190 protein-coding genes, 1 tRNA gene and 3 pseudogenes are annotated in these 230,686 nt (G+C 67.9%); 94 read left to right on the forward strand and 100 right to left on the reverse strand.

From position 1 onward, the window contains the following. Positions 1 to 371 precede the first annotated feature (371 nt). The 6 genes from AB0I19_RS04120 (at position 372) to AB0I19_RS04145 (ending at position 4,867) form a co-directional block, all read left to right on the forward strand. Complete coding sequence (locus AB0I19_RS04120) at positions 372 to 1,475, forward strand: winged helix DNA-binding domain-containing protein (RefSeq protein WP_357144154.1); 1,104 nt, start codon at positions 372 to 374, stop codon at positions 1,473 to 1,475. An 86-nt stretch (positions 1,476 to 1,561) separates the two neighbouring features. Continuing rightward, positions 1,562 to 2,641 carry a dihydrodipicolinate reductase gene (locus AB0I19_RS04125; protein WP_357144157.1) on the forward strand — a complete coding sequence of 360 codons (1,080 nt, stop codon included), beginning with the start codon at positions 1,562 to 1,564 and terminating at the stop codon, positions 2,639 to 2,641. After that, positions 2,638 to 3,117: a carboxymuconolactone decarboxylase family protein gene (locus tag AB0I19_RS04130; protein ID WP_225279900.1), complete on the forward strand. Its 480-nt coding sequence runs from the start codon at positions 2,638 to 2,640 to the stop codon at positions 3,115 to 3,117. The genes AB0I19_RS04125 and AB0I19_RS04130 overlap by 4 nt, the downstream gene beginning before the upstream one ends. 48 nt (positions 3,118 to 3,165) lie before the next feature. Further along, entirely contained in the window at positions 3,166 to 3,576 is a 411-nt protein-coding gene (locus AB0I19_RS04135) for an NUDIX domain-containing protein (protein WP_218022660.1), read from the forward strand. After that, a complete protein-coding gene (locus AB0I19_RS04140) occupies positions 3,573 to 4,064 on the forward strand; it encodes a hypothetical protein (RefSeq protein WP_357144161.1) in 492 nt (163 codons plus the stop codon). Before AB0I19_RS04135 ends, AB0I19_RS04140 begins: the two co-directional genes overlap by 4 nt. Before the next feature lie 287 nt (positions 4,065 to 4,351). Continuing rightward, positions 4,352 to 4,867: a hypothetical protein gene (locus AB0I19_RS04145; protein WP_357144164.1), complete on the forward strand. Its 516-nt coding sequence runs from the start codon at positions 4,352 to 4,354 to the stop codon at positions 4,865 to 4,867. 70 nt (positions 4,868 to 4,937) lie between these two features. Here the strand turns inward: AB0I19_RS04145 and AB0I19_RS04150 are convergent, their stop codons facing one another. Next, complete coding sequence (locus tag AB0I19_RS04150; RefSeq protein WP_357144167.1) at positions 4,938 to 21,431, reverse strand: amino acid adenylation domain-containing protein; 16,494 nt, start codon at positions 21,429 to 21,431, stop codon at positions 4,938 to 4,940. Between the two features lie 236 nt (positions 21,432 to 21,667). On the opposite strand from AB0I19_RS04150, the gene AB0I19_RS04155 reads away from it, so the two are divergent. Next, positions 21,668 to 22,900 (forward strand): helix-turn-helix domain-containing protein, encoded by a 1,233-nt coding sequence (locus tag AB0I19_RS04155; protein WP_357144170.1) that lies wholly within the window; start codon positions 21,668 to 21,670, stop codon positions 22,898 to 22,900. Between the two features lie 844 nt (positions 22,901 to 23,744). Continuing rightward, positions 23,745 to 41,792 carry an amino acid adenylation domain-containing protein gene (locus AB0I19_RS04160; protein WP_357144173.1) on the forward strand — a complete coding sequence of 6,016 codons (18,048 nt, stop codon included), beginning with the start codon at positions 23,745 to 23,747 and terminating at the stop codon, positions 41,790 to 41,792. Between the two features lie 139 nt (positions 41,793 to 41,931). On the opposite strand, the gene AB0I19_RS04165 is transcribed toward AB0I19_RS04160, so the two are convergent. Beyond that, positions 41,932 to 42,546, reverse strand: coding sequence for a TetR/AcrR family transcriptional regulator (locus tag AB0I19_RS04165; RefSeq protein WP_357144176.1), 615 nt, complete (start codon positions 42,544 to 42,546; stop codon positions 41,932 to 41,934). Between the two features lie 75 nt (positions 42,547 to 42,621). Here AB0I19_RS04165 and AB0I19_RS04170 point away from each other — a divergent pair, with 75 nt between their 5' ends. The 3 genes from AB0I19_RS04170 to AB0I19_RS04180 are packed head-to-tail and all read left to right on the forward strand — an operon-like array spanning position 42,622 to position 44,921. After that, a complete protein-coding gene (locus tag AB0I19_RS04170) occupies positions 42,622 to 42,858 on the forward strand; it encodes a DUF1272 domain-containing protein (RefSeq protein ID WP_357144179.1) in 237 nt (78 codons plus the stop codon). Then, positions 42,855 to 43,673, forward strand: a complete 819-nt coding sequence (locus AB0I19_RS04175) for an alpha/beta fold hydrolase (protein ID WP_357144182.1) — start codon at positions 42,855 to 42,857, stop codon at positions 43,671 to 43,673. The genes AB0I19_RS04170 and AB0I19_RS04175 overlap by 4 nt, the downstream gene beginning before the upstream one ends. Before the next feature lie 54 nt (positions 43,674 to 43,727). After that, complete coding sequence (locus AB0I19_RS04180; protein WP_357144185.1) at positions 43,728 to 44,921, forward strand: epoxide hydrolase; 1,194 nt, start codon at positions 43,728 to 43,730, stop codon at positions 44,919 to 44,921. Between the two features lie 108 nt (positions 44,922 to 45,029). On the opposite strand, the gene AB0I19_RS04185 is transcribed toward AB0I19_RS04180, so the two are convergent. After that, positions 45,030 to 45,809 carry an NAD(P)H-dependent oxidoreductase gene (locus tag AB0I19_RS04185; RefSeq protein ID WP_357144188.1) on the reverse strand — a complete coding sequence of 260 codons (780 nt, stop codon included), beginning with the start codon at positions 45,807 to 45,809 and terminating at the stop codon, positions 45,030 to 45,032. A 141-nt stretch (positions 45,810 to 45,950) separates the two neighbouring features. On the opposite strand from AB0I19_RS04185, the gene AB0I19_RS04190 reads away from it, so the two are divergent. After that, complete coding sequence (locus tag AB0I19_RS04190; protein ID WP_357144191.1) at positions 45,951 to 46,787, forward strand: helix-turn-helix transcriptional regulator; 837 nt, start codon at positions 45,951 to 45,953, stop codon at positions 46,785 to 46,787. 95 nt (positions 46,788 to 46,882) lie between these two features. Then, on the forward strand, positions 46,883 to 47,239 hold the full coding sequence (locus AB0I19_RS04195; protein ID WP_357144194.1) for a hypothetical protein: 357 nt from the start codon (positions 46,883 to 46,885) through the stop codon (positions 47,237 to 47,239). A gap of 408 nt (positions 47,240 to 47,647) precedes the next feature. Here the strand turns inward: AB0I19_RS04195 and AB0I19_RS04200 are convergent, their stop codons facing one another. Then, entirely contained in the window at positions 47,648 to 49,426 is a 1,779-nt protein-coding gene (locus tag AB0I19_RS04200; protein ID WP_357144197.1) for a long-chain fatty acid--CoA ligase, read from the reverse strand. Continuing rightward, on the reverse strand, positions 49,426 to 50,739 hold the full coding sequence (locus tag AB0I19_RS04205; protein WP_357144200.1) for a DUF3533 domain-containing protein: 1,314 nt from the start codon (positions 50,737 to 50,739) through the stop codon (positions 49,426 to 49,428). Before AB0I19_RS04205 ends, AB0I19_RS04200 begins: the two co-directional genes overlap by 1 nt. A gap of 79 nt (positions 50,740 to 50,818) precedes the next feature. On the opposite strand from AB0I19_RS04205, the gene AB0I19_RS04210 reads away from it, so the two are divergent. Next, positions 50,819 to 51,433 carry a TetR/AcrR family transcriptional regulator gene (locus tag AB0I19_RS04210; RefSeq protein ID WP_357144203.1) on the forward strand — a complete coding sequence of 205 codons (615 nt, stop codon included), beginning with the start codon at positions 50,819 to 50,821 and terminating at the stop codon, positions 51,431 to 51,433. Positions 51,434 to 51,515: 82 nt separating this feature from the next. Continuing rightward, on the forward strand, positions 51,516 to 51,896 hold the full coding sequence (locus AB0I19_RS04215) for a DUF4234 domain-containing protein (RefSeq protein WP_357144206.1): 381 nt from the start codon (positions 51,516 to 51,518) through the stop codon (positions 51,894 to 51,896). A gap of 53 nt (positions 51,897 to 51,949) precedes the next feature. Here the strand turns inward: AB0I19_RS04215 and AB0I19_RS04220 are convergent, their stop codons facing one another. Genes AB0I19_RS04220 through AB0I19_RS04245 form a run of 6 tightly spaced genes read right to left on the reverse strand, consistent with a single transcriptional unit; the run spans position 51,950 to position 57,022 of the window. Continuing rightward, positions 51,950 to 54,319, reverse strand: a complete 2,370-nt coding sequence (locus tag AB0I19_RS04220; protein ID WP_357144208.1) for an excinuclease ABC subunit UvrA — start codon at positions 54,317 to 54,319, stop codon at positions 51,950 to 51,952. Positions 54,320 to 54,368: 49 nt separating this feature from the next. Continuing rightward, positions 54,369 to 54,779, reverse strand: a complete 411-nt coding sequence (locus AB0I19_RS04225) for a VOC family protein (RefSeq protein ID WP_357144211.1) — start codon at positions 54,777 to 54,779, stop codon at positions 54,369 to 54,371. A 10-nt stretch (positions 54,780 to 54,789) separates the two neighbouring features. Further along, positions 54,790 to 55,224 (reverse strand): AraC family transcriptional regulator, encoded by a 435-nt coding sequence (locus tag AB0I19_RS04230; RefSeq protein ID WP_357144214.1) that lies wholly within the window; start codon positions 55,222 to 55,224, stop codon positions 54,790 to 54,792. A 24-nt stretch (positions 55,225 to 55,248) separates the two neighbouring features. Next, positions 55,249 to 55,638, reverse strand: coding sequence for a MerR family transcriptional regulator (locus AB0I19_RS04235; RefSeq protein WP_357144217.1), 390 nt, complete (start codon positions 55,636 to 55,638; stop codon positions 55,249 to 55,251). Positions 55,639 to 55,647: 9 nt separating this feature from the next. Next, entirely contained in the window at positions 55,648 to 56,184 is a 537-nt protein-coding gene (locus AB0I19_RS04240; protein ID WP_357144219.1) for a class I SAM-dependent methyltransferase, read from the reverse strand. A gap of 43 nt (positions 56,185 to 56,227) precedes the next feature. Then, a complete protein-coding gene (locus AB0I19_RS04245) occupies positions 56,228 to 57,022 on the reverse strand; it encodes an N-acetylmuramoyl-L-alanine amidase-like domain-containing protein (RefSeq protein WP_357144222.1) in 795 nt (264 codons plus the stop codon). A 200-nt stretch (positions 57,023 to 57,222) separates the two neighbouring features. Between AB0I19_RS04245 and AB0I19_RS04250 the strand changes: the two genes are divergently transcribed. After that, entirely contained in the window at positions 57,223 to 58,281 is a 1,059-nt protein-coding gene (locus AB0I19_RS04250; RefSeq protein WP_357144225.1) for a glucose 1-dehydrogenase, read from the forward strand. On the opposite strand, the gene AB0I19_RS04255 is transcribed toward AB0I19_RS04250, so the two are convergent. Then, positions 58,278 to 58,985, reverse strand: a complete 708-nt coding sequence (locus AB0I19_RS04255) for a DsbA family oxidoreductase (protein WP_357144228.1) — start codon at positions 58,983 to 58,985, stop codon at positions 58,278 to 58,280. The two genes, AB0I19_RS04250 and AB0I19_RS04255, sit on opposite strands and share 4 nt — an antisense overlap. Before the next feature lie 128 nt (positions 58,986 to 59,113). Here AB0I19_RS04255 and AB0I19_RS04260 point away from each other — a divergent pair, with 128 nt between their 5' ends. From AB0I19_RS04260 to AB0I19_RS04270, 3 genes are read left to right on the forward strand one after another with little or no spacing between them, the layout of a single operon-like run. Then, positions 59,114 to 59,869: a histidine phosphatase family protein gene (locus tag AB0I19_RS04260; protein WP_357144231.1), complete on the forward strand. Its 756-nt coding sequence runs from the start codon at positions 59,114 to 59,116 to the stop codon at positions 59,867 to 59,869. Positions 59,870 to 59,920: 51 nt separating this feature from the next. Beyond that, positions 59,921 to 61,201 (forward strand): threonine/serine exporter family protein, encoded by a 1,281-nt coding sequence (locus AB0I19_RS04265; RefSeq protein ID WP_357144233.1) that lies wholly within the window; start codon positions 59,921 to 59,923, stop codon positions 61,199 to 61,201. 21 nt (positions 61,202 to 61,222) lie between these two features. Beyond that, the gene (locus AB0I19_RS04270) at positions 61,223 to 63,073 is read left to right on the forward strand and encodes a Na+/H+ antiporter (protein WP_357144236.1); all 1,851 of its coding nucleotides are present in this window, start codon (positions 61,223 to 61,225) and stop codon (positions 63,071 to 63,073) included. On the opposite strand, the gene AB0I19_RS04275 is transcribed toward AB0I19_RS04270, so the two are convergent. After that, a complete protein-coding gene (locus tag AB0I19_RS04275) occupies positions 63,070 to 63,615 on the reverse strand; it encodes a TetR/AcrR family transcriptional regulator (RefSeq protein WP_067490032.1) in 546 nt (181 codons plus the stop codon). The genes AB0I19_RS04270 and AB0I19_RS04275 overlap by 4 nt on opposite strands. 392 nt (positions 63,616 to 64,007) lie before the next feature. Between AB0I19_RS04275 and AB0I19_RS04280 the strand changes: the two genes are divergently transcribed. After that, the gene (locus tag AB0I19_RS04280; RefSeq protein ID WP_357144239.1) at positions 64,008 to 64,658 is read left to right on the forward strand and encodes an enoyl-CoA hydratase-related protein; all 651 of its coding nucleotides are present in this window, start codon (positions 64,008 to 64,010) and stop codon (positions 64,656 to 64,658) included. On the opposite strand, the gene AB0I19_RS04285 is transcribed toward AB0I19_RS04280, so the two are convergent. The 4 genes from AB0I19_RS04285 to mshC all read right to left on the reverse strand — a co-directional run bounded on the left by AB0I19_RS04285 (position 64,659) and on the right by mshC (position 69,218). After that, the gene (locus AB0I19_RS04285; RefSeq protein ID WP_357144242.1) at positions 64,659 to 65,480 is read right to left on the reverse strand and encodes an Abi-alpha family protein; all 822 of its coding nucleotides are present in this window, start codon (positions 65,478 to 65,480) and stop codon (positions 64,659 to 64,661) included. 2 nt (positions 65,481 to 65,482) lie between these two features. Continuing rightward, entirely contained in the window at positions 65,483 to 66,901 is a 1,419-nt protein-coding gene (locus AB0I19_RS04290) for a hypothetical protein (RefSeq protein ID WP_357144245.1), read from the reverse strand. Between the two features lie 166 nt (positions 66,902 to 67,067). Continuing rightward, positions 67,068 to 67,892, reverse strand: a complete 825-nt coding sequence (locus AB0I19_RS04295; protein WP_357144248.1) for a universal stress protein — start codon at positions 67,890 to 67,892, stop codon at positions 67,068 to 67,070. Positions 67,893 to 67,979: 87 nt separating this feature from the next. Further along, positions 67,980 to 69,218, reverse strand: a complete 1,239-nt coding sequence (mshC, locus tag AB0I19_RS04300) for a cysteine--1-D-myo-inosityl 2-amino-2-deoxy-alpha-D-glucopyranoside ligase (RefSeq protein ID WP_357144250.1) — start codon at positions 69,216 to 69,218, stop codon at positions 67,980 to 67,982. A 295-nt stretch (positions 69,219 to 69,513) separates the two neighbouring features. Between mshC and AB0I19_RS04305 the strand changes: the two genes are divergently transcribed. Beyond that, positions 69,514 to 69,936 carry a helix-turn-helix domain-containing protein gene (locus AB0I19_RS04305; protein ID WP_067490050.1) on the forward strand — a complete coding sequence of 141 codons (423 nt, stop codon included), beginning with the start codon at positions 69,514 to 69,516 and terminating at the stop codon, positions 69,934 to 69,936. After that, positions 69,933 to 70,772, forward strand: coding sequence for an alpha/beta fold hydrolase (locus AB0I19_RS04310; protein WP_357144252.1), 840 nt, complete (start codon positions 69,933 to 69,935; stop codon positions 70,770 to 70,772). The genes AB0I19_RS04305 and AB0I19_RS04310 overlap by 4 nt, the downstream gene beginning before the upstream one ends. Before the next feature lie 44 nt (positions 70,773 to 70,816). Here the strand turns inward: AB0I19_RS04310 and AB0I19_RS04315 are convergent, their stop codons facing one another. Together AB0I19_RS04315 and AB0I19_RS04320 are read right to left on the reverse strand one after the other, a co-directional pair. After that, entirely contained in the window at positions 70,817 to 71,074 is a 258-nt protein-coding gene (locus AB0I19_RS04315; RefSeq protein ID WP_067638374.1) for a hypothetical protein, read from the reverse strand. A gap of 88 nt (positions 71,075 to 71,162) precedes the next feature. Further along, positions 71,163 to 71,723, reverse strand: a complete 561-nt coding sequence (locus tag AB0I19_RS04320) for an XRE family transcriptional regulator (RefSeq protein ID WP_357144255.1) — start codon at positions 71,721 to 71,723, stop codon at positions 71,163 to 71,165. A gap of 67 nt (positions 71,724 to 71,790) precedes the next feature. Between AB0I19_RS04320 and AB0I19_RS04325 the strand changes: the two genes are divergently transcribed. Next, the gene (locus AB0I19_RS04325; RefSeq protein WP_357144258.1) at positions 71,791 to 73,203 is read left to right on the forward strand and encodes an MFS transporter; all 1,413 of its coding nucleotides are present in this window, start codon (positions 71,791 to 71,793) and stop codon (positions 73,201 to 73,203) included. On the opposite strand, the gene AB0I19_RS04330 is transcribed toward AB0I19_RS04325, so the two are convergent. The 4 genes from AB0I19_RS04330 to AB0I19_RS04345 are packed head-to-tail and all read right to left on the reverse strand — an operon-like array spanning position 73,162 to position 76,293. After that, entirely contained in the window at positions 73,162 to 73,959 is a 798-nt protein-coding gene (locus AB0I19_RS04330) for an SCO1664 family protein (protein WP_067490059.1), read from the reverse strand. The genes AB0I19_RS04325 and AB0I19_RS04330 overlap by 42 nt on opposite strands. A gap of 3 nt (positions 73,960 to 73,962) precedes the next feature. Next, complete coding sequence (locus AB0I19_RS04335) at positions 73,963 to 74,550, reverse strand: DUF3090 domain-containing protein (protein WP_181695970.1); 588 nt, start codon at positions 74,548 to 74,550, stop codon at positions 73,963 to 73,965. Between the two features lie 52 nt (positions 74,551 to 74,602). Further along, positions 74,603 to 75,319, reverse strand: a complete 717-nt coding sequence (locus tag AB0I19_RS04340) for a histidine phosphatase family protein (protein WP_067490061.1) — start codon at positions 75,317 to 75,319, stop codon at positions 74,603 to 74,605. 32 nt (positions 75,320 to 75,351) lie between these two features. Continuing rightward, the gene (locus tag AB0I19_RS04345; protein WP_357144261.1) at positions 75,352 to 76,293 is read right to left on the reverse strand and encodes an undecaprenyl-diphosphate phosphatase; all 942 of its coding nucleotides are present in this window, start codon (positions 76,291 to 76,293) and stop codon (positions 75,352 to 75,354) included. Positions 76,294 to 76,514: 221 nt separating this feature from the next. On the opposite strand from AB0I19_RS04345, the gene AB0I19_RS04350 reads away from it, so the two are divergent. The 4 genes from AB0I19_RS04350 (at position 76,515) to AB0I19_RS04365 (ending at position 80,773) form a co-directional block, all read left to right on the forward strand. Beyond that, on the forward strand, positions 76,515 to 77,492 hold the full coding sequence (locus AB0I19_RS04350; protein WP_357144263.1) for an aldo/keto reductase: 978 nt from the start codon (positions 76,515 to 76,517) through the stop codon (positions 77,490 to 77,492). Positions 77,493 to 77,509: 17 nt separating this feature from the next. Beyond that, positions 77,510 to 78,523 (forward strand): ABC transporter substrate-binding protein, encoded by a 1,014-nt coding sequence (locus tag AB0I19_RS04355; protein ID WP_357144266.1) that lies wholly within the window; start codon positions 77,510 to 77,512, stop codon positions 78,521 to 78,523. A gap of 214 nt (positions 78,524 to 78,737) precedes the next feature. Further along, on the forward strand, positions 78,738 to 79,859 hold the full coding sequence (locus tag AB0I19_RS04360) for an iron ABC transporter permease (protein ID WP_357144268.1): 1,122 nt from the start codon (positions 78,738 to 78,740) through the stop codon (positions 79,857 to 79,859). Then, positions 79,856 to 80,773, forward strand: coding sequence for a heme ABC transporter ATP-binding protein (locus AB0I19_RS04365; protein ID WP_357144271.1), 918 nt, complete (start codon positions 79,856 to 79,858; stop codon positions 80,771 to 80,773). Before AB0I19_RS04360 ends, AB0I19_RS04365 begins: the two co-directional genes overlap by 4 nt. 106 nt (positions 80,774 to 80,879) lie before the next feature. Here the strand turns inward: AB0I19_RS04365 and AB0I19_RS04370 are convergent, their stop codons facing one another. From AB0I19_RS04370 to AB0I19_RS04385, 4 genes are all read right to left on the reverse strand, one after another. Beyond that, the gene (locus AB0I19_RS04370; RefSeq protein WP_357144273.1) at positions 80,880 to 81,812 is read right to left on the reverse strand and encodes a hypothetical protein; all 933 of its coding nucleotides are present in this window, start codon (positions 81,810 to 81,812) and stop codon (positions 80,880 to 80,882) included. A 116-nt stretch (positions 81,813 to 81,928) separates the two neighbouring features. Further along, a complete protein-coding gene (locus AB0I19_RS04375; protein WP_357144276.1) occupies positions 81,929 to 83,968 on the reverse strand; it encodes an MMPL family transporter in 2,040 nt (679 codons plus the stop codon). Positions 83,969 to 84,026: 58 nt separating this feature from the next. Continuing rightward, positions 84,027 to 84,557 (reverse strand): hypothetical protein, encoded by a 531-nt coding sequence (locus AB0I19_RS04380; protein ID WP_357144279.1) that lies wholly within the window; start codon positions 84,555 to 84,557, stop codon positions 84,027 to 84,029. Positions 84,558 to 84,563: 6 nt separating this feature from the next. Continuing rightward, entirely contained in the window at positions 84,564 to 84,908 is a 345-nt protein-coding gene (locus AB0I19_RS04385) for a hypothetical protein (RefSeq protein WP_067638354.1), read from the reverse strand. Between the two features lie 166 nt (positions 84,909 to 85,074). On the opposite strand from AB0I19_RS04385, the gene AB0I19_RS04390 reads away from it, so the two are divergent. Genes AB0I19_RS04390 through AB0I19_RS04400 form a run of 3 tightly spaced genes read left to right on the forward strand, consistent with a single transcriptional unit; the run spans position 85,075 to position 87,385 of the window. Next, a complete protein-coding gene (locus AB0I19_RS04390) occupies positions 85,075 to 86,070 on the forward strand; it encodes a hypothetical protein (protein WP_357144282.1) in 996 nt (331 codons plus the stop codon). Next, complete coding sequence (locus AB0I19_RS04395) at positions 86,070 to 86,297, forward strand: DUF5703 family protein (RefSeq protein WP_067638350.1); 228 nt, start codon at positions 86,070 to 86,072, stop codon at positions 86,295 to 86,297. Before AB0I19_RS04390 ends, AB0I19_RS04395 begins: the two co-directional genes overlap by 1 nt. Before the next feature lie 8 nt (positions 86,298 to 86,305). Next, entirely contained in the window at positions 86,306 to 87,385 is a 1,080-nt protein-coding gene (locus AB0I19_RS04400; RefSeq protein WP_067638349.1) for a quinone-dependent dihydroorotate dehydrogenase, read from the forward strand. Between the two features lie 3 nt (positions 87,386 to 87,388). Here the strand turns inward: AB0I19_RS04400 and AB0I19_RS04405 are convergent, their stop codons facing one another. Beyond that, entirely contained in the window at positions 87,389 to 87,775 is a 387-nt protein-coding gene (locus AB0I19_RS04405; RefSeq protein WP_357144284.1) for a hypothetical protein, read from the reverse strand. A gap of 215 nt (positions 87,776 to 87,990) precedes the next feature. Here AB0I19_RS04405 and AB0I19_RS04410 point away from each other — a divergent pair, with 215 nt between their 5' ends. The 3 genes from AB0I19_RS04410 to AB0I19_RS04420 all read left to right on the forward strand — a co-directional run bounded on the left by AB0I19_RS04410 (position 87,991) and on the right by AB0I19_RS04420 (position 92,162). Continuing rightward, the gene (locus AB0I19_RS04410) at positions 87,991 to 89,472 is read left to right on the forward strand and encodes a PfkB family carbohydrate kinase (protein ID WP_357144287.1); all 1,482 of its coding nucleotides are present in this window, start codon (positions 87,991 to 87,993) and stop codon (positions 89,470 to 89,472) included. Positions 89,473 to 89,526: 54 nt separating this feature from the next. Beyond that, complete coding sequence (locus AB0I19_RS04415; protein WP_357144290.1) at positions 89,527 to 90,204, forward strand: GTP cyclohydrolase II; 678 nt, start codon at positions 89,527 to 89,529, stop codon at positions 90,202 to 90,204. 131 nt (positions 90,205 to 90,335) lie between these two features. Beyond that, entirely contained in the window at positions 90,336 to 92,162 is a 1,827-nt protein-coding gene (locus AB0I19_RS04420) for a long-chain fatty acid--CoA ligase (protein ID WP_357144293.1), read from the forward strand. A 48-nt stretch (positions 92,163 to 92,210) separates the two neighbouring features. On the opposite strand, the gene AB0I19_RS04425 is transcribed toward AB0I19_RS04420, so the two are convergent. Together AB0I19_RS04425 and AB0I19_RS04430 are read right to left on the reverse strand one after the other, a co-directional pair. Then, complete coding sequence (locus AB0I19_RS04425; RefSeq protein WP_357144296.1) at positions 92,211 to 92,738, reverse strand: YbhB/YbcL family Raf kinase inhibitor-like protein; 528 nt, start codon at positions 92,736 to 92,738, stop codon at positions 92,211 to 92,213. Between the two features lie 40 nt (positions 92,739 to 92,778). Beyond that, positions 92,779 to 94,140, reverse strand: a complete 1,362-nt coding sequence (locus AB0I19_RS04430) for a M20/M25/M40 family metallo-hydrolase (RefSeq protein ID WP_357144299.1) — start codon at positions 94,138 to 94,140, stop codon at positions 92,779 to 92,781. Between the two features lie 100 nt (positions 94,141 to 94,240). Between AB0I19_RS04430 and AB0I19_RS04435 the strand changes: the two genes are divergently transcribed. After that, positions 94,241 to 94,570: a metalloregulator ArsR/SmtB family transcription factor gene (locus AB0I19_RS04435; RefSeq protein WP_181695986.1), complete on the forward strand. Its 330-nt coding sequence runs from the start codon at positions 94,241 to 94,243 to the stop codon at positions 94,568 to 94,570. Positions 94,571 to 94,581: 11 nt separating this feature from the next. Next, positions 94,582 to 95,190: an SRPBCC family protein gene (locus AB0I19_RS04440; protein WP_357144302.1), complete on the forward strand. Its 609-nt coding sequence runs from the start codon at positions 94,582 to 94,584 to the stop codon at positions 95,188 to 95,190. A 21-nt stretch (positions 95,191 to 95,211) separates the two neighbouring features. On the opposite strand, the gene AB0I19_RS04445 is transcribed toward AB0I19_RS04440, so the two are convergent. After that, entirely contained in the window at positions 95,212 to 96,438 is a 1,227-nt protein-coding gene (locus AB0I19_RS04445) for an alpha/beta hydrolase (RefSeq protein ID WP_357144304.1), read from the reverse strand. A 76-nt stretch (positions 96,439 to 96,514) separates the two neighbouring features. Here AB0I19_RS04445 and AB0I19_RS04450 point away from each other — a divergent pair, with 76 nt between their 5' ends. Then, a complete protein-coding gene (locus tag AB0I19_RS04450) occupies positions 96,515 to 97,135 on the forward strand; it encodes a TetR family transcriptional regulator (protein WP_357144306.1) in 621 nt (206 codons plus the stop codon). On the opposite strand, the gene AB0I19_RS04455 is transcribed toward AB0I19_RS04450, so the two are convergent. Further along, the gene (locus AB0I19_RS04455) at positions 97,117 to 98,037 is read right to left on the reverse strand and encodes a zinc-binding dehydrogenase (protein ID WP_357144309.1); all 921 of its coding nucleotides are present in this window, start codon (positions 98,035 to 98,037) and stop codon (positions 97,117 to 97,119) included. The genes AB0I19_RS04450 and AB0I19_RS04455 overlap by 19 nt on opposite strands. A 96-nt stretch (positions 98,038 to 98,133) precedes the next feature. Continuing rightward, a complete protein-coding gene (locus AB0I19_RS04460) occupies positions 98,134 to 101,529 on the reverse strand; it encodes a BTAD domain-containing putative transcriptional regulator (RefSeq protein ID WP_357144312.1) in 3,396 nt (1,131 codons plus the stop codon). A gap of 115 nt (positions 101,530 to 101,644) precedes the next feature. Between AB0I19_RS04460 and AB0I19_RS04465 the strand changes: the two genes are divergently transcribed. Next, the gene (locus AB0I19_RS04465) at positions 101,645 to 102,088 is read left to right on the forward strand and encodes a DUF4267 domain-containing protein (RefSeq protein WP_357144315.1); all 444 of its coding nucleotides are present in this window, start codon (positions 101,645 to 101,647) and stop codon (positions 102,086 to 102,088) included. A 34-nt stretch (positions 102,089 to 102,122) separates the two neighbouring features. On the opposite strand, the gene AB0I19_RS04470 is transcribed toward AB0I19_RS04465, so the two are convergent. Then, entirely contained in the window at positions 102,123 to 102,644 is a 522-nt protein-coding gene (locus AB0I19_RS04470) for a nuclear transport factor 2 family protein (protein ID WP_357144318.1), read from the reverse strand. Positions 102,645 to 102,771: 127 nt separating this feature from the next. On the opposite strand from AB0I19_RS04470, the gene AB0I19_RS04475 reads away from it, so the two are divergent. Continuing rightward, positions 102,772 to 103,725 (forward strand): endonuclease/exonuclease/phosphatase family protein, encoded by a 954-nt coding sequence (locus AB0I19_RS04475; RefSeq protein ID WP_357144321.1) that lies wholly within the window; start codon positions 102,772 to 102,774, stop codon positions 103,723 to 103,725. 3 nt (positions 103,726 to 103,728) lie between these two features. On the opposite strand, the gene AB0I19_RS04480 is transcribed toward AB0I19_RS04475, so the two are convergent. Continuing rightward, on the reverse strand, positions 103,729 to 104,313 hold the full coding sequence (locus AB0I19_RS04480; RefSeq protein ID WP_357144323.1) for a TetR/AcrR family transcriptional regulator: 585 nt from the start codon (positions 104,311 to 104,313) through the stop codon (positions 103,729 to 103,731). A gap of 65 nt (positions 104,314 to 104,378) precedes the next feature. Here AB0I19_RS04480 and AB0I19_RS04485 point away from each other — a divergent pair, with 65 nt between their 5' ends. Then, positions 104,379 to 105,233, forward strand: coding sequence for an alpha/beta hydrolase (locus tag AB0I19_RS04485; protein WP_357144326.1), 855 nt, complete (start codon positions 104,379 to 104,381; stop codon positions 105,231 to 105,233). Position 105,234: 1 nt separating this feature from the next. On the opposite strand, the gene AB0I19_RS04490 is transcribed toward AB0I19_RS04485, so the two are convergent. The 4 genes from AB0I19_RS04490 to AB0I19_RS04505 all read right to left on the reverse strand — a co-directional run bounded on the left by AB0I19_RS04490 (position 105,235) and on the right by AB0I19_RS04505 (position 109,550). Beyond that, a complete protein-coding gene (locus tag AB0I19_RS04490; protein ID WP_357144328.1) occupies positions 105,235 to 105,747 on the reverse strand; it encodes an OsmC family protein in 513 nt (170 codons plus the stop codon). A 66-nt stretch (positions 105,748 to 105,813) separates the two neighbouring features. Further along, the gene (locus tag AB0I19_RS04495; protein WP_357144331.1) at positions 105,814 to 106,425 is read right to left on the reverse strand and encodes a class I SAM-dependent methyltransferase; all 612 of its coding nucleotides are present in this window, start codon (positions 106,423 to 106,425) and stop codon (positions 105,814 to 105,816) included. Between the two features lie 88 nt (positions 106,426 to 106,513). Then, entirely contained in the window at positions 106,514 to 107,599 is a 1,086-nt protein-coding gene (locus AB0I19_RS04500) for a metallophosphoesterase (protein ID WP_357144334.1), read from the reverse strand. A gap of 835 nt (positions 107,600 to 108,434) precedes the next feature. After that, complete coding sequence (locus tag AB0I19_RS04505; RefSeq protein ID WP_357144337.1) at positions 108,435 to 109,550, reverse strand: acyl-CoA dehydrogenase family protein; 1,116 nt, start codon at positions 109,548 to 109,550, stop codon at positions 108,435 to 108,437. 91 nt (positions 109,551 to 109,641) lie between these two features. Between AB0I19_RS04505 and AB0I19_RS04510 the strand changes: the two genes are divergently transcribed. The 3 genes from AB0I19_RS04510 to AB0I19_RS04520 all read left to right on the forward strand — a co-directional run bounded on the left by AB0I19_RS04510 (position 109,642) and on the right by AB0I19_RS04520 (position 111,919). Next, entirely contained in the window at positions 109,642 to 110,331 is a 690-nt protein-coding gene (locus AB0I19_RS04510; RefSeq protein ID WP_357144340.1) for a winged helix-turn-helix transcriptional regulator, read from the forward strand. Positions 110,332 to 110,431: 100 nt separating this feature from the next. Beyond that, positions 110,432 to 110,665: a hypothetical protein gene (locus AB0I19_RS04515; protein WP_067638311.1), complete on the forward strand. Its 234-nt coding sequence runs from the start codon at positions 110,432 to 110,434 to the stop codon at positions 110,663 to 110,665. A 60-nt stretch (positions 110,666 to 110,725) separates the two neighbouring features. Then, a complete protein-coding gene (locus AB0I19_RS04520; protein ID WP_357144343.1) occupies positions 110,726 to 111,919 on the forward strand; it encodes a site-specific integrase in 1,194 nt (397 codons plus the stop codon). Between the two features lie 62 nt (positions 111,920 to 111,981). On the opposite strand, the gene AB0I19_RS04525 is transcribed toward AB0I19_RS04520, so the two are convergent. The 4 genes from AB0I19_RS04525 to AB0I19_RS04540 all read right to left on the reverse strand — a co-directional run bounded on the left by AB0I19_RS04525 (position 111,982) and on the right by AB0I19_RS04540 (position 115,833). Then, the gene (locus tag AB0I19_RS04525) at positions 111,982 to 112,407 is read right to left on the reverse strand and encodes a DUF3703 domain-containing protein (protein WP_357144346.1); all 426 of its coding nucleotides are present in this window, start codon (positions 112,405 to 112,407) and stop codon (positions 111,982 to 111,984) included. A gap of 5 nt (positions 112,408 to 112,412) precedes the next feature. Next, positions 112,413 to 113,135, reverse strand: a complete 723-nt coding sequence (locus tag AB0I19_RS04530) for a helix-turn-helix transcriptional regulator (RefSeq protein WP_357144348.1) — start codon at positions 113,133 to 113,135, stop codon at positions 112,413 to 112,415. 288 nt (positions 113,136 to 113,423) lie between these two features. Next, positions 113,424 to 114,308, reverse strand: a complete 885-nt coding sequence (locus AB0I19_RS04535; protein WP_357144351.1) for a haloalkane dehalogenase — start codon at positions 114,306 to 114,308, stop codon at positions 113,424 to 113,426. 163 nt (positions 114,309 to 114,471) lie between these two features. Next, a complete protein-coding gene (locus tag AB0I19_RS04540; protein ID WP_157104859.1) occupies positions 114,472 to 115,833 on the reverse strand; it encodes an aminotransferase class I/II-fold pyridoxal phosphate-dependent enzyme in 1,362 nt (453 codons plus the stop codon). A gap of 121 nt (positions 115,834 to 115,954) precedes the next feature. Between AB0I19_RS04540 and AB0I19_RS04545 the strand changes: the two genes are divergently transcribed. Genes AB0I19_RS04545 through AB0I19_RS04570 form a run of 6 tightly spaced genes read left to right on the forward strand, consistent with a single transcriptional unit; the run spans position 115,955 to position 123,560 of the window. Continuing rightward, a complete protein-coding gene (locus tag AB0I19_RS04545) occupies positions 115,955 to 116,797 on the forward strand; it encodes a nitrilase-related carbon-nitrogen hydrolase (protein WP_174550327.1) in 843 nt (280 codons plus the stop codon). Positions 116,798 to 116,813: 16 nt separating this feature from the next. Beyond that, the gene (hydA, locus tag AB0I19_RS04550; protein ID WP_357144354.1) at positions 116,814 to 118,235 is read left to right on the forward strand and encodes a dihydropyrimidinase; all 1,422 of its coding nucleotides are present in this window, start codon (positions 116,814 to 116,816) and stop codon (positions 118,233 to 118,235) included. 9 nt (positions 118,236 to 118,244) lie between these two features. Next, positions 118,245 to 119,270: a TIGR03842 family LLM class F420-dependent oxidoreductase gene (locus tag AB0I19_RS04555; protein WP_357144357.1), complete on the forward strand. Its 1,026-nt coding sequence runs from the start codon at positions 118,245 to 118,247 to the stop codon at positions 119,268 to 119,270. Then, entirely contained in the window at positions 119,267 to 120,583 is a 1,317-nt protein-coding gene (locus AB0I19_RS04560; protein WP_357144360.1) for an aspartate aminotransferase family protein, read from the forward strand. Before AB0I19_RS04555 ends, AB0I19_RS04560 begins: the two co-directional genes overlap by 4 nt. Positions 120,584 to 120,599: 16 nt before the next feature. Then, positions 120,600 to 122,093 carry a CoA-acylating methylmalonate-semialdehyde dehydrogenase gene (locus AB0I19_RS04565; protein ID WP_357144363.1) on the forward strand — a complete coding sequence of 498 codons (1,494 nt, stop codon included), beginning with the start codon at positions 120,600 to 120,602 and terminating at the stop codon, positions 122,091 to 122,093. A gap of 24 nt (positions 122,094 to 122,117) precedes the next feature. Beyond that, a complete protein-coding gene (locus AB0I19_RS04570) occupies positions 122,118 to 123,560 on the forward strand; it encodes an NCS1 family nucleobase:cation symporter-1 (protein WP_357144366.1) in 1,443 nt (480 codons plus the stop codon). Positions 123,561 to 123,608: 48 nt separating this feature from the next. On the opposite strand, the gene AB0I19_RS04575 is transcribed toward AB0I19_RS04570, so the two are convergent. Beyond that, the gene (locus tag AB0I19_RS04575; RefSeq protein WP_357144369.1) at positions 123,609 to 124,091 is read right to left on the reverse strand and encodes a nitroreductase family deazaflavin-dependent oxidoreductase; all 483 of its coding nucleotides are present in this window, start codon (positions 124,089 to 124,091) and stop codon (positions 123,609 to 123,611) included. Between the two features lie 275 nt (positions 124,092 to 124,366). Between AB0I19_RS04575 and AB0I19_RS04580 the strand changes: the two genes are divergently transcribed. Next, on the forward strand, positions 124,367 to 125,686 hold the full coding sequence (locus AB0I19_RS04580) for a family 1 glycosylhydrolase (RefSeq protein ID WP_357144372.1): 1,320 nt from the start codon (positions 124,367 to 124,369) through the stop codon (positions 125,684 to 125,686). Between the two features lie 37 nt (positions 125,687 to 125,723). Beyond that, positions 125,724 to 126,449, forward strand: coding sequence for a TetR/AcrR family transcriptional regulator (locus tag AB0I19_RS04585; protein ID WP_357144375.1), 726 nt, complete (start codon positions 125,724 to 125,726; stop codon positions 126,447 to 126,449). A gap of 7 nt (positions 126,450 to 126,456) precedes the next feature. Here AB0I19_RS04585 and AB0I19_RS04590 read toward each other — a convergent pair whose 3' ends face one another. From AB0I19_RS04590 to AB0I19_RS04610, 5 genes are all read right to left on the reverse strand, one after another. After that, positions 126,457 to 127,455: a diiron oxygenase gene (locus AB0I19_RS04590; RefSeq protein ID WP_357144378.1), complete on the reverse strand. Its 999-nt coding sequence runs from the start codon at positions 127,453 to 127,455 to the stop codon at positions 126,457 to 126,459. Positions 127,456 to 127,627: 172 nt separating this feature from the next. Then, entirely contained in the window at positions 127,628 to 127,927 is a 300-nt protein-coding gene (locus tag AB0I19_RS04595) for a hypothetical protein (RefSeq protein WP_357144381.1), read from the reverse strand. Next, positions 127,918 to 129,012, reverse strand: coding sequence for an oxygenase MpaB family protein (locus AB0I19_RS04600; protein WP_357144384.1), 1,095 nt, complete (start codon positions 129,010 to 129,012; stop codon positions 127,918 to 127,920). The genes AB0I19_RS04595 and AB0I19_RS04600 overlap by 10 nt, the downstream gene beginning before the upstream one ends. A 213-nt stretch (positions 129,013 to 129,225) precedes the next feature. Next, complete coding sequence (locus AB0I19_RS04605) at positions 129,226 to 129,879, reverse strand: MBL fold metallo-hydrolase (RefSeq protein ID WP_357144387.1); 654 nt, start codon at positions 129,877 to 129,879, stop codon at positions 129,226 to 129,228. Between the two features lie 191 nt (positions 129,880 to 130,070). Then, positions 130,071 to 130,457 (reverse strand): NAD(P)H-binding protein, encoded by a 387-nt coding sequence (locus AB0I19_RS04610; RefSeq protein ID WP_357144390.1) that lies wholly within the window; start codon positions 130,455 to 130,457, stop codon positions 130,071 to 130,073. A 491-nt stretch (positions 130,458 to 130,948) separates the two neighbouring features. Here AB0I19_RS04610 and AB0I19_RS04615 point away from each other — a divergent pair, with 491 nt between their 5' ends. Then, complete coding sequence (locus AB0I19_RS04615) at positions 130,949 to 131,875, forward strand: hypothetical protein (protein WP_357144393.1); 927 nt, start codon at positions 130,949 to 130,951, stop codon at positions 131,873 to 131,875. Positions 131,876 to 132,083: 208 nt separating this feature from the next. On the opposite strand, the gene AB0I19_RS04620 is transcribed toward AB0I19_RS04615, so the two are convergent. Then, a complete protein-coding gene (locus AB0I19_RS04620) occupies positions 132,084 to 132,674 on the reverse strand; it encodes a hypothetical protein (RefSeq protein WP_357144396.1) in 591 nt (196 codons plus the stop codon). A gap of 148 nt (positions 132,675 to 132,822) precedes the next feature. Further along, positions 132,823 to 133,530, reverse strand: coding sequence for a MerR family transcriptional regulator (locus AB0I19_RS04625; RefSeq protein ID WP_357144399.1), 708 nt, complete (start codon positions 133,528 to 133,530; stop codon positions 132,823 to 132,825). 101 nt (positions 133,531 to 133,631) lie between these two features. On the opposite strand from AB0I19_RS04625, the gene AB0I19_RS04630 reads away from it, so the two are divergent. Further along, positions 133,632 to 135,356, forward strand: coding sequence for a GMC family oxidoreductase (locus AB0I19_RS04630; protein ID WP_357144402.1), 1,725 nt, complete (start codon positions 133,632 to 133,634; stop codon positions 135,354 to 135,356). Between the two features lie 58 nt (positions 135,357 to 135,414). On the opposite strand, the gene AB0I19_RS04635 is transcribed toward AB0I19_RS04630, so the two are convergent. From AB0I19_RS04635 to AB0I19_RS04645, 3 genes are all read right to left on the reverse strand, one after another. Further along, complete coding sequence (locus AB0I19_RS04635; RefSeq protein WP_357144405.1) at positions 135,415 to 136,302, reverse strand: DUF5995 family protein; 888 nt, start codon at positions 136,300 to 136,302, stop codon at positions 135,415 to 135,417. A gap of 148 nt (positions 136,303 to 136,450) precedes the next feature. Next, entirely contained in the window at positions 136,451 to 137,689 is a 1,239-nt protein-coding gene (locus AB0I19_RS04640) for a hypothetical protein (RefSeq protein ID WP_357144408.1), read from the reverse strand. Positions 137,690 to 137,934: 245 nt separating this feature from the next. After that, positions 137,935 to 138,858, reverse strand: a complete 924-nt coding sequence (locus AB0I19_RS04645; protein ID WP_357144411.1) for a helix-turn-helix domain-containing protein — start codon at positions 138,856 to 138,858, stop codon at positions 137,935 to 137,937. Between the two features lie 69 nt (positions 138,859 to 138,927). On the opposite strand from AB0I19_RS04645, the gene cysD reads away from it, so the two are divergent. From cysD to AB0I19_RS04670, 5 genes are read left to right on the forward strand one after another with little or no spacing between them, the layout of a single operon-like run. Continuing rightward, positions 138,928 to 139,833 carry a sulfate adenylyltransferase subunit CysD gene (gene cysD, locus AB0I19_RS04650; RefSeq protein WP_357144414.1) on the forward strand — a complete coding sequence of 302 codons (906 nt, stop codon included), beginning with the start codon at positions 138,928 to 138,930 and terminating at the stop codon, positions 139,831 to 139,833. After that, positions 139,833 to 141,692, forward strand: a complete 1,860-nt coding sequence (cysC, locus tag AB0I19_RS04655; RefSeq protein WP_357144417.1) for an adenylyl-sulfate kinase — start codon at positions 139,833 to 139,835, stop codon at positions 141,690 to 141,692. Before cysD ends, cysC begins: the two co-directional genes overlap by 1 nt. Then, positions 141,689 to 142,903, forward strand: a complete 1,215-nt coding sequence (locus tag AB0I19_RS04660) for a hypothetical protein (protein ID WP_067638267.1) — start codon at positions 141,689 to 141,691, stop codon at positions 142,901 to 142,903. The genes cysC and AB0I19_RS04660 overlap by 4 nt, the downstream gene beginning before the upstream one ends. Continuing rightward, a complete protein-coding gene (locus AB0I19_RS04665) occupies positions 142,900 to 143,676 on the forward strand; it encodes an SDR family oxidoreductase (protein ID WP_357144420.1) in 777 nt (258 codons plus the stop codon). Before AB0I19_RS04660 ends, AB0I19_RS04665 begins: the two co-directional genes overlap by 4 nt. Before the next feature lie 16 nt (positions 143,677 to 143,692). Next, positions 143,693 to 144,826: a sulfotransferase gene (locus AB0I19_RS04670; RefSeq protein ID WP_357144423.1), complete on the forward strand. Its 1,134-nt coding sequence runs from the start codon at positions 143,693 to 143,695 to the stop codon at positions 144,824 to 144,826. Between the two features lie 17 nt (positions 144,827 to 144,843). Here AB0I19_RS04670 and AB0I19_RS04675 read toward each other — a convergent pair whose 3' ends face one another. Both AB0I19_RS04675 and AB0I19_RS04680 read right to left on the reverse strand, forming a co-directional pair. Continuing rightward, positions 144,844 to 145,590, reverse strand: coding sequence for a 3-hydroxybutyrate dehydrogenase (locus AB0I19_RS04675; protein ID WP_357144426.1), 747 nt, complete (start codon positions 145,588 to 145,590; stop codon positions 144,844 to 144,846). Then, the gene (locus AB0I19_RS04680) at positions 145,587 to 146,960 is read right to left on the reverse strand and encodes an MFS transporter (RefSeq protein ID WP_357144429.1); all 1,374 of its coding nucleotides are present in this window, start codon (positions 146,958 to 146,960) and stop codon (positions 145,587 to 145,589) included. The genes AB0I19_RS04675 and AB0I19_RS04680 overlap by 4 nt, the downstream gene beginning before the upstream one ends. Before the next feature lie 116 nt (positions 146,961 to 147,076). Between AB0I19_RS04680 and AB0I19_RS04685 the strand changes: the two genes are divergently transcribed. Continuing rightward, positions 147,077 to 148,003 (forward strand): LysR family transcriptional regulator, encoded by a 927-nt coding sequence (locus AB0I19_RS04685; RefSeq protein WP_357144432.1) that lies wholly within the window; start codon positions 147,077 to 147,079, stop codon positions 148,001 to 148,003. 66 nt (positions 148,004 to 148,069) lie between these two features. Here the strand turns inward: AB0I19_RS04685 and AB0I19_RS04690 are convergent, their stop codons facing one another. Both AB0I19_RS04690 and AB0I19_RS04695 read right to left on the reverse strand, forming a co-directional pair. Continuing rightward, the gene (locus AB0I19_RS04690; protein ID WP_357144435.1) at positions 148,070 to 149,275 is read right to left on the reverse strand and encodes a hypothetical protein; all 1,206 of its coding nucleotides are present in this window, start codon (positions 149,273 to 149,275) and stop codon (positions 148,070 to 148,072) included. 124 nt (positions 149,276 to 149,399) lie between these two features. Next, positions 149,400 to 152,747 carry a WD40 repeat domain-containing protein gene (locus tag AB0I19_RS04695; RefSeq protein ID WP_357144438.1) on the reverse strand — a complete coding sequence of 1,116 codons (3,348 nt, stop codon included), beginning with the start codon at positions 152,745 to 152,747 and terminating at the stop codon, positions 149,400 to 149,402. A 62-nt stretch (positions 152,748 to 152,809) separates the two neighbouring features. Between AB0I19_RS04695 and AB0I19_RS04700 the strand changes: the two genes are divergently transcribed. The 4 genes from AB0I19_RS04700 to AB0I19_RS04715 all read left to right on the forward strand — a co-directional run bounded on the left by AB0I19_RS04700 (position 152,810) and on the right by AB0I19_RS04715 (position 156,402). Beyond that, complete coding sequence (locus AB0I19_RS04700; RefSeq protein WP_357144441.1) at positions 152,810 to 153,331, forward strand: hypothetical protein; 522 nt, start codon at positions 152,810 to 152,812, stop codon at positions 153,329 to 153,331. 277 nt (positions 153,332 to 153,608) lie between these two features. Next, entirely contained in the window at positions 153,609 to 154,265 is a 657-nt protein-coding gene (locus AB0I19_RS04705; protein WP_357144444.1) for a hypothetical protein, read from the forward strand. Then, a complete protein-coding gene (locus tag AB0I19_RS04710; protein ID WP_357144447.1) occupies positions 154,262 to 154,930 on the forward strand; it encodes a hypothetical protein in 669 nt (222 codons plus the stop codon). The genes AB0I19_RS04705 and AB0I19_RS04710 overlap by 4 nt, the downstream gene beginning before the upstream one ends. A 293-nt stretch (positions 154,931 to 155,223) precedes the next feature. Further along, on the forward strand, positions 155,224 to 156,402 hold the full coding sequence (locus AB0I19_RS04715) for a hypothetical protein (protein ID WP_357144450.1): 1,179 nt from the start codon (positions 155,224 to 155,226) through the stop codon (positions 156,400 to 156,402). 36 nt (positions 156,403 to 156,438) lie between these two features. On the opposite strand, the gene AB0I19_RS04720 is transcribed toward AB0I19_RS04715, so the two are convergent. Then, on the reverse strand, positions 156,439 to 156,732 hold the full coding sequence (locus AB0I19_RS04720) for a hypothetical protein (protein WP_357144453.1): 294 nt from the start codon (positions 156,730 to 156,732) through the stop codon (positions 156,439 to 156,441). A 199-nt stretch (positions 156,733 to 156,931) separates the two neighbouring features. Between AB0I19_RS04720 and AB0I19_RS04725 the strand changes: the two genes are divergently transcribed. The 4 genes and pseudogenes from AB0I19_RS04725 (at position 156,932) to AB0I19_RS04740 (ending at position 159,797) form a co-directional block, all read left to right on the forward strand. Next, positions 156,932 to 158,533 (forward strand): FAD-binding protein, encoded by a 1,602-nt coding sequence (locus tag AB0I19_RS04725; protein ID WP_357145122.1) that lies wholly within the window; start codon positions 156,932 to 156,934, stop codon positions 158,531 to 158,533. 195 nt (positions 158,534 to 158,728) lie between these two features. Continuing rightward, positions 158,729 to 158,816: transfer RNA gene (locus AB0I19_RS04730), tRNA-Leu, on the forward strand. A 276-nt stretch (positions 158,817 to 159,092) separates the two neighbouring features. Next, positions 159,093 to 159,176, forward strand: a pseudogene (locus AB0I19_RS04735) (hypothetical protein); the annotation flags it as partial. Between the two features lie 246 nt (positions 159,177 to 159,422). After that, on the forward strand, positions 159,423 to 159,797 hold the full coding sequence (locus AB0I19_RS04740; RefSeq protein ID WP_357145157.1) for a hypothetical protein: 375 nt from the start codon (positions 159,423 to 159,425) through the stop codon (positions 159,795 to 159,797). A 60-nt stretch (positions 159,798 to 159,857) separates the two neighbouring features. Here AB0I19_RS04740 and AB0I19_RS04745 read toward each other — a convergent pair whose 3' ends face one another. From AB0I19_RS04745 to AB0I19_RS04765, 5 genes are all read right to left on the reverse strand, one after another. Continuing rightward, positions 159,858 to 160,274, reverse strand: a complete 417-nt coding sequence (locus tag AB0I19_RS04745) for a hypothetical protein (protein ID WP_357144456.1) — start codon at positions 160,272 to 160,274, stop codon at positions 159,858 to 159,860. Positions 160,275 to 160,602: 328 nt separating this feature from the next. Next, entirely contained in the window at positions 160,603 to 161,598 is a 996-nt protein-coding gene (locus tag AB0I19_RS04750; RefSeq protein ID WP_357144459.1) for a hypothetical protein, read from the reverse strand. 321 nt (positions 161,599 to 161,919) lie between these two features. After that, a complete protein-coding gene (locus AB0I19_RS04755; protein WP_357144462.1) occupies positions 161,920 to 163,245 on the reverse strand; it encodes a hypothetical protein in 1,326 nt (441 codons plus the stop codon). Positions 163,246 to 163,304: 59 nt separating this feature from the next. After that, on the reverse strand, positions 163,305 to 164,690 hold the full coding sequence (locus AB0I19_RS04760) for a hypothetical protein (protein ID WP_357144464.1): 1,386 nt from the start codon (positions 164,688 to 164,690) through the stop codon (positions 163,305 to 163,307). Then, a complete protein-coding gene (locus AB0I19_RS04765) occupies positions 164,690 to 165,964 on the reverse strand; it encodes a nucleotide disphospho-sugar-binding domain-containing protein (RefSeq protein ID WP_357144467.1) in 1,275 nt (424 codons plus the stop codon). The genes AB0I19_RS04760 and AB0I19_RS04765 overlap by 1 nt, the downstream gene beginning before the upstream one ends. A gap of 173 nt (positions 165,965 to 166,137) precedes the next feature. Here AB0I19_RS04765 and AB0I19_RS04770 point away from each other — a divergent pair, with 173 nt between their 5' ends. Beyond that, positions 166,138 to 167,430 (forward strand): glycosyltransferase, encoded by a 1,293-nt coding sequence (locus tag AB0I19_RS04770; protein WP_357144470.1) that lies wholly within the window; start codon positions 166,138 to 166,140, stop codon positions 167,428 to 167,430. After that, on the forward strand, positions 167,427 to 168,287 hold the full coding sequence (locus AB0I19_RS04775; RefSeq protein WP_357144473.1) for a glycosyltransferase family 2 protein: 861 nt from the start codon (positions 167,427 to 167,429) through the stop codon (positions 168,285 to 168,287). Before AB0I19_RS04770 ends, AB0I19_RS04775 begins: the two co-directional genes overlap by 4 nt. Positions 168,288 to 168,328: 41 nt before the next feature. Here the strand turns inward: AB0I19_RS04775 and AB0I19_RS04780 are convergent, their stop codons facing one another. Together AB0I19_RS04780 and AB0I19_RS04785 are read right to left on the reverse strand one after the other, a co-directional pair. Beyond that, positions 168,329 to 169,081: an ABC transporter permease gene (locus AB0I19_RS04780; RefSeq protein WP_357145125.1), complete on the reverse strand. Its 753-nt coding sequence runs from the start codon at positions 169,079 to 169,081 to the stop codon at positions 168,329 to 168,331. A 50-nt stretch (positions 169,082 to 169,131) separates the two neighbouring features. Continuing rightward, complete coding sequence (locus AB0I19_RS04785) at positions 169,132 to 170,097, reverse strand: ATP-binding cassette domain-containing protein (protein WP_357144475.1); 966 nt, start codon at positions 170,095 to 170,097, stop codon at positions 169,132 to 169,134. A gap of 455 nt (positions 170,098 to 170,552) precedes the next feature. On the opposite strand from AB0I19_RS04785, the gene AB0I19_RS04790 reads away from it, so the two are divergent. The 3 genes from AB0I19_RS04790 to AB0I19_RS04800 are packed head-to-tail and all read left to right on the forward strand — an operon-like array spanning position 170,553 to position 174,852. Further along, positions 170,553 to 171,983, forward strand: coding sequence for a condensation domain-containing protein (locus tag AB0I19_RS04790; RefSeq protein ID WP_357144478.1), 1,431 nt, complete (start codon positions 170,553 to 170,555; stop codon positions 171,981 to 171,983). A gap of 6 nt (positions 171,984 to 171,989) precedes the next feature. Beyond that, complete coding sequence (locus AB0I19_RS04795; protein WP_357144481.1) at positions 171,990 to 173,447, forward strand: condensation domain-containing protein; 1,458 nt, start codon at positions 171,990 to 171,992, stop codon at positions 173,445 to 173,447. Continuing rightward, the gene (locus AB0I19_RS04800) at positions 173,428 to 174,852 is read left to right on the forward strand and encodes a condensation domain-containing protein (RefSeq protein WP_357144484.1); all 1,425 of its coding nucleotides are present in this window, start codon (positions 173,428 to 173,430) and stop codon (positions 174,850 to 174,852) included. Before AB0I19_RS04795 ends, AB0I19_RS04800 begins: the two co-directional genes overlap by 20 nt. 82 nt (positions 174,853 to 174,934) lie before the next feature. On the opposite strand, the gene AB0I19_RS04805 is transcribed toward AB0I19_RS04800, so the two are convergent. Beyond that, complete coding sequence (locus AB0I19_RS04805; protein WP_357144487.1) at positions 174,935 to 176,440, reverse strand: hypothetical protein; 1,506 nt, start codon at positions 176,438 to 176,440, stop codon at positions 174,935 to 174,937. Between the two features lie 374 nt (positions 176,441 to 176,814). On the opposite strand from AB0I19_RS04805, the gene AB0I19_RS04810 reads away from it, so the two are divergent. After that, the gene (locus AB0I19_RS04810; RefSeq protein ID WP_357144490.1) at positions 176,815 to 177,336 is read left to right on the forward strand and encodes a GNAT family N-acetyltransferase; all 522 of its coding nucleotides are present in this window, start codon (positions 176,815 to 176,817) and stop codon (positions 177,334 to 177,336) included. Between the two features lie 208 nt (positions 177,337 to 177,544). On the opposite strand, the gene AB0I19_RS04815 is transcribed toward AB0I19_RS04810, so the two are convergent. Both AB0I19_RS04815 and AB0I19_RS04820 read right to left on the reverse strand, forming a co-directional pair. Then, entirely contained in the window at positions 177,545 to 177,925 is a 381-nt protein-coding gene (locus AB0I19_RS04815; RefSeq protein WP_357144493.1) for an antibiotic biosynthesis monooxygenase, read from the reverse strand. Between the two features lie 48 nt (positions 177,926 to 177,973). Next, on the reverse strand, positions 177,974 to 178,495 hold the full coding sequence (locus tag AB0I19_RS04820; protein WP_357144496.1) for a hypothetical protein: 522 nt from the start codon (positions 178,493 to 178,495) through the stop codon (positions 177,974 to 177,976). Between the two features lie 206 nt (positions 178,496 to 178,701). On the opposite strand from AB0I19_RS04820, the gene AB0I19_RS04825 reads away from it, so the two are divergent. After that, on the forward strand, positions 178,702 to 178,992 hold the full coding sequence (locus AB0I19_RS04825; protein ID WP_357144498.1) for a hypothetical protein: 291 nt from the start codon (positions 178,702 to 178,704) through the stop codon (positions 178,990 to 178,992). Positions 178,993 to 179,049: 57 nt separating this feature from the next. Then, positions 179,050 to 180,531, forward strand: coding sequence for a phosphatase PAP2 family protein (locus AB0I19_RS04830; protein WP_357144501.1), 1,482 nt, complete (start codon positions 179,050 to 179,052; stop codon positions 180,529 to 180,531). A 653-nt stretch (positions 180,532 to 181,184) separates the two neighbouring features. Here AB0I19_RS04830 and AB0I19_RS04835 read toward each other — a convergent pair. The 6 genes and pseudogenes from AB0I19_RS04835 to AB0I19_RS04860 all read right to left on the reverse strand — a co-directional run bounded on the left by AB0I19_RS04835 (position 181,185) and on the right by AB0I19_RS04860 (position 187,149). Then, positions 181,185 to 182,060 carry a nitrilase-related carbon-nitrogen hydrolase gene (locus tag AB0I19_RS04835; RefSeq protein WP_357144503.1) on the reverse strand — a complete coding sequence of 292 codons (876 nt, stop codon included), beginning with the start codon at positions 182,058 to 182,060 and terminating at the stop codon, positions 181,185 to 181,187. 436 nt (positions 182,061 to 182,496) lie between these two features. Next, positions 182,497 to 184,086, reverse strand: coding sequence for an ATP-binding cassette domain-containing protein (locus tag AB0I19_RS04840; protein ID WP_357145127.1), 1,590 nt, complete (start codon positions 184,084 to 184,086; stop codon positions 182,497 to 182,499). Positions 184,087 to 184,902: 816 nt separating this feature from the next. Beyond that, entirely contained in the window at positions 184,903 to 185,589 is a 687-nt protein-coding gene (locus tag AB0I19_RS04845; RefSeq protein ID WP_357144506.1) for a PAS and ANTAR domain-containing protein, read from the reverse strand. A 142-nt stretch (positions 185,590 to 185,731) separates the two neighbouring features. Then, positions 185,732 to 185,962 (reverse strand): hypothetical protein, encoded by a 231-nt coding sequence (locus tag AB0I19_RS04850; RefSeq protein ID WP_357145160.1) that lies wholly within the window; start codon positions 185,960 to 185,962, stop codon positions 185,732 to 185,734. A 250-nt stretch (positions 185,963 to 186,212) separates the two neighbouring features. Further along, positions 186,213 to 186,362: pseudogene (locus tag AB0I19_RS04855) on the reverse strand (transcriptional regulator); the annotation flags it as partial. 217 nt (positions 186,363 to 186,579) lie between these two features. Continuing rightward, the gene (locus tag AB0I19_RS04860; RefSeq protein ID WP_357144508.1) at positions 186,580 to 187,149 is read right to left on the reverse strand and encodes a hypothetical protein; all 570 of its coding nucleotides are present in this window, start codon (positions 187,147 to 187,149) and stop codon (positions 186,580 to 186,582) included. A 325-nt stretch (positions 187,150 to 187,474) separates the two neighbouring features. Here AB0I19_RS04860 and AB0I19_RS04865 point away from each other — a divergent pair, with 325 nt between their 5' ends. The 3 genes from AB0I19_RS04865 to AB0I19_RS04875 all read left to right on the forward strand — a co-directional run bounded on the left by AB0I19_RS04865 (position 187,475) and on the right by AB0I19_RS04875 (position 191,180). Beyond that, positions 187,475 to 188,752 carry an FAD-dependent oxidoreductase gene (locus AB0I19_RS04865; protein ID WP_357144511.1) on the forward strand — a complete coding sequence of 426 codons (1,278 nt, stop codon included), beginning with the start codon at positions 187,475 to 187,477 and terminating at the stop codon, positions 188,750 to 188,752. 339 nt (positions 188,753 to 189,091) lie between these two features. Further along, positions 189,092 to 190,612 carry an MFS transporter gene (locus AB0I19_RS04870; protein ID WP_357144513.1) on the forward strand — a complete coding sequence of 507 codons (1,521 nt, stop codon included), beginning with the start codon at positions 189,092 to 189,094 and terminating at the stop codon, positions 190,610 to 190,612. Beyond that, positions 190,599 to 191,180 carry a TetR family transcriptional regulator gene (locus AB0I19_RS04875; RefSeq protein ID WP_357144516.1) on the forward strand — a complete coding sequence of 194 codons (582 nt, stop codon included), beginning with the start codon at positions 190,599 to 190,601 and terminating at the stop codon, positions 191,178 to 191,180. The genes AB0I19_RS04870 and AB0I19_RS04875 overlap by 14 nt, the downstream gene beginning before the upstream one ends. 51 nt (positions 191,181 to 191,231) lie before the next feature. On the opposite strand, the gene AB0I19_RS04880 is transcribed toward AB0I19_RS04875, so the two are convergent. Both AB0I19_RS04880 and AB0I19_RS04885 read right to left on the reverse strand, forming a co-directional pair. Continuing rightward, entirely contained in the window at positions 191,232 to 192,086 is an 855-nt protein-coding gene (locus AB0I19_RS04880; RefSeq protein WP_357144519.1) for an SgcJ/EcaC family oxidoreductase, read from the reverse strand. Positions 192,087 to 192,177: 91 nt separating this feature from the next. Further along, the gene (locus AB0I19_RS04885; protein ID WP_357144522.1) at positions 192,178 to 193,122 is read right to left on the reverse strand and encodes a sigma-70 family RNA polymerase sigma factor; all 945 of its coding nucleotides are present in this window, start codon (positions 193,120 to 193,122) and stop codon (positions 192,178 to 192,180) included. A 105-nt stretch (positions 193,123 to 193,227) separates the two neighbouring features. Here AB0I19_RS04885 and AB0I19_RS04890 point away from each other — a divergent pair, with 105 nt between their 5' ends. Beyond that, the gene (locus tag AB0I19_RS04890) at positions 193,228 to 193,614 is read left to right on the forward strand and encodes a nuclear transport factor 2 family protein (protein WP_357144525.1); all 387 of its coding nucleotides are present in this window, start codon (positions 193,228 to 193,230) and stop codon (positions 193,612 to 193,614) included. 335 nt (positions 193,615 to 193,949) lie between these two features. On the opposite strand, the gene AB0I19_RS04895 is transcribed toward AB0I19_RS04890, so the two are convergent. The 3 genes from AB0I19_RS04895 to AB0I19_RS04905 are packed head-to-tail and all read right to left on the reverse strand — an operon-like array spanning position 193,950 to position 196,911. Then, positions 193,950 to 194,687, reverse strand: a complete 738-nt coding sequence (locus tag AB0I19_RS04895) for an SDR family oxidoreductase (protein ID WP_357144528.1) — start codon at positions 194,685 to 194,687, stop codon at positions 193,950 to 193,952. Further along, positions 194,684 to 195,706 (reverse strand): phosphotransferase family protein, encoded by a 1,023-nt coding sequence (locus AB0I19_RS04900; protein ID WP_357144530.1) that lies wholly within the window; start codon positions 195,704 to 195,706, stop codon positions 194,684 to 194,686. The genes AB0I19_RS04895 and AB0I19_RS04900 overlap by 4 nt, the downstream gene beginning before the upstream one ends. Continuing rightward, complete coding sequence (locus tag AB0I19_RS04905) at positions 195,703 to 196,911, reverse strand: acyl-CoA dehydrogenase family protein (RefSeq protein WP_357144533.1); 1,209 nt, start codon at positions 196,909 to 196,911, stop codon at positions 195,703 to 195,705. The genes AB0I19_RS04900 and AB0I19_RS04905 overlap by 4 nt, the downstream gene beginning before the upstream one ends. A gap of 130 nt (positions 196,912 to 197,041) precedes the next feature. Between AB0I19_RS04905 and AB0I19_RS04910 the strand changes: the two genes are divergently transcribed. Continuing rightward, complete coding sequence (locus AB0I19_RS04910) at positions 197,042 to 197,914, forward strand: TetR family transcriptional regulator (RefSeq protein WP_357144536.1); 873 nt, start codon at positions 197,042 to 197,044, stop codon at positions 197,912 to 197,914. A gap of 73 nt (positions 197,915 to 197,987) precedes the next feature. On the opposite strand, the gene AB0I19_RS04915 is transcribed toward AB0I19_RS04910, so the two are convergent. After that, positions 197,988 to 198,920: a phosphotransferase gene (locus tag AB0I19_RS04915; RefSeq protein ID WP_357144538.1), complete on the reverse strand. Its 933-nt coding sequence runs from the start codon at positions 198,918 to 198,920 to the stop codon at positions 197,988 to 197,990. A gap of 88 nt (positions 198,921 to 199,008) precedes the next feature. Further along, positions 199,009 to 199,164 (reverse strand): annotated as a pseudogene (locus tag AB0I19_RS04920) (MarR family transcriptional regulator); the annotation flags it as partial. A 225-nt stretch (positions 199,165 to 199,389) separates the two neighbouring features. On the opposite strand from AB0I19_RS04920, the gene AB0I19_RS04925 reads away from it, so the two are divergent. The 3 genes from AB0I19_RS04925 to AB0I19_RS04935 all read left to right on the forward strand — a co-directional run bounded on the left by AB0I19_RS04925 (position 199,390) and on the right by AB0I19_RS04935 (position 202,029). After that, positions 199,390 to 200,208: a DMT family transporter gene (locus AB0I19_RS04925; protein ID WP_357144542.1), complete on the forward strand. Its 819-nt coding sequence runs from the start codon at positions 199,390 to 199,392 to the stop codon at positions 200,206 to 200,208. Between the two features lie 131 nt (positions 200,209 to 200,339). After that, on the forward strand, positions 200,340 to 201,563 hold the full coding sequence (locus AB0I19_RS04930) for an ABC transporter substrate-binding protein (protein WP_357144545.1): 1,224 nt from the start codon (positions 200,340 to 200,342) through the stop codon (positions 201,561 to 201,563). Positions 201,564 to 201,723: 160 nt separating this feature from the next. Next, positions 201,724 to 202,029 carry a hypothetical protein gene (locus tag AB0I19_RS04935; RefSeq protein ID WP_357144548.1) on the forward strand — a complete coding sequence of 102 codons (306 nt, stop codon included), beginning with the start codon at positions 201,724 to 201,726 and terminating at the stop codon, positions 202,027 to 202,029. A 162-nt stretch (positions 202,030 to 202,191) separates the two neighbouring features. Here AB0I19_RS04935 and AB0I19_RS04940 read toward each other — a convergent pair whose 3' ends face one another. Beyond that, positions 202,192 to 202,776: an XRE family transcriptional regulator gene (locus AB0I19_RS04940; RefSeq protein ID WP_357144551.1), complete on the reverse strand. Its 585-nt coding sequence runs from the start codon at positions 202,774 to 202,776 to the stop codon at positions 202,192 to 202,194. Between the two features lie 91 nt (positions 202,777 to 202,867). On the opposite strand from AB0I19_RS04940, the gene AB0I19_RS04945 reads away from it, so the two are divergent. After that, positions 202,868 to 203,050, forward strand: coding sequence for a hypothetical protein (locus AB0I19_RS04945; RefSeq protein ID WP_357144554.1), 183 nt, complete (start codon positions 202,868 to 202,870; stop codon positions 203,048 to 203,050). Beyond that, on the forward strand, positions 203,047 to 204,240 hold the full coding sequence (locus AB0I19_RS04950) for an MFS transporter (RefSeq protein ID WP_357144557.1): 1,194 nt from the start codon (positions 203,047 to 203,049) through the stop codon (positions 204,238 to 204,240). The genes AB0I19_RS04945 and AB0I19_RS04950 overlap by 4 nt, the downstream gene beginning before the upstream one ends. A 186-nt stretch (positions 204,241 to 204,426) precedes the next feature. Here AB0I19_RS04950 and AB0I19_RS04955 read toward each other — a convergent pair whose 3' ends face one another. From AB0I19_RS04955 to AB0I19_RS04980, 6 genes are all read right to left on the reverse strand, one after another. Beyond that, complete coding sequence (locus tag AB0I19_RS04955; protein ID WP_357144560.1) at positions 204,427 to 204,897, reverse strand: DUF1360 domain-containing protein; 471 nt, start codon at positions 204,895 to 204,897, stop codon at positions 204,427 to 204,429. After that, positions 204,894 to 206,063 (reverse strand): zinc-dependent alcohol dehydrogenase, encoded by a 1,170-nt coding sequence (locus AB0I19_RS04960; protein ID WP_067638078.1) that lies wholly within the window; start codon positions 206,061 to 206,063, stop codon positions 204,894 to 204,896. Before AB0I19_RS04960 ends, AB0I19_RS04955 begins: the two co-directional genes overlap by 4 nt. A 15-nt stretch (positions 206,064 to 206,078) precedes the next feature. Further along, positions 206,079 to 206,597: a hypothetical protein gene (locus tag AB0I19_RS04965; RefSeq protein WP_357144563.1), complete on the reverse strand. Its 519-nt coding sequence runs from the start codon at positions 206,595 to 206,597 to the stop codon at positions 206,079 to 206,081. A gap of 30 nt (positions 206,598 to 206,627) precedes the next feature. Beyond that, positions 206,628 to 207,335 carry a hemerythrin domain-containing protein gene (locus AB0I19_RS04970; RefSeq protein ID WP_357144564.1) on the reverse strand — a complete coding sequence of 236 codons (708 nt, stop codon included), beginning with the start codon at positions 207,333 to 207,335 and terminating at the stop codon, positions 206,628 to 206,630. Between the two features lie 303 nt (positions 207,336 to 207,638). Beyond that, the gene (locus AB0I19_RS04975) at positions 207,639 to 208,712 is read right to left on the reverse strand and encodes an NAD-dependent epimerase/dehydratase family protein (RefSeq protein WP_357144566.1); all 1,074 of its coding nucleotides are present in this window, start codon (positions 208,710 to 208,712) and stop codon (positions 207,639 to 207,641) included. Next, positions 208,709 to 209,332: a hypothetical protein gene (locus AB0I19_RS04980; RefSeq protein WP_357144569.1), complete on the reverse strand. Its 624-nt coding sequence runs from the start codon at positions 209,330 to 209,332 to the stop codon at positions 208,709 to 208,711. The genes AB0I19_RS04975 and AB0I19_RS04980 overlap by 4 nt, the downstream gene beginning before the upstream one ends. A gap of 373 nt (positions 209,333 to 209,705) precedes the next feature. On the opposite strand from AB0I19_RS04980, the gene AB0I19_RS04985 reads away from it, so the two are divergent. Beyond that, positions 209,706 to 210,368, forward strand: coding sequence for a cyclase family protein (locus AB0I19_RS04985; protein WP_357144572.1), 663 nt, complete (start codon positions 209,706 to 209,708; stop codon positions 210,366 to 210,368). On the opposite strand, the gene AB0I19_RS04990 is transcribed toward AB0I19_RS04985, so the two are convergent. Both AB0I19_RS04990 and AB0I19_RS04995 read right to left on the reverse strand, forming a co-directional pair. After that, entirely contained in the window at positions 210,355 to 211,152 is a 798-nt protein-coding gene (locus AB0I19_RS04990; protein WP_357144575.1) for an SDR family oxidoreductase, read from the reverse strand. The genes AB0I19_RS04985 and AB0I19_RS04990 overlap by 14 nt on opposite strands. A 38-nt stretch (positions 211,153 to 211,190) precedes the next feature. Beyond that, a complete protein-coding gene (locus tag AB0I19_RS04995) occupies positions 211,191 to 211,760 on the reverse strand; it encodes a hypothetical protein (protein ID WP_357144578.1) in 570 nt (189 codons plus the stop codon). Positions 211,761 to 211,838: 78 nt separating this feature from the next. On the opposite strand from AB0I19_RS04995, the gene AB0I19_RS05000 reads away from it, so the two are divergent. Further along, positions 211,839 to 212,486: a helix-turn-helix domain-containing protein gene (locus AB0I19_RS05000; protein WP_357144580.1), complete on the forward strand. Its 648-nt coding sequence runs from the start codon at positions 211,839 to 211,841 to the stop codon at positions 212,484 to 212,486. A 173-nt stretch (positions 212,487 to 212,659) separates the two neighbouring features. Beyond that, positions 212,660 to 213,013, forward strand: coding sequence for an Lsr2 family protein (locus AB0I19_RS05005; protein ID WP_357144583.1), 354 nt, complete (start codon positions 212,660 to 212,662; stop codon positions 213,011 to 213,013). 162 nt (positions 213,014 to 213,175) lie between these two features. Here AB0I19_RS05005 and AB0I19_RS05010 read toward each other — a convergent pair whose 3' ends face one another. Continuing rightward, entirely contained in the window at positions 213,176 to 213,562 is a 387-nt protein-coding gene (locus tag AB0I19_RS05010) for a VOC family protein (protein WP_357144586.1), read from the reverse strand. 288 nt (positions 213,563 to 213,850) lie between these two features. Between AB0I19_RS05010 and AB0I19_RS05015 the strand changes: the two genes are divergently transcribed. The 4 genes from AB0I19_RS05015 (at position 213,851) to AB0I19_RS05030 (ending at position 217,517) form a co-directional block, all read left to right on the forward strand. Continuing rightward, positions 213,851 to 214,990, forward strand: coding sequence for a cytochrome P450 (locus AB0I19_RS05015; RefSeq protein ID WP_357144590.1), 1,140 nt, complete (start codon positions 213,851 to 213,853; stop codon positions 214,988 to 214,990). Positions 214,991 to 215,101: 111 nt separating this feature from the next. Continuing rightward, the gene (locus tag AB0I19_RS05020) at positions 215,102 to 215,563 is read left to right on the forward strand and encodes an SRPBCC family protein (RefSeq protein WP_357144593.1); all 462 of its coding nucleotides are present in this window, start codon (positions 215,102 to 215,104) and stop codon (positions 215,561 to 215,563) included. Positions 215,564 to 215,567: 4 nt separating this feature from the next. Further along, positions 215,568 to 216,035 (forward strand): hypothetical protein, encoded by a 468-nt coding sequence (locus AB0I19_RS05025; RefSeq protein WP_357145130.1) that lies wholly within the window; start codon positions 215,568 to 215,570, stop codon positions 216,033 to 216,035. Positions 216,036 to 216,041: 6 nt separating this feature from the next. Next, positions 216,042 to 217,517 (forward strand): SDR family oxidoreductase, encoded by a 1,476-nt coding sequence (locus AB0I19_RS05030; protein WP_357144596.1) that lies wholly within the window; start codon positions 216,042 to 216,044, stop codon positions 217,515 to 217,517. A gap of 36 nt (positions 217,518 to 217,553) precedes the next feature. Here the strand turns inward: AB0I19_RS05030 and AB0I19_RS05035 are convergent, their stop codons facing one another. Genes AB0I19_RS05035 through AB0I19_RS05045 form a run of 3 tightly spaced genes read right to left on the reverse strand, consistent with a single transcriptional unit; the run spans position 217,554 to position 221,019 of the window. Continuing rightward, a complete protein-coding gene (locus AB0I19_RS05035; RefSeq protein WP_357144599.1) occupies positions 217,554 to 218,516 on the reverse strand; it encodes a phytoene/squalene synthase family protein in 963 nt (320 codons plus the stop codon). Then, a complete protein-coding gene (crtI, locus tag AB0I19_RS05040; RefSeq protein ID WP_357144602.1) occupies positions 218,513 to 220,039 on the reverse strand; it encodes a phytoene desaturase family protein in 1,527 nt (508 codons plus the stop codon). Before crtI ends, AB0I19_RS05035 begins: the two co-directional genes overlap by 4 nt. A gap of 41 nt (positions 220,040 to 220,080) precedes the next feature. After that, complete coding sequence (locus tag AB0I19_RS05045; RefSeq protein WP_357144604.1) at positions 220,081 to 221,019, reverse strand: polyprenyl synthetase family protein; 939 nt, start codon at positions 221,017 to 221,019, stop codon at positions 220,081 to 220,083. Positions 221,020 to 221,338: 319 nt separating this feature from the next. Between AB0I19_RS05045 and AB0I19_RS05050 the strand changes: the two genes are divergently transcribed. Next, the gene (locus AB0I19_RS05050; RefSeq protein ID WP_357144607.1) at positions 221,339 to 222,007 is read left to right on the forward strand and encodes a hypothetical protein; all 669 of its coding nucleotides are present in this window, start codon (positions 221,339 to 221,341) and stop codon (positions 222,005 to 222,007) included. Between the two features lie 23 nt (positions 222,008 to 222,030). Here the strand turns inward: AB0I19_RS05050 and AB0I19_RS05055 are convergent, their stop codons facing one another. Together AB0I19_RS05055 and AB0I19_RS05060 are read right to left on the reverse strand one after the other, a co-directional pair. Beyond that, positions 222,031 to 224,091 carry an AMP-binding protein gene (locus AB0I19_RS05055; protein ID WP_357144610.1) on the reverse strand — a complete coding sequence of 687 codons (2,061 nt, stop codon included), beginning with the start codon at positions 224,089 to 224,091 and terminating at the stop codon, positions 222,031 to 222,033. A 230-nt stretch (positions 224,092 to 224,321) separates the two neighbouring features. Continuing rightward, positions 224,322 to 224,984 (reverse strand): TetR/AcrR family transcriptional regulator, encoded by a 663-nt coding sequence (locus AB0I19_RS05060; RefSeq protein ID WP_357144613.1) that lies wholly within the window; start codon positions 224,982 to 224,984, stop codon positions 224,322 to 224,324. Between the two features lie 112 nt (positions 224,985 to 225,096). Between AB0I19_RS05060 and AB0I19_RS05065 the strand changes: the two genes are divergently transcribed. Then, positions 225,097 to 226,032, forward strand: a complete 936-nt coding sequence (locus tag AB0I19_RS05065; protein ID WP_357144615.1) for a hypothetical protein — start codon at positions 225,097 to 225,099, stop codon at positions 226,030 to 226,032. Positions 226,033 to 226,099: 67 nt separating this feature from the next. Here AB0I19_RS05065 and AB0I19_RS05070 read toward each other — a convergent pair whose 3' ends face one another. From AB0I19_RS05070 to AB0I19_RS05080, 3 genes are all read right to left on the reverse strand, one after another. Continuing rightward, the gene (locus AB0I19_RS05070; RefSeq protein ID WP_357144618.1) at positions 226,100 to 227,353 is read right to left on the reverse strand and encodes a helix-turn-helix domain-containing protein; all 1,254 of its coding nucleotides are present in this window, start codon (positions 227,351 to 227,353) and stop codon (positions 226,100 to 226,102) included. 93 nt (positions 227,354 to 227,446) lie between these two features. Continuing rightward, positions 227,447 to 227,614 carry a hypothetical protein gene (locus AB0I19_RS05075; RefSeq protein ID WP_166655812.1) on the reverse strand — a complete coding sequence of 56 codons (168 nt, stop codon included), beginning with the start codon at positions 227,612 to 227,614 and terminating at the stop codon, positions 227,447 to 227,449. Positions 227,615 to 227,821: 207 nt separating this feature from the next. Continuing rightward, a complete protein-coding gene (locus tag AB0I19_RS05080) occupies positions 227,822 to 229,042 on the reverse strand; it encodes a helix-turn-helix domain-containing protein (RefSeq protein ID WP_357144621.1) in 1,221 nt (406 codons plus the stop codon). Positions 229,043 to 229,202: 160 nt separating this feature from the next. Here AB0I19_RS05080 and AB0I19_RS05085 point away from each other — a divergent pair, with 160 nt between their 5' ends. Beyond that, a complete protein-coding gene (locus AB0I19_RS05085; RefSeq protein ID WP_357144624.1) occupies positions 229,203 to 230,639 on the forward strand; it encodes an AMP-binding protein in 1,437 nt (478 codons plus the stop codon). Positions 230,640 to 230,686: the final 47 nt, after the last annotated feature.

Here is a 230,686-nt window from a genome sequence, read left to right on the forward strand (position 1 = left end):
CGAAGATTCGTGCCACAGCACTCGGCCGTGGACGGACTCGCCTCGCAGAGGTAGCTGTGCGTCCAGCGGCACGCTCGTCACTCGCAGGAGACCGACCGCGTCCTGCCCCTGATCGAGCTCGATGAAGACGCCGAAAGGCTGTCGCCCAATTACTCTTCCGGTCACGAGGCTGCCGACAGGCAGCGATTCCACTGTGTCCGGCCACGCGGTGCGTGCCCGGCGAGCCCATTCTTTGTCAACGGGCCAGAAGTACTCGTCTGTTGCCATCGGCGTCGAGTCTATGCGCCACAGCGCGACGGAACCGCCGGGGTTTGTCGGACCTGTCTGCTGGGATGGGGGTCCGGAGTCGGCGGTGAAAGAGGTTGGTGCGCATGGTGAGTGCCAGGTGGGATCAGGTGTTCGCGTGGCGGCTGGGGCGGCAGTTCGTCGCGCCTCGGAGTGGCGAGGCGGTCGAGGAGATCGCGGGGCGGTTGGTCGGGGTGCAGGCGCAAGTGGCGTCGGCGGCGGAGACGGCTGTCGCGGTGCGCGGTGGTTCGGTGGGATCCGTGGCTGCGGCGCTGTCGGTGGGTGGGTTGGTGAAGACGTGGGCGATGCGCGGGACGTTGCATGCGATGGTGCCGGGGCAGGCCGCGGCGGCGTTGGCGTTGATGGGGTCGGCTCGGACGTGGGAGAAGGCCTCGTGGGTCAAGACGTTCGGGGCCACTCCGGAGCAGGTGGCGGCGTTGGTGCAGGTGGTGTCGGGGGTGCTGGCGGAGCAGGTGCTCACCCGCGAGGAGTTGGTGGAGGCGGTGCTTGCCGAGCCGGGGTTCGGGCATCTGGGGGAGCAGTTGCGGTCGGGGTGGGGTGCGGTGCTCAAACCGTTGGCGTGGCAGGGGGCGTTGTGCCACGGACCGATGCGTGGCACGAAGATCACCTTCACTTCGCCGGGGAACCTGGTGGCGGACTGGTCCGGCCTGCCCGAGCCCGACGTTGCGGCGCCCGCGCTGATCCGGGCGTACCTGGGCGCCTACGGTCCGGCGACGCCGGAGTCCTTCGATGCTTGGCTCAGTCGCAACAGCTTGCGTAAGACGGTGGTGCGTGGATGGTTCGCGGCCCTGGGAGATGAACTGACCGAGATCGAGGTGGAAGGCCGAAAGGGATGGCTGCCCACCGAATTCGTCGACGAACTCACGGCCGCGACCCCGGATGCTGCGATCCACCTGCTCGGGCCGTTCGACCAGTACGTCCTCGGCCCCGGCACCGGCGACACCGCACTCCTGGCGGCCGACCATCGGGCGAAGGTCAGCAGGACGGCCGGATGGATCTCACCGCTGGTGCTGGTGGGCGGCCGGATCGCGGGCACCTGGGAGCAGCAGGGTGAACAGGTGGTGGTGACGCCGTTCGACGGCGCGCGGTTGCCGAAGCGGGCGTTGGATGCGGCGGTGGAGCGGCTCGCCACCGCAATCGGCGGCGACCTCACCGTGCGCGTCGAGTAATCGGCACGCCGTCACGTCGGGGCGGTCGCTCGAATCCGGTTTCCCGATCCGCCACGGGCGAACCAAGCGCTTGCTACGGTGAGGCGATGATCCCCACGATCGTCTGGGGCACCGGCAATGTCGGTCGCGCGGCCATCCGCTGCGTCACCGCTCATCCGGCGCTGGAACTGTCCGCGGTGCTCGTCCACGACCCCGCGAAGGTCGGCCGCGATGCCGGTGAACTCGCAGGCCTCGACACCGAACTGGGCGTGCGCGCGACCGATGACATCGAGGCCGTGCTCGCGGCCCGGCCCCGTGCGGTGGTGTACGCGGCGTCCGGCGATATCCGGCCCGACGACGCGCTCGCCGACATCGTGCGCGCGATCCGGGCCGGTGCCGTGGTCGTGACGCCCGCGCTCTACGCCCTCTACGACCCCCGTAACGCGCCGGCCGAGATCCGTGACCCGGTGCTGGCGGCGATCGAGGACGGCGGTGGTTCGCTGTTCGTGTCCGGCGTCGACCCCGGTTGGGGCAACGACGTGCTGCCGGTGCTGATCAGCGGGCTCGCGGGCACCGTGGATGTGGTGCGCTGCCAGGAGATCTTCGACTACTCCACCTACGACCAACCCGACTCGGTGCGTTACCTGGTGGGGATGGGGCAGCCGATGGACTATCAGCCACCGATGCTGTTGCCCTCGGTGCCGACGATGGTGTGGGGCGGGCAGATCCGGTTGCTGGCCAGGGCACTGGATGTGGAACTGGACGATGTCCGCGAGACCGTCGAGCGGCGTGCACTCGATGCCACTGTGCAGACGGTGCGGATGGGTGAGTTCGCGGCGGGCACGCAGGGGGCGGTGCGTTTCGAGGTGCAGGGCATCGTCGAGGGCGAGGCACGCATCGTCATCGAACATGTCACCCGTATCCACCCGGACTGCGCCCCGGATTGGCCCTCGCCACCCGACGGGGAGGGTGCGCACCGGGTGATCATCGAGGGCAGCCCGCGCATCGAGGTGAATGTGACCGCCACCGACGAGGGCGGTAACCGGGCGGCGGGCGGAAATGCCACGGCGGTGGGCAGATTGGTCAACGCGATCGACTGGCTGGTTGCCGCCGAACCAGGTCTCTACGACGCGCTCGAGGTTCCGTTGCGCGCCGCGGTCGGCAAACTCGGAAGGAAGATCCCATGATCATCGACGTGCCGCAGGGCAAGGATCCGATCGGGTATGTGTGGGGCGAGATGGTGCCCGGTATCGGTGTCGCGGCCGCGGCGTTCTCGCTGTCGGTGTACGAGCACTCCACGCTCGGGCTGCGGGAGTTCGAGGCGGCCCGGTTGCGCATCGCCCAGATCAACGGGTGCCTGTTCTGTCAGGACTGGCGCACCGAACGCGACGGGGTGAAGGTCGAACCGGAGTTCGCCGACGCGGTCACCGACTGGCGCGACACCGACCGGTTCGACGAGCGGACCCGTTTGGCGGCCGAATACGCCGAGCGCTACGCCACCGATCATCACGGTCTCGACGACGACTTCTGGGCCCGCATGTTCGCCCACTACACCCAGCCCGAGGTGGTCGAGTTGAGCATGAGTATCGGTTCGTGGCTGGCTTTCGGCCGCCTCAACCGGGTCCTCGGCTTGGACACGGCCTGCGTGCTGCCTGGGCATTGAGCCGCGCGGCCGCGCCCGGCGGGCCCGGGTGGGGTTAGGCTGCGGGCCGTGGAGTCTCCGATTCGGCAGCTGATCGACACTGTGGCCTGGGTCCTGATCGACAACGGGCGCATCCTGTGTGCCCGACCGCGCGGCAAGGATGTCTTCTACATTCCCGGCGGCAAACGCGAGGGCGCGGAAACGGATCTCGAGACGCTGGTGCGTGAGGTGGCCGAGGAACTGACCGTGGAGTTGTCGGCCGAGACCGCCGTCCATGTGGGCACCTATGAGGCACCTGTTTCCCACGACGAGAACACCGTGGTGCGGATGGCGTGTTACACCGCCGAGTACCGGGGTGTGTTGACGGCGAGCAGCGAGATCGAGGCATTGGCGTGGTTCGGTTTCGGCGACCGGGATCTGGTTCCGCCGGTCGACCAGTTGCTCTTCGACGACCTCGCCGCCTCGGGGGCTCTGCGGTGATCGCCGCGGCGGCCCGCTCGGCGAGCTTCGAGTCGGTCGCGGTGCCGCTGGCTTTCACCCGGGTCCGCACCCGGGTGCGGGTGGCGCGGCGGATGCTGCGGGAACCAGTGGGTGCTCATGGTGTGTCGCTGCCCCGGTGCCTGGTGCATTCGGTGCTGTCGGCGGGGGTGGGTGTCGTCGGCTGGTTCCTGGTGCTGCTGAGTGTGCTGGTGCTCGTTCGCGGTCTGGCCTACCCGCTGCTGGTGGGTGACGGGTACCGGAATGCGTGGGGCGGGCCGACTCTGGCCGGTGCGTGGGCGGTGCACGCACTGCTCGCGGTGCTCCTCGCACCACTGTTCCTGGCCGTGGTCGCGGCGCTGGGAAGGTTGCAGGTCCGGTTGATCCACACCGTGCTGGGCGGTCACCGGTCGTGGTGGCCGGTCCCGCTCGCCGTGCTGCTCACGGCGGCGGGCACGCTGTTCTTCATTGCCTGGTCACACCAGATCTGACGACTCAACCCAAGGACTGACCCGGAGGAATAACGAAAAATATTTGTCAAGGAAGGCTGGTTACGCTCGCTGTAGGGCCGAACACGGTGCCACGACCCCGGAGTCGTGAGCACCGTCATCCGGTTGGCGAGCGGCAGTCGCGTCAGAACCGCGCGTGCAGTCTGACGCGCTTCGCGCTGCCAGCCTTCGATCGGTTATCGGTTAGGGCCAGTAAGACCGGGTCGATGACTGGGCCGCTCCCGTATTCGAGTACAGCTCTTACCGTGAGGTCATGCATCCTGGTCGGCATGAACGACTGGCTTGCACCCGACTCCGGCGAAGTACCGACCCCCGAGTTGGTCGCCGCATGGGTGGCGCTCGACACTGTCCCGGCCGAACGGATCCCAGGGTGGGCAGCGCACTGGATGGTTCAGGGCCATGACGGTGAAGCGCTCAGGACCTTGGCTGGGCTGACCGGCACCGACATCCGTGAGGTTAACGACACGCTTCCAGCGGCGTTGGCCGACTGCGCTGTAGCTATCCCGGATTCGGCTGCGGCGGCGGCCCGGGTGGCGTTCAGCAAACTCGCGCGAATGCATGCTGATAACCGAGCCACCGAAGGATGGGTACTCGTCAAAGTGTGCGAGATTGTCGACCGGTCCGGTTATGCCGACAGCGTCATCGCACTTCCGCTGGGCCAGATCTTTCATCTCGAGGACGAGTGGGGATCGAGCTCGGGCCGGACGGAACAGCAACTCACGTATGAGATCCAGCAGGCTTGCAGAGCTCAACTTGCCCCTGGTGGCCAGACCAGCGATCACTGATCGGACCGCTGCGTCGGCCGACGACCATGGCATCCTCGACGCGATTTTCGCCGGCCCAGGTCAAGCAACATCAGCCGCCGAGACCGCGCAGGATCCGGGCGATCTCGGCGAGGGCGGCGGGTTCGGTCATCCGCCAGTGGGTGGCTGCGATCGGGTGGTTGTGCACTGTTGCGGTGACCGCGTCCGCCCACGATGTCGCACCGGTGGAACCGGTCGGGTCGTCGGTGGCGGTGAAGTAGGTGAGGGGACCGTGGAAGGGTCGGGGCCGGTAGGCGGCGTCGAGTGCGAGGGAGGTGGTCGCACCGTCGATGATCCTGTCGATGCGTGCTTCGTCGATGGGCACGTCGGGTGCCGACAACGCGCACAGTCGGCGAGCCAGGGTCTGTGCGTCGGTTTCGTCGCCTTCGCCGGCGAACCCGCCGAGGAGGTCGGCGGCGGTGGCTTCGGTGGCCGTCGCGGGTGAGGAGCTGGTGAGGCGGCTGTCGAGCATGCCGAGCAGCGCGACCTGTTCCCCGTCTTCCTGCAGTTGCACCGCCATGGCGTGGGCGATCACGCCACCCAGCGACCAGCCGAGCAGGTGGTAGGGCCCCTCGGGTTGCACGGCGCGCAGGTGCTTGAGGTAGAGCAGTGCCCATTGTTCGATCGAATCCGGCAGCGGCTCGGTGGAGCTCAGCGCCGGTGATTGCAGACCGTAGACGGGGCGGTCCAGGTGTGCGGTGAGACCACTGAACGACCAGGCCAGGCCGCTGACGGGGTGCACACAGAACAGGGGTTCGCCGGTGCCGGTGGTGCGCAACGGGAGCAGGATGTCGAAGGCGGTGTCGGGGCCGGTGGAGTCCGTACCGGCGGCCCGTAGCGCGGTGAGGATCCCGGCGGGGGTGGGGGCGGTGAAGATCCAGGTGACGGGGACGGTCGCGGCGAGCGCGTCGCCGAGCTGGGCGGCCAAGCGGGTGGCGAGCAGTGAGGTGCCGCCGAGTTCGAAGAAGTGGTCGTCCATGCCGACCCGGTCCAGGCGGAGTACATCGGCGAAGACCGCGCACACCGCCTGCTCCACCGCACCGGACGGAGCACGGTAGGTGCGGGTGGTGAGCGTCGGTGCGGGCAGGGCGTCGCGGTCGAGTTTGCCGTGTGCGGTGAGCGGAATCCGGTCCAGGACCACGATCGACGCGGGCATCATGTGGGCGGGCAGCTGGTGGGCGGCCCACTCGGTGAGCCGTTCGACGGTGACCGTCCTGCCTTGTGTGGCAACGACATAGGACACCAGCACGGTTTCGCCGGTCTGATTGGCGCGGCCGAGGGTGGCGGCGGATGCCACGTCGGGATGTTCGGTGAGGACCGAGTCGATCTCGGTGAGCTCGATGCGGAAGCCACGGATCTTGGTCTGGAAGTCGGTGCGGCCTCGGTAGTCGAGTTCGCCGTCGGCGGTCCAGGCCGCGAGGTCGCCGGTGCGGTACATGCGTTCGCCGGGGGTGAAGGGGTCGGCGACGAACCGTTCGGCGGTGAGATCGGGGCGGGCCAGGTACCCGGTGGCCAATTGTGTTCCGCCCAGGTACAACTCGCCGGTGACTCCGGCGGGAACGGGATTCAGGTGTGCGTCGAGAACATAGACCCGGCTGTTGTGGACGGGCCGGCCGATCGGCACGATGACGGTGTCGCGCGGTGTCACCCGGTGACTGGTGATCGACACGGCGGCCTCGGTGGGTCCGTACACGTTGAACAGCGCTGCCTGTGGCGCCGCGGTCTGGATGCGGCGCGCCAGCGACACCGGCAGTGCCTCACCGATGGCGAGGACGCGGCGCAGCGAGGTGGGCAGTTCCTCGGTGAGCAGGGCATCGAGCATCGAGGGCACGGCGTGCAGGGTGGTGACGTTCTCGGTGCGCATCAGCTCCGCCAGGTAGGCGGGGTCGCGGTGTCCACCCGCGGACGCGAGCACGATGCGCCCACCACTTACCGCGGTGGACCAGAACTCCCACACCGACAGATCGAAGGTGGCGGCGGTCTTCAGCAACACGGCATCGTCGGCGCCGAGACCGAATTCGGTGGTCTTCCAGCGCAACTGGTTGACGATCGCGGCGTGCGGCACCGCAACCCCCTTGGGTCGGCCGGTTGATCCCGACGTGAAGATCACGTAGGCGGTGTCGCCCGCCCGGACGGGGGCTACCCGTTCGGCGTCGACGAGTGGTTGCGGCGAGTAGCCGCCCAGATCCAGCTGCTCGACCGGCACGGCAGCGTGCGAACCGGTCGCGGCGAGCCAGGTGTCGGCGTGGGTGAGGGTCAGCAGCGGGGCCGCGGTGTCGAGGATGTAGCGGGTGCGTGCCTGCGGTTGGTCGGGGTCGACGGGCACGTACGCACCACCGGCGGCCGTGACCGCGTACATCGCGACGACCAGGTCCACCGAGCGTCGTATCGCGAGCGCGACCCGTGTTTCCGGCCCGACGCCGGCAGCGACCAGGTGGCGGGCCAACCGGTTGACCCGGGCGTCGAGTTCGGCGAAGGTCCAGCGCGCACCGTCGGCGATCAGGGCGACCGCGTCCGGGGTGGATCGGACGGTGGCCGCACGCAGCGAGGCCAGGGTGGCGGTCGGATCACTGTGCCGCACAGTGCGATTCCAGGCATGCAGGACACGGGTGCGTTCGGCGGGGTCGAGCAGGTCGACGGTGTGCAGGGGCCGGTTCGGGTCGGTCAGTACCGCCGAGAGCAGCCGGGTCAGCCGGTCGAGGAATCCCGCGACGGTGGCCGCGTCGAACAGGTCGGTGGCATAGGTGCAGTACCCGCCGATACCGGCCGGGGCACCGCCACCGCTGTAGCGGTCGGCGACGATCAGATGCAGATCGAACTGGGACAGTTCACGATCCAGCTCCACCGAGCTGACGCCGACACCGGGCAGATCCATCCGGACCTGTCCGAGGTTCTGGAACGACAACCCGACCTGGAACAGCGGATGCCGCGCGGTGGATCGGGCGGGGTTGAGGACCTCGACGAGCCGTTCGAAGGGGATGTCGGCGTGGGCGAAGGCCTGCAGGTCGGTGTCGCGCTGCCGAGTGAGCAGGTCGGTGAAGCTCGCGCGGTGGTCGACGCGGGTGCGGAAGACGAGGGTGTTGACGAACATGCCGATGAGGTCGTCGAGCACGGCGTCGCCACGACCGGCGACGGGTGTGCCGATGGCGATGTCGGTGCTGCCCGACAGGCGCGACAGCACCACGGCGAAGGCGGTGTGCACGGCCATGAACAGGGTCGCGCCGTGGGTGCGTGACAGTTCGGTCAGGGCGGTGTGGGTGGCGGCGTCGAGGGTGAACGGCACCCGGCCACCGGCATACGTCTGGACCGCGGGGCGTGGGCGGTCGCGGGGCAGCTCGAGCTGGTCGGGCAGATCCGCCAGCTCGCGCTGCCAGTAGGCGAGTTGGGTGGCGGCGGTGGAGGTGGGGTCGGTTTCGTCGCCGAGCAGGTTCTGCTGCCAGATGGCGTAGTCGGCGTACTGCACGGGCAGTGGCGTCCAGGTGGGGGCGTGACCGTCGACGCGGGCACCGTAGGCCAGGACCAGGTCGCGGGTGAGCGGGCCACCGGAGAAGCCGTCACCGGCGATGTGGTGCACGGCGACGGCCAGGATGTGTTCGTCGCCGGTTTCGAACAGGGCGGCGCGCAACGGGACCTCGGTGGTCACGTCGAACGGCGCCGAAACCAGTTCCGCGACAGTGGTATTCGGGTCCGCCGGGGCGGGTGCGAGCACCAGCCGTGGCACGTCGGGATGGTCGGCGGGCAGCACGACCTGCGCCGGTGCCTGATCGAGCATCGGGTACACCGTGCGCAGGATCTCGTGGCGGGCGACGACATCGGTGAACGCGGCAACCAGCGCGGCGGTGTCGAGCGCACCGGTCAGGCGCAAGACGACGGGAATGGTGTACGCGGCGGTCCCGGTGTCGAACCGGTTCAAGAACCACATGCGCTGCTGGGCGGGTGAGAGCGGAATGCGCTCCGGCCGTGGCTGGGCGCACAGCGCGGGCCGGGTCTGTGCCCGCGCTGAGACGCTGATCGCGGCGGCGCATCCGGCGACAGTCGGTGCGGCGAACAGTGACCGCACCGGCACCCGGGTACCGATCGCGGCGCTCAGGCGTGCCGCCAGCCGGGTGGCGAGCAGGGAGTTGCCACCGAGGTCGAAGAAGTTGTCGTCGGCACCGACCCGTTCGACGCCGAGGACCTCGGCGAAGATCGCGGCGACCGTGCGCTCGGGCCCGGTGGACGGCTCACGGTAGCGGCGGCTGACGAATTCGGGTGCGGGCAGCGCTGTCCGGTCGATCTTGCCGGTGGCCGACACCGGGACACGATCGAGCACGACGACCGCCGCGGGCACCATGTGCGCGGGCAACAGCGTCGCCGCCCATCGGGTCAGGGCACCGGCATCGGGGGCGCGACCGGTCACGTACGACACCAGCACCGTCTCGCCGGCCGGGTTCTCGGTGCCGAGAGTGAGCGCGAAACTCACCTGGGGGTGGCGCACCAGCACGGCATCGACCTCGCCGGGTTCGATGCGGAAACCGCGGATCTTGATCTGGAAGTCGCCGCGGCCCAGGTATTCCAGCTCGTAGCGGTCCTTGTGCACCCAGCGCACCAGGTCACCGGTGCGGTACATGCGCGCACCGGTCTCGCTCCACGGGCAGGCCACGAAACGTTCGGCGGTGGTCGCGCCGCGACCGCCGTAACCACGCGCCAGGCCGGGCCCGGTCAGGTACAGCTCACCGGTGACGCCGACGGGCACCGGCCGCAACCGGGCGTCGAGGACGAGTGCCCGCATGCCGGGTACGGGGGTGCCGATGGTGATGCGCTCACCGGCGCGCAGGACGGTGTAGGTGGCACCGATGGTGGCCTCGGTCGGGCCGTATCCGTTGAGGAAGGTGCGACCGGATGCCCACGCGGACAACAGTTCTGGTGCTACGGCTTCACCACCGGCCGAAACACAACGCAGGTCGGGCAGCCCGGCGGGGGCGAGGGTGCTCAGCAGTGCCGGGGTGATGATCGTGTGGGTGACGCGTTCGGTGCGTAGCAGCTCGTCGAGTTCAGTGCCGCCGAAGGTGTCCGGTGGTGCGATGACGAGGGTGGCGCCCCGGTGGAAGGCGGTGGTGATCTCCTCGATCGACTGGTCGAAGCTGGGTGAGCACACGTGCAGCATGCGGTCGTCGTGGCGTAAACGCATCGAGTTCGCCGAGTGTGCGACCAGGGCGGACAGCCCGGTGTGGGTGACGCACACACCCTTCGGGGTGCCGGTGGAGCCGGAGGTGTAGATCAGGTAGGCGGTGTTGTCGCGGCGCAGGGGCCTGCGGCGGTGCCGGTCACGCACGGGGGTCGACGCGCACGCCGCCATCCGGGCGCGCACGGCCGGGTCGTCGATGACCAAGGCCCGCACCGATTCCGCAAGTACACGGGCGTGGGCGGTGACGGTGATCCCCACCTCGGCGCCGGAGTCGGCGAGCATGTGCCGGATGCGGTCGGCGGGGTAGTTCGGGTCGACGGGTAGATACACCCCACCCGCCTTCGCGACCGCCCACAGCGCGAGGATCGCCTCGTAGGAGCGGGGCATCGCGCAGGCGACGACGGTTTCGGGGCCGACGCCCTCGCTGATCAGGACCCGCGCCAACCGGGAGGAATCGGCGTCGATGGTGCCGTAGGTGTAGTCGGTTCCGTTGTCGCGCACGGCGATTCGGTGTTGCCCGAAACCGGTGCCGCGCACGAGGAGCTGGGCGAGGGTGCGCGCGGAGCGGTGGCGTGCTCCGGTGCCGATGCGTGCGAGGAGCTGATCCTCGCCCCGCACCTGTGCCGACAAGTCACCCACCGGGTGGTCCGGACGGCGGGCGATGTCGGTGAGCAGTTCGATCAGGCGGCGCGCGAACACCGCTGCCGTCGACGCGTCGAGTCCCGCGACGCCGACCGACATCGCGGTGGACGACTCGGTCACCACCACCGTGAGGTCAGCTGCCGTGTCGGACGAGCGGGCCGGATCATCTTCCGGGTGCGCGGCGTCGCGCAGTTGGAGGCTGATCTGCCCCAGCGAGCCGTGTTCGGCGCCGAGTAGGTGGGCGAGGTCGTCGATCGGGATTCCGGCGTGGGCGAGCGCTCGGTCCGCTGCCCGGTGCACGCGATCGAGCAGTGTGCGGAACGGTTCGGTGGGGTCGATGTGGGTGCGCAGCAGGTGATCCGCGGCGCGGAGCACGATGTCGTCGGAGCCGGTGAGTCGTGCGATCAGGATCGATACGGCCGCGCTGATCGCACTCGACCAACGGACGCCCGCACTGTCGGCGAGCCGGCGCAGCTCCCGGTGCGTTGTCGCCGGGACCGGGAAAGCCGATGGCAGATGATCTTCGTCGCGGGCACCGACCGCGTGGCCACCGGACGTATGACGGTGGGTCTCGCTCGGCCGCCCGGCACCGCTCGAGCGCCGGCCGGTCCCGCGGCGGTTGTCCATGGGCCGGATTGATGCGGCCACATCAGCGATGTCGGCCGGGTCGAGAGTGTCGACGTCGATCAGCGCTTCGGTGGGCAGCGTGAGGCGACCGGGTAGGTCGGCCAGGGTGGTTCGCCAGAAGCGGGAAACGGTGATGGGGTCGGACGGTTGCGCGCCGAGCTCGGTCACGATGTCGATGGCGCGCGCCGTGGCCGGCTGTCGATGTGGCGTGGATTCGTTCGTGGCGGTCAGTGCGGACAGTGCGGTGCGCAGCCGGTCGGTGACGGCGCGCGCCACCTCGTCCGACACGAGGTCACGCCGGTATTTGACCTGTACCTGGGTGCGGGCGCCGAGAAAGACCAGGACGGTGATCGGGTAGTGGGTGTGGTCGGCGCCTTGCAGGTCGTCGATGCGCAGACCGTCGAGCGCGCCACCGGCCTGCTGCAGACCCTCGACATCGACGGGGTAGGACTCGAACGCCAGCATGGTGTCGAACAATTCGCCACGACCGGCGACCCGCTGGATGGCACCCAGCCCGAGGTGATGGTGGTCGAGCAGGGCGGCCTGCTCGACCTGCACCGCGCGGATCACCTCGCCGACCTCACCGTCGATGCGCACGCGCACCGGGACGGCGTCTACGAACAGGCCGATCATGTCGCCGACACCGTCGAGCTGCGGTGGGCGCCCGGACACGGTGGCGCCGAACACGACGTCGTCGCGACCGGTACTCGCGGCGACGACCAACGCCCACGCGGTCTGGAACACCGTATTGGCGGTGACCTCGACCGATGCGGCGAAGGTGGTGAGTGCGGCGGTGGCGGTGGCGTCGAGGGCGAATTCGCACAGCCCGTAACCGGTTCCGGTGGGACGCGGCCAGGTCAGTTCGGGGGCGAGCATGGTCGGTTCGACCTCGTGAAGCAGCTCCGACCACGCCTGCTCGGCGACGGTCCTGTCCTGGCGGCTGAGCCAGTCGAGGTAGTCGCGGTAGGGACGCACCTCGGGCAGGACGCTCGAGTCTCCACCGGTGGTGTAGAGGACGAGCAGTTCTTTCATCAGCAACGGCATGGACCAGCCGTCGAGCAGGATGTGGTGCCCGGTCAGCACGAGGCGGTTGCGTCCGGAACCGGTGCGGTACACCGTGAATCGCAGCAGCGGCGCGACCGCGGGGTCGAATCCGGTCGCCTGGTCGGTGGCGAGCATACCGGCCAGCTCGGCCTCGGTCGTGTCGACCACCCGCACCGGTGCTTCGACGTTGTCGGCGATGACCTGCACGGGTGTGCCGTCGGGAGTGGTGACGAATGCCGAGCGCAGGTTCGCGTGCCGGGCGAGGACAGCGGCCGCGGCGCGACGCAACCGGTCGACGTCGAGCTCGCCGGTGAGATCGACCATGAGATGGATAACGTAGGCGTGCACCGATTCCTCGAGCATGTCGCCCAGCGCGAGCAGCGAATGCTGCAGCGGTGAGAGCGGCAGCACGTCCGACAGCCCGGGGTGGTCGCGCCGCCAGGTGTCGAGTTCTTTTTGCGACACCCGGACCAGCGGCACGTCGGACGGTGTCGGTCCACCCGCCTGCGGGTAGTGGGTGTGATCGGCGAGTGCGGTCAGCCAGTCCGACCAGATGTCGGCCAGCTCCCGAACCTCGGATTCGTCGAGAATGCCGGTGGCGTAGCGGAAGTCGGCTTGCAGTCGCAGCCCGGTTTCGGTGGCGACCGCGATGGTGTTGATGTCGAGGACAGCGTTCGCGGGCAGGGTGGGGTCGTGGTCGACGTCGATGTCACCGAGGTCGTCGGTGGGCAGCCAGTCGCCGTCGGCGGGGCCGGTGGTCACCGCGCGACCGAGGTAGTTGAACCCGATCTGGGCCACCGATTCGGCCGCGAGGTGCCCGGCGCTGCGCAGCAGCCCGAAACCGATGCCGTTGTCGGGCACGGCGAGCAGTTGTTCCTTGATCGTGCGCATCGTCGCGGCGAGCGCTTCGTCGTCGAAACTCGCCGGTCGCAGCTCCGTCAGGTCGAGCACGACCGGGTAGACGGTGGTGAACCAGCCGACCGTGCGGGTGAGGTCGGCGCCGGGGACGACGTCTTCCTGTCTGCCGTGGCCCTCGAGCCGCAGCCGCAACGCGGGCGCGTCGATCCCGCGACGGGCGCGCCACACCCGCACCGCGAGGGCGAGTGCGGTGAGCAGCCCGTGGTCGGCGCCGGCCCGGTACAGGGCGGGCAGTGTCGTGAGCAGGGGGTCGGTCACCTCGGGCGGGATCTGCACGGTGATCGAGCGCGTGGTCGCCTCGGTGTCGACCGTGCGATCGAGGGCACGGGCACCGAGCAGCGGGTCGGCGGTCGCGAGAGCTCGCTGCCAGTAGGGCAGTTCGGCGGTGCGGTCGACGGTGGTCAGTGCGTGTGCCCAGCGCCGGAACGAGGTGCCGACCGGCGGCAGCGCGATCGGCTGCCCGGCACTGTGTTGCGCCCAGGCCAGGATCAGGTCGGGCAGCAGGATGCGCCACGAGACGCCGTCGATGACGTAGTGGTGCGCGGCGACCGCGAGCACGTCACCGCCGCCGTTGCCCCGAACCCAGGTGAACGCGATCATGCGGGCCGCCGCCGGATCCAGCGTTGTCAGCGCGGCATTCATCGCCCGGGTACCGATGCCGGTGAGGTCGTCGCCCGCTTCGATCTCGCCGATCAGGTCGTCGACCGGCACCGCGTGTGGTTCCAGCACCTCGAGCTGCCAGCCGCCGTCGAGATCACGCAGCCTGGCACGCAACATGTCATGGCGCGCCACGACGGCGGCGATGGTGGCGACCAAACCGGCACGGTCGATGCCGTCGGGCAGGGCCAGCACCATCGTCTGGGCGAAGCGGTCACTGGATCCGGTGGCCAGGAATTCGGTGAGCACGGGTGTCAGCGGTATTTCGCCGACACCGCCGCCGGGGAGTTCGGCCAGGGTGATCGTGGCCGGGCCGTCGGTGGTCGCGACCCGGGCCAGGGCGGCGACGGTGCGGTGCTCGAAAACGTCTCGGGTGGAGAAGGTGATGCCCGCGGTGCGGGCCAGCGACACCAGCTGGATCGACAGGATGCTGTCGCCACCGATCGCGAAGAACGACTCGTCCGCCCCCACCGACGACACCCCCAGCACGCGGGCGAACAGGTCGGCAAGACGGGTTTGCATCGCACCCCTCGGCGCGGTGGTCGTCTCGGCGACGGTCATCGGGTCGGGCAGGGCTTTGCGGTCGAGTTTGCCGTTCGAAGTCAAGGGCCAGGCATCCAGGACCACGATCGCCGACGGCACCGCATGGGCGGGCAGACGGCCTGCCGCGTAGTCGATCAGGTTCGTCGGGTCGGGCGTGGCACCTTGTGCCGCAAGCACATACGACACCAAGGTGGTCGATCCGGCGGGCGTGCATCTGCCGACGGTGACGGCGCACTCGACGTCGGTGTGCCCGGTCAGCACGGCATCGATCTCGCCCGGTTCGATGCGGAAACCACGCACCTTCAGCTGGGTATCGGCGCGGCCCACGTACTCGAGATCGCCGGTCGTGCGCAGACGAACCAGGTCACCGGTCCGGTACATGCGGCTGCCGGGGGCACCCCACGGGTCGGCGACGAAACGGGCCGAGGTGGTGACGGGCTGGTTGCGGTATCCGCGAGCCAGGGCAGGCCCCGCCAGATACAGCTCACCCGTGACACCCGGTGCGACCGGGTTCAGCCGTGCGTCGAGGATCACGGCATGTGTGCCGCGCACCGGGGTGCCGATCGTGATCGGTTGTCCCGCAGTCATTTCGGCGTAGGTGGAGATGATGGTCGTCTCGGTGGGTCCGTACCCGTTGAGGTAACGGCGGTGCGGGCCCTGCCATTTCGACAGCAGTTCAGGTGTGGTCACGTCACCACCGACAGACAGGGACACGAGGGCGTCCAGACCGGCCGGGTCGAGGGTGCCGAGTACGGCCGGGGTGATGATCGCGTGCGTCACCGCCTCGGCCGCGAGCAGGTCGGCCAGTTCGACCCCACCCACGATGTCGGACCCCACGATCACCAACGTCGCGCCGGTCGAGAAGGCACACAGCCACTCGAGCACCGACGGGTCGAACCAGGGTGAACAGATATGCAGGAAGCGGTGATTCGGCTCGAGGCGGTAACGCTCGACCGCCTCGGCGACCAGCGGACCCAGGCCGGCATGCGTCACTGTGACGCCCTTGGGCAGGCCCGTGGAACCGGAGGTGTAGATGATGTAGGCCGGGTGGTCGGCGCGCAGCGGGGTGCGGCGGTCGCGGTCGGTGATCGGGGCACTCGACCGGACGGCGCAGGACTCGGCGAAAGCGGGGTCGTCGAGGACCAACCAGGTGATGTCGGTGGGCAGATGCTCGAGGTGGGCGCCGACGGTGATGCCGATCTTGGCGCCCGAATCGGTGACGAGGTGGTGCAGGCGCTGGGCGGGATTGGCCGGGTCCATCGGCACGAACACACCGCCTGCCGTGGTGATCGCGACGGCGGCGGCGACCATTTCGTAGGAGCGCGGAAGTGCCACGGCGACAGGGGTTTCCGGGCCGACGCCGTGGGCGATGAGTTCTCGGGCCAAGCGTGCGGTGTGTTCGGTCAGGTCGCCGTAGGTGATCGAGTGACCGTTGTGGCGGATCGCGACGCGGTCCGGTCCGAGAGCTACGCCAGCGGTCACCAGGTCGGGGAGAAGCGATGTCGGTGCCTCGAGGCTGGGGCGGGTGAGCAGTGCCGTGTGTTCGGCGGTGCTGAGAATCGGCAGGTCCCCGACGGGCGTTTTCGGGTTGTCAACGGCGACCGCGAGGAGGCGAACCAGGCGCTCGGCGAAGGAATCGATCGTCTGCTGATCGAACAGGGCTGTGTCGTAGGTGAATCCGGCGCAGATTTCGGCGGGTTCGGTGTGGTTTTCCATCACGTCGGTGTCGACCGATAACGTCAGATCGAAGGCCGTCTCGTCACTGTGACGTGTGGTGGCCGGACGGAGCATGACGCGAAGCAGAGGGTGTGGTGCCGCCGCGTGGTGGCTTTCCGTCGACTCGGATTCGCTGAGGTGCGTGGCGCAGTGGTCTGCGTGGGCGGAGTGCAGCGCCACCATCTCATCGGTAGTCATCCCTGGTCGCGCCATGGCTTCGTCGACGACCATTGACGCGTCGGTGAGCAGGCGCTCGAACTCGGCGGCGCCGAGGACGCGCAGTCGCAGTACGCGGTGTGCAGCAGAAGAATACGGGGCTGCGATGACGATGTCGTCGGTGCCCGACAGTCGTGCCAGTAGCGTCGCGAAGGCCGTATACACAACGCTGAACGCCGTGGTGTCGTAGGCGCGGGCGGTGTCGCGCACCCCTCGGCACACCTCGGCGGGAACAGCGAAGTCCACCCGTCCGGGTCGCTTCGTGAGGTGCCCGGCACTGCGGTCCGCCGATTCGACAAGGTAAGCCGGGTCGAATGGTTGCCCCACCGCGTGTGTGGCGGGTGACGACTCGCTACCGCCCGACGAAACCCGGCGGGGACGCTCTGTCGGCAGCGGCAACTCCGATGGCAGGTCGGTGAGCACCGCACGCCAGTACATCACGTCCGAGACCGGATCACGTCGGCGCGCAAGGGTTCCCAGCAGCTCGCCGGCGGTGCGTTCGGGGGAGTGCACGATGGCGTCGAGGACTGTGCGCAACCGGTTCGCCAGTGCCTCGGCGATATCCGCGCCGATCACCTCGAGCCGGTACTGCAACCCGACCCGGATCCCCGCACCGACCTCGACGCCGACCGCCACGGGGTAATGGGTGGCGTTGGCGGCCTGCACGTCGACGATCTCGAGACCGTCGATCGAGCCGTGTGCCTGCCGCATCCCTTCGGTATCCACCGGGTACGACTCGTATGCCATGAGTGTGTCGAACAGTTCCCCGGCGCCCGCGACCCGCTGGATATCGGTCAGCCCCAGATGGTGACCGCCCAGCAGCGCGATCTGTTCGGACTGCACCCGCGACAACAACTCCCGCAACGACGCGTTCTCGCCGATTCGCACCCGGACCGGAATGGTGTTGGCGAACAGGCCGACCATGCTGTCCACACCGTCGAGCTGTGGTGGGCGTCCCGACACCACCGCGCCGAACAGCACATCGTCACGACCCAGCGCCCCGGCCAGCACCAGTCCCCATGCGGTCTGGAACACGGTGTTGACGGTGACCTCGCTGGCGGCGGCGAAACCGGCGAGTTCCTGGGCGGCGTCGCGCGACAACTCCACGACCGACATCCCGTGCCCGGGTGCGGCGTCGGTGGGTGGGACGGTGGCGGTGAGCAGGCTCGGCTCGTGTCCGTCCAGGGCGGCGCGCCAGCTCTCGAGGGCGGCGGTGCGGTCCTGGTCGGCGAGCCAGGCGAGGTAGTCGCGGTAGGGGCGCACGTGCGGAAGCAGTGTGGGCGCACCGTCGGCGGCGTAGCAGACGAGCAGTTCGCGCATGAGCAACGGCATGGACCAGCCGTCGATCAGCAGGTGGTGCGCGGTCACCACCAGATGCAGGCTCGCCGGCCCGCGATACACGGTGAACCGGAGCAGGGGCGGGGCGGTCAGGTCGAACCCGATGCGGGATTCGGCGGCGAGCAGTGCGTGCGGGTCGGTGTGGTCGGTGTCGACGACGCGCCACGGCACCGTCACGTCCTCGACCACGAAACCGACCGGGGTACCGGCCGTTGTCGTCGTGAAGGCGGTGCGCAGGATGCCGTGCCGGTCCAGTACCGCCCCCGCCGCCCGGCGTAGTCGCTCGAGGTCGACCGCACCGGTCATCTCGACCGCCAATTGCACCAGGTACGGGTCGGTCGGTGACACCTGCGCCAGGAACAGCAACCCGAGCTGCAAGGGTGCCAACGGCACCACATCGCTGAGGCCGGGACGGGTGCGCTGCCAGTCGTCGAGCTCGGCCTGGGTGACGTCGACCAGCGGCACATCGGCCGGCGACAGGCCACCGGCGGCCGGATGGTCCAGATGTTCGGCGAGCACCGTCAACGCCGAGGTCCAGGAGTCGGCGAGCTCGCGCACGTCCGCCTCGTCCAGGATCAGCGACGCGTAGGAGAACGAAGCACGAAGCAGCACACCGTCTTCCGTGCCGATCGCTACCGCATTGATGTCGACAACGGCGGCGGCGGGCAGCTGTGGGTCCTGGTCGGCGGCCGGTTCGCCCCAGTCCGCGGTCGGCAACCAGCTGTGGTCGGTGGCGTCGCCGGTGGAGAGGCGGCCGAGGTAGTTGAACCCGACCTGGCCCAGCGAACCCGATAACTCCGTCGCCGGGTCGAGGTGGCGCAGGATGCCGAAACCGATGCCGCGGTGTGGCACCGCGCACAACTGCTCCTTGACGGCCTTGACCACCGACGCGGTCTGCGCGCCCGGTCGCCATGCGCCGTCGGCGTCGACCTCGCCCAGGTCGAGCGCCACCGGGTACATGCTGGTGAACCAGCCGACGGTCCGCGTCAGGTCGGCGCCGTCGACGGCGGATTCCTCACGCCCGTGGCCTTCCAGGCGCACCCGGGTGGTGGACGCGTTCACCCCTCGACGGGCCCGCCAGCTCCGCACCGCCATGGCCAGCGCGGCGAGCAGGCCGTCCTCGGCACCTGCCCGGTAGCGGGCGGGCAGGTCGGTGAGCACGGCACAGGTGATGTCGGCGGGGATCTCCACGCTGAACGTGCGCACGGTCGACGCGGTATCGATAACCGGGTCCAGCCCACGTTTCCCCAACAGCGGGTCGGGAACGCCCATGGTCCGCTGCCAATGGTCGAGTTCGTTGCGGCGCTGTGGTGCGGACTCGACCAATCCGTGCGCCCATCGACGGAACGACGTACCGACCGCGGGTAGCGCGATCGGTTGACCCGCCGCGTGCTGCGCCCACGCGGTCACCAGGTCCGACAGCAGGATTCGCCACGAGACGCCGTCGATCACGAGGTGGTTGGCGGCCACGATCAGCCCGTCGGGGCCGTTGTCGCGGGTCAGCCATGCGAAACCGATCATCCGGTGATCGCGCGGATCCAGTGACGCGAGGACGGAATCCATCGCCGCGTCGGCGATGTCCTCGGAGCCGTCGAAACGCTGCAGCAGGTCGTCCACCGGGACCCCGCCCGGCGGCAGCACATCGAGCGCCCACTGCTCGTCGCTCCCGCGCACCCCGGCGCGCAGGATGTCGTGATGATCGATGACAGCGGTCAGGATGCGGACCAGCGTCGGCCGATCGATGCCGTCGGGGAGGGCGAGCACCATTTGCTGGGTGAATCTGCCGAACACGCGGCCGTCGGCGAGGGTGGCGGCGAGCACCGGTGTCAGCGCGACCTCACCCACCCCGCCACCGGGCAATTCGGGAAGGGCCGGAGCGGCGTCGTCGCCGAGCGCGGCGACGCGGGCCAACCCGGCCACGGTGCGGTGCTCGAACACCTGCTGCGGGGTGAACGAGATGCCCGCGTGGCGTGCGCGGGTCACGAGCTGGATCGACAGGATGCTGTCGCCACCGGCGGCGAAGAACGAATCCTCGGCACCGACCCGCTCCACGCCGAGGATCTGGGCGAACAGTTCGGCGATCGCCGTTTCCACCGGCCCCTCGGGTGCGCGGGAAGTCGCGGCGGCGAAAACCGGTGCGGGTAGGGCGTTGCGGTCCAGTTTGCCGTTCGGGGTCAGCGGGATCTCGTCGAGCGCCACCACCAGCGTGGGCACCATATGACCCGGCAGGGAGGACCCGACGAAACGGATCAATTCCTCGGGGTCGATCGCGGCACCCTGCTCGGCGAGCACATACGAGACGAGCACGGTCGCCCCGGAATCGGCTTTCGCGCCGATGGTGACGGCGTAGTCGACATCCGGGTGCGCGGTGAGTGCCGCGTCGATCTCGCCCAGCTCCACCCGGAAACCACGGATCTTCACCTGGAAATCCGAGCGACCCAAGTACTCGAAGTCGCCGGTTTCTGTGCGGCGCACGAGGTCACCTGTGCGATACATCCGCGCACCCGGCGCCGCGAACGGTGCCGCGACGAACCGCTCGGCCGTGAGCCCCGGCCTGCCCCGGTAATTCTGCGCCAGCGCCGGACCCGACAGATACAGCTCACCGGCCACTCCGACCGGGACGGGGCGCAACCGCGCGTCCAGCACCACCGCACCGATCGCGGGGAAGGCGGACCCGATCGTCACCGGCTCGCCGGGCGTCAAGGCGGCGCTGCCGGTGGCCAGCACGGTCGCCTCGGTGGGGCCGTACCCGTTGAAGAACGCGCGGCCCGGCGCCCAGCGCTGGACCAGTGTCGGTCCGAAGGCATCACCGGCGACCACCACGACCCTCAACTCGTCGAGCCCGCGCGGGTCCACCGATTCAAGGGCCGCCGGGGTGATGAGCATGTGCGTCACCCGTTCCCGGGCGATCAGCTGGGCCAGCTCCGGGCCCGCGTAGACCTGTGGCGGTGCGACAACGAGTGTGGCACCGGAGTTGAACGCCACCAGCAGTTCCAGCACGGATACGTCGAAATTCGGGGAACACACGTGCAGCACACGTGCCGAGGCATCGACCGCATATCGTTCGCGAGCCGCCGCGACCAGCCCGGCCAGACCGGTATGCGTGACGACCACACCCTTGGGCCTGCCCGTGGAACCGGAGGTGTAGATGACGTAGGCGGGGTGCTGGTCGGTCAGCGGGCGCACCCGGTCCAGATACGAGATCGCATGCGCCGGATGGGCGGCGATCCGTTCGGCGTCGGAATCGAGCGCGAGCCAGGCGATCGCCTCACCGAGGGTCGGCCGGTGTGCCGCGCAGGTGAGGCCGAGGACTGCGCCGGAGTCGGTCAGCAGGTAGGCGATGCGCTCGGCGGGTAACGACGGATCGACGGGGACGTAGGCGGCACCGGTTTTGGCGACCGCCCACACCGCCGTCACCGATTCGATCGAGCGGGTGAAACCGAGCGCCACCACGTCGCCCGGGCCGATGCCACGGGCCAGCAGTTCCCGCGCCAGCCGGGCGGAGTACTCGTCGAGTTCGGTGTAGGTGAGCTCGCGGCGGGCACCGTCGGTGGGGGAGAAGGACAGGGCGATCGCGTCGGCGGCGGTGTCCACCGCGGCGGTCAGCAGCTGTGCGAAGAGGGGAGCGCCCGGCTTCCGATTGCCTCGACCACGCGGCGACCGACGAACTTCACCCATCCGAGTACAACATCCTCACCTGTCCGGCCCACCACTGCCTGAACGACCCACGAACCCTGCGCGGATTCTGGATCTACCGGGGGTGGACCAGGGTGTTCGGCGACCATGACACCACACGACACGCGGCTATGACACATCTCCGGTCTGTTTGCCAGCCCAAAAAGCTACTTGGAGCCCGAATTTGTGCGGATGGCACAATACGGTCGGCGGAATTTGGGCAGCGAACGGAGCGTGGCGTGGCGGTATACGGGACCCTCACCTGGGTCGGGCACGCACTGGCGCCGCTGACCGCGGGCATCACCGAGGACCTCATCCGCGTCACCGAGCAGATGATTCCCGTCGACGACATCGCCGCGGACCTGGGGGACATGCGTGCGGCGAGCATCGCCGAGAACATCACCGCCGTGCAGTACGTGCTCGCCAACAGCATCGACCCCGCGACCGTCGGCCCACCCCCGGGCGCGGCCGCCTACGCGCAACGGCTTGCCCGGCGCGGTGTGCCGCTGACCGTGCTGCTTCGTGCCTACGGCCTCGGCCAGTACCGGCTGCTCGACGCCGCCATCGGACTGATCCTGGCCACCCCGGGCATCGACCACAACGCCCGCATCGCCGAGCTCCTGCGTTTCGCCAGCGTCTACCTCGATCGCCTGAACTCGTCCATGGGCCGAATTTACGAGGCCGAACGCGACCGCTGGCTCAGCAGCAGGCAGGCCGCGCGCCAGCAGTGGATCGCCCGGCTCCTCGACAGCGATGACGTGGATGTGCCCGCGGCCGAGGAAGCACTCGAATACCGCCTCGACCGAAGTCATCTCGCCGTGGAGATCTGGACACCGCCCACCGTCACGGGTGCCGAGGCGACACGAGCGCTGGAACAGGCGCGTCAGGTGGTGTCGGCGGCGCTGCGGACCGTCGGGCGTGGCCTGGTGGCCTCGACGGGAGATCGCGCGCTGCGGATCTGGTTCCCGGTCGAGGGGGAACAGGCGATCGATGAGCTGACCGCCCAGGTCGTCGCATCCGGGCTGCCCGTGCGCGTCGCGCTCGGTTCGCTCGGCGAAGGTCTGCCGGGCTTCCGTCGTTCCACCCGCAACGCGGCCCGCGCGAAGGACCTCGCCGTCTCGGCGGGTCTCACCGCACCGTCGGTCGTGGCCTACGACGCCGTCGCTCCGTTCGCCCTGCTCACCGATGATCCCGACGAGCTCGCCGCCCTCGTTCGCCGCACCCTCGGCGCCCTGGCGGGTGCCGGCGCCAAGAAGGAACTCCTACGCCACACCCTCGATGTCTTCCTGACCGAGGGCGCCAGCTACTCGCGCACCGCCCGCGCCCTCGACGTGCATCGCAACACCATCCAATACCGCATCCAGCAGATCACCACCCGCTACGGAATCACCGTCGACACCAACAGTTTCGACCTCCGCTTCGCCCTCGGTATCCGCCGCTGGCACCCCCAGGTACTGACTCGGACATTCTGAGTCCAGCCGGTTTGTGCTGGCCGCACAGGCCGAGCGAGACCGAGGACACAAATCGGCGGTCGCCGCTCTGGGTGGTGGGGCGGCGCAGCGGGGAGGCAGGATCGGTAACGGCCGGATCCGACCGCTCGTTTATCGTCATCGGACGAGGCGAATATTCATGAGTCCTCGGCACTGCCTTGCGCTTTCAACTACCGCCACGGCGGCGCGCAACAGAGCAGGGGTCACTACCCATTGCGCCGCGTGTCTAAACTTGCTTACTATGGGCTTCTGAGCTGGTTGCCAGGATGCGAGAATATCCCGGCAACTGCCGGTCCGAAAATGCCGTAACCGGCATATCGGGCGAAACGGTTGAATCCTCCAATTGTCGGGGTTGTGGGGAATACATAGCGCGTATTCGGCGACAGTGTGGTCGTCGAATCATCCTGGAACACACTGGGACCTGGGCACACCATCTCCCAGAAGGCGATCCGGTGCTGCCGATGACTTCCACCCCCGTTCGCTTCCTGCTTGTCAAGGGTCGAGACACTGCTGTGACCTGCGCGCGTCTGCCGCGCCGGCGGGTCGGCCGCGCGTTTCACGCCCGTGACCCGGGACTTGAATATTTGCGACAGCCGCTTTGCGTGAACGGTTAACGATTATTCGAAGGTGATCTATTACAGGTACGCCAGACAATTCACCACTGCCGAAAGCCGAAGTAATTGCGCACCGCATTCCCTGCGGTCGGTGCGTCATGCCATTTTGCTGAATCAGCTTTCATCTCCGGTGGTGCCGCATGTTTTGCGGGGGCAGGGACGGTCCGATTTATCGGCCTGCTCCTGGAATGACGCAATACACGGAGGTCCACATGACCCAGTCGAAGCACCATTTGGACAGCAGCTGGGAGCAGTCCGTTTCGGCGCCGGGTAACGGCGCGCACCCACACAATGGCAATGGTTCCGGTCCGCGACCTCACGATGTCCTGCCGCTGTCGGCGGCGCAGCGTGGGATCTGGTTCGCGCAGCATCTGGCCCGCGAATCTCCGATTTCGGTGGCCCAGTACGTCGAGATCGACGGGCCGGTCGACATCGATGTGCTCGTCGCCGCCTGTAAAACCGCCGGGCGCGAGTTCGGGTGCGCGCACGTGCGGCTGGTCGAGGTCGACGGTGAGCCGTATCAGGTCGTCGACGAAGACCTGCCCTCACCGGTGTCGGTGCTCGATCTACGCGGGGACGACGACCCGGTGGCCACCGCCCACGACCTCATGGTTCGCGACTATTCCGCCCCACTGGATCTGCGCAACGACCGGCTGATGAAATGCGTTGTCTTCCAAACCGGTAACGACCACTACCTGTGGTATCAGCGCGCTCACCATATCGTGCTCGACGGTTTCGCTGCGGTCACGATGATGCAGCGGATCGTCGAGCTGTACAACGCGGGGGTGTCGGGGGAGGAGGCCCCGGCGTCCACCGCGAAGGACCTGCGCGAAATCGTCGACCAGGATCTGGCGTACCGGGGTTCGACACGGTTCGACAACGACCGCGACTACTGGACCGAACACCTCGACGGCGCCCCACCCGTCGTCGGCCTCGCCGGCCACGGCGGCACACCGACCATTCACCCGACCCTCGTCAGCGCGACCCTGCCCGACCACACCGCACGACAGCTCGACCGGGTCGTCGCCGACCGCGGAACCAGCGTCACACCGGTGATCGTCGCGGCGTTCGCCGCCTACCTGGCCCGGATGACCGGCAGCGACGAAGTGTTGCTGAGCCTGCCGGTCTCCGGTCGCCATTCCGCGGTGCTGCGACGGTCCGGTGGGATGGTCGCCAATGTGGTGCCGCTGCGGGTGCCCGTCGCCGGGAACGGGACGGGTGCGGTGATCACCGCGGTGCAGAGCGAGCTGACCAGCGCGCTACGGCGGCAGCGGTACCGGCAGGAGGACATCTTCCGCGATATGGGGATCGCCCGTGACGAAACCGCGTCGTTCGGGCCGGCGATCAACCTGATGATGGTGAGCAACGAGATCGTGCTCGGCGCCACGGTCGGCCGGCTGCATGTGCTGACCTCGGGGCCCACGTCGGACCTGTTCGTCAATATCTATCCCGGCGCGGGCCGCGACAGCACCCACATAGATTTCCAGGGCAACCCGAGCGTGTACAGCGGCGACGAACTCGCCACTCATCACGCCCGGTTCCTGCGGTTCCTCGACGAATTCCTCGCCGGCGGGCCGGAACGCCCCGTCAGCACTCTGCCGCTGCTGGAACCGGCGGAACGGGCCGCGCTGCTGCCCGTGCGGGGACCGGAAGCCGTCGGTGAGCGGCTGCTCCCCGACATCCTCACCGCCGGGGCACACCACGACCCGGCCGCTACCGCGGTCGCCGCGGCCACCACGACACTGACCTACCGCCAGCTGCACACCCGCTCCACACAGCTCGCCCGGTACCTGATCGGGCGCGGTTGCGGGCCGGGGACAGTGGTGGCGATCGCCATGCGCCGTTCGGCCGAGTCGGTCATCGCGGCGTGGGCCGTCGCGAAATCGGGGGCCGCGATCGTGCAGGTCGATCCGGACTATCCGGCGAAGCGCATCGAACACATCATCGCCGACAGCGGTGCCCGGATGGTCGTCACGCTCGACGCCGTACGGGACCGGCTTCCGCGCACCGCGCCCGCGCTGGTCCTCGACGATCCCGCGATCCGCGACGCCTGCGCCGACAGCGGTGACGAACCGGTCACCGATGCCGACCGCCTCCGCCCGTTGCACGTCGGCGACCTCGCCTACATCACCTACACCTCCGGTTCCACCGGTGTGCCCAAGGGTGTGCAGGTGACCCACCGTGGCCTGGCGAATCTGGTCGCCGACCGCAGCGACGCCTACGCCCTGAGCCCGCGATCACGGGTGTCCTATGCCCTCTCACCGGCCTTCGACGCCTCCTTCGAACAGTTCCTGACCTGTTTCGCCAACGCGGCCACGCTGGTGGTCGTCCCGCCGGAGGTGATCGGCGGTGACCGGCTCACCCGACTGCTGGCTGATGAGCACGTCACCCACCTGACGTTGACGCCGGCGATGCTGGCGACCGTCGACCCACATCCGCTGACCGAGCTGCGGGTGGTGGTGGTCGGGGGTGACGTATGCCCGCCGCATGTGATCGACCGCTGGTCGCGGCATTGCGCGATGTTCAACGAATACGGGCCCACCGAGGCCACGGTCACCGCTGCGGGCGCGCGGATCCGGCCCGGCCGCGACCTCACCGTCGGTGGCCCCGTCCGTGGTGTGGCGGCGATGGTGCTGGACCGTGGCCTGCAGCCGGTTCCGGTCGGCACAGCGGGCGAACTGTATCTGGCCGGTCCCGGCCTGGCCCGCGGTTACAACCGGCGCTTCGCCGACACCGCGGCCCGTTTCGTCGCCGACCCCTACGGCGATCCGGGGCAGCGCATGTATCGCACCGGCGATCTGGCCCGCTGGGTCGCGCAGGATTCGGGGGTTTCGCTGGAACTGCTGGGCCGCAGCGATTTCCAGGTGAAGATCCGGGGCTACCGGATCGAACCGGCCGAGATCGACGCCGCTCTCACCGCCCATCCGGATGTCGACCTGTCGGTCACCGTCCCCGTGCACAACAATGCCGGGACCACTGTCCTGGCCTCCTACGTCGTCCCCGTCGAGGATCACCGCGTGGATCCCGCGCAGCTGCAACTGTTCGCCCGCGAATCGTTGCCGCCGCACATGGTTCCGGCGGTGATCGTGCCGCTGGACCGGCTACCGGTGAACGCGTTCGGCAAACTCGATCGCACCGCGCTACCGGAACCCGAATTCGGGGCGGTTCCGGCCGGGCGCGACCCGGAGACCGACCGTGAGATCCTGATGGCCGGCCTGTTCAGCGAGATCCTCGGTGTGCCCCAGGTCGGCGCCGACGACAGCTTCTTCGCCCTCGGCGGTGACAGCATCCTCTCGATCCAGCTGGTGGCGCGTGCGAAAGCCGTCGGGCTGGGGTTCTCCACCCAGGACGTGTTCGAGCACAAGACCGTCGCGGGCCTGGCCGCCATGGCCGCCGAGGCCGGTGGCGCCCCGCAGCTGCGCGAACTCCCCGGCGGTGGCGTCGGACCGATCCCGCTGTCGCCGATCGTGCACGCCATGCTCGGTCGCGGGCATTTCGACCGGTTCGCGCAGGCCACCCTCGTCGAACTACCCGACCGGCTCGACCCGGCACATCTGGCACGCGCCCTACAGGCTTTGCTGGATCGTCACGACATGCTGCGCGCAGTCCTGCGCGTCGATGCCGCCGACGAGCACCGCCTCGAAGTACCTGCCCCCGGAACTATCGATGCCGACTCCGTCATCACCCATGTGACACTGCGTCACCGCGACGCCGCCGAGGTCGACCGGCACCTACAGGAGGCCGCCGACCGTCTCGACCCCGCCGCCGGTGTCCTTGTGCAGGCTGTGCGTGTCCAGGACGGCACCGGCGCGGGACCGGACCTGCTGTGGCTGGTGGTCCATCACCTCGCCGTCGACGCGGTGTCGTGGCGGATCCTGCTCACCGACCTGGCCCGTACCTGGCTGCAGGTGTCCACCGGCGAGGACCCGCAGCCCGGCACGGGGACCACCTCGGTGCGGAGCTGGGTCCACGGCCTGACCGAACAGGCCGCCGCCCGACGCCCGGCGGAACTGGAACGCTGGAAAACCGTTCTCGCCGAGGGAAACCGGTTGCTCGGCTCACGGCCGTTGGACCCCGAACGCGATGTCATGGCCACCGCCGACCGGATCCGGTTACGTCTTCCCGCGGATATCACCGACGCCGTCCTCACCGGCATCCCGGCCCGGTTCCACGGCAGCGCCAACGATCCGCTCTTGGCGGCGCTGGCCCTGGCCACGGCGCGGTGGCGGGCCCGCCGCGGTGACACCGCGGGGACGGAACTGATTTCGCTGGAAGGGCACGGCCGCGAGGAACAGGCGGTGCCGGGCGCGGATCTGAGCGCCACCGTCGGCTGGTTCACCACCCGATTCCCGGTCCGGCTCGACATGTCCGGGGTCGATCTCGACGATGCCTTCACCGGCGGCCCCGCAGCGGGGTCGGCGATCAAACAGGTGAAGGAACAATTACGCGCGGTCCCGAACAACGGGATCGGTTACGGCATGCTGCGTTACCTCGACCCCGTGGGTAGTGCCGAGCTCGGGACCGCGTCGGAGCCCCAGATCAGTTTCAACTATCTGGGGCGGGTGGGTGTCGGCGACCACTCGGGGGCGTGGACACCCACCACCGAATTCACCTCGCTCACCGCGACCACCGATCCTCGAATGTCGTTGCCCGCGATCGTGGATGTGAACGCGATCGCGGTGCCCGGTCCCGGCGGGCTCGAGCTCGAGGCCACCTGGGAGTACGCGACCGGCATCATGGGCGCCGACGAGGTGTCCGAACTGGCCGATCTGTGGGTGCGGGCGCTGCGCAGTTTGGCCGCGCATCTGCGCAGCGAAGGCGCAGGCGGTTTCACCCCGTCCGATTTCCCGCTGGTCACGGTGTCGCAGACCGATATCGATGGTTGGGCGCGGGAGTTCCCGGCGATGACCGATGTGTGGCCGCTGACCGCGCTGCAAACCGGGCTGCTGTTCCACACCCTCTACGACCGCGACGGCGATGACAGCTACATCGTGCAGGCATCACTGACCCTCGCCGGTGAGGTCGACGCCCAGCGCATGCGCCAGGCCGCCCAAACCCTGATCGACCGCCACGACAGCCTGCGCACCGCCTTCGTCGAAACCGCCGACGGTCCCCGCCAGATCGTGCTGCACAGTGTCCGCGCCGATTGGCGCGAAGCCGATCTCAGCGCCCACGACCCCGCCGGACGTGACCGCGAAATCCATCGCCTCACCACCGAAGCGACCGCACCGTTCGATCCCGCCTGCCCGCCGCTGCTGCGCTTCCAGCTGTTGCGCACCGGTGTCGGCGAGTATCGGCTGCTGATCACCGACCATCATCTCGTGTTGGACGGCTGGTCGATGCCGTTGCTGATCCACCAGCTCCTCGTGTTGTACACCGGCGGCGATGCCGGTGAGCTCCCGGCCCCGCGATCGTTCCGGGACTACCTGCAGTGGTTGCACTCCCAGGACGATGCCGCCGCCACGTCTGCCTGGCAGCGGATGTTGGACGGGGTGGACAACCCCACCCGGGTGTCGGGTCGCCCGGACCGTACGGGTGGTGCGGCCAGTGGTGAGGTCGGGCTCGACCTCGATGCCGCTACCGCCGCCGCGGTCCTCGATCTCGGTCGCTCCCACGGTGTCACCGCGGGCACCGCCGTCGAGGTGGCGTGGGCGCTGCTGCTCACGGCTCTGACCGGACGTTCCGATGTGGTGTTCGGCAATACGGTGTCGCACCGTCCGCCGCAGCTTCTCGGCGTGGAACACATGGTGGGCCTGTTCATCAACACCCTGCCGGTGCGGGTGCGCCTCGATCCCCACGAAAGCGTCGGCGATCTGCTGATCCGGGTGCAATCCGAGCAGGCCGCGATGCTGGAGCACCGCCATATCGGTTTGGCGGAACTGCAGCGCGCCACCGGGATCGCGGACATGTTCGACACCGTCACGGTGCTCGAGTCCTATCCGCTGGACCGGGAAGGGCTGGCCCGCGATCTCGATGCGGCCGGGCTGCGGCTGATCGATCTCGACGCCCAGGACGCCACCCCGTTCCCGCTGAGCCTGCAGGTCACCCCGCCGCGTCCCACCGGCGACGACGCGGGCACCTACACGCTCACCCTGCGCTACGCGACCGACCGGTTCGACACCGATCAGGCCGCCATCCTGCTCGCACGATTCGAACGGATCCTGACCCAGCTGGTCACCGAGCCCGCCACCCGCACAGCCGCTGTCACCCCGGGACCCGGCGAACCGGTGCCCGCCACGGGTGCTCCCGCCGTGCCCGAACGAACCCTGCACGAGATTCTCACCGCGACCGCGAACCGGTATCCCGATGCCGCTGCCGTCCGATCCGGCGACATCACCCTCACCTACCGTGAGCTGCGGCAGCGGTCGAGCGAACTCGCCGCCGTGCTCGTCGCTCGCGGTGCACGTCCTGAAACGTTCGTCGCCCTGGCGCTGCCTCGGTCGATCGACCTCGTCGTCGCGATCTGGGCGGTCGCGGAAACCGGTGCCGCGTTCATTCCGCTCGATCCGGCCAATCCCGGTGAACGCATCGCCGGGATGCTGGCCGATTCGGGCACGGGCCTGGGTATTACGACCGCTCCCGTCGCCGCGCATCTGCCCGGCACGGTGGACTGGCTGACCCTCGACGACGCCGACACGCCGCACGCTGCGCCGGTGCATTCCCGGCCGGTAGCACCCGACAGCACCGCCTACCTGATCTTCACTTCCGGTTCGACCGGCACCCCGAAAGCGGTGCAGGTGACCCACCGCGGTCTGGCCGATCTCGTCGCCGCCCACACCGAGGCCTTCGGCGCGGGCCCCACCTCCACGGTCTTGCAGGTCGCCTCACCGGGTTTCGATGCCAGCGTCTCGGAACTGCTGCTGGCCCATGGCAACGGCGCCTGCCTGCTGATCGCACCACCGGATGTGTACGGCGGCGCGGACCTCACCGAACTGCTGCGCACCGCACGGGTCACTCACGCCATCATCACCCCGTCGGTGCTGAACACCCTCGACCCGGCGCGGGTACCGGACCTCACCGCGATCGCGGTGGTCGGTGAAGCCACCGGCGCGGACACCGTGCAGCGGTGGGCGCCCGGGCGACGGTTGATGAACCATTACGGACCGACCGAAACCACGATCTGGGCAACCGGGTCCGCCGCCCTGCACCCGGGTGAACCGGTGACGATCGGTGGTCCCGTCCACGGCGTTTCCGTCGCGGTCCTCGACATGTGGTTGCGGCCGGTTCCGGTCGGGGTCGCGGGGGAGCTGTATGTCGGCGGGCCGGGTCTGGCGCGCGGCTATTTCGGCAGGCCCGCGACCACCGCCTCCCGTTTCATCGCCACCGGCAGTGGCGAACGCCTATATCGCACAGGTGATTCCGTGCGCTGGATTCGCGGACGCACCGGGCTGGAACTGGAATACCTGGGCCGCAACGATCAACAGGTCAAGATCCACGGCCTGCGCATCGAACCGGGGGAGATCGACACTCAGCTCGCCCGCCATCCCGCGGTGGCGAGCGCGGCCACCGTCACCCGCACCGGCCCGACCGGTGAACCGGTCCTGGTGTCCTTCGTCGTCGGCGCACCGGGCCGAAGCCTGGACACGACGCAACTGCACGATCACCTCGACCGCACCCTCGCCCACTACATGCACCCCACGGCGATCGTGGAACTCGACGAAATGCCGGTGACCCCCACGGGCAAGATCGACCGTAAAGCGCTGCGACATCACGAACTCACCGCACCCGACACCGCCGGACGCGCCCCTGCGACCCCAGCCGAACACACCATGGCGGAGCTGTTCGCGCAGGTCCTGAACCTGGACAGGGTGTCCGCCGACAGCAACTTCTTCACCCTCGGCGGCGACAGCATCGTCTCCATGCGTCTGGTCGCGCTCGCCCGGGCCGCCGGGCTCGTCCTCACCCCTCGCGAGGTGTTCGAAGGGAAGACGGTGGCCGCGCTCGCCGCCACCGCCCGCCGCGACGCCTCAGCACCGAGTACCGACGACGCCCCGGGATCACCGCTGGTCACCCTCGACGATGACGCCATCACTGCACTGCGGCAACAGTATCCGGGCCTGGTCGACGTCTGGCCGCTGTCGCCGATGCAGTCGGGTATCCACTTCCACTCCACCTTCACCACCGAAGCGGACAACTACACCGTGCAAACCACCATCGGCTTCACCGGTGAGATCGACGCCGACCGCCTGCGCCGCGCCACCCAGGCACTGATAGACCGCCACGACATCCTGCGCGCCGGCTTCGCCGAAACCCCCGCCGGACCACACCAGATCGTGCTCGGCCACGCCGACACCGACTTCCACGAAATCGACCTGACCGGCGGGCAGGACCCACGCACCGCCACCGACATCGCCGCCGACGACGCCGCAGCCGGTTTCGACCTGTCCGCACCGCCGCTGATCCGGTTCACCCTGATCCGCCTCGAACCCGGTGTGCACCGGCTGCTGGTCACCAATCACCACGTGATCCTCGACGGCTGGTCGATGCCGCTGCTCATGGGCGAACTGCTCGAAAACTACGGTGCCCCCGAGCGAATCGGCACCACCGGACCCGCGCCTTCCTACCGTGACTACCTGACCTGGCTACAGCACCAGGACCCCGTCGCGTCCAAAGCCGCTTGGGCGCGGGAATTCGCGGACGTGGATTCCCCGACCCGCGTCGCCCGCGGCGCAGGCACCTCGGGCAACGCCGCCGAGGTGATCACCGACCTACCCGCCGACCTGTACCGCGAGCTGCGTGATGTCGCCGCCGACGCGGCCGTCACCGTCAGCACCACGGTCGCCGCGGCCTGGGCACTGAACCTGCGTGTCCTCACCGGCGAAACCGATGTCGTGTTCGGTTCGGCGGTATCGGGCCGGCCACCGGAACTGCCACAGGTGGAGCGCACTTTGGGCATGTTCCTCAACACCATCCCGGTCCGGGTCCGGCTCGAGCCCGCGCAGACACTGCGCGACCTGGTCGTGCGGGTCCAGGAGCAGCATGCCCGCATGCTCGACCACCACTACATCGGGCTCCCCGAGATCCAGCGCAGCGTCGGCGTCACCGAGATGTTCGACACCGCGGTCACATTCCAGTCGTTCCCTGTCGACCGTCCCGCCCTGCAACGACTCGTCGATTCCGCGGGCCTGCGCGTGGGCGAGATCTCCGGCGTCGACGCCACCCCGTTCCCGTTGAGCCTGGTCGTCGCTCCCACTCCCGAAGGTTCATCGGGCCTGCGGATCACGCTCCGCTTCCTGACCGGCGAATTCGACAGCACCCGCGCCGATCACATCCTCACCGGGTTCGTGGATGTCCTCACCCGCATCGCCCGTGACCCGGCCACCCGGCTCGGTGCACTCGCACTTCCCGGCGTACCGGCTCCCGCCCACCCGGATACCGTCCACCACACGCCGAACACCCTCGCGGGCATCCTCACCGCCACCGCCGCCCGCACCCCTGGTGCCGTCGCCGCGCAGTGCGGTGCGGCCCCCCTCACCTACCGCGAACTCGACGAACAATCCAACCGCCTCGCCCGCGCCCTGCTGCGTCGCGGCGCCCGGCCCGGCCGGATCACCGCCCTCGCGCTCCCACGCTCACTCACCGGCGTCGTGGCCCTGTGGGCGGCCGCCAAAGCGGGGACGGCGTTCCTCCCGATCGACCCGAACCTGCCCGCCGGACGGATCGAATTCCTGCTGTCGGACTCCGGGGCACCGCTCGGCATCACCGATTCCGCCACCGCGCCGAAACTGCCCGACGGCACCGACTGGCTGATCGTCGACGACGAACACACCCGCCGCAGCGTCGCCGCCGAATCGCCGGAACCGCTCACCATCCCCGGTGTGCAACCCGATCTCAGTGCCTACGTCATCTACACCTCCGGTTCCACCGGCACCCCCAAAGGCGTCCTGGTCTGCCACCGTGCCCTCACCGACCTGGTCGCGGCACAACACCGGACACTGCATGTCGACGACCAGGCCACGGTCCTACAGGTAGCGTCCCCCAGTTTCGACGCCAACCTGTTCGAACTGCTCATGGCACACGGATCGGGTGCACGGCTCGTCATCGCACCACCGGATGTGTACGGCGGCCGTGAACTGGCCGATCTCGTTCGCCGCGAACACATTTCGCACGCGGTGATCACCCCGTCCGCGCTGGCCACCGTTCCGGCCGACGACCTCATCACGTTGCGGGTTCTGGCGACGGCCGGGGAACCGGTCGGACGGGAACTGGTCGAACGGTGGGCGCCGGGTCGCACCATGCTCAATCTCTACGGTCCCAGCGAAACCACTATCTGGGCAACCGCATCCGAACTGTCCGCCGACGCGCCCATCGGAATCGGCCGCCCCGTCGGTCCGGTCGCCGCCACCGTCCTCGACAGCTGGCTGCGACCCGTCCCGCAGGGTGTGGCGGGTGAGCTGTACCTGTTCGGTCCTGGCCTGGCCGAAGGCTATATCGACCGGCCGGGACTGACCGCCGCCCGGTTCATCGCCTGCCCGTTCGGCAACGGCGGCACCCGCATGTACCGCACCGGCGATCTCGTCCGCCGCAATGCCGACGGCGACCTGGAATTCGTGGGCCGCAACGACTTCCAGGTGAAAGTCCGCGGCTCACGTGTCGAACTCGGCGAAATCGACGCCGCGCTCACGGGCCGCCCCGACATCACCTTCGCGACCACCCTCGCCCACACCGACCACGGGGGACCGGCACGCCTGGTGTCGTATGTGGTGCCCGCACCGGGGGAGGACGTCTCGGTCGAGTCCCTCACCGCCGCCCTCGCCGACGCGCTGCCCACCTACATGGTGCCCGCCGCCATCATGATCCTGGACGACGTACCACTCACCGCCCACGGCAAACTCGACCGGGACCGCCTACCCGAACCCGTATTCGCCGCACGCGAATACCGGGCTCCCGCCTCCTGGCCGGAAGAACTCGTCGCCGCCGCGTACGCCCAAGTTCTCGGTGTGCACCGGGTCGGTGCCGACGACGACTTCTTCGCTCTCGGTGGCGATTCCCTCAGCGCATCGCTGGTGGTGGCCCGGGTCGGTGCCGCGCTCGGTGTGCGGGTACCGGTGCGTGCCCTGTTCGAGGCACCGACCGTCGCCGCCCTCGCCCGCCACACCACCACTCTGCGCACCGGCGAACGGATCCCGCTCACCGCCCGCCCGCACCCCGAACCCCTGCCGCTGTCACTGGCCCAGCAGCGCATGTGGTTCCTCAACCGGTTCGAACCGGAATCCGCCGCGTACAACATTCCCGTCATGCTGCGCCTCACCGGCGAACTCGACACCGACGCCCTGCGCCGAGCCCTCATCGACGTCATCGCCCGCCACGAAGTACTGCGCACCGTCTATCCCGAGACCGCGGGTGAACCTCGTCAGCTGGTGCTGGCCGAACCCGACCCTGCTCTGCACACCATTCCCGTCGACTCCACAACCCTCGCCGACACCGTGAACGCTTTCGTGCGCAACGGATTCGACGTCACCTCCGAGGTCCCGCTCCGCATCGGACTGTTCGATCTGGGCACCGGCGAATACCTGCTCGCCCTCGTTGTCCACCACATCGCGGGCGACGGCCAATCCATGGGCCCACTGGCCCGCGATGTCGTCACCGCCTATGCGGCCCAGGTCGGCGGGCACGCACCCCACTGGCAGCCCCTACCCGTCCAATACGCCGACTACGCACTGTGGCAGCGGGAAGTCCTCGGCGCCGCCGACGACCCCGAATCGCTGCTGTCCACCCAGCTGCGGTTCTGGCGGGAAACCCTCGCCGATGCCCCCGACCGGCTCGATCTCCCCACCGACCGCCCCCGCCCACCCGTCGCCTCACTGGCCGGTGGCCGCATCCCAGTCGACATCGGCGCCGACCTGCACACCCGGCTGCGCGAACTCGCCCACAGTCGCGGTTCCTCGCTGTTCATGGTGATGCACGCCGCCCTCGCCGCCGTGCTCGGTCGCCTCAGCGGCAGCGACGACGTCGTGATCGGCACGCCCGTCGCGGGCCGGGGCGAACCCGGCCTCGAGGACCTCGTCGGCATGTTCGTCAACACCCTCGCCCTGCGCACCGCTGTCGACACCGGCGAACCGTTCACCGAACTGCTCACCCGCACCCGCGACACCGATCTGGCCGCTTTCGAACACGGCGATGTGCCGTTCGAACGGGTTGTGGAGGAACTCAATCCGCAACGCGCCGCCGACCGGCACCCGCTGTTCCAGGTGATGCTCGCCTTCCAGAGCCTGTCCGGTACCGACGTCGAGCTGCCCGGCGTCACCGTCTCCCGCGCCGACATCGACACCGGCCTGTCCCAATTCGACCTGCAACTGATCCTCGCCGACTCCTACGACGACACGGGAGCAGCGCGCGGACTCTCCGGAACACTCACCTTCGCCCGCGACCTGTTCGACGAAACCACCGCCCACGCATTCCTCACACGACTGCTCCGGGTCCTGGAAGCCGTCACCACCGACCCCACCGAAGCCGTCGGCGATCTCGGCTGGCTCGACGACACCGAACACCACGACCTCTCGACCCGGGTCGGGCCGCGTCCGGTCGGCGCCCGGCCCCCGGCCCTGCTACCGGACGTTTTCGCCGCCGCCGTCCACGACAACCCCACCGGCATCGCCGTCGTTTCCGGCGACACCGAACTCACCTACCGCGAACTCGACACCCGTTCCAACCAGCTGGCACGGCGGTTGATCCGCCACGGCGCCGGGCCCGAACATCCCGTGCTCGTCGCCACCGGCCGCACCGCCGACGAAGTCGTCGCTTGGTGGGCGGTGGTCAAATCCGGCGCTCCCTACGTCCCGGTGGATCCCCGCTACCCAGCCGGCCGCATCGAACAGATGGTCACCGACTCGCGCGCCACCCTCGGCGTCACCCTGACCGGCGCACGACCCCAACTGCCCGGCACCGTCGACTGGATCCTGCTCGACTCCCCGGCCGAAACCCCGGAATCGGCCAGCGAATCCGCCGCACCCGTCACCGACACCGACCGGCTCCGGCCACTACACACCACCCACGTCGCCTACATCGTGTTCACCTCCGGATCCACCGGCCGCCCCAAGGGCGTCGCGATCACCCACACCGGAATCGCCGACTTCGTCGCCGGACAACGCCTCGGCACCCCGCCCCGCAACAGCGATCGCGTCCTGCACTTCGCCTCACCGTCCTTCGACGCCTCGGTCCTGGAAATCCTGCTCGCCACCGGCCGCGCCGCCACCCTCGTCATCGCCCCCACCGACATCTACGGCGGCGACGAACTGGCCGAATTCCTGCGCACCCACCGCATCACCCACGCCTTCATCACCCCCGCCGCCCTCGCCTCCGTCGACCCCACCGGACTCGACGACCTCCAGCACATCGTGTCCGGCGGCGACGAGGTCCCCGCCGACCTCATCAACCGGTGGGCGGGCAGCGACCGCGCGGGCACCCGCGAATTCCGGGTCCTCTACGGACCGACCGAAACCACCATGCTCGCCACCTCCACCGAACCCATCCGCCCCGGCGAACGACCCACCATCGGCACCCCGCTGCCCGGCATCCAGGCGTTGGTCCTCGACGACCGGCTCCGGCCCGCACCGGTCGGCGTCAGCGGCGAACTGTATCTGGCCGGACCAGCCCTGGCCCGCGGCTACCTCAACCGCGCCGCAACCAACGCCGACCGATTCACCGCCTGCCCCTACGCCGAACCCGGCAGCCGCATGTACCGCACCGGCGACCTCGTCCGCTGGAACACCCGTGGCAACCTGGAATTCCTGGGACGCAACGACTTCCAGGTGAAGGTACGCGGCTTCCGCGTCGAACTCGGCGAGATCGACACCGCCCTCGGCGCCCGCCCCGACATCGCCTACGCCGTCACCATCCCACGCCGCGAAGGCACCGGCCCCGTCACGCTGGTGTCCTATGTGGTCGCGGCACCCGGTGCCGAAATCTCCGTCGACACCCTCACCACCGCACTCACCGGCACCCTGCCCGCCTACATGGTTCCCGCCGCGATCATGGTCCTCGACCGGATCCCGCTCTCACCCAACGGCAAACTCGACCGCAAGGCCCTCCCCGAACCCGTCCAGCAGACCAAGCAGTTCCGTGCCCCCGCCTCACCGGTCGAGGAAATCGTGGCAGGAGTCTTCACCGACGTACTCGGCCTCGACCGTGCCGTCGGCGCCGACGACGACTTCTTCGAACTCGGCGGCAACAGTCTCGTCGCCACCCGCGTCGCCGCCCGCATCGGCGCCGCCCTCGACGCCACCGTGCCGGTCGCGATGATCTTCGACGCACCGACCGTCGCCAAACTCGCCTCCCGCGCCGAATCCCACGCCGACACCGGACGAGTGGCGCTCACCCCACAACCCCGGCCGCCGCACATCCCGCTGTCCTACGCACAGCAGCGCATGTGGTTCCTCAACCGGTTCGAACCCGATTCGGCCGCCTACAGCATCCCCATCGTCATCCGCCTCACCGGCCACCTCGACACCGACGCCCTGCACCGCGCCCTCACCGACGTCGTCGACCGGCACGAAGTCCTGCGCACCCGCTACCCACACATCGACGGCGAACCCGCCCAGGTCGTCCTACCGGCCCACCTCGCCACGCCACCCCTGCACCCCGTCCCGATCGACGACAGCGCTCTGCCCGCCGCGCTCGCCGCACTCCTGGGCACCGCATTCGACGTCACGACCGAAATCCCGCTGCGTGCCAGGCTCTACGACACCGGCCCCGACACCTGGGTGCTCGCCGTGGTCCTGCACCACATCTGCGGCGACGGATCCTCCCTCGCCCCACTGGCCCGCGACATGATGACCGCCTACCAGGCCCGAGTCGACGGCCACCTACCCACCTGGACACCGCTACCGGTCCAGTACGCCGACTACGCCATCTGGCAGCACACCGTCCTGGGCGCCGCACACGACCCCGACTCGCTGCTCCGCGCGCAAATCGACTACTGGACCACCCGACTCGCCGATCTACCGCCACTGCTCGAACTACCCACCGACCGCCCGCGGCCACCGATCCAGACCTACACCGGTGGCAACGTCGAACTCACCGTCGACGCCGACCTGCACACCGCCTTGGAAAAGGTCGCGCGCACCCACAACAGCACCCTGTTCATGGTGTTCCACGCCGCCCTCGCCGCCACCCTCGGCCGCATCGCCGCCACCGACGACATCGCCATCGGCACGCCCTACGCCGGTCGCGGCGAACCCGAACTCGACGACCTCGTCGGCATGTTCGTCAACACCCTCGTCCTGCGCACCCACCTCACCGACCACATGACCTTCACCGAGCTCCTCGAGCACGTGCGCGGCGACGACCTCGCCGCATTCGGGCACGCCGACGTCCCGTTCGAACGCCTCGTCGAAGAACTCAACCCCGTCCGCTCCCACGCCCACCACCCCCTGTTCCAGGTGATGCTCGCCTTCCAGAACCACACCACCACCGACTTCCAGCTCCCCGGCCTCACCGCCTCGGCCGTCGAAGCCGACACCGCGACCTCCCTGTTCGACCTCCAGGTCACCGTCTCCGACACCCACGACAGCACCGGCGCACCCACCGGAATGAACGGCACGATCACCTACGCCACCGACCTGTTCGACCCGGCCACCGCCACCACCATCGCCGAGCGCCTGCAACGGATACTGCGCGCACTCGCCACCGACCCGACCCGCCAGATCCACGACGTCGACCTCCTCGACACCGGCGAACGCGACGCACTCCTGCACCGGTGGAACCACACCGAACACCCCCTCGACCCCCACGAAACCCTCGCAAGCCTGTTCACCCACGCCGCCCGCACCCATGCCGACCGGCCCGCCGTCGAATACGGCTCCGAAGCCATGACCTATGCCGAATTCGCCGCACGCGTCAACCGGCTCGCCCGCTGGCTCATCGCCCGCGGCGTCGGCCCCGACACCCTCGTCGTACTACGGATGCCCAGATCCCTCGACCAGGTCACCGCCACGTACGCCGTCCACGCCGCCGGCGGAGGATACGTCCCCATCGACCCCACCCATCCCGCCGACCGCATCGACTACATGCTCACCACCGCAGCGCCTGTCCTCGAACTCACCTCCCTCGACGGAATCGACCTCACCGGCTACGACGACGCCCCCGTCAGCGACACCGACCGCCGCACCCCACTACGACCCGACAACATCGCCTACGTCCTGTTCACCTCCGGATCCACCGGGCGGCCCAAAGGTGTTGCCGTCCCGCACAGGGCGGTCCTCAACCAACTCCACTGGATCATCGACACCTACGGGCTCAACACCGCCGACACCGTCCTGCAGAAGACCCCCGCCACCTTCGACGTCTCGGTCTGGGAACTGTTCGCCACCCTCGCCGTCGGCGCCCGCCTGGTGATCGCCCGACCAGACGGACACACCGACCCCGCCTACCTGGCCGACACCATCGCCGACCGGCAGGTCACCGTGACATCCTTCGTCCCGTCCATGCTCGCGGCCTTCGCCGACGCCGCCCCCGCGCGATCCCTGAAGTCGTTGCGCACCTTGCTCGTCGGCGGCGAAGCGTTCGGCGCCGACGTGGTGTCGGCCGCACGCCGCGCCATGCCCCACACCGAACTGCACAATCTCTACGGCCCCACCGAATTCGCCGTGCACGCCACCGCCCACCACGTCACCCACGGCGACACCGGCAGCATCCCCATGGGCACACCGGTCTGGAACGTCCGCGCCCACGTCCTCGACACCCGCCTACGCCCGGTCCCGCCCGGGGTGGCGGGGGACCTGTACCTCGCGGGGAACCAGATCTCCCGCGGCTACCACGCCCGCCCCGGCCTCACCGCGGAACGATTCGTCCCCGACCCGTTCACCGCGGGCCGGCGCATGTACCGCACAGGTGACCGCGCCCGCCGCCTGCGCACCGGCGAACTGGAATACCTGGGCCGCACCGACTTCCAGGTGAAACTCCGCGGCCTGCGCATCGAACTCGGCGAGATCGAAGCCGTCCTCGCCGAGCACCCCACCGTCGCCCGCGCCATCGCCGCCGTCCACACCGCAGGCACCGGGGACCGGCTCGTCGCCTACCTGATGCCGACGGCAGGCCTCGACGTCGACACCGATGCCGTGCTCGACCACGCCGCCGCCGAACTCCCCGACTACATGGTGCCGACCACGGTCATGGTGCTCGACACCGTACCGCTGACCGACTCCGGCAAACTCGACCGCAAACACCTACCGGAACCGGTATTCGACGTGGGGGAGTTCCGGGAACCTGAATCCTGGCTCGAAGGCGAGGTCGCCCGGGTCTACGAGCACGTCCTCGGCATGGCCCGCGTCGGTGCCGACGACGACTTCTACGCCCTCGGCGGGAACTCCCTCAAGTCGGTGCAGGTGGTCAGCGAACTCCGCAAGGAACTCGACTACGAGGTCCCCGTTAGCTGGATCCTGTCCGACCCGCGCCCCACCGACCTCGCCAGGCGCATCGAAACCGGAATGCGTACCGGACACACCACCACCGAACCCACCACACCCGGATTCGATGTCGTGCTACCGATTCGCACCACCGGAACACAACCCCCGCTGTTCTGCGTCCACCCCGCCTCCGGCCTGGCCTGGTGCTACCGCCCGCTCGGTGAATACCTGACCGAGGACCGGCCCGTCTACGGAATCCAGGCACCACAACTGAGCGGCGAACCGGGGTCCGCGACCATCGAAGACACCGCCCGCCGCTACCTCGACGAAATTCGCGCCATCCAGCCGCACGGCCCCTACCACCTGCTCGGCTGGTCACTCGGCGGCCAAATCGCCCACGCCGTCGCCGCCGAAATACGCGCCGCCGGAGAACAAGTCGCGCTCCTGGCCCTGCTCGACGCCGAAGCCGACGGATTCGATCCCACCGCCGTCACCACCGTGACAGCCGGTGAACTGGTCGCCAACCTCGGCCCGGTCATGGGTATCGATTTCGTCCCCACCGACGCCACCGCCGAGGAAGCCGCCGCACTGATCGAACAGAAACTGGGGGAGCGGCTCGGTATCGACGCCGCCCTCATCCAGCACATGACCGACGCCTACAACGAATCGGTCCGGGCCGCCGCCGACTGGCAACCACCGGTAATCGACTGCGACATGCTGTATTTCACCGCCACCGGCGAACGCCGCGACGACGCGACCGGACATCGGGGATGGGCACCGAGTGTGCGCGGACACATCACCGATATCGACATCGACGCCACACACCTGGCGATGACCGAACCCGCGGTCCTGGCCCGCATCGCCGGTGTCCTCAACGAGCAACTCGATCGGGAGGTCGCAGGGCAGAGCGGCTGACGAAATCGGGGCAGACCCGGCAGTCCTCAGTGGTCGGTTGGCGGCGCAGCGGTCGTGCTGGACACGTCAACCAACCCACCGTCGGGATCGGTGACCAAGCGCCATCGACATTCCAGCAGCATCAGCGAACTTTTCGGAACTAACCGCGGAGCGGTTCGCCGTGAGCGGACGCGAACATGCCGTCGAGTACCGCGCTGAGTTCGGTATGGGCGGCTTCCAGTGCATTTTCGCGGGAGCGGGAGGCGGCTACGAACATGGCAAGTTCGTTGAGGCCGCCCAACAGGATGTGCGCCAGGACTTTCGGGTTGTGGTGGGGGAGCAGCTCACCCTGTTCGTGGGCGGCGACGAGGAGATTCTTGACCAGGCCGAGAGCGCGGCCGCCATCTATTTCGCGCCAGCGCGCCCACCCGAGGGCGGCAGGCGCTTCCACGAAGAGGATCTGGCGGACCGTCTCGTCGGCCAGTTGATTCACGAACTCGTGGCTCACCGCACGCAGCCGGTCGGCCGGTCCGCCCTCCTCGGCGTGCGCGGACAGAGTGGCGACCAAGCCGTGATCCACCGCGGCGAAGCAGGCCTCCATCAGCCCGGCCATGCCGCCGAAGTGGTGGTACAGGGCACCGCGGGTGACACCTGCCGCCGCGCACACCTGTCCCGTGGTCACCTCGGCGAAGCCGCGCTCGGCGAACAGCGCGGTGCCGACGGCGATCAATCCGGACCGCGTGCGCGCGGCGTTCTCTTCGCGAACCGATACCACTTGCCATCCCTTCGCCTGTGACATACAAAGTGTATGTGACATACAGTTTGTATGTCGAAGTGAGGAGTGGACGCCATGCTGAAAATGAAAACGACCTGCGAACTCTGCGCCGGACAGCTGCGCAACGACGGCGAGGCGTTCATCTGCAGCTACGAATGCACCTACTGTCCGGCCTGCACGGTGGATCTGGCGGCGTGCCCGAATTGCGCGGGCGAGCTGGTCCGGCGCCCCACGCGGACGACCGGCGTCGCCGAGATCACGCGCCGCGCACCGGGCCGTCTGCTGCGCAAGGTGCGGGGGAGTCAGCCATGAACCGGATGCCGAGCGGTGCGGTCGCGCACTGGTTCCCCAGCGCCCCGGGCCTGCCCGTCCTCGTTGTCCTCCCCGCTATGGGCGTCGCCGCGCGGCATTATCAGCGCTTCGCCGAAACATCTCAGGCCCAAGGGTTTTCCGTGCTCAACCTCGACTATCGCGGGCAAGGCGACAGTACTGTGCGGATCACTCGTGGTGTGCGATTCGGTTACGCCGACGTCGTCGACGACGTGACAGAGGCGATCGACTGGGCCCGCGAGCAGGGGAGCGGCCCTGTGCTCTTGGTCGGACACAGCCTCGGCGGGCAGTTGGTGACGGCGCTGGAATCCCTGTCACCGGGCCGGTTCGACGGACTCGTCCTCGCCGCCGCGGGCACTCCGCACTGGCGTGCCTTCACCGGGCGAGACCGCCTGATCCCGCTCATCCTTCCCCCGGTGTTCGCCGCGACGGCCCGCGTGCGGGGCTACTTCGACGACCGCAGATTCGGGTTCGGTCGCCAGTCGACCCAGCTGATCGAGGACTGGGCTCGCATGGCCAGAACCGGGTCGTGGTCGTCGAGCCCGATCGTCCTCGCGCGCCGCCGATTCCCTTTGCTGGCCTTGTCTTTCCGAGACGACCACTTGGCGCCGGCCACCGCCGTGGACGCCCTGGTCGCACTCTTCCCCGGCGCCACCACGACGCGCACGCACCTCGAAGCACCGACCGGGCACACCGGCTGGTTGAAGCGCCCCGACGCCGTGGTCGACGCGGTGGCGCAATGGGTTTCGAAAGCCTTCAAACCAGAGATCGCAAGCGCGAACGATCCCAGAGAGTGAGCGACCGAGCTCCCCGGCGGTGTGAGAATGCGTGTTATCGGGCATTGACGGTTCATGAATGTCGCCCAACCAGCTCCAGCAGATCCCTCGGCGGTGCGAGCGTTCGACGCCCACACCGCCGAGGCCGAGCTGGACGAACTGCGTGCTCGACTGGCAGCGGCGCGGCTGCCGGACGCCGAGACGGTGCCCGAGCACCGGCGGTGGGACCAGGGTGTGCCGCTCGCCGACCTCACCGATGTCGTGCACTACTGGCGCACCGAGTACGACTGGCGGAAGTTCGAGGAACGCCTCAACCGCATCGGCCAGTTCCGCACGACGATCGACGGGGTGGGCATCCACTTCCTGCACCGCCGATCCGCGCGCGCCGATGCCACACCGTTGATCATGACGCACGGCTGGCCCGGCAGCGTCGCCGAATTCGTCGACCTCATAGACGAACTGGCCGATCCGGATGTCGTCGACGCACCCGCATTCCACGTCGTCGTCCCGTCGTTGCCCGGCTTCGGATACAGCGACAAACCGGCCACCACCGGGTGGGGCGTCGGCAAGATCGCGACCGCGTGGGTGGAACTGATGCGCCGGCTCGGCTACGACAAGTTCGTGGCACACGGGGGAGACTGGGGCGGGGTGATCACCACGATCCTCGGCGGCCAATTCCCGGAGCACGTCCTCGGCATCCACTGCCTCACCCCACAACCACCGGCGGGGCTGCCCACCTCCGGCCTGACAGCCACCGAACGCGCATGGGTCGAGGACACCCGCGAATTCTGGAACGGACCGCGCGCGGCATTCGCGAAACAGCAGGCGATCCGCCCCCAGACCACCGGCTACGCACTCGTCGATTCGCCGGTCGGGCTGCTCGCCTGGATCCTCGACAAGTTCGCCGAATGGACCGACACCACCGACAGCCCGTTCGAAAAGATCTCCCTCGACCGGTTTCTCGACAACGTCACCCTCTACTGGCTGACCCGATCCGGCGCGTCCTCGGCCCGCATCTACTACGAAAGCCACGGCGGTGTCGACGCCTTCGACCCCGACCTGCGAGTCGACGTTCCCTCCGCACTCACCGTCTATCCGCACGACATCGAGAAGTGCCCGCTGCCGTGGGCGAAGCAACGGTACCGGCAGATCGTCCGATGGCGGACGCCCGAAACCGGCGGACATTTCCCGTCACTGGAAGTGCCGGAGTATTTCGTCGACGACCTCCGCGAAGGGTTCGCGGCGGTCTTGGCCGCCGACCCATCCTGAGCGCGCCTGAGGACAGCTGCCGGATTCGTGGCGTGGTCGGGCGACGTGCCGGGCCGCCGCGGTGGCTCCACGCCTGATGGGTCGTTCGGAAACCTCCGCACGGCCGGATCAGGGCCGGATGTGCAGGCTGAAGCCGGTGCTGCCCGCAGGTTCGAGACCGGGTTTCAGGGCGAGGGACGGAATGTCGTAATCGCCGAAGTTCTGGCGGCGGAACGGGATCGGGTCGGTCGTGGCGATCGTGCGCAGCCGCTGCTCCCAGGCCTGGGCCGCGGTCGCGTAGGCGTCTTCGGAGAGGCGGTCTGCGCCGTAGACCACGAACGGCGGCAGTGATTCGATGCCGGGATAGAACAGGATGCCGTGGTGGATCGGAAACAGGAGGTCCTCGATCGGGCCGTTGATCCCGCGGGGACCGTAGTGCGGTTCCGGACCGCCGATGGTGACCGACAGCAACGCCTTCTTTCCGGCGAGTGTGCCTTCGCCATAGCGTTCGCCGTACTTGGTCTCGCTGTGCTCGCCGACGCCGTAGGCGAATCGGTAGGTGAAGACCCGGTCCACCCAGCCTTTGAGGATCGCGGGCATCGAATACCACCACAGCGGGAACTGGAAGATGATCGTGTCGGCCCACAGCAGTTTCTCCTGCTCGGCGCGCACGTCGGCGGTGAGCGTGCCGGTCTCGAAGGCGCGGCCCGAATCGCGGGCGACCGCGAGCGGACTCGACGCCTCGGGACCGTAGTCGTCGGCGTCGACCACCGGCTTCCAGTTCATGGCGTACAGATCGCTCACGCGGACCTCGTGCCCGGCGGCCTCGAGGGTGGTCACGGCGAGGTCGGTGAGCGAGCTGTTGAGCGACTTCGGCTCGGGATGGGCGTGCACGATCAGCGTCTTCACGAGCATCTCCTTCGGTTCGGGTGCCCTCGATCCTGACCGTTGTGACGCCCGCCGTTCAGGGGCGCTGTGACCCTCGGTCCGGAGTTCCTGGTATCGGCAGGACCACCCAGGGCGCCGTCGAGTGTGGTCATACTGGGGGACATGGACGACCTCGCCGGCTTCCTCCGCACGCGCCGCTCCCGGGTCGACCCCTCGGCCGTCGGCATTCCCGCCGACAGCAGGCGCCGCGTCGACGGGTTGCGCCGCGAAGAGATCGCCCACTTGTCCGGGGTGAGCGTCGACTATTACGTGCGACTCGAACAGGGCCGCGCGACCCAGCCCTCCGAGCAGGTACTCGACGCGCTCGCCCGGGTACTCGGGCTAGACGACACCGAACGCGAACACCTCTACCGCCTTGCCCGCCAACGCAAGCGCCGAACGAAAACCCCCAGCGCGCGGCTGCGCCCCGAACTGCTGCGCATGCTGGACCTGATCGACGCACCCGCGCTGATCATGAACCACCGCCTCGACGCCCTCGCCGGAAACCGACTCGCCGAACTGCTCTACGGCCGCCGTCTGCCCGGACTGAACACCGCGCACCACATCTTCCTCGAGGAAGCCGAACGCGGCCTGTACGCCGACTGGGAAACCTGCACCCGCGATGCTGTCGGCCACCTGCGCCTGGCCGTCGGCAAATACCCCGACGACCCCCGCCTGGCCTCCCTCATCGGCGAGTTGTCCATGGGCAGTGAGCGTTTCCGCAAACTCTGGGCCCGCGCCGACGTCCGCGCCCGCACCCACGGCCCCAAGCCCTACCAGCACCCCCTCGTCGGCCGCCTCGAACTCCACCAGGAAAACTTCGCCGTCCCCGACGACTCCGGCCTGGAACTGCTCATCCTGTCCGCCGACCCCGACAGTCCCAGCGCCGACGCTTTACGCCTGCTCGCCCGCCTCGGCGAGGACCACGTCCCGGAGCCGCACGTAGTGGATCAGCTCTGAGCCGCCGTGCGGGTGGGGGAGACGACGACGCCGAATCGGAGGCGAAGCGCTATGGCGGGCGTAGAGTTGATGGCCCGAGGCGACAGGAGTCGGCGATGTCCATCCGCGTCAGACCAATGATGGTCCGGACTGTTGTGCTCGGTGCGGCCATGGGTGCTGCCACATTCTTCGGCTCGTCCGGTCAGGCTTTCGCCGACGTCGAGCCCGGCGTCTACACGTCCACGACATGGTCGGCCGGCCTAGTGCTCCTACAGCGCGACGGACGCGTCGAGGGTGGGGAACTGATCCTGATAGGGCGTTACCCGATTCACCCGACACCCGACGGCGGTTACGTCGACTTGTTTCCCGGCCATCGCGTATTCCTGATCAGTGACGGACACGGTGGGTATGGAGGCCCGGCCTATCTGGGTGGGGTGGAGGTCGGCTCCATCACGCTGACTCCTCGGCGCTGACTACGAGATTGATGCGACATGGGGTTTAGCGCGAACGGTTACTTAACATAATGTGCATTATCGGCGTTTCAACCGGGCCGGTCGGTAGGGGTTTCGAGAACATTTGTGGCAGCGTATGCAACTTGGCAGCGCGTGCCCATGACCCCATTCGGCAGTCGACCCGCCCCGCCCGGAACAGCTTGTCGTCACAAACTCATCCGTACAGCCGGATTGCTCGCGCCGATCCGTTTCGGTCGATTTCGAGCCTCCGGCCATTCATGACCATTCAGGATGAATGCCGCCGCCCAGGGCTTGATCTGCGAGTAAGCGTGAAGAAGGCTGATCGGTGGTTGCTCGGCGCACTCCCCCTCCACTTCCCCAACCCCCTTATTTCGTCACTGTGACGAAATAAGGGGGTTGGGGAAGGACTCAGTTGTACAGCGCTTCTACTTCGGACGCGTACTTCTTCATGACCTCGGCTCGGCGGAGGGACATTTTCGGGGTCAGTTCGCCGGTGGCTTCGGTCCAGTCGGTGGGCAGGATCCGGACCTTCTTGATGCCCTCGGCCTTGGAGACCAATTTGTTGGTGTCGGTGACGGCTTGGTCGATGTCCGAGCGGAGGATGGGATTGTCGACGAGGTCTTCGACACGGGTATCGGCAGGGATGTTGTTGCGCTGCTTCCAAGCCGGAAGGGCTTCGGGGTCCACAGTGACGAGGGCGCCGACGAAGGGGCGGCCGTCGCCGACGACCATCGCCTGACCGACCAGGGGGTGGGCACGCAGGGCGTCTTCCATGAGGCCGGGTGAAACGTTCTTTCCACCTGCGGTGACCAGGATTTCCTTCTTGCGGCCGGTGATCGTGAGGTAGCCGTCTGCATCGATGGCGCCCAGGTCGCCGGTGCGGAACCAGCCGTCGACGAAGGCGTCCGCGGTGGCGTCGGGGTTGCCCCAGTATTCGCCGAAGACCACAGGTCCGCGCAACAGCAGTTCACCGTCGTCGGCGATCTTGACGCCGTGGCCCTCGATGGGCCGGCCCACGGTGCCGACGCGGGTGTTGCGCGGGGTGTTCACAGTGATGGCAGCCGTGGTCTCGGTGAGCCCGTAGCCTTCGTACACCGGGATACCCGCACCACGGAAGAAGTGCCCGAGCCGTGCGCCGAGTGGGCCACCGCCGGAGACCGCCGCACCACATCGCCCACCGAGCGCGCGACGCAACTGCGCGTACACGAGCTTGTCGAACAGGGCGTGCTCGAGCTTGCGCAGCAGACCCGGCCCACCGGTGTCGAGCGTCTCGCTCCACACGATGGCGGTCTCGGTGGCCCGGTCGAAGATGCGGCCCTTGCCGTCGGCGTGTGCCTTCTGTTTCGCGGCGTTGAACACCTTCTCGAACACGCGCGGCACGGCGAGGATGAAATCGGGCCGGAACTCGGCGAATTGGTCGACGAGGGTCGCCCAGTCGGAGCTGAAGGAAACGATCACCTTCGCGTCGAGCGCGGCGAGTGTGACCGCCCGGGCGAACACGTGCGCCAACGGCAGGAACATCAGTGTGCGGTTGCCCTCGGTGACGAACTCCCCCAGCGCGAGCCGGTCGGATTTGGATTCGGCGTAGAGGTTGGCGTGGGTGAGCAGCACGCCCTTGGGGCGGCCGGTGGTGCCGGAGGTGTAGATCAGGGTCGCGGGCGAGTCCGCGCCGACACCGGCACGCCGGGTGTGGACGGCTTGGTCGTCGAGGTGGGCGCCGCGGGCGGTGAGTTCGGCGACGACGCCCTTGTCGATCTGCAGGATCTCACGCAGGTCGGGCAGTGCGTCGGCGGCGATCTCGTCGATGACGCGGCGGTGCTTGTCGCTGTCGACGATCAGTAGCCCGGTGCCGGAGTCCTGCAGGATCCATTTGGCCTGTTCGGCGGCGGAGCTGTCGTAGATGGCTACCGTGCAGCCGCCGACCGCCCAGATGGCGTGGTCGAGCACGACCCATTCGTAGCGGGTCGGTGCCATGATGGCGACTCGGTCACCGGGTTCGATACCGGTGGCGATGAGGCCTTTCGCCACGGCGGTCACCGTTTTCGCGAACTGGGCGGCCGTGATGTCGGCGCCCGCGACACTGAACAGCACCGTGTCGGGCGATTCTTCGCCGTACCGGAACACGCTGTCGGAGTTGTTGGCGTTGTCCGGAATCACGTACGACGCCGGGGTTTCGAACTCTCGCATCAGTGCCCTTCCACGGTTGCCGGTTCCTGGCGGTGATCGAGGCCGAGGCGGTGCAGGCCACGCAGATCATAGGCGTGGGTGGCCGCGAAACCGAGGACCAACCCGATGGCCAGGCCGGCGATGGTCATCCAGAGGCCGCGGCTCAGGCCTGCCTCGAGGTTTCCGTCGAAGAACATGATGGCGCGCACGGCGAGGTAGATCTGGTGCATCGGTTCGAACGAGGCCATGTCGGCGATCCAGCGCGGTGTCGCTTCGAGCGGGATGGTGCCCGAGGACGACGGGATTCCGAGGACGACGAAGACGATGAGGTTGATCATCAGGCCCGCGGTGCCGAAGGCGGCCATCACCGACAGACCGGTGACCGCGATGGCGATGATGGCAAGGGTGCCGTAGAGGAACAGCATGAGCGGGCGTTCGATGCTCATGTCGAGCAGGGCGCCGACGGCGAGGAACGCGGCGGAGGCCAGTGGCGCACTGATGACGGCGATGGTCCATTTGATGAGCAAGGTGCGCCAGCGGCTGATGCGGGCGGGGGTGGTCGGCTTGTGCCACGGCCCGTATTCGGCGGGGACGAAGCCGAGGGAGCCGTCGACGAGGGAGTTGATCATCATGGCGCCGCTGAAGCCGACGATCAGCAGGACCAGAGTGTAGAAGAAGGCGGCGAGGCCTTGGCCGGTGCCTTCGGGCAATGGGTGGTAGGCGCTGACGACGACGTCGATGGGCTCGGCGAGTTGCAGCTGGGCGGCGCCGCTGAGCGGGGTGTTGCCGATCGCGGCACGGACCTGGTCGGCGAGCTGGATGCCGACGGTGGTGTTGACCTCGGTCATCGCCTTGTCGGCGATGGTCTGCATGATCTGGGCGGCGAGGGTGCCGGCGCGGGGGTTGGTGAGTACGGAGATCATCGGCTGTTCGACGTCGCCGGTGACGACGGAGGCGGCGCCGAGGATGGCGACGCGTTTGGTGAAGTCGCCGGGAATGATGATGGCGCCGTACACCTCACCGTTGCGCAGCTGCCGGTGTGCCTCGTTGATGCCGACGGTGCGCAGGTCGATCTTCTCGGCCGGGACCTGCTCCCCCAGCGCGGTGGAGATCTGCGCACCGAGGTTGGCGGGTTTGCCAGCGAGGGTGTCGCCGACGTCCTGGTTGACCAGGGCGATGGGGAAGTCGTGCAGGTGTTTCTCGGGGTCGGCGGTGTAGCCGAGGTACATGGTTCCCAGGAGCGCGGCCAGCACGGTGACCAGCGTGATCGGCGCTAACCAGTCACGGATCGGCATGCTGCGCGGTCGGCGCGTCGGCGCGGTGTTGTCAGTCATGGCATGCGCAAATGTAGTCACCGACTACAAAGTAGTCAATGCAAACATTCCGGGGTGTGTCGGATATCCTGCTAGCACCATGTCCCTGCATTCGCGCTATCACCACGGCGATCTCCGCGCCGCACTGCTGCAGCACGCCGAGGCGGCGCTGCGTACGGTCGGCGCCGACGGGCTGTCGTTGCGTCAGCTCGCCCGCGACACCGGCGTCAGCCACGCGGCGCCGAGCAGGCATTTCCGTGACAAGCAGGCTTTGCTCGACGCACTGGCCGTCACCGGCCTGCGACGACTCGGCGCCTGCTTCGACGAGGCCGCGACCGACGGCCCGATCACGACGCGGCTGCGGACCCTGGCTCACACCTACCTGCGGTTCGCCGTCGACAACCCGGAGCTGTTGCCGCTGATGTTCGCGCGCAGGCACAGCTCCACCGAGACGGAGATCCACGACGCCGCCGAGCGGGCCTTCGCCGTACCGATCGCGCTGATCGCCGAGGGGCAGGCCGCGGGCGAGATCATCCCCGGCGACCCGAAACGCATCGGGGTCACCGCCCTGGCGGCGCTACAGGGGTTGGCGACGTTCATCGGTTCGGGCTACACCGCCGACTACGACGCCGAGCTACTCCTCGACGACCTGGTCGACCACCTGACGCTGGGTCTACTCCCCCGCCGGTCTTCCTCCGGTGGCACGAGTAGGTGATGTGCAGTACGTTGCGAGGTTGCGGTGGCGCCGAAAAGCCCTGCTGTGACATTCCATTCGCATTCAGATAGGTGTCACCCACATGACTACAGCCCTCGTCCCATCACCGGTGCAGCGACGCAATCCGGTATTGGTGTGGCTGGTCTTCCCGATCATCACGTTCGGGATCTACTTCTTCGTCTGGTACTACAAGATCCACAAGGAGATGGCCGAGCAGCGGCGTGATCCCGAGGCTCCGGTCACGGGTCCCCTGCTGGTGATGCTGTTTCTGTCGTGGACCGGGATCGGTTTCATCGTCAGCTACTGGCGGACCGGCAATCGGATCAGGGCCACCCAGGAGAGCGCCGGGCTCGAGCCGTCGTGCAGCCCGGCGATCGGATTCCTGCTGAATCTTGTTCTCGGCCTGGGGATTCTGTACTACCAGATCGAACTGAACAAGGTCGCCGCACCCGAACGCGACTAGGCAGACCCTGAAGGCCCTCCCCCATGACGAAAGCCGAAGGGGGAGGGCCTTTTTCATGCTCCGACGTATTCGGCGAGGTGCTCCCCGGTGAGAGTGGAACGGGCGGCGACGAGATCGGCCGGTGTTCCCTCGAAGACGATCTGGCCGCCGTCGTGGCCCGCACCGGGGCCGAGGTCGATGATCCAGTCGGCGTGGGCCATCACAGCCTGGTGGTGTTCGACGACGATGACCGACTTGCCGGAGTCGACGAGACGATCAAGCAGCCCGAGCAGCTGTTCGACGTCGGCCAGGTGCAGGCCGGTCGTCGGTTCGTCGAGGATGTAGACCCCGCCCTTGTCGGACATGTGGGTGGCCAGCTTGAGGCGCTGGCGTTCACCGCCGGACAGGGTGGTCAGCGGCTGACCGATGGTGAGGTAGCCGAGGCCGACCTCGGTGAGGTGGGTGAGGATCTTGTGCGCGGCCGGGGTGCGTGCCTCCCCTTCGCCGAAGAACTCGCGAGCCTCGTCGACAGGCATCGACAGCACGTCGCTGATGTTCTTGCCCGCGAAGGTGTATTCGAGGACTTCGGCCATGAACCGCTTGCCCTCACACACCTCGCAAATCGTCGACACCCCGGCCATCATGGCCAGGTCGGTGTAGACGACGCCCGCGCCGTTGCAGTTCGGGCACGCCCCTTCGGAATTGGCGCTGAACAGGGCGGGTTTGGCGCCGGTTGCCTTGGCGAAGGCCTTGCGGATGTGGTCGAGCAGCCCGGTGTAGGTGGCGGGATTGCTGCGGCGCGAACCCTTGATGGGGGCCTGGTCGATAGAGATGACACCTTCGTCGACCGGGATGGAGCCGTGCACGAGCGAGCTCTTGCCCGACCCGGCCACACCGGTGACGGCGACGAGCACACCGAGGGGGATGTCGACGTCGACCTTGCGCAGGTTGTTGGCGGTGGCGCCACGGATCTGCAAGGCGCCGTTCGACTTTCGCACCGTGTCCTTGACCTTGGCGCGGTCGTCGAAGTGGCGTCCGGTGACGGTGTCGCTGGTGCGCAACCCGTCGACGGTGCCTTCGAAGCAGATCGTTCCGCCCTTGGATCCCGCGGCGGGACCGAGGTCGACGATGTGGTCGGCGATGACGATCGTCTCGGGCTTGTGTTCGACGACGAGCACCGTGTTGCCCTTGTCGCGCAGCCGAAGCAGCAGGTCGTTCATGCGCTGGATGTCGTGGGGGTGCAGGCCGGCGGTCGGTTCGTCGAAGACGTAGGTGACGTCGGTGAGCGAGGACCCGAGGTGGCGGATCATCTTGACGCGCTGCGCCTCACCACCGGACAGGGTGCCCGACGGGCGCGACAGCGACAGGTAGCCGAGGCCGATCTCGACGAACGAGTCGAGGGTGCCGCGCAGCGATTCCAGCAGCGGCGCCACGGACGGGTCGTCGATGGTCTTGACCCATTCGGCGAGGTCGGTGATCTGCATGGCGCAGGCGTCGGCGATGCTCTTGCCCTTGATCTTCGACGAGCGGGCTTCGGCCGAGAGGCGGGTGCCCTCGCAGTCGGGACAGGTGCCGAAGGTGACGGCGCGCTCGACGAACGCGCGGACGTGCGGCTGCAGTGATTCGACGTCCTTGGACAGCATCGACTTGCGGATCTTGGGGATCAGACCCTCGTAGGTGAGGTTGATGCCGTCGACCTTGATCTTGGTCGGTTCCTTGTACAGCAGGTCGGCGAGCTGCTTCTTGGTGTACTTCTTGATCGGCTTGGCGGGGTCGAAGAAGCCGCTGCCCTTGTAGATGCGGCCCATCCAGCCGTCCATGCTGTAGCCGGGGATGGTGAACGGGCCTTCGTCGAGGGATTTGTTCTCGTCGTAGAGCTGGGTGAGGTCGATGTCGTTGACCTTGCCCTTGCCCTCACAGGTGGGGCACATGCCGCCGGTGATGCTGAAGCTGCGCTTCTCCTTGACGGTGACGCCGTTCTTCTCCACCGCGACCGCGCCGGACCCGCTGATCGAGGCCACGTTGAACGAGAACGCCTGCGAGGAACCGATGTGCGGGTCGCCGAGGCGGCTGAACAGGATGCGCAGCATGGCGTTGGCGTCCGTGACGGTGCCGACGGTGGAGCGCGGGTCGGCACCGAGGCGCGACTGGTCGACGAGGATGGCGGTGGTGAGTCCGTCGAGGACGTCGACGTCGGGGCGGGCCTGGGTGGGCATGAAGCCCTGGACGAACGCGCTGTAGGTCTCGTTGATGAGACGCTGGGATTCGGCGGCGATGGTGCCGAAGACCAAAGAGCTCTTCCCGGAGCCGGAGACGCCGGTGAACACGGTCAGTCGGCGCTTGGGGATTTCGACGCTGACATCGCGCAGGTTGTTCACCCGGGCACCGGTGACCCGGATCAGGTCGTGGCTGTCGGCCGGCGCAGGCGCTGCGGTCTTGCTCATGGGTCTCCTCGGTCGTTCGGCGTCCACCGAATCTAGCGGTCGGGTCCGACTATTTCGTCTGCTGGATGCGAATCATGTTGCCCGCCGGGTCGCGGAAGGCGCAGTCGCGGATGCCGTAGGGGTGGTCGGTGGGTTCCTGCACCACTTCCACGTCGTCTGCCTGCAGTTTCTCGAACAGGCCGTCGAGGTCGTCGGTGGCAAGGTTGACGGCCGCGTAGGTGCCCTTGGCCATCATCTCGGTGATGACGCGCTTCTCCTCGTCGGTGATGCCGGGGTCGGCGGCCGGTGGGTGCAGCACGATCGAGGTGTCGGGCTGGCCCTTCGGTCCGACGGTGATCCAGCGCATGCCGTTGTAGCCGACGTCGTTGCGGACCTCGAAGCCGAGGGCGTCGCGGTAGAAGGCCAGCGCGGCGTCGGGGTCGTCCTGGGGCAGGTAGCTCTGGTGAATGGTGATGTTCATGGGATCGACGCTAACGGTCGCCGGAACCGGTTGCTTCTCGATTCCTGATCGGTCTGGTCACCGCCTTGGCCACGCACGACGGGATGCCCTCGGTCGGTGCGTACTGCTGGCGGTACACGCTCGGTGGGACGCCGACGAGTTCGGTGAACCGTGTGCTGAAGGTGCCGAGCGAGGAGGAGCCGACGGCGAAGCACACCTCGGTGACACTCATCTGGCCCAGTCTCAGCAACGCCATGGCCCGTTCGATGCGCCGGGTCATCAGGTACGAGTAGGGCGATTCGCCGTAGGCGAGGCGGAATTGGCGGCTCAGGTGCCCGGCGGACATGTGCACGCCCCGGGCCAGGGCTTCCACGTCGAGGGGTTTGGCGTATTCGCGGTCGATGCGGTCGCGCACGCGGCGCAGCCGGGCGAGGTCGCTCAGTTGCTGGGGGCGTGGACCGGTCATGGAAACGATCGTCGCACGTGCGGGCTATGGCGTGTCCAGCACGGTTGCCAGGTGTGCGCGGAAGTGTGGGCAGGTGCGGAAGTCCTCGGCATCGCAGTCGAGGACGTGGGTGACCGCGTCGAGGGCGCTGCGGGTGCGGGCGAGTTGCTCGGTGAGCCGCGCGCGTTGTGTTTCCAGGACGCGGCGGCGGGTGGCGCGGTCGGGGTTGTGGGTGAACAGGGTGGCCAGGTCATCGAGGGACAGTCCGGCCTTCTTACCGAGAACGACCATGGCGACCGTGTCGATGTCGGTGTCGCGGTAGATCCGTCTGCCCGCCGAGTCACGTTCTGGGGTGAGCAGGCCTTGGTCTTCCCAGTGCCGCAGTACGTGGGTCGCGAGTCCGAAGCGGGCCGCGACCTCACCGATGGTCGCCATGGTCGAACTCTAGGCGGTGTGCAGGTGGTAGCGGGTGACGACTGCGACGGGATGCCATGGCAGGCGGATGTTTTCGCGATCGATGTCGCCCGCGGCGCGGCGGATGTCGCGGGCACGGACGAAGCGGAAGTCGTAGAGGGCGGCGGTGGCGCCGGGGCGCAGGACGCGACGGATCTCGCGGAATGCGGCGGGCAGGTCGGGCCATTCGTGCATGCTGAGGCTGGACACGATCAGGTCGACGCTCGCATCGGGGTAGGGCAGGTCGGTGACGTCGCCGACGGTGAGATCCGCCCGGTGGCCGGCGAGGTTGCGGCCGGCGATGTCGATCATGTGTGGGGACAGGTCGAGGCCGTGCAGGGTGAGGTCGGGGCGCCGGGTCGCGATGTGCGCCAGGAGTTTTCCGGGGCCGGTGCCGAGGTCGACAACGGTGGCGCCGGCGGTGGCCATGGTGTCGACGTCGGTGCTGATGCGGCGGTAGAGGCCGGTGAGCAGGCGGGTGGCGCGGCGGTCGTAGTCCAGGCTCTGGCGGTGTCCGAAGGTGGTCATGGCACCACTGTCGGTGTTCAGGTCGACCTGAAGTCAAGGGTGCCTAGCGGGGGCGCAGGACCAGGATTCCGGGGACGGTGCGGACGTACTCGAGCAGCGGGGTGTCGACGACCTGGTTGTGTTCGGCCAGTGAGGAGGCGTTGCGGAACACCGGGCCGTGGGTGGTGTGGACGAGGATGCCGACATGGGTGACGTCCAGGCCCGCGGCGGGGGTATAGGCGCCGATGAAGTCACCGGTGCGCAGTCCGGCGACCACTCCCCCGTCGACGGCACCGGACGGGATGTGGGTGACGGCCCGGTCGACGACGGGGACGCCGGGCAGGAAGGTAGTGCCGTCGGCTTTGGCGTTCAGGTGTTTGGTGGTGGTGATCGCGGCCGGACTCAGGTCGGCGGTGATGTCGGTGGCCGAGATGCGTGGTGTGCTCGCCCAGTCGGTGAAGAAGTGTTTGCGCTGGGTGAATTCGACCCGGCTGTCGACGTAGCGGGCGGCGATCAGGTTGTCGAAGAACTGCTCGGTGGTGCTCGAGCGTGATGCGGCGTCGACGTAGTCGAGGAAGGTGAAGCAGTCGACGCGGCGCAGGTCGACGACGAGTTGCTCGGGTGTGTTCGCGGACCCGATCAGCATGTTCGCCCCGTAGGGGGTGCCGAGCAGGCGGGCGGAGATCCGTTCGATCTGCACGGCGCGGTCGGTGGTGCCCGCGCGGGTGCGGGCGTCGAGAAGTTCGTCGACCTTGCCGGCGGTGGCGTCGTCGAGCACGACCGGCGGTGTGGCCCGGGCCGGTGGGGCGAGGCAGACGAGCGCGAAGAGCAGGCACAGAACCTGGACAATGGTGCGCAAGACGCCTCCGGTGGGCATGGTCGGTCGAGGTGAGCGGTTCCACGGTAGCCGACGGGGGCGGCGACCCGGATTGCAAACAATTCGCGACCTGAACGGTTCTTCGCCTCGGCTCGCGTGTCCCGTACCGTTGTCCCAGGTAGTGCGTGTTTCACCAGGTTCGCGAATGGATAGCCAGGGCAGTTCGTCGGAAGGGAAACGACATGCGCGCTTTGACCGTAGTGCCGAATCGACCCGGATCGTTGCGGATAGATGATGTCCCGGATCCGGTGCCCGGCCCCAACGAGCTTCTCGTGGACGGGATTTCGCTCGGCATCTGCGGCACCGACCGCGAGATCGCCTCGGGCATCTACGGGTGGGCGCCGCCGGGACGTGAACGCCTTGTCCTCGGGCACGAATCGCTTGGGCGGGTGCGCACCGCACCCGACGGTAGCGGTTTCGCCCCCGGTGACCTCGTCGTCGGGATCGTGCGCAGGCCCGATCCGGTGCCGTGCGGTGCGTGTGCGCACGGTGAGTTCGACATGTGCCGCAACGGCGAGTACGTCGAGCGTGGGATCAAGCAGATCGACGGGTACGGGTCGACGTCGTGGGTGGTGGACGCCGACTACACGGTGAAGCTGGACCCCGCGCTCACCGAGGTGGGTGTGCTGATGGAACCGACGACGGTGCTGGCCAAGGCGTGGGACCAGATCGAGAAGATCAACACCAGGGCCTGGTTCGAGCCGAAGTCGGTGCTGGTCACCGGTGCGGGCCCGATCGGTCTGCTCGCCGCGATGCTCGGTGTGCAGCGCGGCCTGGACGTGCATGTGCTCGACCGCTCCACCGAGGGCCCCAAACCGAAACTGGTCGAAGACCTCGGCGCCACGTTCCACACCGGTTCGGCGCTCGATGTCGGTGAGAAGATCGACGCCGACATCGTGATCGAGGCGACGGCGGCCACGACGATCGCCCAGCAGTTGCTCCAGCTGAACAATCCGGGCGTGATCATCTGCTTGACCGGTGTCTCCTCCCCCGGCAAGGACACCGAGGTCGACGTCGGCGCGGTCAACCGCAATATGGTGCTCGACAACGCGGTGGTGTTCGGGTCGGTCAACGCCAACCGCCACCACTACGAGCTGGCGGCCCAGGCACTGGCCAAGGCCGACCCGGCGTGGCTGGGCCGGTTGATCACCCGGCGGTTGCCGTTGGAGCGGGCCCTCGAGGCGTTCGATCCGGGCGATCACTCCGATATCAAGGTCGTCATCGACCTCGGCGCGAGTTAGACCGCGCAGCCGTCCGGCCCGCAGGACTCGCCCTCGGCAACGGTGACCAGCGGTGCCGGACGGTCGTTGTAGGCGGTGGTGAGTGCCTGGGTGAACACCTCGGTGGGCTGGGCGCCCGACACGGCGTACTTGTTGTCGAACACGAAGAACGGAACACCGGTGACGCCGAGCTGGGCGGCGGTGCGTTCGTCTTCGCGGACGGCGTCGGCGTAGGCGGTGGGGTCGGCCAGGACGGCACGGACCTCGGTTTCGTCGAGGCCTGCGCGCACGGCGAGGTCGACGAGGCGTTCGGTGTCGGCGAAGACCGGTTCGGTTTCGGCGAAGTTGCCCGCGTACAGGGCGTCGAGCAGTGCCTCCTGGCGGCCCTGTTCGAGGGCGAAGTGCAGGAGCCGGTGCATGTCGAAGCTGCTGCCGTAGTCGCGGCCGCTGCTCTGGTAGGGCAGGCCGAGCTCGGCGGCCTGGGCGGCGATGGCGCGTTCGTTGGCGGCGGCCTGGTCGACGGTGATGCCGTACTTGGCGGCGATGCGTGGGATCACCGGACCGCTCTCGTCGGCGGACAGGGTGGGGTCGAGTTCGAAGGAACGGTGCACGACTTCGACGTCGTCCCGGTGCTCGAAGCTGTGCAGGGCCTGCTCGAAGCGGGCTTTGCCCAGGTAGCAGAACGGGCAGTTGATGTCGGTCCAGATCTCTACTCTTGTGGTCAAGCGGGCCTCCTGCGCCACATCGTGGATGGGTGCGCCGGCCCGGCGGAAAATTCTGGACAGGCGTACAAGTTCGTTCGGTGCAACGCGAGCGACACTGCCGCTATTCCGGCGGAACGGGGAGGAACATGATGGCGGTCGAGCGCGGCGACAGGGGGTGGGTGCAGGTGCCCGACGGTCTGCCACGGCCACGGGCACTCGGCGGACTGTGGGCGGTCCGCCATGCCCAGAGCGAAGCCAATGTCTGGTACGCCGATCGCGCTACGCAGACCCGGCCGATGCGCGGCACCGACGCCGGGATGGACCTCACCGAATACGGCCGCACCCAGTGTCAGCGGTTGGGTGGGTGGCTGGCCGGGTTGTCGAGCTCGCAGCGCCCCGGCCTCGTGGTGTGTTCCCCCTACCTGCGCACGCGGCTGACGTGGGCGTTGATGGCCGACGCGGCCGTGCGCGAACGCCGCTTCCCCCCGATCCGCACCCTCGTCGACGAACGACTGCGTGACCGGGAGATGGGTGTGTTCGAACTGCACCCCTACCGGGCGATCCGGCGACGCGCCCCCGAGGAGGCGTCGCGCCGCGAGCAGGTCGGCAACTGGGTGTACCGCCCACCCGGCGGTGAATCGCTGGCCGACGTGGCGGTGCGGGTGCGCGGTTTCCTCGACGAACTCGACGCCGTCGCCGCCGGGGAACAGGTCCTGCTGGTCACCCACGACGCGGTGGCCGTGTCGGTGCGCTACATCCTCGACGGCCTCGGCGCGCCCGTCCCGGATTCGCTGGAACCGGTGCCCAACGCCTCGGTGTCGCAGTGGCGGCGCGAGGGCGACCGGTTGGCGTTGCGGGTGTGGGGTTCCGTCGATCACCTGACCGTGGGTGAGCGGGACGGCTGAGCCCATGCGTGTCGGCGTGGAAGGCGGTCGCCCCGCCCCTAGATTGGCGCTATGCCGAACCAGGAGACCGGCCGCACCGGCACTGCCCACCTCGATGCGGCCCTCGAGTTCCTGACCAGGCTGGGCACCGACGCGCTCGAATGCGGTTACGCCACGGCCGCCGCCGAGGACATGGTGCGGGCGTGCGCTGCGGCGTGGGGCTTGTCGCGGCTGACGGTGACGGGGATGGGCCGGGTGCTCATCGTGCAATGCGAGGACGGGCAGGGGCATCTGGTCTCGCGGGTGGGTGAGTCCGCCGGCCTGGACAGCTTCGACTGCGACCGGATGCGCCGCGTCAAAGCGGTGGCGCGAGCGACGGTGACCGAACGGCTCGATCCGGAAACCGCGTGCCGCCGGTTGACCGAGGCCGATTCCGGTCCGCCGGTGTTTCCGTGGTGGTGGGCGCAGGCGGGTGGGATGTTGCTGGCGTTCTGCATCTGTGTGCAGATCGGTGGCGGGATGCTCGCGGCGTCGGCGGCCGCGGTCATCCAGTTGGTCGTGAACGTGACGGGTCGGGGATTCGGGGCGGGCGGGGTGCCGAAACTGTTCGGTGTGGCGGTGCAGGCGGCGCTGGCGGGCGGCCTGGGTGGGTTGTGTCATCTGGTCGGCTGGTTGACGGTGGCGCAGGCGGCGACGGTGGTGGCCACCACCTGGGTGTTGATCGCCCCACTGCCCCAGCTGATTTCGACGGCCATCGACATGGTGAGCGGAGACAGCATCTCGGCACTGGTGCGGGCGCTCGGTGCCGGGCTGATCATCGGTGGGATCGTCCTGGGTGGGCTGCTCGTGCTGTCGTTGTCGTGGCGATTCGATCTCGGTGTTCCCGTGAGCGCGGACCTGCCGGTGCTTCCGGTGTGGCTGGGTGTGGTGTTCGCGATCCTCGGCGCGATCGGCAATGCGTTGTTCAATGCCGGTGGCAAGGATCTGCTGCTGCCCGCCGCGGTGGCGGGGCTGGTGACCGCGTCGGTGAACCAGACGCTGATCCATCTGGGGAACATGCCCTCGGCGTGGGCGGGACCGATCGCCGCGGTGGTGCTGGGTTTCCTCGCGGCGGCGTGTGCGGACCGGTTGCGGTTGCCGATGTCGGCGCTGGCCCTGGTCGGTATCACCGGCGCGTTGCTGCCGGGTCTGATCGTGTGCCAGGGGTTGATGCTGTCGGTGTATCAGGTGTCGGGGGTCGAGTATTTCGTGCAGGCGGGGGCGGTGTGTGTGGCGTTGGGGGTCGGGGCCAGCCTCGGGGTGTACCTGTGGTCGGTGGTGGCGCGGCGCGGTTGGGCGGGCACCTCGCGGTAGTGGGGGTGGAACAATGCCGGGGTGGATATCGCGATCGGTTTGGTGGTACTCATCGGGTCCGCGGCGGCTCTTGCCGCGACCGCGCGGCGTTTCGGGGTGTCCGAACCGCTCGTGCTGACGGTGGCGGGTGTGCTCGCCTCGTATGTCCCGATGGTTCCGCAGGTGCATCTGGAACCGGAAATGGTGTTGCTCGGTCTGCTGCCGCCGCTGCTGTACACGGCGGCGTTGAAGACATCATTGGTCGACTTCCGGAAGAATCTGCGCACCATCGCGTCGCTGTCGGTGGGGTTGGTGTTGTTCTCCACGTTCGCTGTCGCGCTGGTGGTGTGGTGGTTGCTGCCGATGCCGTTCGCGGCGGCGGTCGCGCTCGGTGCGGTGGTGGCTCCCCCGGATGCCGTGGCGGCCACCGCGATCGCGCGCCGTACCGGGATGCCGCGCAGCATCGTGACGGTGCTCGAGGACGAGTCGCTGTTCAACGACGCGACGGCGCTGGTGTCGTTGCGTGGGGCGATCGCGGCGATGGCCGGTGCGGTGACGGTGTGGCAGATCGGTGGCGACTTCCTGCTCGCCTCGGTCGGTGGCGCGGTGATCGGTGCGCTGGTCGCCTCGGTGCTGGTGGTGTTGCGCAGGCGGATTCAGGACCCGGTGCTGGATACGACGGTGTCGCTGCTCGCCCCGTTCGTGGCGTACCTGCCCGCCGAGCACGTGCATGCCTCCGGGGTGATCGCGGTGGTGACGTGCGGGATGATCCTCGGCCACGGCGCGCACCGCTGGCAGGGTGCGGCCTCGCGGGTCGCCGAGACAACCAATTGGCGCACGGTGCAGTTCATTCTGGAGAGCGCGGTGTTCCTCGTGATCGGGTTGCAGGTGCGCTGGATCGTGGAGGGCGCCTGGCATTCCGGTCTCGACCACACCACGTTGGTGATCGCGGCGGTGGCGGTGCTGGCGGCGGTGATGCTGGCGCGTCCGGTGTGGGTGTTCACCCCGGTGCTGGTCGCCCGGTTGTTCGGGCGTGAGACCGAACCGTTGAGTCATGCGGCGGTGGTGTCGTGGGCGGGGATGCGCGGGGTGGTGACGTTGGCCGCGGTGCTGTTGCTGCCGGATTCGACGCCGCAGCTGCCGGTGCTCGAATTGCTGGCGCTGGTGGTGGTGGGTGGCACGCTGCTGGTGCAGGGCACCTCGTTGCCGTGGCTGGTGCGGTTGCTCCGGTTGCGTGGGCCGAGCCGCGCCGAGGACGCGCTCACCAAAGCCGATCTGCTGCACCAGGCTTCGGTGGCCGGGCTCGCCGAACTGGACCGCCGGATCGGCCCGCACACGCCGGAACCGGTGATCGAATCGCTGCGCCAGCGCCTCACCTGGCGCAGCAATGCCGCGTGGGAGCGGCTCGGTCGTCCGGAGGCCGAATGGGTGACACCGACCGCGGAGTACCGGCGGCTACGGCTGGCGATGCTGGCCGCCGAACGCGACGCCGTGCTCGCCGTGCGTGACGTGGGCGCGGTGGACTACGAAGTGCTCCAGCATGTGCTGGCCCGCCTCGATCTCGAGGAGTCGATGATCGACCGCTTCGACGAGGACGACGACGACACCTCGACCGAACCCCTCGGCAACGCCACCGCCGGCTGCGCGCATCTGGAACAGGCACCCGACACCGCGCCCCCGGTGGGCGAACCGGTGTGCCGTGCGTGCCGGGATGCCGGGATGCGGTGGGTGCATCTGCGGATGTGCCTGGAGTGCGGGCACATCGGCTGCTGTGAGTCCTCGGTGGGCAATCACGCGACCGAACACTTCCATGCCACCGCGCATCCGGTGATGCGTAGCGTCGAACCGGGCGAGCAGTGGCGCTGGTGCTATCTCGACGAACTGCTCGGTTAGCGGCGGTGTGAGTAGATCAGGCGCGCGTACTGCGACAGGAGGCGGTCGAGTTCGGTCGGTTCGCCGGTGGCGGCGAGCTGCTGGTAGCCGATGAGCATGGCCATGCCGACCTCGGTGACCACGGCCGCGGTGTCGTCGTCGCCGATGACGCTGTCGATCACCCGGTGCACGGTGCGCCTGCGTGATTCGTCGATCCGTTTGACGGTGACGTGGACCGATTCGTCGTTGGCGGCCCAGGCGCGCAGGGCCGCTTCGGCGCCGTGTTCGAGGCCGCCGGTGAGTTCGGACATGGCGCGCACGTCGGCGTCGGGGTCGCCGTGACCGACGTCGAGGGCGCGTAGCTCGACCATCTGCCGGTTCTCCCAGTGTTCGAGCAGGGCGTCGACGAAGCCCTGCCAGGAGCCGAAGTGGTGGTAGAACGAGCCGCTGGTGACCCCGAGACGACGGCAGAGCACGCCGATGTTGAGACCTTTGAAGCCGAACTCGGCGAGCACCGCCACAGCGGTGTCGAAGTACTGCTCCTTGGTAACCACTCGGGACATCGCGATGCCGTTCTGTTCGTGCGGGCAGGGCCGAAGAATGCGAACAGTACCCCATCGTATCGAGGGCCCAGAGCACCGTAACGAAATCTATTCTGTGGCCCGAACACCGTCGCGTCTCCCGAAATGCCAAGGGCTGGAACATAATCGGTGCTCCATGCGGCGAAGGGAGGTCCCGGATGGAATAACGGAGCAATAGCTCTGTAAAGTATTGTTCAGTAGGGGCCCCTGTTTCACGGCCCCGGAGACCGTGCTCGACGCCACCGAAACCCCCGTTGCCCGAACAGGTCCCGTCACCTTCGCGGCACCCTCGTCCACGAGTGGGCGGTAGACACCGCCCAGGCGCAGGCCGGGAAGTGCTGGCGCACATCTGGTTACGCACCGAAAGGAACCGTATGCCCACCCTGCGCCGTCACGGCACCGTCGCCGTCCTCGACCTCGGCGACGGCGAGAACCGCTTCTCCCCCGACTTCCTCACCGAGATGAACACCCACCTCGACACCGTCGTCACCACCGGTGCGCAGGCCATGGTGACGACCGCGACCGGCCCGGTCTACTCCCACGGCCTCGACCTCGAGTGGTTGGCCGCCAACGGCGACCAGGCCGCCGGCTACGTGGCCGCCGTGCACACCCTGCTCGCCCGTGTGCTCACCCTGCCGATGCCCACCGCCGCCGCGATAGACGGAGACGCGTTCGGGGCAGGCGCGATGCTGGCGCTGGCCCACGACTACCGCGTGATGCGCGCCGATCGCGGGTTCTTCTGTTTCCCCGAGGCCGAGCTGCGGATCCCGTTCACCAACGGAATGGCCGCCCTCATCCAGGCGAAAGTGCCCCCCAAGACGGCGATCGCGGCCATGACCACCGCACGCCGCTTCGACGGCACCGAGGCCGCCGCCTTCGACCTGGTCGACGCCACCGCCGCCGAAGTTCTCGACGCCGCCCTCGCCTCGATCGCCCCCCTGGGCGGCAAGGATCAGCCGACGATGACGGCCATCAAATCGGTGATGTTCGAGGGAGTGCTCACCGCCTTGCGCGGCAAGAACTGATCACGGCAGCCGCGGGCCCTTGCCCAGATACACATCACCACGGTCGTCGGTGGCCCAGCCGCCACCGGTATACCCGTCGAGGACGAAACAGGCATCACAGAACTGCTTCCCGAACACCGACAGGTAGATGCTGCGGTACTGACTGATCGCCCGCATCTTCACCGACTTGTAGGCGGCCTGAGCGGCGGGCTGGGCCTCGAGGAAAGCGTAGCGGCGGAAGTCGGCGACCGGTTCGCTCGAGAACCGGACCAGCCCGAGCCGGTTGAGGTTACCCAGGTAGTGATGGTCGCGTTCGGGCATCGCGCACCCGGCCATATTGGCGATCATGTTGATCCCGTCGGCGAGGCGCTGGGACCCGATCCCGAACGGCGTCTTCGTGCGGATATCGATGGCGGGCTGTGGCCCGGCGACGGCGAGGAACCGCAGGATCCTGGCCTCGTCGGGGGTCAGGTCGTGCAGGATCGGCACGAACGAGGGGTGCACGTCGCGGGGTTGCTGCGCCGAGTCCCAGCCCTCGTTGATCATGGCGTCGCCGATGGTCTTGAGATCTTCGGCGTCGACATCGGAGTCGATGGCACGCAGGGCACCGGAAGCGGTGGGCGCCAAGCCGAGCGCGCTCAGTGCCGCCCGGCGCAGCACATCCACGCGTTCGTCGATGATGCGCGACATCGGTTCGCCCGCCCGGATGTCGTCGACCAGTTCGGTGGCCGTGTGCACAGCACCCTTGGTGACGGCACCGACGAATTGCCGCATCGTGAGCCCGGCGATGCGGGCCAGACCCGCCAGGTCGGTGGGGATACCGGAATCGCGGTCGTCGTTCATGGTCACGCTCCGAAGACCAGTAGGTGCACGCCGCCGACGAGGGCGCCCAGGATGCCGCCGTGCAGATACAGCAGCCAGGCGTCCTGTTCGATGGCGGTGTACAGCATTTCGACGAACTCCTCGGGCGGTAGTTCGCGCAGTTTCTCGGTGGCGAGCTCATCGACGCTGGCCGCTGTCGACTGGGAGAACTCCACGTCCTCGACCAACCAGGGCTTCATCTCGGTGGCCAGACTCGCACCCGCGGTGGCCTGGATGGCGTCGAAATGCCGTGGGCCGACGGCCAATCGGGTCACCGACCGCAACGGACCGAGGATACGGTCGATCTCGAGCTGCAGGAAGTGTGCGATCACCGCGCGGGTCTTGTCACCGCTCGGCCCGTCGAGCAGTTGTTCGGTGACCACGTCGAGGGTGACGATCTGATACCCGATCGCGTGGCCGAGATCGGCCGCCGCCTGGTACTGGCGTTTGGCGAATTTCGCGACACCCCACGGGTATTTGTATCTCGGCTGCGGGTTCGCCGGTTCGAACACCACCTTGATGGCGATGATGTTGACCAGCACACCCACCACGGCGCCGCCGAGCACCACGACCAGCCACGCGGGCACCAGATGCACCAGGGTGTGCAACCAGCCGGGCAGTTCGATCATCGCGGGCGTGTCACCGTGCGGGGAGCTGTAGTGCAGCAGCGACAACCACAGCGCCACGACCACACCGAAGGGGAAACCCAGCACCCCACTGCGCGTCATGAACCGCAGTTCGGGAGCGCCGAGCCCGTAGATCACGTCCTTGAGCAATTCCGGGCGGCGCCGCAGATATCCGACGACCATCAGCTTCACATCGAGCAGCTGGTCGATATTGGCGCCGATGAAGTCGAAGGCACGGTCGGTGATCGCCGGCAGTTCGGCTTCGACCCGCGCGTAGATCGCCTCACGCGCACGCGGCGGCATATCCGCCCACAGCTGCGGGTGTTCGGTGGTCATGATCGAATCGACCATCGAGCGCACATTCGGCAACGCCACGTGCGCGACCTGGGCGGAGATCTTGCGCGGATCCATCTGGTCGAAGAAGTCCTTGGCCGTGCCGATCTTGGCGACGGCGTTGTCGACCATCAGGCTGGCCATCTTCTCCGCGCGCGCCGGGATGAACCCCTGGAATCCGAGAATGCCGCCCGGTGCGAACGTCGGCAGGATCTGAACTTTGCGCGGCAGCAACGGGAACAGCGTCTTGAGGCCCGGCACATAGAAACCGGTGAATCGCACCGGTGCGAACAGCATGATCACGCCGGTCCAGTTGGTGATCAGACCCGCGACGGCGCTGAAGATCGGAATGCTGATCATGTCGACCCAGAACTTGCTGAGTCCGGTCATCTCTTCCCAGTTCAGCAGGCCGAAGAAGCCCGCCGCCTCGATCTCAGCATTCATCCGGCGTCCACTCCGTCGTGTTCCGAACATCGCGCGTTTCGGTCATCCTAGGGGACAGATCGGGAGGTTCCGGGCAAGTTCGGCACTTACCCGCAATATCGGAGCAAACCTGCGATCATGTCCGGACCCGGCGTGCATTCGACCTTGCGCAGGTACGTATTCCAGGCTAACGCGGTGGGTCCGGCTCCGGGTCGGGATCGTCGGACCCATGGGTGGTGGCGACCAGCAGCAGGTTGGTGTCGATGTCGTGGGTGACCTTGTTGGCGACCGATCCGAGTAGCCGCGCGGGACCACTCATCCCCCGGTTGCCGATCACCACGAGGTCGTATTTCCAGGCGGCGTTGCACAGCGCTTCGGCGGGCGGCACGCCGGTGAGCACGTCGTGGCCGAGCAGTTCGGGATCGTCGAGGTCCAGGGCCGCGTGCACCTGGGCCAGGGTTTCCGCGCCGTCGGCGTCGGTTTTCGTCGCGGTCACCAGGAACGGGCGCGCACCGAGTTCCAGGGCCAGGTCGTAGCCGCGGCGCACCGCGAGCATCGAACTGGGTGAGCCGTCGGTGGCCAGGCCGACGGTGGTCCAGCGTTTGGGCACCTTGTGGGTGAACAGGACGTCGGTGGGGCTGTGGTGGGAGACGTGGTTGGCGGTGGAACTGGTGAGCCGGTCCTTGGAGCGACCGAGCCCACGCGCCCCGATCACCAGCAGCGTGCCCGGGTCCTGCGCACCGACTTCGAGCAGCGCCGCGCTCGGTGTCCCCGGCATGTCAAGGGCCGTCACCTGCGACAGACCCGCGTCGACGAGCGCGGCGACGGCGGCAGCGCTGATCCGCACGGCCGATTCGGGATCGAGGGCGGACTTGCGCGCCTTTTCCTTCCAGACGGTCAGCGCGGTGATCGGGACCCCGAGCCGGAGCGCGACCTCACCGGCGACGGTGACCGCCAGTTGCGCGGCCTCCGACCCGTCGGTTCCCACCACGATGCGCTGGTAGCGGTCCATGGGACCCTCTCCGATCCGACGACGGCGGTTCGCCACAGTATAAACACCGCACGCTCCGGCAATCCGGCCGCAAATGCCCGCGCAAGGTCAGAGGGCGATACCGAGGAGTCCGTCGACGGCGGTGCGCACCAGGGCCGGGGCGGCGGTGTCGGTGCCGCCGTAGGCGATCGCCTGCTCGGCCCAGTTGTCCACCGCGACAAGGGCTTTGGGGGTGTCGAGGTCGTCGGCCAGGTGCTGACGCAGGCGGGCGACGGTGTCGGTCGCCGACGGTCCCGAGCTGAGCGACACCGCTTCGCGCCAGCGGGCGAGCCGCGCCTTCGCCTGGTCGAGGACCGCGTCGGTCCACATGCGGTCCTGCCGGTAGTGCCCGGCGAACAGGCCGAGGCGGATCGCGGCGGGGTCGACTCCGGAGCGGCGCAGTTTCGAGACGAGCACCAGGTTGCCCTTGGACTTCGACATCTTCTCGCCGTCGAGCCCGATCAGCCCGGCGTGCACGTAGTGGCGGGCGAAACGGCGGGTGCCGGTGATGGCCTCGGCGTGCGCGGCGGAGTACTCGTGGTGGGGGTAGATCAGGTCCGAGCCGCCGCCCTGGACGTCGAACTCGGTGCCGATGCGGTTGAGCGCGATCGCGGCACACTCGATGTGCCAGCCGGGGCGCCCGGCGCCGAACGGTGCCTGCCACGACGGTTCGCCGGGGCGTTCGGCGCGCCACAGCAGGGCGTCGATGGTGTCGCGCTTGCCGGGCCGGTCGGGGTCGCCGCCGCGTTCGGCGAAGAACTTCTCCATGGTGGCGCGGTCGTAGCCCGACTCGTAGCCGAACTGTTCGGTGGCGTCGGTGCGGAAGTAGATGTCGGGGTGTTCGGCGTCGTCGACGATGTAGGCGGCGCCGGAGGCGAGTAGTTTCTGCACCACCTCGACGACCTCTTCGACCGATTCGATGGCGCCGATGTACTGGCGGGGCGGCAGCACCCGGAGGGCGGACATGTCCTCGCGGAACAGGTCGATCTCGGAGCTGCCCAGGTCGCGCCAGTCGATGCCGTCGCGGGCGGCGCGTTCGAACAGCGGGTCGTCGACGTCGGTGACGTTCTGCACGTAGTGCACGTCGTGTCCGGCGTCGCGCCACAGCCGGTTGACCAGGTCGAAGGTCAGGTAGGTCGCGGCGTGGCCGAGGTGGGTGGCGTCGTAGGGGGTGATTCCGCAGACGTACATCTTCGCGGTCGCGCCGGGGGTGACCGGGCGGACCTGGCGGTCGGCGGTGTCGTACAACCGCAACGGCGGCCCTGCTCCGGGGACGGTCGGAAGGGCGTTATCGGACCAGGACTGCATGATTCGAGGGTAGAGCCCCGGCCGGAGTGCTCGCCTCGCGGCCCGGTCGACCCGGTTGCCCGGCCGGATTCGGCGCGGCCCGCAACCTGCACACAAACGTGTTCGACCGGCGCTGTCAAGGGTTGCGCTCACGAGGATTCCCAGGCCGCAGGGGGTGCGCCTGTGCGGTGGGCGGTTGTGTCGCGGTCTCGGTCGCCGAGCCCGCGAACGGTAGCTGCCGTCACCGGCACGCCGCACACCTACTACCTATAATTACCTATTTGCACCTATCTGTACGTTCCTATACGGTCGTTTCATGCCAGAAGGTTTCTATTCAGTGGAACAGGTCGCGGAATTGCTCGGACTGCATGTCCGCACCGTGCGCGGATACGTCCGCGACGGCAAACTGCCCGCCGCCCGCATCGGCAAGCAGTACCGCATCACCCACGACGACCTCGAGACCTTCACCGGCCTCCCGATCAGCGCACCGAAACCCGCGACCGCCGGGCACGCGGAGGCCTCCTGCATCGTCGAGATCGACGACATCGACCGCGCCACCGTCGACCGTGTCGCGACCCTGCTCACCGCCACCGCCGCCACACGGGGTCCCGGCGGGCGGGCACTGCGGGTCGAAACCAGCTACGACCCGGCACGCGGACGCCTCAAAGTGATCCTGCTCGGCGGACTCGCCGACACCGCACGCCTGCTCGACTACCTGGACGGAGTCCTCGCCCCATGAGCACCCTCTACACCTCAGAGCAGGGCCGCGAACGCATCAGCGCGCGCTACCGCGAACATCTGGCGGCTTGGCCTGTTCCATGGGAGCAGCGGCTCGTTCCGACCGCGGCGGGTGAGACGTTCGTGCTGGTCTGTGGCCCGGTCGACGCGCCACCACTGGTGTTGCTGCACGGTTCGGGCTCCAATGCGAGCGCCTGGCGAGGCGACATCGCCGACTGGGCTGCCCGGTTCCGGGTGTACGCGGTGGATCTGCCCGGCGAGCCCGGTTTCAGCGCTCCCACCCGGCTGCCGCTGAACACCGATGCGTGCGCAAACTGGCTCGACGAGGTCCTCGACGGGCTCGAACTGGACACGGTGTCGATGATTGGAATGTCGCTCGGCGGCTGGACCGCGCTGGATTACGTGACGCGCAGACCGGGGCGAGTCGACGCGCTGGCGCTGCTGTGCCCGGGTGGTCTGGGCAGGCACCGGTACGGGTGGCTGGTGCAGGCTCTCGGACGACGGCTACTCGGCCGACACAGTGTGCGCGAGATGGCACGCACCGGTCTCGGGCTCACAGGTCCGGCGGCGGAGGAAGTCCTCGACGACGTGGAACTGGTCTTCACCCATTTCTCGGCCCGCTCGGGAAATCTACCGAGGTTCTCCGACACGCAGTTGCGGTCGGTGGGTATTCCGGTACTTGTGATCGTCGGCGAGCGTGACGCACTGTTCGATTCGGCGGGCACGGCTCGACGCGCTCGGGCATTGGCCGATGCGCAGGTGCGTCTCCTGCCCGGTGTCGGACATGCCGTGCTGGGGCAAAGCGAAGCCGTACGGCACTTCCTGCTCGCCCACTGACCCTGTGTCGCCGCGCCCCGACTCGCGGCAACTCAGGGCGTCGGTCAGGCCGGGCGGCAGTGCAGGTTGAGGTTGTCGGCGTTGGGACCGAGCAGGGGCAGCGCGTAGAAACCGGCACCCACCTGGTCGGGAGCCTCGACGACGACCTCGGGCAGCCAGGCGCCGGTGGTGCGGTCGGTGGCGGTGCAGACGTAGGTCTGGTCGTCGAACCAGCCGGCGGGGAAGGCCTGGGCGGGCGCGGCGACGACGGCGCCGAGCAGCAGGGCGGCGGCGGATCCGGTGACGATCGAACGAGTCGACATGGTGTTCCTCTGATGATGCGGGGACAGCGAAAGTGCTTGGAGCACACTAGCACCGGCACCGTCGTACACCCAGGAAAATCCGTGCCGGTCAGAAGGGTGTGCGCACCCGCGCTTTCCCACCCTGCGGACCGAACATGTGCAGGATCTCGACGCTTCGATCGCCGGCGGGCCCGAACCAGTGGGGCTGGTCGGTGTCGAACTCGGCGACCTCGCCTGGACGCAACACGAGTTCCTGTTCGCCGAGGATCAGCCGCAGGTCCCCGGCCAGCACATACAACCACTCGTAACCGGCGTGGGTGACCAGCCGTGGTGTCTTCGGGCCGAGGACCTGTTTGAAGACCTGCATGCGGCCCGGGTATTCGGTGAGCGGCACGACCACACTGCCGTTGCGGCTGCGGCGCGGCGTGAGGTGCACCCGCGGGTCCCCGGTGGCGGGTGCGGCGATCAGCTGGTCGAGCGAGACCCGGTGCGCCCGCGCCAACGGCAGCAGCAGATCGAGGGTGGGGCGCCGTTTGCCGGTTTCGAGCCGAGACAGGGCGCTCACCGAGATCCCCGTCTGGGCAGACAACTCGTGCAGGGTCAGGTCGCGGCCGCGGCGCAGTGCCAGCAGGCGCGGTCCGATCTCGTCGATGATCCGGGCGTCGTCCACCCCACCATTTTGCGGTCTTCGCAAAATCTCTACCTGTTCGCCCGGCCGTGCCTCGACGATTCTCGCCATGATCGACACAGCGAAAGACCAAGCCCTCGGCTCGCGACGACGATGGGCGGTGCTGGCGGTGTGCAGCACGGGCCTGTTCCTGGTGGGGCTGGACACGACCATCGTCAACGCCGCCCTGCCGTCCATCGCCCGCGACCTGCACACCGGAGTCCGTGGCATCGCCTGGATCGTCGACGCCTACACCTTGGTGATGGCGAGCCTGCTCATCTCCGCGGGCGCCGTCGCCGACCGGGTCGGGCGGCGACGGGCGTTCCGGGTGGGGCTGGTGCTGTTCGGTGCGTCGTCGGTGCTGTGCGCGGTGGCCCCGACGGTCGATGTGCTGCTCGCCGCGCGGATCGCGCAGGGTGCGGGCGCGGCGATGTTGAGCCCGGTGGCGCTCGCGATCGTCGTCGGCGTGTTCACCGACCCGGCGCAGCGGGCACGCGCGATCGGGGTGTGGGCGGCGGTCTTCGGGGTGGCGATGGCGGCGGGACCGGTCGTCGGCGGCGTCCTGGTGCAGAGTCTGGGGTGGCGTGGGGTGTTCTGGGTGAATCTGCCGGTGATCGCGGTGGTGCTCGTGCTGACCGCGCTGGTGGTTCCCGAGTCGAGAGCGGTGCGGGTGCGGCGGCTCGACGGCCTCGGGCAGGTGCTGCTGGTGATCGTGGTCGGCGGGTCGGTCGGTGTGCTTCTCGAGGGCCCGCGTCTCGGCTGGGCTTCGCCCGCGACGATCATCGGATCGGCGGTGGTGTGCGCGGCGGTCATCGCGTTCGTCCGGCTCGAAGGCCGCAGGCCGGAACCGTTGATCGACCCCGATCTGTTCCGTCGGGCACCGTTCACCGCGGCTGTCCTCAGCGCGGTCGCGATGTTCGTCGCCCTCGGCGCCACCTTGCTGCTGACGACGCTGTACCTGCAGGACGCGCGCGGGATGTCACCGGCGGCGGCCGGTGCGGTGATGCTGCCACTGGCGATTCCCGCGATCGTGTTCGCTCCGCTCTCGGGTGTGCTCGTGAGCCGCCACGGTGCGCGGCGACCGCTACAGCTCGCGGGCGGATTCACCGCGCTCGGTGGTGCGCTGCTGGTCGTCGCGGTCGGCGAACACCGCCCGCTGACCCTGCTGCTGACGGCGTTGCTGCTGGTCGGAATCGGGTTCGGCTTCGCCAACCCACCCATCACCACCACCGCCGTGAGCGGGATGCCCGCCGACCGGGCCGGGGTGGCAGGCGGAATCACCTCCACCGCACGCCAATTCGGTGCCGCCCTCGGCGTCGCCGTCGCGGGCGGGTTCATCGCCGGCGCGACGCACACGGAACTGGCTCAGGCCGCACGGCCGGGCTGGGTTCTCGTCGGCTGTTGCGGGCTGCTCGTGATGGTCGCGGCCGCGTTCGCACCCTCAGAACGCGGGCCAGGGGATCGGGCGGGCCGAATTCGGTAGTGGCATGACCGGGCGTTCCAGCAGGGCTTTGGTGCGTTCGGTCAGTGCGGTGATCTCGGCGTCGGTGATGTGCTCGGCGAGCGAATCCGCTATCGGGCCGGTCAGATTCGTGGCGAACGCGGTGACATCGGCGATCAGTGCCTCGTCGATGGGCTGACCGGCCCACCCCCACAGCACCGTGCGCAGTTTCGGTTCGCTGTGCAGGCAGATGCCGTGATCGACGCCGTAGACCTGCCCGTCGACGCCTTCCAGCGCGTGCCCACCCTTGCGGTCGGCGTTGTTGAGCAGCAGGTCGAGTACCGCCATGCGTTGCAGGCGTGGATCGTCGGCGTGCACGAGCGAGATCTCGTTGCCGGTGTCGTCGAGGGCGCGCAGCACCTCGCAGAACCCCTCGGGCACCGTACCCGGTGAACACAGATCGACCAGGTCGAGGCGTTGGCGTGCGTCGGTGCGGTTGTCGACCGAGGTCACCCACCGCTGCACCATGCCAGGCCCGAACGGGCCGTCACGCAACACCGTCTCCGGGATGACACCCCATCCCAATTGTTCGGAGATCAGGTACGAGGCCACCTCACGCCCGGCGAGGGTGCCGTCGGGGAAGTCCCACAGCGGTCGTTCACCGCGCACCGGCTTGTACACCACCCGCAGCGGCGCACCATCGGGTTCGGGTGCGGCGATCTCGCACACCAGCGTCAGGTTGCTGGCGACGCCTACCCGTCCGATGATCTCGAGCTCACCGTCGGTGATGCCGGACACGTCTCACTCCTCGTCGAGTTCGGCCGCACCGAAGATCTCGCCGCGCTTGTACCCGTTGGTGCGCACACACATGTGCCCGCGCGCCGACAGCGGTTCTCCGCACAGCGGGCACGGTGGGCGCCCGGCCGCGATCACCCGGGTGGAGCGCAACGCGAACTCCCGCGCCTGCATGGGGGTGAGGAACACGCGCACCGCGTCGGGGCCTTCGTCGGTGTCGTCGAGCACCACCGATTCGTCGACCTCGGTCTCGGTGATCGCCAGCAGTTCCACCACCACGGCGTTCGCGTCGGCATCCCAGCCCAGACCCATGGTGCCGACCCGGAATTCGGTGTCAATGGGAGTCGTCAGCGGCGCCACATCGGTGACGTCCTCACCTTCGGGCGGTACCTCGGCCCCGAAACGGCGCGCCACCTCGTCGAGCAGCAACCCCATCCGGTCGGCGAGCACCTTCACCTGCTGCTTCTCCAGCAGCACGCTGACCACGCGCGGTTCCTGCACGGCCTGCAGGTAGAACGAACGATCGCCCGGCTCGCCCACGGTCCCGGCGACGAAACGATCGGGGGTGCGGAATACATGGATTGCGCGTGACACATGCACCTCCTGATACGTGACCCTCAACGACACTCACGAACAACCTCCTGGTTCAAGGAGAATCGCGGTGTCTCACATTCCCATTATCCGCACTCGCTGTCCCGGGTACTTCCCCGCCGGGCAGCGGTGGCGGTGGTGTACCCGCGGACAGGGCCGACAGGTCGGCGCCGGTGTCGTTGAACTTCCACACCGACGGCCCGTGCGGGCTGTACCGGACCACACTGATCGAGGCCGGTTCCACCGCTATCCGCTGAAAACTGTCCAGATGCAGGCCGAGCGCGTCGGCCAGGATCGACTTGATGACATCGCCGTGCGCGCACGCCACCCACAGCACATCGCGCCCGGCCTTGTCGGCGAGGCGGCGTTCGGTGTCGCGGATCGCGGCCACCGCCCGCTGCTGCACCTGTGCCAGACCTTCACCACCGGGGAACACGGCACCGGAAGCGTGCCCCTGCACCACTTTCCACAACGGTTCGGTGAGCAGTTCGGCGATCGGGCGCCCGGTCCACTCGCCGTAGTCGACCTCGATGAGCCGTTCGTCGTGTTCGGGCTCGAGACCGAGTTTGTCGGCCAGCGGGGCGACGGTGCGCTGACAGCGCAGCAGCGGTGAGCTGGCGATGTGTTCGATCGGCAGGGTGGCGAGCCGGTCGGCGACCGCGGCGGCCTGTTCGGTACCACGCTCGGTGAGCTCCACACCGGGTGCGCGCCCAGCGAGGGTGCGCGCGGTGTTGGAGGTGGACACTCCGTGCCGGAGCAGGATCACCGTCATGGGACCAGCCTAACCATCAGCGGGCCGCGGGCTCAGGTGGCGGAGACGACACCCGCGGCGAGCAGGCCCATCACCGTCAGGCCGAGGATGATCCGGTAGCCGACGAACCAGTAGAAGGAATGCTTGCCGACGAACTTGAGCAGCCACGCCACCGAGGCATAGCCGACGACGAAGGCGAGGACGGTCGCGACCAGCAGTTGCGGGCCGCTGGCGTTGAGTCCCTCACCGGCCGGTTCGAAGGCGTCGGGCAGGCTGAACAGGCCCGACGCGGTGACGGCGGGAATGGCGAGCAGGAAAGAGAACCGCACCGCCGCTTCCCGTTTCAGGCCGAGGAACAGGCCCGCGGTCGAGGTGGCGCCGGAGCGCGACACACCCGGGATCAGGGCGAGGCACTGGGCCAGGCCCATGATGATGCCGTCGCGGGTGGTGAGCTGTTCGATCGGGCGGGCCTTCTTGCCGTAGTACTCACCGGCTGCGATCACCAGCGCGAACGCCACCAGCATGAACGACACCAGCCACAGGTTGCGTGCCCCGGTACGGATCTCGTCCTTGAACAGGTAGCCGAGCACACCGATCGGAATGGTGGCGATGATGACGTACCAGCCGATGCGGTAGTCCAGCTCGCGCTGGGTGTCGCGTTCGTGGGCTTCGCGGGCGCTGCGGTCCATCACCGGAAGTTTGGTCGTCACCCGGTCACCGACGGCCACCTCACGCTGCGAGCGTTCGCGCCATCGCATCCCGAGGGTAGTGAACCAGGCGATCAGGATGCGCCAGATGTCCCTGGCGAAGTACACCAGGACCGCGGCCTCGGTGCCGAGCTGGGTGACGGCGGTGAACGACGCGCCCGCGTCGTCACCGAAGAACACACCCGAGACGATGCGCAGGTGTCCGGAGGAGGAGATCGGCAGGAACTCCGTGAGCCCCTGCACCAGTCCGAGTACCAATGCCTGGAACCAGGTCATCGACTCGCCCACCACATCCTCCTACCACTTCTCGCGCCCGAAAGATCGCGTCCTCCTGGGCTTTTGATTGCTCGCCCGGCCGTGTGGGCCCGCGATCCCGCAGCGACCCTACCCGTCGGGCCGGATCGGTGTCGTCGGCCCACCGGTGAACCCGACTCGCACCGGGTCGGCGCGGCGGTGACGGCCACGCCGCGCATTAGGCTGGGCGCCGTGACGAAAGCACGGGCGCGGTGATGGAACAGCGAACGGTGGGACGAAGCGGACTGCGGGTGTCGCGGATCGGGTTGGCGACCCACACCTGGGGCACCCATACCGACGCCGAGGAGGCCTCGGTGCAGCTGGCGGCGTTCGCCGATGCCGGGGGAACGCTCATCGACCTCTCCCCCGTCTACGGTGACGGCGCCGCGCATCAGATCCTGGCCGGGTTGCTCGGTGAGGTGGTCTCGCGCGAGGACGTGGTGCTCAGCGGGTGTGCGGGTGTGGTGACCCACAAGCCGGGCGCGGGAGTGGGCGACACGGTTCCCGCACCGGCCGCGGTCGGCCCCGTCGTCGACACGTCACGGCGGACCCTGCTGCGCCAGCTCGACCGCACACTCGCCGACCTCGGCACCGACCATCTCGACACCTTCAGCATCGCCGCCTGGGACCCCTACACCCCGCTCGAGGAGGTCGCGGCCACCCTCGAGACGGTGCTCGCCACCGGACGGGCCAGGTACGCGGGCGTGCGCGGCCTCAGCGCCTGGCAGCTGGCGAGCCTGGCCGCGATCGGCCCGGTCACGGCCGCGCAGACACCGTATTCGCTGCTGGCGCGCGCCCCCGAGAACGACGTGATTCCGGCCGCACGCCATCACGGGGTGGGGATCATCGCTTCGGCGCCGCTGGCCGGTGGCATCCTCACCGGCAAATACAGCGACGGTGTGCCCGCCGATTCGCGCGGTGCCGACGAGTCGACGGCCGCCGAGATCCGCCGCCGCCTCGACGACGACCGCGCGACCCGGGTCGTCGATGCGCTGGTCACCGCCGCCGACGGGCTCGGTACTTCGCCGCTGGCGGTGGCGCTGGCCTGGATCCGGGACCGGCCGGGTATCGCGAGCATGATCGTCGGCGCCCGCGATATCGGTCAGCTCACCGGTGTGCTGGCCGCCGAAACCCTGGAACTGCCGCGGGCGATCGCGGCCGCCCTCGACGATGTGAGCGCCCGTTCGGAATGATGGCTAGCCTTACCTGCATGAAACTGCGTGGTGTGCTGACGGCGATGCTGGCGGCGACGGTCCTCACGGGCGCCGTCGCCTGCACCGGAAGCAATCCTGCATCGACTGCACAAACCCGTGGGCCGGTGACCGCCCAGTTCGCCGACCTCGACCCTGTCCCGATCGGGCCCGCACCCACGCCGAAGATGCCCGCGACCGCGCGCTCGTTCGACGGCACCGAGGTGACGGTCACCGACGCCTCGCGCATCATCGCCGTCGACCGGTACGGCACGCTCGCCCAGACCGTGTGGGCGCTCGGTCTCGGAGACAACCTCGTCGGGCGAAGCACCTCCGCCTCGTTCCCCGCCGTCGCCGACGTGCCGAACGTGGCGGGCGGCAACGGCAGTCTCAGCGTCGAAGCGGTGCTCGCCCTTCGTCCGTCGGTGTTCCTCACCGACACCACCAGCGCCGCGCCCGCTGTGCGCGACCAGCTGCGCGCGGCCGGTGTGACGGTCGTGTACTTCGACCCCGACCGCAGCATGGACGGTGTGGTCCCGCAGATCGAGGCCGTCGCGACGGCCCTCGGGGTCCCTGACGCGGGCCGCGCGCTGGGGCAGCGCACTCGTGACGAGATCGCCGCCGCCACCGCCCGCGTGCCCTCCGCCGACCCGAAACCCAAGATCGCGTTCCTGTACCTGCGCAGCGCCGCGATCACCATGATGGCCGGCCCGGGTTCCGGTGCCGATTCGCTGATCACCGCGGTGGGCGGGGTCGACGCGGGGACCTCGGCCGGGCTGCGCGAGCCGTTCACCGCGATCACGAGTGAGGCGATGATCGCCGCGTCGCCCGATGTGCTGCTGGTGATGACGGACGGTCTGAAGTCGGTGGGCGGGGTCGACGGCTTGGTGAAGGTGCCCGGCATCGCCCAGACGCCCGCCGGGCGGGATCGGCGCGTGGTCGACATGTCCGACGCGGTGGTGCTGAGCTTCGGCCCCAACACCGGCCGGGTGATCTCGGCGCTGTCCGATGCCATCTACGGGAAGACGTCATGACCCCGCGAGCAGCAGGAGTGACCTGCCGGGCGCGTGTCCTCCAGCCGGTTGACCCGGTCGTTCGGCGCACCCGGCGATGCCCGGAGTTCGAACGTCTGGCGCCGGTTACCCGCGCAGCGCCGGGCGGTGGCGATAGCTCTCGCACTCGACAGCCAGGGCGGCGTCGTCGCCCGATGACGACTGAGCCTTCCCGCGACGAGCACCGAGACGTCGCATGAGTGACGCCCCGGAGCTGATCAAGTCCGCCGATCCGGCGCGGATCACCGATGCGACGCCTGACCCGCTGCCGCGTCCGCGGCACCGCGCTACCCGGGTGACGGTGGTGTTCGTGGTCGCACTGGCCGCACTGGTGATCCTGGCAGTCGTATCGGCGGTGCTCGGACAGGTGCCGACCACCGCCGCGGAGGTGGTCGGCAGCGTCGCGCACCGGATCGGACTGGATTTCGGGCCGATGCCCGCACACCCGGCCGGCGAGGTAACGCTGTGGGAGGTGCGTTTCCCCCGCGTGGTGCTGGCCATCCTGGTCGGGGCGGTCCTCGCGACAGCGGGTGCATTGTTGCAGGGCGTGTTCGCCAACCCCCTGGCCGAACCGGGCGTGATCGGGGTATCCGCCGGTGCGGCGGTCGGTGCGGGCACGGTGATCGTGATCGGTGGCGCGTTCGTCGCCGCCTGGTCGATCGCGGCGGCCGCGTTCGTCGCCGGGCTCGTCACGACGGCGCTGGTCTATGTGCTTTCCCGTTCGGGTGGGCGCACCGAGGTGGTGACGTTGATTCTCACCGGTGTGGCGATCAACGCGTTCGCCGGTGGTCTCATCGCGCTGCTGCTGTTCATCGCCACCCCCGCCGCCCGGGATCAGATCGTGTTCTGGCAGCTGGGCAGTCTCAACGGCGCCACCTGGCCGTCGGTCGCCGTCGTCGCCACCCTCGCCGCGAGCGGAATCCTGGCCGCCGTGCTCATCGCGCCGCGCCTTGATCTGCTGGCGCTGGGGGATTCCGCGGCCCGTCACCTCGGTGTCGACGTGGAGCGGCTGCGCAGGCAGGTGATCGTGGTGGTCGCCGTGCTCACCGCCGCGGGTGTGGCGTTCAGCGGCATCATCTTGTTCGTCGGCTTGATCGTGCCGCATGTGGTGCGGATGCTCGTCGGGCCGGGGCACCGGGTCCTCGTGCCACTCAGCGCCGTCGTCGGAGCGGTGGTGTTGCTCGGTGCCGACGTCGCCGCGCGCACCCTGGTCCGCAATGCCGACCTGCCCCTCGGCATGCTGACCTCACTGATCGGCGGCCCGTTCTTCTTCTGGCTGCTGCGCCGCACCAGGGCCAAGGCCGGAGGTTGGGGATGAGCACACCGAGCCCGTCCGCTTCCCGCCCGGTACTCGACCGAACGGCCGCGAGTACCCCGGTTCAGCGGCGGAAGGCGACGTCGTGGCGGTCGCTGTTCGCCCGCACTCCCGATGTTCCCGCGCGCCCGGGACCGGGCACCGTCACGCTGCGGGCGACGGATCTCACCGTGCGCCGTGGGGATCGCACGGTTTTGGAGGACGTCGACTTCCGGGTGGCGGCCGGTGAGATCGTCGCGCTGGTCGGACCCAACGGCGCGGGCAAGTCGAGCCTGCTCGCCGCCTTGGCCGGTGAGCTGGAGCCCACCTCGGGCACGGTGAAACTCGAAGGCCACGCCCTGTCGCACTGGACCCATGCCGACATGGCCCGGCGCCGCGCGGTGCTGCCGCAATCGCACACCGTCGGCTTCCCGTTCACGGCTCGCGAGGTCGTCGCCATGGGCCGCGCGCCGTGGCTGCACACGCCCGCCGCCGACCGCGACGACGAACTGATCGCCGCCGCCCTGGCCGCCACCGACGTCACCCACCTCGCCGCCCGCACCTTTCCCGCCCTGTCCGGCGGTGAACGCGCCCGCGTCGCCCTGGCCCGGGTCCTCGCCCAGGACACCGCAACCCTGCTGCTGGACGAACCCACCGCCGCCCTCGACATCGGCCATCAGGAAGCGGTACTCCGGCTCGCCGCCGACCGTGCCGCCGAGGGCTCGGCGGTGGTCGTCGTCGTGCACGACCTCGGGGTGGCCGCGGCCTACGCCGACCGCGTCACCGTCCTCGACGAGGGCCGGGTCGCCGCCGACGGCCCACCCCGGCAAGTCCTCACCCGCGACCTGCTGACCAAGATCTACCGACACCCGGTCGACGTCTTCGACCACCCCGTCACCGGCCTGCAACTGGTCCTGCCCGACCGCACCCGCCCCTGAACCACCACTCGCACCACGCTGCGACGAAGGCGCCTGCCGTAACCGAGCTCCGCACCCGCTACAACGGCCGACAGGTCGCAGACCGGTGTAACCGGCGGGGCTGGTCCTACCGGAAACCGCCGCCGAATCCACCGGAGAAACCACCACCGGAACAGCCGGAGTAGCCACCACCTCCGTCGCCCCCATAGGTGCTGGAGGGGCCGTAATACTTCCCGGATCGTCGCGGCCTGCTCGGATCGTGTGGATGCGGATCGATCAGCTCACCGGTCAGCGCCTGCCAGCCTTCGGCCTCACTCGAATACCTGTCCGTCAGTGCCCGTCGGGTTTCGGCACCCCACGACACCTGCGTATACGGGTGGTGTTCGCGCTCGGCACGCAAGGCTTCCTGAACTTCGGCCACGGTCAGTTCGCCCTGCGCCCCGAGGATGGCGTCCAGTGTGGACAGGTAGATCCAGAAAGTTCGCGCATTCGAGTAGTCGGTGATCTCGTAGGCCCACTGCGCCCCGGTGGCGGCGTCCAGCGCCGCTGCACGACGCGAACGGATGCGCTCTCGCTCACGCTCTCGTTCTTCCTCGCGCCGCCGCTGTTCCTCTTCGATGCGTTGCCGTGTGCGTCGGTGCTCTTCTTCGAGGAATTCGGTCAGGTCGCCGGTACGTTGCTTGTACTCCGCGATCACCCGGCGGAACTCGGCGCGCAGTTCGGCCGCGTGCGTGTCGTAGTTCGCGCGCAGCCGCCGGTTTCTGCGCGCGTACCGCAGCGACCACAACAGGGTCCCGCCTAGTGGCGGCTCGAGGTGCGCACCCACTTCCCGTGCGCGGGCCTGTAATTCGCTGATGGCGCCGAGCAGGTCCTCGGTCGCCGAACGCCACCGGTCGTAGTCGCTGCCGGAGACCGTGGTGTCCGGGTACGCATCCGATCGGAAACCCGGATCGCTCACGCACGCGAGATAGTCGTGGTCCCGGATCAGTACACCGATCACATCGAGGCGCCGATTCTCGACCAGGTTCGCCAGCGTGCTCACGTGTACCGTGCGGCCCATACCTCATTGTGACAGAACTACGTTGTCCGACACGGCCTTTCACTCGGGTCGATCCAACATGATGACCCCGTGGTCGACCGCACCCTCCGCGCCGTGGCCGACCGCCGGGTTCTCCCTCACCGCCAGATGATCTTGAGCAGCGCGGGGGTGAGCACCATGCGGATGATCGTGGCGTCGATGATGAGCGCGACGATCATCCCGTAGGCGATGTACTTCATCAGCACCAGGTCGGAGAACCCGAACGCACCGGTCACCACGATGAGGATCGCGGCGGCCGAGGTGATGACCCCACCGGTGTGGGCGACGCCGTAGCGGATCGACTCGGTGGCATCGGCACCGGACGCGCGTTTCTCCGCGATGCGTGAGAGCAGGAATACCTCGTAGTCGGTGGACAACCCGAAGATGACCGTCACGATCAACGCGACCACCGCGAACATCAACGGCCCCGGCGTGAAGTCGAAGACCCCGGCCCCGTGCCCTTCCACGAAGATCCAGGTCAGCACACCCAAGGTCGACACCAGACTGAGCGCACTCATCGCCACGGCCTTCACCGCCAGGATCACCGACCGGAACGCCACGATCATCAAGGCCAGGGCGGCGGCGACGAGAATCGCCAACAGCAGTGGCAGCCCGTCGATCAACCCGTTGATGCTGTCGCGTTCCAGCGCCGGAATGCCGGCGACCATGATCTCGACACCGGGTGGGGCGGGCAGGGCACGTAAGGAGTCGATCACCCGGTCGGCGTCGCGTTTGTCTCCGAGCCCGGCCGAGAGCACGTTCACATCGTTCTTCGTCGGCGCGGCCGGTTCGAAGCGCCCGGTCAGACCCGGAATCTGGTTGGCCTCGAACCGGATGTCACCGAGCTGCTGCGGTGAGGCACCGACCACGACGAGCTTCAACGGCTCGGTGCGGAAGCCGGGGAACAGCCGGTCGAAATCCTCCTGCGCCACCCGCGCCGGATTGTCGGCGGCCAGATACTTCTCGCTGATCCCACCGAACTCGATGTGGCGCAATGGAATACTGAGTGCCAGCAGTCCGAGCACGATGGGGATCACCACCGCCCAGGGCCTGCGCATCGCCCAGATCGCCAGGCGGGAGAAGAATCCGGCGTCGATCTCGGCTTCGGTCTGACTGCGGGAGAACCGCTTCCAGCCCAGCCAGTCGATACGCCGCCCCGCGATGCTCAACGCGGCGGGCAGCGCGGTCACCGACAGCACCGCCGCCAGCATCACCGCCGAGATGCCACCGTAGGGCACCGAGCGCAGCACCCCGTTGGGAAAGATGAACAGCGCGCCGAGGCTGAGCGCGATGATGCCCGCCGAGAACTGCACCGTGCGCCCGGCGGTCGCCACGGTGCGCGCGGTCGCTTCTTCCACGCTGCGCCCGGCGGCCAGCTCCTCCCGGAATCTGGTCACCGTGAACAGCCCGTAGTCGATCGCCAATCCGAGACTGACCAGCGTCATCACGGCGCTGGCGAACACATTGACCTCGATGTGGTCGGTGAGCGCCCGCAGCATCCCCGAGGTGCCGAGGATGGTGAGCCCACCGATCAGCACCGGCAGCAACGCACCGATCACCCCACCGAACACGAAGTACAGCAGGATCGCCACGATCGGCAACGCGATGATCTCCGCGCGCCGGATGTCGTGCTGCATCCCGATGTTGATCCCCTCGACCACCGGCTGCAACCCGGCCAGCTGCACCGTCGTCCCACCGGGTCCGCCGCCGGGCACCCCGGCGTTCAGGTGCGGTTTGAGTGCCAGGTAGTTGTTGACCGTTGCCGTGCCGCCGCCACCGGCCAGCCCGATGCTGGCGAAGGCGTGCTGTTTGGTCGGGTCGGAGGCGTTCGCCGAGAACGGGCTGTCCCAGTAGCTGTCGATCTTGTGGATGCGCTCGCCGTGCTCGGCCCGTAAACCGTTGAGGGCGGCCAGAACCGGGCCCCGCACCGCCGGATCGTCGACGGTGGCGCCTGCGGGGGCGGTGTAGATGACGATGAGGTCGCCGTCGGTGTCGCGCCCGAAGGTGTCGTCGGCCAGTTTCGACGCCGCGACCGACTGGCTGTCCTCGTCGAACCAGCCCTCCTGGGTGTAGCGACCGGCCAGGTCACGGCCGTACCACCCGGAGATCGCCACCGCGAGGACGAACAACCCGAGCACGAGAAAACGATGCCGGTGGACGAAACGCCCCCACCGCATCGACCGCGATTCCCGCATCTCAGCCGCAGGCGGCGGTGCGGTAGTCGGCCGAGCGCAGGATGCCGCACAGATCGGTGCGCGAGATCTTCCACTTCCCGTCGATCAGCACGAAATGCACGATGGTGGTGCGGACATTGGTGCCCGAACCGTCCTTGTCCAGGCGCATGGTCGCGGTGAGCGTGCCGTCGCGGTTGTCGAACACCGGGTCCACGACCCCGTACACGGCGTGCGGGTTGTCGCGCAGCGCCTTGTACATGTCGGGGATCGCGTCCTTGAACGCGGCGCCGTCCTCGATGAGAGCGGTGCGTTCGTCGTCGGGCAGGTTGGGGTCGAGCGCGCGTTTGATCTGCGCGTCGAGTTCGGCGGCGGTCGGCAGCGGCACATTGGCCTTGCTCGACGAGATCGCGACCGAGGAGGACAGGGAGGCGTTGGCCGAGGACCGTGCGGCGTCGACCGAGGCCTCGTCGGTCCCACCGCAGGCGGTGAGGACGACGAGGGCCGTGAGGCAGGCGGTGGCCGCAGCGGCCCTGGCGAAAAGTGTGGAAGACATCACCATCTACATACCATCAATGACGGCACCGATCCGGCCGAGGATGCCGCGAACACTGGTTTCGGGCCGATGAACGGGTTGCGCGTGTTCGATCAGGTCGCGCACGAACGCGACGACGCTTCGCTCGTCGTCGAGGTCGATATCGGTGACCTGTGCGCCGGCCTGCGCCACCACATCGGCCGAGCCGGGCACGGTTTCGCCCAGGTCGGGACGGTATATCTGGACGGTCAAGGTGGCGCGCCTGGTGCGGAAGGCGAAGGGCCGACCGTCGTCGGTGGTACCGAAACCGTGGGCGAACGGGCCGAGTGAGAGGTCATCGATACCGAAACCCGACGCGGTGGGCTCGGTCATCGTGTGTTCTCCTGCCGCTGCGAGGGGCGATCAGTTGTCGACACGTCAACAGTAACGCGCGTCACCGACGTCGCGGCGCGGGCCACCCGGTCGGAGCTACTGGTGAGTCATCATGGTCAGATGGTGATCTGCGGTCATCTCGTGCGGAATTGAAGGAGTTCGGTGCATGCGCCTTCGTGGCTCGGTCGCCTCGACGTTGCTGGCGGCACTTGTGGTGGCCACCGGTTGCGCGGGTGAGGACAGCGGTCCCTCTGTGCCGACCAGGGAACCGGCGACCGCCGCGGTCTCGCCCGTCGTGGCAGGTGTCCCGGCCGGGAGTGTCACGCCGCTTCCGGCAACGAAAGCGCTACTGGCCGAACGGGCGACCGGTCGGCTCGCCGCGCTCGACACCGCGGGCACGACGCTCGCCCTGATCGACTCGGCGGGCACCCAGCGGGTCACCCTGCCCGTCGCGGGCACCGCCCTGGCGCAGGGGACGGCCGGAGAGGTGCTCGTCGCCGCCGACCGCCGGGTACTGCGTGTGCGTGCCGATTCGGGCGCGGTCACCGAACTGCCCGTCGAGGGTGACGTGCGCAGTGTGCAGATCCGGCCCGACGCGAGCCTGGTCGTGGGCACCGCCGACGGCACCGTGCGCGTCCTCGATCCCACCGGCGCCGTCACCCGCACCGTCACCGGTCTGGTCTCGGCCGACGCGCTCGCGGTCACCGGCGACGACATCACCGTCCTGGACCGCAGCCAGACGGCCGTCGTCGGTGTCGGCACCGACGCGCTCGGCCTGATGCTGCGCGCGGGCGACGGCGCGACCAACGCCATGGCCGACCCGCACGGCCGCATCGTCGTCGCCGACACCGACGGCGGTGAACTGCTCGTCTACTCGGCCGGTCCGCTCGTGCTGCGTCAGCGTTTCCCGGTAGCATCGGCGCCTTACGCCCTGGCCTACGATCCGCGCTCGGACACGGTCTGGGTGTCGTGCACAGAGAGCAACGAGGTCGTCGGGTACGACCTGTCGACCGGCATCGGTATCGAGGTCGACCGCTTGACCACCGTGCGTCAGCCCGACGCGATCGCCGTCGACGAACGCACCGGCGACCTGTTCGTCGCCTCGGCCGCGGGCGAGGGTCTGCAGCGGATCGGGGCCGGACAGCGGAAGAGAGGGTTGTGATGGCGACTCCCCCGAGCTGGGAGACCAGCAACGACGATTACGAATACGTGCCGCTTCGCCTGCCACCGGAGGTCACCCGGGTCTCCGCCTCCATGCGGTTGGCCATCCAGGCCGAATTCGGTGGCTGGGAACTGTCGCGGGTGCGCGCCTACACCGACGGCAGCCGCCGGGTGTTGTTGCGCCGCCGCAAGACCGCCGTCCTCCCTGTGCCCGAACCCGGATTGTGAGCCGACCCATGTACGCCCTGCTATTACGTTTGATGTTCCTGATCCCGCCGGAGCGGGTGCACCACCTGGTGTTCGCGGCCCTGCGGTTCGCGACCTGGTTCCCGCCCACTCGGTGGCTGGCGCGCAAGCTCACCGTCGTCGAGGACCCGATCCTGGCGACCACCGCGTTCGGTGTCGATTTCCCCGCGCCGCTCGGGTTGGCCGCCGGTTTCGACAAGAACGCCGACGGCGCGAATACCTGGGGGTCGCTCGGTTTCGGGTTCGCCGAGATCGGTACCGTCACCGCCCAGGCCCAGCCCGGTAATCCGGCGCCGCGCCTGTTCCGGGTGTCGGCCGATCGCGGCCTGATCAACCGCATGGGTTTCAACAATCACGGCGCGGCCGCCGCGGCCGCCCGCCTGCACGGCGCGCACCCCACGGTGCCGATCGGCGCGAACATCGGTAAGACCAAGGTCGTCGAACCCGATGCGGCCGCAGCCGATTACGCGACCAGCGCGCGCCTGCTCGGTCCGCTGGCCGACTTCGTCGTGGTCAATGTGTCCTCCCCCAACACCCCCGGCCTGCGCGATCTACAGGCGGTCGAATCGTTGCGCCCGATCCTGGCGGCCGTGCTCGAGGTGGTGTCGGTGCCGGTGCTGGTGAAGATCGCCCCCGACCTGTCCGACGACGACATCGACGCCGTCGCCGACCTCGCCGTCGAGCTGGGTCTGGCCGGCATCGTCGCCACCAACACCACCATCCGCCGCGACGGCCTGAAGACTCCCGCCGCCGAGGTCGAGGCGATGGGCGCGGGCGGGCTGTCCGGCGCCCCGGTGGCCGAGCGTTCCCTGCAGGTCCTGCGCCGCCTCTACGCCCGCGTGGGCGACAAGCTCGTCCTGATCTCGGTGGGCGGTATCGAAACCCCCGAGCAGGCCTGGGAGCGCATCCTCGCCGGTGCCACCCTGCTGCAGGGCTACACCGGTTTCATCTACGGCGGCCCCTTCTGGACCACCCGCATCCATCGCGGCATCGCCGCCAACCTGCGCGCGGGCGGTTTCACCTCGCTGGCCCAAGCCGTCGGCGCCGAACACCGCACCGCGAAGGCCTGAGCCTCAGCCGTAGTACACATTCCGCGCACGGTCGCCGTGCGGCAGTTTCGGCGGCCCCCACCCGACCCGGCGGTCGGGTGGGTCGTGGAACGATTCGCCCGCGGGTTCGCGTCCGGCGCGGGCGTCGAGCCGTTTGGCCAGTTTGATCAGCGCCTGCTGCCACATCATGCCGAGGATGTCGGCGCGGGCGCTGATCTCGGCGTGGGCGATGCGGTCGTAGGCCATGCCGAGATCGCTGACGAGTTCGTCCAGTTCCATGCCCGCGCGAGCCTGTTCCGTGGTGAGCAGATGGCCGGGCAACCAGCTCAGGATCCAGGAATCGGGGCCGACGCGTTCGGCGTATTCCGGTGTGCGGTCGCTGCGCATGGTGTCGTCGGTGCGGAAAATCATCGCGGACCTGCCTTCCCCGGCGGGCGCTTCACCTGTCCGGGTGTCCGGCGGGGCGGGCGCTCCCCCGTAACCCAGTGTGGCATTTGCCTTTTGTCCGGGTCAATTGCCATTGTAGAGAGGTAATTGCCGCAAACCGGGCGTGGCAAACCCGGCATTGTGGCGATCGCAGTCCGGCGACCGCGTGGTCGCGGGTCGTCAGGTGACGGGAGGCAGACATGTCGATGGTTCCCCAAGACGCCCGTGTCGCCGCTATCCGCAGCATTCTCACCCGCCTCGGCAAATACTCCGGCCTGAGCGCGGAACGCTTGCGCCACACCGAAATCGACGCCGCGCCGCTGCTCGAGCTGCTGTCGGTGCGCAGGCACGCCAGGCGCACCGGTGACAGTGTCGAAGCCGCGATCCTGCCCGTGGTGCGCGAGGTCGCCCAGTGGCTCGCCCCGACCGATCGGCTCATCGTCGATGCCGCCCTGTGTCTGGGGTTGTGGCGGGACCGGCCGGGCGTCGGTGTCGATGTCGATCGCCTGTATGCGGACAACCTCGGCGAACGTCGAGAGGCCTTGACCGAACAGTGGGTCGCGTTGCACACCCTGCTCGATGTCGACCCGATCCCCGAGACTCCCACCGTCAAACGCCTGCGCACCGTCGCCGAACACGCCGCGTTCACCGCGCTGGCCGGGTTGCTCGCCGCCGACTCGGGCTATCCGATGGCTCAGCCCGCCACACCCGCGCCGACCGCGCCGCCGCCCGCCCAGCGCGGGGTGGTGACGGTGTTCGGTGACGCGGTGATCGACCACCTGTACCGGGTGGACGACTTTCCCACCGCGACCAGCGCGGCCAGCGGCAGCTTCACCGGTCATCCCGGCGGCAAAGGCCTCAACCGGGCGGTCGCGGCGGCCCGGCTCGGTATCGACGTGCACCTGGTGTGCGCGGTCGGTGACGACGAGTACGGCCGCCGCATCCGTGAGTTCCTCGAAACCGAGCGCGTGCACCTGGATCTGGTGAAGGTGGTCCTGTTCGCGCCGTCGCTGGTGACCGCCGTCGTGCTGGCTCCCAACGGCGAATCGCGGATGATCGGCTGCCGCGACACCCGCGTGCAGTTGCAGGACGAGGACCTGCACCGCCCCGAGCTGCGTGCCGCCCTCGGGTCCTCGGATGTGGTGATCCTGAGTTTCGAGCAGCCCCCGGCGCTGATCGAACAGGTGCTGGCCACGGTGTCGCAGCTGCAACCCAAACCGCCCGTGATCGTGTGTCCCACCCCGTCGATGCCGGTTCCCCAAGGGCTGTACCAGCATTTCGGCGCCGTCGACTACCTCGTCGGTACGGCCGCCGAACTCGCCGCGCTGCTGCCCGACGTGCCCGCCGAGTCCGGTGACGACATCGCCCGGTTACTGCGCGGGCTCGGCGTCGGCACCGTGTGCACGGTCGAGAACTTCCAGTGCGTGGTCGCCTCCGACACGGTGAACACCGTCATCGACCACTTCCCGCAGGTGCTCAAGGCCTCCGTCGGTGCGGCGGCGGCGTTCACCGGGGCGCTGGCGCATCGGCTGGTGAACAGCCGAACCGCGCTCACCGCAGCCGATTTCGCGTGGGCCACCGCCGCGATGATTCCTACCCAGAAGCTGGGTGCGGTCGCGGTGACCATGCCCGGTGTCGACGACATCGACCGCATCGTGCGCCTGTACGCGCCGCGCACCTGATCCGGGGGTAAAGTCGCGGCGTCGCACCGCACCCCGTCCCACCTCGGAGGATCGTTGACCATCCTGTCGTTCGGCAGTGCCGCGAGCACACGCGCCGGGTCCGACACCGCCCACCGTTTGGGCCGCGCGGGCGGGCAGCTTCCGGTTCGGGTCGTCGAGATCGCCGACCCCGATGACGGCGGGCATCTGCTGGTCTTCGGTGATCCCGGCGACGGTTGCCTGGTGCGGGTGCATTCACGCTGCCTCTACGGCGAAAGCCTGGGCTCCGACGACTGCGACTGCGGCGCCGAACTGCGCACCGCGATGGACCGCATCCAAGCCGAGGGCAGTGGTGTGCTGGTCTATCTGGAGCAGGAGGGGCGCGGCGCCGGCCTGATCTGGAAGGCCAGGGGGTACCGGGAGAGCGAATTGTCGGGCGCGGACACGTTCCAGGCTTACGAGCGCCTCGGCCTTCCCGCCGACACCCGCCGTTTCGCACCCGCCGCTGACGCGCTCTCCGAGCTTGGCTTGCGCCGGGTTCGCCTGCTGACCAACAACCCCGACAAGTGCCGGGCGCTGACCGATGCTGGCATCGAGGTGGACCCGGTACCGCTGACGATCACCCTTTCCTCGGCCCGCGGCAGACGGTATCTGCAGGCCAAACGCGTGCACCGGCACCACACCATCCCCGTCGACGATCTGGTCGCCGGCACCCGCCGCCGGATGTGGTGGTGGCCCGGTCGCCGCAGGTAAACGCCCCGGGATTCCCGATATCCGGCTACGATATGTGAGCCGTGCCACTTTTGACGTCTTCGCCTCGAGATGATGTGAGGAAAGTCGTCTCATTGGTTCGGCACTTCAGCTCGGCCTATGGGAACAGGGATATGACAGAGATCGGTTTCGCGCACGCTTCCGGGGTCACGGTGCACACCGTACCCGCCGCCTTCCAGCAGACCGCCGCCTTGCGGCCCGGCCAGATCGCGCTGCGCACCGTCGGCGGCACCCAGGAGATCACCTGGTCCGAATACGCCACCCGGGTGCGCGCGCTGGCCGCCGGCCTGGCGAAACTCGGTGTCGGACACGGTGATTCGGTGGGCATCATGCTCACCAACCGGCCCGAGTTCAACCTGGTCGACACCGCCGCGCTGCACCTGGGCGCCACCCCGTTCTCGGTGTACAACACCAGCTCGCCGGAGCAGATCGCGCACGTGTTCGCCAACGCGGGCAACCAGGTCGTCATCACCGAGCAGGCCTTCCTCGATGCGATCCGGGAATCCGGCGCCGAGATCGCGCACACGGTCCTCGTCGACGGCACCGCCGAGAACACCGTGTCACTCGCCCAGCTCGAATCGGACCCGCTGCCGGACTTCGATTTCGACGCCGCCTGGCAGGCCGTGGAGCCCGGCGACCTGGCCACTCTCATCTACACCTCGGGCACCACCGGCCCGCCCAAGGGCGTGGAGCTCACCCACAGCAACGTGATCGCCCAGGTCGTCGGCCTGGTTTCCGGCCCGCTGCCGGTCGGTTTCGACGACCGCGCGGTGTCGTACCTGCCCGCCGCCCACGTCGCCGACCGCATTTCCGCGCACGCGATCAGCCTGCTCACCGGTGTGCAGATCACCACCGTCCCGGATCCGCGCGAGATCGCCGCCGCCCTGCCCGACGCCCGCCCGACGGTGTTCTTCGGCGTGCCACGGGTGTGGCAGAAGATCAAGACCGGTATCGAGAACAAGCTCGCCGTGGAACCGAGCCCGGTGAAGAAGGCGCTGGCCAACTGGGCCATCGGTGTCGGCGTCGCCGACGCGCGCGCCAAGCTGGCGGGCGAGGGCTCGTCGCTGCTGCTCGGTGTGCAGCACAAGATCGCCGACGCGCTGGTGCTGTCGAAGCTGCGTGACGCGCTCGGTTTCGCCGAACTGAAGGTCGCCGCCTCCGGTGCCGCCCCGGTGCCGCCGGAGACTCTCGAGTACTTCCTCGGCCTCGGCTTCTCGGTGAGCGAGGTGTGGGGCATGTCGGAGACCTCGGGTGTCGGCACGTTCACCGAGATCGACAAACCGCGCCCCGGTTCGGTCGGTCGCGTCATGGACGGGGTCGAGTTGCGGTTGGACGCCGACGGCGAGGTCCTCATCCGTGGCCCGATCATCACCCGCGGTTACCGCAATATGCCCGACAAGACCGCCGAAGCCATCGACGACGCGGGCTGGCTGCACACCGGCGATGTGGGCACGCTCGACGCCGACGGCTACCTGCGCATCGTCGACCGCAAGAAGGAGCTCATCATCAGCGAGGCGGGCAAGAACATCGCCCCCTCCAATATCGAGAACGCCATGAAGGCGGCCTCGTCGATGATCGGTCAGGCCGTCGCGATCGGCGACGCCCGCCCCTACATCACCGCCCTGGTCATGCTCGATCCCGATGTCGCCGCCCTGCGCGCCAAGGAATTCGGTGCCACCGACGCCACCCTGGCCGAACTGTCACGGCGCCCCGAGATCATCGAGGAGGTCAAGGAGGCGGTGCTCGCGGGCAACCGCAAGCTGTCGCGGGTGGAGCAGGTGAAGCGGTTCCACATCGTGGAGACGCTGTGGGAGCCCGGTGGTGACGAGCTGACCCCGAAGATGTCGCTCAAGCGCACTCCGATCGCGAACAAATACGCCGACCGGATCGCCGAGCTCTACGCGGCCGAACCGCCCGCGGGCGTCGTGAACGTGAAGTAGGTCCGAAAGAACCGGTGGCCCCGCATCCGTGCGGGGCCACCGGTGTTTTCAGTGCTGTTCGTAGGTGCCGACGAGGGTGGCGCGGCCCAGGGTGTGGAAGAACAGGTTGAACCCGAGGTAGGCCGGGGTCGCGTCGGGGCCGACTTCGAGTTCGGGCACGTCGACGGCGTGCACGACCACGAAATACCGGTGCGGCCCATGGCCTTTCGGCGGACCCGCGCCGACGAATCCGGGGAACCCGCCGTCGTTGCGCAACGACACCGCACCGGCGGGCAGGGTGCCACCCTCACTACCCGCACCGGTGTCGAGCGAGGTCACCGAGGCGGGGATGTTGGCGACCGCCCAGTGCCAGAATCCCGACGCGGTCGGGGCGTCCGGGTCGTACACGGTGACCGCGAAACTCTGTGTGCCCTCGGGGAATCCGGACCAGCTCAGCTGCGGGGAGATGTCCTTGCCACCCGCGCCGAACACCCCGGAGACCTGATCGTTGGCCAGCGGCTGACCGTCGGTGATGTCGGTGGAGGTGAGAGTGAACGACGGCACCGTCGGCAGCGCGTCGTACGGGTTGTAGGTCATAGCGGCCTCTCTGTGTTGTTGGCGGCTGGGCCCCGCGGGTTCAGCTGTTCAGCAGGAAGTGTTCCAGCACCCGGGTGCCGAATTCCAGGGACTGCACCGGTACCCGTTCGTCGACGCCGTGGAACAGGGCGGTGAAGTCGAGGTCCGGCGGCAGCTGCAGCGGCGCGAAACCGAAGCAGCGGATTCCCAAGCGGGCGAACGCTTTCGCGTCGGTGCCGCCGGAGAGCATGTAGGGCACGGTTCGCCCGTTGGGGTCGTTGGCCAGTACCGCGTCGTTCATGGCGTCGACGAGGTGGCCGTCGAAGGTGGTTTCGTAGGAGTCGAGTTTGGTGATCCACTCGCGTTCCACGTCGGGGCCGATCAGTTCGTCGACCTCGCGTTCGAACGCGGCCTGACGTCCCGGCACCACCCGGCAGTCGACGACGGCCTCGGCGGTCTGCGGGATCACGTTGGCCTTGTACCCGGCCGAGAGCATCGTCGGGTTGGCGGTGTCGCGCAGGGTGGCACCGATGATGCGGGAGATGGTGCCCAGCTTGGCGAGCTGACCTTCGATGTCGGGGCTGTTCGGGTCGAACTGCAGGCCGGTTTCCTCGGTGACGGCGGCCAGGAATTCGGCTACCGAGTCCGAGAGCACCACGGGGAAGGTGTGTTTCCCGAGCCGGGCCACCGCGTCGGCCAGGATGGTGACCGCGTTGTCCTCGTGCAGGAACGACCCGTGGCCCGCGCGAGCCTTGGCCCGCAACCGCATCCAGCCCAGGCCCTTCTCGGCCGTCTCCACCAGGTACAGCCGGCGTTCGGTGCCGTCCGGGCGCGGCACGGTCAGCGAGAACCCGCCGACCTCACCGACGGCTTCGGTGACGCCGTCGAACAGGTCGGGCCGGTTGTCGACCAGCCACTGTGAGCCCCATTTGCCGCCGTTCTCCTCGTCGGCGAGGAACGCGAAGACCAGGTCTCGCGGCGGCACGGTGTCCTCGGCCTTGAACTGGCGCGCCAGCGCCAGGGTCATCCCGACCATGTCCTTCATGTCGATCGCGCCGCGCCCCCACACGTATCCGTCCTGCACGGCCCCCGAGAACGGGTGCACGCTCCAGTCGGCCGCCTCGGCGGGAACCACGTCGAGATGCCCGTGGATCATCAGCGCACCCCGGCTCGGGTCGGCCCCGCGCAGGCGGGCGAATACATTGCCGCGTCCCGGCGCTCCCGATTCGACGTACTCGGTCTCGTACCCCACCTCCTGCAGTTGCGCCGCGACCCACTCGGCACACTCTCGTTCGCCCTTGGTGGTCGCGAGCTCACCGGTATTGGAGGTGTCGAACCGGATCAGCGTACTGACCAGCCCCACCACCTCGTCTTCCGCGCGAGACCGTCGATCGACTCCAGAATTTTCGCCAGATGCCACCACGCCCCTTTCCTACCACTGTTCGTCGTCTCGACGCGCCCCGCGTAGGCATCACCCCGGTGTTTAGATGTTGGCTTAATTAAATTTGTGCTTAAATAAGGGGGTGCACGCTTTGGACATCCTCGGGGATCCGGTTCGCCGCCGGATTCTGGAACTGCTCGCCGCCGGTGAATGCGGTGCGGGCGCGATCAGTGACGCTGTGCGACAGGAATACCCGATCTCCCACCCCGCCGTGTCACATCACCTGCGGGTACTGCGGGAGAACGGATTCGCGACCGTTCGCGCGGAAGGCACCCGGCGCCTCTACGCGGTCGACAGCGCCGGTATGCGTCAGGCCGACGAATGGCTCGACCGGTTCCGCCACCTGTGGCAGACCCGGCTCGACGCCCTCGACACCGAGATCGCCCGCGGCAAACGCGAGCGACGCAGCTGAAGGAGACAGCAATGCTCGACATCATCGATCAGATCAACCGCACCATGACAGACCTCGGGCCGTCGAAACAGGTGCGGCTCACACGGACCTACGACACGACCGCCGAGGACCTGTGGGACGCGTGCACGGACCCGCACCGGCTGTCACGGTGGTTCGAGCCGGTCGGTGGTGAGCTGCGGGAGGGCGGCCGCTACCGGCTCGACGGCAGCGGAACGACCGGCACCATCGAAGAATGCGTCGCGCCGACACGGCTGCGCATCACCTGGGAGTACGGTGACGACACGAGCGTGGTCGAGGTGACGATCACCGGCACCGAGGGCGGGGCGACCCTCGAGCTCACCCACACCGTGCCGGACAACGAACACTGGCGAACCTACGGCCCCGGCGCCACCGGCGTCGGCTGGGAAACCTCGTTCCTGGCAGTGGGTTTGTACCTGTCCGGTGACGACAGGGCTACCTCGGCGGAGCTGGAAAAGCTGCTGTCCACACCGGAAGGCGCCGAGTACATCCGGCGCGCCGCGAGCGCCTGGGGCGACGCGCACGCCACCGCCGGTACCGATCCGGCGACTGCCCGCACGGTCGCCGACCGCGTGGCCGGCTTCTACACCGGCGCCGAGTAGCGACGAGCGGAGGCAAGGCCCTCAGGCGCCTCGCCCAGTCGCGGCCAACGCCTCGTCTGCGAGCGCTTTCGCCGCCTCTCGCGGTGCGTGGTGGGTGAGGGCGGTGACGAGATCGCGGATTCCTTGCCGGATCTCCGGTGTGAGCCGGGCGTGGCGTGCCACGTCGAGCTCATTGGCGATGGTGAGGACGGCGAAGGCGTGTAGGTCGGCCCCGGTGATCGTGATCGATCCGCCGGTGAAGCGGTCGGTGACCCGCAGTGACGGTTTCCCGAGTTCACGGTAGGTCGGTGTGCGCGCGCAGGCGCCGTAGAGGTAGACCGATTCCTCGGCAGGACAACCGATCACCTCGGTCAATCGGTGTCGCCGCGTGGTCGGTAGGAGTGCCGTGGCAAATCCGTCCGTGCCGTAGGTGGCGTGGCAGATCGCGGCGAGCCGGGTGCGTCGTGGGGCGTTCCACTCGGCGGTGATGGTGTGTACGCGCCGCAGGTGATCGAGCAGGTTCCCGCCTGGGTGTTCGACGCGTTCGGCGCCGAGTGCTCGCTGGAATTCGAATGCCGCACGCACGGTGTCCTCGTCGAGACAGGTATCGGCGTGCACCGCGATGAGATCCGCGAGATGTTCCGGCGCGTCGCGGGCAATCAGGTGCCCTGCCTCGGCGATCACGGCGGTGGTGACGCGCCGGTTCGCCCGGCGCAGACGGTGCACATCGTCGTCGGCGAGGAAGGAGCGGCCGCCGCGCACGAGCAGGATGGGCAGGTCCACTGCGCCGATGGTGGTGAGCAATGCGGGCCCGGATCCGAGGATGTCGTCGGTGAGGTCCTCGAGGCTTGCACCGAACCCCTGCTCGCGCAACCAGGTTCGTGTCGGCTCCGGGTCCGGATCGGGAACGACGTCCACGAGGATCAGCCCGGCGACCCTGGACCGGACGGCAGGTTCGGCCAGCGCCGCCATGGCGGCGAAGCCGCCGAGGGAGGCTCCGGCGACCACAACGGGTCCGGACTCACGGCCGATCAGCGCGGCCACGTCGTCGGCGAGCGGCCGAAGCGTGGTGACCTGTCCGGAACTCTCGCCGTGGCCGCGCAGGTCGACCGCAACGGTGCGGTAGCCACGCGTCCCGAGCAGTTCCGCGATCGGCGACCACACGCCGCGACGCTCTCCCCCGGCGTGCAGCAGCAGGACCGTGGGTCCGTGGCCGCGGACCGTGGCGCGCAGTGTGGCGTCGCCGAGGACGATATCGGTATGGATCATCGCGGTACCCCAAACCTTGACGTGTCCAGGTAACGGTAGGCCTTGCTGCCTTGACTGGTCAAGGTAATGTGACGATGTGAGCGTGCCGAGAGTGCGGAGGCGTCCGGAGGAGGCGCGTCAGGCGATCCTCGATGCCGCCGCGACGCTGCTGGCGGAGGGAGGGCCCGCGGCCGTGCAGGTCCGTGCGGTCGCCGCCCGCGTCGGCATGACCGACGCGGGCGTCACCCATCACTTCCGGAACCGGCAGACCCTGCTCACCGAACTCCTGCGGCACGGCGGCCGCAGGCTCCGAGCGGGCCTCGCGAGCATCGTCGCGGCGTGGCTGGACGACAACGCCGACCTGCCCGCACTCATCACCGCACTCCACGACTTCTACCGCGGCGGCTACGCCGATCTGGCCGTCGCCCTGCACGCCGCGGGATGGCGTGACCGGGGCAGCGGCATGCTCGACCCCGTCGTCGAGGCCCTGCACCGTGCCCGCCCACCGGGCAGTTCCCTCGACGACACCCGCCACGCAGTCGCGGCCCTGCATCAGGCCGTGGCGATGGATGTCCGCTACGGCAGCGCTTTCCGGCGCAGCGCCGGGCTCACCGACGCCGCCGCGACCTTCGACGCGCACGCACAGTGGTGGGCACACCACCTCGAAACCACCCTCGGCCTGTCCGCGCCCGGCCGGGCTCAGGGCTCGAGCATGTAACGACCGCGCGCCCCACCCTCGGCCATGACCCGGTGGGCGTCGGCGGCCCGGTCCAGCGGCAGAACCTCGTGCACCCGCGTGGGCAATCGGCCGGCTGCGGCGAGGGCAAGCAACTGCCCCAAGCGTGGTCCGTCCGATCGCACCATCAGCACGTTCACGGTGATCCCCCGCTCCACCGCGGGCACGATATTGGGCCGGACACCGACGAACACTCCACCGTCGCGGACCGGTTTCAGGCCCCACGTCTGCTGCGGGGTGGCGTCGACGACCGCGTCCCACCCGGGCTCGACCGCGGTGACGAAGTCGGCGCCGAGTCCACGCACGAACTGTTCGTCGGCCGCTCTGGCCAGACCGGTGACCCGCCAGCCGCGGTCGGGGGCGAGCGCGGCGACACCGGCCCCGATGGCACCGGCGGCGCCGATCACCAGCAGCCGGTCACCGTCGGAGGGTGCCTCGCCGAGCATGTCGACGATCTGTGCGGCGCTCAAACCGCTCAGGGGCACCGTGGCCGCCGGGACCAGGTCGAGCTCGTCCGGCACGACCGCGAGGTCGGTGACGGGCACGACGAGTTGTTCGGCATAGGTGCCGAAGTCACGGTCGAAACCGAGCACGACACCGGCGACTCGGGTCCCCACGGCCAGGTCGACACCGGGTCCGGTGGCCAGGACGGTGCCGGCGAAGTCCCAGCCCAGTCCGGTGTGTTCGGGTTGGTCGATCATCCCGAGATCGTGGAAGAAGCCGCTGACGACACCGAGGTCGGTGGGGTTGACGGGTGCGGCCGCGACGCCCACCCGAACCTCACCGGGTCCGGGTTCAACGACGGGGACGTCGATGATCTCGATCGTGTCGGGCCCGGCGGGTGTGCGGACAACGGCGGCCCGGAAAGTACTGGCTGTGTTCATGATTCGCTCCTCCATCAAGTGCTGATGGATTCCAGCCTGCTCGTGCGACTTGGAAGGGAGTTGGAACCGAAACGGACGTCGCCGTGACCTGCGTGGTCAGCTGCGGATCGCCGCGGCGGCGCGTGCCCTGGCTTCGGTGGACCAGTGCGATGCGTTCCACCGTTCGGCGATGTCGGCTGCCCGAGCGAAATGCGCGGCCGCCTCGTCGCCGCGACCGAGGAACACGGCGAGTTCGCCCAGCACATACGCGACCGGGCGCACGGCGAGCGACACGCTCTCCGCGCCCGCGGGGGGACCGTCGCGGTGTGGCAGCAGGTCCGTGTAGACCCGCTCGGCACCGTCGCGGTCGTTCACGGCGATCAGGGCCAGTGCGCGCAGGCTCGTCAGGAAGGTGAAGAAGAAGTCGGCTCGGATCGGGGCCGGTGGTGCGGGCTCCACCTCGTCGCCGCGACCCGCGGCGTGCAGGGCCAGGGTCAGCAGGTCGGTGACCATCGGGCCGAGCGCGGCGTGGAAGGCGCGGACCTCGTCCAGGTGGGCGCCGAGGGTGCCGTCGTTGATCCAGATCGCCGCGCGTGCGATGCGGAGGAACCCGGCGGCGTGCACCGACCCGGCGCGTTCCATGCGTCGGGTGGCTGTGATGTAGCGGCGTTCGGCGTCGGCGAACCGTCCCTCGATCAGTACCAGTGTCGCCAGGGCGATCTCGGCTGCGCCGACCGCTTCGGGCATCCGGTAGGCGCGGGCCAGGTCGCGCGCTTGTTCACTGACGCGACGCATGGTCGTCGGATCGTTGGCGGCGGCGGCACCGGCGGCCAGGTTGAGCAGGGCGGTGATGCGGTACACGGGCAGGTCGTGTTCGGTGCCGATAGCCAGGAGCTCCCGCGAGTACTCCTGCCGACCCGAGGCGCGCGCCAGGATCAGCAGGGCGGCGGCGCGCAGACCCGGGGAGGTCGCCGACTCGAGTGCTTCCAGGGCCGCGGGCATGACCGTCGGATCGTCTTCGCCGACCAGTTCGTGGGTGTAGGCGATGAGCAGATGTGCGCGCACCTCGCGGTCGAGATCGGTGCGGGTGAGCAACCGGGCGAGCCGTTCGACGATGGGGCGGTCGACCGTGCCGTACATCCGGGACTGCCACGGTGTCGGTTCGGTCCAGGCGGTGAACGCGGCGATCATCAGATCCTCACGCCCCAGCGACTCGGCGAACTCCACGGCCTCCTCGCGCGTGCGCCTTGCGCCCGCGATGGACCCGGCCCTGACCTGTGCTCGCAGCAACCTGCCGAGCAGATCCACCCGTTCGTCCGGTTCGCGGGCAGCGGCGACCGCATCGGTGAGGAGGACGACCGCCACATCGTGGGCGTAGCGCGCCTCGGCCAGTTCCGCGGCTTGCACGCAGTACCCGACGGCTTTCGGCGACCCAGCCCGCGCCCAGTGGTGGGCCAGGGCGACGATATCGCCGGAGCCTTCCAGGGCCGCGGCGATCCGCGCATGCATCCTCGTCGTGCGCGCCCGGCTGACACCGGTGACCAGGGTGTCTCTGACCAGGGCGTGCACGAACCGGACACGACCGGGCCCCGGTTCGTCGAGCAGCCCGGCGATGACGCCCGCGTCCACGGCGTCGAGCACGCCGTCCTCGTCGGTGTCGGCGGCGCGCACGAGCACCTCGACCGAGCATTCGCGACCGGCCACCGCCGCCAACCGCAGCACGGACACACCGCTGTCGGGCAGCCGTGCGAGCCGTCGCCGCAGCACGTCGCGGACACCCTCGGGAACCTCCGAGAGCGCGACCAGTGCGCCTTCACCGTTGAGCAGGCGGGCGGTCTCGCGCACGTAGAAGGGGTTGCCGCCGGTTCTTTCGGCGATTCCGGCCACGGTCGAGTCGTCGGTGTCGCATTCGGCCCGCACGAGTTCGGCGACGGCGTCGTGGTCGAGTCCGGGCAGGTCGAGCCGCAGCGGGGCGGTGCGGGCCAGGGTGGCGAGTGTTTCGGTGAGACGTTCGCTTTCGTCCGAACGGTAGGCGGCGACGATCAGGATCGGGGCCCGGGTGTCGATGCCGCCGGTGAGCAGTTCCAGGGTGGCGGCGTCGGCCCAGTGCAGGTCGTCCAGGACGACGGCGACCGGACGGTCGGTGGCGGCCGCGGCGAGCCGGGCCCATACGGCTCGGCGGAGCCGGAATCGTCCGGCTGCGGCATCGCCGTGCGCGGGTGCGGAATCCGCGAGCAGCGGTGCCAGGTCGTCGGAGAACGGTTGTGGCGCAGCACTTTCGGCGATCGATCGCAGCACTTCGACCCAGGCCCAGGCCGGTGGTGCGCTGTCGACGTCGGGGCAGCGTCCGGCGGCTACGAGCCATCCGTCGCGGGTGAGTGTCGTGGCGAGGTGCTCGAGCAGGGTCGACTTGCCCTGTCCCGCTTCGCCGGTGATCAGGGCGGTTCTCGCGCCGTCGGTGATCGCTTGCTCGGCGGCTCTGGTCAGGGCTGCGAGTTCGTGGTCGCGTCCGACGAACGGGGTGGGCGACCGGCCGTTGCCGAACGCCGTTGCCACTGAGTGTGATCCGGCGCTCCCGAGGTAGTTCTTACCGGGGTCGGCCGCACCTGGTCCGGACGCGCCGGGGCGGACTTCGCTGGGGCCGACTTTGCCCACCTCTACCTCACGTCTGCCGACCGCACCTGCCGAATCTTCGGGCGCATTCCGGCTCCTGGGCAGTGCTGTCCGCTGCGAGGATGCCACCGGGACCGCCGCACGCAGGAAGTCCGTGCGCTGAGCCAGGATCGCCTCTTCCAGTTCCACCAGGTCCGGGCCCGGATCGAGGCCGAGCTCGTCGGCGAACAGGGTTCGGGCGCGGCGCAGTGCGGTCAGCGCATCGGCCTGACGCCCACTGCCCCACAGCGCCAGTGCGTGCAGTCGCCACCCTTCCTCGCGCAGGGGTTCGTCGCGAGTGAGGGTCTCGGTGTCGGGCACGACCGTCGCGGCCCGGCCCAGGCGCAGACCTGCCCCGATGTGCAGTTCGCGCGCGACCAGGCGCAACTCGTGCAGCCGTGCTGTTTCGGCGACCACCCACGGCTCGTCGGCGAACTCGGCGAACGCGGGGCCACGCCACAGCGCCAATGCCTCGTCGAGCCGGGCGCGCGTGTCCTCGGGATCGGTGAGTGTGCGGGCTTGCTCGAGCAGTTCCTCGAACCGCCAGGCGTCCACGGCGTGTTTGGGCAGGTGCAGCGCGTAACCGGGTGCGGCGCTCACCAGCAGGCGGGCCGGTGCCCGGGGTGGCCGGTCCGGTTCCAGCAGGCGGCGCAGGTTCGACACATACGCCTGCAACGACGCCAACGCCCGCGACGGTGCTTCCCCGCGCCAGAGGTCTTCGACCAGCCGGTCCACCGGCACGACCTGCCCGCGCGCGGCCACCAGCAGTGCGAGCACACCGCGTTGACGCGGGCCACCGAGGGGAAGCGGTTCGCCGCCGACCTCGGCCGCGAACGAGCCCAACACCCGGATCAAGACCATGACCAGCCATATCGTACGCGCGCCTGCCCGCACGGCTCCAAGTCGGCTCCAACTGCCTTCCAAACCTCGGCGAGCAGTCTCGTTCATATCGAAACCCGTTGAAAGGCAGGACAGTATGAGTATCAGCACCCAGGGCATGCGGATCGGCACAGTGGGACGAAAGGTGGTCACGAGGTATCGGGTCACCACCGTGATGGCCGTGATCTGCGCGGCGGCACCGTTGTATTTCGGGCTGAGTTTCCTGCTCGCTCCCGAGAGTTCGCCCGCCGGTTTCGGTATCGCGCCGTGGCCCACCGGCAATGCCGACGGCTATTTCGTCGTCAAGGGCGTGCGCGACATCTCGACCGCCGCGGTGGCGTTCCTCGTGCTCGCCCTGGGCCACCGTCGCGTTCTCGGCTGGATCGTGCTGATCAATGCGGTGATCCCGTTCGGTGACGCGCTGGCCGTGGTGACGCACGGCGGAACGGTGACGACAGCGCTGACCGTGCATATTTCGGCCATGCTGTTCGTCGTGCTGACGGCCGCCCTGCTGCTCACGGAACGCCCCGCGCGCACCTAGCCGAAGCCGGAGCGGGTCGGTGTGGTCGTCTCGATCACACCGACCCGCCGGCTGTCCTGCGCGTACCGAACCGCGCCAGCAGCGCCCTCGCAGCGAGACCGAAGACGGTCCTGCCCGCATCGGCGGGCGCGTCTTTGCTCGGCGCACACCAGACCTGAAAGGTTTTGGGGCTCATCGGAATCGAGATGTGCTCGTGCGTGATCGCCCATCGGCCGTCCACCCGCCGGAGGCAGACGGTTTCGCGCACCCAGATCGACAACTCGATGCCGCCCTTGTGCTTCCCTGAATCGAGATGGAGCATATTGGCGAAGGCCACGTCCCCGTCGACGGCGATCGTCAGCTCGTGCGTTTCCAGATCGATCGGCCCGTCGTACCCGTCGAACCACCGCAGAAAGTTCGCCCGCACCTCCTCGGTCCCCGAAAACCGCAGCGGCGCAACAGCGTCGTAGTAGACGATATCCGCCGAATAGAACGACATCGCCGCGTCGATATCCTTCGATTCGTGCGCCCGGGTACGACTTTCCAAGAACTCCCTGATCTCGGTCTCACCCGACATCCCGCGTCTCCTTCCGCAACTTTCGGACCTTTTCGGTAGTCCGACGAGACAGCGACAACGAATGTGAGGTCCCCGCCGAGCGCACCCCGGAGTTCGGAAAGTCTCGCTGCACGTGTTGGCTGGCCTGGTGAGCGCGCGGATTGTTCGGATCGGGGTCGGGGTGGTTGCCGGGGTGGCGACGCTGGCCGGAATCGCCGGTGTGGCGTTGCATTTTTCGCGGTGGGATGTGGAGCGGGTCGTGTTGGCGGCGTCGGCGGCGCCGTATCTGGTGTGCGGTGCGGTGGTGGGGGCCGCTGGTTTCGCGGGCATCAAGCAGTGGGTGGCTGCCGGGGTGGCGGGGATCGTGGTCGCCGCCGGTCTGGCGTCCCAGGCACCGCTGTACTTCGCCGATGGTGGGGGCGAGGGGCCGGCGATCATGGCGATGCAGGCCAATCTGCTGTTCGACGGTGCTGATCCGGTGGTGCTCGTGAACGAGGTGCGTGCGCGGGATATCGCCGTGCTGACCGTCAACGAGCTCACCCGCCCTGCGGTCGACGACCTGGGTCGTGCGGGTCTGGACGCCCTGCTCCCGTACCGCTACCTGGCACCCGGCCAGACGGCGAGTGGGACCGGGATCTGGAGCCGGTACCCGTTGTCCGACACCGTCGAATACGACGGATACGTCCTCAACCAGATCTCGGCGACTGCCACCGTTCCCGAGGTCGGTCCGGTCTCGGTGTATGCCTTCCACCCGGTCCCGCCGATCTACGACACACGTGTCTGGGCCGATGAACTGTCCCGGCTCCGGCAGGTGCTGGACGGCGCGCCCGCCGATCGCCCGGTGCTCGTCGGCGGCGATTTCAATGCCACCCACGACCATGCCCGGTTCCGCGCTATCGCCTCGGGTCGCTACGCCGATGCGGCCGCCCAGGCGGGCGCGGGCCATCTGGTCACCTATCCCACAGACAAGTCGATACCCCCGTTGGTCGGCATCGACCATTTCCTGCTCGCCGACGCGCACGCCACGAACGTGGAAACCGTCGATCTGCCCGGTGCCGACCATCGAGCCCTGGTGGCGCGCATCGTCTTTCCCGCTCGGTAAGAACTACGGCTCGGCCCGAATCAGCACCGCCTCGACCCGGGCCCGCATCGCATTCCCGGCCGCCAGCAGCGGTTCGGCCGAGCGCAAGGTCCGGCCGAGCACGAACGCCCCTTCCAGTGCGGACAGAATCGCCAGCACAAGATCGCGTGCTTCGTCCTCGACCAGTCCACGTCGCACGAAATACGTGGTGCCCTGGTCGATCCAGTCCGCGACGACCTCGGCCACCACCTCCCGCAGGTCCGGTTCGGAGTCGGCGATCTCGCCCGCCACGGTGCCGACGGGACACATATTGATCCACCCGGATTCCTCGAGCGTGCGGGCGGCGTCGGCGAACGCGGACGACACCGCGACGGCGAGGTCCTCGTGCGGGTCCATCAGCAGCGGCAGCAACTGGATGTAGGCGGCACCGGAATCGCGCAGCGCCACCGCGGCGATCTGCGGTTTGCCCTGCGGGAAGTGGTGATAGAGCGAGCCCATCGGCGCGTCGGCGGCGGCGGTGATCTGCTTGACCGTGATCGCGCTGTACCCGTGCGTGCGCATCAGTTCGGCGACAGCGGTGACAAGGCGTTCCCGGGTAGGCGTTGACATCTTCTCCCTCACCGCTCCAGACTAGAGCAAACGCACTAGAGTGTTCGCTCTAACTGGAGGTTCTCATGCCGTCCGTCGAACTGCCCGCCGGCCGCGTCCACTACACAGAGCGTGGGGAGGGACCGCCGGTCGTGCTGCTGCACGGCTTGTTGATGAACCACCGGGTGTGGGATTCGGTCATCGATCTGCTGCCCACCGGGTTCCGTTATGTGCTGCCGGATCTGCCGTTGGGCGCGCACCCCGAGCCGCTGCGTCCGGGCACCGACCTGAGTCTGCGCGGGCTGAATCAGCTGATCGCGGACTTCCTCACCGCTCTCGACCTGCACGATGTCACCCTGGTGCACTCGGACTGGGGTGGTGGACTGTTCATGACCGCCTACGGTCTCGACGAGCGGGTGGGTCGGCTGATCGTCTTCCCCAGCGAGGCGTTCGACAATTTCCCGCCCGGCCTACCCGGCAAATCCGCGATCCTCGCCTCCTACCTGCCGGGCGGTATCACCTTGGCTCTGCGTCAGTTGCGCGTGCGCTGGTTGCGCGAGACTCCACTGTTGTTCGGCTGGATGGCGAAATTCCCTCTGTCCGAGGAGCTGGTGCGCGCCTGGACCGACCCCGGTCTGCGCGATGCCGGTATCCGCCGCGACCTGCTCGCCTACACCCGCTCCGGTTTCGACAAGGCCGAACTGATCGCCGCAACCGAAGCGCTACGACACTTCCAGGGTGAGGCGCTGATCCTGTGGTCGTCGGCGGGCAAGGTGATGCCCCGCGAGCACGGCCGTCGCCTCGCCGACCTGATCCCCCGCGCCCGCCTGGTCGAGATCGACGATGCCTATGTGTTGTCGATGCTCGACCAGCCGAACACGGTCGCCGCCGCTGTCACCGAGTTCCTCACCAGTACCGCGGTCCGCCCGACGGAAAGGTGAGTCAGCCGACCTCGAGGGTGGTCTTCACCGGGGTAGCGCCGGTCGTCGAGTCGAGCACGGGGCAGTGCGCGTCGACGGCTTGCTGCAGTTCGGCGTAGCGCTGCGGTGTCTCGGGGCCGTTGATCCGCACGGTGACCCGCACCGCCTGGAATCCCGCACGCACCGTGTCATCGATGCCGAAGAACCCACGCACATCCAGGTCGCCTTCGGCGGTGATCGCGAGATCGTCGACGCTGATCCCGAGTCGCTCCGCCCAGAATCGGTAGGTCACCACCTGGCAGGAAACGAGTGCCGCCAGATACACCTCCACCGGATTGGCGGCGGTGTCGGCGCCGCCGAGCGCGGGCGGTTCGTCGACGCGCACCGTGTGGGTGCGCGCGGTGACCACGCTGCCCACCGTGCCCTCGGGCGTCGCCGCCGCACGGAACACCACGTGCGCATTGGTCGTATCGAGGGCCACCGCTTTCGCTGTCGCTTCGGAAATGCTGTTCAAGGCCGCGAGCTGACTGGTCATGCTCGCACGCTATCGATGCCGCTGTCCCTGGCCAACCGATGATTTCCGCGTGATTTCAACCCCTGCTCAACGGGCGACACCCAGCGACAATGCGGCGAAGGCTTTCGGGGCGCCGGGTTGGTAGAACCGGTCGAGTTCCACTGTTTCGAATCCTGCGTCGGCGATCAGTGCCGGGATGTCGCGCGCCAGATGGCATCCACCGGCGATCCGCTGCTGGATCGGATCGAGCCGGTGCTGCCACAGCCGAACCGATTCGTCCGGCGCCAACCCGTGCTCGACGAAATGCAGGGTGCCACCGGCCTTGAGCACCCGCCGGATCTCGGCGAGTGCCGCCGCGACATCGGGAATCGTGCACAACGTGAACGTCGACAACGCGGTGTCGAAACTGCCGTCCGCGAACGGCAGCGACTGCCCGTCCAACCCGGCTCGCTCGATCGGAACCCGGCTGGCCGCAACCTTTTTCGCCGCGATCTTCCATCCCACGTCAGCGGGCTCCACACCGCTGACCCGCTCCACCGTCTCGGGATAGAACCCCACATTGTTCCCGGACCCGAACCCCACCTCCACCACATTCCCCCGCAACCCGGAACACACCCGCCGCCGCAGCGAGTCGTTCACCCGCGCCCCACATACCTTGTCGGTGAGGTGCGGAAGAACTCGATCGGTATAGAAGCCCATTCTCCGATCATCCTCGCCGACCAGCCACCAGAAAAGACCCCGGTACAGCCTCGGCCACACAGCCGGCCGACGCTCGGTCCGAGTCGGTTCAGGCGAGGCGACGGTCGAAGACCTGGGTGCCGATTGCGGTGGCCGGGTCGACGGTGACGACGCGGGCACGCATCGAGTCGGGGTGCAGGTCGAGAACCATGAAGCCCAGCTCGTGGTGGGTTTGGTAGAGGGCGTTGTGGCGGCCGGCGGGTTCGCCGGGCTGGCCGGTGGAGGTTTTGGCCGAGGCGCCGGAGATGATCTGGCGGGTGCCCTTGGTGGCAGGGGTGGGTTCGAGGATCTGCATGGTGTGGTCGTGGCCGGACAGCAGCAGCGAGACCTTGCCCAGGACGTGGTCTTCGAAGAAGCGTTTGGCGTGGATGCCGTTGAGCGGTTCGATCGGCAGGCCCTCGTAGTTGCCCGCGTCGCCGTGGGAACCGTTGCTCAGGTAGGGGTGGTGGGTGCAGGCGATCTTCCACTGCGCGGTCGACTCGGCAAGGGCCCGGTCGAGCCAGGCGCGCTGTTCGTTCATGTAGGGGCCGTCGACCGCCCAGTACGGGTCGAACACGGGCGGAATGTAGGCGGCCAGGGGGTTCACGTCGAGAACGAAGAACTCCACGACGGGGTTTTCCTCGGGTACGCGCAGCGAGTAGTAGCGGCTCGGCATCCACCAGCGCGGCGAATTGGCGTGATAGGCCACCTCGTGGTTGCCGCGCGGCAGCCAACCGCCGTCCCCGGGAAACACCGAGCTGGTGTCGTGATTGCCGAGCACCATCGCCCAGGGGAAGTCCAGACCGGTGTTGGGATCCTCGAATTTTGTCGCGAACTGGATGTCGTCGGGCCCGTTCGGTCCGGAATCATAGATGTTGTCCCCGAGCCCGACGGCAAGTGAAAACGGTTCGCGCGCATGGAATTCCCGCGCCGCGGCGGCGACCGCCCACTGGGTGCGCGTTCCGGTTCCGGCATCACCGGTGACCAGCACCCGCACCCCGCGCCCCGCCGTCGGCGGGAATTTCGCCACCGCGGCGGGCACCGCACCGGCCGGGGTGAGCCCGACCAACGTCAGACCCGCGACGACACCGGCCGCGCCCGCGAGAACCTCGCGTCGACCCAGACCGTTCGACCGCACGTTGAGCTGCTCGTCCATGCTCACCTTCCCGAGTTCACCCGTCGACCGCTCGATCGAAGCACAACACCCCGGCCGCTACCGCACCGCACCCAGCGCGTTTCGATGAACAATAGAACAACATGGACGATCGCCCAGTTAGCGTCGTGGAATTTGCTCTAACAGCGGGTCGCGCCATCTCTCGCCCGACGGCACATCAGCATCTGACCGGCCCCGACCTGGAATTCGTAGTCGACATCGACAACCCGGCAGTCGACACCGTCATCGGCCAGTTCGGAAATCAACGCACGCAGTTGTGGGTACGGGGTGCCCGATCCGAACCGGGACAATCGAGAATCCGGCGCCGCAAGTCCTCCTCGCTGAGCGCGAACATCGCCCGATACTCGTCCAGCGAACGAGAACTGACCAGAATCTCCCCGAACCCACCGGTTCCTGAACCTGAAGTGCTGTCGCTCATCTGTCGACCTCTCTATCCAGGACCGCCGCCCGGACCCGTCCAGATGTCGTCACGACAAGCACCCGACCGCCCGCGAGGCGGCCACGCAACAACAACGCCGACCGCTACCGGACCGACCACCACTGCTGCGCAAAAATCATCACGGCGGGAGTACACCAGCCGCTCCCTCCGCCCGCAACCACATTCCGCCGCCCCACCCACGCGACCACTCCCGGCACCCGGAGCCCGCTCATTGTGCGGGCTGCCCGCCGGAAGGTGAGGAGCGCACCGCAGGGCGGGGGCATTGCGGACCGGATGGGCCGCATCGCGCCCGCGGCTGCAATTTCACTGAGCGAACAGGCCGATGCGAAGCGGGCACCGAGGAACTGCCCAGCTCGCTGCGCAGCAAGCGGGATCGCATTACCCGATCGGGTTGTGCCCCAGCAGGACTCGCCCCGTGAAGCGGGTCTGTTTGGGGCGGGGCAGGGGATGGAATTGGCAGCCGAGGATGTCGCGGTAGAGGCGTTCGAGGTCGCAGGTGCGGGAGTAGCCTGAGCCGCCGGTGGTTTCGATGGCCAGGCGGACGGTGTCGATGAGGGCTTCGGCGGCGACGGTTTTGCGGCTGAGGGCGCGGGCGGCGTAGGCGTCGGTGTTGGGGAAGGTGAGGTCGGCGGCGTCGGTGAACATGGCGGTGACGAGGTCGTCGGCGGTGGTGTGGGCGTTGAGCATCTCGCCCGCGGTCTGCAGGGTGTGGTCGTCGGCGCGCCCGCGCAGTAGGTGGGCGGTGAGGGCGACCGCCGCGTCGGCGACACCGAGGTAGGCGGCCAGGATCAGGGGAAGAGCAGCCCCCATCACGACATTCAGTACGGTGGGCCACGCACCCGCGGGCCGGATCAGCGACACCGCAGCCTCGGGCACGAACACGTCGTCGAGCACCACGGTGTGCGATCCGCTGGCCCGCAAACCCAGTGTGTCCCAGGTCTTCTCGATCCGAACACCGGCCGCCGACATCGGGACCGCACAGTGCATCACCTGGTCCCCTTCGAGACGGACACTGGTGACCAGCACGTCACCCACCTCGCACCCACTCGCGGGTGCTTTGCGCGCACTCACCCGGTACCCGCCGTCCACCGGCACGGCCATTCCGTTGGAATCCACCCAGTCCGAGGCGCCGGTGCTGACGAGAATCGCGCCACCGACAACCTTCGCGAACACGCCGGAGGCGTCGATACCGTGCTTGTGCCGCCACACCTGCGCGGCGACCAGATGCGAATGCATCGCGAACGCCACCGCCGTCGACGGATCGTGGGCGCCGAGCTCACGCAGCACGGCCCCCATTTCGGTATGCGTGGCCCCGCCGCCCCCGAATTCGGCCGGAACGAGCGCGGCCGAGAGCCCGGAAGAGCGCAGCAGGTCGAAGGCGGCGACGGAGATCTCGCCGGTGCGGTCACGCTCGGCGACCTCGGTGCGCAGGGCTTCACCGATCGTGCGGGCCAGGGCGACCCGGTCGGTTGTGGAAGGAATCGTGGAAGTCATGTTTCGAAAGGTAGGGACGGGCGCGATAACCGGATAGTCCAGAAAGTGGACTCCCCCGGTCCAGTATCTGGACCCCGTCGGCGAGGTGATGATGACGAGCACAACCCCCAGCTACGCCCAGTACTGCCCCATTTCGCGTGCACTCGACGTGCTCGGTGAACGCTGGTCGCTGCTCATCGCCCGCGACCTGTTCCTGGGCACCACCCGATTCAACGATCTGGCCCGCGGCCTGCCCGGCCTGTCGCGCAGCCTGCTGGCCAAACGGCTGCGCCAGTTCGAACGCGCGGGTCTGGTCGACAAGCTCGGCACCGAGTACGTGCTCACCGAGGCGGGCCGGGACCTGGAACCGATCCTGTTCGGTCTCGGCGAGTGGGGCGCGCGCTGGACCTTCGGCGAACCACGCCCCGATGAACGCGATGCGGCCCTGCTCGTGTGGTGGATGCACAACCGCCTCGACACCACCCAACTGCCCGGCCGCCGTCAGGTGCTCGCGGTCCGGTTCACCGACGATCCGCGCCGGTTCTGGATCGTGGTCGAGGGCGGTGCGGCGTCGGTGTGCGAGACGGATCCGGGATATCCGGTCGATGTCACGATCAGCGCCGACGTGGCGGGTCTGTACGAGGTGTGGCTCGGCCGGTTGCCGCTGGCACACGCCCAGCACACCGGACGGGTGCGGTTCATCGGCCCGCACGCGGTAACCCGCCGGATGCCGGATGTGCTGCGGTTGAGCCCCGTCGCCGGGTACGTGCGCGCGACCGCTCAGCAGGCCCGAGCCTCCTGAAACCGGACTTATTACGCAAATCCGAACAAAACGTGTCTGTTATCACTCCGTGGCCTATCGTGTTGGCAACGGCCGTGACCACAACGTTATTGTTCGAGTCATGGTACGTACCGGAGCAGAGCAGACAGAACCGGACGAACCGAATGTTCCTCTCCCCCAGCAGCATCCGGCACGTCTTGAACTAGTCGGCGATACCGACACCCCCGAACCCGCGGCATCGGCGGACGACGGGTTCCCTCGCCTCGGCGACACCAGCTTCCTCACCGGCGCGGCCAAGCACCGACTCGCCGCGTTCATCCACACCAAGCTCGCCGAACTCGAGGAACTGCCCTGACCCGGATTAAGCTGGGCGCGCCGTAGATCAGCGGCGACGACGCGGGCGAGGAGGGCTGCGGTGAGCGAGGCGGTCGTGCTACCCGAACGGGTCCGCACCGAACTACGCCGCGGCGTGCGCAGCGTCCTGATCAACACCGCCGCACTGCGGCTCGTCGGTGAACGTTTCGACGACGACCAAGCGGGCGCGCTTCGCCGCTATCTCGAGGCGTCGCAGTCGGCCAACACCTTGCGCGCGTACCGCACCGACTGGATCGCATGGGCGGGCTGGTGCGCGAGCGAACACCGTCAGGCGCTGCCCGCCGACCCCCTGGATGTGGCGGTGTATCTGGCCGCGGCCGCCGACGCCCGCCGCGAGAACGGCACGTGGGCGTTCAGCCCCGCCACCCTCGACCGCAAATCCGCCGCTATCGCCGCCGTGCACGCGGCCAACGGTTTGCCGTCCCCGACGAGGTCCGACGTCGTGCGCCTCACCCTGCGTGGCATCCGGCGCACCCGCCGCACCCCACCGACCCGCAAACGCCCGGTCCTGCTGCACACCCTCGAACAGCTCCTCGCCGAACTCCCGCCCCCCGGCTGGCCGACCGAACCAGCTCGCCGCCGCGACGCCCTCGCCCTGCTGGTCGGTTTCGCCGGTGCGCTGCGACGCAGCGAACTGGCCGCCCTGCGCATCGGCGATGTCCAGGTACGCACCGATCACCACACCGGTGAACCACTGCTGATCGTGCACCTGCCGACCACCAAAACCGACCCCACCGGCGCGAGCGAACAGCGCGTCGCCCTGCCACGCGGCAAACATCCGCACACCTGCCCCGTCTGCGCCTTCGCCGACTGGGTTCTGCTCCTCGAAAACCATTCCAACACAGCGGATCTTCGCGCTTGGGTCACCGCGAACCCGATCACCGACACCACCCTCCACCGCTGCCACGGCTTCACCGGAACCACCCTGAGCAGCGACCCCCACCGCCCCTTGTTCCCCACTGTCAACCGGCACGGCACCATCGCCCCCACCGCCCTGTCCGGCCGCGCCGTCGCCGAACTGGTCAAACGCTACGCCGCCCGCGCAGGCCTCGACCCGGACCTGTTCTCCGGCCACTCCCTACGCGCCGGTTTCGCCACCCAAGCAGCCCTCGGTGGCGCCAGCGACCGCGAAATCATGCGCCAGGGCCGCTGGTCCAACCCCCGCACCGTCCACGGCTACATCCGCACCGCCAACCCCCTCGAAGACAACGCCGTCACCAAACTCGGCCTCTGACACGCTGACCGACGCGCACCGGGTACCCCGCGGAGCCGCTCACCCGAACGGCCGTACCTTCGTCATCGGGCTGCGGTCGCACCCGAGGAGAGTATGGCCATGAGATCTTCCGGGATGGGCATCGGCGTGAACGGGCCGACATCGGATCGACCGTTGTTGCCCAGTGGCGCCCGACCGGTCGCGGATGCGATGCCGCCGAACGCGAGTCGAAGTACCTGGCCGACGACTTCGCGGCGGTCGCGGGATCGGATCGCGAGCCGGAGCATCTCCCAGTGGGCGCGAGTGTGCGGCCACGCCCACTCCTGCGACAGGATGTGGGCCCGTTCGAGGGCGTGCCACATCTCGTCGATATCAGTGGTCAGGCGAGCGCGGTTCAGTTCGGATTCGAACGCGGATCGGACGCCGGCAGGCATGCGGGACATGGGGACCTCCTGAGTTGGATTGCCTCCCGACAGCGTTGCTGTCCGCCGCGGCGCCTGCTTGAACAAACCTGCTACGGGCCGTCGAGTTCGTCCACCAATCGCAGGTGCCCGAAGTGCGAGGGGGCTGCGCCGAACATGCTGTGGCAGACGCGGTTCAGATGGGCGCTGTCGGCGAATCCGGCACCGTGAGCGGCCTCGGTGAGGGTCCGACCTGCGGCGAACAGCCGGATTGCGTGCTGCATCCGCAGCCAGCGCACGTACGCACGGAACGGAAGCCCCACTTCGGCCGAGAACAGGTGTGCCAGTCGGCTCTCCGACAGCCCCGCCCGCTGGGCGAGTTCACCGAGCCGCACCGGGCCGTCGGTGAGGAGCCCTGGCAAATCGGCCAAGGAACGGCGCACCGCCGGATGCCAGGCGCTACGGTCGGGCTCGCCCGCGCCGGTGACAAGGGCAGCCATTCCGATCGAGCCGCAGCTGAACATCGCCCCGTGACGCACCCAGACGTCGACCGCATCCGCGGGATCGGGACACAGCACGGTGGCCACCGCCGCTTCGGGCGCCAAGTGGATCAATGTCGCCGAGGCAGTGCCCTCGACCACGCGGTGGCTGGTGTTCGGCGGAATCACCGCGGCCCGGCAGCTCGCGGTCGTTCCGTGTGCGTCACCGATACGGAACGCGGACTCGCTCTGCATGATCTGCACCGTGTGGTGCGCGTGCAGCGCCGTGGATCCGACCTCACCCGTCAGCACCATCAACCCGGGCCGCAACAGCATCGTCCCGGTCCATCCGGTCATGTGTTCTGCCCAGGAGCGGCCCGACACACTGGGCCACCGAACGCGCGGTGCGAAGACTGCATGGTCGAAGTATGGCAATGCCACCAGCCCCCACCCGCGAACCTCGAGTGCGATTCAGGCGTGGTGCGCTCGCCTTCCACTGGCCGATGTGGGTGCGTCCATCTTCTTCGAAGCGGCACCGAACGGGTAGTCGGCTGCCGTGGGCGGCGCATTCGATCCGATGGCCGAGGGGCGCGCACCCTTACTGCGGATAGCCGAGGTGGCTGACAGGCGCCGCAGCGCGCAGGGTCAGACCAGCGCCTCGGCATGGAGTGCCTGCCGGCGCAGATCGTTGCGGTCGAGCCACTCGGAGATGGCAGCCGCCAGCAGATCCGGCTGATCCTCGGGCGTGTGGTGGCCGGCGACCTCGTCGTACTGCTGAATATGCAGGGCGGAAATGGTTTTCGCGCACCAGTCGATGACGGCGGGTTCGGTCATCGCGCCGTAGGCGGGGGTGAAGTTCACCATCAGCTTCGGTACGTCCGGGCTCGCCGCGAGCCATTCGTCGTACGCTTCGGCGCGCGCGACGACATCGGTCGGCGTTCCGTCCAGCGGCATCGACCGGGCGAAGCGCAGCACGGGAATTCTGCTCTCCCGCGTCGGGAACGGGCGCTGGTACACCGCCAGGTCGGCGGGCTCGAGCCGATCCGAGATGGTGGCGAGCCCGTCTCGGACGAACGAATCCTCGAGGAAGATCGACTCGCCCACACCGTCGGTCCGGATCGCACGCCACAGATCGCGACCGGCTTCGGGGAACTCCTCCCAGCTCATGGGTTTGATGATGGTCTCGGTGAACGCGACCCCGCGCACCCGATCGGGATGGCGTGCCGCCCAGTCGAAGGCGAGCGCGCCACCCCAGTCGTGGCCGACCAGCACCACACTGTCCAACCCCATCGCCTCGATCCAGGCATCCAGGTAGCGCGCATGGTCGTCGAAGCTGTAGTCGATCGCCGGCTTCCCCGACTCGCCCATGCCGATCAGATCCGGAGCGAGCAGCCGACCGGTGCCGACTCCGGGTAGAACATTGCGCCACAGGTACGACGAGGTCGGGTTGCCGTGCAGGAACACGATCGGTGCGCCGGTGCCGGTTTCACGGTGGTAGATGGTCGAGCCGAGTACACGGGTGACAGGCATGGTGGTCCTTTCAGGTGGAGACAGGAGGCGATCCGATCGACAGAGTCGGGCGGGATCACCCTTGGATCAGTTAGTTGGCTAACTGACTCAAGACATTAGCGAGCACTCTGCCGTTTTGTCCAGAGTTAGTTGGACAACTCACCCAGAGGGGTGGGAAAGCCCGTCAACGCCCCGTATGCAATGAGAAGTACTCCGACTGCCGCGGCGGCTGGGCGGCGGTGGCCAGGATTCGTGCCACGTCGTCGATGCCGTCCCGCAACGGCGCGACGGTCACACGCACCGCCTGCGGCTGACCCGCCTCTTCACCCACCAGGAAGGGACCACCCGGAGCCACTCGAATACCGTTGGCCGCCAGATGAACCAGCGCCGAGCGTTCATCCGTCACCGGCACCCAGGCATTGAGCCCGTCCCCGTCGGCGACCGCCACACCGTGTCGGCTCAAAGCGCCGGTGAGTGCCCGTCGCCGACTCGCGTATTCCGTACGCGCTTGCGAGACAGTGCTGTTCGCGGTGTCGTCACGAAGGAGTTCGTACAGCAGACGTTGCAGGATGCGCGGTGTCCACCCGGGGCCGAGCATGCGGGTGGCGACGATGCGGTCGATCACCTCCTCGGGTCCGGAGAGGGCGGCGATGCGCAGGTCAGGGCCATGGGATTTGGAGAAACTTCGCACGTGCAGCACCTGGTCGGGTAACCAGCGGCCGAGGCTGATGTCGGGGGCGGCGACGATCGCACCGGAATGGTCGTCCTCGACGACCATGCACCGATGCTCGCTGCGACCGAGGATTCTGGCGAGCGTCTCGGCGCGCTCGGCGGTCATGGACGCACCGGTCGGATTCTGGGCGCGCGGCTGCAGGACGGCGGCGGCGGGCGCGAGCGTGAGAGCGCGCGCCAATTCGTCCGGCAGCACACCGTTCTCATCCATCGCCACCGGGACGGCCTGCACACCGATGGTGTCGAGGTAGTCGAGGAAATGCGGGAAGGTCGGGTTCTCGACGATCACCCGATCACCGAAGCGCACCACCGCGGCCAGGCTGCGCGCCACCGCGTCCATCGCCCCGTCGACGACGGTCAACCCACCCGACCCCGTCGGCCAGTCGGCCTGCAGCAGCCGACCGAGCTCGGGAACCACCGGCGGCTGGTGGTAGTCGGTGCTCTCGGCGCGCGAAGCCACCTGCGCGAGAAGCGATCCGACCTCGGGGAGCAGGGCGGGATCGGGCGTGCCGAGCGACAGATCCAGGCGCGCGGACTCGGCCCCACCGGTCATCCCACCCGCACGCGTCGGGGCCGCGCGAGGTACCCCGGTGACGAAGGTTCCGCTGCGCCCCTTGGAAACGACCAGCCCGGCCTGGGCCAGCGCCCGCCACCCGTGGCTCACGGTCGCCGGACTCACTCCCAGCTGCGCGGACAGTTCGCGCACCGTGGGGAGCCGATCACCCGGGCGCAGTTCGCCACTGGTGATGAGCCGGGCGATCGCCCCGGCGATCCCGGCGGGCGTCGGATCATCGATCCGGATCTTCTTGTCCACTTTTCCCTCGCCGTCGGCCCCTCGAGATTTACACTTCCCGGCATTGGGTGAAACATTCAAGAAATGTTTAGTACTGACGATAACATAACCCAAATCCTAGGCAGGAGATCGACCGGTGACGATCATCAAAGCAGCCATCACACAGGCCACCTGGACCGGCGACAAAGAATCGATGCTCGCCAAACATGAGAAGTTCGTCGAGCAGGCAGCCGCCGAAGGCGTTCAGGTGATCTGCTTCCAGGAACTGTTCTACGGGCCGTATTTCGGCAATGTGCAGGACAAGAAGTACTACGAATACGCCGAATCGGTGCCGGGCCCCACCACTGAACGGTTCGCCGCCCTGGCGCGCGAGCACAACATCGTGATCGTGCTGCCGGTGTACGAGGAAGACCAGCCCGGTGTCCTCTACAACACCGCCGCCGTGATCGACGCCGACGGCACCTACCTGGGCAAATACCGCAAGCACCACATCCCCCACCTGCCCAGCTTCTGGGAGAAGTTCTACTTCCGCCCCGGTAACCTCGGCTACCCGGTGTTCGACACCGCCGTCGGCAAGATCGGCGTCTACATCTGCTACGACCGCCACTTCCCCGAAGGCTGGCGAGCCCTCGGCCTGGCAGGCGCCGAACTCGTCTTCAACCCCTCGGCCACCAAGCCCGGCCTGTCCAACCGGCTCTGGGAACTCGAACAGCCGGCTGCGGCGGCCGCCAATCAGTACTTCATCGCCGCCAACAACCGGATCGGCACCGAGAGCGACGAATTCGGCGACGACGCGGTGACCTTCTACGGCAGCTCCTACTTCGTCGACCCGCGCGGCAATTTCGTCGGCGAGGTCGCTTCCACCGGCACCGAGGAACTGGTGATCCGCGAGATCGACCTCGACGTGGTGCGCGAGGTGCGTGGCGACTGGCAGTTCTACCGCGACCGCCGCCCCGACTCCTACTCCTCGATCGTGGCGCCCTGAGCCGGAAAGGATCACCGTGGCAACAACATTGATCACCGGCGGCACCGTCGTCTCGGCAACCGGGCGCGGCGCGGCCGATGTGCTCATCGACGGTGAACGCATCGTCGCCCTCCTCGAACCCGGCAGCACCGTCCTCGGCGCGAATCTGACGGAAACGGTCGACAGCGTGATCGACGCGACCGGCAAATACGTCATCCCCGGCGGCATCGACGCCCACACCCACATGTCGATGCCCTTCGGCGGCACCACCGCAGCCGACACCTTCGAAACCGGCACCCGCGCCGCCGCCTGGGGCGGGACGACCACCATCATCGACTTCGCCGTCCAGAAATTCGGTGAGCGAGTCCAGGACAGCCTGCAGACCTGGCACGACATGGCCGCGGGCGAATGCGCGATCGACTACTCGTTCCACCAGATCATCGGCGACGTCAACGACGAATCCCTGCGCGCCATGCGCGAACTGCCGGGCGAGGGCATCAGCAGCTTCAAACTGTTCATGGCCTACCCCGGCGTGTTCTACAGCGACGACGCCCAGATCCTGCGCGCCATGCAGACCGGCGCCGACACCGGCCTGCTCACCATGATGCACGCCGAGAACGGGCCCGCGATCGACGTGCTCGTCGGCCAGCTGCTCGCCCAGGGCAAGACCGACCCCTACTACCACGGCATCGCGCGCGCCTGGGAACTCGAGGAAGAGGCCACCCACCGGGCGATCATGCTCGCCAAACTCACCGGCGCGCCGCTGTATGTGGTGCATGTGTCGGCCAAGCAGGCCGTCGCTCAGCTCGCCGCCGCCCGCGATCGCGGCCAGAACGTCTTCGGCGAAACCTGCCCGCAGTACCTGTACCTGTCGCTGGAGGACCAGCTGGGTGCGCCGGGTTTCGAGGGCGCCAAATGGGTGTGCTCCACGCCGCTGCGTTCCAAGCACGACCACCACCAGGACGAAGCGTGGCAGGCGTTGCGCACCAACGACCTGCAGATGGTGTCCACCGATCACTGCCCCTTCTGCATGAAGGGCCAGAAGGACATGGGCATCGGCGACTTCTCCAAGATCCCCAACGGCATCGGCTCCGTCGAACACCGCATGGATCTCATGTACCAGGGCGTGGTCGACGGCAAGATCAGCCTCGAACGCTGGGTGGAGATCACCGCGACCACCCCCGCGCGCATGTTCGGTCTCTACGGCCGCAAGGGCGTCCTCGCCCCCGGCGCCGACGCCGACGTGGTGATCTACGACCCCAACGGCCACACCTCCATCGGGGTCGACGCCACCCACCACATGAACATGGACCACTCCGCGTGGGAGGGCTACGAGATCGACGGCCACGTCGACACCGTGCTCTCCCGAGGCAAGGTCGTCGTCGACGACAACACCTATCTCGGCCGCAAAGGCGACGGACGCTTCGTCCGCCGCGACCCCTGTCAATACCTCATCTAGGGAGCCACCATGCAATTCGGAGCGGTCCTGCAGTGCGACCCGCCTGCGGCGCGCACGGTGCACCTGGCCAAACTGGCCGAAGCACACGGCTTCAGCCACCTGTGGACGTTCGATTCCCACATCCTGTGGCAGGAACCGTACGTGCTCTACAGTCAGATCCTCAACGAGACCAAACGCATCACCGTCGGCCCCATGGTCACCAACCCCGCCACCCGCGACTGGACGGTCACCGCCTCCACCTACGCCACCCTCAACGAGGCGTACGGCAACCGCACCATCTGCGGCATCGGCCGCGGAGACTCCGCGGTCCGGGTGGGTGGCGGCAAGCCGACCACCCTGGCGACCCTGCGCGAATCCATCCGCGTCATCAAGGAACTCGCCAACTCCCGTCCGGTCGAGGTCGACGGACGCGTGCTGCAGTTCCCGTGGAGCACGGGCTCGACCCTCGACGTGTGGGTCGCCGCCTACGGGCCCAAAGCCCTTCAGCTCACCGGTGAGGTCGCCGACGGCTTCATCCTCCAGCTCGCCGACCTCGATATCGCCGAATGGATGATCCGCACCGTCAAGGACGCGGCCGCCGCCGCCGGGCGCGACCCCGACGCGGTGAAGATCTGCGTGGCCGCACCCATGTACATCGGTACCGACCGGTCCCACATGCGTGACCAGTGCCGCTGGTTCGGCGGCATGGTCGGCAACCACGTCGCCGACATCGTCGCCCGCTACGGCGAAACCGGTTCCGTCCCACCGGCATTGACCGACTACATCGCCGGTCGCGAAGGCTACGACTACAACCAGCACGGCCGCGCGGGCAACACCCACGCCGCCTTCGTCACCGACGACATCGTCGACCGATTCTGTGTCCTCGGCACCGCCGAAGAACACCTGAAGAAGCTGCAGCGCCTCGCCGAACTCGGTGTCGACCAGTTCGCGGGCTATCTCCAACACGACAACAAGGAGGAGACCATGCGCGTCTACGGCGAGACCGTCATCCCCGGCATGACCAAACACATCACGGCGATGAAGGCGGCATCATGACCGCCGCCGACACCGCGACCGACCTCGACGCCCTGGCCTACCGGCTCGACCGCGACCACGTCTTCCACTCCTGGTCCGCCCAGGCGGCACTGCAACCACTCGTCATCGCGGGCGGACGCGGCTGCACCGTGTGGGACCACGCCGGCCGCGAATACCTCGACCTGTCCAGTCAACTCGTCAACGTCAACATCGGCCACCAGCACCCGGCGGTCACCCGGGCCATCGCCGAGCAGGCCGCCCAGCTCACCACCATCTCCCCCGCCACCGCCAACCTCGCCAGAGGGCAAGCGGCACAGCGTATCTCAGCTCTGGCGCCGGACGGCTTCGACAAGGTGTTCTTCACCAACGGCGGCGCCGACGCGATCGAGAACGCCATTCGGATGGCTCGCCTGCACACCGGCCGCGACAAGGTGCTCTCCACCTACCGCTCCTACCACGGCAACACCGGCGCCGCCGTGGTCGCCACCGGTGACTGGCGGCGCGTACCCAACGAATTCGCCCGCGGGCACGTCCACTTCTTCGGCCCCTACCTGTACCGCAGCGAATTCTGGTCCGAGACAGCCGAACAGGAATGCGATCGCGCCCTGCACCACCTGGAACGGGTGATCCAGTGCGAGGGTCCCGCCTCCATCGCGGCCATTCTGCTGGAGAGTGTCCCCGGTACCGCCGGTGTGCTGATCCCACCGCCGGGCTACCTCGCCGGTGTGCGTGAGCTCGCCGACCGCTACGGCATCCTGCTCATCCTCGACGAGGTGATGGCGGGCTTCGGGCGCACCGGCGCCTGGTTCGCGTTCTCCCGCCACGATGTCGTCCCCGACCTGATCACCTTCGCCAAGGGCGTGAACTCCGGTTATGTCCCGGTCGGCGGCGTCATCATCTCGGACCCGGTGGCACACACCTTCGACGACACCGTGTTTCCCGGCGGCCTTACCTACAGCGGTCACCCCTTGGCCGCCGCCTCCATCGTGGCCGCACTCGACGCCATGGAATCCGAGGGCATCGTCGCCAACGCCGAGCGCGTCGGCCGCGAAACCCTCGGCCCCGCACTACGAGCCCTCGCCGACGACTTCCCCGTCATCGGCGAAGTACGCGGCGAAGGCGTGTTCTGGGCACTCGAACTCGTCGCCGACCCACACACCCGAACCCCCGTCCCCGCCGCGACCATGGGCAAGCTCAAAACCGGTCTGCTCGAACGCGGTGTGCTCCCGTTCATCGCCGACAACCGCCTGCACGTGGTACCGCCCTGCGTCATCACCGACGCCGAGGCCACCGCGGGCGTCGCCGCGATTCGTGACGTACTCGCCGGACTCTGAAGACAAGGAAACGACCATGACACAGATTCTCGAGCACTGGATCGACGGCAAGGCCTGGTCGGGCGAATCCACCCGCACCGCACCGGTTTTCGACCCCGCCCTCGGCACACCCCAACGTGAGGTGCGCATGGCGACCGCCACCGACGTCGGCACCGCCGTCGCCGCGGCGGCCGCCGCCCTGCCGCAGTGGCGCGACAGTTCGATCGCCACCCGCAGCAGGTTCCTGCTCACCTTCCGCGAACTGCTCAACGCCCGCAAAGACGACCTCGCCCAGATCCTCACCGCCGAACACGGCAAGGTCCTCAGCGACGCGGGCGGCGAGATCGCCCGGGGACTCGAAGTCGTCGAATTCGCCCTCGCCATGCCCCAACTGCTCAAAGGCGAATTCAGCCAGAACGTCTCCACCGACGTCGACGTATACTCGGTGCGCGAACCGGTCGGGGTGGTCGGGATCATCAGCCCGTTCAACTTCCCCGCCATGGTTCCGCTCTGGTTCTTCCCGATCGCCATCGCCGCGGGCAACACCGTCGTCCTCAAACCGAGCGAGAAGGACCCCTCGGCCGCCAACTGGCTCGCCGAACTCGCCGCCGAAGCGGGCCTGCCCGCCGGCGTCCTCAATGTGGTCCACGGCGACAAGGAAGCGGTCGACGCCCTGCTCGTCCACCCGGACGTCGCCGCGATCTCCTTCGTCGGCTCCACCCCGATCGCGCGCTACGTCTATCAGACCGCCGCCGCCAACGACAAACGAGTCCAGGCACTCGGCGGCGCCAAGAACCACATGCTCGTGCTGCCCGACGCCGACCTCGACCTCGCCGCCGACGCCGCCGTCAACGCGGGCTTCGGCTCGGCGGGCGAACGATGCATGGCGGTGAGCGCCCTGCTCGCCGTCGACAGCATCGCCGACGAACTCGTCGCCAAGATCGCCGAACGGATGGGCGAACTGCGCACCGGCGACGGTCGCCGAGGCTGCGACATGGGACCGCTCATCACCCGCGAACACCGCGACAAGGTGGCCGGCTACCTCGACGTGGCCGCCACCGACGGCGCCACCATCGTCGTCGACGGCCGCGAAACCAGCATCGACGGTGCGGCCGAAGGGTTCTGGCTCGGCCCGACCCTCATCGACAACGTCCCGATCAGCTCCGCCGTGTACCAGGACGAGATCTTCGGCCCGGTCCTCTCCGTCGTCCGGGTGAGCGGCTTCGAGGAGGGCATCGAACTCATCAACAGCTCCCCCTACGGCAACGGGGTCGCGATCTTCACCAACGACGGTGGGGCCGCACGGCAATTCCAGCGCCGGGTCACCGTCGGCATGATCGGCATCAACGTCCCCATCCCGGTGCCCGTCGCCTACCACAGCTTCGGCGGCCACAAAGCGTCGATCTTCGGTGACGCGAAAGCCTACGGACCGCAGGGCTTCTCGTTCTTCACCCAGGAGAAGGCGATCACGTCGCGCTGGCTCGACCCGAGCCACGGCGGCATCAACCTCGGGTTCCCCCAGCACAGTTAGCAGTAGTAGTAGAGAGATTATGCGATGACAGAAACACAGGTCCACGCGCCCGAGGGCGCGGGACGACACTCGCAGCTGGTCAACGACGACTTGGCGCCCACTACCAAGGAGACGGCGACCTGGCGCACCTGGGACCTGTTCTGTCTCTGGATGACCTCGGCCCACAGCATCGCCAGCTACGGCTTCGCCGTCGGCATGCTCGCCCTCGGCATGACCGGCTGGCAGACCGTGCTCGCCCTGTTCGCCGGTGTGCTGATGCTGTGGCTCGGGAGCAATCTAGTCGGTGTCGCGGGTCAGAAGGTCGGGGTCCCGTTCCCGGTCTTCGCCCGCGCCACCTTCGGCGTGTTCGGCGCCAACATTCCCGCCCTGCTCCGCGCACTCGTCGCGATCTTCTGGTACGGCATCCAGACCTACCTGGCCTCCACCGCGGTGATCGTGTTGATCCTGCGGGTGTCGCCAGGTCTCGAGTCATGGACGAAACCCAGCTTCCTCGGACTGTCCGCGCTCGGCTGGATCGCGTTCCTCGTCCTGTGGACCGTGCAGCTCATGATCATCAGCTACGGCATGGAGATCGTGCGCAAGGCCTCCGACTTCGCCGGACCGGTCGTATGGATCGGCATGATCGCCCTCGCCGTGTGGATCATGAGCGAGGCCGACTGGAGTATCGACCTCAATGCCCGTGCGGGTGAGGCACTCTCGAGTGGACAGACGGTGTCGGCGTTCATCGGGGTCGCGTTCCTGATGGTCGCGTTCATGGCCGGACCGCTCGTGAACTATGCCGACTTCGCCCGGTTCTCGCCCAGTCAGAAGGCGATTCGGCGCGGCAATGCCTGGGGCATCCCCTTCAACGAGACCGCGTTCGTCGTCATCTCGATCATCATCTCCCTGGCCACCCTGAAGGTGTACGGGGAAGTGCTGTCGGACCCGGTGGAACTCGTCGCCCACATCGACAACGACGCCATCGTCATCATCTCGGCCGTGCTGTTCGCCATCGCGACCGTCGGCATCAACGTGGTGCTGAACTTCGTCTCCCCCGCCTACGACATCTCCAACGCCGCACCGAAGTACATCTCGTTCCGCACCGGCGGAATCATCACCGCCGTCCTGTCGATCGTCGTGCTGCCCTGGAAGCTGTGGGCCAACCAGGACTTCATCGTCTACTTCCTCGGCGGCGTCGGCGCCCTCATGGGGCCGGTGTTCGGCATCCTGGTCGTCGACTACTACCTGGTTCGCAAACAGCGCACCGAGGTGCCCGAGCTCTATTCCGGCGCGACCGACGGCACCTACTTCTACACCCGGGGCTTCAACCCGCGAGCGCTCGTCGCGCTGCTCATCGCGGGTGCGGTCAGCGTCGTCGTGGCCCTTGTTCCCGATTCCGCCTCGGTCACGGCGCTGTCGTGGCCGGTCGGCGCGGCATTCGGTGCGGCCGTCATGTACGGCCTGAGCCGCAAACCCGCGCAGGTCTGAACCCGTGGCTGTGCCCCGGCGACAACGACTGTCGCCGGGGCACAGTCGTCAGATGATCCGGTCGAGCCGGAAGATCCGGAACTCGCGCCCGCCGGCGAGCTGATACTCCATCTCGTAACCAGGCCAGAACTCCACGACCTGATCCCACACCCGCTTACGTTCCACCCCGGTGATCTCCGTGACCGACACCGGAAACGCCGCACTGCCGTTGAACCGCACCGACGCCGTGCGCGCGGCACGCAGGTTCGCTGACCACGCCGGATGCTCGGGCTTGCCCCAGTTGGAACCGACGAGGAAGAAGCCGTCGCCGTCGGGCACACACAGCAGCGAGGTCGTACGCGGTACACCGGACTTGCGGCCGACCACGGTCACCTCGATCGACGGCAGACCGGCCAGATCCAGGACACCCCAACGCCCACCGGAGAACCTGCGAAGCAACCGCTCGGCGGGCAACACGACACTCGCCCCCCGCATCACCCAGGCTTGTGCTCCGAACACGCGCGCTACACGGGGCAAGGGATTCCACACCATCTCCGAATCCTGGCTCGAGCTCACCGGATTGACGAACCCACAGGGTGCGCTTGAGAGGCATTTCACTCCCCCGTCCTTGCTGGTGGTTTATTCGTAGGTACATGTATCGGAGGTGAGTTCAGGGTCGGGAGGGAGAGCTAACATAGATAAATGCGCATATCTGAGTAACCGAATGTAATAAATGGTCATTCGCCTGGCAACCGCAATTCCCGGACTGCTGCTCGTCGATGCCGCACACTGGACTCCCCCCTCCCATTCCAGCCGCCAGGAGTGCCGTGCCCTCCCCCAGTCGCCGCAGGATCCTCGCCACGATCGCCGTTGTCTTCGCCGCGCTCGCGGGAAGCACCTCCCCCACTACCGCCCGACCACCGGCATCTGCCCAGTTGGCACCGATGGACCCCGACTTCCTCTGGGGCGTAGCCGCTTCCGGGTTCCAGGCCGAAGGTGACGCACCGGACAGCAACTGGCGCCGCTACGCGGAGTCCGGCAGCACCGAGCATCCGTACCTCAACTCGGTCGACTTCCGCCAGCGGTTCCGATCGGATATAGCACTCGCGGCCGACCTCGGCGTGCGCGTGTACCGCATCGGCATCGAGTGGGCGCGGGTGCAGCCTCGACCCGGCGTCTGGGACGAGGCAGGTCTCCGGTTCTACGACGAGGTCGTGGGCGCGATCGTCGCGGCGGGCATGCGACCGATGCTCACCCTCGACCACTGGGTCTATCCCGGCTGGGTAGCGGATCGCGGCGGCTGGCGCGATCCGCGCATCGTGGCCGACTGGCTGACTAACGCGCGAAGCATCGTCGACCGCTTCGCCCACACGGACCCGCTGTGGGTGACGTTCAACGAGCCGATGGTGTATCTGGCCAACGAACTACGCCACGGCGGGCTCGCTCCCACGGACGCACCGACCATGGTCGACCGAATCGCACAGGCCCACAACGGCATCCACGAGTACATCCACTCCGTGCAGCCGGGTGCCATGGTCACGAGCAACGTCGCCCACATCCCCGCTGTCGACGACGCGGTCAACGGCCCGCTGCTGGACCGCATCTCGGCGCGCCTGGACTACATCGGGATCGACTACTACTACAGCTTCTCCCCCGCCGAACCGCGCATCCCCGACCCCGGCAAGCTCTGGACCATGCCCCTACACCCCGAGGGCATCTACTACGTCCTCGAGCACTATGCCCGCAAGTTCCCCGGCCGGCCGCTCTACATCGTCGAGAACGGGATGCCCACCGAGAACGGGCTGCCACGCCCCGACGGCTACACCCGCGCCGATTCGCTGCGCGACACCGTGTACTGGCTGCAGCGCGCCGTGGCCGACGGCATCCCGCTGCTCGGCTACAACTACTGGAGCCTCACCGACAACTACGAATGGGGTTCCTACACACCACGATTCGGCCTCTACACCGTCGACGTGCTGACCGACCCCACACTCACCCGCAAGCCCACCGACGCTGTCGCGGCCTACCGGGAGATCACCGCCGCGGGCGGCGTCGGCGACGACTATCGCCCGACGCGAGCGCCCGCGCCCTGTTCGGTGGTGAACGGGGTGGCCAGTTGCACCGATCCGGTGACAGTCCCTCGGTAACAGTTCGATACCGGATCGTGTGCTTTACACTCAGGCGGTGTCGAGCGCAACGTCACGACCAGCCCGCGCCGTGAGCGGCAGACAAGCCCGGTGGCAGCCGCACAACGACAGCCGCCGGGAACGGATCGTGCAGGCGGCGATCGAATTGATCGAGCAGGCGCCGCCGGGTGTCGAGGTGCCGATCGTCCAGATCGCCGAACACGCGGGGCTCGCGAAATCCGTTGTGTACCGGCAGTTCGCGGGCCGCGACGAGCTCGACCGGCGCATCCGCAGCGATATCACCGACCGGTTCGTCGGCGATATCGAGGACGCGCTCGACATCGGCGACGGTTCCATCCACGAGATTCTCGTTCGCACGGTCGATGCCGTCGTCACGTGGGTCACCGAGCATCCACGACTGCACGAATTCCTGCGCACGGGGCCGTCGGAGGCCGATCCGGACGTCGACGCGATGAGTTCGCTGATCGCGACACTCGCCGCGTCGACCCGCTCACTGGTCACCGGATTGGCCGGGGTGGTCGGCGTGGCCGACGACGGCTCGGCCGACGCGATGACCTTCGCGATCGTCTCGATGACCGAGGCGACGGTCACCCGCTGGGCCAACGACCCCGCACCGGTCCTGTCCAGACAGCAGCTGATCGAGGAGGTCGCCTCCTACGCCTGGCACGTGGTCGACGGCGTCGCCCGGCGCCACGGACTCACCCTCGACGCCGAACAACCCCTCACCACGGTCATCACCCAGCTGATGACCAACGGCGACTGAAGGCGGCTCACGCGGCCTTGCGCGCGCTCCGCTCCGGCTCGCTGCGGTAGCGCGACAGCGGCCCGTCGATGCCGAGCGCCTTCCACACCTGCTTGGCGACGGGGTTCATCATGCCCAGGTCGTCGGCCAGCTTCCGGACATCGGCGAAGTAGCCCGCCAGGACGTGCTGCGAGTGCTCCGACTTCCAGAAGGCCTCACGGATGACCTCACGCGGGATGTCGAACTGCTTGGCGAACGAACGGGGCGGAGCCATGATCTCCCCGGCCAGCCAGCGCATCGCGATCGGGAACGCCACCGAGCACACGCCCCGGTTGAACTTGCCCATCCGCCCGATGTGCGCGGCGAGGAAGTCGTGGGCGAAGGAAATGTGGCGCGCTTCCTCGGCGATGTGGATCTCCATGGTCCGCACCACCATCGGCGGCAGGTTCGCGCCCGCCCGCAGCATGGCCTTCTGATAGTGGTCGATCGGTTCCTCGCCGCCGAGGATGCCGATGAACAGGATCGTGTGCGCGTAGCCGCCCGCCACGCCGATGAACGGCGAGAGCGCCCGGAACAAGGGGCGCATGCCGGGTACATCCACGCCGATGCGGTTCACCAGTTCCTGGAACATCTGGATGTGGTTGCACTCTTCGGTCATCTCGTGCAGGCAGTACCGGAACTCGGGTGAGCCGTTCGGCAGCTTCATGATGTACTGCATCATCCCGCGGATCAGGATGCTCTCGAATGCCGCGCCGACCCTGATCGCGTTCGCGGTGCGCCACTTGCCGATCTCGATCTGCCGCTCCAGCGGCTGCTCGCGGTACCACTGCGTGGCACCGAGCGGATCGTATTCGGACGACAACACCCAGCGCGGGTCGTTCGGGTCGAGAGCCAGCTCCGGCGAATCCCAGTCGATGTCGAGGTAGGGATCGAAATGCCGGTCGACGGACCCTTGAGACAGGGTCGCCAGGGCATCGCGGTATTCCTCGCTGATGAGTCCGCCACGGCTCGATTCGGTCAGCGTCATCGGTGCCTCCTCGGTTCGCGTCGATGCGCACGGCAGTGTCAACCGTCACATCGTCGTACTCAGAGTAACTGAGACCCGAGGTCCCACACAACCCTGTGTGCGGTGCGAAGCACACGCGTCTGCGCACCGCACACAGGATCACGACGTCGAATCCGCCGATACGAACGTTCGGTCAGCGTTGGGTGTGGCCTAGCTGGTGCGAGCCTTCGGCCTCGCCCAACGTCTGCGCGACGGCTTCCAGGCGCAGCTGGTTCTGGATCGAGAGCCTGGCAGCGATGATGAGCAGGGCGCGTAAACGGTGGTTGTGCAGGCCCGCGACCAGCTGGGCGTCGGTCGCGGGCAGTGCGAGCGCGGCGGCGTCGAGGGGGTCGGTGGTGGCGGTGCGGATGTGGTCCTCCATGGCGGTCTCCGAATCGAGGTGGCCGACAGGGGTGCGGGCGCTCACGTACGGCGGACGAGAGATCAGCTCCACCGGGCGGGGATCATGCCGCCGATGTGCTCCTCGGACTCGAGCAGGCCCTCGTCCGACGGCTTGTCGCCCGCCTCGAAGACCCGCTTGAACTGCTTGGCGCGCAGGTCCGGGTGCGCCTCGGACGGAATGTCGTAGCCGTAGCGGGTCTGAGCCTCGCGCGGGGTCATGGTGATCTGCTCGAGGGCCGGAATCCCGAGTGCGACAGGGGCGAGCACCGCGGTGGTGGTCGGAGCCATGAGGCCGACGAACCAGAACTTCAGCGCCGGGACCCGGTCCAGCACGGTGTGCATCACCCGCAGCGGCACCTGCACCGCGAGGTCGGTGAGCGGGCCTTGGTTCAGGCCGAACATCTTGCGCATGTACTTCGGATATGTCGCGATGACACCCTTGCGCAGTAACCAGATAGCCGGGGCCAGCGCGACCCGCGTGCGCTGGGGCAGCTCGGGCGGGAGCGCGATGTCGAGGCCGAGGATGAAGTCGACCATGCCCTGCGCGTCCTCGGAGACGGCCAGGTGCGGACGCCACCGCTCGAAGAACTCGAGCACCTCGGCGCGCGAGCGCGGCACGGTGGCCGGGTCGATGGTCTGGAGCTCGGCGGCGGTGGCGCAGTCGGCCCAGAACTGGTTTTCCTCGGCCGTGCTCAGCCGACCGGGGCCGAATTTCTCGTAGGAGTAGAGGATGGAGTGCCAGGCGGTGACGTGGATCCACAGCTGGGAATCGGGCCGGTTGGCGTCGTAGGTACCGCCGGTGACCGGATCGTTGCCGATGGCCTTGCTGTGGACCTTGACGAGCACGTCCGCCGCCTTGGCGGTCGGCTCGGTGGCACCGAAGGCCACCAGCGCGAAGTAGTGAACGGTCCGCGCGTACCTGGTGTGCGGGCGGTAGCGCACACCGCCGGACTGGACGACCGCGGCGGCAAGGTTGGGATCGAGATGCTCGATGGTGACAGCCCGGGCGAAGCCCAGCACATACGAGGTGGGATAGCTCCAGACCTTCCAGGTCACCGACCCCGGCCCGAAGAACCCGTTGTCCGCCGGAGCGTCGAACTGCGCGGCGAGCTGATCGCGAGATTTGATGCCGAACATAGTCGGCTCCTTCCTACAACTGTGTAGCTTCCATACTAAGCGTAACGCCAAGTTGCAGAAAAATTGCCCTTCGCCGCCGACCCGCCGACGCAATCCGGTCTCGCAGATTGGTACGACATGAGTCCCCTGTGGGCAGGCACGACAAGACCGCCGGGTCGCAGGCCGGCAAGCTTTCGCGCAGGGTCAGTTCAGCTGGGGTGCCGATCCACCACTTCAGACCGTGACGGTTTCGCCGGCATCGAGGCGCTGGTAGCGGAGGGTCTCGGGCAGCAAACCGGCGAGCTGGTCGGTCAGGGTGCGGCCCATGTCGTTGAGATCGCCGTCGTGGATCGGGACGACCAGGTCCGGTCGGGTCGCGATGACGTAGTCGACGGCGTCGGCGTAACGCATCCACGGGCCGCTCACGGGCAGGAACAGCACATCGAGGTCGGTACCGTCGGGCAGACTCGGATAGGCGTCACCGGGGTGCAGGACTCGGCCGTCGATCAGGTAGGCGACGTTGGGTGAGTCGGGCAGGCTCGGATAGATCGCGGCGTGGGAACCCACGATCGCCTGCACGCCAAAGCCCGCGACATCGAACCGGGTTTCAGCTTCGGCTTCAACCAGTCGCCCATGGTCTGCTCCGGCGGCGGCCAGCTTGTCGATCACCAGTCGCGGAGCCAGGACGACAGTCTCCGGTTGTGCGACCAAGGCCGAGACGACCCGATCGATGTCGACATGGTCTTCATGATCGTGGGTGACCAGGAAGACCGCCGCGTTCTCGAAGGCCGCCTGCGGCGCCAGGACTCCGGGATCGATCACCACCGCGCCGTCGTTGTCCGCCAGTCGCACCGTCGAGTGTCCGAGTGCGGTTATCGCAATGCTCATCTGGATCTCCCATCGTGACGAAAGTTGCTGGGGATATCGAGTCGCGCCGGTCTGTTCAGTCCACTGCGGTAGCCGGTGGTGTATCCATGACGGGGTCCCGGGATATCACGACCGGCCCGAAGCGGGTGCGGGTATCGAGGTCGCGGAGCCGGTCGGGCCGGCAGATTTCATCGGCGACCATCGCCGCGCATTCACGAGCCGAGAGCATCGTCATCAGCGGAACAGCCGGGGCTCGACGCGAGGTCGTCACCGGCGCCGCCGATGAGCACCAATCGTGTGCCCTCTCCATATTCGATGACGTTCCGCATGTCGGCCAGCCAGTTCTGCGGTGTATCGCCGGCCCGGGTGGGGGCGGTGGCGCAGATGATGACTCCATGGTCGGCGGCGACCTGGGTCACGAACAGAGGATCGCCCATGTCACCGGAGCGTGCGACGACACCATCGACGGTGACCGCGCTGTTCCTCGTGACGCCGGTGACCTCATAGCCGCGGCTCGCGCATTCCCCCACCACGGCCGAACCGATCACCCCACCGGCACCGAAGACCGCGATCCTGGGACCGGTCGCTCTTTTACCCATCTCGGTCTCCTAGTGTGTTGTGGTCGCCAAACCGGGCTCTACCTGGAAATACCGAGAGTCGTACCAGCCGAAAGTACACGTGCATATGGGGTTGCACATAGACCAGAATACGGCGTGTCGGAGCGCCTACCCCGGCGCCTGTTGTGCAATCTCTCACCGCCCGGGTTGCCGTCGCCCAGCAGTGTTAAACATCATTGTTTAACATAACCGAGACGGCGCAGCCCGGAGCCAGCTACTGTTTCGCCCACCCACCCACGTGGGGACCGTGACAGGAGCGAACCTTGAGCAACTTTCAAGCCCGACATGCCGGTGTCGGGTTGGCGGTGGCGGCCGGTGGGATCCTCGGCGCGCCTCGGGCATCGCCTCTGGTGCAGGACATCGCGATGACGGGGTCCACGCATTATGTCGGCACCGGTTCGGCCGGTCTGCTTCCTTCGGGCTCGGCCAGCTGACATCACCGGCCCTCCGAATAGCAACTCAGAAAGGAACAGATGAACAAGTACAAGTCGATGCGAGCAGCGCGGCTGACTTCAGTGGTCGCGGTGACGGTCGCCCTCGGCACAGGCACAGTTCTCGGCACCTCGATCGCCACGGCGGACAGCTCCGTGCAGCCTGATCCGAAGGGGTCTCTCCTGTACGACCGGCTGGAGAAGAACAGCGACGGATCATTGAAGACCAACGGGACGGGAGGGTATTTCGTCACCGCGCCCTACACCGACAACGCGATCACGCGTAAGGTCGGGCAGCTGTCGGTCGGCGGGTTGTGCACCGCGACCGTACTCGACAGCCCCACCGGGTCGCTGGCCATCACCGCCCGCCATTGCGTCGACGGTGGCGATGCCACGATCGAATCGGGCAAGGCCACGTTCACCCCGGCCTGGCACGACGGATCCCGCCCCTATGGCACATGGATCGTGGACAAGGCGTTCGTCTCCGATACCCCGGTCGATGGCAGCGTCCCCGATGTCGCCGTGCTGGCGATCCGGCCTTCGGCCGAGAAGAAGACCGTCGCATCAGCGACCGGTGGCGGGCTCGGAATCCATCCAGCCCTGTCGAGCACCCAGTCGGTCCAGGCCACACTGCTCGGCTACCCCGGACCGGCGCCGTACCACCTGAAGCTGATGTCGGCGTGCGTCGGCGACTACACCTACTACCCGGGAGCGGGACGCAGCGCGGTACGGCGAGTAGGCACACAGGACGAATGCCACGTCGGTGGCGGGTCCAGCGGCGGCCCGTATGTCACTCGAACCGCTGCGGGCGCGAAGATCATCACGGTGCTCAACAGCAGCGGCGGATCGGTGATTTCGGGGGTCGCACCGCGATTGATCGACGACGCCGAACAGTGGATCAAGGCGAAATACCCCGATCTCGGAACCGGCGGCGGCAACTTGCCGTCTACCGGGTCGGCTGGGTTGTGAACCAGGCTGATCAGACTGCGGCAGTTATCCATTCGCTGCCGTACTAGCGCGGCACTTCCCAGATACGCCGGACCCGGGCCACGGCCTACGGTCACTCGCCGAGGAATCGATCGGCCGGTTCTGCGGGCGCTCGCACATGGCGTGGTACCGCTCGTCGGTGAGGTCGGCGGCGAGCTGCGGCACGGTGGAGCTGTTGCCGGTCGATGAACTACTCGACCAGCAGAACAACAAGCTGGCGGGCCAGTTCCGCGTCCGCGGGGCCGCCGCGCCAGATCAGCGGGCGACGGGGATCGAGGCGGTCCAGCGCATCGGGCAGGGAGCTGAACACCCGGTCGGCGCGGACGACGCACACCTGGGGCATGTCCTCCGACACGGCCGGGCCGCCGTCCACTTCCAGGGCGAGCGAACCGGTCGAGGCGTCGCCGGCGACCGCGTCGCGGACCACCGCGTCACCACCGCTTGCCGTACCGGATCCGTGTACGACGGCATGACCCGGCGCGCCGGCCCAATGGTCGAGCCATGCCGGACCGGGCTCGACGGCGGCGAGTACGGTGCGCACGCTCATCCCGTAGAGCACATCGGCCACGGCGGCGGGCAGACCCGTGGTGTCGACCAGGCGCACCAGCGAGCCCTGCTCGCGCAGCCGTTCGACGAAGCGGGCGAGTACGGCGGCGCGTTCGGCCGGGTCGGCGTCGGCCGGGCGACCCGATGAGCGACGAACCGTCACCCGTCGCGCGTCGTCGGGTAGGTCGAGCAGCCCGTCGCGGACGCGGCGCAAGATCTCCTCGCGAGAATTCACTCGGGCACTCCCCGTTCGGCGGCGGTACCGGTGGGCCCGCCGTTCACACATCTCTCACCCCACATACCGCAGGAATCACCTCCTTCGCTACCGTACCGACCGGTCCCTCGGGAGTAGCGACGGCGCCACGTGGGGAAAGTCATGTCGATCAGCCGACCGGGGGTGAGCCCGCCGTCTCGCGGCGTGCCTCGGCAGCCTCCTCGGCGGCCCGGTTCACCTCGGCGGCCAGCGTGGTGCCACCGACCTCCCAGGCCATGGCGAGCAGCCGTTCACGGAAGCGGGTCAGGTCGACGCCGAGGTCTTCGCCGGCGTAGCCGCCCGCCGCGTCGCGCACCGTGCGGACCACCTCGTCGGCGAGCGCGGCCATCCGCAGGCGGATCATGGTGCGCAGTTCGCCGCTGAGTGGGATGTCGATACCGACGTCGTAGAGCACGAGGGCGCCCTTGAGCATCGGGCGATCGGGCACGTACCACCGTTCGTCGCGGCGCTCGAGATAACCGACGGCGATCAGTTCGGTCAGCACGTCCGAGCCGCGGTCGCCGAGCAGGGCGGCGAGTTCGGCGTCGTCGATCTCCGCGCTGCGTTGCGCGGCTTGGGCCGAACGTGGGTCGAACAGCGTGCGCCAGTCGCCGCTGGTGGGTTCGGCGTCGAAGACCTCGCGGATGGCGTCGAGCCGAAGCCCGCGGCCCTGCATGGCGACGATGTCGCGCAATCGGTCCAGATGCTCGTCGGAATACACCACTTCCTTGCCTGCGCGCCCGGGCTTGGGCAGGACGCCTAGCGAGTGGTAGTAGCGGATCGTGCGCGCCGCGACGCCGCTGGCGTCGGCGAGTTCCGCGCGGGTGTATCGAGGCACGCGACCAGCATAGGGGCCGAGCCCCGGGCGGACTTTGACAGTGCTGGCTGTCGGCGTTAGCGTTACCGGCGTCACTGTCGACATCATCGAGGAGCTCTTCTATGTCCGAGCGAACCACCGACTTCGACGTCTTGATCGTCGGTTCCGGATTCGGCGGCAGTGTCACCGCGCTGCGACTGGTGGAGAAGGGCTACAAGGTCGGCGTGCTGGAGGCGGGCCGCCGCTTCGCCGACGACGAATTGCCGAAAACCAGCTGGGACCTGCGTAAATTCGTGTGGGCACCCAAGCTCGGCTGCTACGGCATCCAGCGTATCCACCCGCTGCGCGACGTGCTCATCCTCGGCGGCGCCGGTGTCGGCGGTGGTTCGCTGAACTACGCCAACACCCTCTACGTTCCGCCGGAGCCGTTCTTCCAGGACGCGCAGTGGCGCGACATCACCGACTGGCGGGCCGAGCTCACGCCGTACTACGAGCGGGCCAAGAAGATGCTCGGCGTGGTGCAGAACCCGCACATGACCCCCGCCGACGAGATCTTCAAGGCCGTCGCCGAGGACATGGGCGTGGGTGACACTTTCGTCCAGACGCCGGTCGGTGTCTTCTTCGGCGAGCCGGGCAAAACCGTCGCCGATCCGTACTTCGGAGGGGCGGGCCCGGAGCGCACCGGCTGCATCGAATGCGGTGACTGCATGGTCGGCTGCAAGTTCGGCGCCAAGAACACGCTGGTGAAGAACTACCTCTACCTCGCGGAAAAGGCGGGCGCACAGGTCATTCCGATGACCACCGTGTCGGCGCTGCGTCCGCTGCCCGACGGCACATGGGACGTCGCCACCGAGCGCACCGGCGCCTGGGTGCGGAAGGACCCCAAGACCTACACCGCCAAGCAGGTGGTGCTCGCCGCGGGCACGCTCGGCACCCAGAAGCTGCTGCACGCGATGCGCGACGAGGGCGCGCTGCCCAAGATCTCCGACCGGCTCGGACTGCTCACCCGCACCAACTCCGAGTCCATCGTCGGCGCGGCGACCAAGACGCTCGCGCCCGGCCAGGACTTCACCAAGGGTGTCGCGATCACGTCCTCGATCCACCCGACTCCCGACACCCATGTCGAACCGGTCCGTTACGGCAAGGGCTCCAACTCGATGGGCATGCTGCAGACCCTGATGGTCGACGGCGGCGGGCGCGTGCCGAGGTGGCTGCGGTTCCTGTGGCTGGTGATCACCCATCCGCTCACCTTCTTCGGCTTCATGAGCGTGCGGAACTGGAGCGAGCGCACCATCATCTCGCTGGTCATGCAGCACCTGGACAACTCCATCACCACCTACACCAAGCGCGGGCTGTTCGGGCGCAAGCTCACGTCCAAACAGGGCCACGGGCAACCGAATCCGACGTGGATCCCGGCGGGCAACGAGGTGACGCGCCGGGTGGCGGACAAGATCGGCGGCGTCGCGGGCGGCACCTGGGGCGATGTGTTCAACGTCCCGATGACGGCACACTTCCTGGGCGGTGCGGCGATCGGCGCCGATCCGGAGCACGGCGTGATCGACGCCTACCACCGCGTGTTCGGCTACCCGACGCTCAGCGTTGTCGACGGTGCAGCCGTCTCGGCCAATCTCGGGGTGAACCCGTCGCTGACGATCACCGCGCAGGCCGAGCGCGCGGCCGCCTACTGGCCCAACAAGGGTGAGGTCGACACGCGTCCCGAGCAGGGCGTGGGATACCGCCGGATCGAGCCGGTCGCACCCAAGCAGCCGGTGGTCCCCGCGGGTGCGCCTGCCGCGTTGGTCTTGCCGATCGTCGAGATCCGCAACCCGGAGAAGACAGCGGGCTGACAACTGAAACAAGGCCCCGGACAAGCGGTTCGCACCGCCGGTCCGGGGCTTTGTTCGTTCAGAGGGCGTTGATGCGCGCCAGCGCCTCGAACGCCAGATCAGCGGCCTGCCACAGCGCGGCGACCTCCGCCCGGATCGTCGGCGCCAGCGCAGGGTCTTGCAGCGCGAGTCCGTTGGTGAAGATCACCACGTTCGCGCCGAGGTCGGCGGCGATCAGCATCTGCTCGGTGGCCACGCCCGCGCCGAACAGCTGATCGAGGCCCTCCCCCACGAAATAGAACCGCCACAGCGGCCCGAGGTCGGCACCGTAGACGGCTTTGGTCCGATCGACGATCACGTCGCCGACCGAGGCAATGCCTGCGACGATCTTGAAATAGTCCGGTGCGTGCTCGGGGCGGCTCCCGACGGCGGCCACCGAATACGTCAGGTCGACGGTCAGGTGCGCGTTGTATCCGGCCATCGCCGTCCGTGCCCGCGAGGCGCCGCAGTCCTTGGCGAGGGCGAAATAGTGCGCCCACTGCGGTTCGACGACCCCGCCGGAGAATTCGGCGTGCAGATTGTCGAGGAAACGGCGCAGCAGTTCGAGACTGATCGAGTGCGCGTATTCGCGGTCGAGGAAGGCCGCCGGATCTCGTTGCATCGGCATCACCGCGGCGGATTCCACGCCGTCGAGGCCGATCGCGAACAGCCCACGCAGATCCCGGTGCTCGACAAGGATCTCGGTGATGCGGTGATGCCTGTCGACGGCGTCCTCCAGCCGGGCCAGGGTATCGCCGCCCGCTATCTCGGAAGTGTCCGAGAGCCGGGCGATCTCGCCGATATCGGCCTGCGAGAGGGTCGAGCCGCACGCGGTGTCGGTTACCGCGCCGGCCGGTCCCGCGACCAACCCGGGCAGAGCCATGATCCCGACCGCGACAGCCGCGACTATTCCACTCCCGATACGCATCCTGCGATTCCACCACCTCCGGCCCCGATCCGCTGTGCGACGCACCCGGATCGACAAGTTCGCCGAGGCGTGCGGGTGCCACGGAAACTGCTGACAAGCAGCCGCGTTCAGTAGTGGGCCAGCTGCGGCAGCCCAAGCATCGGGACCGTCAGATCAGGCGGATGCTCGCGATCATCGTCTTGGCGTCGTCGGCGGACAGTTCGCCGGTGGTGCCCCGGTCGACCAGGATGGCCATGACCATCGGCAGACCCGCCGACTTCTCGAAGGCGAAGGTGTACACCGAGTAGGTGGTCGTGGTGCAACCCGGTCGCGCCGGTGTCCACGAGCCCGAACTCTCGACGAACTGCCCGGTCAAGCCGCTCTTGGTGGTGAGCGACGTGGGGGCGGTGATTTTGCCACCTGTCGAATCGGAGTAGCCACCCTCGGCCGCGATCCTTGCCGCGGTGGTCGCGGCCTCGGGCAGTGTGTTCTCCGTACTGAGGGCGATCCCCGCGAGTCCTCGGTAGGCCGAACCGGGACAGTAGTTCTCGCCTTCGGAGGCCTTTCCGGTACCCGCGAACATTCCGGCCAGACCGAGGATGACCACCGAGTCCGACTCCGAGGCGATCTGCCAACTCGACGGCACGTCGTACGCGACGCGCTCGTCAGCGAGCAGCACACCCTTCCAACCCGGTGTCACCGGTGCGGTGCTGGTGCCGGTGGGCGGCGCGGTCTGCGTGGTGGTCGTCGGCGCGGCGACAGCCTGCTCGTCGTCGCCACGGGTTCCGATCACCACCGCGGTCACCATCACCACGGCCAGCACCAGCACCACGGCCCCGATCCCGATCAGCAGACCGGCATTACCCTTGCGCGGCGGCTGCGGCGCATACCCATAGGTCTGCCCGTGATGCGGAAACGGCAGCGACATGCTCGGCCCGAGCCCCTGCTGCGGAATTCCTTGCTGCGAGTCGGGAATTCCGTATCCACCCGGCTGCCCATAACCTTGTGGCGCCCTAGGGTAGCCCTCCGGCCCCGGCAGCATTCCCGGCTGCGGGCCGGGCATTGCCCGGTAGAGCACAGGCTGCTGGAATGCCCCGGACCCCTGCTGTCCTGATGCCTGCGGGAAGGCCTCCGACCCCTGCGGCACACCCGATTGAGGGAAGACCCCCAAGCCGTGCGGTTGCTGAAACGGACCAGGCCCCTGTGGAGCGAGGATCGTCGGATCCCCGTGCGGTGGTTGCGGAATCGCGGGCTGAGAAGTAGACCCGGACGACGCCGGATCCTCGCCCGGCGGTGGCGCGAACGCACCCGGCTGCCCACCCACACCGTCCGGCGAGTCCGCGGGTGCCCCCTCGGACGCACCCGGCGCCCCCGCCGACTCCCACCAGCGATCGACGTTGTCTGCCACGTCCCAGTCCTTCCTCACACCCGCCTCGCCGATCTCCCTCGAGCAGGCGTCCCGCTCAGCGTAACGGCGCAACCCCGCCGACGAGAGCCGCGCGTGCCTCTGCAGGTACCTGCCATCCCACTCGGGGACAGCCGATCACTACGCTCCTATGGCGCGAAATCGGCCGAAATCCCGCCATGAGAGCGTGGTGATCTTGGTCTAGGCGCATGCCTGTCCCGACGTGCGGGGAGGGGCCGATCGGGCGACTAGGGCGTGGACGACGTGATCTGGTCGGCCGCGGCGGTGGTGGCGGCTCCGAGGGCGGTGACCTGGGCGGCGGTGAGGCGGGTGTCGGGGCAGGTTACTACCGAGGCGATGACGGCCCCGGTGGTGTCGCGGATGGGGGCGGCGACGGTGAGGACGGCGTTGTCGGGACCGAGCTCGCCGGGCAGGTAGTCGATCGTGATGAGTTCGGTGATCACCGAGCCGAGCTGGGCGCGCAGGGCGGCGGTGATCGGTGTGTCGCGCAGGGCCGCAAGGGCTTCCAGCATCGGCGTCGAATCGTCGACCAGGCGTTCGACGGAATAGCCGCGGGCGCGGATCTCGGTGAGGACGTGAGCGAGGCGCTCACGGTGCGTGGAGTCGGCGCTGGCGAGCCAGGCGCGTTGTTCGGATTCCGGTGCCCAGGCGACGAATTCGCGACAGACGGGCGGGGCGAGCGGTAGCCGGCGACCGGGCCGGATCCAGGTCGCCGACGGGTCGCCGACGAGTTCGGTGACAACGATGTTCACCCCGTCGCGTTCGGCGAGGAAGACCGGTGCCGACACCTGGTCCGACAGCGCGCGCAGGACCGGAGCGGCGGTGCGGCGCAGTGGGAACGCGGCTTCGGCGCGACGGGCGACGGTGAGCAGCCGCAGACCGATGCCGTAGCAACCGTCGCCGTCGCGCACGGTCCACCCGTCGGCGGTGAGCTGGGTGAGGACAGCGTGGGCGGTGGCGCGGGAGATCCCGGCTTCGCGCACGATGCGGGCCAGCGTGAGCCGCTCGGTGGCGTGGCGCGAGAGCAGCTCGAGCACCTTTACCACCCGCTGGGTCGGGGCCGAGACGACGCTCGAATCCGGTTCGGCCGACGCCGGATCCGACGTCACCTCTTGACCGGCGCTCTCGGCCCGGCTTATCGTCGGTGTCACAATACCGAACGATAGCGTCGATTATTCGACAGCGCAACCCCGGGCGTGAGCCCGCCGGGAAGGTGGACAGTGCAGACGGGATACGAATTGACGCACCTGGCGGCCCTGGAGGCGGAAGCGGTGCACATCCTGCGCGAGGTGGCGGCCACCTTCGAACGACCGGTACTGCTGTTCTCCGGCGGGAAGGATTCGGCGGTGCTGCTGCATCTGGCGCGGCGCGCGTTCTGGCCCGCGCCACTGCCGTTCCCGCTGCTGCACGTGGACACCGGCCACAATTTCGACGAGGTGCTCGCCTTCCGCGACCGCACCGCCGAGCGCACCGGCGCCCGCCTGCTCGTCGCGAAGGTCCAGGACGACATCGACACGGGCCGCGTGGTCGAACGCCCCGGCGGCACCCGCAACCCCTTGCAGACCACCACCCTGCTGCGCGCCATCGGCGAGCACCGTTTCGACGCCGTGTTCGGTGGCGCACGCCGCGACGAGGAGAAGGCACGCGCCAAGGAACGGGTGTTCAGCTTTCGCAACCGTTTCGGCGAGTGGGAGCCGCGCGCCCAGCGTCCCGAGGTGTGGAACCTCTACAACGGCAGGCATCAGCCGGGCGAGCACATCCGGGTGTTCCCGCTGTCGAACTGGACCGAGCTCGACGTGTGGGAGTACATCGACCAGGCGGCCGTGGAGCTGCCCTCGCTGTACTACGCGCACCGCAGGCGGGTGATCGAGCGCGACGGAATGCTGTTGTCCGCGACCCGTTTCGTCACCGAGGCACCCGGCGAGCGCGCCTTCGAGGCCACGGTGCGTTTCCGCACCGTCGGCGATGCCACGTGTACCGGCTGTGTCGAAAGCACCGCCACCACTCCGACGCAGGTGATCGCGGAGATCGCGGCCACCCGGCTCACCGAGCGCGGCGCCACCCGCGCCGACGACCGGATCTCCGAGACCGGGATGGAAGACCGCAAGCGAGAGGGCTATTTCTGATGCGCCGCAACCTGTTACGCCTGGCCACCGCGGGCAGCGTGGACGACGGGAAGTCCACCCTCATCGGTCGCCTGCTCTACGACTCGAAGTCCCTCTTCGACGACCAGCTCGCCAACATCGAGCGGCTCAGCACCGAAAGGGGCAGTGCCACCACCGATCTCGCGCTGCTCACCGACGGTTTGCGAGCCGAACGCGAGCAGGGCATCACCATCGACGTCGCCTACCGCTACGTGACCACCCCGCGCCGCAAGTTCGTCATCGCCGACACTCCGGGTCATGTGCAGTACACGCGCAATATGGTGACCGGCGCGTCAACCGCCGATCTCGCCCTGATCCTGGTCGATGCCCGCACCGGCGTCAGCGAGCAGACCCGCCGTCATGCCTTCCTGGCCACCCTGCTCGGCGTCCCGCACCTGGTGGTGTGTGTGAACAAGATGGACCTGGTCGACTGGTCGGAGGAACGTTTCACCGAGATCAGGGAGGAATTCTCCGCGTTCGCCGCGAAATTGACCGTCGGAGACCTCAGTTTCGTCCCCGTCTCGGCCCTGCACGGCGACAACGTGGTCGACAGCTCACCGCATCTGGCCTGGTACCCGGGTCCGCCGCTGCTGCGTCACCTCGAGGACGTGCACATCGCCTCGGACCGCAACCTCATCGACGCACGGCTCCCCATCCAGTACGTGATCCGCGCCGAACAGGGATCGGCGCAACGCAGTTACGCGGGCACCGTGGCGGGCGGCATCTTCAAACCGGGCGACGAGGTGGTTGTCCTGCCCGCCGGTCACGCCTCGCACGTGCGGGAGATCTGGGGACCGGGCGGCACCAAGGTCGAGGAGGCGTTCACCGGAATGGCGATCTCGCTGACCCTCGACGACGACATCGATATCGGCCGGGGCGACCTGCTCGCCCGCCCGGGCAACTCCCCGCACCAGAGCACCGAACTCGACGCCATGCTGTGCTGGTTCTCCGAAACGGCCCGGCTGCGCGCCGGCGACAGCCTGCTCGTCCGCACGGCCGCGCAGACCGCGCAGGCCGAGGTCGTCGCCATCGACTACCGGCTCGACGTGAACACCCTGCACCGCGTGTCGGAGGTGGAGGCGTTGTCGCTCAACGACATCGCCCGGGTCCGGTTGCGTGCCCGTCGCCCGCTGCTGTCGGATCCGTACCGGGAGAACCGGCGCACGGGCAGCTTCATCCTCATCGATCCGCGCACCGACGAGACGGTCGCGGCGGGGATGGTGACCGGTCGCGAAACGGTCGAGGTGTCGAGCACACACACCGGTCCGGTGACGTGGCATCGCTCGGCGGTGACGCGTGCCGAACGCACACACCTCGGGGCGACGATCTGGCTGACCGGCCTGTCCGGTTCGGGGAAGTCGACCATCGCCGTCGAACTCGAACGCCTGCTCGTCGAAGCCGGGCGCCCCGCCTACCTGCTCGACGGCGACAATCTGCGCCACGGCCTCAACTCCGGACTCGGCTTCTCCCCCGCCGATCGGGACGAGAACGTGCGCCGGGTCGCTGAGGTCGCCGCCCTGTTCGCCGACTCCGGAACCGTCGCGGTCGTGTCGGTCATCAGCCCGTTCGCCGCGCAACGCGACCACGCCCGCACCGTGCACACCGACCGGGACCTGCCCTTCCACGAGGTGTTCGTCGACACCCCGCTGGCCGAATGCGAACGCCGCGACCCGAAGGGCCTCTACGCCAAGGCCCGTGCGGGCGAGCTGCCCGGTTTCACCGGCATCGGTTCCCCCTACGAGCGGCCCGCGCAACCCGACTCGGTCATCACCCCCGACCTCGGCTCCCCCGCCGAGATCGCCGCCCATATCCTCCGAGAGCTAGGGATCACAGTCCGTTGAACCAACCGAGTACCACCACCGCCGACACGGGCGCACCGCCCGATTCGCTCACCGCCCCGTTTCTCGCCGCGGTCGCGCAGGCCGAAACGCTCATCGCCGGTGCGGAATTCGTGCGCAGCGACGCCGACCGCGCCGAAGGCTACGACTACCTGGCCGCCGGTATCGCCGCCTGCCTTCGCCTCTCGGGTGCCCACGGCACCTCGCACCCCTACTTCGTGTCTTCCACCGGCCCGTACGCCAAGATGGGCCTGGACAACCCGGACACCCTCTACTACCACGCGAATATCGAGCCGACGGCCGAGTATGTGGTGAGCGGGGTGCGTGGCAGCACCGTCGACCTGAGTTTTCAGGTACTCAAGGGTGACTACACGGCCACCGACGTGCCCGGTGGGGCCGATGCCTTCGACGACCGACGAATCCCGATCGCCCCGGACGGCAGCTTCTCGATCCGGTTCGGTCCGGCGAAAGCCGATGCGGGCGAGGACTATTTCCCGCTCGGCGAGGGCGCCTCGATGCTCGCCGTCCGCGAGGTCTACAGCGACTGGACCGAACGCAAGGGCTCCATCCGCATCGAACGGGTCGACACCGTCGGCACCGCACCGGACGAACCGGATCTGGCCCGGTTGCGCAAGCGCTACCGGGCCGCCGGGAACATGCTGCTCACCAGGGTGCACACCTGGTTCAACTTCCCCAAGTGGTTCTATCTCGACCTGCCGGTGAACACCCTCACCGCACCGCGGCTCACCCCGGGTGGTCTCAGCACCCAGTACTCCTCGGTGGGACATTTCGACCTCGCCGACGATCAAGCCCTGGTGATCACCGTGCCGAAATCCGACGCGCCGTATCAGGGGTTCCAGCTGGGCAGCCTCTGGTACATCTCGCTGGATTACGTGAACCATCAGACGAGCCTCAATCATGCCCAGGCACAGGTGGATCCGGACGGAATGATCCGCATGGTGGTGAGCAACCGCGATCCCGGCATCACGAACTGGATCGAGACCACCGGCCGCACGCGGGGCATCCTGCAGTTCCGGTGGCAGCGCACCGACCGGCCGATGACCGAAGCCGACGGCCCGGGTGTGGAACTCGTCGACGTCGCCGATGTCGCCGCGCACCTGCCGTACTACGACAACAACCGGATCGACGCCGCCGCGTGGCGTGACCGGATCGCCGCCCGGCAGCGGGCTTTCGCCGAGAGGATGCTGGGATGAGCGGGGCTCTGCTGGACGGAAAGGTCGTCGTCGTCTCCGGTGTCGGGCCGGGGCTCGGGCGGTCGATCTGTGTGGAAGCGGCGGCGGCAGGCGCCACAGTCGTGCTCGCGGCGCGGACCGAATCACGGTTGCGGGAGATAGCCGCCGAGATCGACGGCGAAACACTCTGCGTCCCCACCGACATCACCGACGACGCCGCTGTGCGCGACCTGGTGTCGCGCACGGTCGAGAGATTCGGCCGAGTCGACGCACTGGTAAACAACGCCTTCTCGGTGCCCTCGATGAAGCCGCTCGAGCGCACGGACTATGACCAGATCCGCGACAGCCTCGATCTCACCGTGCTCGGTGGTCTGCGGATGACGCAGGCGTTCACACCCGCCCTGTCGGAGTCCCACGGCGCCGTGGTGATGATCAATTCGGCGGTGGTGCGCCACAGCGAACCCCGCTACGGCAGCTACAAGCTCACCAAGGCCGCGCTGCTGGCGATGTCGCAGACCCTCGCCACCGAACTGGGCGGCAAGGGCATCCGGGTGAACAGTGTGCTGCCCGGCTACATCTGGAGCGACCAGTTGAAGTGGTACTTCGGCCAGATCGCCGAGAAGTACGGCATCACAGTCGACCAGGTCTACGAGCAGACCGCTGCCCGCTCCGATCTGAAGCGGCTGCCCGAGCCCGCCGAGATCGCCCGTGCCGTGGTGTTCCTCGCCTCGGACTGGGCGAACGCGATCACCGGCCAGACCCTCGACGTCAACTGCGGCGAATACCACAACTGATCAGGAGTTTCCCTCGATGACTGTGCGCACCGATGTCGGCACCGTAGCCGACCTGCACGCCTCGGCAACCAAACTCACCGGCCTCACCGATTTCGGCTCCGACGATTACACCGAAGCCCTCGGCGTGCTGCTCGATTCCTATCGCGACGAGGCCGGGCTCACCGAGCTCGGGTCCAAGATGTCGCGGTTCTTCCTGCGCGGCACCTTGATCGCACGTGCCCTGAGCGAGGCCGCGTGGGCCGCGAATCCGGGTTTTGCCGAAACACCGGTCACCCGGCCGATTTTCGTCACGGGGCTGCCGCGCACCGGCACCACCGCACTGCACCGCCTGCTGGCGGCCGACCCCGCCAACCAGGGGCTGGAGATGTGGCTGACGGACTTCCCGCAGCCCCGCCCGCCGCGGGAGAGTTGGGCGGACAATCCCGCCTATCAGCAGATCGATGCCGGGCTGCGTCAGCACCAAGTGGCGAACCCGGAGTTCATGGGCCTGCACTACATGAGCGCCGCCGACGTCGAGGAATGCTGGCAGTTGCTCCGCCAGTCCGTGATGTCGCACTCCTACGAGTGTCTGGCGTACCTGCCGAGTTATTCGCAGTGGCTCACCACCCAGGACTGGACGCCCGCCTATGCCCGGCACCGCCGCAATCTGCAGCTCATCGGGATGAACGACGCCCGCCGCTGGGTGCTCAAGAATCCCAGTCACCTGTTCTGTCTGGACGCCCTGCTCGCCGTCTACCCCGACGCCGTCGTCATCCAGACCCATCGCGACCCCGCGACCGTGATCCCCTCGGTCTGCAGCCTCAACGAGCACGCCACCCGTGGCTGGTCCACCGTCTTCACCCCGGAGGTCATCGGCCGCACCCAACTCGACCTGTGGTCGCGCGGGTTGCGCGAGTTCACCGCCGCGCGCGCCCGCCACCCCGAGGCCCACTTCATCGATATCGACTTCGACGACCTGCGCACCGACCCGGTCGGCACCGTCGAGACGATCTACCGGTCCATCGGCACCGACCTCACCCCGCAGGCCCGCGCGGCAGTCCTCGCCCTGGACGCCGAAAGCCGCACGGGCGCACGCAAACCCACCCACCACTACTCACTCGCCGACTACGGACTCACCGAGGACATGGTCGCCGAGCACTTCTCCGGCTGATCGTGGGGGCGGCGGGTCTAACGGGCGCTCCAGCCGCCGTCCATCACATACGACGACCCGGTCACCATGCCCGCCGCGTCCGAGGACAACCACGCAACCAGCTGGGCCACCTCCTCGGGCTCGATCAGCCGTTTGATCGCGCTCTCGGTGAGCAGCACCTGTTCGACCACCTGCTGTTCGGGGATGCCGTGGACGAGGGCCTGGTCGGCGATCTGCTTGTCCACCAACGGTGTTCGCACATATCCAGGGTTCACGCAGTTGCAGGTGACGCCGTGCGGACCGCCTTCGAGCGCCGTCACCTTCGACAGGCCCTCGAGCCCGTGCTTGGCCGTGACGTAGGCGACCTTGAACCGGGAGGCGCGCAGCCCGTGTACCGAGGAGATGTTGACGATGCGGCCGAACCCGTTGCGGTACATGTGCGGCAGTGCCGCGCGGATCAGCAGGAACGGCGCCTCGACCATCAGCGTTTGCATGGCCCGGAACCGTTCGGGCTCGAACTCCTCGATGGGGCTGACGGTTTGGATACCCGCGTTGTTGACGAGGATGTCGGTGTCCAGGCGCAGCTCGGCGAGTGCGTCGACATCACGCAGGTCGACGCACCAGGCGTGGCCACCGATCTCGTGGGCGACAGCTTTCGCACCGTCACCGTCGAGATCGGCGACGGTGACCTCGGCGCCGCGGGCGGCGAGGACCCGCGCGCACGCGGCGCCGATCCCGCTCGCGGCGCCGGTGACCAGCGCGGTGCGACCGGTGAGGTCACTCATGCCGCAAGCCTTTTCGGTGCGTCGGTATCGGCCAGATCGACCGTTTCCAGGTCGATCCCGCGCGTCTCCCGCGCACACAGCACCGCGATCACCGTAACCGTCGCCGCCACCGCGAGATAGACCGCGATCGGCACCGACGAACCGTAGGAGTCGAGCAGGCGCACCGCGATGATCGGCGCCAGCGAACCGGCCACGATCGAGGTCACCTGGTATCCCAGCGACACACCGGAATACCGCATTCGGGTGGGGAACATCTCGGCCATCATGGCGGGTTGACCGGCGTACATGAACCCGTGGAAGACGAGGCCGACGATGATGGCGGACAGGATCACCACGCTGTGCCCGCTGTCCATCATCGGGAACGCGAAGAACCCCCACGTTCCGCCTGCGACGGCGCCGGCGAGATACACCGGCCGACGCCCGATCCGGTCACCGAGGTATCCGGCGAGCGGGATCACCGCGATGTGCACGGCGTGGGCGATGAGCAGCCACCACAGGATCGTTGTCGTGTCGGCGTGTACCTGCACCTTGAGGTAGGTGATGGAGAAGGTGACCACCAGGTAGTACATGATGTTCTCGCCGAAGCGCAGCCCCATGGCAGTGAAAACCCCACGCGGGTAACGGCGCAACACCTCGAACGGGCTGAACGAGGTGGCCTTGGTGTGCTCGAGCGCCTGCTGGGCGGCCAGGAAGATCGGCGCGTCGGTGACCTTCGTCCGCACGTAGTAGCCGACGAGCACCACCACCGCCGACAGCCAGAACGCGACCCGCCAACCCCAGCTCAGGAACGCCGCGTCCGACAGCGTCGAGGTGAGCACCAGCAGCACGATGGTGGCGAGCAGATTGCCCGCGGGCACTCCCGCCTGCGGCCAGCTCGACCAGAAGGCACGGCTGCGGCTGGGGCTGTGCTCGGCGACCAACAGCACCGCGCCACCCCATTCACCACCGACTGCGAAGCCCTGGACGAAACGCAGCGTCACGAGCAGAGCCGGTGCCCAGTAACCGATTTGGGCGAAGGTGGGCAGACAGCCCATCAGGAACGTCGCCGCGCCGATGAGCACGAGACTCGTCTGCAGCAGCTTCTTGCGCCCGTAGCGGTCACCGAAATAGCCGAAGACGATGCCGCCGAGCGGGCGCGCCGCGAAACCGACGGCATAGGTGACGAACGCGGCGAGGATCGCGTCCAGGTCGCTGGTCCCCTTCGCGAAGAACACCTTGCTGAACACCAGGGTGGCGGCGGTGCCGTAGAGGAAGAATTCGTACCACTCGACGACGGTGCCCGCCATCGAGGCGGTCACCACCCGCCGTAGCCCGGACGGTGTCTCCTCCGGTGTGTCACCGGTCGGCCGGGTCGTGCTGCTGACGCTCATCGCACTACTCCTTCACGCGCTGTGAGCTGACTCACATTCCATGCGAGGAGTATTCGTGCAGAAGTCTTTCGGTCGCAATGCCCAGTTTCGCAGTGGCTATCTGCGAATATGCAGATATGAGCCGTTCCGTCGCGTCGTCCGGGCGCAGGCCGAGTGCCGATGATTTGCTCGTACTGCTCGCCGTCGGCCGGTCGGGACGGTTCGTCACGGCCGCAGCCGAACTCGGGATCAACCACACCACCATTTCCCGGCGCATCGCCGCCCTCGAGGCGGCCGTGGGCGGACGGGTTCTCACGAAAGTGGCAGGCGGTTGGGAGCTCACCGATCTCGGTCGCGAAGCCCTCGTAGCTGCCGAGACGGTCGAAGCCGCGGTGCGTTCACTGGGCTCTCCGGGCGGGGAACGCATTCTCGAAGGGGTGGTGCGGCTCTCGGCGACCGACGGGTTCAGCGCCTACCTGGCAGCGCCGTCGGCGGCACGGGTGCAGCGCCGCCACCCCGGCATCGCGGTGGAGATCGTCGCCGCCACCCGTCGCGCATCCACCCAGCGAACCGGCCTCGATCTCGAGGTGGTCGTCGGCAGACCCCAGGTACACCGGGCCGAGGCCATCGAACTCGGCGACTACTGCCTCGGCCTCTACGCCGCCCGGGACTATCTCGACGCCCACGGCGCCCCCACGAGCATCGACGACCTCGCCGGCTATCCGCTGGTCTATTTCATCGAGTCGATCCTGCAGGTCGACGACCTCGATGTGGCCACCAGCTTCGCGCCGACCATGCGCCAATCCGTCTCCTCCACCAACGTTTTCGTTCATGTGGAGGCAACCCGCGCGGCCGCCGGTATCGGCCTGCTGCCCTGTTTCATGGCCGACCGCCACCCTGATCTCGTCCGGGTCCTGGCCGACGAAGTGCGGGTCCAGCTCACCTATTGGCTTGTTACCAGGCCTGAGACCCTGCGCCGCCCCGAGGTCGCCGCCGTCGTCGAAGCCCTACGCACCACTGTCCGCGAATGCCGAGCCACCCTCCTCGGCATCCCCGAAGCGTGATGGTCCCGATCCCTACCGCACAGGTTCGCAGCCCACACACTTTCCCTGAACCCGCCCCGTGTTCCGTCAGATGAAGAGGCAGGCGATCAGGAATGATGCGGCTGTCCAGAGGAGGTAGCCGAGGTGGGTGCGTGAGTTCCGGATGGCATCGTCGATGGTGTGGGCTGCGGTGAGGCGGCCGGCGAAACCCGGTGGGGCCGCGGCGAGCGCATCATCGAAGCCCTCGGCGGCGACTATTACGCACAGCGAATGCCTCTGCGCGGCAAGCAGTTTGCCGCGATAGCCGCCGACCGCGGTCAGTTGGTCACCCGCCAGCCCGGCGGTGATCGCGCAGGACGGGTCGATCCGGCGGCGGATCACACGTCCTCGTGGCGTCAGATAGTCGAGGGCGACGGCGAACGCCGCACCCGAGGACGCGCCGCTGATGTCGTCGACCGGGGCGCCGCCTTCGAGCGTGAGTGACCACAGCACGCTTGCCTCGGTGCCCGCGATCGTGCTGCCCTGCCAGGCGTCGACCAGCGCGCCGTGGAACTCCGCGTCGGCATGCAGGAAGCTCATGCGGGCCGGGTCCGGATGCAAACCGCTCGGACCACCGTCGACCTGCGTCAGTTCCAGGACGGCGACGTGTCCTTCACCGTAGGCGTCGACGAACAGGACGCGAATCGCACTGGTGTGCAGGGTGATCGGCCTGCGTCCGGCCAGTTCGAGGGCGGCCAGAATCGCGAACCCGTGCGCGGGATGGTCGCGGTATTCGGCGAGATGACCGAGCACCGACGCGAGCCCGTCCTGCCCGGTGCCGATCGGTACGTCAGCACTGGTGGAGGAAGGTGTCGAGCACAAGTTCGCGCGTTCGGCATGCGTGAGAAGACGCCGGACGGCGCTACCGGTGTCGGTCACACCGGCCAGTGCGCATGCCAGCGCACCCAATGCACGCGCGGCCGAGAGTTCGGCGGTGTCGCGCCTGCGGTCGTCCCCGGGCGACTCCGCTTCCTCGGCAAGCAGCTCGTCCTCGTCGAGGCCTTTCCAGCGCGCCAGCGACGCACGCGCCAGCACCTCGGTTTCCCGCCGGGGTGCCAGCAGCTCCCGAGCGGCCGTACCACCTGCGAGGACGGCCGCTCGACAGCATCGCAACCAGCGCTGTTGCGCTCCGACCAGCATGTCGAGCACGACATGGTCGGGAAGGTGGCTCAGGTCGTCCGCCGCGCCGGTTGATCCGTGCGTGGTGTGCGACGGGCCTGGGGGACCGACGGCATCTGTCGAAAGTCCGAGCATGTGTGCGCTCCTTACCGAACCGGGCTGAGAATCCCGCGAGCGGGAGAACCCAGTGTCGCGCCGCAGCGGGACCTGTCCACAGTCCGTCGGTGCCAAGGCCCTGACGTGCAGTGCCAACCCGTTGTCACCCTGTGGGACAGGGGTTTACGAAGGTACGGCCGGGGAGGGTGTTCGACCACTCTTGTGGGGTGATGGGTGCGGTGCCGGTGGCGCAGATACGCGCGGCTTCGGTGGTGGCGTCGGTGTGCCAACGGCGCAGGGTGCCGTCGGTGGCGGATTCGACGAGGACGGTTCCACCGGCTGCGAAGGCGAGCATCGTTTTCTGCCAGTGCCTTTCGCCGTGGTGCAGGGCGGCGTAGACGGTGGGCGCGGCAGGGTCGGTGTAGTCCCAGATTTCGATGCGGTCCTTGGTGAGATCGTCGACGGCGAGGCGGGTACCGGTGTGGTCGAAGGCGACCGAACCGGCGGGGCCACGTGCGGCGACGGGAATCGGCAGTGGGCGGGGGCCGCCTGGTTCGCCGAGGCTGTAGACGAAGGCTCCGGCGCGGGTGCCGGCGGCGAGAACGTCTGTCGTGACGGCCAGAGACATGTCCTGACCAACTGTGGGCAGGCCGGACAGTTCCGCGACCGGTCGGGCGTCGGGCCCGGCGCTCAGGTCGTAGACCGTGACATGCCCGGTGCGGTGACTGCCGACGGCCAGCCTCGATCCGTCGGGACTAACGGTGAGTGCGGTCGGATAGCCGTGCCCGAATCGCAGTGTGGACCGGAGCTCGGGGCCGCCTGGCCGGGTCAGATCCCACAGTTCCACCGACGACGTCAGACCCCGTCCGACGGCCAGGGTGCCGTCCGGGACGAAGACGACACCTCGCGTGTCGACCAGTCCGTTGTCGATCGGTCGCCCGAACGGCTTCGGGGTGGGATCGGTGATGTCCCAGACCTGGATGGCGCGTTCGTTCAGGGTGGCGGCTCGTGTCCCGTCGGGGCTGAGCACCACGGTGTCGAAGAAGCCCGAGGGATCGCCGTCCACGGAGTCTCGTCCTGTGCCCGCTGGGGTTCTCGACAGTGCGCGCAAGCGCGGCAGCAACGCGTCGGGCAGCACACCGGGAGACGGCGCGGATACGTCTTGGGGAAGCCTGAACAGCGTTCGCGGCCCGAGTTCGGCCGCCTGGCCCGCGAGGTCGAAAACGTGTACGGCACGGTCGAATCCGGAGGTCACCAGCGCGCGCCCGCCACGGAACACCTCGGCACGCGCCACGGATCCGCCGGGGAATCGGGCGAGCACCGCACCGGTGTCGAGATCGAGGAGGCGAGCACGGGAATCGCCACCGACAACCACTGCCGTGCGGCCGTCCCCGGTCGGCGCCACGTCGAAGTACTCGTTGGCGCCTCGCGACATCGCGCGCAGCGGTTCGGGCCGGGTGATGTCGGTGCCGAGGCGCCACCTGGCGATCTCGCCGGGGTTGAGCCCCACCGCGAGCACGTCACCATCGATATCGACCGACCTGATCTCGGCGCCGTTCGGTCGCTCGACCGACAGCTCGAAAGCGCGACGGGCCGGATCCAAAGCTGCTGTGTGCCAGCCCCGGACAGTCGTCGTCCACGTCGCGTCGACGATCCGGGAACCGGCCGCGACGAGCACCCGGTCGTCGGCCGTGACGAATGCGTGGTTACCGGGAACAGTCAGCGTGGGCTGCGGTACAGGGCGCGCGGGATCGGCACCGAAACGCCAGGACAGCACCGTTCCACCGTGGGTACCGATCGCCAACAGGTCGTTGCCCGGACCGAAGGCCAGCGACCAGGGCAGATGATCCGCCAACGCGAATTCGGTTGTCCGCCGGGGATTCTCCGCGATGCTCCACAACACCGCCGAGCGTTCGCCGGCCACAGCAAGCCAACGCTGGTCGGCGCTGATGGCCAGGGCCCGCACCGGACCGGCCACCGCTGCGAACAACGGCATTCGGGTCACCCCGGCATCATCGACCCGCACGAGCTGCACGGTGCCGTCGCCGTTGCCGATCGCGATCATGTCGCCACCGATGCTGGTGGCCAGTCGTGGCGGGTCGATACCGGCCGATACTCCGTCACCGGATACCCCGGGCAGGATCCGGATCGGCGTGCCGAGAGCCGAGAACTCCAGCAGGGCCGATCGGGCATCCGTCGTGGCGCTCGTACGCACCGCCGCGAGGGCGACGAGTTGCGACAGCGCGGGGTCGAAGTCGGCACCACCCCGGGCCACGCCCGCGAACAGCCGGGAATTCGATTCGGCTCTGGCAGCGGCATTCTCGGCCCGGACCCGGGCCAGCCCGGTCACCGAGAGCACGGCGAGCAGGACGGCGAGCACACCGGCGACAGAGACCAGCCACAGCGCCAGATTCGGTCTGCTGCGCGTGCGCGACACAGCTTCGGTGACCGTCGCGGCCGCCGCGATGCGGTCGAGAAAGTTCTCCGGCGCCTGCCGCCGCGCCTCCTCGTACCCGGTGGCGGCAACCACCACCCGAAGCGAAGCACGCTGTGCCGCAGCGAGTTTGCCCGCATATCCGCCGACCGGGGTCAATTCCGTCTCCGACAGGCCCGCCGTCACCGCGCAGGCCGGGTCGAGCCGGCGCACCCGCAGCCACCGGACCAGCTGGTGGCGTGGGGCCAGGTCGTCGAGCGCGACGGCCATCGCCGCGGCCATCGACGCACCGTTGATGTCGTTCTCGGGCGCGCGACCCGCCCCGGTCACCGACCACAGCACGCAGGCGCCCGTCGCGGCCGGCCGGCTCACCTCCCACGCCCGCGCGAGACTGTCGGTGAACTCGCGATCCGCCTGCAGGAACGACATGGCGGCCGGGTCCGGGTGCAACCCGCTCGGCCCTTCGCGCACCTGCTCCAATCGCAGCACGCCGACGCGGCCGGCGCCCCCGATGTCGACGAACAGCACACTCACCCGGGTGGTCCGCACCGTCGGTGGTCGCCGACCGGCCAGTTCCAGCGCGGTCACGATGCCGTAGCCGCGCGAGGGCCTGCCGCCCTGGCCGAGCAGGTGCAGTACCACCTCGGCCAACGGGTCGTCGCCACCGGTGATCGGTCCGGCGGGGAGCAATTGGGTACCGGCCGAATGCAATCCGGCCCGTTCGGTGTGCCGCAGGAAGACCGCACACGCCTCGGCGATGTCGCGCGCGCCGGTCAGGGCTTGGGCGAGGGCGGCGACCGCGTGGGCCGCCGACACATCGGCGGTGACCCGATCACCCTCCAGATCGGGGTTCTCCGATTCCTCTTCCAGCGGGTCGTCGCCGGCCTCGAGGTGCTTCCATCGCGCCAGCGAATGCCGTGCCAGCACACCCGTTTCACGGTGCAGGTCGAGCAGCCCACGAGCCGCCTCGGGACCCTCGGCGACCGCTTCCCGGCACAGTGCCAACCATCGCTGTGGCGCTCCGGTGAGCTCCGACAACAGCGCGTCGTCGCGCTGGAACTCCGACTGTCCGGTCATCGTCGGCCCTCGACCACAGCGGGGCGAGTCGTGTTCACCACGGACGGATAAGCTCGACACCGATGCGCATCAACGACCTTCCCGGGGGAACCATCTTGTCGAGATCACTCCTTGTCGGTGCTGCGCTGTCCGGTGCGGCGATCACCGCCCTGCTCGGCACCGGTTGCTCCACCGGGGACAGTTCGGCCATGCCCGTGGCCGGTGCCAACACTCCCACATCGACACCGCCGCCACCACTGCTGTCGGCCGACGACGTCGAGCGGTTGTTCGCGCGCATGCTCGACCCGCAGGTCCCGAACTCCGAGAAGCTCGATCACGTGCAGGGCATCGGCGACGATCCGGGCCTGCCCAACCGCATCGCCGAAGCACCGGGCCGCAACAACGCGACGGTGACCGTCACCATCACCGGAACCAGGCTCGGTGCGCCGGGCATGCTCGCCGATGGCACCGGGAGGATGAACACCGCGACCAGCCCGTTGATCGTGCCGTTCGTCGCCGAGGACGGGAAGTGGAAGATCGAGAAGGCCTGGTATTGCCAGATCGCGTTCTCGATGATGGTGTCCTCCCCCACCTGCCCGTCCTAGCTCACCTTCGTCGTGCGAACCGGTGGCGTGGGCAACGGCATCTGTGTAGGAGCCCGTTTCCCATCAGCAGGAGGCTCCCGCTGTGACCCGTGTCGTCCGGTCGTTTCCCGGTCCGCCGACCGGCGCGCGGGCGGAGCAACACCATGCCGGTTCGGCATCGAGCTGCCCGACCCAGCTCGTCCGACCGGCGCCGACCGCAGAGCATCGCATGCGTCGCGCGAATTCACATCGGACAGTGCGGCATTCGGCACTGTCGCCGACGAAGTGGGAGCACGGGTTGACTTCTGACCCCTTGGACACCTGGCTCGGCGCCACCTGGAGCGCGGTCCCCGCACCGCTGCGCCTCGCGGTGGTGGAACACATCTTCGGCGCCGATCTGGTCACCATGTCGACCTATGCGGCGGCCAAGGCGCGGTATGTCGTCGAGCGGGTCGACCCCGACATGCGCTCGGACTTCGAGGACGTCGCCCAGGACACCATGGTCGCGTTGACGGCGACCTTGCCCACCGAACGTATCCGGCACTGGAAAACCCATGTCCTGCAGCAACTCCAGTGGCAGGTGCTGCAGAACAGGCGGCGCCGCACAGCGGAGAAACGTCACCCGGGGCACCGCGTCGACTACGAATCCACCGCGCTCGTCGTCGAAGACCACACACTCGTCGGCGGTGAGGACCGGCTGGCCGACCGCGCCGTCCTCCGGGCCGCGCTCGACGCGATCCCACACCCCGAGACCGCTGCCGTGCTGCGCGCGACCTTCGTACTCGCCCCCGACGGCACCTACACCGACGTGCAGACGACCAAAGAGGTCGCCGAGGACCTGGACTTCAGCCAAGAGAAGGTCAAGCGGCTGCGCGCGGCGGGAACGAAGATGCTGCGCGAAGCCCTGCGCGCCCAGCTCGACGCCCGCGACCAGGACACCGAGGAGGCATCGTGACGGCGCGAGATCATCGACCCACACGACTGAACCTGCCCGTCGACATCGACGTGCTGCTCGCGCTCGCCGACGACTCCGAACCCGATGCCGAGGCGGCCGCCGCCGGCGCCCGGATCGCGGACCGCCTGCTCGCAGCACACGATGCGACACCGGAACCCCATTCCTTGTCCGCGCGACGCATCGTGATGCGGGTGCCCGGGTGGACGGTGCGGCCGCTGGCCGCCTCCTCACGCGACGGAGCGTCATCGAGCCGGGTCGTCCAGAAACAGATCGACCAGGAGCTCGGCATCGAATTCACACGTACCCCCGCCGGTGCCGAGCAGACACGGATCTCGGTGCAATCGTTCGGTCCCGGCACCGCGGCAGGCGACGTGGTCCGCGTCGCGGTGCATGCGGGCGAGGAACGAACCGAGGTTCTCGTCGTCCTGTACACGGATGTCGACGGGTCGCTCACCGGCCAGATCGTCACCCGCGCAGTGACTTTGGCTGAGCACCTGGAGATCTCCATCGTGCCGGGTACGGCGCTGGGCGACACGCATACGGCGGCGATCACCGACGCGGTGCGGTGCTCGTTGACGGCGGGACGCAACGCGTGGCGGCGAGTCGCCAAGGGGCTGCCGGTCGGAGACCCGGTTCGGTCGGCGATCGTCGCCGGATTGAGCTGAGTGCCGCGAACGGCCCGGTGCGACGGATAGGTCGTGGGTGAGGAGACCCCCCAGCGATCTCCTCACCCACGACACGAGACGCGTCTGGGGCAGTGCCGGCGACTGGTCTCGTCATCAGTGATGCGATACGGCTCCCGATCGGTTCGCCGCCGGGTGGAGTTCGGCAAAAACGCCGATTCGCAGTCTTCGCATCGCGCGGTGGCGCGGGCGGTTCATCGTCGGAGCCGCGACGAACCGATCGCGCCGTGGACGGCATCGATAGCGGTGGCAGGGGAAGAATCCGGGGGGACGTGATGTCGAACGACGCTGATCGACGGCTGGAAATGGCTGCGGCGGCGGTCTTCACGCTGGGTTCCTATGCCCGCGCACGGCTCGATTCGCTTGCTGGATCCGCGACCACGCGGGCATACATCCTGCGGCGGGAGACGGAGGCCGCGCATACGCGGCGGGTCGCGGCGGCCCATGCGGTCGCCGATACGCGCGTGCGTGATTGTTGTGTCCGCGCGCGGGCGGCGGTGGAGAAGCGGACAGGTGGGTCCGATGCGAGCTCACCAGTGGCGGGCTGTTCGGTTCGGATCGGCGAGTTGTCGTTCGGCCCGGATAGTGTTGTCCCGCTGGTGGTTCCGCTGCTCGGTCAGGGGAACTTGGTGGTATCGGGCGGTGCGCCCGGGGTGGTCGGAGAGCTCTTCGCCGCGATCGTGGATGGTGTGCGAGCCGTCGTGCGGTCGCTCGATGTGCACTGCTTCGATCCAGCGGGGCGAGGGCATGTTCGGCGGGAAGCACATCGGGCGCCGGGACAGTTCGCGGATCTGATCCACGTGCTGACCCGTGCACGGGCCACATCCGCTCAACTGCTCGTCGTGCTCGACTATCCGCATGGCATGGACGACGACACCGCCAGGGCACTCACCGAGCTGATGAGGACCGGCCCCGAGGACGGGGTGAGTGTCGTCCTGCACCACGATCCGGAACACCGCGATTCGTGCGCGGGACTCGACTTCTCACGACCTCTGCGCGGGTACGGCAACGACTTCGTCTGGCAAGCCTGCCCACCGGGACGGGTCCGTCTCGACCCGGCGAATGTGACTGCGGCGGCATCTGATTCACGCCATCACTGCCTCGACTACCTTTCGGAGCTGGCCGAGATCGTGACGATCGCGCGCACTCGCGACGACGAAATCACCGCGGCCGACCACCAGCTCCAAACCGGCACAGCCGCCCTCGCCCGTCACCTGCTCGAACTGGACGACCGTGAACGCCACCACCGGGCGGTCATCGACGCACAAGAACGCACGGCGCACCGACTCCTGCTCTCGGTGCGACGCGGCGACCTGATCCGCAACCTGGAACCGACACCTCCGACGACCGCCCTGTCGACCGAGGAACTGGTCAGAGCCCACGAAGTGGCAGTACACGAATTGCGCCGCCAGGTCGAGGCCCAGTCGGCACCCGACAGGACTGCGCCGGCATAGAGCTCGCGCCCGCCGGGAGCACCTCCGTCCGCCGGTCTAGTCGCCCGTCCTTGCGGCCCGCTCGGCATCAGCGCTCATCGCGGCCAAGTCCTCGGCCACCGCATCCCACAGCGCGCCGTACTCGGGCACAAGCGTGCGGACGTGCGTCAGGGTCGGATAGTCGTTCGGATCGAACGCCAGATGCCCCGGACGGCCGCCCGGCATGGCGGTGTCGGGCCAGCGACGGGCCGGTGCGTTCGACGCGGAGTCGTCGACGAACAGGATCTGCGCCTGTCCCTGTGCGCCGATCTTCCACACAGCGCGGGTCGACGCGGAAATGGTCACGGGCATGAAGTCCTCCGATGGCCATGGATAGCGACAACGGGATCGTAAGACAGTCAAGGCGTTTCACGGAGTGTCGCGCCACAGAATGACGCACCCGGCCCAGCGAGGACCGCTCACAGGCGGAACACCGTCCGACGCTTTCTAGAACACGTTATAGTTCCGGATGCGGCCCGGACATCCCGCCGCACGAAAGGTGGTACAGGTGCTGACCTGGGACGATGAAGCCGATGTCGTCGTTGTCGGATACGGCGGCGCAGGGGTTACGACGGCGCTCGCCGCTCGCGAACGCGGCGCGGAAGTCCTCGCGATCGACCGGTACCTCGGCGGCGGCGCGACAGAGCTGTCCGGCGGAATCATCTACGCCGGGGCGGGCACCTGGGTGCAGCACGCCGCCGGCATCGACGACGACGCCGACAACATGTTCGCCTACCTGCAAGCCGAGGTCGGCGACGCGGTGAGTCCCGCGACGCTACGCCGCTTCTGCGAGGAGTCCCCCGCACTCATCGACTGGCTCACCGAGCACGGCGTGCCGTTCGAGGCGTCGGTGTGCCCGTACAAGACCTCCTACCCCACCGACGACTACTACCTCTACTACTCCGGCAGCGAGAACGCCGGCGGTTACCGGGAGCTCGCGAAACCACGTCAGCGCGGACATCGCGCCCACGGGCCCGGCGTCTCGGGTAAAGCGGTGTTCCGCCCGCTGGCACGATCGGCCGCTGAACGCGGGGTGCGGGTCCGAACCGGAACCACGGCGACCAGGCTCGTGGTCGAGGACGGCCGGGTAACCGGCATCGAAGCGGTCACCCTCGACGGCGCACCCGCCGCCGTGCGACGCCGTTTCGCGGCACTGGCACGGATCTCGTCGAAACCCGGTGTGTACCACCAGGGCCTGCGCCGGGCCGTCCAAGCGCTCATCGCACGCATCGAGCGCAAACACGGTGTGCCGGTGCGGATCCGGGCCCGCTCCGGTGTCGTACTCACCACCGGCGGATTCATCGCCAACGCGGCGATGGTCGCCCGGTACAGCCCCCACTACCCCTGGGCGCAGGGTCTGCCGCTCGGATCGGCCGGCGACGACGGCAGCGGCATCACGATGGCCGAGGAGATCGGCGCGGCCACCGGCAAGATGGACGCGATGTCGGCATGGCGTTTCATCGGCCCACCCAGCGCCTTCTACGGCGCGATCGCGGTGAACACCGAAGGCAGTCGCATGGTCGACGAATCACGCTACGGCGCGGCACTGGGCGCCGCCATCGCCACCGCCCCCGGCCACCGCGCGTGGCTGCTCGTCGACGCCGAACTCGCCGCCGAAGCACGCACCCAGATCGCCGGCCAGTCGGTGTGGTTCCAGCGCATGCAGACCGAACGACTCCTCCGCTTCGGACGCACCACCGGCCGCACCATCGAAGAAGCCGCCACCCGCGCGGGCATCGACCCCGCAGGCCTGCGCGCCACCGTCGACGCCCACAACCAGGCCATCGAGCAGGGCACCCCCGACCCACTCGGCAAACCCGACGACATCCGCCGCCCGATCCACACCGGCCCCTACGCCCTACTCGACATCTCCTTCGCCGCCCGCCTCACCTACCCCATGCCGATGCTCACCCTCGGCGGCCTCCTCGTCGACGAACAAACCGGCGCCGTCCGCACCGAAACCGGCGACCCCATCCCCGGCCTCTACGCCGCCGGTCGCGCAGCAGTCGGCATCTGTTCCAACGGCTACGTCAGCGGACTGTCCCTCGCGGACTGCGTCTTCGCCGGTCGACGCGCAGGAACCCACAGCGTCCAGCCCGTCGCCCAGAACTGACTTTTCGGGCATCCCCGAGCGCTGGCGCCGTGGCTGGTCTCCCTGGTTCGCCTCCGAACCAGGGAGACCTGAGGCACCCTAGGATCAGGCGCCTGACGGCACCGTCAAGATCATCCGACCCCCAACAAAACCGCAGGTCAGATAGGCGATTTGGTTTACGACAAACAGTCGGATAATCTTTTGGCACACCAGCAAGTCCGGGTGGCGGAATGGCAGACGCGCTAGCTTGAGGTGCTAGTGCCCGTATTAGGGCGTGGGGGTTCAAGTCCCCCTCCGGACACCAGTGCTAAATACAACTATGTGTTTGCAAATGCCTACTCGATGCTCCAGGTGCGAACCCCGCACCTGGAGCATCGACATTTATGGGCCCCTGCTTTCAGCGGAGACGAACACGAACACCGCGGGGACAAAGCCTGCACCGAAACCCCACCATCCACTCCACGGGCGTAGAGTTGTGGCCGGCTGGCAATGGCCACAGCCGGACGGGACCCCATCACCTCGAACCCGGCGCGGTGGATTTTTTTGATCTGGTCGTGTGATCGCGGTGGGCAACGTCTTGGTGGCCCACCGTCGAGGCACCGGACCGAACACCACCACGCCAGTCGATCAGTACAAGTCTGGGGTCAGCCCATACGGGGTTTATGACCTGTGCGGCGACACCTGGGAGTGGCTGGCCACCGAAGGCCGCAAGCCTGGAAAGGCACGGCGTTCACCAGCCCGTTCGACCGGGCGCTGCCCGCGATGCTCAACGATGTTGCCGCAACGATGCTCGACGACGACACGGGATTTCGTTGCGCCACAGTCGACATGGCATCAACGGTGGTCCCCCGCTGACCATCCGGTCTCTGTACCCTCAAGGGATTCCGACAAGTCGAAGGGGATTTGGGTCGTGTCCACGTTTGAGGAGAAGTACCAAGCCGTTTTGGCCTACCTGCGCGACAACCAGCCGAACCTCGCCGAGCTCTCCGAGGTCGACACCTACCTCACCGAGACGAACGCAGCGTTCGAGGCAGCCGAGCTGGACCCGCAGCGGCGGTTGGAGCTGATCAAGCTGCGCAACGAGGCGATGACCGCCGCGAACTCGGCACGGCGATCCGCCCAACGGGCCGACGAGGCTCTGCACGATGAGATCGCGGCCGCGATTTCCATTCGCAAGGCCTCACCCCTGGAAGCCGTCCGCAGGCCTTCACGCTCGGTCGCCACCGACAACTACACGCCACCGCAGTACCCGGAACGTCGCCACGACCGAGGCATCTCTCGCTAGATGCTCGGCAAGCCGGGACCAGCTGATCAGCTGGCGTTCATCGAATGTCGTGGACGCCGTTCAGAATTCGCCACCGGCATCGTTGTAAGCCACGCTGGTACCAGCGATGTCGATCGTCGTTCCCCACCCCGGCGAGGGCGCGGCCCCGATCGATACTTCCACCTTCGAGATCCCATGGCGGGCCGTATCATCCGGGTAGCGCGCGACGCACGATTCGTATACGCCGTCGGCACCGACGTAGGAGACAGGGCCGAACGTCGCCAGGACCGCACGGTCGAGGTAGCCACAGATATCCAGGGCCCGCAAGGTGTCGAGGTAGGCCAGGGTTTGGCGGGCCTTCTCGGGTAAGTATCCCGGGTAGTCCGGCGCCGGCACCGGCACCGGGACAGGCTGCGGCTGCCCCGGAGTGGCTGACGAACACCCCATCAGTGCCAGCAACACCACTACCAGCAACACAGGAACAAAACGCTTACCCATGTCAGGCACCCCCCTGCTTCGAACCTCACTGCGTGCCCGAACCCTACTGCAGGCCAACGCCGCACAACGATGGCACAGACGCCACACAGGGTCGACCTGCGGTCCGTGTGCTCGTGCTCTCTGATCAACTTCCTGCAATCACACAACCACATCGAGCGATGTTCGATGGGATTCGGTGGTGGTCCGGGGTCGATCTGCCTGCCGGGATATCCTGGCTTCCTGTCGGCGTGGCAGGCGCGGCATACGGATCCACATCAGGGCCGCCGATAAGTCGCCACAGGAGTGCGGGCAGGCGCCGCTGGCCTGAACTCACTGCATCGAGGCGGGCCTACCCGACCCGGCCTCGTCCAGGGGGAACGATTCGTCTTTGCCGGGCGATTGGTTCATCGGGATGCAGGACGTGCTGGAGCTGACGGATCGCCTCGTCGTCGAGGTCCGCATCAAGGGCGGCGGCCGCCCAGTCCCAGCGCGGCGTGGACCAGATGAAGTGCGCTACGCCCCAGCGAGGAGTCCATCCTTCCTGGCTACGCGGGCGCCGAGAGAGCATCGTGTGCTCGTTCATCGCATCGAATGCCCCGGAATCCGGATCACGGAAAGGAACGGCATCGGGGGTGAAGTCGATCGGCACGCGTGCGAGGATCGGTGCTGCGGTGACGGTTTCGGCAAACCAGTCAGTCTGCACACGCTTGACCGCCGCGAATCGATCCTGAAGGATCTGCTGGTGTTGCTCCGGTGTGACCACAGGTCCGCCCCATACGAACCGCGCGTCGGCAATCGGCTCGCCAACCACGAGGTCGACGAACTGCGCACCGAAGCCCGCCGCCTCCGACCGGTATCCGAGCATCTGGCCAGACTCCTTATCGACCCAAATCCGCAGCGGCTCAGGCTTTCGGGGCGGCGGAGCCAACTCGACCGTCCAACACGCCCGGCCGACGAACTCAACCTCTTCCACCGGACCGGCTGGCCGGGCGAAATCATCACCGGCCCACTCCGCGGCCTTTCGCCGCAGTAGGAACTGAGTCGGGCCCAGATAATGCACGCGGTCAGGTGGGCCGACGCGAGGGCGTTGCAGATCTGCGGTGAAGTCCCAGGCGTGGATGCCATCGGTGACGAAAATCGGGCGCCCATCTTCGTGCTCGACACGAAGCCGGTCTCCGTGACGCCACACCCGGCATCCGTCATCGGCGACGACCAGCATGGGACTCGACCCGATCGCGACGAACCCATCCGCCCGAGCGGCAGCACCGATCTCCCGAACGGTGCCTCGGAGAGGTACGTCAGGGCCAGAGGTCAGCGCTGTCAGCACCTCAATCCATGCTGTCATGACGTGAGACTAGGCGAACCGCTCACGCACGCGCGGCATCTGTCGGTCCATGGCACCCAGCGATCAGGAGCGGTATACGGGGCTTTTGCGGGATCGGGTGACAGTGCGCCTCATCGCCCCCTGGGAGCCCACCCAAGCGCGTCGGCGCGAACGGCCTCGCACCGATACCCGCACCCCACTCCGCTCCCCCGGCCCGCTCCGCAGCTCCTACAGCTGATCCGGTGCCCGCAGTGGACTAACCACCGCCGACCGCACCCGTTCCGTCGCAGGGCACCGCTGATCCCCGCAGGAGTCCGCCGCCGAAACCGACCCCTGTTGCAGTCACCAGGCAGTGCCGTCGAGTCCCCAGGTTTCGAGTTCGGCGGTGATGTTGGCGCGGAGTTTGTCCTCGTCACCGAAGTGGTCGGGGTGGATGCCGAAGAAGGTGATGGTGATCTTGTCGTCGTATTCCACTGCCCAGGCGGCGATCCCGGGACCCTGACGGCGCCGTTCGGCGGCGCTGCGGCCCTGCATGATGGCGCGGATGGCGAAGGACTCGGCCCGCCGACCGGCGATGGTGAGCGCGCTGTCGGGAGCGGCGCCGAGATTGGAGACGGTGGTGTCGGGGCCCGCGATCGAACGCATCATGGTCGCGATGACCCGCTGGGGTAGCAGCCGGACGACGGGTTGGAGGTTGTCGGTGAGCTTGTCCTGCCCGGACGACGCGTATCGGGTGAACGCCTCCTTGCTCAGCGTACGGATCGCGGCCAGTCCGGTTTCGGGCGACGGGGGTTCGGGCACCCGGATCCACACACCGCCAGAGGCATTGGCGCGCTCGTCCCCCGCTTCCCGATTGCTGACCGCGATACAGACCCGCAACCCGTCGGCGCCCACCGGCGCGCCGGAACGCTGGACCAGGCCGCCGAGGAGCGCGGTGAACAGGCTGTTGCCGGTTCCGCCGAAGCGTCGGGCTTGTTCGGCCCAGCGGGCACGGTCGATGTCGACGATGGCCAACGTGGTGTCGGGGCCGTCGGTGGCCAGGTCGGCCGTGCGGGGTGCGCCAGCCGCTGCGCGTCGGGGGTCGTTGCGGGTTCGCCACAGCTCGACGCCGATCACCCGGGCCGCGGCCGCGGCCGCGCCGAGCTGGGCCAGCGCGTCCGCGACGTCCCCGCGCCAGCGGGGACGGGCCAGCACCTCGGCCTCGGTCGGCAGCGTGCTCGCCGAGCTGCCCGCGTGCGCGGCGGCGAGCGCGTTGTAGAGGCCCTGGCCGTCGGCGACCATATGCGAGATCAGCAGCGAGAGCACGAAGCGGCCCGCGCTGGTGCGCACGCCGACGAGTTGCCAGCCGCGACCGTCGACGGGGTCGAGGTCGGCGGTGCGCAAGGTGCGGTCGGCCCAGGCGCCGATCTCGGTGTCGGCGATCGGGTCGGGGTCGATGCGCAACACCGGTCGATGCGGTGAGCGCACCCAGCGATGTCGCGCGAACGGCACCACCGCGCGAACCACCTTGCGACTCAACGAGCCGGCCGCGAGCTGCTCGCCGAAACGGGTGAGCTCGGCGGTGTCGGGCTCGGTGGTGAAGACCCAGGCGTACTGGATCGGCGCGGACCAGCCGAAGAGCTGTTCGGCGAGAAGATATGACTCGTCTGCCCCGGCAACACGGTTCATTTCGCCAGGCTAGCCAGGGCGGGCGGGTGCCGCATCCCGGCGGCGGCCGAAAGCGAGCTTCACCACATCCGGTGCTCGACACCCCAGCCGTCGAGTTCGGCGGCGAGCGTTGTCCGCAGTTCGTCCGGATGCGGGAAGCACCCTTCGTCGAAGGCCGCGACGCAGAAGGTCCAGGTGTTGCCGGTGCGCAGGCCCCAGGACTGCACGCCGTCGCCGAACCGGTAGGGCGCGGCCGGGTCGACGCCCTGCGCGATCCCCCGGAATGCGACCGCACTCGCGTAAACCCCACCGATACAGCGGAGTTCGCTGTCGAAGTCACCCAGGTTCGAGGCCACCACGTCGGGCATCCCCGACCCCGCCGTGGCGGCCCGCACCACCAGCCCCGTCGGCAGCAACCCGACCAGCGGCAGCAGATGCACATGGGCGGCCCGCTCCCCAGCCGAGAGCCGGGTGAACGCGTCCTTGCACTGTCGCCGCAACGGCCCGAGATCACCACCGGGCGGCAGGTCCTCGGTGAACGTCACCGACACCCCGGCCGTCGCGTTGCCGCGCGCATCGTCCTCGCTGCGCCTGCTCACCGGAATACCGACCTCGAGCACCTGTCCATACCCCGACGCGCGCAACGCCCCAACCAGTACCGCGATGAACAAGGTGTTCGCGGTCCCCCCGTGCCGCCGGGCCACCGAATCCCAGTGCGCGGCATCCACGCTCACCGTCGCCCACGAGTACCGCGCCCGCGGTGCCCGCACATGCGCGCCCGGCTTGACCGGACGTCGGTCGCGTGCCGGTCCCGCCCCACTCGCCCGCGCGAATGCCTTCGCGGCCCTGACGATTCCCCGTCCAGCCGCCACGACTTGGATCACCCCATCCGCCGCATCGACCGCCGTGTCGACGAGCGGACGGACCGAACGGGAACGCGCCAGGTGTCCACCGAGTGGCGAACACCGCCGGAGCCTGGTGATCAGTTGTCCAGGTCGGGCGAGGGGATCGCTGGGAGTGCCGGTGAGGGCGGCGGTCGCGGCGGTGACCACGGTGCGACCGTCGGCGACGAGGTGCAGCGCGGTCAGCGAAAGGACGAAGCCGCCGTCGTCGAGCGGGACACCACGCAGGCGCCAGGTGGGACCGTGTTCGGGGTCGAGAGGGGCACAGGACAACTCGGCACCGGACCAGGGTTCTACGTCGCGGGCCGGGATGGGTTCGCTGTCGACGAGCAGCTCGGGTGTGAAGTCGGCGTGGATCCAGCGCGGGCGAGCAAAGGGCGCCCGCGCCCGGATCAGGCGCCGGTTGAGGACACTGTGCCGCAGGCGCTCGTTGACGATGTCGAGTGCGGCGCGGTCCGGGACCGTGGGAAAGTGCCACAGCACTTGCAGCACGACCGACCAGCCGAACGCTTCACGAACCAGCCAGTAGGTGGTGTCCTCGGGTTGCATGCGCGCCACGACCATCAGCGGATCCCTCCGGCAGGGCGGCTCGCCGTGGTGTATTCCTCGACCAGGTCGGCGCAGTGCCGTACCGCCTGTTCGGGGGTGATCAGTTCCGCGCCGAGGGCTTTGGCCGCTCGTGCGGGTTCGGGGGCGAGGACGGTGGTCAACTCGCGGACGAGCGTGTCGGCGGTCAGGCCACGCAATCGCGTGGTCGCGCCGACACCGTGGTGCACGCACCGGTCGCCCCAGTACGGCTGGTCGGAACCCACCCAACACACCAGGCCGGGGATCCCGGCGCGCAGCACCGCCGCCGTGGTCCCGGCGCCGCCGTGGTGCACCGCGGCCCGGCACAGCGGCAGGATTCGCTGGTGGTCGAGCGCGCCGACCATCCGCACGTCCGGGCTCTCGGGCACGGTGAGTCCAGCCCAGCCGGTGCAGATCAGCGCGCGGACACCCAGTCGCGCACTGGCCCGCACGATGGCGTCCACCACCGCGCCGGGGTCGGGCACGGGCATACTGCCGAACCCGAAGTAGACGGGCGCGGAGCCTGCCGCGATCCAGGCCGGCAGGTCGGGGTCGCCGGTGTCGGCACCGATGCGGGCGCGCTGCTCGGCGGCCAGGTCGAGGAAGCCGACGAATGGTCGCGACGGCGACCATTCGGCGACCAGTTCTGGGCACAGTCGCGGATCGTAGGCCTGGATCTCCAGTCGGTCGCGCGGTGAACGCGCGACCTCGCCCGCGATGCCGAGGTCGGCGCGCAGCGTGTTCTGGCGGTCGCGGGTGAGCAGCCACATCGCGGTGTCGGTGAGCCACCAGCTCGCCCTGGTCACCACCGGCGGGACGCCCGACAGTGCGGCGGGCACCGGCGAGACGGTGCTGTTCGGACGAATCGGCGCGTGGTGCAGCGAGATACACGCGGCTCCGGCCGCCTCGGCGAACGGGGCGGCGATCTGTTCGGTGACGAACCCGGTGAGGATCGCCTCCGCGCCCTTGTGCAGCTCGCGCATGTCACCGACCGCCTGCGCCCAGCCGAGATCGCGGATCTCGGTGAACGCCCGCCACCGTTGCCGCGGACCGCCGGTGCGCAGCTTCGCGCGCACTACGTCGGAGTTCATGTGCGCCTGTGTGTCGTAGCCGAACGGCGCGGTGGCCAGTCCGGCCGCCGCGACGAACTCACACAGGTTCGGCGGCGCCCCGACGAGCACGTCGTGGCCGCGCCGCTGCAATTCCGACCCGACCACCACGGCAGGTTGGATGTCTCCGCGTGTTCCGTTGAACGCGAGTAGAAACCTCATCGATCTCCCTGCCTCCGGTTACGAGCACGGTAGGCGAAACCGGGAGCAATGAACCAGCATCCGGGCGCTCGCTGTGAGATGGAGCACCCGACGCCGCGCTCAACGCGCGTATTCCGCCCGGTCTGGTTACGGTGGCCTTTCTCGACCCTGGTAGCCGTACTGCGAGGAGCTCGATGGAATTCGTACTCGCGTTCACCGGCAGCCGCGGTGACGTGCAGCCCGGTGTGGCGCTCAGTGTGCAATTGCGGGCGCTCGGACATGACGTGACAATGGCCGTCCCGCCTAATCTTGCGGATTTCTGTCGCCGGGCCGGAATTCCGACCCGGGAATTCGGCACGGACACTAAAGAATTGCTCGACTCCGCCTTGGTTTCGGCCGATTTGAAATCGGTCGATCCACTGACCAGACTGCGCGCGCTGGCCGAACTCACTGTTCGCGACGGGCGCCGCGTCCAAACCGAGCTCATGGATCTCACCGGCACCGCGGACGCGCTCATCGGCGGCAGCGTCGGCCAGGAACGACTGCTGAACGTGGCCACCGCGCGCGGGATCCCGTATGTGCCGGTGCACTATTGCCCGCTGCGACGCAACAGCGTCGCCTCGCTCCTGCCGTGGCACAGGACGCCCGGCCTCGCGCATCGACTCAGCTGGGCCGCGCTCGAACATCTCACCTGGCTGGCGACCCGCGCGGCCGAACGCGAACTGGCCACCGACCTCGGATTGGCCCCACCAACCACGCCACCGGCCACCCGCATCACGAACCGCCCGATCCCTGAGCTCCAGGCCTACGATCCCCTCCTGTACCCGGGCCTGGCCGAGGAATGGGGTCCCGACCGGCCGCTGATCGGGTTCCTCGATCTGGCCGCGCGGACCCGCGCGATGATCGGCACCGAGGACACCGACCTCGACGCCTGGCTCGACGCCGGATCACCGCCGCTCTACGTCGGTTTCGGCAGCATGACCATCGCCGACCCGGACCGGCTGGCCGACCTGTTCACCCGGGTCGCCGACGAACTAGACCTGCGGCTGCTGGTCGCGGCGGGCTGGAGCGAGTTCATGGTGGACGCCGCGAGCGACCGGGTACGCGTGGTGCGCACCGTCGATCACGCCGCGGTGCTGCCGCGCTGTGTGGCGGCCGTGCACCACGGTGGCGCGGGATCGACCGCGGCCGCGTTGCGGGCCGGAATCCCCGCGCTGGCCTGCTGGATCGGCGCCGATCAGCCACTGTGGGGGCGCCGCCTCGCGGCACTCGGTGTCGGCACCGGACTGCCCCTCGCGCGCCTGAACAGGGCCACCCTCACTCGTGCGGTGCGCGGGCTGCTGCGACCCGAGCGTCGAGCGGCCGCCCAGCGGGTCGCCGCAGCGATGGTGTCACCCGAGGATGCGGTGCGCGCCGCCGCCGCGCTCGTCGAAGTCTCGGCTCATGCCCCGGTCGGGGTGGGCCCGTCCCGTGGAGGAGTCCGATGAACGCGCCGACACTGTCCGTGGTGATCCCCGCCTTCGACGAGGCGGAGATCATCGGTGAATGCCTGGCTCGGCTCGCCGCCCAGCGCGCACACATCACCGAAGTGGTGGTCGTGGACAACAATTCGACCGACCGCACCCGCGAGATCGTCGCCGAGTACGCCGCGCGCTGGTCCGCGATCCGGCTGCTCACCGAATCCGAGCAGGGCCTCGTCCACGCCCGCAACCGGGGCCTGGACAGCGCGACCGGTGAGCTGTTGGCGCGCATCGACGCCGACACTCTCGTCCCGCCGCACTGGGCCGGCCACATCGTCGACTTCTTCGCCGCCGACGCCGACCACCACTGGGCCGCCGCCTGTGGTCGCGGCCAGGCCTACGACCTGCCCTATGGTGACACCGTCGGTGCCCTGCGTCAGCGCTGGCGGGCCCGAAAGGCCAACCGGGTCAAGGCGGTTCCCGTCCTCTACGGCTCGAACATGATCCTGCGGGCGAGCACGTGGGCCCGCGTCCGCGACCGGGTCACCATGCGCCGCGACATCTTCGAAGACGTCGACACCGGCCTGTGCGTCACCGAGACCGGTGGCCGCAACGCCTTCCTCCCCACCATCACCGTCGGCGTCGCCCCCCGCCGCATGGCCACCGGCACGGTCTCCTTCGCCCGGTACATGGCCTGCCTTCCGCGCACCCTCGTGCTCCACCGCCGCTACGGCCTGGCCCTGGCCGCCGCCACTGTCTACCTTCCCGCCATCATCACCCTGCACGCCGCCCGGCTGGCCCTGCTCCGCCTTCACAACCCGGGAAATGGCCAGTTCACCCCGGCTGAGGTCTGGCACAACCCCAGCGACCGCGTCGCCCCGTGACCACCGCCGCGCTCCGCTCCCGGCGCGTGATCGGCGGCTGGTCAGGCGCGGCGAAGGTAGGCGCGGACGGTGAGTGGAGCCATGATCGCCAGAACGGTGAGGGCGCCGAGCAGCGAGATGCCGATCTCGTGGCCGTAGTGGCCGTCGGCGAGTTCACGAACCGCGGTGACCAGGTGTGAGACCGGGTTGAGCTGGGCGAAGGTCTGCATCCAGGCAGGCATGGTCGAGACGGGGACCAGGGCGTTGGAGACGAAGGTCAGTGGCATCAGGATGAGCATGGACACGCCCTGAACGGTCGAGGGTTTGTCCATCAGGACACCCATCAGGGCGAAGATCCAGCTCAGCGAGAACGCCACCACCAGCACCAGCAGGCAGGCGACGAACAACCCCATCGCGCTGCCGGGGCGGTAGCCCATCGCCAGGCCGACCACCACCGTCATACTCGTGGCGACGGCATAGCGGACCATATCGGCCAGCAGCGAGCCCGCCAGCGGTGCGATCCGGGCGATCGGCAGCGCGCGAAACCGGTCGAACACGCCCTTGTTCATGTCCTCGCGCAGCTTCACCCCGGTGTTCACCGAGGCCGCCACCGCCACCTGCACCAGCACCCCGGGCACCAGAATGGGCAGGTAGTCACCGACCGTGCCCGCGATGGCGCCGCCGAAGATGCTGGAGAACATCACCGTGAACACCACCGGCAGGGCCACGACATCGAACAGCTCCTGCGGATTGTGTTTGATCTTGAGCAGCCCGCGCCGCGCCATCGTCGCCGCGTGATACATCGACTGCGACATCGAGATCCGCCGCGTGCCCACCGGACCTGCGATCCGCTCGGCCGCGGTGCTCACGCGGGCTCCGGGACACGCAGGGCCCCACCCGGTCCCGTGATGGCGAAGAACACCTCGTCCAGACTCGGTGGCGCGAGCCCCAATTCACGCACCTCGATACCGGCCGCGCGCAAGGCCATCAGCAGTTCGGGCAGGGTCGTGGTATCGGCCGCCGAGGCCGTGAGCGTGCCATCGGGGCTGGTGAGCACCGATTCCGCACCCAGGTAGCGGCGGACGAGGGCCTCGGCCGCCGCCAGCTCGACGACGTCGACACGCAGGGTGAGCGCGGCGGCGCCGACGGTGGCCTTGAGTTCGTCGGCGGTGCCGTCGGCGACGACGCGACCGTGGTCGATCACCACGACGCGGTCGGCGAGTTCGTCGGCCTCGTCCAAGTACTGGGTGGTCAACAGCACCGTCGTGCCTGCTCCGACCAGTTCGCGCACGGTCGTCCACATCTGCGCTCTGGTTCGTGGATCCAGGCCGGTCGTCGGTTCGTCGAGGAACAGCAACGGTGGGCGGCCGATCAGGCTGGCCGCCAGGTCGAGTCGACGTCGCATGCCACCGGAGAAGTGCTTGAGCGGCCTGCCCGCGGCTTCCTCGAGACCGAACTCCGCGAGCAGTTCGGCCGAGCGCCGAGCGGCCCGGGCGCCGGGGAAGCCGAGCAGGCGGGCGAAGATGGTCAGGTTCTCGGTGGCGGTGAGGTCCTCGTCGACCGAGGCGTACTGACCGGTGAGCCCGATCAGCGAGCGCACCGCGGTCGCCTCGCGTACCACGTCGTGGCCGAACACCCGGGCGGTGCCCGCGTCGGGGCGCAGCAGGGTCGCGATCATCCGGACCGTTGTCGTCTTGCCCGCGCCATTGGGTCCGAGCACCGCGCACACCGTGCCCGCGGGCACTCGCAGGTCGATACCGTCGACCGCGCGGAACGCGCCGAAAGACTTCGTCAATCCCCTGGTTTCGATCGCCGATTCGAATTCGGCCATCGTCACCTCCTCATCGCCTCGGCGGAATATTCGATGAATGCGTACGGGAACGCGATCGCGCCACTGCGAACTCCCGGCAGCTTATGTTCCACACGAACGTACGGGCAACCGCAAGGTCATGCGGGAGGCCAGAAAAGATCGCCATCACAACGCCGAGAGTTTCCCCCGAAATATCGCGTTCACCGAATCGCGACCCGACGGCAACGTCGAAATTCCCTGCCACGCACCGAATACTGCGATAGCCAGCAGATATATCCGGCCGGAAACATCGTGACGAAGGCCACCACCGCCCGGCAGGAACTATTTTCGGGCAACCCCTACGCTCGTTTCATGCCCGTCACCGGGCACTCGCCATCGGTCCACACGACGTCGACGTTGTGACCCGGTGGGCGAAGCATGGGGATTCACACTGTTTTTCAGCTTTCGGTCAGCAACTATGGTTGGGGCGCGGTCGTATGGAATTCACAGAGCTAGCTGATTATCCGCTGCGCGCGGGCACCGTCATCGAATGGGTTCCGGTCACCGGCCCCTCGGGCGCGTGGCAGCGCGACGAACGGCCACTGAGCCATCTCCACGAGCAGCACTGCGCGCGCTCGACCGCGGACGAGGGCGAGAGTTCGTGGCTCGGCACGGTTTTCGAGATACCGCTGCCCTTCGACGAGGAGTCGGTGCGCGTCACACTGCGGCGCTGGATGGCCCGCCACGATGCCTTTCGCACCACGGCCACCGCCGACGAGCATGCGCCGGGCCGTTTCGCGCGCTATACCTGCCGTGCCGAGGACGTGCACGTCATGCCGCGCCGGGTCGGGCATCTGCGCACCGGAACGCGGGTGTATCAGCACCTCACCCACTATTTCGGGTCGCGCCTGTCGCCCACCCGATGGCCGCACTGTCTGCTCGCCACGGTCAGCGACATCGAGCCGACCGCGCACGACGAGGGGTTCCTGCTGGTGTTCGGCGCCGATCACTCGGTGATGGACGCGTATTCGATGATGTTGGCCATCAGCGAGATCCAGCGTCTCTACCAGGCGGTCCACACCGAGTCGAGCGCCGAACTGCCCGACGTGGGTAGCTATATCGACTTCGGCGCCGAGGATCGAGCACTCGGCGCGGCACTGACCGCGGCCGATCCCGCGGTGCGTGTCTGGCGCCGGTACCTGCGGCACGGCGGCGGCCGGTTCCCAGCGTTCCCGCTGCCGGTCACCTCCCGCACCGGACGCTCCCATCCCGGACTGCACCAGAGTGGACTGTCCTCGTGGGTGCTGACCGCCGAACAGACCGAGCAATTGCAGGCCCGCTGTCGCGGGGCCGGGCATTCGGTGCAGTCGGCGGTGTTCGCCGCGCTGGCCGCGACCCATCGTGTGCTGGTCGGTTCGGAGCCGCTGCGCTGCGCGATGCCGGTGCACACCAGGCACACCGCCGCGCATGTGCACGCCATGGGCTGGTACGTCGGGTTGCTGCCGCTCGAGCTCGACCACGCGGGCGCGGACACCCTCGCCGAGTTGCTCGACCGGACCACCGCCGCCATCGACGCGGTGAAACCCCTGGCCCGGCTGCCGTTTCCGCGGATCGCGGAGTTGCTCGACTGTGCGCAGGTGCCGCGGTTCGTGGTGTCGTATGTCGATGTACGGCACGTGCCCGATGCCACGCGGTGGCAGCAGTGGCAGGTGCGGCCGTTGCGCAGCGGGGAGCAGTCCGACGAGGAGGTCTACTTCTGGATCGCCCGCTCCCCCGGCGGGCTCGCGGTCTCGGCACGGTTCCCCAGCAACGAGGTCGCGACGGCGAACGTGCACCGATTCATCAACACGTTCACCGCGATGCTGTCGACGGTGGCCGCCGAGGGCGCGCTGGTCGACCGGCGCACCGCCGTGATCCCGGCCGGGTGAACGCCGATGATCATCACCGCACTGCGCAACTGGGATCCCGAACCGGGCGAACTGGTGGAGTGGCAGCCCACCGACGCGGCTCTGCGTGCCGCCGCGACAGCAGCGGCCGATCCCGATCCCGGCACCTTCCTGCAGGACAATCACCTGCGCGGCGTGCACGCCCGCGCCCGGTCGGGACAGCCACACACCGCCTACCTCGCGGTCACCACCGAGGTGGACGGCGGGCTGGACGCCACGGCGATGAGTCGCGCGCTGACCCGGTTCGCACGTCGGCATTCCGGGCTGCTGACCTGGTTCGACACCGACGGCGCCACCGTCACCCGGCACAGTGTCGCGCCCGCCCGGATCGACTTCGAGGCGATGACAATAGGCCACACACCCGGCGGTGCCGAGTTCCGTGACCATGCCCTGGTCCGCATCGCGCGCGACGCGGTCGCCACCTCCTGGCCCGGTTTCGTCCTCGGGGCCATCGCCCGCCCCGGCTCGTTCACCCTCTACTACGCCACCGATCACGCGCTCAGCGACGGCGCCTCCCAGGCTCTGGTCCTCACCGAACTCCTCGACTTCTACGGCAACGAGACCACCGCCTGCCCGCTCAGCCCGTTCACCGCCACCCCGGCCGGCGGGTTCCCCGACTACGCCCGCGAGGAGAACGCGCGGGCGCACCAGTTCTCCCCGGCGAGCCCCGAGGTCGCCGAGTGGGTCGAGATCTTCCGAGACCACGACAACGCGATGCCGAGGTTCGCCCTCGACCTGGGTCTCACGCCCGGCGCCACCGCACCCATGCACGGCATCGAGTTCGATGTACTCGACCGTGCCGGCTCGGCCGCGTTCGCCGAGGTCTGTCGCGCGGCGGGTGGCCGCTACGTGGCCGGGGTCCTCGCCGCGGTGGCGATCACCGATCTCGAGCTCGCCGGGCGCACCGACTACTACGGCATGACCGTGCTCAGCACCCGGGGGGTCGGGGAGTTCCTGCTCACTCAGGGCTGGTTGTGCAATTTCGCCCCGGTGACCTTCTCGCTGGCCGGATGCGCCTCGTTCACCGAGGTGGTCGGCCGCGCGAACGCCGCCTACGACCGGGCCATCCGCCTGTCCACCGTGCCGCTGTCCGCAGTGCTCACCGCACTCCTGTCCGCCGGTGCCGATCCGGCAGCGGTGACGGCGAGTCCGAACATGCTGTCCTACCTGGACTTCCGGCGATTCCCCGGCGCCGGGACCGCACCGTACGAGCGCGGCATGCTGTTCACCGGGGAGGGTGAGACCGCGAACGCCTCGATGTGGTTCAACCGCGACGCCGAGCACCTCTACCTCGGCTGCCAGAGCCCCGCGACCCCGTTCGCCCAGCACCAGCTCGCGCGTTATCACGCCCATCTGCGATCGGTGTTCGACGCCGTGGCCACCGACGGCGACCGCGGCCTCGAGGCCGACGACCGGGAGGTGGCGGTTGCGCGTCACCACGGTTGACCACTACTCCCCCGCGCCCGGCACCTTCGTGCACTGGCGGGTCCGCGACGACGGCGACGCGCACGAGTCGCCGATCCCGCCCTCGTTCAACCAGCTCGTCCATCTCGCCGGAGCGGAAGCCGGAAGCACGTGGCTGGCCGCGGCTTTCGATGTCGACGGTCCACTGGATCGCGCGGCGCTGGCCGCGGCCTATCGCGCGCTGATCGTCCGGCACGGCACCCTGCGCAGTTCCTTCACCGCAACCCCGAGCGGACCTCGCCGGGTCCTGCGTTCGGCAACCGTCCGCCTCGACGAGCAGCCCGACGCCACGCCCAGATCGAGTTCCGCGCTGCGTGACACGATCTGGCGGCACTGCAACGACCGGTGCGCACCCTTCGCCGACCGCGCCTATCTCCTCGCCGCGATCGACCGCCCCGACACCGCTACCGTCGTGTGCGCCTTCGACCACGCCCATGTCGACGCTCATTCGATCGCGATCGTCATCGACGAACTGCGCCTGCTCTACCACGGCGCCGCCCCCGAAACCCTGCCGCCGGTCGGCGATTTCGTCGATCACTGCGCGCGACCCACCACGTTCGACCCCGCCGATCCGCGCCTGCGCGGCTGGCGGGAGTTCTTCGGCGATCAGGGCGTGGTACCACCGTCGTTCCCGCTCGACCTGGGGCTCGCGCCGGGCCGATCCGCGCCCCAAGCCGTGAGCTTGCGTCAGGTGCTCACCGCCGAGGAGGCCGAGGCCTTCGAAAGCTGGTGCCGGGGCAACGACGCGGGATTCTTCGCCGGTCTGCTGGCGACGCTGGCGCACGGGGTGCGCGCCGCGGGCGGTGGCGACCGGACCCGGCTGCTCTTTCCGATGCACACCAGGTACGAACCGCGATGGGAGCGGGCGGTCGGCTGGTTCACCACCAATGCTCCGCTCGCCATCGACGCCTCCGGCACCCTCGCCGACACCGTGCGCCGCGCCCAGCCCGCGGTCCGTACCGCCATCGAGATCGGCGCGCTCCCCCTCGCCGAAACCTTGCACGCGCTGGGGGGATTGCGCCCGCGACGGCACGACATCTTCATGGTGTCCTACCTCGACTACCGGCGCCTTCCCGGCGCACGAGCGCGCGGCGCCACCCACATCTCCAACACCGGCACCACCGACGACGTGCAGATCTGGTTCTCCCGCACCGAGGACGGCTTGGCGCTGCGTGTCCGTTATCCGGCCACGCCGCTTGCCCGCGCGGTGATGCCGTCCTTCCTGGCCGAGGTCGAACAGATCCTCCGTTCCCACGTAGGTGCAGGCCGATCGCGGGTCCGCGAAGAGCCCGCTGCGCAGCGGTTGAGCGACCGCGTCGTCCCACCGGCGCAATTGTGCCGGGATGCCGAGAGGTTCGGGGAGGTGTCGATCGAGCTGTTTCCGTAGCATGGCCAGGCCGATCGACCACCCCGGCCTTTCGGCGAAGAGGGCAGAGCAGGCGGCGTGGGCCCTGTTTCGGGGTCTTCGGTCATCCTTGTGCCGTTCCCGTGGACCAGGTGATCGCTCCTCCGTCGTTGCGGTAGAGCACCAGATTGCCGGTGTCCTCCAGGACCAACGTCGACGGGCCGATGGTCCACGTCCTCGACGACCACGCCGCGGCCCCGCTTCCGGTGTACAGGACCAGGTTGCCGTCGTTCTGGTTGACCAGAGTCTCTCCGTTCGTCGTCGCGGTGGACCACAGCACTTCACCGCTGGTCCGATACAGCACCAGGTTGCCATCACCCTGTAGCCACAGCTCGTAGAGTCCGTTGCGGGACCGGAGCGCGGACGCGCAGGGCAGGGTCGCCCCCGCTGCCAACCGCTCGGGCCAACTCGGGACCGGCGTGACACCGTCACCACGCAGGGCCGCGCTGACATCGGCGGTGATCGGTTCCTTGCTCGCCATCGTGGTGGTGACCAGGCCGAAGTGACACTCGGGATCATCGGCGGCGGCGCAGCGATCACGGTAGGAGTACACGATCAGCGGACCCGCGTATGGCAGCGCACGCCACATCCGGACGCCCTGCACGAGGTACTCGCCAACAGTACTCGCGCTCGGGATGGCCGCGAGTCCGGCTGTCGGATAGCCGAATTCGGTAGCCCACACCTTCTTCGCGGTGTCGCCGTGGCGAACCATCACCGAGTGCACCAGGGCGAGCTCACCACACGGCGTGGCCTCCGAAGGTGGCCCGAACATATTCCACCAACGATTGACGCATTCGGGATCGGCAGGGCCTTTGCCCGAGTTCCACGCCGGATACGGGTGGTGCGCGACGGCATCGAAATAGCCGCGATACCCACGGCTGTACGCCCAATCCAACCAGACCGACGGCGCGTTCGGATTGGTCCCACCCTGCACCGTCCCCGCCCCCGACGCCCCGGCCAGAACAACACACCCGGGACACCGCGCCTTCACCCGCGGGTAGGCGAGTTTGACGAGCTGCCAGTAACGCGCTTTGCGGTCGCCGACGAAGTTGGCGAAGTTCACGAAGTTCGGTTCGTTCCAGATCTCGTATGCCTGGACCTTGCCGCCGAAGTGCGCGACCGTGCGATCCACGATCGAGGTCCAGTCCTGGTCGCGGATCGGGAACCATTTGTCGCCGCTGTGACCACCGTTCGCCCACGGCGGCGCGTAGGCGAGAACGAGCAGAACCCGCATTCCGCGGGCGGCGGCGGCATCCACGACCGGGTCCAGCCGGTCCCACCGCAACGGCGCCCCACGAGCCGGTTCGACCGACCACCAGTCGAGGTCGAGGCGCAGCATCGGAACCTTGGGCGCCACCGCGGACTGCATGGCGGGCAGGCGCCGCACGATGTCCGCACCGTCACCTGAGCCTTCCGCGAAGCCGACGTCGGAGGACGCGTAGGAATCGGCGGGCGCTGCCATCGTCGGACCGGGCACAGCCGCCATCACCGACAGCGTGCTCGCGACCAACGCCAGCACCGTATTTCCGACGCGAATTCGTCCGAGCAGGGCGAGAATCGATATCTTCATCCAGAAGGCCCTTCTGTATGAAATCTTCGCGATCGATGCGTGTGCTGTAGTGTGCGCCGACTCCCGCAAAGGCCCCCGATGACACGCCGTCAACGAGGTTTCGTCGCCCAGTCCGGTCTTCGCCCTCGGTTTCGACCCTGATTGCCGATCAGCCTGCTGTTCCCCGACGCAGCCGTCGAACCGCAGGTACAACCCGGGGTAGGTGGAGCCGACCATGGCCAGCCCGGATTCGGGTCTGCACGGCAGGGGCGCGACTACGGTGTGAGCTCAGCGACCTTCGGCGGACACGATCAGGCCTGCGTCCGGATCTACAGAGCAGTCGCGAATGCGCCAGTGACACAACACCGTCGAATACGGTTGCTCATGTTTCCCATGTGGCGCATCGCGTATGTCAGGACGGCGCTTCAACAAATGCCCTGGCGTGTCGCCGTTCGCGGGTTGGCGAGTTGGATCGCGACGGTCTCGGCCGTGGCGGTGGTTGTCGCACTCGCGGCCACGGTCGATGCGGAGATGCTTGCAGCGAACAGGTTGACGCAACATCATACCCGGGGAATGGTGAAATCCGTCGAGCAGGGACGCCCGGAACCAGGCTCCTCGTACTCGAAACGCGGTCGGACGACGCCCTGATAGGTGGCGCGAACGTGGACCCCGATGACAACGACGCATCATCGCGAACTCTCGGCTGGTGGATCGGATCACAGGACCGGCGCGCCGGTTACGCGAGCGAAGCGGTGGCCGCGTTGGTCGAAGCTATCCACAACGCCGGATTCGCCACCGTCGAGATCGGTACGAACGAGTCGAATCTCGCGGTGCAGCGCATCTCTCCGCCCGCATCGGTGCGACGGAAAAGGACCGTCGAGCGCAGACGTTGCCGAACGGATCGGTCATCCCGGTGATCTGGTACGAGCACCGACAACTGACGGCGGTATCCGATGCGACACACATTGATCACACAGAAATGACGGGATCAACGGGAAATGACAGGAAGCGACGAGAACACCGAGTCGAGTACGGAATCGCCCGATGTTCCCGAACACACCCAGCGCGTCGCGCGCAACGATGTCATTCTGCGCGCATCCGACACACAAGGACCGGTTCCCCATCTCAGTAGTCGTGGACAGGAGGAACAAGCTCCAAAGAGCGAGCCCATTCGTACTCGCGCTCAACATGGCATATCCGCGCCCTGTACCCCAGGTAAAACCGTTCGCGGCCGACGCGTTGAGCTGCCACGTGCTCGATGTCCTCCCGCCAGTTGCGCAAGGCATCGAGATCGCGCCAGTACGACACGGTGATCCCACAGTGCTCGTCTCGCGCGAACTCCATCCCCAGATACCCATCGATCCGCACAGCGAGGTCAGCCATTCGTGCCGCCGCCTCCTCATACCCAGCCAAATCCACCGGGTCGTCCGACAAAGCCGTGGTGAGGATCGCGGCGATATACGGCGGCACAGTGCCATGAACAAACGGCAGCGCACTCCACGACATCATGAGTCCTTTCACCGCCCTGCCCCCACCGTGGCGACACGACGAAGTTCAGTCGGGCAGACAGCGGATCGGGACAGCGCGCTCGATCCCAGCTGCCTCGAGTTCATCGAGGGTGAACACCTGGTTCGCTCGGTCACCGAGTAGACCGCCCAGGAGCAGGTCGAGCAATTCGCGATGCTTGGCTCGCGAGGCGTCCACTGCCGCACGCAGTTCGAACACGAACTCCCGGTGCGCTCCACCGATTCCGAGGTGGTCCAGCTCTTTCAGCAAAGCTCCCGCCACGAGGTAACCGTCCCACGGGGTTCCGGTGCGCTGCAACGACTCCACAGTGTCGAGCAGCAAGCCGTGCACATACTGGTTCCGGCCGCGGCCGACACTCTGGCGTGAGGTCGGCAGATCCAGGTCGAACAACCCGCACAGCCCATCGAAGTAGGCGCGGCGTTCTGCGGCCATCCACCGCGGATTGCGTTCGTCGGTAACGACATCGACATAAGCATCACGAAGCTCACCCACCCCGAACCGCGTCGGCGGGTTCGGTACCAAGCTCGCGTAGTCCTCATCCGGCGACACCATGCCATTGTCGTGGAACCACCTCACTGCCGCGATACGAACGACGATCAAGGTGTCGGACCCCGGCATTCGACCGCCACCTCGGTCGGTGCTCGGCGACCTTCTGCGGGCACGATCGGCCTGGGCACGGATCACAGAAAAGTCGCGAAGGTGCGAGTGAGGCAACACCATCGAATACTGTTAGCTCATACTTCCCATGTGGCGCATTGCGTTCGGAAGCGGCCTTCGAGGCGCTCGACGAACCGCTGTCCCATGACGCGGGCATGGTCGAGCATCTGTCCGCCGCCGAGATCGGGGCGCGGACGAGTCAGGCCAGGCCCACGGCCTCCGCAAGTTTCGTGACCCCGTGTCCGACAGAGCTCACGATCCTTGTGCCGAGCCAAGAGGTGAGCCGCGACATTCTGAACTTCATGGACGCTCTCGGCACAAAGGAGATCCACGGCCTCGACCCGTCCTGCGGTCTCCAGCCCCTCTGCGCCGCGGCAGTCGGTGCGTAAACGCACCGGCGCGGTCAATCCCGTCTGACGACCGGGTGAGAAGGTACTTTCAAGACTATGCCCGGTCCGGTGCCGCTTCCCCTCCGAACCCTCCACGAGGGACTCAGCGATCTCGACCGTCGGTTGTTCGACGCCGTGGCGGATTCCCCCAGCCCACTGCTCGACCTCACCATGCGCCCGTTGTCCGCGGCGGCTGACCACTCGAAACTGTGGATGGTCATCGCCGCCGGACTCGGCCTGGGTGGTTTGTCCTCGCGTCGCGGCGCGGTGCGCGGGCTCGGGTCCATCGCTGTCACGAGCCTTGTCGTGAACCAGGGACTCAAGCGGATATATCCCCGCATCCGCCCCGTTTTCGACACCGTGCCCCGCGCACGTGCCCGGCATCAGCCCACCTCCACATCGTTCCCATCCGGGCACGCCGCGGTGGCGGCTGCGTTCGCCGTCGGCGTCGGGTTGGAGAACCGCACCGCCGGATACCTGTTGACGGGTCTCGCCGGGGCGGTCGGCCTATCCCGAGTCGCCACCGGCGCGCACTATCCCGGTGACGTGCTCGCGGGCTTCGCCGTCGGCGCGGGGATCGCGATCGCCGGCGCGAAACTTGTGCCGCCGGTCGACGACAGCCGCATCATGATTCCGCCGCCGACCGTCGAGCGGATCGCGACCGACCCCGACGGCGCGGGGCTGGTCGTCGTACTCAACTCCGCCTCCGGCGACGGCACCGGCGCACGCGTCGCACAGCAGATCCGTAAGGAGCTCCCGAAGGCCGAGATCATCGAGCTCGCCAAGGACTGCGACATCGACGCGGTGGCCGCGCAGGCCGCGCAGCGGGCCGATTTCCTCGGGGTGGCGGGCGGCGACGGCACCGTCGCGACCCTTGCCGCGCACGCGGTCGCGACGGGCAAGCCGCTCGCGGTGTTTCCGGCGGGCACGTTCAACCACTTCGCGAAAGACGTCGGTTGCGACACCGTTCCCGCGGTAGTGGAATCGATCCGGCAGGGCCGGGTCGCCCGCGTCGACGTGGTGTGGCTGAACGACAGCACGCTCCTGCTCAACACGGCCAGCATCGGCGCCTACCCCGAATTCGTCCGCACCAGAACGCGATATCAGCGGCGCCGGATCGGGCGGGTGACAGCAACCATCCGGGCGCTGCGCAAGGTGCTGCGCCACACCTCGCCGGTGAAGGTTTGCATCGAGGGCCGCCCCGCCACGGTGTCGTTCTTCTTCCTCGGCAATTCCATGTACGGCGCACCGAGCTTCGTGCCGGGCCGCCGGTCGCGCCTCGACGACGGTGTGCTCGATGTGCGCTATCTCGAGGACGGTCACCGATTCGCGACGGTGCGGCTATTGCTGTCGTGGATCAGCGGGCGGATGCGCAACTCCAAGGTGTACCGGGAGCTGCAGGCGCCTGTCGTCACGATCGAGGCCGACGAGCCGTTCCGTGTGGCCCACGACGGCGAGTCCGGGTCGCTGCACAAGCGGGCACGCTTCCGGGTGGCCTATCGAGAGCTGCGCGTATTCGGTGCCAGCCTCACCGAATGACCGTGTAGTCCGCGTGATCGCCGATCGGCCCGACTCGCGACCTCGTCGGGCGATCCCGCTGTTGTGGAGTAGAACCCCTCCCTACCGGATGACCGAACGGATACCGAAACCACGCTTCAATTCGGAGTCGAGATCGATGCGAGCGTTCATCTCGCGTCGGGCAAGGTCATCGGCCGAGTGGTCCTGGTGGCAGGGTGGCGCGAAGAACTTCTTCATCCGGCTCGTACCGACCTCAGTGACCGGTCGCAGATTTGCCGTTGCCGAACCCGCAGCTTGGCGGACTCCCCTTTCCGATGCACGACGATCTCCGATGGAGTAGAACGCTCGCGGGCACCACCGGGACCATGCCGACCAACCGATCCTCGCCACGGCTACTAGCGAAACTCCCCTCGGCGGATGGCAACTCCGAATCGGGGTCGATTGACAGCAGCACAGCGACCTCCCCGATCGACTGGCCTCGCGGGTTCATCGGGCCGGTCTCGCGCACCGATCTCTACCCCTGTGCCAATGTCACCCACCGCATCGATGGAGGGCGCTGCAGTCCGACCCGGAAGTATCGGTATCCGTCGGTCCCATCCGCGGGCCGACCATGACACTTCCTAGTGGTCGTCGTCGCACCGAGGCGCTAAAACCGTGGGGTGTGTCGCGGAGTTTCAGGCGAGCGCGCGGTCGGCGCACGGCAAGGCAGGGCGATAGCGCGCAGTGGCGACGATGAGGTCGGCGACGAGCAGCCCTTCCTGGTCGGGATTCATCGGGATCGCGAGGTCGTGACCGTCGGGGCCGAGGATCCGGGCGACACCGCTGCCTCCGTGCAGCACGTCGGCGCGGCCCTCCGCCGCGGCCCGCCATCCGCGCACCGGGACTACCGCGGTCGGTGCCAGCAGGTAGCTGCCAGCTGCCCGCGCGTACCGGCGGCTGGCAGCGGTGCTCAGTTCCGCCGCGTCGATCCGGGTGTCACCGCGGCAGAACGTGAATCCGGGCCAGAACGCCAGATGGATGTGTTCGCCCGCCCGCTGCATCGCCTCGCACGCGCCGGACAGGAAATGGTCGGCGCCACCGAGCGCCCCGATCGTGCCGAGTGCGGTCTCACGCAGCAGCGCGGGCCCGTCCGCCGTGCCGAACACGCTGCGTTCCAGGGCGGTGGGCAGCATCTTGCGGGAGACGGTGATGTCGCCCTGATCGTCGATCAGCGCCTGGGACATGAACACGCGGTTCCCGGCTCGCTCGGAGAAGCCGAGTCCGACGTGGATGCCTCGGCGGCGTGCGGCGTAGCGGATCGCGCGCAGCTCGGGGCCGTCGACGGTCATCGAATTGGCGTGGTACCTGGCGAGGATGTCGCCGTCCCACTCGACCGCGCGCAACCACATCCACCATGGGAAACCGGGTATGAACGTCTCGGGGAAGGCGACCAACCGGGCACCCTGCTCCGACGCCGCCTCGATCAACGTGATGACCTGGTCGACGCCGGCGGACACATCCAGCCACCGAGGCTCGGCCTGTACAGCCGCCACTCGAACCCTGCTCGTCATCGTCTCTCCTCGATCCAGCTGTGACACCTTCACGAGAAAGGACACGGGGCACCGCCGGTCCTCACGCACCGACAGCTGAGATCACAGTCACCGAGTCCGCCGCCACCGCACAACCGAGTTCCGCAAGTCCTGATCGCGGCCCTTTCGAGGACGTCGAGAATGGACGCGGGCGCGCGCCACTCGATCGACGGATCGGCGTGTACTCCCGCACGGACCGCGGCTGCGAAAGATTCCATCTGAACCAGAGAGCGTCGTCTCGAACTACCGGTGGCGGCTGAGCCTGGCTCCGGGCGAACCCCAGTACGACGCCTACGAACAGCAACTCGCCATCGGCCCGGTGATCACTGTGCCCACCATCATCCCCTGGCCAGCGACTTCGACGGCCCCGGGCCGCCGGGCCGGTAGCGCTTACCGGTCCGGCAGCTTCGGTATCGCCTCACAAAGATCCGCGGTCTCGGAAACGGCCATCGGCATCGAGTTCGATAACGGTGTCGATGCCGAGGCGCCGCAGGAACGGGTAGTCGTGGCTGACGACCAGCACAGCGCCGCGATAGGCGACCAGCGCGTCGACAAGCTGGTCGACGCTGGCGATATCCAGGTTGTTCGTCGGCTCGTCGAGGACCAGCAACTGAGGCGGCGGATCGGCGAACAACAAGCGCGCCAAGGAAACTCGGAACCTTTCACCGCCCGACAGCGTCGAGACCGGTCGCTCGACGCTGGTGCCGCGTAACAGCATTCGAGCCAGGTGGTTGCGGATGGCGGCGGGCGGCGTGGCCGGGGCCGCCGCGTGCACGTTCTCCAGTGCGCTGACCTGGTCGTCGAGGCCATCGAGGCGTTGCGGGAGGTAACCGACCCGATCGGTGAACAATGTGCCGGATCCGCTACCTTGCAGCAAGTTCTCGATCAGCGTCGACTTCCCGGCGCCGTTGGGGCCGACAATGGCGACGCGTTCGGGCCCTTGGACGATGACGCTGCGGTCGCCGGCGCGGAGTTCCGCGATGCGCCTGCCGCGCTGCACGTCGGGATCGGGCAGATCGAGTCGGATGTGCTCCTCACGCCGTACCCGGCTCGCCGCTTGGTCCAGAACACCCTGGGCAGCTAGCACTTTCGCATCAAGCGTGGAACGCATCGCCCCCGCCGACGCTTGCGCCTTACTGGCACGATTGCCTGCCAGGATCCGGGGAATGCCACCGTCGCGCTGCGTAGCCTTTCCCGTGCGTTCCCGCCTGGCCAGCTTGGTCTCGGCCTCGACGCGTTGCCGCTTCTCTACTTTCAACGCCTGCTCGGCAGTCCGCGCGGCCTGCTGCGCCGCGGCCTGTTCCTGCTCGACGTATTGCTTCCAGGCGCTGTAGGGCCCACCGAACACCTCCAGGGTCGTACCGTGCAGTTCCGCGGTGGCATCCATACGCTCGAGCAGCTCGAGGTCGTGGCTGACCACCACAAGGGTTCCGGGCCACGAATCCACGAATCCGGAAAGCACGGCCCGGGTTCCACGGTCGAGATTGTTGGTGGGCTCGTCGAGCAAGGTGATCGGGGTGCGCCGAACACGTAGCCCTGTGATTGCGACGAGAACAGCTTGCCCCCCGGAGATCTCGCCGACGCGGCGGTCCAGATCGGCTGCGCTGAAGCCGATCTCGTGCAGGGCCTCGTCGGCGCGAGCCTCGATGTCCCAATCGTCGCCGATCGTCTCGAAGGGTTCTTCGCCGGTCGCACCGGACTCGATGGCCCGGAGGGCGGCGAGTTTGTCTGCGATGCCGAGCAATTGGGCGATAGTGGCGTCGCGGCCGAGGGTGAGTGTCTGGGGAAGGTACCCCACCTCCCCGGTGATGTCGATGCGCCCGGAGCTGGGCGTGAGGAGCCCGGCGACCAGGCGCAGCAGCGTTGATTTACCGGCGCCGTTACGGCCGACCAGACCGGTGCGGCCCGTACCGAATGCTCCGTTGATCCGGGACAGCGCGACGGTTCCGTCGGGCCATTCGAAGGACAGGTCGTGCAAAGTGATCGCCGAGGGTGTGGATGTAGACATGGATGTTCGACTCTTCCTGCTCGTGAAAACGAGCGACCGCAAAGGACTCGGATGTTTGCGGATGCCGTCGAAAGCGACGCGGCGCGGCCGAGGGTGCGCGCCAGCGCAGTGAGCACAGGCAGAAGGCACGTTCCAGAGTTGAGGGAACGTGTCGTCGAGAGCGCCGCCTTCGAGAGGGCGGCTACAGTCTGTCGACCTCTTCCATGAGCACGCCGCCACGTTACCACCGAGCTCAAGCGGTCGGGATTACGTCACCCACAGCGTGGCGACCGATGCCGCCGGCACCGTGTGCTCGATGTCGACGGTGGCCGAGCCGGGGTGGCGGTGATCTCCGAGGCCCGGAATGCCACAAATCGCTAGTCAGCGCAATCGACGCGCGCCTTGACTCGAGCTTCGCCAGGCAAGACACCGGTGTCGTTATCGCGGGCTCGAACCTGTCTACCCCGACGCCGACCGATATCGGACAGGCCTACCCCACCTGGCCGACGGGTGAAACGGCTTCGGCGCCAATGCCGTACCTGCGCCTCTGGAGAATCCGGAGCGACGGAGCCGACTCCACCGTTTAGACAAGTTGTAGCGGGTAAAGCCCCCGACAGATCCTGCGACTACCCGGGAAGTCGCAGCGATCGAGAACGCGCCGGTTCAGGCGAGTAGTCGGCGCGTTCGACCCCTACCTCTGTGACGCGGGCTGTGCGAGCTGTGGTGAACGATCAATCGTCGCCGGCGCGGCGATCGTGGATACCACCACGAACGAGGTCCTCTCCTGGCCCACGGCGGCAGAGACGACCGGAGATCCAGCGCAGATCACCGGTTGTTTCACGCCTCGGTGGTGCTGGTAATCCGTTTGTGGCAGGTCAGAAGCAGATGATCGAACGCGGTCACGGTCTGTACCGGTGGCCGTGGGATCAATTTCAGGTCCGCGATCACGCAGGCCGCGATGTCACGAAGCTTGACATTGGTCTCCTGCGAACGCCACACCAGCACCTTGAACGCCTGCTCGGCGTCGATACCGTACATGCGCATCAGCACACCCTTGGCCTGCTCGATCACCGCCCGCGCCGCCACCACACCACCGATCGCCTCCGTCGCGGCAGCCTCGGCCACCGCGTCGACAGTCTCGGTCAGATCCAGGTAATAGCCGGCCGTACCCACCGGTTCGCCGTCGTCGTCGAGGACTTGGTCGGCGATGACCATCACCGTGTGTACGCGGCCACTGGTGTCGAGGAAACGGTGACGGCTCGAGAACGGCTCACCCTGGGCCAGGGTGCGTTCGATCAATTCGGCGACAAGATCCCGGTCCTCAGGGTGCTTGTGCGAGAGCAACAACTCGGTGGTCGGCACGATCTGACCGGGGGCATACCCATGCATCCGGTACACCTCCGCAGACCACTCCCAACGCTGGTTGGCGAACCAGAACGTGAACGATCCCACCGAGGCGGGCCGCGTCACGACCGTACGAGATCCCTCGTCAGGACCGCTCTCGGTTGGATCAGGGCTTGTCATCGACTCATCATCGCACCGGCAACCACCGACAGCGCTCCAAGACCGCCTCGGACCAGACGGACGCCACCGGCCTGCGGTTCGTCTGTGCGTGAGGTGGCTCAACCGGCCATCTCGCCGCTGACCTCGCGGTTGGAGTACTGGGTCAGAGTTCGGCGGTGTGAGGGTGGTGCAGGCCTTCGGTCTCGCTCAAAGTTTCCGCGACCGGGAGAACCAGGTGCGGTTCGAGTGAATTCAGCAGCAGCCCACGCTCTTCGAGCGCCTCCCGAACCAGGGTGAAGCCCATCTGCTCGAGATAGCGCAACCCGCCGTGGATGAGTTTGGACGAGCAGCCTATGCAGCGGGCTTGGCCGTCGGCTACTGGCCGGACCTGCACGGGCTACGCCGCAACTGGCGGGCAGCCGCCCAATGGTGCCCGGCCACGACCGCTCCGCTCGCGAAGACGAATACCAGCACTGGCAACGGGCCGTCCAACTCAGCATCGGCTGGTCCCGGCCCACACGCCGCCCCCCACTGAGCAGCGCCGCGAACACAACGCCACCAGGACAAGCGGACTGGTCGTTCACCGCGTCGGCGCTATCGCCTCTCTCGGACAGGAGGTACTCGTTGCGAGTGCGTTCGCCCGGCGACCGGTAGGGCCGGGTCATCAGGATGCCTGCAGCGACAAGCTTGCGGAGCCGGTCGGCTAGAACGGCCTCCGACATGCCCAGATGGTCACGGGAGTCGTCGAAGCTGCGGACGCCGCTGATCGCCTCGCGAAGATCGACAAGCTCCACTTGATGATCGACAACACTGCGCTACCTGATCCGAACGACTCCAACGAATCCCGACAGCTGCACATTCGTAGGGCTAGCCCTGTCAGCTCGGAAAAGCGAAGCGACTCGAGCCCCTGACCCACTTCGGTTCAAGCGCCGCATGATCACCGTGCGCCGAGCGTATCGCGCCGCACTCGTCTCGGTGTGGATCGTCGTCGCTGCGGATGTCATCGCTGCGTTACCGGATGATCCGACTCAACAATCCGAGTTCTTCGGCGAGCGCACCGTCTTGGCCGAGCGCCATGAAGTCAGCCTCGATATCGGCCGGTGCCAGCCTGCCCGCGCGCACCGCCTGGTAGCGCACATACGACCAGAGGAAGACGTCGAGGTTGTCGAAACGGGTGTCGCCCTCGAGAACTTCCTCCTCGTGGAACCACACCGCGACCTGCCCGGTGGTGAGCAAGACATACAGGTTGCCGCCGCCGTCGGCGCCGACGGAGAACACGTCGTCGTCAGCCAGCTCGGTGCTGTAGTCCGCGTCGAGAATCCCGCAGCCGTTGGCCGCGAAGTCGAACGCGTAGGACCACTCGAAGATGTCGAGGAACTGCGGCATCCGACCGGAGCGGACCCGGCGGTCGAAGGCCGCGAGCGCGGCGGCGTCGGCAGGGGCGAGTCGTGCGAGAAATGGTTCGGCCGAACGAGTTTCGGCGGGAATCGACACGAGGTCGGCGTCCGGAAACCAGTGGGCGAGGTCGGCGTCCAGACCACGATCGGTGTAGCCGAGGAGTTCGGCGAGAGTAAGCGTCACCGGAGGATTGTCCGCGAGGAGCCGATACGAGTGCTCACCGGTCGTCACCCCTCCGAAAGCCGGCCGCCATACTGACGGTCGCTTCAGATCCGAACACCCACCCGCCCAGCCTGTCCCGAAACCCGGGAGATCTCAGGTCACCTGCGGGCCTGTCCCCGTCGATGCAGGCGATTACCGGCGGCGTGGACGGGCGGACGCGCCCGGTCGCACGACGACCTCGTTGTGAGCAAGGGCGGCGTGGTCGTGACTGCACTCGACGACCACTCGCACGGGCGCGTCGCAATCGGCGTGGCGGACATCCAGGAAGGGCCCCTCGGGATCAGCCGTGTACTTGTCTCCCCATTGCAGGCTCGGGCTACGGGTCGCACTCCTGCACAATCGGCCCGTCCTCGGGGGAAACGCGAGCGTCGAGATCGGCCTCACTCCCCGCGGCGAGACCGGACCGCTCGTGCATGAGCTGTCGAAGCGCCACCCCGACGGCGATCTGATGGCACGCCAGGTCCTCGAGGCGGAATCGAACGCGTCGCTCTACACCGAGCACCAGGTCTTCCGCGTGATCACCGCCGAACGACGGGTCACCGCGGTCGATGCCCGCGACACACGGACCGGGCGGGAGTATCGATTTTCCGCTCCGCTCGTCATCGACTGCAGCGGGACAGCGATCGTCGGCCTGCTCGCAGACGCACGAACCCTGTTCAGCCACGAATCCAGGGCCGAGTACAACGAACCGACGGCTCCAGCCGAGCATCTCGACCAGCATCACGGTCACACGCTGTTCTTCCGGACTCGCGAACACTCGGAGCCGGTGCCGTTTCCGGATGTCCCCTGGGCACAGGCCGTCGCGAAGGACTACGCGAATCTCGGCGGGCAACTGGTGGAGCCAGGGGTCGACAACGGGCCAGGTCCCGTGGCGGGTCGATTCCGTGATCCGGATCCGAGCATCCGCCGCCGAATGCTGTTCCCCGCCACGCACCTCTGGGAGTACGGCCAATGGCTCGATCCGTATACCCAGGGCGAGGAAATTCGCGATCACCTGCTGTGCGCGATCTATGGAACCTTCGCCAACGTCAAGGCCCTCGAACCGGATACCTACGCAAACCTGGCGCTGGACTGGGTCGCTTTCGTCGCCGGGCAAGGGGAGTTCCGACGATACCTCGGCGGATACGTGTTGACCGAGAACGACATTCGCGAGCACCGACGCTTCCCCGACACAGTGGCGATGAACTCCGGGGCGTTCTGTTTGCACTATCCGATCGACGACGAATACGACTTCCGCCTGAAGGACTGGAAGTGGGACACCCGCGACGGCCTCCCGTTCGAAGTGCCGTTCCGATGCCTGTATTCAGCCGACCTGGACAACGTGATGATGGCAGGCAAGCACATCAGCGTCACCCATATCGCCGGCTCGGTCACGAAGTTCATGGGCAACGGAGCGCAGCACGCGATCGCAACGGCCGCCGCCGCCGCACTGTGCCTGAAGTACGACCTCACGCCGCACCAACTCCGCGACAACCACATCGAAGAGCTGCGCCGGATCGTCGGCGACCTGACGGGTGCGGTGAACCAGACGGCCGAAAACGGTCGAGAGAACGAGAAGGAGTGAAGGCAGACCTTCACCGCGAGCGGGCGCACCAGGTCCTGGCGGGCATTGCGCACGAACGCGAGGACCGTGGACGCGTCGAGCAGGCGTCCTCTCGATGGGCGATCAGTACCGGGGCCGTTCGGGCCGATTCCGGCAGTCGGAATCGGCACCGTTCTCGAGGTGGACCGACCTCGCCGAAGAAGGTCCCTCGACGATCACCCCGCCGTCACACAGGATGACGGCAACCGCGTCCTGGGGGGTCGTGTCGGGGGTGATTCGAGTGAGCTGGGCTTTCGTCATGACACGTCTAAAGTCCATTTGGACTGTACAACCAGACAGGCGGACTGTTAGCCTGGTGCGGTGAGCCCAGACGTCGAAACGAACCGTGCGGGTAGGCGCGAATGGTGGGCGCTCGCCGCCCTGGTCCTGGTGGTGCTGCTGCTCACGATCGACGGTACGGTCCTGTACCTGGCCGTCCCGTCGCTGACCACCGACATCGCACCGACCGCGACCCAACTGTTGTGGATCGGCGACATCTATTCGTTCGTGTTGGCCGGCTTGCTGATCACGATGGGCAATCTCGCCGACAAGATCGGGCGCAAACGGCTGCTGCTCATCGGTGCGGGGGCGTTCGGCTGTGCGTCGGTGCTTGCCGCGTTCGCGCCGAACCCGGAAACGCTCATCGCCGCTCGCGCGCTACTCGGTGTCGCGGGCGCGACACTGATGCCCTCGACGCTGTCGATCGTTCGTCAGCTGTTCGCCGATCCCAGGCAGCGCACCACCGCGATCGCGATCTGGTCCGCGGGCGCCACAGCAGGTGCCGCGCTCGGGCCACTCGTCGGTGGTGCGCTGCTCGAAAGGTTCTGGTGGGGCTCGGTATTCCTGATCAACGTGCCGATCATGCTGGTCGTCCTCGTCGCGGGCGTCGTGCTGCTCCCGGAGTCGCGCGGCGACGCCAACCGGCCGGTGGACCTCATCTCGGCGGCGCTGTCGATTGTCGCGATCGTGCCCCTGGTGTACGCGATAAAGCATTGGGTCGGAACGGGTTTCGACTGGACTGTGCTCGCTTTCGCGGCAGCGGGTGTGCTGGCAGGATGGTTGTTCGTGCGCAGGCAGTTGGATCTCGAGTACCCGCTACTCGATATCGCACTGTTCCGCCGACCGGCATTCACGGGTGCGGTCACCTCGTCGGCATTGTCGATCTTCGCGTTCATGGGTCTGCTGTTCTTCTTCTCCCAGTACCTTCAGCTCGTGCGCGGTTACGGGCCGTTGCGGGCCGGGATGGCCGAACTTCCGGCCACGATCGCGTCGATCGTAGTGATCGCCTTCGTCGGCGTGCTCGTCACCCGATTCGGCCCGGGCCGCTCGATCGGCGCCGGTCTCGCCACTGCCGCGGTCGGCCTTCTCCTGCTCGGGTTGTCCGCCACCCACTCCGGCTACTGGGGTCTGGGTGTCGCCTTGGCGGTACTCGGTCTCGGCGTGGGCGTGGCCATGACCCTGGCGGTCGACGCCGTGGTCACCGCCGTGCCCCGGGAACGCGCGGGCGCGGCGTCCTCGATCGCGGAGACCGCGTACGAACTCGGCGGGGCGCTGGGAATCGCGGTTCTCGGGTCCATCCAGTTGGCGAATTACCGCTCGCATGTGAACCTGCCTGCCGATACCGACCCGTCCCGCGCCGCCGTCGTGGAGGACTCGCTCGCCGCCACCGTCGCGACGGTCGACGACCCCGGCATCGTCGCGCTGGCCAAGGACTCCTTCGCCTACGCCATGCAGACCACATCGTTCATCGCGGCGGCGATCCTCGCCGTCGCGGCGATCCTCGCTTGGCGTGCCATCCCTTCCCACGGCACTGTGAAAGTAGCTCGACATGACGAAGTCTGACCGCACAACCACCGGAGACCGCACCGCTACCCGCGACAAGGAACGAACCCGCCGCGCCATCTTGGACGCGGCCGAGGCGGTATTCACCGAACGCGGCGCCAATGTGGCCCTGGCCGATATCGCGGTCGCGGCGGGCGTCACCAAAAGCGGTCTCATGCACCACTTTCCGCACCGCGAAGCACTCGTCAACGGAGTCACCGAGCACATCCTCACCCGCTTGCACGAAGAGGTGCGCGCCCAGATCGACCTGTCGGAGAACAGACCCGGAAAGTTCACCCGGGCCTACATCCGCGCCTTCACCGGCGGCAGCGAATACGTGAAACGAGTCCTCGCCCCCACGAGCCTCATCACCACCCTCGGCACCTCACCGGAGCGCGAAGCCCTCTACGAACGAGACGCCCGCATCCTGGCCGATGCCTTCGCCGCCGACGGTCTCCCCCACACCCGGCTCCTCCTGATCCGGTACGCCACAGAAGGGCTCGCGGTCGCCGCCGCCAGCCCCTACCTGTCGGACGAAGATCTCGAGATCGCCCGCGCTGAACTCCTCGCGATGACCGAGGTCGAATAGTCGCACCGACCTGCGGCCACCCTGCAACGCGGCAGTACCGACGCAGGATGGTCACGCACTTCGCGGCGGCTCGTCCTCGGGTACGAGATCTGTTGCCGCAACACCGGTTTCCGGGTCGTAGGGGTAGGACACGTGCTGGTGCACGAGCAACCACCGTCCACCACGCCTGCGGAATACCCGGGTGCCTCGCGACCAGGAGTGATCGACCTGCCCGTTCGCGTCCTCGGCGCTCATGTGGTTGAGGCCCCACACCACGGCGAGATCACCGCGGACCTCGACTGCCATTTCGGGGACGTCCCAGGTCACCCGCCCGGGGGCGGATTCGAGTCCACGTCGGCAGACCTCGCGGACGTTGTCTGCGCCGGTGTAGTGCAGCGGTGCGTCGTGTTCGTAGGATTCGACGTCTTCCGCGATCTCCGCCATCAGCCTGTCGAGGTCCTTCTCGGCAGTCGCGGCGAACCACCGCTGATGCAGTGCGCGGATCTCGGCGATGTCGTCGGCCGGGTCGGCGGTGGTGTCGGGGAACGAATGGTGTTCGTGGGCCACCCTCCACCGGCCACCTTCCTTGCGCAGGCCGAGAGTGAGGCGCAGGCGGGTATCCGGTTCGGCCGCAAGCTCTTCCGGTGATCCGCACCGAAGAAGAGCGTGTGCGTAGGCGATGTCGGCGCCGGCCGACACGTTCAGCTCGACGATGTCGAAGGCGGCGCCGCGGCCGAGCCAGGTGAAGAACGGTGGCCAGGTCTGCCGGTAGGCATCGATGCCACGGACGCCGTTCTGCGGTGGCGGTACGTCGTACATGACGATGTCGGCGGTGTGGTCGGCCAGCACACGGTCGAGGTCACCGGCGCGGACGGCGGCGGCCCAGTCGTGGATCAGAGTACGGATCTGGTCTTCGTCGTGCGACATGACGGTCTCCCTTCGGGTGCCGAGGTCGGGCCCCGGCCGGTGGGAACGTCCCACTACCGGTATGACCCGGCCGACGGTGCCGAACTAATCGTCAGTCGGTCACGAATTCGGGAAGGGCGAAGCGGGCGAACAGTGCGGGATCGAGGAACGACACCACATCGGTGATCGCACCGCCGCGCACTGTCAGCACATCGAGGGCCATGGCCGCGAAGACGGAACGCTCGGGGTCCCACCAGTAGGTGCCGAACGCGGGTTGACCGTTGGCCACGGTCGGGCGGAAACGCCAGCGCCAGTGCAGCGGGCCGGTCACCAGGAATTCCCGGATCGCGGATCGTCCGCCATACCACTCGGGCAGTGGCGGCATGGCGTAGCGGGCGTCGGTGGCGAGCAACGCGATGATGCCGTCGACATCGGCGTTCTCCCAAGCGGTGGCATATCGCTCGGCGAGGCGGCGCGCCCGCGGATCGTCGGGCGCCACAGACGGTTCGCGCTGATCGAGGCGCGCCCGTGCCCGTTGCAGTGCGCTGTTGGCCGAGGCCACGGTCACGTCGAGCAATTCGGCGGTCTCGCTGGCGGTGAAGCCGAGGACATCGCGCAACAGCAAGGCACCCCGCTGCACGCCCGGCAACTGCTGGATCACCGCGACGAACGCCAATTCGATCGACTCGCGAGCCGTATAGCGCGCCTCCGGCCCCGGCTCCCCCACCCCGACGCCGGGATACGGTTCGAGCCATATTCTTTCGGCCGCGGGCGCATCCGGCTCCGAATCCATCGGGAGTTCGCGTCGGCCGCGCTGCTCGAGCATGGTCAGGCACCGGTTGGTCGCGATCTTGTACAGCCATGGCCGGAACTTGCCGGGATCGGTGAGGTTCGCGCGCGAGCGCCACGCGCGGAGCAAAGCCTCCTGCAGGGCGTCGTCGGCATCATGAACCGAACCGAGGAAGCGGTAGCAGTGCCCGTGCAGTTCCGCGCGCAACGGGCCGACGAGGCGGTCGAACTCGGCGCGATCAACGGCGGGACCATCAGCACTGTCCACCTCGCGATCATGGCACACCTCAGCGTCGGTGTGCCCGGCGCCAGATGTCGATTCATAAGGGTCTCGTCGGCGCCTCGCTCTCAGCCGAAAACGAACGTGGCGTGAGTGGACATCGGCTGGCAGGGTGAGTGCATGGAGAACTTGCGGGACGCCGAACGGCGGTTACAGGCCGCGCAACTTGCCGGGGATGTGCAGGCACTGGATCGTCTGCTGGATGACCGGTTGATCTTCACCTTCGGCGCAGACGTCTACACCAAGGCCGATGATCTGGAGCTTCACCGCACCCGGACCCAGGTGGTGACTGCCTTGGTCGAGGAAGAGCTCGACGTCCTCACCGACGGACGTGCCGGAGTGACCTGGTTTCTCGGGACGATCGAGGGGACCGTCAACGGCGAGCCTTTCGGAGCCAGGATGCGCTACACGCGTTCATGGCTGCACGACGATGAGCACGGCTGGCGAATTATCGCGGCACACGCCAGCGCGACGGATTGATGCTCCTGTGACCACCCAGTTCAATAGTCTCGCCCGCGAGTTCTCGGAGGCGACGCTCGATCGCTGTCGACCGAGCCGCTTCGCGACAGCGCTTTCCAGAGAACCGCTCGGATGTGGCCGGGGTCGGCGTCCCGGTCATCGAGGAGGATGGCAGAACACATACCGTCGGACAGCGCGACGAAAGCTCAAATTACTTGCGCCGACTTCGCTTGGCAACAGCTCCGTTCGAGGTCGACTACGAAAGATGCGCGAGCGCGAAGGCGGACGAGCCGCCCCCCGTGAGCCCATGTTGACGGGGCTGATGAAACGGCCGAAACCTAGTCGCGACAGCGCAGTCAGGCTCGGTAGCCGTCGGTGCCCGCGCGGGACATGACGATTGTCGGCACAACTGCGCGGGCGGACAGCCGCAGCAGCGCGTCGACCATCTCGACGATGTCGTTCACGGCGAGCATCTGCTCGGGGGGAACCTGATCGTGGATCCAGGCGCTCATCTCGGTGTCGACGAAGGCGGGTGCGATGGCGGTGGCGGTGACTCCGTTGCCGGATTCTTCGGCGTTGAGGGTGGCCAGCAGCGAGATCAGCGCCGCCTTGGCCGCGCCGTAGACGGCGAGCCCGGCCTCGGCGTAGACGCCGGTGATCGATGACAGCGCGATGACTTTCGCACCGCGACCGGGGTTTTCCCTGGCCCCGGCGCGCAACAGCGGCAGCGCGCCCTGGATCAGCTGGATGGGAGCGCGGACGTTGACTTCGATGGTCTTGTCGAAGCGCCGCATCGACGATTCGGCCAGCGGGCCCGCGGTGCCGACACCCGCGTTCAGGATCAGGGCCGACATCGTCGCGAACCGATCCGTGTGCGCGCCGAGCACGCGCGCGACGCCCTCCTCATCGGACATGTCGGCAGCGACAACGACCACTTCCGACGCGCCGTCCGCACGCAGTTCCGCGGCGACTGCTCGCAGACGGTCGACGTCGCGCGCGGTGATGGTCAGCGAATAGCCCTGCTGGGCCATATGTTTCGCGATGCCGAGGCCGATACCCCGGGAGGCGCCGCTGATGAGCGCGGACCTGGTCATTTCCGGTGTCCTTTCATTGCCCGCAGCCCGGCCGCCATGAATTCCGGCGTCGCCTCGGCCGCGCGTTCGGCGCCTGCTCCGGCGCCCGAGCCCTGGAGCGCGCGGTGGGTGATGCCCTCGCCGATCACGCCGAGTTTGAAGTTGGCGAGCGCGAGGTAGAACCCCCAGTCGCCCAGGTCTCGGCCGGAGGCCGTCGCATAGGCCTGTGCTAGAGCGTCGGCGGTGGGCATCCGATCGCTGGTCCACGCGGCCGAGGAGCCGAGAACCAGGTCGAACACCGGTGAGCGGTACACACACATCAGCGCGACATCGGTGAGCGGATCCCCCAGTGTCGACATCTCCCAGTCCACGACAGCACGCACCCGGGCCGGATCGGCCGCGTCCAGAATCGTGTTGTCGATCCGGAAGTCGCCGTGCACGATCGAGGCCGCGGAGGCGTTCGGCGCTGATTCCGCCAGCGCCGCGTGCAGCGCCGCGACATCGGCGAGCTCACGGGTCTTCACCCGATCCCATTGGGCCGCCCACAGATTCACCTGCCGTTCGACGAAACCCGTGGGGCGCCCGAACGTGCCGAGCCCCACCGCGTCCGGGTCGATTTCGTGCAATCGGGCCAGCACGCGCACCAGCTCGGCCGCGCTCGCCGCCACTTGGGCGTCGGTGAGGGCGGCGAGGTCGTCCTGGTCTCGGATCACCGTTCCGTCGACGTATTCGACCACGGTCATAGGGGCGCCGAGCGCGGTGCCCTGCGCATCGAATGCGACGGTCTTAGCGACCGGCACCGCCGAGCCCTCGAGCGCCCGGGTCACGGTGAATTCGCGGGCCATGTCGTGGGCGGAGGGGGTGAGCCCGGCGACGGGCGGACGGCGCACCACCCAGCTCGACTCGTCGTCGGCGACCGCGAAGGTCAGGTTCGAGCGGCCACCGCCGATCAGTCCCACCCGCAGCTCACCACGCACCGCGACGCCACTGTCGCGCAGGAACTTCTCCAGTGCGACGACATCCATTCCGGGAAGGCTCATTTCATGTCCTGCTGTGCGCGGCGGGCCGCGCTCACCGCGCGTTTGGCGATGGCCCAGCGGTGCACTTCGGACGGACCGTCGTAGATCCGGAACGGCCGGACCTCGCGGGAGAGCCGAGCCAGCGGCAGGTCGGCGGAGACGCCGAGGCCACCGCACATCTGCATGCTGCGGTCGATGATCCGGAAGATCGCTTCGGCCGCATAGGTTTTCGCGATCGACGTCGCGTTCGCGGCGGGTTCGCCGAGGTCGAGTTCCCAGCATGCGCGGGTCAGCAGTGCCCGCGTGGCGGCGATGTCGATCTCGTTGTCGGCGATCATCTGCTGGATCATGCCGAGATCGCCGAGCCGCGAACCGAATCCGCGACGCTCGGCCACCCGCGCCACCGCGACGTCGTGACCACGGCGGGCGGCTCCGAGCCAGCGCATCACGTGTGTCATGCGGGCCGGTCCCAGCCGCACCTGGGCGTATTCGAAGCCGCGGTCGACCGCCCCGAGCACAGCCGAGTCGGGGACGAGCACGTCGTCGAAGAACACCTCGCAATGGCCGCCGAGCATGGATCGGTCCAGGGTGTCGATATGGCGGCCCACTCGGATTCCCGGGGTCTCGGCCGGGGCGAGGAACATGGTCGCGCCACCGCGATCTCCTGGTTCACCCGAGGTGCGGGCCATGATGATGAAGAAGCCCGCGCCGTCGGCGCCGGTGATGAACCACTTGTGACCGTTGATTCGCCACCCGCCCTCGGCGCGCACCGCGCGGGTGGTCAGTGCGGAGGGGTCCGAGCCCGCACCGGGGGCGGGTTCGGTCATCGCGAAGGCCGAGCGGACCTCGCCGCGCGCCAGCGGGGCGAGGAACTGTTGTTTCTGCTCGGGATCGGCGATGTGGGCGAGCATGTGCACATTGCCCTCGTCCGGGGCCGCGATGTTCAGTGCCGTCGGGCCGAACAGCGAGTAGCCCGCTTCTTCGAAGATCGGTGCGCGGTTCACCATTCCCAGTCCGTGCCCGCCGTACTCGGTCGGTGCGTGCGGTGCGAACACTCCGGCTTCGCGTGCGGCGTGTTGCAGTTCCTTGCGCAGTGCGTCGCCGCCCGCGGCAGTGATGTCGCCGTCGTGCGCGTCCTCGATCGATAGCACCCGGTCGCGAACGAACCCGCGGGTGCGGTCGGCCAGCCGCTGCACCTCGGGCGGATAGGACAGATCGATCGCCACGAAACCACTCCTCACTCCCAGACCGAACGATCGCTCGGCATTGGATACTCAGCACCCTGACATGGTTCGCTCACACCTGTCAAACACAGCACTTCTCGGTCTTTTGTTATGTTCAGCTATTCTGAACAACATGAACACTCTCGACAACGGACCGACAGATCTGGGTGCGCGGCTGCGAGAAGCGAGAGTCGCGGCGGGGCTGTCGTTGCGGGAGACCGCGCGCCGCATCGGGGTCAGCCCGGCCACGCTCAGTGCCGTGGAGACCGGCAAAACGGGCGTCTCGGTACCCCGGCTCCGCCGACTGGCCACCGAACTCGGCACCACGACGCAGTGGCTGCTCGACGAGTCACGAAACCCGGTGACCACACGGCGTCCGCGCGGTGCCGTCACCGAGTCGATCACCGAGAAGACCCGCGCATGGCGTGAGTTCCCGCCGCTGGACATCGATCCCGTGCTCACCGCCGCGATCGAATCCTTCGTGGAAACCGGCTACCACGGCGCGACCATGCGGTCGATCGCGCACCGGGCCGGCATGAGCGTGCCCGGCGTCTACCACCACTACCGCGACAAACAGGACCTGCTGGTGCGGGCACTCGACCTCACCATGGACGAGCTGCACTGGCGGGTCGGCGCGGCCCGGAGCGAGGCAGCCACCGGTCGCGACCGGCTGATCCGCACGGTCGAGGCGCTCGCGCTGTTCCACACCCATCGCCGCGAACTCGCCTTCATCGGCGCCAGTGAGATGCGCAGCCTGGAACCTGCCGATCGGCAGCGAATCACCAGGTCCCGCAACAAGATCCAATACCTGCTCGACGAAGACATCGACACCGCACTCGCCGAGGAGAACCGCGCCACCGACCACGCGAAAGCCGCCGGACGTGCGATCGCGACAATGTGCACCGCCCTTCCACAATGGTTCCGACTCGACGGCCCGTCCACCCCTGAGCAGATCGCTACCGCCTATGCCGACTTCGCCCTCGGCCTGCTAGGCATAAGTCGGTGAACTTCAGGTACGGATCGATCGTGATCCCGGAGTGGGCCGCCAGGCTGTAGCGCGGGCACTCCTCGGTGGCTTGTCAGTCGAACAGCCCGTTCGCGAACGGTTGCATCCGCCAGGCGTCGAGAGCGGGCGCGAGCGCGTCGGCGAGGATCGGCTGCTGGTCGACCAGAGTGAGGCAGGTGATGGCACGGATCATGCCGACCGCCTCGGCGAACTGTGCGACGCGCGGATCGAGTGGACGTGTTCCGTTGGCCCTGGCGGCGGTGTCGTACGCGGCGGCCCCCTCGGGGCCCATGGCGGCCAGATCCCATTCGACGGGGCCGAGGCAGGTGAGTTCGAAATCGGCGTAGAGATGGCCGGTGCGGGTGGTGACGATGTTGACCGCGGGCGCGTCGCCATGGATGGGCTGCGGTGTGACGCCGGGGAACTCGGCGTCGAACGCGGTGCGCGAGGAGACCAGGGGTTCCAGCAGTGCCCATTCTCGTCGGACTCGGTCCAGGTCAGCCGGGGCGAGGAGGTCGGGGCGCTCGGCGAGCACGGTCAGACTCGAGGTGATGGTGTGTGGTTCGGCGGCGGCGAGGAACGGCAGGTCGCCGGGATAGTCGCGCAGGGCGAGGTGCAGGTCGGCCACGCGGGCGGAGTTGTGCACGTAGTCGGGTTCGACGTCGGAATCCTGGTCGACGTACTGCCAGAACGTCATCGAGAAGCCGTCGCGGCGTACGGGTTCGGCCGGGACAAGCGGGCTCGGCGGGATCACGGGGATTTGCCGGGTGGCCAGCCACGACACCACATCGAGTTCGATGCGCTGGCGCAGGTACTGCTCGTGGACGGGGAGGGTGACCACCGTCGGTACCCGCACCACGACCGGTGCGGGGGCGAGGTGTACGACCACGGAGAACACGTCGTGCAGGACAGCGGGGTGGGTCACGGTGAGCCCCTGTGCGCGGCCGGCGGCGACGGCGGCATCGACGGCACGCGCGGTGCGGTCGGCCAGTTCAGCGGTACTCATGGGGGACGACATGGGCACCGTTCGTGCCATGGTCGAAGGGTTCACGGCCACAAAGCCGTGGCTACCACGGATCAAACCGATGTCGTGCTCAACGCGGCGCCGGAACGCCGCGCAGGAAGCCCACGAGCGGCGCGAGTTCGGGGATCACCTCGGCGTCGGCGAGTGCCTGTTCGAGGATGCGATCGTGTGTCGGGCGCGCCTTTTCGTAAGCAGCCCTGCCGGTTTCGGTGAGCTCGGTGTAGATGGAAGAAGGCGGGGCCATCTCGATCATGTTCAGCGAACTGGCGGGATATTGACGAAAGTTGTCATATCAGCCACTAGCGTGACGCCAAGCCCGCCGAAATCATAGGATGAAAATGGGTGAGCGCCGTGCTCCCCACGGGATCGGAAATGGTGGGTGAGCCGGGTGAGTAGGCGCGGGTGGGTCCTGTTCCTCGCCCTCGGAGTGATCTAGGGTGTGCCGTACGCGATGATCCGCATCGCGGTCGAGAGCATCGACCCGGTGGTCGTCGCGTTCGGCCGCACCGCGATCGGTGGCCTGCTCCTCTTACCGGTCGCCCTGTACACCAACGCCTTCCGCGGCGTCCTCGCGCGCTGGCGGATGCTGCTCGCTTACACCGCCGTCGAGATCATCGGCCCGTGGGTCCTGCTCGGCTACGCCGAACAGACCCTGCACAGCTCCACCGTCGGCATCCTGCTCGCCGCGGTGCCGCTGATCGCCGTCGTCCTGGTGACAATGCTCGGCCACGACCACTTCGACGGCCGCCGCACGCTCGGTCTCGCCGTCGGCTTCGCCGGTGTCGCTGCACTGGTCGGCCTCGACATCGACCTCACCGCCCCGGCGGCGCTCGGCGCGGTGGCCGTGGTGACCATCGGCTACGCCATCGGCCCGATCATCAACGACCGCACTCTCGCCGATCTGCCCGCACTCGGCGTGGTCACGGCCTCACTGCTGCTCGCGGCCCTGGTCTACACCCCATTCACCGCGGTGTCCTGGCCCGAGCGCATCCCCGCCGACGCGGCATGGTCGGTGCTCGGGCTCGCCGTGATCTGCACGGCCGCCGCGTTTCTCGTGTTCTTCGCGCTCATCGCCGAGGTCGGCCCGGCCAGGGCGACCGTGGTCACCTACATCAATCCGGCGGTGGCGATCGTCCTCGGCATCGCGGCGCTCGGCGAACCGTTGACGATCGGCATGGCGATCGGCTTCCCGCTCGTCATCATCGGCTCGATCATCGGCACCCGCAGTGCCACCGCGCGCGTGCGCGACGCGGTGCCCGTCCGGACCTGAACACACGAAACCGCCCGATCGACACGTCAGGCTGCGCCGATTCTTCGACTCGGTATGCGATCCTTCGGCAGATACGAGTGCTCGTCCCGCGCGGTTCATCGCACTCGCACCCGCCATCGACAGGAGATGTCATGGACGCAGGCCCCACCGCCCGCAGCGAGGCACCTCTCCCCCGGATCGAAGCCGGCCGACCGGTTCTCACCATCGGCGTGGTCGTCGCGCGCTCGGGCCGCCTTTCCAGCCTGGGCGACCCACTCGACTTCGTCCTCACGGAGCTCGCCCCACACCTGCACCGTCTGGCACCCCGCGGCACCCGACTGCGGATCGCCGGCCGCGACAGCAAGTCGACCGCCGACGGTGCGCGCCAGGCGGTCACCGAACTCGTCCGGGACGAGCGGGCGCGCATCGTGCTCACCCTGGCCGGAACCCAGGTTCTGCCGGTGGTCGCCGACACGTGCGACAGTCTCGGCAGCGTCTGCGTTTCCAGCACCTTCCCCTGGCAGGTGTACTACTACGGCCGAGGTGATCGGCCGTTGAACCGGGCGTTCCATTTCTGCTGGGGCCTCGATGACATCGCCGAGGTGTTCGCCGACCTCTGGGAGCGCGCGGCACCCGACGGCCCGGCGATCGGCTGCCTGTGGAACGACGGCCCCCAGGGCAACTGGTCCCGCCACCAGGTCCACGGTTTCGCCCCCGTCGCACGAGGACGTGGTCACCGACTGGTCGACCCGGCGGGCTATCACGAGCCCGCCACACACTTCGACACCCACCTGCGCGTTTTCCGGGACAGCGGTGCCGAACTGGTGACCAGCGCGGCCACCACCCGCGACCTCACGCTGTTCCGAAGCAGGGCAATCGAATTCGGTTGGCACCCGCGCCTGATCACCTGCTCCCGTTGGCTCGCCTACCCACCCGCCGCCACCTGCTCCGGCGGCGAGGCAGGCCAGGACAACGTTGGCACCCTGGTCTACTGGACGCCTGTGCACCCCTACCGGTCCTCCCTCGACGGCACCACCGCCGCCGAACTCGCCGACGCCTACGCCCAGCACACCGGACGGCCGTGGTTACAGCCCCTCGGCCTGGCCTACGCGCTGTTCGAGGTCGCCGTCCACGCGCTGCGCGCCGCCGACGACCCCACCGACCCCGACGCGATCGCGAAAGCATTGCACCGCACCCACATCCAGACCATGGCCGGTCGACTGGACTGGACCTCGGGACCGGTGCCCGGCGTGGCGGTCGTGCCGCTGGCCGGTGGGCAGTGGCAGGTCACGGCCGGGCACACATACGACCTCGCCGTGATCACCCCCGGCAGTGTCGAGGGTCTGCGGCCGACCGCGGATCTGATGGTCTGCTGAGCACGCGTGTCGCAAGTGAATGCCCAGCCCACCGCGTTATCGTTCGATGGCAATTCGCATTTCTCCTGATGGCCCACCCGGATTCCCGGCGCGCCACGCTGTCAGCCGATCCGGGTGGACGACCGATTCGTCCTTCCACGGAACAGAACAAGGAGATCTCATGACAAGCCTTCGCATCGCCCGCACGCTCCTACCCGCATTGGTCGTCGTGGCGGGCACGCTGCTGCTCGGCGCACCGACAGCCGCCGCCGAATCGGTGTGGTCCTACACCTGCACCACGGTCGAGCCGAACTTCCCCGACATCGTCGGCAGCGGCTGCACCGCAGGTCAGGATGCGCCCACCGAAGGCCCGATCGACGGCGAATTCGTGGTGACACGCCCCGACGACGGCGCACGGTGGATCTGCAGCTCCGGCATGGTCTCCGGAGATGTCGTCGAAGGGGTCGAGTGCGACCGCAGGCGATGATCGAACCGCCGGTTCGCGGCTGACGATCCACGCGTCGTCCCGGACCCTCGCCGGGACGGCGCGCGCACCGCCCGGTAGCGCACATACGACCAGAAGAAGACGTCGAGGTTGTCGAAACAGTTGTCGCCCCCGTATGGAACTAGGAGCGTGCGTGGTGCGCTGTCAGCGGCGGGAGGTCCGGGCACGGATGTGGATGCGTTCGCCGTGTCGTCCGAACAGGCTGAGGAGTTCCACACTGCCGCGGCCCGCCGCACCGAACCAGTGCGGGATCTGGCAGTCGAACTCTGCTGCCTCACCGGCGTCCATCACGAAATCGTGCTCGCCGAGCCGGACGCGTAGTCGTCCGCGCAGCACGTAGAGCCATTCATTGCCCTCGTGGGTCCGCAGGTAGGGCTCTTCATCGTGGGCGGGGATGATCATCTTGTAGGCACGGAGATCGCCCTGGTGCCGGGACAGTGGGACCAGCACCCGGCCGTCGTTCTTGGTCGGTTCCTGCGGCACACGAGGATCGACGATCCGGGGTGCGGCGACGATCTCGTCGAGCGCGATTCCGAGCGCAACCGTGATCGGCAGGAGCAATTCGAGGCTGGGTTTGCGCTGCCCGGATTCGAGCCGGGACAGCGTGCTGGTCGACAGACCGGTGACCCGGGCAAGGTCGGCCAAACTGAGTTTCCGCTGTTCGCGGGCACGTCGCAAACGAGGCGCGATCTGCTCGATCACGGCGCCCACGGTCGGTTGGTCATCCATCCGGCCAGCCAACCAATCCATCCCGGAATCGGCAAGGTTGTTTGCCGATTCCGCACAGGCACACCGATGCTCGTCTCGGAGGTGCTCACAGATGAACGAAACAGTGGATACGGCTATGCATGGGTTTCCATCCCGCGGCGGCATGCCGCCGACGGAGTTCGACGCGACCGGCGTCGACGGAATCGAGGCCGAACGAGAACGGTTGGCAGACTACGGGGTGCGCCTGATCGACAGGTCCGTGCGTGACGTCGCATCGGCAGGTGATCGTCGATGACCGTCACCACACAGCTCACGGACCGACGCGGAGACCGCCTGCCCGCCGGGGTATACCTGCTCGGCTTCAGCCTGTTCGCGATGGGCACCGCCGAATTCCTGCTCGCAGGTGTGCTTCCCGATGTCGCCACCGACCTCGATGTACCGCTGTCGTCGGCCGGCATGCTCATCACCGCCTTCGCGCTCGGTGTCGTATTCGGTGGACCGCCGTTCGCCGTACTCAGCCTGAGGTTGCCGCGCCGCACCGCACTGCTGGCCACACAGGTCGTCTTCGCCCTGAGCATCGCGATCGGCCTGCTCGGCAGCTATCCGGTACTGCTGGCCTCCAGAGTTGTGGCCGGTATCGCCTATGCCGGATTCTTCGCGATCGCCTCGGTGACCGCGATCGGCCTGGTCACTCCCGACCGCAACGCTCGCGCGTCCGGCGTGGTGGTGAGCGGGCTCAGCGTCGCGATGGTCGCAGGCGGACCCTTGGGCACACTACTGAGCCATTTCAGTGGGTGGCGGGGCGGATTCTGGGCCGTGGTCGCCCTCACGCTGGTCGGGATCGCCGGTTGTGTTCTCGGGATTCCCGCTACCGCAACGGATTCCCGACCAGGCACCGGATCGGTCGTGACACGCGAACTCGCCACAATACGCAAGCCGAAGCTGTGGGTGATCTACGCGATTACCATCACGACCACCGCGGCATACATGCTCACGTTCAACTACCTGGCCGCCATGCTGGGCGATATCACCGATGTCGGCGAGGTCTGGATCCCGGCCGTCCTCGCGCTGTTCGGCATCGGGGCCTTCGCCGGGTTGACAATCGGTGGCCGGATCTCCGACCGGCGCCCCCACTTGGCACTGGGCACCGGAACCGGCGCGATCGTGATTCTGTCCGTGGTGCTCGCGGTGTCGATGCGACAGATCTGGATCGTCGTTCCTGCGGTATTTCTGCTGGGTGTGGCGGCGTTTGTGCTCAACCCCGCCCTGTACGGCCGGGTGTTCACCATCGCCGGCGACGCGCCGACTCTCGCTGGAGCTACCACGGTCTCAGCCTTCCAATTGGGTATCAGCTGCACCCCGGTGTTGGCGGCCGTGATCCTCACGCAGGAGATGGCTCTGACGTCGGTTTGCCTACTCGGAGCCGTGCTCGCAGTGCTGGCCGGCCCCCTGATCCGGCTCGACGAGTCACGACCGGCACCTTAGACCGCCGCTCAACGCGTCGGCGCGAGCTCGTTCTCCGAAGACTCGCGCCGGCGCCGTAGGCAAGCGGACCTGGCCGGACAGACCAGCGACTCCTCGATGTGGTCTGACCGAAGACCTGAGCCGCCCAGTGGTCGAGCTTCCGGGCGCCTGGCCCTCGCGAACGTAGACCGACGGCGTGACCGCGAACTAACCTTCGGCCAGCTGTTGGGCCTTGGCGTACGCGAGGTGCAGAAAGTCGGCGCCGACCAGGGCTGTCATCCCGTCGGCTACCAAGCGGGTCGTACGGGGTGCGAAGACGTGTCCGACCGTGAGCGCCGTGACTGCCCACACATCGAAACAGAAAGGGCAGCTGAGTAATTCGCCGATCGTGTGCTGGATGCCCTGTTGGCCCTTCGGTCGCTCCATCACTTCGCCGGGGCCACCGGTGCCGACCTCTTCGGTGAACGGGGCTCGCACGGGTCTGGTGACGGCCGCCTTGGTGACAGTGCGGGAGAGTTTGTGTGCGGCAGCGGCGGTGGTGATCAGTTCCGGTACGGTCATGGCGCGCGGGAGTCGACGATCGGTCACCCTGCTCAACAGTGCGACGGCGGCGACGACCACCGCGTAGAGCCCCATCGTCGCGGCGTACCCGCCCAGGCGGCGCTGGCTGTCGTTCATGGGCGAAATACCGCCCGGATGCAACCTTCGCGCTTGTTCTTGAAGATGTCGTAACCGCGCACCGCGTCCTCGAGCGGTAAGTCGTGCGTGATGAGATACGACGGATCGAGATCGCCCTGCTGGATGTAGTCGAACATCCGCGGCATGTATCGCTGACCGTGCTGCTGCGACGATCGGATCGTCAGACCCTTGTTGGTCACCACACCCATCGGGAACTTGTCGGTCAGCCCGTAGACACCGAGTACCGACACGACCCCGCCTTTGCGGCACGCGACGATCGCTTCACGCAACGGAGTCGCGCGGTCGGTTTCCAGCCGCAGCAATTGCTTTGCGCGGTCATAGACCTGCTGCAGTCCGGTGCCGTGCGCTTCCATCCCGACCGCCTCGATGCAGGCGTCCGGGCCGCGACCCCCGGTCATCTCCCGCACCGCCTCCAGCACACTGTCGACCGCGGTGTAGTCGATGGTTTCGGCGCCGAACTGTTCGCGCGCCAGAGCCAATCGTTCCGGATACCGATCGATGACGATGACCTGACCCGCGCCGAGCAAGCGGGCGGTGTGCCCGGCCATGAGGCCCACCCCACCGCTGCCCCACACCGCGACCGTGTCGCCGGGTGCGATGTCGCAGAAATCGGCGCCCATCAGGCCGGTCGGCACGGCATCGGAGAGGAACAGGGCCTGCTCGTCGGTGACGCCCTCGGGGATGGTGAAGCAGTTGACGTCACCGAACGGCACGCGGACATACTGCGCGTGCGATCCCTGATAGCCACCGAACGGATGGGTGTATCCATAGATTCCCCCGGTCGGATACCCCAGAATCGGCTGTTGCAGTTCAGCATTCGGATTCGTCGTGTCACACGACGACCACAGGTCGTGCTCGCAGAACCAGCAGGACCCGCACCCGATGAACGACGGAACCACCACGCGGTCACCGACTTTGCGCGCGGTGACTTCACGGCCCACCTCGACAACCTCACCCATGAACTCGTGCCCGAACACGTCGCCTTCGCGCATGCCGGGCAGGTAGCCGTCGATGAAATGCAGATCCGATCCGCAGGTCGTGGTCAAGCCGACCTGAACGATGACGTCGTGCGGGTTGAGCAGTGTGGGGTCGTCGACCGTTTCCACCGCCAAATCGTTGACGCCGTTCCAACAGAGTGCACGCATGTATCGCCTCCTAGGTCAGTGCGCGGCCGCACGCGCGCTCGGATTGTGTGCGAGGGTGGGTACCTCACCGGTCTGCAGCAACGCGCGCGCCCGGTAGAGCACCTTGAATGCGGCTGCGCCGATGAGAAAGTCGGGTACCGGTGACTCGACCCGCAAGCTCACCTCGGTCCCGGCACCGCGGGGCGCGTCCCGGAATGTCACGCGGATCTCGGCGGGCCCGGCGTGGACGCCGTTCTCGGTGGCGCCGACAAAACGCAGGCCGTCTTCCTCGGTCTGCAGAGTGGTATCCCAGGTGATCGGGTCCTCTTCCCGGCGGCGCAGGACCCATTCGTAGCTCGTCGGTCCCGTGGCGCGGACCCCGGCCACGTCACCGAGCACCTGCGACAGCTTGTCGGGATCGTGCCAGAACTGTTCGACCTCGGCGCGTGGGCGGCTGATCGTGACGGTTTGCGCGCCGCCACCGCTACTGGCGGAATCGATGACCTTCCCCACGAGATCTGTCAGCTGTTCCTTGGCCTTCTCGATGTAACTCATGACATTCCCTTTCGAAACCTCTCGGAAGTGTCAGCCTCGCGTGGTCGAATGCTCGCCGCGACGCAGCAGCGGCAGGTGCTCGACGGCTCCGGCGACAGAGGCGAGGACGTGGCTGGTGTTTCGGCATCCGGCCGCCAACGAGGCAGGTACTCGTCGAGCAGCCCGGTCGAGCCGATCCCGCGCCCGATCCAGTCCGGTCAGCGGCAGCGCGGCGAGTGCGTTGCCCGGTGGCCGTCGCGAGACGGTCGGGTGTGGACGAGTGGGAGCGGTGTACCGCAGCGCCGACCACAGCAGGCCGGCCCGGCGCAACGCACGCGGATCCAGCGCCTCCTGCAGCTTCGGCAGAAGTAGGTCCTCCTCGTCTCGCGCGTCCTGCCGGAGTAGCTGGGCGATACGCTCGAACAATCGACGGTGCTGCGGGCTGTCTGGATCCGTCCGTTCCAGCTCGGCGAACAGTTCGTTGATCTCCTGATGTTCCTGTTCCACCCGCAACGTCAGCGCCGGACCGTCCGCCAGGGTTCGGCGAACCAGCGGCCACAGCACCGCCTCCTCCGCGAACGCATGTGGGAAGACGAGGCGGCACAGCGCGGTCAGAGCATCTTGGCGCTGACTGCCGGTGGTGTTCGCGACGCGCTCCAAGAGCAGGTCCAGCCGATGGTGGTCGCGGCGTTGCAGCGTCAACACACTCAGCGCGCCACCGAGTTCGTCTTCTGTTTGGACGGATAGTGACCGTGGCACCTGTCCTCCTCCCAGTGCGGGTATGCGATGCCTACCCGGTGCTCGGGGCCACAAACCGCATCGCCACGTTCCGCGCGCGTGTTCGAGGTGTCGATTGCACGAGGTGATCGCGGCGCGATATTGCTCGCGCACGGATCGGGCAATCACGGGCATCACCGGTTTCGCTGGGAGGGAGCGGTTTCCGGATCGCGCCAGGTGATGCTGGACAAGGCCGCGGCGGCCGGCACGTGTGCGCATCCACAAGACCGGCATCGCTCACACCGTCGAAGCGCGCGCTCAGCGAGCACCGAGGCTGCGTGCCGCTCATCGCCCGGCCCGGCGCGGCGGGGCCTGGCTCTGATGCGTCGGCGATCCGAAATGAAAGGGTACTCGTGGCGGTGCCAGCGGCGGGCTGTCGCCGCGTCGGTGCGCGCGAAACCCGGCGGCGAGTTCAGTGGCGACGGCGATGGCGTCGTGCTTCGGTGACCAGCCGAGCTCTCGGTGGGCGCGGCCCGCGTCGACCAAGCACGCCTGGTCGGCCAGATCGAGCCAACCGGGGTGCAACGGTTGCAATCCCAGCCGCCAACCTGCCCACGCGGCAGTGGCCAGAACCGGCCGTGGCACAGGAAGCCGGAATCCGCCGAAGATCGTGGCGAGAACGGGCGCCGAAAGCACCGGTTCGGCAGCGAGACCGAAGGCTCCCGTCGCCCGTTCGCGCACGATCAACCAGATCGCGGCGGCCACGTCCTCGGCGTGCACCAGCTGCAGGCGAAGATCGCGCCACAGGGGCACCGGCAGCAGGCGGTGACCGATGACGGCACGGGCCAGCCACGGGCTCAGTACCCAGTCGGCGATCTCGGCGGCGGCGGCGCCTTGCGCGACAGCACACGGACGGATCCGTGCGATTCGTAGCGAGGGGTTCGCGCGGGCGAAGGCGTCGAGTTGTTGTTCGAGGACGACCTTCCCCCTGCTGTAGGCGCTGGTGGTGATGCCGTCCAGCGGCCACCGCTCATCGACTCGTCGCCATCGTGCGGTCGGCGTGCAGGTCGCCACCGAAGACGCACATGTCAGGTGGGCGACCCCGCAGGCTGCGGCGGCTTGCAGCACGTTGGCCGTGCCGACGCGGTTCGTCCGTTCCATCGGCGGATCTCCGGTGCGCGGATTGATCGCCCACGCCAGATGGACGAGGGCATCCGCGCCGGTGCACGCGTGGGTCAGCTGCGGCAGCGCCGCCGGGTCGCCGATATCGCAGCGAACCCAGCGGACACCGGTGTAGGGAGGGCAGTCTGCTGGTGGTGGGCGCCGGACGACACCCACCACCTCACAACCCTCCGCACGCACGGTGCGCAGCAGTGCCGTACCTACACTGCCGCTCGCCCCGGTGATCACGACCTTCACTGATGACCGACCATGCGGCCGGTGACAAGTCCGGTGTCCCAGGCGCGTTCGATGAGCTGGGCTACGTCGATGCGGCTCAACTCACGCACCCGCGGGCTGGTCACCAGGCTGTTGACGTAGCTGACCACCTGATCGGTGATCAGGGAGTTCAGGTGCGCGAAGGGCTCGGCGAGTCGAGCGAGGGCGTTCTTCGCTCGCACCTTGATGGTGACATCGTGCCGCGAGATCGACTGATGCCGCACCACCAGCGCACACGGGGCGTCGGGAACAACGGTGACCCGAGTCCGCACACATGCCGCGGCGAGGTAGTGGGCAGGGATTCCGCCAAGCCTTGCCTGAATCCGGAACGTGACCGGTACCAACACCGCCATCTCGCAGCAATCCGTCTGTGAAGGTGTGACCTGCACGCGCTCGGTGCGGCCTGCCGCGGTCGCGGAGACCAACCCACCCGGACCGACGGCGATCGGGCCGGTTTCGATGTGGTCGCCGATGATCGTCGCGAACACCTCGGCGATGCGTTCCGGTCGGGTTGCGGCCCGCAACAGATTGTCGGCGAATGCGATGCGCGCGTGGGCCGACGAGACGGGCCGCTCATAGGCCGCTGTGAACTGGTCGTACATGGACACCTCCCTCGGGGCCCGTATACCCGTGAATACGAGCGGAAACCGACCTTCGACCAGGTGCTGCGTACCTACCGACTCGCCCCGCTGTCGAACCACTCGGCACGACCGGCTTCATATGGTCGTGTCGCGCGACCCGGCGGTGGGTCGACGACGGTCGGTGGCTTTTCCGGCGGTGGCCAGGTGGTCCACGCGGTGGCAGCCGCGTGCTCGGCGACAGATTTCCCCCAGTCCCACACAGTTTCGCTCCTCCCCTGAGCTACTCGGCGGGTCTAATCAGGTTATCGGCCGAATATCTTGCAGCGCCAACGGTTTTCGCGGGGGGACAGCACAGCGACCTCAGCACGGTCGACGGCTCTCGTATGCTGACGTGGTGCGCCTGATCGATCTGACCCGGCCGATCCACACCGGCATGCCGGTGTTCCCGGGCGATCCGGAAGTTCTGCTGGAACCGGCATTGCGTGCCGCCACCGACGGTGTGAACGTGCTGCGCGTGCATCTCGGGTCGCAATCCGGGACGCACGTCGACGCGCCCGCTCATCTGGACGACAGTCTGCCGACCCTGGATCAACTGCCCCTCGAGCGCTTCGTCGGACCAGCCTGGATCGTGGATGCGCGATCGGTGCCCGCGCACACCGCGATCGGACCGGCACTGTTCGACGTCGACCTGCCACCCGGCACGATCGTGCTGATCGCCACCGGTTGGTCGTCGCGGTGGGGCAACCCGGACTACTTCACCCACCCATACCTGCACCCGGAGTCCGCACAACTGCTGGTGGACAAGGGAATCCGGACCGTCGGCATCGACGCGCCGAGCATCGACCTGTCCGGGACCGACGACCTGGACCTGCCCGCACACCGGATCCTGTGCGGTGCGCACGCCGTGATCGCCGAGAACCTCACCGCACTCGACGAGCTGTCGAACGCGCAGGCGTCAGGCGAATCGATCGAGGTTTCGTTGTTTCCGCTGCCGCTGCGCGGGGCCGACGGCGCACCGATCCGGGCGGTGGCCCGGGTCGGCTTCAGCTGTTCTTGAAGGGGTTGAAGGTCTTTCCGAGGAGGTAGCCCAGGCGGACGGGCAAGGGCTTCATGGCGGCGGCGGAGATCTTGTTGACGATGCCCGGGACACACACGGGCTTGCCTTTCATCACAGCGTCCCAGCCCTCGGCGACTACAGCGTCGGGCTGCTGCCAGAGGATGCGGGGCAGATGGTCGGCTTTGTCGCGCGTGCCCATGACGTCGTGGAATTCGGTGCGGGTGAAGCCGGGGCACAGGGCGGTGACGTGGATGCCGTGGTGTTTGAGTTCCATGTCGAGGGCTTGTGAGGTGTCGAGGACGTAGGACTTGATGCCGGTGTAGAGCAAGCCGGCGCCGGGCGGGGCGAAGGCAGCGACCGACGACAGGTTGACGATGCGACCCCAGTGGCGATTCTTCATGCCGGGGATGACGAGGTGGGCGAGTTCGGTCGGGGCGGTGACCATCAACTGGATCTCCCCAGCCAGGGCGTTCCACGGTGTGTCGGCGAATGCTGTCTTGCCCGAGAGACCGGCGTTGTTGATCAGGACGTCGACGGGCAAGCCCTGCCGGTCGGCGTAGTCCACGATCGCGGCTGGTGCGGCGCTGTCGGTGAGGTCGGCGGCGAACACCTCGCAGCGCACATCATGGCGTGCGGTCAGCTGTGTGGCGAGTTCCCGGAGACGATCGGCGCGGCGGGCGACGAGCAGCAGTTGGTAACCGTTCGCGGCGAGGTGGTGGGCGAACGCCGCGCCGATACCGGCGGACGCGCCGGTGATCAGCGCGGTGCGGTGAGTTGTGGTCATGATTCCTTCGTTCGGATAGGGCCGAGACGTGAGTGGTGTCAGGCGGGCGTGCCGGGCAGCTCGCGGGTGCCCGGGGTGAAGTCGCGGCGGGCTTTACCGATGTCTCCGCGATAGGAGCCGATCGGGCCGGTCAGCAGGAAGGGCCGGGGGACGCGGCGCTGGGCATCGGTGAACCCCCAGGTGCCGATTCCGAGGTAGACGCCGGGCGCGGCACGCCGCACCTCGTCCACCATGTGGATCGAGCCGCAGAGCGAGGTGTAGGCGCGATAGACGAGCGTGTAGGACAGTGCGCCGTCGTAGCGGGACGGGGCCAACAGCGTACGCATCGGGTAGCGCTGCCGGACTCGGCCGAGCCTGCCGAAGGTGTTGTAACCACGCCCGCCGTTCTCGTCGACAGGCCGGAAAGCCTTGCACCGCCATGGCTCGAGCGGGTTGGCCACGGCCACCTTTCCGGTCACCACGGCGAACAGATTCGGCTGGGCCAGCAGAGCGGCGGCGTATTCGCCGTCGATTTCGGCGATCGTGGGGGCTTCCAGAGTGGTGAACAGGGCGAGCAGACCTCGGGTGTCGAGTCGGCGCAGCTCGTCCGCCAGGTTGTCGGAGTCCATGTGAACCAGCCTCATTTCTTGAATGTCGCTCAAGAAACGTACCGCCTTCTTGAGCGTGGTTCAAGATAGAGTGTCGAGGTGCCAAGGAACCGACGCCCGCAGAACCGTGAGGAGAAGCGAGAGGAGATCATCGCCGCCGCGCGACGCCTGCTCATCGACGACGGCTTCGACTCGGCGTCCACAGCGCGGATCGCCAAAAGCGCGGGCGTCACCGTCAATACGATCTACTGGTACTTCCAGGACAAGGACGAGCTGCTCATCGCGGTCCTCGACCGCATTCTGGCCGAGGCACTGGCCACCTACGCGGAGATCGACGGCCAGCCGCTGAACGAGCAGCTGCTATGGGTGGTCGACCAACTCGAACAGCTGCACGGGCTGGTCAATACCGTGCATGCCCGGGTAGCCACCTCCCACTCCGTCGCCGCCTGGCACACCGGGTTCCATCAGCTCGCCGACGCGCTGTTCGCCGACAACCTCCGCGCGGCCGGAGTCGCCGAAACCGATCTCGCGGCCATGTCCGCCATCGGCACCTTCGTGATCGAAGGACTCCTCACCCACCAGCACGACGACGTGGACAAGCGAGCGGTCATCGACCTGCTCGTCCGCAGCCTTACCACTGCATCCGGTCCACCGAAGGCCGCTTCCTCCGATGTCGCTGCCGCACAGGCGCATCGAGCGCCCACACGAAGGATCAGCAGTGACTCGCGCGGTGACCGAGAGCCCTGATCGACTGCCGGTCGGCCGCAATCATGACGCCGGCTCGGCGATCCGCCGCCCGCGAGGACGGGGTCCGCCTCAACCAGACAAGTGGATCGCACGGTCCGCATGTACGACCCGCGCCGAGTGCTACTACCCTGGCCATCGCCGAACCGAACCCTCATACACTGACAGGAATCCATATGGCGCGCAAGGTCGTTGTCACCCTCGTCGACGATTTCGACGGCACATCCGCCGCCGAAGAAACCGTCATTTTCGGCATCGACGGACACACCTACGAGATCGACCTGTCCGAAACCAACGCCACCAAACTGCGCAACACCTTCGAACAGTGGATCCCCTACGCCCGGCGAACCGGCCGCGCCAAAACCAGCAACTCCCGCCGACACGCCACAGCGACCCCCGCCGCCCAGACAGGTCGCCGCACCGACCTCGCGGCCATCAGGGCCTGGGCGATCGCGAACGGCCACACCGTCTCCACCCGCGGCCGCATCGCCGCCGAGATCATCGCCGCCTACGACGAAGCCTCGGCATAGGCAGGCGTGGCGAGCGCGCCCGGCCCGGATGCCCCGGCCAGTCCCGCCGAGATGCCCGGTGCCGTGTCATGACGCCGATTGCAAGTCGGCGAGCTTGTCGGCGCTGCAGACGATGATTCGCGCGGTGACCGAGCGCCCTCACCGACTGCCGATCGGCCGCAATCAGGACGTCGACTCAGCGATCCGCCATGGTGGGTCGAGCCGGTTGACTCCAGCATAGAAGAGGCAAAGCCGATGACCGTCCGGATCGTGCAGCCATGCCTCGCGCCACAGCCATGGTGTGTCGACGGGCGAACTGTCGAACACCACGCCCGCAGCACGTAGCCGAGCGCACTGGTCGTCGAGGTCGTCGGACTCGAAGTAGATGGAGACCGACCCACCGCCGTGCAGGGATTCGACCAGCTCGACCGAAAACGTACTGTCACCATCAGGGCACCGGAAACGCAGGTAGTGGTCGGTTTTGACGATCAGGTGCAGCCCGAGCAGCCCATAGAACTGCTCGGACCGCGCAAGGTCGGTAGCACCGATAGTGATCTGATTCATCCGCATCCGGCCACTGTGCAACCTCAACCACAGTGCAGGTCAACTTCGTGCCGCCGGTCCGTTCGACCGGACCCCGCCCGCGAAACGCAACGCTCCGGGCGTCATCGACCGGAGCGTTGCGATCGGCATTCGCCGACCCGGTTGCGCCTACACTCGCGATGTGGAACCCGACGTGTTCGCGAATTTCGTAGCGCGAGAAAGCATTACCGAATCCGAGCTCTTCGAGAAGCTACCGCATCCACGGTTTCGGCTGCCGTTGCTCGGTGACGTCCTGACCACCGATTTCGCGAAGCCGTGCCAGCGACTCGCCGAGCAGGCGCGGGAGGTAACAACTCGGAACCGAACTGGGCTAAAGCACACGCCGTTCTCGCTCCCGCCTTCACCAAATCGGCCATGGCCGACTATCACGCCGCGATCACCGGCACCGTCCGCGAATTGACCGACCTGTGGTCGACGACACCGGAGTGGACCGACGTGCCCGCGACGACGAACAAGCTGACGTTCGAAATCATCGCGCGCGCGGGGTTCTCGCATTCCTTCGGTTCACTGGCCGATTCGAACAGCGGTTCGTTCGTCGAAGCGATGGTGCGTGAGCTCGCCTATGCCAACCGCCGCACGGATGTACTTCCGTTGTTCGACAAGGTCTTCCGTCGGGCCGACCATGCGCGGCACGAGGCCGATCTGGCGCACGCTCACGCAGTCGTCGACAACATCATCGAAGCCCGCAAACACGATTCACACCGTCGGTATCGCGACATCCTCGATCTCATGCTCGACAGTGCCGACTCGGAAACCGGCGAGCGGTTGGACACGGTGAACATCCGGAATCAGATCCTCACCTTCCTCATCGCGGGTAGTGAGACCTCGGCCAACACCATCGCCTTCGCTCTCCATTACCTCTCGACCCGTCCCGACATCGCCGCCGGCGTCCGAGCCGAACTCGACGAGCGCTGGCCCACAGCGGAATTCCCCGATATCCGGTATGACGACGTGGCCAAGCTCCGCAGTCTGCGCCGCGTCATCGACGAGACGCTGCGGCTGTGGCCGACCGGCCCCGGTTACTTCCGCCGGGCCAAGCGCGACACCACGCTCTGCGGCCGTTACCGGTTCGCCCAGAAGGACTGGGTGCTGGTACTGCTCCTCGGCGCCCACCGAGACCCGGCCTGGGGCCACGACGCAGATCAATTCAACCCCGACCGATTCCTGCCCGACAACATTCGCGGTCTGCCGCCCCGCGTCTACAAACCTTTCGGCACCGGCCCCCGCGCCTGCATCGGTCGCCAGTTCGCGCACCACGAAATCGGCGTCACCCTCGCGGCACTTCTGCACCAGCTCGATCTGGAACCCGACCCGGCATATGACCTCGACGTGCGCGAAACCCTCACCCTCAAGCCCGCGGGTCTGCGCCTTCGAGCACGTCGTCGACGTCGTTAGGCGGCGGGCCGGGCGCAGCCGATTGAAGCGAATTTGCATCAATCGGTGTGAACTCGGGGCGAGTGGGCACTCGGCCGCTGAACGCAGAAATTCGATCCGAGGAGGCCGAGAATGAGCACTGTCATCGAAGCTGTCGACGTGCAGGTACCGGTGGCGACCGCCTACAACCAGTGGACCCAGTTCGAATCGTTCCCCCAGTTCATGCACGGGGTGGACCGGATCGAACAACTCGATGACACCCATACCCGATGGACCGTCGACATCGCCGGTGCCACTCGGACATTCGATGCCACCATCACCGAGCAGCATCCCGAGGAACGCATCGCCTGGAAGTCCGACGAGGGTCCTGAGCATGCCGGCGTGGTCACTTTTCACCGCATCGATGACTCGACGACCCGGGTCACCGTGCAGATGGACATCGACCCGGAGGGCTTCGTCGAGAACATCGCGGACAAAACAGGTGTGCTCGATCGCCGCATCAAGGGGGACATGCGCCGGTTCAAGGACTTCATCGAAGGCCGTGGATCGGAAACGGGAGCGTGGCGTGGCGACGTCGATCGCCCCAAGCCTTAGCTCGATGAGTGCGAACGAGAACCAGGCCGACAACGGCCGACCGGCCGACCGCCACCGACGTCCCAGCGGTGTCAGCGACGAAACCGTCGCTGCGGTCGGCAAGTTGTCGGAGGCGCTGGAGACAACGGAACGGGCGCGCGGACACCTCTACGAGTTCCACCAACTCACCGGCGGAGCCGATCTCGCGCTCGGCGAAGCGGCCGACATGCTTCGCGTGGCAGGCCACCATCGACTCGCCGATCGGCTGTCGACCGAACTGATCGGCCGCAACGTTCTGGTCGGCCGCTGGACCTTCCAGATCGTGGAAGAGTACGACGAGGGTTACTACTCGGTGTTTCGCGAGCTCGAGCGGACGGTTCGTGACCGGCTTGTGGGCGGCCGCACCCACGTCTACGAGGCCGAGATGAAGGAGGCACGACGCACTCAGGGCCTACCGGGCCACGCTGCCCGACCGGATATCACGGAAGGCTGAACGAGCATGAGGTGTGTGGTCTTCGGGGTGACCGGCTACATCGGTGGCCGGTTGGTACCCGAATTGCTTCGGGCCGGTCATGACGTCCGGGTGGTCGCCCGGACACCGGAGAAACTGGCCGAAGTGCCGTGGCTCGATCGGGTCGAGGTGGTCGAGGGAGATGTCACCGACAGCGACCAGGTGCGCTCGGCGGTGGCCGGTCAGGAGGTCGTCTACTACCTGGTGCACTCGTTGACCCGTCGTGACTTCGCCGATATCGATCGTGAAGCCGCGCGGATCGTCGGGGCGGCCGCGTTGTCGGCGGGGGTCCGGCGCATCGTCTATCTCGGTGGAATCGTCCCGCCACACACCGAACTGTCTCGCCACCTGGCCTCCCGTGCCGAGGTCGGCGAGATCCTGCGTGCCTCCGGTGTTCCCACCGCGGAGCTGCGTGCGGCGGTGATCATCGGATCCGGGTCGGCGAGTTTCGAGATGCTGCGGTATCTGTCCGAACGCCTGCCCGCGATGGTCACCCCGCGGTGGGTTCACAACAAGATTCAGCCGATTGCTGTTCGAGACGTTCTGTATTACCTGGTTCACGCCGCGGAGTTGTCGGCCGACGTCAACCGCGCCTTCGATATCGGCGGGCCCGACGTGATGACCTACCTGACCATGATGCGCGAATACGCCGTCGTGGCCGGGCTGAATCGTCGAGTCGTGCTGCCGGTTCCGGTGCTCACGCCGTGGCTGTCCGCGCAGTGGGTCAACCTGGTGACGCCGGTGCCCCGTGCGCTTGCCGTGCCGCTCATCGAGTCGCTCGTCCACGAGGTGGTCTGCGGCGAGCACGACATCGCCGCGTACATCACGGATCCCCCGGAGGGCCTCACCCGGTACGGACGCGCCGTGGAGCTGGCGCTGACCCGCATCCGCAACGCCGAGGTGTCCACTCGTTGGTCCGATGCCAGCACCTACGGCGCACCTTCCGATCCCTTACCCACCGATCCGGACTGGTCCGGCGGCTCCCTCTATGAGGACGTTCGCGAACATCACACCTCCGCGGATCCGGACACGGTGTGGGCGGTGATCGAATCCATCGGCGGTGAGAACGGCTGGTATTCGTTCCCGCTCGCGTGGTCGCTCCGCGGCTGGATCGACCGGGTGGCCGGAGGTGTCGGACTTCGCCGCGGCCGCAAACACCCTCGGCGCCTGCACTCCGGCGAAGCGTTGGACTGGTGGCGCGTCGAATATATCGACCGACCACACCTGCTGCGCCTTCGCGCCGAGATGCGGGTGCCGGGCCTGGCGTGGCTCGAGCTCGGTGTCGAACCCGCCCCGAACGGTGGATCCCGATACCGTCAGCGCGCGATCTTTCAACCGCACGGACTCGCCGGGCACCTGTATTGGAAAGCGATCAGCCCTTTTCACAGCGCCGTTTTCGGAGGCATGGTCCGTAACATCACGAGTACTGCGGAACGCACCCCCGATAGCACGCCGACAGGTTGAAGATTCAGCTATTTCCTTCGGCTCGACCCGATCCCCTCAGCCTTCGGCGGGGGTCAGTGCCCGTGCCCGGCTACCTCGCCGCGCCCACAACGCACGAGCCAGCGCCGAACCGGCGACGCGCGTTCGGCGCGCGCTGCTCACGGTCGCCCGCGCGGTGAACACCGCGAACTCGCTCTGTTCGATCCGGTCGAGAATCTCCGAATACAAGACGGCCGCGGTGGCGACGCACGGTCGCGATACCGGGTGCAGCAACGCGATTCCGGCATCGGCGTACCGGTACCACTCTCGGGCGACGGCGTGTTGAGCGGCCAGCGCCGACCGCACCTTGGAGTCGGTGCGCCGATTGGTCCGGCACCACTGCAAGCGGGCGCGGTCCACACCGAAAGCAGCCAACTCGTCGGCAGGCAGATACACCCGGCCACGGTCGAGGTCTTCGGCGACGTCGCGAAGGAAGTTGGTGAGCTGGAAGGCTTTTCCCAGCGCCGCCGCGTAGGGCGCGGCATCGGATCGGGGGCCGATGGTGCCGAGCACCGGCAGTACCTGCAGGCCGATCACCGCTGCCGAACCGTGGATATAGCGATCAAGCGCGGCCCGATCCGGGTAGTCGGTCACCGTCAGATCCATCCGCATCGAGTCGAGGAAATCGTCGAACAGCGAGTGCTCGATCTCGTATCTGGCGGCGGTATCGGCGAGCGCGGCAAGGATCGGGTCGCCGTCGTGGGTACCGCGAAGACTGTCGCGCATGGTCTTCGCCACCGCGTCCAGGCGGGCCGCCGCGGAACCGGTGGCGTCGCCTGTCGGGGGTTCGTCGACGATGTCGTCCGCCCATCGGGCGAAACCGTAGAGGGCGTGGATGGCAGGGCGCTGGGCGGGGGCGAGCAGTCGGGTGGCCAGGAAGAATGTGCGCCCGTGCTGGGCGTTGAGCTCCCGGCACCTCTGATAGGACGCGCGCAACCCCGCGTCACGGATACCGGCGGCGTCGAGTTCGGTGCGAGTCATCGTCGTCCGCTCCTGGTCGCGGTGGAAATCGAAGACCGCGAGGTAGTCAGGGTGCCGGTCACGCGGTCGGCGGCGAGACGACCCGACAACAGTGCCGTCGGCACGCCGACACCGGGAACAGTGCCACAGCCGGCCAGCACCGCATTGGTCGCTCCGCGTGGCATGTTCGCGGGACGGAACGGACCGGTTTGGGCGAAGGTATGCGCGAGGGAGAACGGGGTTCCGGCCAGCATGCCCTGCCGTTGCCAATCGGCGGGGGTGTCCACATGCACGATCGTGGAGTTCGCGACGAAGCCCGGAATCAACCGGTTCTCGACGATCGCCGCGAGTTCCTCGCTGTAAGCGGTGGCGCGGCGATCCCAGTCCAGATCCTTGCCCCGAAACAGGTTGGGTACCGGAGCGAGAACGGTGAACAGGTCCTGCCCGTGCGGGGCGAGGGCAGGGTCGGTCGCGGTGGGCCGGGTGACCAGCAGCGACGGGTCCGTCATCAACTCTCCCCCATCGATCAGTTCGTCGAAGGTCTGTTTCCAGGCGGCACCGAAGACGAGGTTGTGATGTGCGGTCGGCACGCCGACGGGAAAGCCGACATGCATGACGACCGCGGACGGTGCCGGACGCCAGCTGATCGGACGCCGCGGAGAGCGATCGAGCAATTCGTAGGCTGTGGCCAATTCGGTTGCCAAAACGACTGCGTCGCAGGGGATTCTGCGTCCCTTTTCGGTGAATACAGCAGTGATGCGTGAACCGTTCCGTTCCAGATCGTGGACGGTTTCGTCGTAGCAGAACCGCACACCGGCATCCACGGCAGCGGCGGCCAGGGCGTCCGGTAGCGCACGCATTCCGCCGCGCGGGAAGTACACACCGCCGACGGTGTCCATGTAGGAGATCACCGCGTACAGCGCCAGGGCTCGCTGTGGCGACACACCCGCGTAGAGCGACTGGAAGGTGAACACCCGCCGCAGCCGTTCGTCGGTCAGGAAAGATCCGACCGCCCGGTCGAGGCGACGAAAGCCGCCCAACGCGATCAACCGCGCGAACGCCGGTGTGAGCAGTGAGAACGGAGAATCGGCGTTCGTGGCGATGAACCGATCGAATTCGACGCGGTACAACTCGCTCAACCACGCTCGCAGTCGGCGATACCCTTCGACTTCCTCGGGCCCGGCGAAAGCCGCGACCGATTCCTCCATCGCCGCGGCGTCGCTGTGAATATCCAGCCCGCTGCCGTCGGCGAAGTGCGCGCGGTAGGCAGGGATGACCGGCAGCAAGTCCAGCCGGGAGTCGAGACTCTCCCCCACCGCGGCGAGGGTGTCGGCGACGATGTCGGGCATGGTGAGTACCGACGGCCCGGTGTCGAGCAGAAGACCGTCGATATCGCGCCGCCCGGCTCGACCGCCTGCGACCGAATCGCGCTCCACCACCGTGACGCCGCGGCCGCGCCCCGCCAAGTGCAGCGCGGCGGCCAGACCAGCCAGACCGGCCCCGACGACGACAACCTCATCGGTTCTTCCCGGTATCGTTCGCATCTCTACCTTCCAGTCGGACTTCTCGATGGCACGCGGGCCGGTCAGGACGTACGGTCGGTGCACAACAGCGCCATTCGGTGCAGCGCGTCGGCCACCGACGGTTCGAGATCGGCGCGATCGAGAAGCCGACGCGCGTGTTCGACTCGGTCGCGGATCATCCGCTCGGCGCACTGCCGCGCGCCGCTGTCGACGATCACCGCCTGTGCGAAGGCGACGCCCTGCTCGTCGATCAGCTCTTCCCGCCATAGATCTCGCAGCCGGGCGCGGTCCGACGGCCCAGCGAGCTGATCGGCCAGCGCGATCAGCGTGGTCGCCTTGCGTTCTCGGACATCGTCACCGGAAGGCTTTCCGGTGGTCGACGGGTCGCCGAAGACGCCGAGCAGGTCGTCGCGAAGTTGGAATGCTTCTCCGACCAGTACGCCGTATGCACCGAGAACATCCATCACGGTGTCGTCGCAGTCGGCCATCGCCGCACCGAGTTCCAGGGGTCGGCGCACGGTGTAATTGCCGGACTTACGGCGTGCGATGTCCATCACCGCGGTCAAGGACGGAAAGCGGTTCGCGTCGTTGGACAGGTCCGCGAGCTGACCTACTGCCAGTTCGCTGCGCATCGCGTCGTAGCGTGGCCATGCCCGATCCAACGCGGCGGTACCGACGCCACTTTCGCGCAACATGCGCTCGGCCCACACCAAGTACAGGTCGGCGAGGAGGATCGCCGCGGATTCGCCGAATCGGGCCGCCGATCCCGACAACTTCTGCTCGGTATGCCACGCGGCCAGCCGCAGATGGGTCGACTGTCGTCCCCGTCTGACACGGGACTCGTCCATCACGTCGTCTTGCACGAGCGCGAACGCGTGCAGCAGTTCCACACTTGCGGCCGCGCGCAGCGCTGGTTCGGACTCGCCGCCGCCACCACACAGCCAACCGAGATAGACGAACACCGACCGCACGCACTTGCCACCCGACGCGAAGTCGACCATCAGCCGACCTGGCAGTGAGAATCCCGCCGGGTCCAATTCCGCCGCGCAACGCGCCCGGACGAACTCATCGACGTGATCGCGGACCGATCTCTGTGTCTGCGCGAGCCACCGTTCGAACTCTGTCGAGCCGTCGTCGGTGGAGAGTCCGCGAGGTCCGGCTGCGGTCGCAGCTCGCTCTGCATTCACGCCACGATTGTGACACCGATTTTCCAAAAATGCATCGTTTGTGCGTCGATTGCTGCCGCGTCGGCTCTCCCTCGCCGCCACAAGTTGTTCCGCACCGCGGCCGGGTGTCAGAGGGATCCGGTTGGATGAGCGCGTGACTGTCTATGACGTAGCCCGCCGGCTTCCTGCCATCGCCGACCTGCGGAACCTGTGCCGCTCGCTTGCGATGCTCGACGCGATCCTGAGCCCGGACTGGGAAAGCCGCTACTACTCCTTCGACGGCGCCTGGTCCGAAGGCCCGGAGATGGCTTCGATGCGCAACGGGTCGGGAGACGAATACTCCATCGTGTTCTCGGTGGCCGGGGTATATATCCGGGGCTTTGGCCACGAGTCGCCGATGAGCCCGTATGGCCATGACCGCCAGCCCTGGCCGGGAGTGATCGACGAAGTTCCCGATGTCTTCATGCCCTTGGTCGAGGAGCCGGCATTCACTGACGAGGACGGCGTGCTTGCTGTGACGGCCTGCTTGTGGCGGACGGCGACCGATGATCAGTGGCACCACGGCACGATCGACTTCCCCCCGGACCATGCCGACCCTGATGGGGCGAACTATCTGTTCCAACTACTGGTCGACCGCTCACCTGAAGCGTTCCAGCGCTTCGCCGAGGACTATTACGAGATCTCTGTGGACCTGGAAGCGGTGCGTGACATGTATGCCTTGCGGCCGCTGGACCAGGAACTCGTGTCGTCGTTGAACGGAGAGGCCACCCTGGCGGATCTGGCCCGAGACATCTCCGAAATCGGATATCCGCATGCCTCGTGATCGAGTGAACGGAATTCGATCGTTCAGTCGGGAAAACCCGCGGGATCGACGAGCAGTCGCTTGAGTACTTTGCCGGTTTCCCCGCGCGGCAGCGAGTTGAGGAAAGTGACATCGCGCGGGACCGAAAAGCGGCTGAGCCGGTTGCGGATGTAGGTGCGCACCATGCCCGAATCCAGGCTGGAGCCTTCCTGTTTGACGAGGAAAGCGGCCAATCGCTGACCGAATTCACGGTCGGGTACCCCGACCACCGCGACATCGCTGACCTGCGGCAGATACGACAGGGCCTCTTCGACCGGACGTGGGAAGACGTTCTCGCCACCGGAGATGATCATTTCGTCGTCGCGTCCGGCCACGAACAGTCTGCCCTCCGCGTCGAGGTAGCCCAGATCGCCGGTGTTCAGCATGCCGTCGGCCTCCTCGGGCGGAGTGTCGTTGACGTAGCCGTCGAACAGCATGTGGTTGCCGACGAAGATCCGTCCGGTCACCCCTATCGGCACCGGCTGGTTGTCGTCGCCGAGGATCGCGATCCGGGTCCCCAGCGGCGGACGACCCGCCGTGGTCGGGGCGGCACGAAGGTCCTCGGGCGCTGCCACGCTCGCCCAGGAGACCTCGGTGGAACCGTAGAGGTTGTAGAGCACATCACCGTAGTCCTCGAGGAAGCGATCGACGGTCGCCGCGACGAGTGGGGCACCACAACTGACGACATGTCGCAGACTGCTCAGGTCGTGGCGAGCGCGCACCGCGGCGGGCAGGTCGACCATGCGCTGGATCATGGTCGGCACCGCGATGAGGGTGTTCACCCGGTGTTCGGCGACCTGACGAAGGCATTCCTCGGCATCGAATCCTTGCGCGAGCACCACGGTGGCCCGCACGGCGGTGCTCAATTGCAGCGCCGAGAGCCCCCACGTGTGGAACAGCGGTGCCGGGATCATCATCGTGCTGCCCACGTGGATCGGGATTCGCGACAGGAGCGCGACCAGGGTGTCGAATCCCTTCGGATGCGGACGCCTTGCACCCTTCGGTGTGCCGCTTGTTCCCGACGTGAGCACGATCTGACGCCCGGGCACCGTGGGGACCGGAAACGTCTTGTGCCCCATGGCGATCAGATCCTCGATGGTGACCCGGCCCGGGTCCGCGGGCAGGTCGTCGGTGACGAAGCGCGGCACGCCGTTGTGCAGATACTGCACGAGGTGCTCGAGGTCGGTGTCGACGAACAACGCCGAGAGCCGGTGACGCTGCACGATCTCCTCGATCCGCCTGCCCGACAGGCCGGCGTTCAGCAGTGCGACGTCCACGCCGAGCTTGCCCGCCGCGACCATCGTCTCGACCATGCCGCAGTGGTTGGCGGCGAGCAACCCGATCGCGTCGCCCGCGCGCAATCCGACCTCGTACATGGCACCGGCCAGCGCGGTGGTGCGCTTGTCGGTTTCGGCGAATGTGGCCGTGCTGATGTTGTCGATGAGGGCGAGCTGGTCGGGGCTGTGCGCGGCGCCCGCCGCGTAACCGCCCGCCAGGTTGAAACCCCACCGGTACAAGGACCGCAGTTGCCGCGCCGAGGTCACCGGCGGCGCGACCAGCCCGGAATTCACCACCCAGCGCACGAGTTCGGACTTGCGGCGGATCGGCGCCCGGTCGCCGTTTCCCACCACCGATGTCTGCGCCCCACGCACCACATCGACCGCACGCCGCAACCCGGCCCTGATCCACCGGACGGTCTCGGCGTCGCGCGCCTCCGCCAGCGCCGGATGCAGCCGCGGCGCGGCGAAGGCGGTGACGCTCACGCTGGTTCGCTGCTGGTCACCGGCGAGCCGGATCAGCGCGAAACTGCCCGTCTCCGGGTTGTGCAGTTCGAAACTCTCGTACCAGCGACCGATCCGCAAGGCCAGCTCGATGGTCCGCACGCCGACATCCGCGTCGCCGATGCGGACCTGCCACCTCGTATCCCCCTCGGTGCCGGTCAACCGCTGGCATCCTCCGATGCCGGACCACAGCCGCGGATAGCTCTGCGGTTCGAGCAGCACCTCCCACAACGCCTGCCTCGCGACGGCGAAGTCCACGGTCACATCCACGACATCACTCGACATCTCTGCGCCTCTCTCGGCCCGGCCACGCTGCCGGGAAGTGCCCACGCATCCCGGCCACTGTGCCGCGACGGCGCCTTTCGTCAGGCACTGCACCAGAAGTCATGGTCGCGCACGGCGCCGTGGCCGAACGCGAATTCTTCGGATGCTTGACGGTTACCGAAGAACACGCGCACCGGCTGTGAACACTGCCAATCGTCGGCCGATCCGGATGCGGGTAGGGCCTGCGCGCTTCAGTCCACTCGCCGGGCAGGATCGACGGGCGGTGGTGGCGGATCAGCGAACAGTCCGCCATGCAGGAGCTGGGCGACCGCATCGTCCCAGCGGTGCAGCTGTGCCGGTGAGGTGAGGGGCTCGGGAAGGTGCCGGTCGATCTGTTTCCGCAACACGGCCGTGCCGATGACCAAGATCAATGGATGCAGCGCTGCCCACGTGCGGTCGACATCGGGTCGTAGCAGCCCCTGTTCATCGAATTCGTTCCACTGCGTGGTGCTGATGGAGACCAGTCCATCGAAGACGGTCGTGCCGATGGTGTCGCCCTCGACGAACGCGTGCGCGATGTAGTCGACGACCTCGGGATGATCGGTCATGATCGAGGTGACCCGGTGCCCCAGCTCGCCGAGCGAATCCTCCGGTGGTGGCGGTAGTGGCCGAGACGCGACCGCTGTCGCGACGACTCGCAGGACGTACTCGTCGACAGCGGTAACGAGTCCGGCCTTGGTACCGAAGTGATGTTGCACCAGTCCGATCGACACCCCCGCCTGCTGAGCCACCGATCGAAGTGAGGTCGCCGTAACCCCTTCGGCGGCAAAGCACTTCAACGCGGCGGCGCGGATCCGGTCCGCGGCCGACGGGCTGGGACCTGCTGGTAGGGGAAATGGCGACGTGGGCTGCACGAATCAACCATAGACAATACGAGCATACTGTGTCACGATACGTTCATATTGCCAAACAGTATGTGCATATTTCGCTGACATCGAGGTAGGTCATGGCGCCCGGAACAAACCGATGAGGCTCCTGGTGCTCGGCGGCTACGGCGCTGTGGGCGGCCATCTGGTCACCGAGCTCCGCCGCCGAGGACACGTGGTGGTGGTCGCCGGCCACGATCCGGCCCGCTCGGACACGGTGATCGATCTCCGAGACCGTTGCCTGTCGGCCTATCGTGCGGCGCTGCCCGGCATCGATGTGACAGTCAACGCCTCGGGTGCCGAGAATCCGCGACTGGCCGCACTCGCCGGTGACCACGGGTCGGCGTTCATCGAAATCTCGGCCACCACCGAATATCTCCACGACCTCGCGCGGGCGAACGCGCAGTCCCCGGTCGTCGTCGAGGTCGGCCTCGCCCCTGGGCTGACCAACCTACTCGCAGCAGCAGTCCACCGAACATCGCCGGGTCCGATCGACCTCGCCGTGTTCCTCGGCGCCGGTGAACGTCACGGCGCCGCTGCCGTCGAATGGTCATATCGACTGCTGGGCAAGCACTTCCGCGAAGGCGACGGCTACATCCGCAACTACACACAACCCGAGACCTTCCTGCTGCCCGGGCACCAGAGACCGCGGCGGCTCTACCGACTCGATTTCGCCGACCAGCACACCCTCCAGCGCGACTTCGATGTGTCTGTCCGCACGTTCTTCGGCCTAGATTCCCGTCTTGCCACGACCGCGCTAGCCGCACTCACCTGGCTACCCGGTGCCTCGAAAGCGCCACGCGGACTTCACCTCCCAGGGACCGACCGATGGATCGTACTGGCCCGCGGCCAGGACGGGACCATGCGCTGGGCACGCGGAACAAATCAATCCCGCGCGACCGCGATCATTGCCGCTACAGCCGCGACTCACGCGCCGCATCTGGCCCACGGAATCCACTCCCTGCATCGCGTTCTCACACTGGCCGACCTGCCGCTGGATGAGATCGAACTCGACATTCTGGAGCCGGGCGCCTGACCGACTTCTGCAACAGCGGCGTTCCTCCCTTGACCACCGAAGAGGAATGCTCTGAGGTGCGACGGTGTCAGCTCGCGCGCGTGCCGGGGACTTCGGCGGTTTTCGTGCTTCGGTGCGCCCGGATCAGCAGGGCCGCGCGGAGATAGCACAGGCCGGTGATGTCGTTGAGGTCGAATCCGGTCATCTGCGTGATCCGTTTGAGCCGGTAATCGACGGTATTGGTGTGGATGAACATTTTTCGGGCGGTGCGCGCACGTTGCATATTCGTCGCCAAATACACCTCGAGGGTTTGCATCAATTCAGGATGCGGCTCGAGCGAATCGACAACCGAACTCAGATAGTCGCGGGCAGGTCCCGGTCGGGTGAGCTGATATTCCAAAGCCAATTCGTGCGGGCGGTACACCTTGCTCGGCCCGCCGAGGCGGTGCACTATTTCGATGAGTTCGTGGACCTCTTCGGCGGCACGCGGGATCTCCGTCGGCACGGCCGTCGTCACGACCGCGCGCAGCGGTACCTGGGCGGCCGCGGACAGGCATGTCAGCAGGTCGTCGATGTCGGGTCCGGCGAACTCGGAGGCAGGCAGCAGCAGTGTGCCGCCGTCCACGCTGAGCAGCGAGAGCGCCTTGCCGTCGCATCGGTCGGCGAGTTCGGCTTGGACTCGCCGCAGCTTGCGTCTGGCGACTACTTTCGCGTTCAACCCCGGTTCGGATTCTTTTGCATGGGGAGGAAGTTCGAGCGCCATGACGTGATACTCGGTGTCGATCTCGATGCCGCATTCCCGCGCCATCGTCGCGGTGTTCTGGCCGCCGAGCAGCGCCGAGGTGAGGGTGTGCACGGCGGTATGGTGCTCGCTGACGACAGCACGCAGTTCCCGCACATACGCCGCCGACACCGCGGCGGTGATCATGTCCTGGGCGTCCATCAGCCGCCGTACCACGCCGACCATGGTGTCGTAATCATGGTTGGCGACATTGGTGATGATGAGGTCGAAGCCGAGTTTGAAGCCTTCGTACACGGCGTGGTGGATGGTGTCGATCGGAATGCCCTCGCGCGCCCAGTCGGCGGCGGCAGCCTGTACGCGCTCCACCCGGCCGGGCAGATCACGGCCGTCGAGCATGCTTCGGGTGAGTTCCAGGCAGATCCTGGTGACGGTGGTGATATCGCCGTCGAGCGCTTCACCGGGCAGTGTGCCGCAGGGGACGACTTTTTCGATGAAATGGACGACCATCTGCCGCGAGATCGCGCGCACATCGCTCAGGGGTGTCGATACCGGGCGGCCTGCGGCGGTCAAGAACGGTTCGATGGAGGTCGTAACAGCCATGGTGATTCCTTCCCACCCGAGTTCGTAGTTGCCGGGCGCGGGCAGGTGCGGGCGCCCCGACGCCCGCCCACACCCGCCGCGCGGTTCAGCAGGTCAGAGGCAGAAGCTCACTTCCAGCGGCCCAAGCGGCAGCGGCAGGCAGACCTCGACTGAACCCGAAACAGGTGCGGGCGCGGCGGCGGTGGCGGTGCCTGCGCTCAACGCGGCGGCCGACATGACGAGCGCGGCAACGGCGAGCGGGCGGCTGATTTTGGCGTTCATATGTACTTCCTCGATTGTGCTCGTGAACATCCCATCCTCGGGACATCTCGATCAGATCACGACGACTCCCGAATATCATTCGTCCGGCCGAGGTTTTGACGTTCCCATTCGGCTCGCCGCGCAATCCTCGGAGGAATCCACAACAAATGGTGACGGCTGTTTCCGTCCCTCATCGGGTATGGATGCGGTCGTCGGCACCACGACGGTTCAGGCCCTCGGTAGCCCCAGCTGCGCACAGGCCAACAGCGCCACCTCGATGTCGAGTCGGTGCTCGGTGAGCGGATGCCCGAGCACCTCCTCGGCTTTGCGCACCCGATAGTGCACGGTGTTCTTGTGGACGTGCAGACGCGCGGCGGCATCGGTGTAACTGCCTCGGGCGTCGAGGAATACGCGCACCGTCTCCCGGAGCCTGGCCGCCGTCTCGTCGGTGCCCATCAGTCCGCCGAGCACGCGCGCCGCCCAGGCCTGAACCCGCGCCACGTCGTCGGCCAGCAGCCCGGTCAGCGCCACGTCCGCGTAGGCGAGTACGCCGCGCGATCGGGCGGCCACCGCCACCGAGCGAGCCCGCTGCGCGTCGTGGAAACTCTGCCGGAACCCCGCGAGCCCCGTCGCGGGATCCCCCACGGCCATCGACAGAATCGGTGTCGCGCGCAGCTCCCTGGCCAGCCGCGCGGTGTCGAGGACGGGCCTGCCGGTCGACGCCAGCCACACCCAGCGGGTGTGCTCATCGATGTCGACGGTCATCGGCGAACGGGCCGACACCGCAGCCAGCACCTGGATGCCGGCCCGCAGCACAGGACCCGGGTCGGCGGTCCCCGGCGGTGTCCACAGCAGCACGAACTGGTGCCAGCCGCGCAGCGACGCCGACAGCATCTGCTCCGCGGAGGCCAGATCCAGCTCCTCGGCGTCGAGCACCGCGCGTACCTGGGCGGCGCGGGCGGCGTCGGTGCGCGCGTCCCAGCGGCGTCGCTCCGTGCCGTAGATGTCGATCAGGCCCTCGATCACCTGATCGATGTAGCTGTTGACGAGCTCGGCAATGCGCGCCGCGGCGGCCAGCGCCACTTCGGTGGGCGGCGCCAGCTCGGCCAGCAGCCTGATGGTCCGCTGCACGAACATGTGCTCGCCGAGTCGATAGGCCCGCAGCAGCGCCTCGAGCGACAGATCGTGCTGGGCGAAACGGCGGGCGTACTCGGCGGCGGCGGGCGGCACGGTGATGTCGCCGAGCCCGATGCCGAGCGTGAGCATGTCGATGATGGCGGTGAGGTTCGACTCGGTGCTGGCGACCATGAGTCCGCGGATCTCGTCATCGTGGCGGAACTCCGGGATGGTGTCGGCGAACATCGTGGTCATCGCGGGGGTGAGCCGGTCCAGATCCGCCTTGATCCGGCCCGCCACCTCGCGGACAAGAGCGTCGTAGTCGGGGGCCATGGGCGCCGACACTACCCCGCGTCCACCCGCCCACCAGGCTGTTTGTACCCGTGGCACAACGGGGACTCGCAACGCTGGTCTCCCGGCCCGTAGCCGCCGCCGAGACCGGACCATACGGTGATTGATGTAACTCAGATCACAATCAGCCTCGTGAGGAATCATGCGACAGATCGTCGAATTACCCACCACCCGAGCGGTTTCCGCGCCGGACGCGCCGTGCCTGGCCGACGATACGACCGCGCTGACGAACGCGCAGTTCCGGGACCGGGTGCACGGCGCCGCCTCGGTGCTGCGCCAGGCGGGCGTGCGCGCGGGTGACGTGGTCGCGGTGGTGCTGCCCAACCGCGTCGAACTCGTGGTCGTGTTGTTCGCCGCCTGGCAGCTCGGTGCGGCGGTGACACCGGTGAACCCGGGCCTGACCGACGACGACATCAGCTTTCAGATCGCCGATTCGCGAGCACTGGTGGTCGTCGGTGACCCCGGCCGAGCGGGAACCACCCTCGACGTGGCCGAACTGGCGCATACCGCCGGCCCGGTCGCGGCAGTGGCCCCTCGCGACGGTCTTGCGCTGATCATCTACACCAGCGGTACCACCGGCCGCCCCAAGGGCGTGCTGCTCGGCCACGACAACCTCGCCGCCATGTGCGCGATGGTCATCGGCGCGGTCGGTCTGGACGACACCGACCACAGTCTGCTGATCCTGCCCCTGTTCCACGTCAACGGGATCGTGGTCAGCGTGCTGTCGCCGCTGCTCGCCGGAGGGCACACCACGATTGCCGGGAAGTTCTCCGCGACCGGCTTCTTCGACCTGGTCGAGCGGGTCCGCCCGACCTATTTCTCCGGCGTGCCCGCCATCTACGCCATGCTGGTTGCCCAGCCCGCCGAGCTGTGTCCCGACACCGCCTCGCTGCGGCTGGCGATCTGCGGCGCGGCACCCATGCCCGCAGAACTCGTCGCCCGGTTCGAGGACCGCTTCGGTGTCCCGGTCGTGGAGGGCTACGGGCTGTCCGAGGGCACGTGCGCCTCGACACTGAATCCGGCGTCGGGACAACGCAAGCCGGGCACGGTCGGTCTGCCGCTGCCGGGTCAGACCGTGCAGGTCGTCGACCTCGACGGCGTCGCGCAGCCCGCCGGGGAACGCGGCGAAGTGGTGATCAGCGGACCGAATGTCATGCGCGGCTACCTCGGCAAGCCCGAGGAGACGGCGAAGACGGTGATCGAAGGCCGGCTGCACACCGGTGACATCGGCTATTTCGACCCCGACGGCTATCTGGTCCTGGTCGACCGGATCAAGGACATGATCATCCGTGGTGGGGAGAACCTCTACCCGAAGGAGATCGAGAACGCGCTCTACACCCATCCGTCCGTGCACGAGGCGGCGGTGGTCGGAGCGCCCGATCCGGTGCTCGGGGAGGTGCCGGTCGCGCACGTGGTCACCACCGGCTCCGTGACCGCCGCCGAACTCACCGAGCACTGCCGCACGCGGCTGGCCGCGTTCAAGGTGCCCGCGGCGATCGTGCTCACCACCGAACTGCCGCGCAATCCCGTCGGCAAGATCGACAAGAACCGGCTCCGCGCGGTCACGACGACCGCCTGAACGCCCTCCACCGGAAGGTAATTCGGAATTCGAGGCAATTCCGGTCG

It is taken from the genome of Nocardia sp. NPDC050413 (assembly GCF_040655475.1).
Classification (GTDB): Bacteria; Actinomycetota; Actinomycetes; order Mycobacteriales; family Mycobacteriaceae; genus Nocardia; species Nocardia coubleae.

Coding starts and splice junctions, on each gene's coding strand:
- AB0I19_RS04120 (WP_357144154.1), top strand. CDS start 372: ATGGTGAGTGCCAGGTGGGATCAGGTGTTCGCGTGGCGGCTGGGGCGG.
- AB0I19_RS04125 (WP_357144157.1), top strand. CDS start 1,562: ATGATCCCCACGATCGTCTGGGGCACCGGCAATGTCGGTCGCGCGGCC.
- AB0I19_RS04130 (WP_225279900.1), top strand. CDS start 2,638: ATGATCATCGACGTGCCGCAGGGCAAGGATCCGATCGGGTATGTGTGG.
- AB0I19_RS04145 (WP_357144164.1), top strand. CDS start 4,352: ATGAACGACTGGCTTGCACCCGACTCCGGCGAAGTACCGACCCCCGAG.
- AB0I19_RS04150 (WP_357144167.1), bottom strand. CDS start 21,431: ATGGGTGAAGTTCGTCGGTCGCCGCGTGGTCGAGGCAATCGGAAGCCG.
- AB0I19_RS04160 (WP_357144173.1), top strand. CDS start 23,745: ATGACCCAGTCGAAGCACCATTTGGACAGCAGCTGGGAGCAGTCCGTT.
- AB0I19_RS04170 (WP_357144179.1), top strand. CDS start 42,622: ATGCTGAAAATGAAAACGACCTGCGAACTCTGCGCCGGACAGCTGCGC.
- AB0I19_RS04175 (WP_357144182.1), top strand. CDS start 42,855: ATGAACCGGATGCCGAGCGGTGCGGTCGCGCACTGGTTCCCCAGCGCC.
- AB0I19_RS04180 (WP_357144185.1), top strand. CDS start 43,728: ATGAATGTCGCCCAACCAGCTCCAGCAGATCCCTCGGCGGTGCGAGCG.
- AB0I19_RS04190 (WP_357144191.1), top strand. CDS start 45,951: ATGGACGACCTCGCCGGCTTCCTCCGCACGCGCCGCTCCCGGGTCGAC.
- AB0I19_RS04195 (WP_357144194.1), top strand. CDS start 46,883: ATGTCCATCCGCGTCAGACCAATGATGGTCCGGACTGTTGTGCTCGGT.
- AB0I19_RS04200 (WP_357144197.1), bottom strand. CDS start 49,426: ATGCGAGAGTTCGAAACCCCGGCGTCGTACGTGATTCCGGACAACGCC.
- AB0I19_RS04205 (WP_357144200.1), bottom strand. CDS start 50,739: ATGACTGACAACACCGCGCCGACGCGCCGACCGCGCAGCATGCCGATC.
- AB0I19_RS04210 (WP_357144203.1), top strand. CDS start 50,819: ATGTCCCTGCATTCGCGCTATCACCACGGCGATCTCCGCGCCGCACTG.
- AB0I19_RS04215 (WP_357144206.1), top strand. CDS start 51,516: ATGACTACAGCCCTCGTCCCATCACCGGTGCAGCGACGCAATCCGGTA.
- AB0I19_RS04220 (WP_357144208.1), bottom strand. CDS start 54,319: ATGAGCAAGACCGCAGCGCCTGCGCCGGCCGACAGCCACGACCTGATC.
- AB0I19_RS04225 (WP_357144211.1), bottom strand. CDS start 54,779: ATGAACATCACCATTCACCAGAGCTACCTGCCCCAGGACGACCCCGAC.
- AB0I19_RS04230 (WP_357144214.1), bottom strand. CDS start 55,224: ATGACCGGTCCACGCCCCCAGCAACTGAGCGACCTCGCCCGGCTGCGC.
- AB0I19_RS04235 (WP_357144217.1), bottom strand. CDS start 55,638: ATGGCGACCATCGGTGAGGTCGCGGCCCGCTTCGGACTCGCGACCCAC.
- AB0I19_RS04240 (WP_357144219.1), bottom strand. CDS start 56,184: ATGACCACCTTCGGACACCGCCAGAGCCTGGACTACGACCGCCGCGCC.
- AB0I19_RS04250 (WP_357144225.1), top strand. CDS start 57,223: ATGCGCGCTTTGACCGTAGTGCCGAATCGACCCGGATCGTTGCGGATA.
- AB0I19_RS04260 (WP_357144231.1), top strand. CDS start 59,114: ATGGCGGTCGAGCGCGGCGACAGGGGGTGGGTGCAGGTGCCCGACGGT.
- AB0I19_RS04265 (WP_357144233.1), top strand. CDS start 59,921: ATGCCGAACCAGGAGACCGGCCGCACCGGCACTGCCCACCTCGATGCG.
- AB0I19_RS04275 (WP_067490032.1), bottom strand. CDS start 63,615: ATGTCCCGAGTGGTTACCAAGGAGCAGTACTTCGACACCGCTGTGGCG.
- AB0I19_RS04280 (WP_357144239.1), top strand. CDS start 64,008: ATGCCCACCCTGCGCCGTCACGGCACCGTCGCCGTCCTCGACCTCGGC.
- AB0I19_RS04285 (WP_357144242.1), bottom strand. CDS start 65,480: ATGAACGACGACCGCGATTCCGGTATCCCCACCGACCTGGCGGGTCTG.
- AB0I19_RS04290 (WP_357144245.1), bottom strand. CDS start 66,901: ATGAATGCTGAGATCGAGGCGGCGGGCTTCTTCGGCCTGCTGAACTGG.
- AB0I19_RS04295 (WP_357144248.1), bottom strand. CDS start 67,892: ATGGACCGCTACCAGCGCATCGTGGTGGGAACCGACGGGTCGGAGGCC.
- mshC (WP_357144250.1), bottom strand. CDS start 69,218: ATGCAGTCCTGGTCCGATAACGCCCTTCCGACCGTCCCCGGAGCAGGG.
- AB0I19_RS04305 (WP_067490050.1), top strand. CDS start 69,514: ATGCCAGAAGGTTTCTATTCAGTGGAACAGGTCGCGGAATTGCTCGGA.
- AB0I19_RS04310 (WP_357144252.1), top strand. CDS start 69,933: ATGAGCACCCTCTACACCTCAGAGCAGGGCCGCGAACGCATCAGCGCG.
- AB0I19_RS04315 (WP_067638374.1), bottom strand. CDS start 71,074: ATGTCGACTCGTTCGATCGTCACCGGATCCGCCGCCGCCCTGCTGCTC.
- AB0I19_RS04325 (WP_357144258.1), top strand. CDS start 71,791: ATGATCGACACAGCGAAAGACCAAGCCCTCGGCTCGCGACGACGATGG.
- AB0I19_RS04340 (WP_067490061.1), bottom strand. CDS start 75,319: ATGACGGTGATCCTGCTCCGGCACGGAGTGTCCACCTCCAACACCGCG.
- AB0I19_RS04350 (WP_357144263.1), top strand. CDS start 76,515: ATGGAACAGCGAACGGTGGGACGAAGCGGACTGCGGGTGTCGCGGATC.
- AB0I19_RS04355 (WP_357144266.1), top strand. CDS start 77,510: ATGAAACTGCGTGGTGTGCTGACGGCGATGCTGGCGGCGACGGTCCTC.
- AB0I19_RS04360 (WP_357144268.1), top strand. CDS start 78,738: ATGAGTGACGCCCCGGAGCTGATCAAGTCCGCCGATCCGGCGCGGATC.
- AB0I19_RS04365 (WP_357144271.1), top strand. CDS start 79,856: ATGAGCACACCGAGCCCGTCCGCTTCCCGCCCGGTACTCGACCGAACG.
- AB0I19_RS04370 (WP_357144273.1), bottom strand. CDS start 81,812: ATGGGCCGCACGGTACACGTGAGCACGCTGGCGAACCTGGTCGAGAAT.
- AB0I19_RS04380 (WP_357144279.1), bottom strand. CDS start 84,557: ATGTCTTCCACACTTTTCGCCAGGGCCGCTGCGGCCACCGCCTGCCTC.
- AB0I19_RS04385 (WP_067638354.1), bottom strand. CDS start 84,908: ATGACCGAGCCCACCGCGTCGGGTTTCGGTATCGATGACCTCTCACTC.
- AB0I19_RS04390 (WP_357144282.1), top strand. CDS start 85,075: ATGCGCCTTCGTGGCTCGGTCGCCTCGACGTTGCTGGCGGCACTTGTG.
- AB0I19_RS04395 (WP_067638350.1), top strand. CDS start 86,070: ATGGCGACTCCCCCGAGCTGGGAGACCAGCAACGACGATTACGAATAC.
- AB0I19_RS04400 (WP_067638349.1), top strand. CDS start 86,306: ATGTACGCCCTGCTATTACGTTTGATGTTCCTGATCCCGCCGGAGCGG.
- AB0I19_RS04405 (WP_357144284.1), bottom strand. CDS start 87,775: ATGATTTTCCGCACCGACGACACCATGCGCAGCGACCGCACACCGGAA.
- AB0I19_RS04410 (WP_357144287.1), top strand. CDS start 87,991: ATGTCGATGGTTCCCCAAGACGCCCGTGTCGCCGCTATCCGCAGCATT.
- AB0I19_RS04420 (WP_357144293.1), top strand. CDS start 90,336: ATGACAGAGATCGGTTTCGCGCACGCTTCCGGGGTCACGGTGCACACC.
- AB0I19_RS04425 (WP_357144296.1), bottom strand. CDS start 92,738: ATGACCTACAACCCGTACGACGCGCTGCCGACGGTGCCGTCGTTCACT.
- AB0I19_RS04440 (WP_357144302.1), top strand. CDS start 94,582: ATGCTCGACATCATCGATCAGATCAACCGCACCATGACAGACCTCGGG.
- AB0I19_RS04445 (WP_357144304.1), bottom strand. CDS start 96,438: ATGATCCATACCGATATCGTCCTCGGCGACGCCACACTGCGCGCCACG.
- AB0I19_RS04455 (WP_357144309.1), bottom strand. CDS start 98,037: ATGAACACAGCCAGTACTTTCCGGGCCGCCGTTGTCCGCACACCCGCC.
- AB0I19_RS04460 (WP_357144312.1), bottom strand. CDS start 101,529: ATGGTCTTGATCCGGGTGTTGGGCTCGTTCGCGGCCGAGGTCGGCGGC.
- AB0I19_RS04465 (WP_357144315.1), top strand. CDS start 101,645: ATGAGTATCAGCACCCAGGGCATGCGGATCGGCACAGTGGGACGAAAG.
- AB0I19_RS04470 (WP_357144318.1), bottom strand. CDS start 102,644: ATGTCGGGTGAGACCGAGATCAGGGAGTTCTTGGAAAGTCGTACCCGG.
- AB0I19_RS04480 (WP_357144323.1), bottom strand. CDS start 104,313: ATGTCAACGCCTACCCGGGAACGCCTTGTCACCGCTGTCGCCGAACTG.
- AB0I19_RS04485 (WP_357144326.1), top strand. CDS start 104,379: ATGCCGTCCGTCGAACTGCCCGCCGGCCGCGTCCACTACACAGAGCGT.
- AB0I19_RS04490 (WP_357144328.1), bottom strand. CDS start 105,747: ATGACCAGTCAGCTCGCGGCCTTGAACAGCATTTCCGAAGCGACAGCG.
- AB0I19_RS04495 (WP_357144331.1), bottom strand. CDS start 106,425: ATGGGCTTCTATACCGATCGAGTTCTTCCGCACCTCACCGACAAGGTA.
- AB0I19_RS04500 (WP_357144334.1), bottom strand. CDS start 107,599: ATGGACGAGCAGCTCAACGTGCGGTCGAACGGTCTGGGTCGACGCGAG.
- AB0I19_RS04505 (WP_357144337.1), bottom strand. CDS start 109,550: ATGACTTCCACGATTCCTTCCACAACCGACCGGGTCGCCCTGGCCCGC.
- AB0I19_RS04510 (WP_357144340.1), top strand. CDS start 109,642: ATGACGAGCACAACCCCCAGCTACGCCCAGTACTGCCCCATTTCGCGT.
- AB0I19_RS04515 (WP_067638311.1), top strand. CDS start 110,432: ATGGTACGTACCGGAGCAGAGCAGACAGAACCGGACGAACCGAATGTT.
- AB0I19_RS04530 (WP_357144348.1), bottom strand. CDS start 113,135: ATGACCGGATGGACCGGGACGATGCTGTTGCGGCCCGGGTTGATGGTG.
- AB0I19_RS04535 (WP_357144351.1), bottom strand. CDS start 114,308: ATGCCTGTCACCCGTGTACTCGGCTCGACCATCTACCACCGTGAAACC.
- AB0I19_RS04555 (WP_357144357.1), top strand. CDS start 118,245: ATGCAATTCGGAGCGGTCCTGCAGTGCGACCCGCCTGCGGCGCGCACG.
- AB0I19_RS04560 (WP_357144360.1), top strand. CDS start 119,267: ATGACCGCCGCCGACACCGCGACCGACCTCGACGCCCTGGCCTACCGG.
- AB0I19_RS04565 (WP_357144363.1), top strand. CDS start 120,600: ATGACACAGATTCTCGAGCACTGGATCGACGGCAAGGCCTGGTCGGGC.
- AB0I19_RS04570 (WP_357144366.1), top strand. CDS start 122,118: ATGACAGAAACACAGGTCCACGCGCCCGAGGGCGCGGGACGACACTCG.
- AB0I19_RS04575 (WP_357144369.1), bottom strand. CDS start 124,091: ATGGTGTGGAATCCCTTGCCCCGTGTAGCGCGCGTGTTCGGAGCACAA.
- AB0I19_RS04590 (WP_357144378.1), bottom strand. CDS start 127,455: ATGACGCTGACCGAATCGAGCCGTGGCGGACTCATCAGCGAGGAATAC.
- AB0I19_RS04600 (WP_357144384.1), bottom strand. CDS start 129,012: ATGTTCGGCATCAAATCTCGCGATCAGCTCGCCGCGCAGTTCGACGCT.
- AB0I19_RS04605 (WP_357144387.1), bottom strand. CDS start 129,879: ATGAGCATTGCGATAACCGCACTCGGACACTCGACGGTGCGACTGGCG.
- AB0I19_RS04610 (WP_357144390.1), bottom strand. CDS start 130,457: ATGGGTAAAAGAGCGACCGGTCCCAGGATCGCGGTCTTCGGTGCCGGT.
- AB0I19_RS04615 (WP_357144393.1), top strand. CDS start 130,949: ATGAACAAGTACAAGTCGATGCGAGCAGCGCGGCTGACTTCAGTGGTC.
- AB0I19_RS04630 (WP_357144402.1), top strand. CDS start 133,632: ATGTCCGAGCGAACCACCGACTTCGACGTCTTGATCGTCGGTTCCGGA.
- AB0I19_RS04635 (WP_357144405.1), bottom strand. CDS start 136,302: ATGCGTATCGGGAGTGGAATAGTCGCGGCTGTCGCGGTCGGGATCATG.
- cysC (WP_357144417.1), top strand. CDS start 139,833: ATGCGCCGCAACCTGTTACGCCTGGCCACCGCGGGCAGCGTGGACGAC.
- AB0I19_RS04665 (WP_357144420.1), top strand. CDS start 142,900: ATGAGCGGGGCTCTGCTGGACGGAAAGGTCGTCGTCGTCTCCGGTGTC.
- AB0I19_RS04670 (WP_357144423.1), top strand. CDS start 143,693: ATGACTGTGCGCACCGATGTCGGCACCGTAGCCGACCTGCACGCCTCG.
- AB0I19_RS04675 (WP_357144426.1), bottom strand. CDS start 145,590: ATGAGTGACCTCACCGGTCGCACCGCGCTGGTCACCGGCGCCGCGAGC.
- AB0I19_RS04680 (WP_357144429.1), bottom strand. CDS start 146,960: ATGAGCGTCAGCAGCACGACCCGGCCGACCGGTGACACACCGGAGGAG.
- AB0I19_RS04685 (WP_357144432.1), top strand. CDS start 147,077: ATGAGCCGTTCCGTCGCGTCGTCCGGGCGCAGGCCGAGTGCCGATGAT.
- AB0I19_RS04690 (WP_357144435.1), bottom strand. CDS start 149,275: ATGCTCGGACTTTCGACAGATGCCGTCGGTCCCCCAGGCCCGTCGCAC.
- AB0I19_RS04695 (WP_357144438.1), bottom strand. CDS start 152,747: ATGACCGGACAGTCGGAGTTCCAGCGCGACGACGCGCTGTTGTCGGAG.
- AB0I19_RS04700 (WP_357144441.1), top strand. CDS start 152,810: ATGCGCATCAACGACCTTCCCGGGGGAACCATCTTGTCGAGATCACTC.
- AB0I19_RS04715 (WP_357144450.1), top strand. CDS start 155,224: ATGTCGAACGACGCTGATCGACGGCTGGAAATGGCTGCGGCGGCGGTC.
- AB0I19_RS04720 (WP_357144453.1), bottom strand. CDS start 156,732: ATGCCCGTGACCATTTCCGCGTCGACCCGCGCTGTGTGGAAGATCGGC.
- AB0I19_RS04745 (WP_357144456.1), bottom strand. CDS start 160,274: ATGGGTAAGCGTTTTGTTCCTGTGTTGCTGGTAGTGGTGTTGCTGGCA.
- AB0I19_RS04750 (WP_357144459.1), bottom strand. CDS start 161,598: ATGACAGCATGGATTGAGGTGCTGACAGCGCTGACCTCTGGCCCTGAC.
- AB0I19_RS04755 (WP_357144462.1), bottom strand. CDS start 163,245: ATGAACCGTGTTGCCGGGGCAGACGAGTCATATCTTCTCGCCGAACAG.
- AB0I19_RS04760 (WP_357144464.1), bottom strand. CDS start 164,690: ATGGTCGTGGCGCGCATGCAACCCGAGGACACCACCTACTGGCTGGTT.
- AB0I19_RS04765 (WP_357144467.1), bottom strand. CDS start 165,964: ATGAGGTTTCTACTCGCGTTCAACGGAACACGCGGAGACATCCAACCT.
- AB0I19_RS04770 (WP_357144470.1), top strand. CDS start 166,138: ATGGAATTCGTACTCGCGTTCACCGGCAGCCGCGGTGACGTGCAGCCC.
- AB0I19_RS04775 (WP_357144473.1), top strand. CDS start 167,427: ATGAACGCGCCGACACTGTCCGTGGTGATCCCCGCCTTCGACGAGGCG.
- AB0I19_RS04780 (WP_357145125.1), bottom strand. CDS start 169,081: ATGTCGCAGTCGATGTATCACGCGGCGACGATGGCGCGGCGCGGGCTG.
- AB0I19_RS04785 (WP_357144475.1), bottom strand. CDS start 170,097: ATGGCCGAATTCGAATCGGCGATCGAAACCAGGGGATTGACGAAGTCT.
- AB0I19_RS04790 (WP_357144478.1), top strand. CDS start 170,553: ATGGAATTCACAGAGCTAGCTGATTATCCGCTGCGCGCGGGCACCGTC.
- AB0I19_RS04795 (WP_357144481.1), top strand. CDS start 171,990: ATGATCATCACCGCACTGCGCAACTGGGATCCCGAACCGGGCGAACTG.
- AB0I19_RS04805 (WP_357144487.1), bottom strand. CDS start 176,440: ATGAAGATATCGATTCTCGCCCTGCTCGGACGAATTCGCGTCGGAAAT.
- AB0I19_RS04815 (WP_357144493.1), bottom strand. CDS start 177,925: ATGTCGTGGAGTGCGCTGCCGTTTGTTCATGGCACTGTGCCGCCGTAT.
- AB0I19_RS04830 (WP_357144501.1), top strand. CDS start 179,050: ATGCCCGGTCCGGTGCCGCTTCCCCTCCGAACCCTCCACGAGGGACTC.
- AB0I19_RS04835 (WP_357144503.1), bottom strand. CDS start 182,060: ATGACGAGCAGGGTTCGAGTGGCGGCTGTACAGGCCGAGCCTCGGTGG.
- AB0I19_RS04840 (WP_357145127.1), bottom strand. CDS start 184,086: ATGTCTACATCCACACCCTCGGCGATCACTTTGCACGACCTGTCCTTC.
- AB0I19_RS04845 (WP_357144506.1), bottom strand. CDS start 185,589: ATGACAAGCCCTGATCCAACCGAGAGCGGTCCTGACGAGGGATCTCGT.
- AB0I19_RS04875 (WP_357144516.1), top strand. CDS start 190,599: ATGACGAAGTCTGACCGCACAACCACCGGAGACCGCACCGCTACCCGC.
- AB0I19_RS04880 (WP_357144519.1), bottom strand. CDS start 192,086: ATGTCGCACGACGAAGACCAGATCCGTACTCTGATCCACGACTGGGCC.
- AB0I19_RS04895 (WP_357144528.1), bottom strand. CDS start 194,687: ATGACCAGGTCCGCGCTCATCAGCGGCGCCTCCCGGGGTATCGGCCTC.
- AB0I19_RS04900 (WP_357144530.1), bottom strand. CDS start 195,706: ATGAGCCTTCCCGGAATGGATGTCGTCGCACTGGAGAAGTTCCTGCGC.
- AB0I19_RS04910 (WP_357144536.1), top strand. CDS start 197,042: ATGAACACTCTCGACAACGGACCGACAGATCTGGGTGCGCGGCTGCGA.
- AB0I19_RS04915 (WP_357144538.1), bottom strand. CDS start 198,920: ATGAGTACCGCTGAACTGGCCGACCGCACCGCGCGTGCCGTCGATGCC.
- AB0I19_RS04925 (WP_357144542.1), top strand. CDS start 199,390: ATGATCCGCATCGCGGTCGAGAGCATCGACCCGGTGGTCGTCGCGTTC.
- AB0I19_RS04930 (WP_357144545.1), top strand. CDS start 200,340: ATGGACGCAGGCCCCACCGCCCGCAGCGAGGCACCTCTCCCCCGGATC.
- AB0I19_RS04935 (WP_357144548.1), top strand. CDS start 201,724: ATGACAAGCCTTCGCATCGCCCGCACGCTCCTACCCGCATTGGTCGTC.
- AB0I19_RS04940 (WP_357144551.1), bottom strand. CDS start 202,776: ATGGATGACCAACCGACCGTGGGCGCCGTGATCGAGCAGATCGCGCCT.
- AB0I19_RS04945 (WP_357144554.1), top strand. CDS start 202,868: ATGAACGAAACAGTGGATACGGCTATGCATGGGTTTCCATCCCGCGGC.
- AB0I19_RS04950 (WP_357144557.1), top strand. CDS start 203,047: ATGACCGTCACCACACAGCTCACGGACCGACGCGGAGACCGCCTGCCC.
- AB0I19_RS04955 (WP_357144560.1), bottom strand. CDS start 204,897: ATGAACGACAGCCAGCGCCGCCTGGGCGGGTACGCCGCGACGATGGGG.
- AB0I19_RS04960 (WP_067638078.1), bottom strand. CDS start 206,063: ATGCGTGCACTCTGTTGGAACGGCGTCAACGATTTGGCGGTGGAAACG.
- AB0I19_RS04965 (WP_357144563.1), bottom strand. CDS start 206,597: ATGAGTTACATCGAGAAGGCCAAGGAACAGCTGACAGATCTCGTGGGG.
- AB0I19_RS04980 (WP_357144569.1), bottom strand. CDS start 209,332: ATGTACGACCAGTTCACAGCGGCCTATGAGCGGCCCGTCTCGTCGGCC.
- AB0I19_RS04990 (WP_357144575.1), bottom strand. CDS start 211,152: ATGACCACAACTCACCGCACCGCGCTGATCACCGGCGCGTCCGCCGGT.
- AB0I19_RS04995 (WP_357144578.1), bottom strand. CDS start 211,760: ATGGACTCCGACAACCTGGCGGACGAGCTGCGCCGACTCGACACCCGA.
- AB0I19_RS05005 (WP_357144583.1), top strand. CDS start 212,660: ATGGCGCGCAAGGTCGTTGTCACCCTCGTCGACGATTTCGACGGCACA.
- AB0I19_RS05010 (WP_357144586.1), bottom strand. CDS start 213,562: ATGCGGATGAATCAGATCACTATCGGTGCTACCGACCTTGCGCGGTCC.
- AB0I19_RS05020 (WP_357144593.1), top strand. CDS start 215,102: ATGAGCACTGTCATCGAAGCTGTCGACGTGCAGGTACCGGTGGCGACC.
- AB0I19_RS05025 (WP_357145130.1), top strand. CDS start 215,568: ATGAGTGCGAACGAGAACCAGGCCGACAACGGCCGACCGGCCGACCGC.
- AB0I19_RS05030 (WP_357144596.1), top strand. CDS start 216,042: ATGAGGTGTGTGGTCTTCGGGGTGACCGGCTACATCGGTGGCCGGTTG.
- AB0I19_RS05035 (WP_357144599.1), bottom strand. CDS start 218,516: ATGACTCGCACCGAACTCGACGCCGCCGGTATCCGTGACGCGGGGTTG.
- crtI (WP_357144602.1), bottom strand. CDS start 220,039: ATGCGAACGATACCGGGAAGAACCGATGAGGTTGTCGTCGTCGGGGCC.
- AB0I19_RS05045 (WP_357144604.1), bottom strand. CDS start 221,019: ATGGTCGACTTCGCGTCGGGTGGCAAGTGCGTGCGGTCGGTGTTCGTC.
- AB0I19_RS05055 (WP_357144610.1), bottom strand. CDS start 224,091: ATGTCGAGTGATGTCGTGGATGTGACCGTGGACTTCGCCGTCGCGAGG.
- AB0I19_RS05065 (WP_357144615.1), top strand. CDS start 225,097: ATGAGGCTCCTGGTGCTCGGCGGCTACGGCGCTGTGGGCGGCCATCTG.
- AB0I19_RS05070 (WP_357144618.1), bottom strand. CDS start 227,353: ATGGCTGTTACGACCTCCATCGAACCGTTCTTGACCGCCGCAGGCCGC.
- AB0I19_RS05075 (WP_166655812.1), bottom strand. CDS start 227,614: ATGAACGCCAAAATCAGCCGCCCGCTCGCCGTTGCCGCGCTCGTCATG.
- AB0I19_RS05080 (WP_357144621.1), bottom strand. CDS start 229,042: ATGGCCCCCGACTACGACGCTCTTGTCCGCGAGGTGGCGGGCCGGATC.
- AB0I19_RS05085 (WP_357144624.1), top strand. CDS start 229,203: ATGCGACAGATCGTCGAATTACCCACCACCCGAGCGGTTTCCGCGCCG.